This is a genomic window from Allobosea sp. TBD101 (assembly GCF_059817965.1).
Genome location: NZ_CM187543.1, coordinates 3,501,633 through 3,723,422, shown reverse-complemented (window position 1 = coordinate 3,723,422; position 221,790 = coordinate 3,501,633). Strand labels below are relative to the sequence as shown.

At 65.6% G+C, this 221,790-nt stretch carries 217 protein-coding genes, 3 tRNA genes and 1 riboswitch (2 of these 221 running past the window's edge); of the genes, 126 read left to right on the top strand and 94 right to left on the bottom strand.

Translation table 11 applies throughout. The annotated features are described in order from the left end of the window. From AC6RIC_RS18115 to AC6RIC_RS18085, 7 genes are all read left to right on the top strand, one after another. Positions 1–125, top strand: partial view of an ABC transporter substrate-binding protein gene (locus AC6RIC_RS18115; RefSeq protein WP_499733367.1) — the end only. The gene continues 913 nt to the left of window position 1, outside the view; only the last 125 of its 1,038 coding nucleotides appear in the window; the start codon falls outside the window, past its left edge; it ends in the stop codon at positions 123–125. Next, positions 122–1,165: a FecCD family ABC transporter permease gene (locus AC6RIC_RS18110; RefSeq protein WP_499733366.1), complete on the top strand. Its 1,044-nt coding sequence runs from the start codon at positions 122–124 to the stop codon at positions 1,163–1,165. The genes AC6RIC_RS18115 and AC6RIC_RS18110 overlap by 4 nt, the downstream gene beginning before the upstream one ends. Then, the gene (locus tag AC6RIC_RS18105) at positions 1,162–1,956 is read left to right on the top strand and encodes an ABC transporter ATP-binding protein (protein ID WP_499733365.1); all 795 of its coding nucleotides are present in this window, start codon (positions 1,162–1,164) and stop codon (positions 1,954–1,956) included. The genes AC6RIC_RS18110 and AC6RIC_RS18105 overlap by 4 nt, the downstream gene beginning before the upstream one ends. Before the next feature lie 470 nt (positions 1,957–2,426). Beyond that, entirely contained in the window at positions 2,427–4,058 is a 1,632-nt protein-coding gene (locus AC6RIC_RS18100; RefSeq protein ID WP_499733364.1) for a peptide ABC transporter substrate-binding protein, read from the top strand. A 40-nt stretch (positions 4,059–4,098) separates the two neighbouring features. Continuing rightward, positions 4,099–5,025, top strand: coding sequence for an ABC transporter permease (locus tag AC6RIC_RS18095; protein WP_499733363.1), 927 nt, complete (start codon positions 4,099–4,101; stop codon positions 5,023–5,025). Then, a complete protein-coding gene (locus tag AC6RIC_RS18090; RefSeq protein ID WP_499733362.1) occupies positions 5,018–5,920 on the top strand; it encodes an ABC transporter permease in 903 nt (300 codons plus the stop codon). The genes AC6RIC_RS18095 and AC6RIC_RS18090 overlap by 8 nt, the downstream gene beginning before the upstream one ends. A 46-nt stretch (positions 5,921–5,966) precedes the next feature. Further along, positions 5,967–7,397: a S41 family peptidase gene (locus tag AC6RIC_RS18085; RefSeq protein ID WP_499733361.1), complete on the top strand. Its 1,431-nt coding sequence runs from the start codon at positions 5,967–5,969 to the stop codon at positions 7,395–7,397. Positions 7,398–7,421: 24 nt separating this feature from the next. Here the strand turns inward: AC6RIC_RS18085 and AC6RIC_RS18080 are convergent, their stop codons facing one another. Next, the gene (locus AC6RIC_RS18080) at positions 7,422–8,336 is read right to left on the bottom strand and encodes a LysR substrate-binding domain-containing protein (protein ID WP_499733360.1); all 915 of its coding nucleotides are present in this window, start codon (positions 8,334–8,336) and stop codon (positions 7,422–7,424) included. 147 nt (positions 8,337–8,483) lie between these two features. Here AC6RIC_RS18080 and AC6RIC_RS18075 point away from each other — a divergent pair, with 147 nt between their 5' ends. Genes AC6RIC_RS18075 through AC6RIC_RS18060 form a run of 4 tightly spaced genes read left to right on the top strand, consistent with a single transcriptional unit; the run spans position 8,484 to position 12,166 of the window. Further along, positions 8,484–9,773, top strand: a complete 1,290-nt coding sequence (locus tag AC6RIC_RS18075; RefSeq protein WP_499733359.1) for a hypothetical protein — start codon at positions 8,484–8,486, stop codon at positions 9,771–9,773. A gap of 18 nt (positions 9,774–9,791) precedes the next feature. After that, entirely contained in the window at positions 9,792–10,706 is a 915-nt protein-coding gene (locus tag AC6RIC_RS18070; RefSeq protein WP_499733358.1) for a glutamate/aspartate ABC transporter substrate-binding protein, read from the top strand. Positions 10,707–10,749: 43 nt separating this feature from the next. Further along, positions 10,750–11,487, top strand: coding sequence for an amino acid ABC transporter permease (locus AC6RIC_RS18065; protein WP_499733357.1), 738 nt, complete (start codon positions 10,750–10,752; stop codon positions 11,485–11,487). A gap of 1 nt (position 11,488) precedes the next feature. After that, complete coding sequence (locus AC6RIC_RS18060; protein WP_499733356.1) at positions 11,489–12,166, top strand: ABC transporter permease subunit; 678 nt, start codon at positions 11,489–11,491, stop codon at positions 12,164–12,166. A gap of 274 nt (positions 12,167–12,440) precedes the next feature. On the opposite strand, the gene AC6RIC_RS18055 is transcribed toward AC6RIC_RS18060, so the two are convergent. After that, positions 12,441–12,531, bottom strand: a tRNA-Ser gene (locus AC6RIC_RS18055). 209 nt (positions 12,532–12,740) lie between these two features. Further along, positions 12,741–12,842: riboswitch (TPP riboswitch) on the top strand. Positions 12,843–12,916: 74 nt separating this feature from the next. Between AC6RIC_RS18055 and thiO the strand changes: the two genes are divergently transcribed. Genes thiO through AC6RIC_RS18035 form a run of 4 tightly spaced genes read left to right on the top strand, consistent with a single transcriptional unit; the run spans position 12,917 to position 15,494 of the window. Next, a complete protein-coding gene (gene thiO / locus AC6RIC_RS18050; protein WP_499736621.1) occupies positions 12,917–13,912 on the top strand; it encodes a glycine oxidase ThiO in 996 nt (331 codons plus the stop codon). Then, positions 13,896–14,093: a sulfur carrier protein ThiS gene (gene thiS, locus AC6RIC_RS18045; RefSeq protein WP_499733355.1), complete on the top strand. Its 198-nt coding sequence runs from the start codon at positions 13,896–13,898 to the stop codon at positions 14,091–14,093. The genes thiO and thiS overlap by 17 nt, the downstream gene beginning before the upstream one ends. A 1-nt stretch (position 14,094) precedes the next feature. Next, positions 14,095–14,865: a thiazole synthase gene (locus AC6RIC_RS18040; protein ID WP_499733354.1), complete on the top strand. Its 771-nt coding sequence runs from the start codon at positions 14,095–14,097 to the stop codon at positions 14,863–14,865. A 14-nt stretch (positions 14,866–14,879) separates the two neighbouring features. Next, positions 14,880–15,494, top strand: a complete 615-nt coding sequence (locus AC6RIC_RS18035; protein WP_499733353.1) for a thiamine phosphate synthase — start codon at positions 14,880–14,882, stop codon at positions 15,492–15,494. A gap of 147 nt (positions 15,495–15,641) precedes the next feature. Here the strand turns inward: AC6RIC_RS18035 and AC6RIC_RS18030 are convergent, their stop codons facing one another. The 3 genes from AC6RIC_RS18030 to AC6RIC_RS18020 all read right to left on the bottom strand — a co-directional run bounded on the left by AC6RIC_RS18030 (position 15,642) and on the right by AC6RIC_RS18020 (position 18,834). Then, entirely contained in the window at positions 15,642–15,956 is a 315-nt protein-coding gene (locus AC6RIC_RS18030; protein ID WP_499733352.1) for an Rdx family protein, read from the bottom strand. Between the two features lie 135 nt (positions 15,957–16,091). After that, positions 16,092–17,585, bottom strand: coding sequence for a carboxypeptidase M32 (locus AC6RIC_RS18025; protein ID WP_499733351.1), 1,494 nt, complete (start codon positions 17,583–17,585; stop codon positions 16,092–16,094). Between the two features lie 157 nt (positions 17,586–17,742). After that, positions 17,743–18,834 carry an NADH:flavin oxidoreductase/NADH oxidase gene (locus AC6RIC_RS18020; RefSeq protein ID WP_499733350.1) on the bottom strand — a complete coding sequence of 364 codons (1,092 nt, stop codon included), beginning with the start codon at positions 18,832–18,834 and terminating at the stop codon, positions 17,743–17,745. 335 nt (positions 18,835–19,169) lie between these two features. On the opposite strand from AC6RIC_RS18020, the gene AC6RIC_RS18015 reads away from it, so the two are divergent. The 4 genes from AC6RIC_RS18015 to AC6RIC_RS18000 all read left to right on the top strand — a co-directional run bounded on the left by AC6RIC_RS18015 (position 19,170) and on the right by AC6RIC_RS18000 (position 24,878). Next, positions 19,170–19,961, top strand: coding sequence for an enoyl-CoA hydratase/isomerase family protein (locus AC6RIC_RS18015; RefSeq protein WP_454657516.1), 792 nt, complete (start codon positions 19,170–19,172; stop codon positions 19,959–19,961). A 109-nt stretch (positions 19,962–20,070) separates the two neighbouring features. Continuing rightward, positions 20,071–20,541, top strand: a complete 471-nt coding sequence (locus tag AC6RIC_RS18010) for a MarR family winged helix-turn-helix transcriptional regulator (protein WP_499733349.1) — start codon at positions 20,071–20,073, stop codon at positions 20,539–20,541. A gap of 15 nt (positions 20,542–20,556) precedes the next feature. Continuing rightward, positions 20,557–21,750 carry an efflux RND transporter periplasmic adaptor subunit gene (locus AC6RIC_RS18005; protein WP_499733348.1) on the top strand — a complete coding sequence of 398 codons (1,194 nt, stop codon included), beginning with the start codon at positions 20,557–20,559 and terminating at the stop codon, positions 21,748–21,750. Beyond that, positions 21,747–24,878: an efflux RND transporter permease subunit gene (locus tag AC6RIC_RS18000; RefSeq protein WP_499733347.1), complete on the top strand. Its 3,132-nt coding sequence runs from the start codon at positions 21,747–21,749 to the stop codon at positions 24,876–24,878. Before AC6RIC_RS18005 ends, AC6RIC_RS18000 begins: the two co-directional genes overlap by 4 nt. Positions 24,879–25,023: 145 nt before the next feature. Here AC6RIC_RS18000 and AC6RIC_RS17995 read toward each other — a convergent pair whose 3' ends face one another. After that, positions 25,024–26,262, bottom strand: a complete 1,239-nt coding sequence (locus AC6RIC_RS17995; RefSeq protein ID WP_499733346.1) for an aspartate kinase — start codon at positions 26,260–26,262, stop codon at positions 25,024–25,026. 133 nt (positions 26,263–26,395) lie between these two features. Here AC6RIC_RS17995 and ubiG point away from each other — a divergent pair, with 133 nt between their 5' ends. After that, the gene (gene ubiG, locus AC6RIC_RS17990; protein ID WP_454657511.1) at positions 26,396–27,157 is read left to right on the top strand and encodes a bifunctional 2-polyprenyl-6-hydroxyphenol methylase/3-demethylubiquinol 3-O-methyltransferase UbiG; all 762 of its coding nucleotides are present in this window, start codon (positions 26,396–26,398) and stop codon (positions 27,155–27,157) included. 81 nt (positions 27,158–27,238) lie between these two features. Here ubiG and AC6RIC_RS17985 read toward each other — a convergent pair whose 3' ends face one another. After that, positions 27,239–27,694, bottom strand: coding sequence for a MarR family winged helix-turn-helix transcriptional regulator (locus tag AC6RIC_RS17985; protein ID WP_499733345.1), 456 nt, complete (start codon positions 27,692–27,694; stop codon positions 27,239–27,241). Positions 27,695–27,762: 68 nt separating this feature from the next. Here AC6RIC_RS17985 and AC6RIC_RS17980 point away from each other — a divergent pair, with 68 nt between their 5' ends. Further along, positions 27,763–28,695, top strand: a complete 933-nt coding sequence (locus AC6RIC_RS17980; RefSeq protein ID WP_499733344.1) for a PLP-dependent cysteine synthase family protein — start codon at positions 27,763–27,765, stop codon at positions 28,693–28,695. A gap of 3 nt (positions 28,696–28,698) precedes the next feature. On the opposite strand, the gene AC6RIC_RS17975 is transcribed toward AC6RIC_RS17980, so the two are convergent. Then, positions 28,699–29,001 carry a hypothetical protein gene (locus AC6RIC_RS17975; RefSeq protein ID WP_454657508.1) on the bottom strand — a complete coding sequence of 101 codons (303 nt, stop codon included), beginning with the start codon at positions 28,999–29,001 and terminating at the stop codon, positions 28,699–28,701. Between the two features lie 200 nt (positions 29,002–29,201). Here AC6RIC_RS17975 and ccrA point away from each other — a divergent pair, with 200 nt between their 5' ends. Next, the gene (gene ccrA / locus AC6RIC_RS17970) at positions 29,202–30,473 is read left to right on the top strand and encodes a crotonyl-CoA carboxylase/reductase (RefSeq protein WP_454657507.1); all 1,272 of its coding nucleotides are present in this window, start codon (positions 29,202–29,204) and stop codon (positions 30,471–30,473) included. Positions 30,474–30,661: 188 nt separating this feature from the next. Here ccrA and AC6RIC_RS17965 read toward each other — a convergent pair whose 3' ends face one another. Beyond that, a complete protein-coding gene (locus tag AC6RIC_RS17965; protein ID WP_499733343.1) occupies positions 30,662–32,398 on the bottom strand; it encodes a methyl-accepting chemotaxis protein in 1,737 nt (578 codons plus the stop codon). Between the two features lie 20 nt (positions 32,399–32,418). On the opposite strand from AC6RIC_RS17965, the gene AC6RIC_RS17960 reads away from it, so the two are divergent. From AC6RIC_RS17960 to AC6RIC_RS17945, 4 genes are all read left to right on the top strand, one after another. Then, positions 32,419–33,078 carry a glutathione S-transferase family protein gene (locus tag AC6RIC_RS17960; RefSeq protein ID WP_499733342.1) on the top strand — a complete coding sequence of 220 codons (660 nt, stop codon included), beginning with the start codon at positions 32,419–32,421 and terminating at the stop codon, positions 33,076–33,078. A gap of 102 nt (positions 33,079–33,180) precedes the next feature. Next, a complete protein-coding gene (locus AC6RIC_RS17955; protein WP_499733341.1) occupies positions 33,181–34,062 on the top strand; it encodes a DMT family transporter in 882 nt (293 codons plus the stop codon). A gap of 79 nt (positions 34,063–34,141) precedes the next feature. Beyond that, positions 34,142–35,818 carry an acyl-CoA dehydrogenase family protein gene (locus AC6RIC_RS17950; RefSeq protein ID WP_499733340.1) on the top strand — a complete coding sequence of 559 codons (1,677 nt, stop codon included), beginning with the start codon at positions 34,142–34,144 and terminating at the stop codon, positions 35,816–35,818. Positions 35,819–36,023: 205 nt separating this feature from the next. Then, a complete protein-coding gene (locus AC6RIC_RS17945; protein ID WP_499733339.1) occupies positions 36,024–36,758 on the top strand; it encodes an SIMPL domain-containing protein in 735 nt (244 codons plus the stop codon). 10 nt (positions 36,759–36,768) lie between these two features. Here AC6RIC_RS17945 and AC6RIC_RS17940 read toward each other — a convergent pair whose 3' ends face one another. The 4 genes from AC6RIC_RS17940 to AC6RIC_RS17925 all read right to left on the bottom strand — a co-directional run bounded on the left by AC6RIC_RS17940 (position 36,769) and on the right by AC6RIC_RS17925 (position 42,790). Beyond that, a complete protein-coding gene (locus AC6RIC_RS17940) occupies positions 36,769–37,674 on the bottom strand; it encodes a DMT family transporter (RefSeq protein WP_454657501.1) in 906 nt (301 codons plus the stop codon). Then, positions 37,671–38,711: an aspartate carbamoyltransferase gene (locus tag AC6RIC_RS17935; protein WP_454657500.1), complete on the bottom strand. Its 1,041-nt coding sequence runs from the start codon at positions 38,709–38,711 to the stop codon at positions 37,671–37,673. Before AC6RIC_RS17935 ends, AC6RIC_RS17940 begins: the two co-directional genes overlap by 4 nt. A gap of 49 nt (positions 38,712–38,760) precedes the next feature. After that, positions 38,761–40,704, bottom strand: coding sequence for a putative bifunctional diguanylate cyclase/phosphodiesterase (locus AC6RIC_RS17930; RefSeq protein ID WP_499733338.1), 1,944 nt, complete (start codon positions 40,702–40,704; stop codon positions 38,761–38,763). Between the two features lie 130 nt (positions 40,705–40,834). Further along, entirely contained in the window at positions 40,835–42,790 is a 1,956-nt protein-coding gene (locus AC6RIC_RS17925; protein WP_499733337.1) for a bifunctional 2',3'-cyclic-nucleotide 2'-phosphodiesterase/3'-nucleotidase, read from the bottom strand. A gap of 113 nt (positions 42,791–42,903) precedes the next feature. On the opposite strand from AC6RIC_RS17925, the gene AC6RIC_RS17920 reads away from it, so the two are divergent. After that, positions 42,904–43,530 carry a glutathione S-transferase family protein gene (locus AC6RIC_RS17920; RefSeq protein ID WP_499733336.1) on the top strand — a complete coding sequence of 209 codons (627 nt, stop codon included), beginning with the start codon at positions 42,904–42,906 and terminating at the stop codon, positions 43,528–43,530. Between the two features lie 95 nt (positions 43,531–43,625). Here AC6RIC_RS17920 and AC6RIC_RS17915 read toward each other — a convergent pair whose 3' ends face one another. The 8 genes from AC6RIC_RS17915 to AC6RIC_RS17880 form a co-directional block, all read right to left on the bottom strand. After that, a complete protein-coding gene (locus AC6RIC_RS17915; protein ID WP_499733335.1) occupies positions 43,626–44,483 on the bottom strand; it encodes an HTD2 family dehydratase in 858 nt (285 codons plus the stop codon). Then, complete coding sequence (locus AC6RIC_RS17910) at positions 44,480–45,625, bottom strand: CaiB/BaiF CoA transferase family protein (RefSeq protein ID WP_499733334.1); 1,146 nt, start codon at positions 45,623–45,625, stop codon at positions 44,480–44,482. Before AC6RIC_RS17910 ends, AC6RIC_RS17915 begins: the two co-directional genes overlap by 4 nt. A 210-nt stretch (positions 45,626–45,835) precedes the next feature. Continuing rightward, positions 45,836–46,960, bottom strand: coding sequence for a zinc-dependent alcohol dehydrogenase family protein (locus AC6RIC_RS17905; RefSeq protein ID WP_499733333.1), 1,125 nt, complete (start codon positions 46,958–46,960; stop codon positions 45,836–45,838). 77 nt (positions 46,961–47,037) lie between these two features. Beyond that, positions 47,038–47,775, bottom strand: a complete 738-nt coding sequence (locus tag AC6RIC_RS17900; protein ID WP_499733332.1) for an ABC transporter ATP-binding protein — start codon at positions 47,773–47,775, stop codon at positions 47,038–47,040. A gap of 11 nt (positions 47,776–47,786) precedes the next feature. Then, positions 47,787–48,530: an ABC transporter ATP-binding protein gene (locus tag AC6RIC_RS17895; RefSeq protein ID WP_454657492.1), complete on the bottom strand. Its 744-nt coding sequence runs from the start codon at positions 48,528–48,530 to the stop codon at positions 47,787–47,789. After that, entirely contained in the window at positions 48,527–49,531 is a 1,005-nt protein-coding gene (locus tag AC6RIC_RS17890) for a branched-chain amino acid ABC transporter permease (protein WP_454657491.1), read from the bottom strand. The genes AC6RIC_RS17895 and AC6RIC_RS17890 overlap by 4 nt, the downstream gene beginning before the upstream one ends. After that, positions 49,528–50,406, bottom strand: coding sequence for a branched-chain amino acid ABC transporter permease (locus tag AC6RIC_RS17885; protein ID WP_499733331.1), 879 nt, complete (start codon positions 50,404–50,406; stop codon positions 49,528–49,530). The genes AC6RIC_RS17890 and AC6RIC_RS17885 overlap by 4 nt, the downstream gene beginning before the upstream one ends. A 168-nt stretch (positions 50,407–50,574) precedes the next feature. Continuing rightward, the gene (locus tag AC6RIC_RS17880; protein ID WP_454657489.1) at positions 50,575–51,711 is read right to left on the bottom strand and encodes an ABC transporter substrate-binding protein; all 1,137 of its coding nucleotides are present in this window, start codon (positions 51,709–51,711) and stop codon (positions 50,575–50,577) included. Positions 51,712–51,971: 260 nt separating this feature from the next. Between AC6RIC_RS17880 and AC6RIC_RS17875 the strand changes: the two genes are divergently transcribed. Then, on the top strand, positions 51,972–53,237 hold the full coding sequence (locus tag AC6RIC_RS17875; protein WP_499733330.1) for an alkyl sulfatase dimerization domain-containing protein: 1,266 nt from the start codon (positions 51,972–51,974) through the stop codon (positions 53,235–53,237). 178 nt (positions 53,238–53,415) lie between these two features. On the opposite strand, the gene AC6RIC_RS17870 is transcribed toward AC6RIC_RS17875, so the two are convergent. Then, entirely contained in the window at positions 53,416–53,937 is a 522-nt protein-coding gene (locus AC6RIC_RS17870; protein WP_499733329.1) for a DUF4142 domain-containing protein, read from the bottom strand. Between the two features lie 139 nt (positions 53,938–54,076). On the opposite strand from AC6RIC_RS17870, the gene AC6RIC_RS17865 reads away from it, so the two are divergent. Further along, on the top strand, positions 54,077–54,832 hold the full coding sequence (locus AC6RIC_RS17865) for a hypothetical protein (RefSeq protein WP_454657486.1): 756 nt from the start codon (positions 54,077–54,079) through the stop codon (positions 54,830–54,832). A 54-nt stretch (positions 54,833–54,886) separates the two neighbouring features. Here the strand turns inward: AC6RIC_RS17865 and AC6RIC_RS17860 are convergent, their stop codons facing one another. Further along, on the bottom strand, positions 54,887–55,888 hold the full coding sequence (locus tag AC6RIC_RS17860; RefSeq protein ID WP_499733328.1) for a tyrosine-type recombinase/integrase: 1,002 nt from the start codon (positions 55,886–55,888) through the stop codon (positions 54,887–54,889). Positions 55,889–55,961: 73 nt separating this feature from the next. Between AC6RIC_RS17860 and AC6RIC_RS17855 the strand changes: the two genes are divergently transcribed. From AC6RIC_RS17855 to AC6RIC_RS17830, 6 genes are all read left to right on the top strand, one after another. Continuing rightward, on the top strand, positions 55,962–56,192 hold the full coding sequence (locus AC6RIC_RS17855) for a hypothetical protein (protein WP_499733327.1): 231 nt from the start codon (positions 55,962–55,964) through the stop codon (positions 56,190–56,192). 139 nt (positions 56,193–56,331) lie between these two features. Then, positions 56,332–56,727, top strand: coding sequence for a recombination protein NinB (locus AC6RIC_RS17850; RefSeq protein ID WP_499733326.1), 396 nt, complete (start codon positions 56,332–56,334; stop codon positions 56,725–56,727). Beyond that, a complete protein-coding gene (locus AC6RIC_RS17845; RefSeq protein ID WP_499733325.1) occupies positions 56,724–57,062 on the top strand; it encodes an HNH endonuclease in 339 nt (112 codons plus the stop codon). The genes AC6RIC_RS17850 and AC6RIC_RS17845 overlap by 4 nt, the downstream gene beginning before the upstream one ends. Continuing rightward, positions 57,059–57,202 carry a hypothetical protein gene (locus tag AC6RIC_RS17840; RefSeq protein WP_499733324.1) on the top strand — a complete coding sequence of 48 codons (144 nt, stop codon included), beginning with the start codon at positions 57,059–57,061 and terminating at the stop codon, positions 57,200–57,202. Before AC6RIC_RS17845 ends, AC6RIC_RS17840 begins: the two co-directional genes overlap by 4 nt. Further along, positions 57,202–57,387 (top strand): hypothetical protein, encoded by a 186-nt coding sequence (locus AC6RIC_RS17835; protein ID WP_499733323.1) that lies wholly within the window; start codon positions 57,202–57,204, stop codon positions 57,385–57,387. Before AC6RIC_RS17840 ends, AC6RIC_RS17835 begins: the two co-directional genes overlap by 1 nt. A gap of 1 nt (position 57,388) precedes the next feature. Continuing rightward, positions 57,389–57,889 (top strand): helix-turn-helix domain-containing protein, encoded by a 501-nt coding sequence (locus AC6RIC_RS17830; RefSeq protein ID WP_499733322.1) that lies wholly within the window; start codon positions 57,389–57,391, stop codon positions 57,887–57,889. Here the strand turns inward: AC6RIC_RS17830 and AC6RIC_RS17825 are convergent. Both AC6RIC_RS17825 and nusG read right to left on the bottom strand, forming a co-directional pair. Beyond that, a complete protein-coding gene (locus AC6RIC_RS17825) occupies positions 57,857–58,084 on the bottom strand; it encodes a hypothetical protein (protein WP_499733321.1) in 228 nt (75 codons plus the stop codon). The genes AC6RIC_RS17830 and AC6RIC_RS17825 overlap by 33 nt on opposite strands. A gap of 186 nt (positions 58,085–58,270) precedes the next feature. After that, positions 58,271–58,549 (bottom strand): transcription termination/antitermination protein NusG, encoded by a 279-nt coding sequence (gene nusG / locus AC6RIC_RS17820; protein WP_499733320.1) that lies wholly within the window; start codon positions 58,547–58,549, stop codon positions 58,271–58,273. Positions 58,550–58,797: 248 nt separating this feature from the next. On the opposite strand from nusG, the gene AC6RIC_RS17815 reads away from it, so the two are divergent. Genes AC6RIC_RS17815 through AC6RIC_RS17800 form a run of 4 tightly spaced genes read left to right on the top strand, consistent with a single transcriptional unit; the run spans position 58,798 to position 61,491 of the window. Further along, entirely contained in the window at positions 58,798–59,370 is a 573-nt protein-coding gene (locus AC6RIC_RS17815) for a hypothetical protein (RefSeq protein WP_499733319.1), read from the top strand. Continuing rightward, on the top strand, positions 59,367–60,089 hold the full coding sequence (locus tag AC6RIC_RS17810; RefSeq protein ID WP_499733318.1) for a baseplate wedge 1 family protein: 723 nt from the start codon (positions 59,367–59,369) through the stop codon (positions 60,087–60,089). Before AC6RIC_RS17815 ends, AC6RIC_RS17810 begins: the two co-directional genes overlap by 4 nt. 14 nt (positions 60,090–60,103) lie before the next feature. Continuing rightward, complete coding sequence (locus tag AC6RIC_RS17805; RefSeq protein WP_499733317.1) at positions 60,104–61,072, top strand: hypothetical protein; 969 nt, start codon at positions 60,104–60,106, stop codon at positions 61,070–61,072. Then, on the top strand, positions 61,072–61,491 hold the full coding sequence (locus AC6RIC_RS17800) for a hypothetical protein (RefSeq protein ID WP_499733316.1): 420 nt from the start codon (positions 61,072–61,074) through the stop codon (positions 61,489–61,491). Before AC6RIC_RS17805 ends, AC6RIC_RS17800 begins: the two co-directional genes overlap by 1 nt. A 44-nt stretch (positions 61,492–61,535) precedes the next feature. Here AC6RIC_RS17800 and AC6RIC_RS17795 read toward each other — a convergent pair whose 3' ends face one another. Further along, the gene (locus AC6RIC_RS17795; protein WP_499733315.1) at positions 61,536–62,570 is read right to left on the bottom strand and encodes a radical SAM protein; all 1,035 of its coding nucleotides are present in this window, start codon (positions 62,568–62,570) and stop codon (positions 61,536–61,538) included. 126 nt (positions 62,571–62,696) lie between these two features. Between AC6RIC_RS17795 and AC6RIC_RS17790 the strand changes: the two genes are divergently transcribed. Genes AC6RIC_RS17790 through AC6RIC_RS17780 form a run of 3 tightly spaced genes read left to right on the top strand, consistent with a single transcriptional unit; the run spans position 62,697 to position 65,466 of the window. After that, positions 62,697–63,188: a hypothetical protein gene (locus AC6RIC_RS17790; RefSeq protein WP_499733314.1), complete on the top strand. Its 492-nt coding sequence runs from the start codon at positions 62,697–62,699 to the stop codon at positions 63,186–63,188. A gap of 12 nt (positions 63,189–63,200) precedes the next feature. Beyond that, entirely contained in the window at positions 63,201–63,881 is a 681-nt protein-coding gene (locus tag AC6RIC_RS17785) for a hypothetical protein (RefSeq protein ID WP_499733313.1), read from the top strand. A 1-nt stretch (position 63,882) separates the two neighbouring features. Then, a complete protein-coding gene (locus AC6RIC_RS17780; RefSeq protein WP_499733312.1) occupies positions 63,883–65,466 on the top strand; it encodes an SGNH/GDSL hydrolase family protein in 1,584 nt (527 codons plus the stop codon). 205 nt (positions 65,467–65,671) lie between these two features. On the opposite strand, the gene AC6RIC_RS17775 is transcribed toward AC6RIC_RS17780, so the two are convergent. After that, positions 65,672–65,842 carry a hypothetical protein gene (locus AC6RIC_RS17775; RefSeq protein ID WP_499733311.1) on the bottom strand — a complete coding sequence of 57 codons (171 nt, stop codon included), beginning with the start codon at positions 65,840–65,842 and terminating at the stop codon, positions 65,672–65,674. A gap of 243 nt (positions 65,843–66,085) precedes the next feature. Here AC6RIC_RS17775 and AC6RIC_RS17770 point away from each other — a divergent pair, with 243 nt between their 5' ends. Genes AC6RIC_RS17770 through AC6RIC_RS17755 form a run of 4 tightly spaced genes read left to right on the top strand, consistent with a single transcriptional unit; the run spans position 66,086 to position 67,835 of the window. Continuing rightward, a complete protein-coding gene (locus AC6RIC_RS17770; protein WP_499733310.1) occupies positions 66,086–66,595 on the top strand; it encodes a hypothetical protein in 510 nt (169 codons plus the stop codon). A 15-nt stretch (positions 66,596–66,610) separates the two neighbouring features. After that, on the top strand, positions 66,611–66,739 hold the full coding sequence (locus tag AC6RIC_RS17765; RefSeq protein WP_499733309.1) for a hypothetical protein: 129 nt from the start codon (positions 66,611–66,613) through the stop codon (positions 66,737–66,739). Continuing rightward, on the top strand, positions 66,736–67,587 hold the full coding sequence (locus AC6RIC_RS17760) for a glycoside hydrolase family 108 protein (RefSeq protein WP_499733308.1): 852 nt from the start codon (positions 66,736–66,738) through the stop codon (positions 67,585–67,587). The genes AC6RIC_RS17765 and AC6RIC_RS17760 overlap by 4 nt, the downstream gene beginning before the upstream one ends. After that, positions 67,584–67,835 carry a hypothetical protein gene (locus AC6RIC_RS17755; RefSeq protein WP_499733307.1) on the top strand — a complete coding sequence of 84 codons (252 nt, stop codon included), beginning with the start codon at positions 67,584–67,586 and terminating at the stop codon, positions 67,833–67,835. The genes AC6RIC_RS17760 and AC6RIC_RS17755 overlap by 4 nt, the downstream gene beginning before the upstream one ends. Positions 67,836–68,046: 211 nt before the next feature. Here the strand turns inward: AC6RIC_RS17755 and AC6RIC_RS17750 are convergent, their stop codons facing one another. From AC6RIC_RS17750 to AC6RIC_RS17740, 3 genes are all read right to left on the bottom strand, one after another. Further along, positions 68,047–68,706, bottom strand: coding sequence for a hypothetical protein (locus AC6RIC_RS17750; RefSeq protein ID WP_499733306.1), 660 nt, complete (start codon positions 68,704–68,706; stop codon positions 68,047–68,049). A gap of 76 nt (positions 68,707–68,782) precedes the next feature. Next, positions 68,783–69,955 (bottom strand): DNA-methyltransferase, encoded by a 1,173-nt coding sequence (locus tag AC6RIC_RS17745; protein WP_499733305.1) that lies wholly within the window; start codon positions 69,953–69,955, stop codon positions 68,783–68,785. Next, the gene (locus AC6RIC_RS17740; protein WP_499733304.1) at positions 69,948–70,226 is read right to left on the bottom strand and encodes a hypothetical protein; all 279 of its coding nucleotides are present in this window, start codon (positions 70,224–70,226) and stop codon (positions 69,948–69,950) included. The genes AC6RIC_RS17745 and AC6RIC_RS17740 overlap by 8 nt, the downstream gene beginning before the upstream one ends. A 249-nt stretch (positions 70,227–70,475) precedes the next feature. Here AC6RIC_RS17740 and AC6RIC_RS17735 point away from each other — a divergent pair, with 249 nt between their 5' ends. The 6 genes from AC6RIC_RS17735 to AC6RIC_RS17710 all read left to right on the top strand — a co-directional run bounded on the left by AC6RIC_RS17735 (position 70,476) and on the right by AC6RIC_RS17710 (position 82,363). Next, positions 70,476–70,643: a hypothetical protein gene (locus tag AC6RIC_RS17735; RefSeq protein ID WP_499733303.1), complete on the top strand. Its 168-nt coding sequence runs from the start codon at positions 70,476–70,478 to the stop codon at positions 70,641–70,643. Between the two features lie 228 nt (positions 70,644–70,871). Next, positions 70,872–72,884, top strand: coding sequence for an autotransporter assembly complex protein TamA (locus AC6RIC_RS17730; protein ID WP_499733302.1), 2,013 nt, complete (start codon positions 70,872–70,874; stop codon positions 72,882–72,884). After that, positions 72,884–77,203: a translocation/assembly module TamB domain-containing protein gene (locus tag AC6RIC_RS17725; protein ID WP_499733301.1), complete on the top strand. Its 4,320-nt coding sequence runs from the start codon at positions 72,884–72,886 to the stop codon at positions 77,201–77,203. Before AC6RIC_RS17730 ends, AC6RIC_RS17725 begins: the two co-directional genes overlap by 1 nt. A gap of 405 nt (positions 77,204–77,608) precedes the next feature. Beyond that, positions 77,609–78,973, top strand: coding sequence for a porin (locus AC6RIC_RS17720; protein ID WP_499733300.1), 1,365 nt, complete (start codon positions 77,609–77,611; stop codon positions 78,971–78,973). A 267-nt stretch (positions 78,974–79,240) separates the two neighbouring features. After that, the gene (locus tag AC6RIC_RS17715; RefSeq protein ID WP_499733299.1) at positions 79,241–81,592 is read left to right on the top strand and encodes an OmpA family protein; all 2,352 of its coding nucleotides are present in this window, start codon (positions 79,241–79,243) and stop codon (positions 81,590–81,592) included. 9 nt (positions 81,593–81,601) lie between these two features. Next, positions 81,602–82,363, top strand: a complete 762-nt coding sequence (locus tag AC6RIC_RS17710) for a helix-hairpin-helix domain-containing protein (RefSeq protein WP_499733298.1) — start codon at positions 81,602–81,604, stop codon at positions 82,361–82,363. 6 nt (positions 82,364–82,369) lie between these two features. On the opposite strand, the gene AC6RIC_RS17705 is transcribed toward AC6RIC_RS17710, so the two are convergent. From AC6RIC_RS17705 to AC6RIC_RS17685, 5 genes are all read right to left on the bottom strand, one after another. Further along, entirely contained in the window at positions 82,370–83,263 is an 894-nt protein-coding gene (locus tag AC6RIC_RS17705) for an alpha/beta fold hydrolase (RefSeq protein ID WP_499733297.1), read from the bottom strand. Between the two features lie 77 nt (positions 83,264–83,340). Then, the gene (locus AC6RIC_RS17700) at positions 83,341–83,766 is read right to left on the bottom strand and encodes a MarR family winged helix-turn-helix transcriptional regulator (protein WP_499733296.1); all 426 of its coding nucleotides are present in this window, start codon (positions 83,764–83,766) and stop codon (positions 83,341–83,343) included. Positions 83,767–83,779: 13 nt separating this feature from the next. Then, a complete protein-coding gene (locus AC6RIC_RS17695) occupies positions 83,780–85,075 on the bottom strand; it encodes an MFS transporter (RefSeq protein WP_499733295.1) in 1,296 nt (431 codons plus the stop codon). Further along, on the bottom strand, positions 85,072–86,226 hold the full coding sequence (locus AC6RIC_RS17690; protein ID WP_454657479.1) for an amidohydrolase: 1,155 nt from the start codon (positions 86,224–86,226) through the stop codon (positions 85,072–85,074). The genes AC6RIC_RS17695 and AC6RIC_RS17690 overlap by 4 nt, the downstream gene beginning before the upstream one ends. 245 nt (positions 86,227–86,471) lie before the next feature. Next, complete coding sequence (locus AC6RIC_RS17685) at positions 86,472–88,547, bottom strand: transglycosylase SLT domain-containing protein (RefSeq protein ID WP_499733294.1); 2,076 nt, start codon at positions 88,545–88,547, stop codon at positions 86,472–86,474. A 168-nt stretch (positions 88,548–88,715) separates the two neighbouring features. Here AC6RIC_RS17685 and dapA point away from each other — a divergent pair, with 168 nt between their 5' ends. Both dapA and smpB read left to right on the top strand, forming a co-directional pair. After that, entirely contained in the window at positions 88,716–89,609 is an 894-nt protein-coding gene (dapA, locus tag AC6RIC_RS17680; RefSeq protein ID WP_454657477.1) for a 4-hydroxy-tetrahydrodipicolinate synthase, read from the top strand. A gap of 164 nt (positions 89,610–89,773) precedes the next feature. Then, positions 89,774–90,247, top strand: a complete 474-nt coding sequence (gene smpB, locus AC6RIC_RS17675) for an SsrA-binding protein SmpB (RefSeq protein ID WP_061964114.1) — start codon at positions 89,774–89,776, stop codon at positions 90,245–90,247. A gap of 36 nt (positions 90,248–90,283) precedes the next feature. On the opposite strand, the gene AC6RIC_RS17670 is transcribed toward smpB, so the two are convergent. The 5 genes from AC6RIC_RS17670 to lepB form a co-directional block, all read right to left on the bottom strand. After that, on the bottom strand, positions 90,284–90,922 hold the full coding sequence (locus AC6RIC_RS17670) for a LabA-like NYN domain-containing protein (RefSeq protein ID WP_499733293.1): 639 nt from the start codon (positions 90,920–90,922) through the stop codon (positions 90,284–90,286). Between the two features lie 139 nt (positions 90,923–91,061). Next, complete coding sequence (locus tag AC6RIC_RS17665; protein WP_499733292.1) at positions 91,062–91,607, bottom strand: sugar O-acetyltransferase; 546 nt, start codon at positions 91,605–91,607, stop codon at positions 91,062–91,064. A 17-nt stretch (positions 91,608–91,624) separates the two neighbouring features. Then, positions 91,625–92,542 carry a GTPase Era gene (era, locus tag AC6RIC_RS17660; RefSeq protein WP_499733291.1) on the bottom strand — a complete coding sequence of 306 codons (918 nt, stop codon included), beginning with the start codon at positions 92,540–92,542 and terminating at the stop codon, positions 91,625–91,627. After that, entirely contained in the window at positions 92,535–93,257 is a 723-nt protein-coding gene (rnc, locus tag AC6RIC_RS17655) for a ribonuclease III (protein ID WP_454659013.1), read from the bottom strand. Before rnc ends, era begins: the two co-directional genes overlap by 8 nt. A gap of 5 nt (positions 93,258–93,262) precedes the next feature. Next, on the bottom strand, positions 93,263–94,030 hold the full coding sequence (gene lepB, locus AC6RIC_RS17650; protein WP_454657473.1) for a signal peptidase I: 768 nt from the start codon (positions 94,028–94,030) through the stop codon (positions 93,263–93,265). Between the two features lie 231 nt (positions 94,031–94,261). Between lepB and aqpZ the strand changes: the two genes are divergently transcribed. Further along, entirely contained in the window at positions 94,262–94,975 is a 714-nt protein-coding gene (aqpZ, locus tag AC6RIC_RS17645; protein WP_499733290.1) for an aquaporin Z, read from the top strand. 102 nt (positions 94,976–95,077) lie between these two features. Here the strand turns inward: aqpZ and acpS are convergent, their stop codons facing one another. Together acpS and AC6RIC_RS17635 are read right to left on the bottom strand one after the other, a co-directional pair. Next, on the bottom strand, positions 95,078–95,479 hold the full coding sequence (acpS, locus tag AC6RIC_RS17640; RefSeq protein ID WP_454657471.1) for a holo-ACP synthase: 402 nt from the start codon (positions 95,477–95,479) through the stop codon (positions 95,078–95,080). 70 nt (positions 95,480–95,549) lie between these two features. Next, a complete protein-coding gene (locus AC6RIC_RS17635) occupies positions 95,550–96,299 on the bottom strand; it encodes a pyridoxine 5'-phosphate synthase (RefSeq protein ID WP_499733289.1) in 750 nt (249 codons plus the stop codon). A gap of 217 nt (positions 96,300–96,516) precedes the next feature. Here AC6RIC_RS17635 and AC6RIC_RS17630 point away from each other — a divergent pair, with 217 nt between their 5' ends. From AC6RIC_RS17630 to AC6RIC_RS17620, 3 genes are all read left to right on the top strand, one after another. After that, positions 96,517–98,226 carry an ATP-binding protein gene (locus AC6RIC_RS17630; RefSeq protein WP_499733288.1) on the top strand — a complete coding sequence of 570 codons (1,710 nt, stop codon included), beginning with the start codon at positions 96,517–96,519 and terminating at the stop codon, positions 98,224–98,226. A 101-nt stretch (positions 98,227–98,327) separates the two neighbouring features. Next, positions 98,328–98,717 (top strand): DNA-directed RNA polymerase subunit omega, encoded by a 390-nt coding sequence (gene rpoZ / locus AC6RIC_RS17625; RefSeq protein ID WP_291651738.1) that lies wholly within the window; start codon positions 98,328–98,330, stop codon positions 98,715–98,717. Between the two features lie 184 nt (positions 98,718–98,901). Next, entirely contained in the window at positions 98,902–101,112 is a 2,211-nt protein-coding gene (locus AC6RIC_RS17620) for a RelA/SpoT family protein (RefSeq protein ID WP_454659012.1), read from the top strand. 245 nt (positions 101,113–101,357) lie between these two features. Here the strand turns inward: AC6RIC_RS17620 and AC6RIC_RS17615 are convergent, their stop codons facing one another. Beyond that, a complete protein-coding gene (locus AC6RIC_RS17615; RefSeq protein WP_499733287.1) occupies positions 101,358–102,197 on the bottom strand; it encodes a LysR family transcriptional regulator in 840 nt (279 codons plus the stop codon). A gap of 112 nt (positions 102,198–102,309) precedes the next feature. Here AC6RIC_RS17615 and AC6RIC_RS17610 point away from each other — a divergent pair, with 112 nt between their 5' ends. From AC6RIC_RS17610 to parC, 3 genes are all read left to right on the top strand, one after another. Continuing rightward, positions 102,310–102,693, top strand: a complete 384-nt coding sequence (locus AC6RIC_RS17610) for a tautomerase family protein (protein ID WP_499733286.1) — start codon at positions 102,310–102,312, stop codon at positions 102,691–102,693. 121 nt (positions 102,694–102,814) lie between these two features. Next, entirely contained in the window at positions 102,815–103,576 is a 762-nt protein-coding gene (gene recO / locus AC6RIC_RS17605; RefSeq protein ID WP_499733285.1) for a DNA repair protein RecO, read from the top strand. Between the two features lie 123 nt (positions 103,577–103,699). Continuing rightward, positions 103,700–105,946, top strand: a complete 2,247-nt coding sequence (gene parC, locus AC6RIC_RS17600) for a DNA topoisomerase IV subunit A (RefSeq protein ID WP_454657465.1) — start codon at positions 103,700–103,702, stop codon at positions 105,944–105,946. A 153-nt stretch (positions 105,947–106,099) separates the two neighbouring features. Here the strand turns inward: parC and AC6RIC_RS17595 are convergent, their stop codons facing one another. The 12 genes from AC6RIC_RS17595 to hemB all read right to left on the bottom strand — a co-directional run bounded on the left by AC6RIC_RS17595 (position 106,100) and on the right by hemB (position 117,498). Next, positions 106,100–106,699: an outer membrane protein gene (locus AC6RIC_RS17595; protein ID WP_499733284.1), complete on the bottom strand. Its 600-nt coding sequence runs from the start codon at positions 106,697–106,699 to the stop codon at positions 106,100–106,102. 91 nt (positions 106,700–106,790) lie between these two features. After that, a complete protein-coding gene (locus tag AC6RIC_RS17590) occupies positions 106,791–107,813 on the bottom strand; it encodes a DUF2336 domain-containing protein (RefSeq protein ID WP_454657463.1) in 1,023 nt (340 codons plus the stop codon). 154 nt (positions 107,814–107,967) lie between these two features. Further along, positions 107,968–109,329, bottom strand: a complete 1,362-nt coding sequence (locus AC6RIC_RS17585; protein ID WP_499733283.1) for a PepSY-associated TM helix domain-containing protein — start codon at positions 109,327–109,329, stop codon at positions 107,968–107,970. Between the two features lie 36 nt (positions 109,330–109,365). Then, positions 109,366–109,734, bottom strand: a complete 369-nt coding sequence (locus AC6RIC_RS17580; protein ID WP_499733282.1) for a hypothetical protein — start codon at positions 109,732–109,734, stop codon at positions 109,366–109,368. 81 nt (positions 109,735–109,815) lie between these two features. Continuing rightward, on the bottom strand, positions 109,816–111,012 hold the full coding sequence (locus AC6RIC_RS17575; protein WP_499733281.1) for a UxaA family hydrolase: 1,197 nt from the start codon (positions 111,010–111,012) through the stop codon (positions 109,816–109,818). After that, entirely contained in the window at positions 111,009–111,323 is a 315-nt protein-coding gene (locus AC6RIC_RS17570; protein WP_499733280.1) for a UxaA family hydrolase, read from the bottom strand. Before AC6RIC_RS17570 ends, AC6RIC_RS17575 begins: the two co-directional genes overlap by 4 nt. Before the next feature lie 149 nt (positions 111,324–111,472). Further along, on the bottom strand, positions 111,473–112,120 hold the full coding sequence (locus tag AC6RIC_RS17565) for an RraA family protein (RefSeq protein WP_499733279.1): 648 nt from the start codon (positions 112,118–112,120) through the stop codon (positions 111,473–111,475). Between the two features lie 111 nt (positions 112,121–112,231). After that, the gene (locus tag AC6RIC_RS17560; RefSeq protein WP_454657457.1) at positions 112,232–112,996 is read right to left on the bottom strand and encodes an arginyltransferase; all 765 of its coding nucleotides are present in this window, start codon (positions 112,994–112,996) and stop codon (positions 112,232–112,234) included. A 111-nt stretch (positions 112,997–113,107) separates the two neighbouring features. Continuing rightward, a complete protein-coding gene (locus AC6RIC_RS17555; protein ID WP_454657456.1) occupies positions 113,108–113,581 on the bottom strand; it encodes an RDD family protein in 474 nt (157 codons plus the stop codon). 57 nt (positions 113,582–113,638) lie between these two features. Further along, on the bottom strand, positions 113,639–114,883 hold the full coding sequence (locus tag AC6RIC_RS17550) for a threonine ammonia-lyase (RefSeq protein ID WP_499733278.1): 1,245 nt from the start codon (positions 114,881–114,883) through the stop codon (positions 113,639–113,641). 41 nt (positions 114,884–114,924) lie between these two features. Continuing rightward, positions 114,925–116,304, bottom strand: a complete 1,380-nt coding sequence (locus AC6RIC_RS17545; RefSeq protein WP_499733277.1) for a branched-chain amino acid ABC transporter permease — start codon at positions 116,302–116,304, stop codon at positions 114,925–114,927. 144 nt (positions 116,305–116,448) lie between these two features. Beyond that, the gene (gene hemB, locus AC6RIC_RS17540; protein ID WP_499733276.1) at positions 116,449–117,498 is read right to left on the bottom strand and encodes a porphobilinogen synthase; all 1,050 of its coding nucleotides are present in this window, start codon (positions 117,496–117,498) and stop codon (positions 116,449–116,451) included. Here hemB and AC6RIC_RS17535 point away from each other — a divergent pair. From AC6RIC_RS17535 to AC6RIC_RS17515, 5 genes are all read left to right on the top strand, one after another. Beyond that, complete coding sequence (locus AC6RIC_RS17535; protein ID WP_499733275.1) at positions 117,497–118,060, top strand: hypothetical protein; 564 nt, start codon at positions 117,497–117,499, stop codon at positions 118,058–118,060. The genes hemB and AC6RIC_RS17535 overlap by 2 nt on opposite strands. Positions 118,061–118,144: 84 nt before the next feature. Continuing rightward, the gene (locus tag AC6RIC_RS17530) at positions 118,145–119,200 is read left to right on the top strand and encodes an enoyl-CoA hydratase/isomerase family protein (protein ID WP_454657452.1); all 1,056 of its coding nucleotides are present in this window, start codon (positions 118,145–118,147) and stop codon (positions 119,198–119,200) included. A gap of 2 nt (positions 119,201–119,202) precedes the next feature. Next, on the top strand, positions 119,203–119,643 hold the full coding sequence (locus AC6RIC_RS17525) for a DUF6163 family protein (RefSeq protein ID WP_499733274.1): 441 nt from the start codon (positions 119,203–119,205) through the stop codon (positions 119,641–119,643). Positions 119,644–120,021: 378 nt separating this feature from the next. Then, on the top strand, positions 120,022–120,534 hold the full coding sequence (gene ldtR / locus AC6RIC_RS17520) for a transcriptional regulator LdtR (protein ID WP_454032473.1): 513 nt from the start codon (positions 120,022–120,024) through the stop codon (positions 120,532–120,534). Between the two features lie 304 nt (positions 120,535–120,838). Then, positions 120,839–122,083, top strand: a complete 1,245-nt coding sequence (locus AC6RIC_RS17515; RefSeq protein WP_454657450.1) for a L,D-transpeptidase family protein — start codon at positions 120,839–120,841, stop codon at positions 122,081–122,083. A gap of 80 nt (positions 122,084–122,163) precedes the next feature. Here the strand turns inward: AC6RIC_RS17515 and AC6RIC_RS17510 are convergent, their stop codons facing one another. Together AC6RIC_RS17510 and AC6RIC_RS17505 are read right to left on the bottom strand one after the other, a co-directional pair. Further along, positions 122,164–122,514, bottom strand: a complete 351-nt coding sequence (locus tag AC6RIC_RS17510; protein WP_454657449.1) for a hypothetical protein — start codon at positions 122,512–122,514, stop codon at positions 122,164–122,166. 166 nt (positions 122,515–122,680) lie between these two features. Continuing rightward, positions 122,681–123,883: an MFS transporter gene (locus AC6RIC_RS17505; RefSeq protein ID WP_499733273.1), complete on the bottom strand. Its 1,203-nt coding sequence runs from the start codon at positions 123,881–123,883 to the stop codon at positions 122,681–122,683. Between the two features lie 68 nt (positions 123,884–123,951). Between AC6RIC_RS17505 and AC6RIC_RS17500 the strand changes: the two genes are divergently transcribed. Then, entirely contained in the window at positions 123,952–124,416 is a 465-nt protein-coding gene (locus AC6RIC_RS17500; protein WP_454657447.1) for a helix-turn-helix domain-containing protein, read from the top strand. A 121-nt stretch (positions 124,417–124,537) separates the two neighbouring features. Beyond that, entirely contained in the window at positions 124,538–125,836 is a 1,299-nt protein-coding gene (gene glyA, locus AC6RIC_RS17495) for a serine hydroxymethyltransferase (RefSeq protein WP_499733272.1), read from the top strand. 31 nt (positions 125,837–125,867) lie between these two features. On the opposite strand, the gene AC6RIC_RS17490 is transcribed toward glyA, so the two are convergent. Further along, positions 125,868–126,827, bottom strand: a complete 960-nt coding sequence (locus tag AC6RIC_RS17490) for a hypothetical protein (protein WP_499733271.1) — start codon at positions 126,825–126,827, stop codon at positions 125,868–125,870. A gap of 172 nt (positions 126,828–126,999) precedes the next feature. Between AC6RIC_RS17490 and nrdR the strand changes: the two genes are divergently transcribed. The 10 genes from nrdR (at position 127,000) to AC6RIC_RS17440 (ending at position 137,210) form a co-directional block, all read left to right on the top strand. Further along, entirely contained in the window at positions 127,000–127,494 is a 495-nt protein-coding gene (nrdR, locus tag AC6RIC_RS17485) for a transcriptional regulator NrdR (RefSeq protein ID WP_499733270.1), read from the top strand. After that, a complete protein-coding gene (gene ribD / locus AC6RIC_RS17480) occupies positions 127,487–128,656 on the top strand; it encodes a bifunctional diaminohydroxyphosphoribosylaminopyrimidine deaminase/5-amino-6-(5-phosphoribosylamino)uracil reductase RibD (protein WP_499733269.1) in 1,170 nt (389 codons plus the stop codon). The genes nrdR and ribD overlap by 8 nt, the downstream gene beginning before the upstream one ends. Beyond that, complete coding sequence (locus tag AC6RIC_RS17475) at positions 128,656–129,303, top strand: riboflavin synthase (RefSeq protein WP_499733268.1); 648 nt, start codon at positions 128,656–128,658, stop codon at positions 129,301–129,303. The genes ribD and AC6RIC_RS17475 overlap by 1 nt, the downstream gene beginning before the upstream one ends. Before the next feature lie 34 nt (positions 129,304–129,337). After that, positions 129,338–129,847 carry a 6,7-dimethyl-8-ribityllumazine synthase gene (gene ribH / locus AC6RIC_RS17470; RefSeq protein WP_499733267.1) on the top strand — a complete coding sequence of 170 codons (510 nt, stop codon included), beginning with the start codon at positions 129,338–129,340 and terminating at the stop codon, positions 129,845–129,847. After that, a complete protein-coding gene (gene nusB / locus AC6RIC_RS17465; RefSeq protein WP_454657442.1) occupies positions 129,844–130,311 on the top strand; it encodes a transcription antitermination factor NusB in 468 nt (155 codons plus the stop codon). The genes ribH and nusB overlap by 4 nt, the downstream gene beginning before the upstream one ends. A gap of 153 nt (positions 130,312–130,464) precedes the next feature. Beyond that, positions 130,465–131,460: a thiamine-phosphate kinase gene (gene thiL, locus AC6RIC_RS17460; RefSeq protein WP_499733266.1), complete on the top strand. Its 996-nt coding sequence runs from the start codon at positions 130,465–130,467 to the stop codon at positions 131,458–131,460. A 36-nt stretch (positions 131,461–131,496) separates the two neighbouring features. Then, positions 131,497–132,699, top strand: a complete 1,203-nt coding sequence (locus AC6RIC_RS17455) for an MFS transporter (protein ID WP_499733265.1) — start codon at positions 131,497–131,499, stop codon at positions 132,697–132,699. Between the two features lie 32 nt (positions 132,700–132,731). Beyond that, the gene (gene allE / locus AC6RIC_RS17450; protein WP_499733264.1) at positions 132,732–133,532 is read left to right on the top strand and encodes a (S)-ureidoglycine aminohydrolase; all 801 of its coding nucleotides are present in this window, start codon (positions 132,732–132,734) and stop codon (positions 133,530–133,532) included. A gap of 213 nt (positions 133,533–133,745) precedes the next feature. Continuing rightward, entirely contained in the window at positions 133,746–135,902 is a 2,157-nt protein-coding gene (locus tag AC6RIC_RS17445; RefSeq protein ID WP_499733263.1) for a sodium-translocating pyrophosphatase, read from the top strand. A 381-nt stretch (positions 135,903–136,283) separates the two neighbouring features. Next, complete coding sequence (locus AC6RIC_RS17440; RefSeq protein WP_499733262.1) at positions 136,284–137,210, top strand: DMT family transporter; 927 nt, start codon at positions 136,284–136,286, stop codon at positions 137,208–137,210. Positions 137,211–137,286: 76 nt separating this feature from the next. Here AC6RIC_RS17440 and AC6RIC_RS17435 read toward each other — a convergent pair whose 3' ends face one another. After that, positions 137,287–137,781 (bottom strand): outer membrane protein assembly factor BamE, encoded by a 495-nt coding sequence (locus tag AC6RIC_RS17435; protein ID WP_454657436.1) that lies wholly within the window; start codon positions 137,779–137,781, stop codon positions 137,287–137,289. A 136-nt stretch (positions 137,782–137,917) separates the two neighbouring features. Between AC6RIC_RS17435 and AC6RIC_RS17430 the strand changes: the two genes are divergently transcribed. From AC6RIC_RS17430 to AC6RIC_RS17405, 6 genes are all read left to right on the top strand, one after another. Further along, positions 137,918–138,463 carry a ubiquinol-cytochrome C chaperone family protein gene (locus AC6RIC_RS17430; RefSeq protein WP_499733261.1) on the top strand — a complete coding sequence of 182 codons (546 nt, stop codon included), beginning with the start codon at positions 137,918–137,920 and terminating at the stop codon, positions 138,461–138,463. Next, on the top strand, positions 138,453–139,010 hold the full coding sequence (locus tag AC6RIC_RS17425) for a YceD family protein (RefSeq protein ID WP_454657434.1): 558 nt from the start codon (positions 138,453–138,455) through the stop codon (positions 139,008–139,010). The genes AC6RIC_RS17430 and AC6RIC_RS17425 overlap by 11 nt, the downstream gene beginning before the upstream one ends. Before the next feature lie 114 nt (positions 139,011–139,124). Continuing rightward, on the top strand, positions 139,125–140,183 hold the full coding sequence (gene plsX, locus AC6RIC_RS17420) for a phosphate acyltransferase PlsX (protein ID WP_454657433.1): 1,059 nt from the start codon (positions 139,125–139,127) through the stop codon (positions 140,181–140,183). 12 nt (positions 140,184–140,195) lie between these two features. Next, positions 140,196–141,173 (top strand): beta-ketoacyl-ACP synthase III, encoded by a 978-nt coding sequence (locus AC6RIC_RS17415; protein WP_499733260.1) that lies wholly within the window; start codon positions 140,196–140,198, stop codon positions 141,171–141,173. 189 nt (positions 141,174–141,362) lie between these two features. Continuing rightward, on the top strand, positions 141,363–141,677 hold the full coding sequence (locus tag AC6RIC_RS17410; RefSeq protein WP_055726295.1) for an integration host factor subunit alpha: 315 nt from the start codon (positions 141,363–141,365) through the stop codon (positions 141,675–141,677). Further along, the gene (locus tag AC6RIC_RS17405) at positions 141,674–142,213 is read left to right on the top strand and encodes a MerR family transcriptional regulator (RefSeq protein WP_499733259.1); all 540 of its coding nucleotides are present in this window, start codon (positions 141,674–141,676) and stop codon (positions 142,211–142,213) included. The genes AC6RIC_RS17410 and AC6RIC_RS17405 overlap by 4 nt, the downstream gene beginning before the upstream one ends. A gap of 87 nt (positions 142,214–142,300) precedes the next feature. Here AC6RIC_RS17405 and AC6RIC_RS17400 read toward each other — a convergent pair whose 3' ends face one another. Continuing rightward, positions 142,301–142,747, bottom strand: coding sequence for a translation initiation factor 2 (locus AC6RIC_RS17400; RefSeq protein WP_499733258.1), 447 nt, complete (start codon positions 142,745–142,747; stop codon positions 142,301–142,303). A gap of 239 nt (positions 142,748–142,986) precedes the next feature. On the opposite strand from AC6RIC_RS17400, the gene sugE reads away from it, so the two are divergent. Further along, positions 142,987–143,304: a quaternary ammonium compound efflux SMR transporter SugE gene (sugE, locus tag AC6RIC_RS17395; protein ID WP_499733257.1), complete on the top strand. Its 318-nt coding sequence runs from the start codon at positions 142,987–142,989 to the stop codon at positions 143,302–143,304. Positions 143,305–143,314: 10 nt separating this feature from the next. On the opposite strand, the gene AC6RIC_RS17390 is transcribed toward sugE, so the two are convergent. The 3 genes from AC6RIC_RS17390 to AC6RIC_RS17380 all read right to left on the bottom strand — a co-directional run bounded on the left by AC6RIC_RS17390 (position 143,315) and on the right by AC6RIC_RS17380 (position 145,005). Further along, a complete protein-coding gene (locus tag AC6RIC_RS17390; RefSeq protein WP_454657429.1) occupies positions 143,315–143,485 on the bottom strand; it encodes a hypothetical protein in 171 nt (56 codons plus the stop codon). Between the two features lie 81 nt (positions 143,486–143,566). After that, positions 143,567–144,532, bottom strand: a complete 966-nt coding sequence (locus tag AC6RIC_RS17385) for a LysR family transcriptional regulator (RefSeq protein ID WP_454657428.1) — start codon at positions 144,530–144,532, stop codon at positions 143,567–143,569. Positions 144,533–144,579: 47 nt separating this feature from the next. Beyond that, positions 144,580–145,005 (bottom strand): DoxX family protein, encoded by a 426-nt coding sequence (locus AC6RIC_RS17380; protein ID WP_454657427.1) that lies wholly within the window; start codon positions 145,003–145,005, stop codon positions 144,580–144,582. 201 nt (positions 145,006–145,206) lie between these two features. Between AC6RIC_RS17380 and AC6RIC_RS17375 the strand changes: the two genes are divergently transcribed. Together AC6RIC_RS17375 and AC6RIC_RS17370 are read left to right on the top strand one after the other, a co-directional pair. After that, the gene (locus AC6RIC_RS17375; protein WP_499736620.1) at positions 145,207–146,139 is read left to right on the top strand and encodes a ring-cleaving dioxygenase; all 933 of its coding nucleotides are present in this window, start codon (positions 145,207–145,209) and stop codon (positions 146,137–146,139) included. Between the two features lie 106 nt (positions 146,140–146,245). After that, positions 146,246–146,869, top strand: a complete 624-nt coding sequence (locus AC6RIC_RS17370) for an alpha/beta hydrolase (RefSeq protein ID WP_499733256.1) — start codon at positions 146,246–146,248, stop codon at positions 146,867–146,869. A 338-nt stretch (positions 146,870–147,207) separates the two neighbouring features. Here AC6RIC_RS17370 and AC6RIC_RS17365 read toward each other — a convergent pair whose 3' ends face one another. Both AC6RIC_RS17365 and AC6RIC_RS17360 read right to left on the bottom strand, forming a co-directional pair. After that, on the bottom strand, positions 147,208–147,456 hold the full coding sequence (locus tag AC6RIC_RS17365) for a hypothetical protein (RefSeq protein WP_454657425.1): 249 nt from the start codon (positions 147,454–147,456) through the stop codon (positions 147,208–147,210). A gap of 97 nt (positions 147,457–147,553) precedes the next feature. Next, positions 147,554–147,724 carry a hypothetical protein gene (locus AC6RIC_RS17360; RefSeq protein WP_499733255.1) on the bottom strand — a complete coding sequence of 57 codons (171 nt, stop codon included), beginning with the start codon at positions 147,722–147,724 and terminating at the stop codon, positions 147,554–147,556. A 436-nt stretch (positions 147,725–148,160) separates the two neighbouring features. Between AC6RIC_RS17360 and AC6RIC_RS17355 the strand changes: the two genes are divergently transcribed. Next, positions 148,161–148,739 carry an alpha/beta family hydrolase gene (locus tag AC6RIC_RS17355; RefSeq protein WP_499733254.1) on the top strand — a complete coding sequence of 193 codons (579 nt, stop codon included), beginning with the start codon at positions 148,161–148,163 and terminating at the stop codon, positions 148,737–148,739. A gap of 145 nt (positions 148,740–148,884) precedes the next feature. Here AC6RIC_RS17355 and AC6RIC_RS17350 read toward each other — a convergent pair. Continuing rightward, a tRNA-Pro gene (locus AC6RIC_RS17350) sits at positions 148,885–148,962 on the bottom strand. Positions 148,963–149,161: 199 nt separating this feature from the next. Here AC6RIC_RS17350 and AC6RIC_RS17345 point away from each other — a divergent pair. Next, positions 149,162–149,980, top strand: coding sequence for a class I SAM-dependent methyltransferase (locus AC6RIC_RS17345; protein ID WP_499733253.1), 819 nt, complete (start codon positions 149,162–149,164; stop codon positions 149,978–149,980). On the opposite strand, the gene AC6RIC_RS17340 is transcribed toward AC6RIC_RS17345, so the two are convergent. From AC6RIC_RS17340 to AC6RIC_RS17330, 3 genes are read right to left on the bottom strand one after another with little or no spacing between them, the layout of a single operon-like run. Continuing rightward, a complete protein-coding gene (locus AC6RIC_RS17340; protein WP_454657421.1) occupies positions 149,950–151,101 on the bottom strand; it encodes an acyltransferase family protein in 1,152 nt (383 codons plus the stop codon). The genes AC6RIC_RS17345 and AC6RIC_RS17340 overlap by 31 nt on opposite strands. Beyond that, entirely contained in the window at positions 151,098–152,333 is a 1,236-nt protein-coding gene (locus AC6RIC_RS17335) for an O-antigen ligase family protein (protein ID WP_499733252.1), read from the bottom strand. Before AC6RIC_RS17335 ends, AC6RIC_RS17340 begins: the two co-directional genes overlap by 4 nt. Beyond that, positions 152,330–153,883, bottom strand: coding sequence for an undecaprenyl-phosphate glucose phosphotransferase (locus tag AC6RIC_RS17330; protein ID WP_454657419.1), 1,554 nt, complete (start codon positions 153,881–153,883; stop codon positions 152,330–152,332). Before AC6RIC_RS17330 ends, AC6RIC_RS17335 begins: the two co-directional genes overlap by 4 nt. A 521-nt stretch (positions 153,884–154,404) precedes the next feature. On the opposite strand from AC6RIC_RS17330, the gene AC6RIC_RS17325 reads away from it, so the two are divergent. After that, the gene (locus AC6RIC_RS17325) at positions 154,405–154,758 is read left to right on the top strand and encodes a DMT family transporter (RefSeq protein ID WP_499733251.1); all 354 of its coding nucleotides are present in this window, start codon (positions 154,405–154,407) and stop codon (positions 154,756–154,758) included. Beyond that, the gene (locus AC6RIC_RS17320; RefSeq protein WP_499733250.1) at positions 154,755–155,090 is read left to right on the top strand and encodes an SMR family transporter; all 336 of its coding nucleotides are present in this window, start codon (positions 154,755–154,757) and stop codon (positions 155,088–155,090) included. The genes AC6RIC_RS17325 and AC6RIC_RS17320 overlap by 4 nt, the downstream gene beginning before the upstream one ends. Positions 155,091–155,249: 159 nt before the next feature. Here the strand turns inward: AC6RIC_RS17320 and AC6RIC_RS17315 are convergent, their stop codons facing one another. Together AC6RIC_RS17315 and AC6RIC_RS17310 are read right to left on the bottom strand one after the other, a co-directional pair. Then, the gene (locus AC6RIC_RS17315; RefSeq protein WP_499733249.1) at positions 155,250–156,416 is read right to left on the bottom strand and encodes a glycosyltransferase; all 1,167 of its coding nucleotides are present in this window, start codon (positions 156,414–156,416) and stop codon (positions 155,250–155,252) included. 16 nt (positions 156,417–156,432) lie between these two features. After that, positions 156,433–156,993, bottom strand: a complete 561-nt coding sequence (locus AC6RIC_RS17310) for a polysaccharide biosynthesis/export family protein (RefSeq protein ID WP_454657415.1) — start codon at positions 156,991–156,993, stop codon at positions 156,433–156,435. 677 nt (positions 156,994–157,670) lie between these two features. Between AC6RIC_RS17310 and AC6RIC_RS17305 the strand changes: the two genes are divergently transcribed. Beyond that, positions 157,671–159,836, top strand: a complete 2,166-nt coding sequence (locus tag AC6RIC_RS17305; protein ID WP_499733248.1) for a GumC family protein — start codon at positions 157,671–157,673, stop codon at positions 159,834–159,836. A gap of 22 nt (positions 159,837–159,858) precedes the next feature. Here AC6RIC_RS17305 and AC6RIC_RS17300 read toward each other — a convergent pair whose 3' ends face one another. Continuing rightward, positions 159,859–161,085, bottom strand: coding sequence for a GNAT family N-acetyltransferase (locus AC6RIC_RS17300; protein WP_499733247.1), 1,227 nt, complete (start codon positions 161,083–161,085; stop codon positions 159,859–159,861). 135 nt (positions 161,086–161,220) lie between these two features. Between AC6RIC_RS17300 and AC6RIC_RS17295 the strand changes: the two genes are divergently transcribed. Continuing rightward, complete coding sequence (locus tag AC6RIC_RS17295; protein ID WP_499733246.1) at positions 161,221–162,282, top strand: polysaccharide deacetylase family protein; 1,062 nt, start codon at positions 161,221–161,223, stop codon at positions 162,280–162,282. 182 nt (positions 162,283–162,464) lie between these two features. Here the strand turns inward: AC6RIC_RS17295 and AC6RIC_RS17290 are convergent, their stop codons facing one another. Beyond that, positions 162,465–162,674 (bottom strand): DUF2842 domain-containing protein, encoded by a 210-nt coding sequence (locus AC6RIC_RS17290; protein WP_454657411.1) that lies wholly within the window; start codon positions 162,672–162,674, stop codon positions 162,465–162,467. 98 nt (positions 162,675–162,772) lie between these two features. On the opposite strand from AC6RIC_RS17290, the gene AC6RIC_RS17285 reads away from it, so the two are divergent. Continuing rightward, a complete protein-coding gene (locus tag AC6RIC_RS17285) occupies positions 162,773–163,876 on the top strand; it encodes a COX15/CtaA family protein (protein ID WP_499733245.1) in 1,104 nt (367 codons plus the stop codon). Between the two features lie 231 nt (positions 163,877–164,107). On the opposite strand, the gene AC6RIC_RS17280 is transcribed toward AC6RIC_RS17285, so the two are convergent. The 3 genes from AC6RIC_RS17280 to AC6RIC_RS17270 all read right to left on the bottom strand — a co-directional run bounded on the left by AC6RIC_RS17280 (position 164,108) and on the right by AC6RIC_RS17270 (position 166,923). Beyond that, the gene (locus AC6RIC_RS17280; protein ID WP_499733244.1) at positions 164,108–165,385 is read right to left on the bottom strand and encodes an O-acetylhomoserine aminocarboxypropyltransferase; all 1,278 of its coding nucleotides are present in this window, start codon (positions 165,383–165,385) and stop codon (positions 164,108–164,110) included. A gap of 88 nt (positions 165,386–165,473) precedes the next feature. Then, entirely contained in the window at positions 165,474–166,004 is a 531-nt protein-coding gene (locus tag AC6RIC_RS17275; RefSeq protein ID WP_499733243.1) for a CoA-binding protein, read from the bottom strand. Between the two features lie 106 nt (positions 166,005–166,110). Continuing rightward, positions 166,111–166,923: an enoyl-CoA hydratase gene (locus AC6RIC_RS17270; protein ID WP_499733242.1), complete on the bottom strand. Its 813-nt coding sequence runs from the start codon at positions 166,921–166,923 to the stop codon at positions 166,111–166,113. A gap of 102 nt (positions 166,924–167,025) precedes the next feature. Between AC6RIC_RS17270 and AC6RIC_RS17265 the strand changes: the two genes are divergently transcribed. After that, positions 167,026–167,481, top strand: coding sequence for a PaaI family thioesterase (locus AC6RIC_RS17265; RefSeq protein WP_499733241.1), 456 nt, complete (start codon positions 167,026–167,028; stop codon positions 167,479–167,481). A gap of 517 nt (positions 167,482–167,998) precedes the next feature. On the opposite strand, the gene AC6RIC_RS17260 is transcribed toward AC6RIC_RS17265, so the two are convergent. Further along, positions 167,999–168,877 (bottom strand): hypothetical protein, encoded by an 879-nt coding sequence (locus tag AC6RIC_RS17260; protein ID WP_499733240.1) that lies wholly within the window; start codon positions 168,875–168,877, stop codon positions 167,999–168,001. Positions 168,878–168,899: 22 nt separating this feature from the next. Between AC6RIC_RS17260 and AC6RIC_RS17255 the strand changes: the two genes are divergently transcribed. The 8 genes from AC6RIC_RS17255 to AC6RIC_RS17220 all read left to right on the top strand — a co-directional run bounded on the left by AC6RIC_RS17255 (position 168,900) and on the right by AC6RIC_RS17220 (position 175,143). Beyond that, the gene (locus AC6RIC_RS17255) at positions 168,900–169,055 is read left to right on the top strand and encodes an IS3 family transposase (RefSeq protein WP_499733239.1); all 156 of its coding nucleotides are present in this window, start codon (positions 168,900–168,902) and stop codon (positions 169,053–169,055) included. A gap of 377 nt (positions 169,056–169,432) precedes the next feature. Continuing rightward, a complete protein-coding gene (rplM, locus tag AC6RIC_RS17250; protein WP_499733238.1) occupies positions 169,433–169,897 on the top strand; it encodes a 50S ribosomal protein L13 in 465 nt (154 codons plus the stop codon). 2 nt (positions 169,898–169,899) lie between these two features. After that, complete coding sequence (gene rpsI, locus AC6RIC_RS17245; RefSeq protein ID WP_293812769.1) at positions 169,900–170,379, top strand: 30S ribosomal protein S9; 480 nt, start codon at positions 169,900–169,902, stop codon at positions 170,377–170,379. 97 nt (positions 170,380–170,476) lie between these two features. After that, the gene (locus tag AC6RIC_RS17240; RefSeq protein WP_454657405.1) at positions 170,477–171,229 is read left to right on the top strand and encodes an SDR family oxidoreductase; all 753 of its coding nucleotides are present in this window, start codon (positions 170,477–170,479) and stop codon (positions 171,227–171,229) included. Between the two features lie 209 nt (positions 171,230–171,438). After that, positions 171,439–171,717 (top strand): hypothetical protein, encoded by a 279-nt coding sequence (locus AC6RIC_RS17235; RefSeq protein ID WP_499733237.1) that lies wholly within the window; start codon positions 171,439–171,441, stop codon positions 171,715–171,717. Between the two features lie 11 nt (positions 171,718–171,728). Next, positions 171,729–172,685, top strand: coding sequence for an agmatinase (gene speB / locus AC6RIC_RS17230; protein ID WP_499733236.1), 957 nt, complete (start codon positions 171,729–171,731; stop codon positions 172,683–172,685). A 317-nt stretch (positions 172,686–173,002) separates the two neighbouring features. Further along, positions 173,003–173,938, top strand: coding sequence for an N-acetyl-gamma-glutamyl-phosphate reductase (argC, locus tag AC6RIC_RS17225; RefSeq protein ID WP_499733235.1), 936 nt, complete (start codon positions 173,003–173,005; stop codon positions 173,936–173,938). Positions 173,939–174,045: 107 nt separating this feature from the next. Continuing rightward, a complete protein-coding gene (locus tag AC6RIC_RS17220) occupies positions 174,046–175,143 on the top strand; it encodes a helix-turn-helix transcriptional regulator (protein WP_499733234.1) in 1,098 nt (365 codons plus the stop codon). Between the two features lie 353 nt (positions 175,144–175,496). Here AC6RIC_RS17220 and AC6RIC_RS17215 read toward each other — a convergent pair whose 3' ends face one another. Continuing rightward, positions 175,497–176,345 carry a fumarylacetoacetate hydrolase family protein gene (locus AC6RIC_RS17215; protein ID WP_499733233.1) on the bottom strand — a complete coding sequence of 283 codons (849 nt, stop codon included), beginning with the start codon at positions 176,343–176,345 and terminating at the stop codon, positions 175,497–175,499. A gap of 430 nt (positions 176,346–176,775) precedes the next feature. Here AC6RIC_RS17215 and AC6RIC_RS17210 point away from each other — a divergent pair, with 430 nt between their 5' ends. Further along, on the top strand, positions 176,776–178,119 hold the full coding sequence (locus tag AC6RIC_RS17210; RefSeq protein ID WP_499733232.1) for an OmpP1/FadL family transporter: 1,344 nt from the start codon (positions 176,776–176,778) through the stop codon (positions 178,117–178,119). A 362-nt stretch (positions 178,120–178,481) separates the two neighbouring features. On the opposite strand, the gene phaC is transcribed toward AC6RIC_RS17210, so the two are convergent. Then, on the bottom strand, positions 178,482–180,299 hold the full coding sequence (gene phaC, locus AC6RIC_RS17205) for a class I poly(R)-hydroxyalkanoic acid synthase (RefSeq protein WP_499733231.1): 1,818 nt from the start codon (positions 180,297–180,299) through the stop codon (positions 178,482–178,484). Positions 180,300–180,414: 115 nt separating this feature from the next. On the opposite strand from phaC, the gene AC6RIC_RS17200 reads away from it, so the two are divergent. The 3 genes from AC6RIC_RS17200 (at position 180,415) to AC6RIC_RS17190 (ending at position 182,718) form a co-directional block, all read left to right on the top strand. Next, positions 180,415–180,777: a hypothetical protein gene (locus AC6RIC_RS17200; RefSeq protein ID WP_454657397.1), complete on the top strand. Its 363-nt coding sequence runs from the start codon at positions 180,415–180,417 to the stop codon at positions 180,775–180,777. Positions 180,778–180,960: 183 nt separating this feature from the next. After that, entirely contained in the window at positions 180,961–182,181 is a 1,221-nt protein-coding gene (locus AC6RIC_RS17195; RefSeq protein ID WP_499733230.1) for an LL-diaminopimelate aminotransferase, read from the top strand. Between the two features lie 105 nt (positions 182,182–182,286). Further along, entirely contained in the window at positions 182,287–182,718 is a 432-nt protein-coding gene (locus tag AC6RIC_RS17190; protein ID WP_499733229.1) for a hypothetical protein, read from the top strand. A gap of 28 nt (positions 182,719–182,746) precedes the next feature. Here AC6RIC_RS17190 and AC6RIC_RS17185 read toward each other — a convergent pair whose 3' ends face one another. Continuing rightward, on the bottom strand, positions 182,747–183,283 hold the full coding sequence (locus tag AC6RIC_RS17185) for a peroxiredoxin-like family protein (RefSeq protein ID WP_499733228.1): 537 nt from the start codon (positions 183,281–183,283) through the stop codon (positions 182,747–182,749). 66 nt (positions 183,284–183,349) lie between these two features. Here AC6RIC_RS17185 and AC6RIC_RS17180 point away from each other — a divergent pair, with 66 nt between their 5' ends. Genes AC6RIC_RS17180 through glpX form a run of 3 tightly spaced genes read left to right on the top strand, consistent with a single transcriptional unit; the run spans position 183,350 to position 186,545 of the window. Next, positions 183,350–184,156 (top strand): helix-turn-helix transcriptional regulator, encoded by an 807-nt coding sequence (locus tag AC6RIC_RS17180; RefSeq protein WP_499733227.1) that lies wholly within the window; start codon positions 183,350–183,352, stop codon positions 184,154–184,156. Further along, the gene (locus AC6RIC_RS17175) at positions 184,153–185,505 is read left to right on the top strand and encodes a homoserine dehydrogenase (RefSeq protein WP_499733226.1); all 1,353 of its coding nucleotides are present in this window, start codon (positions 184,153–184,155) and stop codon (positions 185,503–185,505) included. The genes AC6RIC_RS17180 and AC6RIC_RS17175 overlap by 4 nt, the downstream gene beginning before the upstream one ends. A 41-nt stretch (positions 185,506–185,546) precedes the next feature. Then, the gene (gene glpX / locus AC6RIC_RS17170) at positions 185,547–186,545 is read left to right on the top strand and encodes a class II fructose-bisphosphatase (protein ID WP_454657391.1); all 999 of its coding nucleotides are present in this window, start codon (positions 185,547–185,549) and stop codon (positions 186,543–186,545) included. 66 nt (positions 186,546–186,611) lie between these two features. Here the strand turns inward: glpX and AC6RIC_RS17165 are convergent, their stop codons facing one another. Next, positions 186,612–186,845, bottom strand: coding sequence for a hypothetical protein (locus AC6RIC_RS17165; protein ID WP_454657390.1), 234 nt, complete (start codon positions 186,843–186,845; stop codon positions 186,612–186,614). Positions 186,846–187,009: 164 nt separating this feature from the next. Here AC6RIC_RS17165 and recJ point away from each other — a divergent pair, with 164 nt between their 5' ends. The 5 genes from recJ (at position 187,010) to AC6RIC_RS17140 (ending at position 195,244) form a co-directional block, all read left to right on the top strand. Then, the gene (recJ, locus tag AC6RIC_RS17160; protein WP_499733225.1) at positions 187,010–188,836 is read left to right on the top strand and encodes a single-stranded-DNA-specific exonuclease RecJ; all 1,827 of its coding nucleotides are present in this window, start codon (positions 187,010–187,012) and stop codon (positions 188,834–188,836) included. A gap of 102 nt (positions 188,837–188,938) precedes the next feature. Continuing rightward, positions 188,939–189,013 (top strand) — tRNA-Glu (locus AC6RIC_RS17155). 507 nt (positions 189,014–189,520) lie between these two features. Beyond that, positions 189,521–190,468 (top strand): hypothetical protein, encoded by a 948-nt coding sequence (locus AC6RIC_RS17150; protein ID WP_488851660.1) that lies wholly within the window; start codon positions 189,521–189,523, stop codon positions 190,466–190,468. 111 nt (positions 190,469–190,579) lie between these two features. Further along, positions 190,580–193,342, top strand: coding sequence for a DUF927 domain-containing protein (locus AC6RIC_RS17145; protein WP_499733224.1), 2,763 nt, complete (start codon positions 190,580–190,582; stop codon positions 193,340–193,342). Between the two features lie 603 nt (positions 193,343–193,945). Further along, a complete protein-coding gene (locus AC6RIC_RS17140) occupies positions 193,946–195,244 on the top strand; it encodes a DUF6538 domain-containing protein (RefSeq protein WP_488851702.1) in 1,299 nt (432 codons plus the stop codon). Between the two features lie 159 nt (positions 195,245–195,403). On the opposite strand, the gene AC6RIC_RS17135 is transcribed toward AC6RIC_RS17140, so the two are convergent. Further along, on the bottom strand, positions 195,404–195,970 hold the full coding sequence (locus AC6RIC_RS17135; RefSeq protein WP_499733218.1) for a recombinase family protein: 567 nt from the start codon (positions 195,968–195,970) through the stop codon (positions 195,404–195,406). A 282-nt stretch (positions 195,971–196,252) separates the two neighbouring features. Between AC6RIC_RS17135 and AC6RIC_RS17130 the strand changes: the two genes are divergently transcribed. The 4 genes from AC6RIC_RS17130 to AC6RIC_RS17115 all read left to right on the top strand — a co-directional run bounded on the left by AC6RIC_RS17130 (position 196,253) and on the right by AC6RIC_RS17115 (position 199,187). Continuing rightward, positions 196,253–196,990, top strand: a complete 738-nt coding sequence (locus AC6RIC_RS17130; RefSeq protein WP_499733223.1) for a helix-turn-helix domain-containing protein — start codon at positions 196,253–196,255, stop codon at positions 196,988–196,990. Positions 196,991–197,124: 134 nt separating this feature from the next. Next, positions 197,125–197,676 carry a thermonuclease family protein gene (locus AC6RIC_RS17125; protein WP_488851680.1) on the top strand — a complete coding sequence of 184 codons (552 nt, stop codon included), beginning with the start codon at positions 197,125–197,127 and terminating at the stop codon, positions 197,674–197,676. Positions 197,677–197,704: 28 nt separating this feature from the next. Then, on the top strand, positions 197,705–198,223 hold the full coding sequence (locus AC6RIC_RS17120) for a hypothetical protein (protein WP_488851678.1): 519 nt from the start codon (positions 197,705–197,707) through the stop codon (positions 198,221–198,223). A gap of 598 nt (positions 198,224–198,821) precedes the next feature. Next, positions 198,822–199,187, top strand: coding sequence for a hypothetical protein (locus tag AC6RIC_RS17115; protein WP_499733222.1), 366 nt, complete (start codon positions 198,822–198,824; stop codon positions 199,185–199,187). A gap of 1,083 nt (positions 199,188–200,270) precedes the next feature. Here AC6RIC_RS17115 and AC6RIC_RS17110 read toward each other — a convergent pair. Then, positions 200,271–200,990, bottom strand: a complete 720-nt coding sequence (locus AC6RIC_RS17110) for a hypothetical protein (RefSeq protein ID WP_499733221.1) — start codon at positions 200,988–200,990, stop codon at positions 200,271–200,273. 270 nt (positions 200,991–201,260) lie between these two features. Here AC6RIC_RS17110 and AC6RIC_RS17105 point away from each other — a divergent pair, with 270 nt between their 5' ends. Further along, complete coding sequence (locus tag AC6RIC_RS17105; protein WP_488851532.1) at positions 201,261–201,512, top strand: hypothetical protein; 252 nt, start codon at positions 201,261–201,263, stop codon at positions 201,510–201,512. Between the two features lie 46 nt (positions 201,513–201,558). On the opposite strand, the gene AC6RIC_RS17100 is transcribed toward AC6RIC_RS17105, so the two are convergent. Together AC6RIC_RS17100 and AC6RIC_RS17095 are read right to left on the bottom strand one after the other, a co-directional pair. Then, positions 201,559–202,098 (bottom strand): hypothetical protein, encoded by a 540-nt coding sequence (locus AC6RIC_RS17100; RefSeq protein WP_488851534.1) that lies wholly within the window; start codon positions 202,096–202,098, stop codon positions 201,559–201,561. A 297-nt stretch (positions 202,099–202,395) separates the two neighbouring features. Then, entirely contained in the window at positions 202,396–203,994 is a 1,599-nt protein-coding gene (locus AC6RIC_RS17095) for a DNA methyltransferase (protein ID WP_488851536.1), read from the bottom strand. A gap of 200 nt (positions 203,995–204,194) precedes the next feature. Between AC6RIC_RS17095 and AC6RIC_RS17090 the strand changes: the two genes are divergently transcribed. Next, positions 204,195–204,821: a 3'-5' exonuclease gene (locus AC6RIC_RS17090; RefSeq protein ID WP_499733220.1), complete on the top strand. Its 627-nt coding sequence runs from the start codon at positions 204,195–204,197 to the stop codon at positions 204,819–204,821. Continuing rightward, positions 204,818–205,618 carry a hypothetical protein gene (locus AC6RIC_RS17085; protein WP_488851540.1) on the top strand — a complete coding sequence of 267 codons (801 nt, stop codon included), beginning with the start codon at positions 204,818–204,820 and terminating at the stop codon, positions 205,616–205,618. The genes AC6RIC_RS17090 and AC6RIC_RS17085 overlap by 4 nt, the downstream gene beginning before the upstream one ends. Here AC6RIC_RS17085 and AC6RIC_RS17080 read toward each other — a convergent pair. From AC6RIC_RS17080 to AC6RIC_RS17060, 5 genes are all read right to left on the bottom strand, one after another. Next, the gene (locus AC6RIC_RS17080) at positions 205,615–206,085 is read right to left on the bottom strand and encodes a hypothetical protein (RefSeq protein WP_488851542.1); all 471 of its coding nucleotides are present in this window, start codon (positions 206,083–206,085) and stop codon (positions 205,615–205,617) included. The genes AC6RIC_RS17085 and AC6RIC_RS17080 overlap by 4 nt on opposite strands. After that, positions 206,085–206,315 (bottom strand): hypothetical protein, encoded by a 231-nt coding sequence (locus AC6RIC_RS17075; protein WP_488851544.1) that lies wholly within the window; start codon positions 206,313–206,315, stop codon positions 206,085–206,087. The genes AC6RIC_RS17080 and AC6RIC_RS17075 overlap by 1 nt, the downstream gene beginning before the upstream one ends. Further along, on the bottom strand, positions 206,315–207,511 hold the full coding sequence (locus AC6RIC_RS17070) for a hypothetical protein (protein ID WP_488851546.1): 1,197 nt from the start codon (positions 207,509–207,511) through the stop codon (positions 206,315–206,317). The genes AC6RIC_RS17075 and AC6RIC_RS17070 overlap by 1 nt, the downstream gene beginning before the upstream one ends. Positions 207,512–207,666: 155 nt before the next feature. Next, positions 207,667–209,487, bottom strand: a complete 1,821-nt coding sequence (locus tag AC6RIC_RS17065; protein ID WP_499733219.1) for an adenylate cyclase — start codon at positions 209,485–209,487, stop codon at positions 207,667–207,669. A gap of 406 nt (positions 209,488–209,893) precedes the next feature. Further along, complete coding sequence (locus AC6RIC_RS17060; RefSeq protein ID WP_488851550.1) at positions 209,894–210,379, bottom strand: hypothetical protein; 486 nt, start codon at positions 210,377–210,379, stop codon at positions 209,894–209,896. Between the two features lie 298 nt (positions 210,380–210,677). On the opposite strand from AC6RIC_RS17060, the gene AC6RIC_RS17055 reads away from it, so the two are divergent. After that, on the top strand, positions 210,678–211,244 hold the full coding sequence (locus AC6RIC_RS17055) for a recombinase family protein (RefSeq protein WP_499733218.1): 567 nt from the start codon (positions 210,678–210,680) through the stop codon (positions 211,242–211,244). A gap of 159 nt (positions 211,245–211,403) precedes the next feature. Here the strand turns inward: AC6RIC_RS17055 and AC6RIC_RS17050 are convergent, their stop codons facing one another. The 4 genes from AC6RIC_RS17050 to AC6RIC_RS17035 all read right to left on the bottom strand — a co-directional run bounded on the left by AC6RIC_RS17050 (position 211,404) and on the right by AC6RIC_RS17035 (position 216,811). Then, complete coding sequence (locus tag AC6RIC_RS17050; RefSeq protein WP_488851702.1) at positions 211,404–212,702, bottom strand: DUF6538 domain-containing protein; 1,299 nt, start codon at positions 212,700–212,702, stop codon at positions 211,404–211,406. 431 nt (positions 212,703–213,133) lie between these two features. Continuing rightward, complete coding sequence (locus AC6RIC_RS17045; RefSeq protein WP_499733217.1) at positions 213,134–214,087, bottom strand: ABC transporter permease; 954 nt, start codon at positions 214,085–214,087, stop codon at positions 213,134–213,136. Further along, positions 214,084–215,037, bottom strand: coding sequence for an ABC transporter permease (locus AC6RIC_RS17040; RefSeq protein ID WP_499733216.1), 954 nt, complete (start codon positions 215,035–215,037; stop codon positions 214,084–214,086). The genes AC6RIC_RS17045 and AC6RIC_RS17040 overlap by 4 nt, the downstream gene beginning before the upstream one ends. A gap of 106 nt (positions 215,038–215,143) precedes the next feature. Next, positions 215,144–216,811 carry a peptide ABC transporter substrate-binding protein gene (locus tag AC6RIC_RS17035; protein WP_499733215.1) on the bottom strand — a complete coding sequence of 556 codons (1,668 nt, stop codon included), beginning with the start codon at positions 216,809–216,811 and terminating at the stop codon, positions 215,144–215,146. Between the two features lie 548 nt (positions 216,812–217,359). Here AC6RIC_RS17035 and AC6RIC_RS17030 point away from each other — a divergent pair. From AC6RIC_RS17030 to AC6RIC_RS17020, 3 genes are all read left to right on the top strand, one after another. Further along, on the top strand, positions 217,360–218,544 hold the full coding sequence (locus AC6RIC_RS17030; protein WP_499733214.1) for a MalY/PatB family protein: 1,185 nt from the start codon (positions 217,360–217,362) through the stop codon (positions 218,542–218,544). 103 nt (positions 218,545–218,647) lie between these two features. Continuing rightward, positions 218,648–219,661 carry an amino acid ABC transporter substrate-binding protein gene (locus AC6RIC_RS17025; RefSeq protein WP_454657377.1) on the top strand — a complete coding sequence of 338 codons (1,014 nt, stop codon included), beginning with the start codon at positions 218,648–218,650 and terminating at the stop codon, positions 219,659–219,661. A 181-nt stretch (positions 219,662–219,842) separates the two neighbouring features. Continuing rightward, positions 219,843–221,790, top strand: partial view of a molybdopterin guanine dinucleotide-containing S/N-oxide reductase gene (locus AC6RIC_RS17020; RefSeq protein WP_499733213.1) — the 5' portion only. 401 nt of this gene lie beyond the right edge of the window; the window shows 1,948 of its 2,349 coding nt (coding positions 1–1,948); the start codon lies at positions 219,843–219,845; its stop codon lies off the right edge, out of view.

Here is a 221,790-nt window from a genome sequence, read left to right as displayed (position 1 = left end):
TGGACGCCGTGAAGAATAACCGCGTCGTCATCATGGATGTCGGTGCGACCCGCGCCGGGCTCGACACGGTCGACGGCATCGAGACGCTGGCCAAAGCGATCGCCGGATTCGGGCTCTCGCGTTGAGCCACGCCGCCCATGGGCCGAACTGGCCGGCGCGTGTCGCGATCGCGCTGGCCTCGCTGCTGGCGCTGATCCTCTCGGTCGCGCTGGCCGTGACTATCGGCGAGATGCGCATCCCGCTGGATACGGCCCTGAAGGCGCTCGGCAACGGGCTGTTCGATCTCGACTTTCCCATCAGCGCGATCCAGCAGGGCGTGATCTTCGATTATCGCCTCAGCCGCGCGCTGATGGCGGGGCTCTGCGGTGGCGCACTCGCCTTGTCGGGCGCGATCCTGCAGGCCCTGCTGCGCAACCCGCTGGCAGAACCCTATATCCTCGGCATCTCGGCCGGCGCCTCGACCGGCGCCGTCGCGGTGCTGATCCTCGGCATCAGCATCGGCGGCGCGGTGCTCTCCGTTTCGGCCGGCGCCTTCATCGGTTCCTGCGCTGCGCTCGTCGTCGTGGCGCTGCTGGCGGCAGGGGCGGGCGGGGCGAGCGATCGCGTCATCCTCGCCGGTGTCGCGACCTCGCAACTCTTCAATGCGGCGACCGCCACGATCGTCACGACGCTCGCCAGCGCCGAGCAGGCGCGCGGTGTGATGTTCTGGCTGCTCGGCAATTTCGGCGGCGTGCGCTGGCCCGACATCTGGATGGCGGCGCCGGTCGCCTTCATCGGCTTCGGCATCTGCATGCTGCACGCCAAGGCGCTCGACGCCTTCGCCTTCGGCGTCGACGCCGCAGCTTCGCTGGGCGTCGCCGTCACGCGGGTGAAGGTCGTGCTCTTCGCCACGACGGCGGTAATGACGGCGGTGATGGTCTCGATCGTCGGCACGGTCGGCTTCGTCGGGCTGATCATTCCCCATGCCGCGCGCTTCCTCGTGGGCTCCGGCCATGCCCGCTTGCTGCCAGCCTGTCTCGTCATCGGCGCGATCTTCATGATCCTGGCCGACATCCTTTCCCGCATCCTGATACCCCAGCAGATCCTGCCGATCGGCGTGGTGACAGCGCTGTTCGGCGCACCCGTCTTCGCGCTCATCCTCTACCGCGCCCGGAGGCCGGCATGACGCTCGCGACCCGCGAGGTCCGCTGGGGTGCCGGCGGCCGGATGATCGTCGACGGTGTGACGCTGGAAGCTGCACCCGGCCGGGTGCTCGGCCTGATCGGCCCCAACGGCTCCGGAAAATCGAGCCTGCTCCGGCTGCTCTGCCGCCTGCGCAACGTCGCGAGCGGCGTCGTCACCCTCGACGGAAACGACATCGCCAGCGTGCCCCGCCGCGAGCTGGCCCGCCGCCTCGCCTTCGTCGAGCAGCAGGCGACCACCGAGATTCAGCTGTCCGTCTGCGATGTCGTCCGCCTCGGCCGCACGCCGCATCGTGCGGCGCTGGCCTCGTGGAGCGAAGCCGACGAGGGCGCCGTGAACGAAGCGCTGGCGCGGGTCGGGCTCACCGAGCGCCACGATCAGTTCTGGCACACGCTTTCGGGAGGGGAACGCCAGCGCGTCCATATCGCCCGCGCGCTCGCGCAGGAGCCGAGCGAACTCATCCTGGACGAGCCGACCAACCATCTCGACATCCAGCACCAGCTCTCGATCCTGAGCCTGGTCCGACGCCTCGGCATCACCTGCATCATGGCGCTGCACGATCTCAACCTCGCCGCCATGTTCTGCGACGAGATCGCGCTGTTGCATGACGGGCGTCTTCAGGCGGCGGGTGCGCCGGAGGAGGTCCTGACCGCCGAGGCGATCCAACGCATCTTCGGCGTCGCGGTTTCTATCCGCCCGGGAGCCTCCGGGCGCCGGCACATCGAATATCTGGTCGAGGCCGACCCGCGGAAGGAAGCGTCCGGAAGCGTTTGAAGCCGCGCGGGGGGCAACCTCGGGCCGTTGCTCCAATCCGCGTGGGCAATCGTTTCGTCTGGACTTGCTCCATCTCCACTCGACCATCTGAACTGGGTCTTTCATGCCCGGCTCCGAACAGGCGCGGGCTCTCGGACTTCACTTGCCAGCATCTGGTCGGGCTTCGCCCTTGATGCTCTCGCTCATCACTCAATGATGGTCTTGAGCGGGATGTTCAGCCGCAGTGCCCCTGCCTGGTCGCCGGGCGCCCAGCGGTCGACATATCATTTCTGCATACAGATGTTCTGTAAAAGAATTTTCCGTATTTCCTCCAAGCCCTATCCTTCGACCTGTCTGTTCGATGCCTTGCGCCGGACGGCTCCGGGTGGCGCTCCGCTCCAACAAAAGCAACAGGGGCACTGGCGGCTGGGCGGGTCCGGTGGCTCGACGCTGCGCAGCGCGTTGCTGACCCAAATTTCTGGGAGGAAAACATGAAGCAGACCCGATTTTCGACTGGCGTTGCCGCCCTGCAATTCGCGGCGGCATGCGGAACCTTGATGGCGGGCATCTCGCTTGGCCACGCCCAGGCTCCTCAGCCGGGCTGGGTCGCCGTTTCGGCCTGCACGCCGGCGGGCCCGCTGATCCCGACCAACACCAACGAGAGCTGCGGTTCCGACATCCTGCAGCCGATCCTCGCCGGGCTCGTCACGACCGACGCGAAGACCGGCGCGATCATCGAGGATGTCGCCGCGTCGATCACGACCGCCGACAACAAGACCTGGACGGTCAAACTTCAGAAGGGACGCAAGTTCCACGACGGGACCGAAGTGCTCGCGAAGAACTTCGTCGATGCCTGGAACTGGGCGGCCTACGGCCCCAACGGCCAATCGAACAATGACTGGTTCTCCGTCATCGTCGGTTATGGCGATCTGAATCCGAAGGCACCGAAGGGCGAGAAGCCGCCGGTTCCCGCGACCAACCGGATGAGCGGTCTCAAGGTCATCGGCGACCATGAGTTCCAGGTCGAGCTGAGGATGCCGGTGCCTGTCTTCAGAGCCCAGCTCAGCTACAAGGCCTTCTATCCGATGCCGGATTCCTTCTTCGCCGATCCCGCGGCGTTTGGCCGGAAGCCGATCGGCGCCGGGCCGTTCCAGTTCGTCTCCGGCGCGCCGGATTCCGGATACAAGCTGGCGGCCTTCCCCGGCTATTCAGGGCCGGCAAAGCCTTCGATCAAGGGGGTCGACCTCAGGATCTATACGAGCCGCGAGGCGGCCTATAACGATCTGGTCGCCGGCAATCTCGACCTGCTGCGCGACATTCCCGCTTCCAAACTCGTCGCCGATCTCTGGAAGCGCGACCTGCGCGGTCGCGCCGTCATCCAGCCGCGCGCGAATATCCAGGCGCTCGGCATGCCCTATACCGACGCCAACCCGCAATTGCTGAAGCCGGCGATCCGGCAGGCGCTCTCGATGGCGATCGACCGCAAGGCGATCGTCGACATCCTCTTCAACGGCATCGGGCAGCCCGCCACCGGCTGGGTTCCGCCGGGCACCGAAGGCTACCAGCCCGGAGCCTGCGGCGAATATTGCAGCTTCAATCCCGAGAAGGCCAAGTCGCTGCTGGCGCAGGCCGGCGGCTACAAGGGCGAGATCAAGCTCTACTATGCGGGCGACAGCGAGGTGAAATCCGCGATGGATGCGGTCTGCAACAGCATCCAGAACACGCTGTCCATCGCCTGCGTGACCTCGGCACTGTCCGACAACGCGACGTTCCGTTCGTTCACGCGCTCCGGCAAGGCCGATGGCCCGTTCCCCTCGAACTGGACCATGGATTACCCCTCGATCGACAATGCCCTGATCCCGCTCTACTCGAAGGATGGGACGTCCAACCGGGGCGCCTATGAAAACGCCGCCTTCGATGCGCTGCTCGACAAGGCCGCGAAGGAAGAGACCTCCGCCGCGATCAAGACCTATCGGGAGGCCGAGCGTATGCTCACCGCGGAGATGCCGCGCGTGCCGCTCTGGAACCCGGCCATGACCGTCGGTCACTCGCCGAAGGTGCGCTCCGTCACGCTCTACGCCAACGGTCGCATCGACTACTCGGCCCTGTTGCTGAAGGACTGAGGCGGAGCATCCGCCACGGCCGAGACATGCGAGCGACGACATGACGGGCTACATCCTGCGCCGGCTGCTGCAGTTCATCCCGGTGTTCCTGGGGACGACCTTCGTCGTCTTCTTCCTGGCCTGGGGCATGCCGGGAGACCCGCTCGCGGGCAAATGCGGCGATCGGGAATGCCCGGACGCCTTCGTCGCGGCAGCGACCGAGGAGTTCAAACTCGATCGCCCGCTGATCGTCCGCTACGGATACTACCTCGCCGATCTCGGGCGCGGCGACCTCGGCCGCTCCTTCACGGGGCGCGATGTCTCAGAGCAGCTCGTCGCGGCCTTTCCCGCGACGGTCCGGCTGGCGCTCCTGGCCGTGCTGATCGAGGTGCTGCTCGGCATCACCATCGGCGTCGTCGCGGCCCTGCGTCCGGGGAAGACATTCGACACCGCGACCATGATGCTGGGATTGGGGATCATCGCCTTTCCCAGCTTCGTCATCGCCAATCTGGCGCAGCTCGTCTTCGGCGTCCGCCTCGGCTGGTTCCCGGTGACGGTGAGCGATCCGACGAGTTTCGCCGAGCTCCTGCTGCCGGCCATCGTTCTGGCGCTGGCGCATCAGGTCACGCTCTCCCGCCTGACGCGGTCAGCCGTGATCGAGAGCATGCAGAGCGACTATATCCGCACGGCCCGGGCCAAGGGGCTCGGCGAGGCGCGCATCGTCGTCGTGCATGCCCTGCGCAACAGCCTGATCCCGGCCGTGACCTATATCGGCAAGGATATTGGCGGCCTGCTCGCCGGGGCGGTCGTGGTCGAGGGCGTCTTCAACATCAGCGGCGTCGGCGGGCTGATCGTCCAGTCGATCCGCAGCCATGACGGCATCACCATCGTCGGCGCCGTCACCGTGGTCGTCGTCGCCTATCTCTTCATCAACCTCCTGGTCGACCTCTCCTACGCCGTCCTGGACCCCCGGATCCGCTATGACTGATTGTCTTCAGGCTGCTCCGCCCGCCGGAACAGAGCCGCGCCGGCCCAGCCGCTCTCTCACCGGCGAGGCGCTGGCCCAACTCGGCCGGTCGCCGCTCGTCTGGGTCGCGCTTGTGATCCTCGTGATCCTCGTCGCGATGGCGGTCGCGCCGGGCCTCTTCACGAATGTCGATCCGCAGCGCTGCATGTTGCTGAACTCACGCAAGCCGCCTGCCTACGGAAGCTGGTTCGGCTTCGACATCCAGGGTTGCGACGTGTTCGCGCGGACGGTCCACGGTGCCCGTGCCTCATTGTCCGTGGCGCTTCTGGCGACGCTCGGAAGCTCTTTCATTGGCGGAATGCTGGGGCTCGTGGCCGGCCTGAAGGGCGGCGTGGTCGATGCCGTCATCTCGCGCGTCACCGATGTCGTCCTCGGCCTGCCGACCTTGCTCGGAGCGATCGTCATCCTCGCCACGCTGGGCAGTTCCGGCAGCGGCGTGCTGCGTCTCGCACTGGTGCTGTCGCTGCTCGGCTGGGCGACGGAGGCGCGGCTGATGCGCGCCAGCGTGCTGCAAACGCGGAATGCCGACTACGTCGATGCCGCGCGCGCCGCCGGCGCAAGCAGTCTCCGGATCGCCCTTCGCCACGTGCTGCCGAATTCGGTCGCGCCGCTGCTCGTGCTCGCGACGCTCTCGCTCGGCGGCTATGTGGGGACGGAAGCGACCCTGTCCTATCTCGGCCTGGGGCTGCAGCCGCCGGTGATCTCGTGGGGCACTGCGATCAGCGACGCCCAGCCCTATCTCGCCACCGCGCCGCATATGCTGCTTTTTCCCAGCCTGGTGCTGACCGTCACCGTGCTGGCGCTGGTGATGCTCGGTGAGGCCGTCCGGCGCGCCTTCGATCCCCGCTCGCGATGATCCGCCCGGTAGCGCAGCGATACCGACCGTCGAGGTAACTGCTTTGATGAATCCCTTCGCACCTTTCCTGAACAATCGGCTGTTCGACGGCGGTCCCCGCGATACCCTCCTCACGCGGAAGCAGGCCGCGGCCGACCTCGTGGCCTTGCGTGACATCATCCGGGACCGCCATTCCTATGTGGCGGCGGTCGCTTATCCCTATGAGCGGGCCATCGACGCGATGACCGCGCAACTGCCGGAGCAGGTCTCGATCCGCAACCTCGCCCTCCAGATCCAGAAGCTCGTCCAGCATCTCGGCGATTCCCACGCCCAGGTCGTCGACTGGATGCAGGAGCTGCCGAGTGGCGTCAGCCCTTTCGCGGTCGGCATCGAGAACAACCTTGCCTTCGCCTATGATCCGCAGACGCGGCGCCTGCTCGATGCGGAGCACCCGTTCATCAGCTCCATCGACGGCCGGCCGTTCTTCCAATGGCTGGAAAAGGCCGGCGACATCACGAGCGGCCCCTATGCCTCGCGCTCGCAGCGCCTGGCGCGCAGCCTGCGGCTGCTTCGCCATGTCGGCTACATGCGTCGCGAGCTCGGGCTGCCGGAGGCTTCCGATATCGCGCTCGAGCTGTGCGACACGACCAATCGCTCGACCAGGACTGTCATGGTCCCGGTCGCGGAGGCGCTGGAGATGTCCGGGCCGTTGCTGCCATTGTCGAACGAAAGCGGCGTCCGGCCGGGGAATATCGGCTATCTCCGCATCTATTCGCAGAGCGACAGCACTCTCGCCGCGCGTGTCGACGCGCTGATGGCGCCCCTGCGCGACACCGACGCACTGATCATCGACGCAAGACAATGCGGCGGCGGGACGCGCGAGTGCCTGTCTGCGCTCTTTCCCTATTTCATGACGCCGGAGGACGGCCCCTACATCCATAACGTCGCGCGGTTGAGAGCGCCGGCCGATACGCCTGTCCAGACCCTGATCGACCTGCTCAAGGTCGAGGACAAGGCGATGTTCTTCCGTGCCGACCCGGGCCGCCCTGCCGACGAAAAGACCGCTCTGGAAGCCCTGCTGGCTGGATTCCACCCGCAGTGGCAGGTGCCTGAGGGCGACTTCACCGACTGGTATTACGGCGTGCTGAGCGCCTTGCCCGGCAAACTGCACTACGACCGGCCGGTCTACCTCCTGATGGACTGGGGCGTCGGCAGCGCCGGGGACATCTTCGTCTCGACCTTCAAGGGTTGGCGCAACGTCACGCTGATCGGCTCGACGAGTAACGGGCGCAGCGGCAACAGCATTCCCTTCCTGCTGCCGAACAGCTGCATCCAGGTGCGGCTGTCCACGATGGCGTCCTTCCAGAAGAGCGGCGAGATGTATGACGGCTTCGGCATCGCTCCCGATCTGTTCATGGAGGCGCGGATGTCCGATTGGCTCGGCGAGACCGACACGATCCTCGATCGTGTCACGACGATGGCGCAGCGCGAAGCCTGAACGCCTGTCCGATCTCCGAGATGCCTATGGCGAAGCCAGCATCTCGGAGAAGGCCTTGGTCAGCATCGACGGCGCCATCGTGATCGATTGCGCCAGCAGCACCTCGACCGGGATCGGCGGATTGAGCTCCTTGATCGCGAACTGCCCGGAAAACGTGTTGGCGACATAGGGATTGACGACGCCGATCCCGACACCGGCTGCAACCAGCGCGCAGATGGTGATCGACGAGTTGGTTTCTACCGCGACATCCTCGGGATAGCCTCCCTCGGCGAGCAATTCGCGCATGCGGATGACGATATTGTCGGAATCGTTGAGCAGGATCAGCCGGTAGCGCTGGAGCATGTCGAGATCGACCGAGGGCAGACGGGCGAGCTCATGCTCGTGAGGAACGATGCAGACCGCCTTCGACCGGGCGATCGTCGTGCATTGAAACAAGGCGGTGTCCATCGTCCCGGTGGTGAGGGCGATGTCGACCAGCTCCTGGCGCAGATGTTCCTCAAGCTGCGGCGTCGCCTCCGTCTGCAGATTGATGAAGGTGCCGGGGAAGCGCTGCATGAAGCGGTCGATCACCTTCGGCAGCAGGCCCGTGGCGAGCGTCGGGGTGCAGCCGATGCGCAATACGCCGGCGCCGGATTTCCGGAGGATGCCGACCACGGTCTCGATCTTCTCGAGCCCTTCGAAATGCTTGCGGACCGACTGGTAGAGGTGGCGGCCCTCGCGTGTCGGGCGCAAGCGCCCGTGATGCAATTCGAAGAGCTGCAAACCGGCCGCCTGCTGGAGGTCGGCGAGCTTGCGGCTGATCGAAGGCTGGGTCGTGTTGAGCGCGATCGCCGCCTTGGTCGTCGTGCCGGTTTCCATGACCGTCTTGAAGACCTGGATCTGCTGGAAATTCAACGGCCTGCCCATGGCGATCCTCTCAGTGTCGACGGCACCTGACATATATCATTTCTGCATACAAATGTTTTGAGAAAGAATTTTTTCGCATCCCCCTGAAGGCCTAGCTTCGTGACCTGTTCCTCGCCGCTTTCGGATGACGGAACCGCTGCGGGCAGCTCCGCCCGGACCTCGAAAGCACAAGTGGCGGCGATGCACAGCCTGGTTCAACCGATCCCGAGAAGCTGCCCGATCCAGCGGGTCGGAAGCGGCGTCGGTCATCATTTCTTCGGCTATTACGACAAGACCAACTGGGGCGCCGGCGATCGCCTCCTGCTCGGCCAGCGTGTCGCGGCGCGCGATTTCGAGCTGGCCTCCGACAGCGCCGCCGAGGTCGGCTATTTCGACCTGGCCGGGGACGGTGCCTTCCACCCTTGCGGCCGGACGACGGCCTGGAACTGGCAGATGGGCGCCCAGTTGCAATGGCTCGACGCGGCCCGCAGCGAGCGCCTGATCTACAATGTCCGCACCCGTGATGGCCGTGGGCTCTATCCCGGCTTCGGCTCGGTGATCTTCGACCTCGCCAGCGGCAACGCGCGGGACCTCGACACGCCGATCTACGTCGCCGCACCGAACGGCCGCTACGCCCTGACCGTGGATTACGAGCGGCTTTACGTCACCCACAGGACCATCGGCTATGTCGGTCTCGCCGGGCGTCGCGCCGACCTGCCGCTTTGCCCGGCCGATGACGGTATCCACCGTCTCGATCTCGAAACCGGAGAGACCCGGCTGCTGGTCAGCTATGCCGATCTCAAGGCCCTGGATCATCGCCCGTCCATGGACAAGGCGATCCACTGGGTCAGCCATATCGAGATCAACCCGTCCTCCAGCCGCGTCCTCTTCCTGCATCGCTGGACCGAGCGCGTCGAGGACGAGACCTGCTTCCTGCACCGGCTGATCACGATGGACCCCGATGGCGGCAATATCCGGCTGCTGGAATGCTCCGATCATCCCCTGCCGCAATTGCGGGAGGATTTCGACCCGGGCGCGGTCGGCACCTTCGACTACGAGAAGTCGGAATACCAGATCTCCCATCCGCTCTGGCGCGACGACGGCCACATCATCGTCTGGGGCCCGCATGCCGGCTCGATCCACTACCATCTCTACGCCGATACCGACCCGGTCGGCGTGTCCGTGATCGGCCGGGACGTGCTGACCGAGAACGGCCACATGACCTATTCGCCGGTCGACCAGCGCTGGCTCCTGACCGACACCTATCCGGATCCCGTCAGCAACGAGCGGATCCTGATCCTCTATGACATCGCCAAGGGTGTCCGGCACGACATTGGCAGCTTCTACACCGATCCGGCCCTGTCGAAGGAGAACCGCTGCGATCTCCATCCGCGCTGGAGCCAGGACGGCCGCCGCGTCTGCATCGACTCGATGCACGAGCATGAGCGGCAGATGTACGTGATCGACGTCTCGTCGATCGTCGGTTCTTAGCGAGGGAGGATCATCGAGATGAAGACGGTGCTGTCCACTTACCTTGGCGCTGCCGCTGTCGCGGCCGCGCTGCTGATGCCTGCAGCCGCTTCCAGCCAGACAGCGCCGCTCGAGGGTGCGTTGAAGAAGATCGCAGACGACGGCGTGGTGGTGATCGGCCACCGCGAGGCCTCGATCCCGTTCTCCTATTACGACGACAGCAAGAATCCGGTCGGCTACTCTATGGACCTGACCGCGGCGATCCTCGATCGCATCAAGGCGAAGCTCGGCAAGCCCGACCTCCAGATCCGCAAGCTGCCGATCACCTCGCAGAACCGGATCTCGCTGCTGCAGAACGGCACCATCGATTTCGAGTGCACGACGACCACGCACAACGCCTCGCGCGAGCAGCAGGTCGATTTCTCCAACACCTTCTTCGTCATCGGCACGCGCCTGCTCGCCCGCAAGAGCGCCGGCATCGCGGATTTCCCCGATCTCAAGGGCCAGAACGTCGTCGTCGGCGCCGGCACGACCTCCGAGATCCTGCTGCGCAAGATGAATGTCGAGCAGGGCATGGGCATGAACATCATCAGCGCCAAGGACCATGCCGAGTCCTTCCTGATGCTGTCGACCGGTCGCGCCAAGGCGATGATGATGGATGATGCCCTTCTCGCCGGCGAGCGCGCCAAGACGAAGGACGCTTCCGAGTTCGTCATCACCGGCACGCCGCAATCGCGCGAGGCCTATGGCTGCATGGTCCGCAAGGGCGACGTGCAGCTCAAGACGTTGCTCGACGAGACGATCGCGGAGCTGCAGACCTCCGGCAGGGCCGTCGCGATCTACGACAAGTGGTTCCGGGCGCCGATCCCGCCGCGCGGGCTCAATCTGGATTTTGCCTTGTCGGACGACATGAAGGCACTTTTCGCCGCCCCGAACGACAAGATCCTCAATTGACCTGAGGGGCGGGCTTGCCCGCCCCGTCATTGCCGGGTGGATCATGGGCTACAATTGGAACTGGGGCGTCCTGTTGCAGCCGGTGGCGACCGGCGAGGCCGCGACCTATCTCGGCTGGATCCTGCATGGACTGCTGCTGACCGCGGCGTTGACGCTTTCGGCATGGCTGCTCGCCCTCGTCATCGGCACCGGCTTCGGCATCCTGCGCGCCTGGCCGAGCCGCCTCTGCGACGCCGTCGGAGCGACCTATGTCTCGCTCTTCCGCAATGTGCCGCTGATCGTGCAGTTCTTCATCTGGTTCTTCGTCGTTCCGGAAGTGCTGCCGACGGCCGTCGGCGACTGGATCAAGAGCATCACGCCGAGCACCCAGGTCTTCGTCGTCTCCGTGCTGGCGCTCGGTTTCTTCACCGGCGCCCGCATCTGCGAGCAGGTCCGCGCCGGAATCGCCGCTTTGCCCGACGGCCAGGTCCAGGCCGCGCAGGCACTCGGCCTCACGCGGCTGCAGACCTTCCGTCTCGTCCTGTTGCCGCAATGCTTCCGGCGCATCCTGCCGCCCTTGACCTCCGAGTTCCTGATCATTTCGAAGAACTCCGCGGTGGCGTCGACCATCGGGCTGCTCGAGCTCAGCGGCCAGGCCCGGCAGCTCGTCGATTTCACGGCGCAGCCCTATGAATCCTTCATCGTGGTGACGCTCGCCTATATCGGGCTGAACGTCGTCATCCTGCGCCTGATGGAGTGGATTCAGCGGCGCTCCCGGCTCCCGGGCATGATGGGAGCCTGACATGTTCGCTCTCGACTGGGACAGCATCGTCGCCGCCAGGAACGTGATCGGGGCCGGCGTCGCAGTCACGCTGCAGGTCACCCTGGTCGCGATCGCCGGGGGGATCGTCGGCGGTACCGTTCTGGCGATCTGCGCCGTTTCCGGCCGAAGGCCGCTGCAGCTCTTCGCCAAATGCTATGTCGCGCTCTTCAGGGCGGTGCCGCTAGTGATGCTGCTGCTCTGGTTCTTCCTGATCGTGCCGCAGGTCCTGAGAACGGTCTTCGGCCTTTCCCCAAGCATCGACATCCGGCTCGTCTCGGCCATGGTCGCCTTCGTCCTGCTCGAAACGGCCTTCTTCGCGGAGATCATCCGCGCCGGCATTCTCGGCCTGTCCAAGGGGCAGTTCGAAGCCGCTGCCGCCCTCGGCATGACCCGTTATCAGACGATGCGCCTCGTCATCCTGCCGCAGGCCTTCCGCGCCATGCTGCCGATCATGCTGACGCAATGCATCGTGATTTTCCAGGATACGTCGCTGGTCTACGTCATCTCGCTCGGCGATTTCTTCCGCAACACGGTGAGCATCGGCGAGCGCGACGGCACGCTGGTCCCGATGCTTCTCTTGGCCGGCGCCGCCTACTGGGCCATCTGCTCCGGCCTGAGCGGGTTGGTCAGGGTTCTTCAGAACAGGGCGGCGGCCTGAAAGCGCAGCAAGACGCCTCGAAACGGCATCGGTATTTTCACGCTCACCAACTGTGGCATTTCCGTCAAGAAGGGCGAGGTCGTGGTCTTCTGCGGCCTTCAGGGCTCGGTACCCCCAGCTTGAGATGCCAGGCTAACGCATTCGTTGGATAGGAGCGGTTCATGCCGCGGCCTGAAGGCCGGAGATTCGCGAGGCGCTGCGCAAACGCACTCTCGATTCTTCTGCGAGATTGCTTTCGTGTCCAATCCACGTGATTGGGAAATCGAAGGGGAAGTGGCGGAGACGGAGGGATTCGAACCCTCGATACCCTTGTGGGGTATGCTCATTTAGCAAACGAGTGCCTTCAGCCTCTCGGCCACGTCTCCGGCGAGAGGCTCTATGCCCGATTGCGGAGCCGTTTGACAAGCCTCGTTGGCAACTTCCTTTGCACAGCCTGTGCATGTGTCCGAGAGAGCCATAGAGCACTCCCGTGTGAAGGGAGTGATCTGATCGTGCGCGCAGCAAGCCAGCGCAGTACACAATCGAGCCTTGCGCCAGCTCGCCTTGCCCCGATGCACGGCAGACACTAGATTGAGGCCGTCCGTTGGGGTGCCGAAAGGCTGAGAGACGTGGTTCGCGTCAACCCATCGCACCTGATCCGGGTAATGCCGGCGAAGGGAACGGTCTTCGGCAGACATCTTGATCGTGCCCCAGGCCGCTGCCTTTCCGGGAGCAGGGAAGAGCATGACGGCGCAACGCCTTCAGTCGGGCCTGAATGTCGCGGTGGTCGGCGCCGGCGTGGTCGGCCTGGCCTGCGCCACCGAACTGCTGGCGCGCGGCGCACGGGTAACCATCCATGAGCGCGGCCCCCGCATCGGCGCCGAGGCTTGTTCCTGGTATGCCGGCGGCATGCTCGCGCCCTGGTGTGAGGGCGAGAGCGCCGAGGAGCCGGTGGTCCGGCTCGGGCAGCAGGCCGCCGATTGGTGGGAGCATCATGCCGGTGGCGTCACCCGCCATGGCACGCTCGTCGTAGCACCGAGCCGGGATCGCTCGGAACTGCGCCGGTTCGGCCAGCGCACCAGCCATTTCGAGGAGGTCGACGGCGAGGCCATTTCCGGGCTGGAGCCCGATCTCGCCAGACGCTTTTCGCGAGGATTGTTCTTTGGCGGGGAGTGCCATCTCGATCCCCGTCTCGCGATCGCTGCGCTTGCCGAGAGGCTGCTCGCGAACGGCACCGTCATTCAATTCAACAGTGCCGCCGAGCCCGCCGATCTGGATGCCGATATCGTCCTCGACTGCCGGGGGCTGGCGGCGCGCGATGACCTGCCGGACCTGCGCGGCGTCAAGGGCGAGATGCTGCTGCTGCGGAGCGATGATATCCGCCTGTCCCGCCCGGTCCGGCTGCTGCATCCGCGCATTCCGCTCTACATCGTACCGCGTGCGGACGGGCTCTTCATGGTTGGCGCGACGATGGTCGAGAGCGGCGAGCGCCGCCGCATCTCCGCGCGCGCCATGCTGGAATTGCTCGGCGCGGCTTACGCGCTGCATCCCGCTTTCGCCGAAGCGGAGGTTGTCGAGATCGGCACCGATGCCCGCCCGGCCTTTCCCGACAACCTGCCGCGGCTGACGCGTCGCGGCCGGGTGATCCATGTCAACGGGCTCTATCGCCACGGTTTCCTGCTCAGCCCCGCCATGGCGCGGATGGCGACCGAGGCCGTGCTGAACCCGCAAGCAACACTGGAGATGCTGCATGACATTGCTGCTTAACGGCGCCCCCCAGACGGTCGCGGCGAAGACCTTGGCCGAGGCGCTGGCCGAGCTGGGCTTTGGCGGCCGCATCGTCGCGACTGCTGTGAACGGCGATTTCGTGCCGGCTCGCAAGCGCGCCGAAACGGCCCTGAGCGAGGGCGACCGCGTCGAGATCGTCGCGCCGATGCAGGGAGGCTGAGATGGCGTCCTTCTATGGCTTCGAGCCGCAGAACCCGCTCTTCCTGGGTACGGCGCAATACCCGTCGCCCGCGATCCTGGCCGAGGCGGTGAAGCGCTCCGGCACTGAGGTCGTCACCGTCTCGCTGCGCCGGGAATCCTCCGGCGGCGCTGGGCAGGCCTTCTGGGCGCTGATCCGCGAGCTCGGCGTCAAGGTTCTGCCGAACACGGCCGGCTGCCATACCGTCAAGGAGGCAGTGACCACGGCGCAGATGGCCCGCGAGGTCTTCGGCACCGACTGGATCAAGCTCGAGGTGATCGGCGAGGATGATACGCTGCAGCCGGACGTGATCGCGCTGGTTGAGGCCGCGCGCATCCTCACCGATGACGGCTTCAAGGTCTTTCCCTACACCACCGAGGACCTCGTTATCGGCGGGCGCCTGCTCGATGCCGGTTGCGAGGTGCTGATGCCCTGGGGCGCGCCGATCGGATCGGGCAGGGGGCTCAACAACCCCTATGGCCTGCGCAGCATGCGCCAGCATTTCCCGGATGTGCCGCTCGTCGTCGATGCCGGCATCGGCCTGCCCTCCCATGCCGCGCAGGCGATGGAGATGGGCTATGACGGCATCCTGCTCAACACTGCCGTCGCGAAGGCCGGCGATCCCGCCGCGATGGCGGAGGCCTTCGCGCTCGCCATCCGCGCCGGCCGCCAGGCTTTTGCCGCGCAGCCGATCGAGGCGCGCGACATGGCCGCTCCCTCGACGCCCGTCATGGGCAAAGCCTTCCTCGCCTGAAAGATTGCTCCCGCATGAAGCTCGACCCGTTCTACCCCATCTTCGACAGCGCCGACTGGCTGGAGCGGATGCTGCCGCTTGGCGTCAAGCTGGTGCAATTGCGCGTCAAGGACCGCCCCGAGACCGAGGTCGCGCGTGAGATCGCGCGGGCGAAGACGCTCTGCGCCGCGGCTGGCTGCGTGCTCGTCGTCAACGACTACTGGAAGCTCGCCATCGCCGAGGGTTGCGACTGGCTGCACCTCGGCCAGGAGGATCTCGACGACGCCGATCTCGGCGCGATCCGCAAGGCCGGCCTGAAGCTCGGCATCAGCAGCCATGACGAGCCCGAGCTGGAGCGCGCACTGACTGCGAAGCCCGACTATGTCGCGCTCGGCCCGGTTTATCCGACGATCCTGAAGCAGATGCGCTTCGGCCCGCAGGGGCTCGAGCGGCTGGGCGAATGGAAACGCCGCATCGGCGACCTGCCGCTGGTCGGCATCGGCGGCGTCTCGCTGGAGCGGGCGCCGGGCGTCTTCGAGGCCGGCGCCGATATCGTCGCGGCGGTGACCGACATCACCCTGAACGCCGATCCCGAAGGCCGGCTGAAGGCCTGGATCGCCGCGACGCGGAAGCACGCGGCAACCGCCTGAACACTGTCATCCCGGGCGTAGCGAAGCGGAGACCCGGGATCCATTCCGGAGCGCTTCCGGAATGGGTTCAGGCATGGATCCCGGATCGGCGCGGCTTCGCCGCTTGTCCGGGATGACCGCGAAGTATTGCGACTGTGGAGAGCGCTCTCAGCTCTCCGCCTCGGCCGACATCGTGTGTCCGTCGACATGGCCGAGGCTGCGCTCGGGGTCGAGCCGGTCGCGCACGCGCTGCTTCAGCACCTTGGAATCCGGGAAGCCGCCATCGGCCTTGCGGTCCCAGATCAATTCGCCGTCATAATGGATCTGGAAGATGCCGCCGGTGCGCGGGATCAGCGCAACCTCGCCGAGATCCTGTCCGAAGGTCGAGAGCAGTTCCTGCCCGAGCCAGGCCGAGCGCAGCATCCAGTTGCACATCGAGCAATAGGTGATGGCGATGCGGGGGGCGGGTTTGGTCTGGGGCATGATCGTTCACCGAAGCGGGAGGTCGTCTCCGACATCCCGCTTCGGGCGCCCCGATGCAAGCCCGAAAGCTGCATGGCCGACCGGCGATCGGCTATGGCTTAAGTTTTTGTTTTTACTAAATAAAATGAAAGATCCTCACACCTCGTCGATATAGCGCCTGCGCAGGTGAGCCTTGAACACCGAGGCGTCGAGCGGCCGGCCGGTCGCTTCGGTGAGCAGCTCGTCGGTCGGGAGCAGCGAGCCCTTGCCGTGGACATTGACACGCAGCCAGCCGACCAGCGGGCTGAAATCGCCCTTGCCGATGCCGGGCAGGATCGAGCCTTCCGTCTTGCAGGCCGCGTCGAAGATCTGGGCCGCAGTCATGGCGCCCAGCGTATAGGTCGGGAAATAGCCCCAGCCGCCGGACGGCCAGTGGATATCCTGCAGGCAGCCGAGCCGGTCGTTCGGCACGGTGACGCCGAGTAGGGATTTCATTCCGGCATTCCAGGCGGAGGGTAGCTCCGCGAGCGGCATCTCGTCGGCGATCAGCGCCTTTTCCAGCCGGTAGCGCAGGATGACATGGGCGGGGTAGGTCACCTCGTCGGCGTCGACGCGGATGAAGCCGGGCTCGACGCGGGTATAGCGATGCCAAAGCGCCTCGCTCTCCCAGGCCGGACCCGTCCCGCCGAAGCTTTCGCGCATCAAGGGAGCGGCGTAGGTCAGGAACTGGCGCGAGCGGCAGGCCTGCATTTCCATCAGCAGCGACTGGCTCTCATGCAGGCTCATGCCGCGCGCGGCGCCGACCGGCTGGTTGAGATAGCTTTGCGGCCGACCCTGTTCGTAGAGCGCGTGCCCGGTCTCGTGCAGCACGCCCATCAGCGCCTTGGTGAAATCGGCCTCGTCATAGCGCGTGGTGATGCGGACATCGTTATCGGCGCCGCCGCAGAAGGGATGGGTCGAGATGTCGAGCCGGCCGCGCTCGAAATCATAGCCCAGCGCCGCCATGAACTTGAGACCCAGCGCCCGCTGCGTCTCGGTGGCGAAGGGGCCGTCCAGCGCCGGTTGCGCCGGTCGGCGCGCCTGCACTGCCATCGCCTCCTGCGTGAAGCCGGGCAGGAAGGCGGCGAGATCGTCGAACAGCCCGTCGATCTTGGCGGAGCGGCCGCCGGGCTCATAATCGTTGAGCAGCGCGTCATAGGGGGAGAGCCCGAGCTTTTCGCCCTTCGCCCGGCCGATCTGGCGCTGGAGGTTCAGGACCTCGGCGAGATAGGGCAGAAGTCCGGTGAAATCGGAATCGGCCCGCGCCTGGCGCCAGCGCATCTCGCAAGCCGAGACCGCCTTGCTCGACGCTTCCACCAGTTCGGAGGGCAGCGCGGTATCGACTGTCCAGACGCGCCGGATCTCGCGCAGGTTGGCCTTCTCCCAGGCGCCGAGGCTGCCGTCGTTCTCGGCCTCGGCGAGCCAGTCGCCGATGCGGGCATCGGTCGAGAGGCCGTGGCGCATGACATGGAGCAGGGCCATGCTCTCGGCCCGCGTCTCGGCTGCGCCCTTCGGCATCATCACATCGTTGTCCCATTGCAGGATGCCGATGGCGTTCGACAGCGCGGCGATGCGGCCGAAATGGGCGGAGAGGTCGGAATAGGCGGTCATGTCTCGGCGGCTCCGGCGATTCTGTCGAACTTCATAAAGTACACGGTCATCCCGGGCGACCGCAGGGAGACCCGGGATCCATGCCGGAACGGTTCAGGCATGGATCCCGGATCTCCGCTTCGCTCCGTCCGGGATGACCTGGAACAGCGTTGCAAACTCAGGCGAACAGCTTGGAATACTGCCGCGGCTGCGAGCGCAGATACTGGTTCGGCGCCTTGACGGTGGCCCCTAGCTGGGCGGCAGCGTGCCAGGGCCAGCGCGGGTTGTAGAGGATGCCGCGTGCCAGCGCGACGAAATCGGCCTCGCCCGTGCCGATGATCGCTTCGGCCTGCTCGGCCTCGGTGATCAGACCGACGGCCATGGTGGTGATGCCTGTGGCCTGCTTCACGGCCCGCGCCAGCGGCACCTGATAGCTCGGGCCGAGTGGAATCTTCTGTTTTGCCGACAAGCCACCACCGGACATGTCGATGAAATCGGCGCCGCGCGCCTTGGCCGCTGCCGAGAAGGCGATGCTCTGCTCGATATCCCAGCCGCCCTCGACCCAGTCCGTGCCGGAAATGCGGAAGCCGACCGGATAGCCCGCCGGCACCACGGCACGCACCGCATCGAGCACCGCGAGCGGGAAGCGCATGCGGTTCTCCAGCGAGCCGCCATATTCGTCCTCGCGCTTGTTCGAGAACGGCGAGAGGAACTGGTGCATCAGATAGCCATGCGCGCCATGCAGCTCGATCGCGGCGAAGCCGAGCCGTACGGCCCGGCGGGCCGAGTCCGCGAAGGCCTCGATCAAGCGCGCGATGTCATCGTGGGCGAGGGCGCGCGGCGGCCGCGGGTAGGTCTCGAAGCCGATCTCCGAGGGCGCTTCGACCGTCCAGCCGCCCTGATCGAGGCCGAGCTGGCCGCCGCCCTTCCAGGGCTGGGCGAGGGAGGCCTTGCGCCCGGCATGGGCGAGCTGGATCGCGATCGGCATGTCCGACCAGCGGCGCGTTGCATCCAGAGCCTTGCCGAGCGCGGCTTCGGTTTCATCCGACCAGAGTCCGAGATCGAACGGGCTGATCCGGCCATCCGGCTCGACGGCCGTCGCTTCGATGATCAGGAGGCCGGCGCCGGACAAGGCGAGATGCCCGAGATGGATGGTGTGCCAGTCAGTGGCGCAGCCATCCTGCGCCGAATACTGGCACATCGGGGCGATGACGATGCGGTTGGCAAGCGTGAGGCTGCCAAGCTGATAGGGGCTGAAGAGCTGGCTCATGACGGGACAGGGTCTCGGAAGGGGCAGGTTTCCCGCACAGTCTAGAAGCCCACGCGCAGCCAAGGCCAGTGGCCCTCGCGCAAACGCGATGCCCGATGCGTGCAGATGCACCTCGCGCGCACAATGATGTCCGCCCCAGCCTCGGGCGTGCTGAGTTTCCTCGGAACCACACCGTCATCCCGGGCTTGCCCCGGGATCCATCGAAGGGCGCCGGAGCTTTACGATGGATCCCGGATCTGCGCTGCTCCGCAGCTTGCCCGGGATGACGCTCAGGTTCCGTTGGAAATCAGTATGCTCTAGCTTCGCATCGATTATCCGCTCTCCCAGAGACCGCCATGTCCGACGCTTCCGATTCGGTTCAGCTCACCCGTGACGGCGGCGTCGCCATCCTGACGCTCAACCGGCCGGCGGTGCTGAACGCCATCGACGCCCCGATGGCCGAGCTCTTTCTGACGCAGGTGAAGGCGATCGCGGCCAGCAGCGATGTCCGCGCCATTCTGCTGCAAGGCAATGGCCGGGCCTTCTGTGCCGGCGGCGATGTCTCGCAGTTCCTCGCAGGCCACGACATCGCGGCCGGCATCGAGGCGATCATGGCACCGCTGCACGAGGCGCTGCGGCTGCTCGATTCCCTGCCGCTGCCCTCGGTCGCCTGCCTGCATGGCGCCATTGCCGGTGGCGGATTCAGCCTCGCGCTGGCCTGCGATCTCGCCATCGCCGCCGATGATGCCCGCTTCACCATGGCATACGCCCGGATCGGCGCGACGCCTGATCTCGGCGGCACCTACCGGCTGGCCCGGCTCGTCGGCCAGCGCAAGGCGCGCGAGATCGCGTTGCTGGCGGAGACATTCGAGGCTGACGAGGCGCTGAGGATGGGTCTCGTCAATCGTGTCGTGCCCGTCGCTCAGGCCCGCGGCGAGGCCCTGGCAATGGCTCGCAAGCTCGCGGCGGGGCCGACCGGCGCCTATGGCCGCATCCGCACTTTGCTGACGGAGGCTCCCGATGCCGCTCTTGCGGATCATCTCGAAGCGGAGCGGGACGCCTTCCGCGAGACGACGGCGACCGCCGATTTTCGCGAGGGCGTGACGGCCTTTCTGGAGAAGCGGCCGGCGGCCTTCACCGGCCGATAATCGTCACTTCCGCTACGCCTGATCACCTTTGCGTGCGTCGCACAATCCACTCCTGAAAAAGCCGTAATCCGGCACATGATAAGCAGGCTTACGATTGGGAGACCTGCGAATGAAGCGACCCTTGCGGCGGGAACTGGTTTTCCAGCTGGTTGAAACCTCGCGGCTGCTCCGGACCCATGTCGAGCAGCGCGCGCGCCAGCACGGCACGACGCGGGCGCAGTGGGGCGTGATGTCCCGCCTCAGGCGTCAGGAGGGGCTGAAACAGGCCGCGCTTGCCGAGCAGATGGATTTGCAGCCGATCTCGCTTGCCCGCCTGCTCGACCGCTTGCAGAGCCAGAACCTGATCGAGCGCCGCGAGGACCCTTCGGACCGTCGTGCCTATCGCCTCTTCCTCACGCCGGAGGGGCGGGCGCTGGTCGACGATCTCGATTCCGTCCGGACCGAGATCGCCCAGGACGTGCTGGGCGAGACTGACGAGGAAGCAATCCTGTCGGCGCTCGGCACGTTGGCCGCGATCCGCGAGCAGATCCGTGCCCGATCCGACGACAAGGCGCCGGCCGCTGCCGGCAACGCAGCCTGAGCGAGTGGACAGATTATGAAGCGTTCAGGATTGATCATCGGCGTCGTTGCCATCGGCCTTGCAGCCGGTGGAGCCTGGTATTGGCATGCGCGTTCGCCTGAGGCTGCGCGCACGGCCCGCGGCGGGCGGGGCGAGGGCGCTCCGGTCGCGGTCGTCACCGCTGCCGCCGTGCAGGCCGACTTCCCGGTGCGCAAGCACGCCATCGGCTTCGTCGAGACGCCGGCGAGCGTGCTCGTGCGCTCCCGCATCGACAGCCAGATCATGGCGCAGCACGTCACCGACGGGCAGTTCGTCAAGGCCGGCGACCTGCTCTTCACGCTCGATGATCGCGACATCAAGGCCCAGATCGCCAAGGACGAGGCGATGCTGGCCCGCGACGAGGCGACCCATACCCGCAATCTCGCCGATCTCGAGCGCTACAGGCAGCTCCTGGTGCGTAACGCCGGCACACAGGTGCAGGTCGACCAGGCGATAGCCGATGAGAAGAGCTCTGCCGCCAGCATTCAGGGCGACCATGCGACGCTCGATGCCGACCGGCTCAAGCTGAGCTATACCCGCATCACCGCGCCGATCGATGGCCGCATCGGCACGGTGCAGGTCACACCGGGCAATCTCGTCAATGCCAGCGCCAACAGCAGCGGCACCGGCCTGCTGACCATCACCCAGATGAAGCCCCTGCGCGTCTCCTTCGCCCTGCCGGAGAGCGAGTTGCCGATCTTGCAGGGAGCGCTGGCGGCCTCGAAGCCTGTGCCGGTGACCGCCCGCGTCCCGAATGCCGCCCGCACGGCCACCGAGGGCAAGCTCAATTTCGTCGATTCCACCGTCGACATCGCCTCCGGCACGATCACCGCCAAGGCCGCTTTCGCCAATGACGATCTCAGCCTCTGGCCGGGGCAGTATGTCGATGTCGAGATCATTCCGGAGGTCCTGACGGGCGTGACGGTGATTTCGACCGTCGCGGTGCAGACAGGGCAGAAGGGCCCCTATGCCTTCGTCATGAAGCCGGATTCCACGGTCGATCTCCGCCAGATCAAGGTCGCGCTCAGCGATGGCGAGCGCACGGCGGTGACCGAAGGCATCGCGCCGGGCGAACGCGTCGTCACCGACGGCCAGATGCGGCTGAAGCAGGGCACCAGGGTGCGCGAGCGCGCGGCGACCGGCGAGAAGCCGGCGCAGGCGACGCCGGTTGCGGAAGGCGCACGCTCATGAACGTCTCCGCCTTTTGCATCCGCCACCCGGTCGCGACCATCCTGATGTCGGCCTCGCTGGTCCTGGCGGGGCTCTTCGCCTGGCGCTTCCTGCCGGTCGCGGCCCTGCCGCGCGCCGAGTTTCCGGTCGTCAACGTCTCCGCGCAATTGCCGGGCGCCTCGCCCGACACGATGGCGACCTCGGTCGCGACGCCTCTGGTCAAGCAATTCGGCACCATTGCCGGCATCGATTCGATCTCGACCACGAACTCGCAGGGGGCGACCTCGATCGCGATCCAGTTCGTGCTGAACCGCAATATCGACGCCGCCGCTGCCGACGTGCAGGCCGCGATCACGCGCACTCAGCGGCAATTGCCGATCGAGATGACGACACCGCCGAGCTATCGCAAGGTGAATCCGGCCGATGCGCCGATCATCCTGATGGCGTTGAAGAGCGACGTGATACCGCTCTCGCAGCTCGACGCCTTCGCCCAGCAGGTCATCTCGCCGGCGCTTTCCACCGTCGACGGTGTCGCGCAGGTGCTGATCTGGGGCAGCCAGAAATATGCGGTGCGCATCCAGTTTGACCCGACCGCGCTCGCCGCGCGTGGCATCGGCCTCGACGAGTTGCAACTGGCGATCACCGCGACCAACGCCAACACGCCGGTCGGCACCATCCAGAACTCGGCCCAGCAGCTCACCATCCAGGCAAAGACGCAGCTCGCCGACGCGGCCCAGTTCGCCAACGTCATCATCACCACGCGCTCGGGCAAGCCGGTCCGGCTCGGCGACGTCGCCAAGGTGATCGATTCCGTCGAGAACACCCAGACCCGCAGCACCTATGACGGCACGCCCGCGATCGTGCTCGCCGTGCAGCGCCAGCCCGACGCCAACACCGTCGAGGTGGTCGACCGCGTCAAGGCGATGATCCCGGCCTTCGAGGACCAGCTCCCGGCGGCCGCCTCGCTCGCGCTGCTCAACGACCGCTCGACCTCGATCCGCCAGGCGGTCGAAGACGTGCAGTTCACGCTGCTCCTGACCATCGCGCTGGTCGTCATGGTGATCTTCGTCTTCCTGCGCCGGGTGGCTGCCACCTTCATCCCGGCGGTCGCGGTGCCGATCTCGATCATCGCCACGCTTGCCGCGATGTACCTGCTCAATTTCTCGATCGACAACATCTCGCTGCTGGGCCTGACGCTCTCGGTCGGCCTCGTCGTCGACGACGCCATCGTCATGCTCGAGAACATCGTCCGGCACATGGAGGAGGATGGGCTCTCCGCCTTCGAGGCCTCGCTGAAGGGCGCGGGCGAGATCGGCTTCACCATCATCTCGATCTCGCTCTCGCTGGTCGCGGTCTTCATCCCCGTCCTGCTGATGGGCGGCGTCATCGGCCGCATCTTCAACGAGTTCGCGGTGGTGGTGACGGTCTCGATCCTGGCTTCCGCCTTCGTCTCGCTGACGCTGACGCCGATGCTGTGCTCGCGCCTGCTCTCTGGCTATTCCGAGCATCACAAGGAGAACGCGCTCGGCCGCCTGCTGGAGAAGGGCTTCGACAAGCTGCTCGCCGGCTATGACGCGGGGGTAACATTCTGCCTGCGCTTCCAGCCGCTGATGCTGCTCGCCTTCTTCCTGACCATGGCGGGCAGCGTCTGGCTGCTCCAGACTACGCCGAAGGGCTTCTTCCCGCAGGAGGATATCGGCCAGCTCCAGGTCGCGACCGAGGCGCGGCAGGACATCTCCTTCGACGCGATGCAGAAATTGCAGGCCGAAGTCGCCGAGATCTTCCGCAAGTCACCTTACGTCGCCCATGTCGCCTCGACCGTCGGCGGCAATGGCGGCGGCAGCGCGCTCAATGCCGGGCGCCTCTTCGTCGAATTGAAGCCGCTCGACGAGCGGCCGAAGATCGAAGCGGTATTGGCCTCGCTCAGGCGCGATCTCGCCCAGGTGGCGGGCATCAGCACCTATATGACCCCCGTCCAGAACCTGCGCATCGGCGCGCGTTCCTCGAAGAGCCAGTACCAGCTCGTCGTGCAGGGGCTCGACCAGCAGCAGATGAACGGCTGGGCCGTGCGCCTTGCCGACGCGATGACACGCGACCGCTCGACCTTCGTCGACGTCACCACCGACCTTCAGGACAACGCCCTGCAGGCGACGGTGGTGGTCGATCGCGACAAGGCCAACGCGCTCGGCATCGGCTCCGACATTCTGCGCTCGACGCTCTATTCCGGCTTCGGCGTGCGGCAGGTCTCGACGATCTACACCGCCGGCGACAGCTACAATGTCGTGGTCGAGTTCAACCCGAACGAGCACTGGACGCCGGAGCGGCTGAACGCCATCCGCGTCCGCACCAAGTCCGGCACGCTGGTGCCGCTTGGCGCCATCGCCCGGATCGAGCGCACGGCCGGCCAGCTCACCGTCAACCAGCTCGGCCAGCTTCCGGCGGTGACGATCTCCTACAACCTGCCGGCCGGCGTCGCGCTCGGTGACAGCGTCAATCGCATCGCGGCGATCAAGGACGAACTCGGCCTGCCGAAGTCGATCTCGACCACGCTCGCCGGCACGGCCAAGACCTTCCAGGATTCGCTCGCCAATCAAGGCCTGCTGATCGCCGGCGCGATCCTGACGATCTACATCGTGCTCGGCATCCTCTACGAGAGCTTCATCCACCCGCTAACCATCCTGACCGGCCTGCCATCGGCGGCGGTCGGTGCGCTCGGCGCGCTCAGGCTCTTCGACCTCGAGCTCTCGGTCATCGCGATCATCGGGCTGCTGATGCTGATCGGCATCGTCAAGAAGAACGCGATCATGATGATCGACGTGGCGCTGGTGCTCAGGCGCGAGGGCAAGTCGGCCCAGGAGGCGATCCATCAGGCCTGCATCATGCGCTTCCGGCCGATCCTGATGACGACGCTGGCGGCGCTGATGGGTACCTTGCCGATCGCACTCGGCGCCGGCGCCAGCGCCGAACTGCGCCAGCCGCTCGGCATCGCCGTGGTCGGCGGCCTGATGATCTCCCAGGTGCTGACGCTGTTCATCACGCCCGTCCTGTTCCTCTACATGGACAGGCTCTCGGAAGGGCTGGTGAAGCTCGGCAGCTGGTTCCGCCGCAGCAAGCAGGAGCCGCCGACGATCGCGCATCCGGCGGAGTGAGAAGGGCGAGAACGCGCGTTTCCGCCATGGTCGGGCTTGTCCCGACCATCCACGTCTTCCTCGTGCAGTGCGGTGCTTAAGACGTGGATGCTCGCCACAAGGGCGAGCATGACGCTTCTGGAACGACGTCGAGGCTTATGCAGCCTCAGGCCGCGTCGAGCCCGTAGAGCGAGTGCAGCGTGCGCACCGCGAGCTCGGTATAGGCCGAGTCGATCAGCACCGAGAACTTGATCTCGGAGGTCGTGATCGCGCGGATGTTGATGCCCTTCTCGGCCAATGCCCGGAAGGCGCGCGCCGCGACGCCCGCATGCGAGCGCATGCCGACGCCGATCGCCGAGATCTTCACCACGTCGGTCGCACCCTGGATCTCCTGGTAGGAGATCACGTCGTGCTTGCTCTCGAGCAGCGTCCGGGCGCGCTCGTAATCCGCCGTCGGCACGGTGAAGGTGATGTCTGTGGTCGCCTGGTCGTCGGAGACGACCTGGATGATCATGTCGACATTGATATTGGCATCGGCGAGCGGGCCGAAGATCGCCGCGGCGACGCCGGGCTTGTCGGCCACGCGGCGGAGGGTGATCTGGGCTTCGTCCCGGGAGAAGGCGATGCCGGTGACGATCTGCTGTTCCACGATGTCGTCCTCGTCGCAGATGAGGGTGCCAGGATTGGGGTTTTCGGGGTCGTCGAAGGAGGAGCGCACATAGGTCGGCACGCGCTGTGTCATGGCGATCTCGACCGAGCGCACCTGCAGCACCTTGGAGCCGAGCGAGGCCATTTCGAGCATTTCCTCGAAGGAGACCTTGTCCATGCGTTTGGCCTTGGGCACCACGCGCGGATCGGTGGTGTAGACGCCGTCGACATCGGTGTAGATGTCGCAGCGATCGGCCTTGAGACCGGCGGCGAGCGCGACAGCACTGGTGTCGGAACCGCCGCGGCCGAGCGTGACGATGCGATGCGTGCGCGGATTGACGCCCTGGAAGCCGGAGCAGACCGCGATCTCGCGGCTGCGGTCGAAGCCCGCGAGGATGCCGGCGCCATCGACACTCTCGATCCGGGCCGAGCCATGCGCGTCGGAGCCGTAGAGCGGGATCTGCCAGCCCTGCCAGGAGCGTGCCGGCAGGCCCATCTCCTGAAGGACGATGGCCATCAGCCCGGAGGTGACCTGCTCGCCCGAGGCGACGACGGTGTCGTATTCGGCCTGATCGAACATCGGGGCCGCTTCCTTGCACCAGCCGACGAGCTCGTTGGTCTTGCCCGACATCGCGGAGACTACGACCGCGACCTCGTGGCCGGCGTCGAACTCGCGTTTGACGTGGCGCGCCGCGTTCTTGATCCGCTCGACAGTGGCGACAGAGGTGCCGCCGAATTTCATCACCAGACGGGCCATGACGGTCTTTTCAATAGCTGTCCCCGGCGAGGCCGGGTCGAAAGGTCGCCCTCGCACTTGCAGCGGGGCGGGTGTAGATGACGGGCGACAGGCGCGGTGTCAATGCGGCATCGCATAAGCGAAGGACCGGTTCATGGCGGCTGCGACCCAGCGCACAGGCTCGACGATCGACCCGGCCGAGGTCGCCCGCTTCGATGCAATCGCCCGCGACTGGTGGGACCCGAAGGGTCCCATGGCCGTCCTGCACAAGTTCAACCCGGTCCGGCTGGGCTATGTCCGCGACGAGGCCTGCGCTCATTTTGGGCGGGATTCGAAGCGCATGCGGGCTCTCGACGGCCTGAGCCTGGTCGATATCGGCTGCGGCGGCGGCGTGCTCTCGGAACCGCTCGCGCGGCTTGGCGCCGAGGTCACCGGCCTCGATCCGGCCCCGACCAATATCGCGGTCGCGCGCGCCCATGCCGAGAAGAGCGGGCTTTCGATCGACTATCGCGAGGAGACGATCGAGGCGGTGGTCGAATCCGGCAAGCGTTTCGACATCGTGCTGGCCATGGAGGTCGTCGAGCATGTCGCCGATGTCGAGGCTTTCGTCGCAGCCTGCTGCGCGGCGGTGAAGCCCGATGGCCTGCTGGTGATGGCGACCCTCAACCGCACGCTGAAATCCTATGCGCTCGCGATCGTCGGTGCCGAATACGTGCTGCGCTGGCTGCCGAAGGGCACGCATGATTGGGAGAAGTTCGTGACGCCGGCCGAGCTCGGCGGCGCCATCGAGGGCAACGGCTTCACGATCGGCACGCAGACCGGCGTGGTCTTCAACCCGCTGACCGGCCGCTGGAGCGCTTCGCGTGACATGGACGTGAACTACATGCTCGCCGCCAGCCGCAGCGGCCGAGGGTAGGTTGCCTGACCGCCGATCGGAGTGATTTCGAGCGCGACGCTTGTCAGCAATGATCCAGCAAAAGCCCGACCAATCTGGCGCTCATTCCTTCTGCCCGCCCAGCTTCTCGCTCGCCGCGGTTATCCGTCCCAGAAGATCGGCCGGGAAGAATTCCGCGATCCGGGCCTGAGCGTCTCGCCAGGCCGGCAGCGCGCCTTGAAGGCGCCTGAGCCCTTCTTCCGTCAGCCAGACGGCGCGGCGGCGCAGGTCCTTCTCCACTGTCGCGATCTCGATCAGCCCGTCGCGCTCCAGCCCTCGCAGGTTGCGCGATAGCGTCGAGGGATCGAGCCCGGCCCGTGCGGCCAGCGCCGCCATGCGGTCATCGGCGCTCGTCGCGATCTGGGCCATCAATCCGACCTGGGCGAGGCTGAGACCGCTATCCCGCAGCGCTTCGTCGTGAAGCAGCGTCACGCGGCGTGCGGCCTGGCGCAGGCTTAAGCCTGCGCAGCCGGCCGCCAGCGCCCGCAATTCCCAACGAAATCCGCTTGTCTCTTTCATGGCGAATCTGAATTTACATGTAGATGCAATAATTGCATATACATCTAATTGCTATCAGGGGACCTGCCATGCCCATCGACATCCTGAGCCGTATCGGCGGCACCACGCTCTTGCCGCTGCGCCGGATCGTGCCGGTGAATGGCGCGCGCGTCCTGCTCAAGCTCGAGAGCGAAAACCCGACCGGCAGCATGAAGGACCGGATGGCTCTGGCGATGATCGAGGCGGCCGAGCGCGACGGGCGGCTCCAGCCGGGCGGCAGCGTCGTCGAGTATACCGGTGGCAGCACCGGCGTTTCGCTCGCGCAGGTCTGTGCGGTGAAGGGCTATCGCCTGCACATCGTCACCTCCGACGCCTTCGCCCGCGAGAAGCTGACCCATATGCGCCTGCTCGGGGCCGAGCTGACGATCATTCCAAGCGAATCCGGACGCATGACCGAAAAACTGACCAAGGACATGATCGAGGCAGCCCGCGTCACCGCGGCCGAGACGGGCGCCTTCTGGACCGACCAGATGCGCAACACCGACCAGCTCGCGGCTTATGACCGGCTGGCGGACGAGATCTGGGAGCAGACCGGCGGTCGCATCTGCGGCTTCGTGCAGAGCGTCGGCACGGCCGCGTCGCTGCGCGGGACGGGAGAGGCGCTGCTCCGGCGCGACCCGAAGATCGCCCTGATGGCGGTCGAGCCGGCCGAATCGGCCGTGCTCTCGGGTGGCCCGACCGGCGCGCACAAGATCGACGGCATCGGCGCGGGCTATGTCGTGCCGCTCTGGCGGGCCGATCTCGTCGACGCCATCGAGCCGGTTTCGACGGCCGAGGCGACGGCGATGGCATTGCGTCTCGCGCGGGAGGAGGGGTTGTTCGCGGGAACCTCGACCGGCGGCAATGTTGTTGCCGCTTTGCGGCTGGCCGAGCGCCTCGGCCCTAGCGCGACCGTCGTCACGCTGATGTGCGATACCGGGATGAAGTACCTGAACAGCTTCGCGGCCGCGCTCGCGCACTGATGCTCACGGCCGGATGACGGCCATCCCGATCAGCAGCAGCAGACCGGAGCCCGTCGCGATCGCTGCGCGCACGGCCTCGGCCGGAAAGCGCGTGGGAATGCCGTAGCGATGCCACAACCAGGCGCCGGCGAAGGCACCGACAAGCGCGATGCCGGCGTTGAACATCACGCCGAAACCGCCATCGTCGAGCAGCAGGTCGGCGAGCCAGCCGATCAAAAGGGCGCTGAGCCAGATCATCGCCATGACGATGATCGCGGACAGCATGGACATATCGGGCAGGCCGACGAGCTTCAGCAGACCGGGCATCGCTTCTCCTCGGTGCCGCACGGAAGGCCAGCGTTGCAGCAAACGATGAAGAAAGCGCAAGCGCCGGAAAGAAAGTGTTTTGCGCTGCGGTGTGATTCCTTAGGTTAATGGCGCAGCGCAACATATGGTGCATGATCGGCGTCCCAGTCCGATGCTGAGCTCCGGGCCGGGCAACGACGGAAGAGAGCAGGGAGACGACCATGTCGAAGTCGCAGGCCGCCGTGAAGCCGCTCAAGGATCTCTACGAGCTCGACGAATTGCCGCCGCTCGGTCATGTCCCGGAGAAGATGTATGCATGGGCGATCCGGCGCGAGCGCCACGGGGCGCCGCAGGAGAGCTTCCAGGTCGAGGTCGTGCCGACATGGTCGATCGGCGAGGAGGAGGTGCTACTTCTCGTGATGGCTGGCGGCGTCAACTATAACGGCATCTGGGCCGGCCTCGGCCAGCCGATCTCGCCCTTCGACGTCCACAAGGCGCCCTTCCATGTCGCCGGCTCCGATGCTGCGGGCATCGTCTGGGCCGTCGGCTCCAAGGTGAAGCGCTGGAAGGTCGGCGACGAGGTCATCGTCCATTGCAACCAGGATGACGGCGACGATGAGGAGTGCAATGGCGGCGATCCGATGTTCTCGGCCACCCAGCGCATCTGGGGCTACGAGACGCCGGATGGCTCCTTCGCCCAGTTCTGCCGGGTGCAGTCGCGCCAGCTCATGCACAAGCCGAAGCACCTCGCCTGGGAGGAGGCCGCCTGCTACACGCTGACGCTGGCCACCGCTTATCGCATGCTGTTCGGCCACGCCCCGCACACCATCAAGCCCGGCGACAACGTGCTCGTCTGGGGCGCCTCGGGCGGCCTCGGCGTCTTCGGCGTGCAGCTCTGCGCGGCCTCCGGCGCCAATGCCATCGGCGTGATCTCGGACGAGACCAAGCGCGACTACGTGCTCGGCCTCGGCGCCAAGGGCGTCATCAACCGCAAGGATTTCAACTGCTGGGGCCAGATGCCCAAGGTCAACTCGCCCGAATACAATGAATGGACCAAGGAGGCCCGCAAGTTCGGCAAGGCGATCTGGGACATCACCGGCAAGAAGGATGTCGACATCGTCTTCGAGCATCCGGGCGAGGCGACTTTCCCGGTCTCCTGCCTCGTCGCCAAGCGCGGTGGCATGGTGGTGTTCTGCGCGGGCACCTCGGGCTTCAACATCACCTTCGACGCCCGCTATGTCTGGATGCGGCAGAAGCGCGTCCAAGGCTCGCATTTCGCCCATCTCAAGCAGGCCAGTGCCGCCAACCAGTTCGTGATCGACCGGCGCATCGACCCCTGCATGTCCGAGGTCTTCCCGTGGGACAAGATCCCCTTCGCCCATCACAAGATGTGGAAGAACGAGCATGCGCCGGGCAACATGTCGGTGCTGGTCTATGCGCCGCGCACGGGCCTCAGGACCTATGAGGATGTCGCCGAGGCGCTGGCCGGCTGAGACCTCGTGAGCACGACGTTGTTCCAGCCGTCGTCATGCTCGCCCTTGTGGCGAGCATCCACGTCTTGAACACCGCAGGGGCCGAAAGAAGACGTGGATGGTCGGGACAAGCCCGACCATGACGAAGAAGCCCCGTGTCTATGGGGGCGGGATTGATACCGCAGGCTGCTCCGGTATGACAGCGCGGCTCAGGCGGCCCGCTCGCCGGCATTCACCGCTTCCATGCGGTGCAGGAAAGCGTCGACCGACGTGGTCAGCGATCCCGCCACTTCGGCCATGATCTCGGCCGCCTGCCGGGCCTTCTCGATCTCGGTCTTGGTCTCGCCCACGGCGTTGTAGGCCTGTTCGACGCGCTCGGTCGCTTGACGGCTATGATCGGCGGCGGAATCGATGTTGCTCGACATCGCGGCGGTCGATGCCCGCTGCTCCTCGACCGCGGAAACGATGGCATGCGTGACGTCATGGACGTCGAGCACGGCCTGCCGGATCGCCTCGATCGACCGCGTCACATTGGCGGCCGATGCGCCGATCGCGCCGATCCGGGTGATGATCTCGTTGCTGGCCTCCGTCGTCTGCGCGGCCAGGCCCTTGACCTCGGCGGCGACGACGGAGAAGCCGCGCCCGGCCTCGCCGGCACGCGCCGCCTCGATTGTCGCGTTCAGGGCGAGCAGGTTGGTGCGCCCGGCGATCGCCTGGATCATCTCGACGATTCCGGCGATGCCCTGCATCAGCGCGGAAAGCTGTGCGATGTCGGCCATCGCCGTCGCGCTGACCGAGACGGTGTCGCTGATCACCGCGCCGGCGCGATAGGTCCGCTCGCCGATCAGGGCGATCGCGTCGTTGAGATGGCCGGTGCTGGCGGCGATGGCATCGATCTCGCCGGTCGCGCTCGTCGCCGCATTCCGGGCGGCGCCGGCCTGGCTCGCCGTCGTTTCCGCTGTGCCGGAGAGCGAGGCAGCGCTGGCGGCGATGCCCTGTGTCTCGCGTCGGACGATCGTCTGAAAGCCGGCCATCGACTGGCGGAAGGTCGCCACGATCTCCATCAACTCGTCGTGCCGGCGGCTCGTTTCGTCGCGCTCCGCCAGGGCGTTCTGCTGGAGTTCGGCACGCTCCCGGCTGCTTTCGATCGCGGCATTGCGGCCGCGTACTGCCTCGGTCAATGTCGCGCCATAGGCCGTGACGTGGCGGGTCATGAACACGAGGTAGAGAGCGAGCAGGATGGCGGCCGTCGCGGCCGTGCCGACGGAAAACTGGGCGAAGGCCAGGACGGTGGTTGCGGCGAGCGTGAGGCCGTAAGTCAGGGCTGCGCGCGGCACGACAACGAAGCGGGTCATGCCGCTGGCGATCATGCCGGTGATGACGAGGCCGATCGCGATGTTTTCCCGCGGATCGGCAGTTTCTCCCGCGACCCAGGGCAGCGCGCCCCAAATCAGCCCGAGTATCGGCGCGCGCAGATGCACGATCCGCATCGGCCAGGGTGAACGCTCGTGAAGCCGGGTGCGCGAGGCGGCAATGTCGAGGCCCATCGACAATGAATAGGCCAGCGTCACCCCAACCCAGCCGACCAGAGCAGGCACGCGATCGGGCCGCCACAGCATGGCTGCTACGGCAACCACGGCTGCAAAGTTCAGGATCGCGGAGGCGAACGCGTTGCGCGCGAAGGTAACGAAGCCTTCGTGCTCGCTGTTCAGCAACTCTGCGCTGGCGGTGGGAAAAGGATGAGAAGCGTGCGGCATCGTGAAGATTTTCGGTCGCAAACGACATTGCCCACAGTGCATTGAGGATTGGTTGACGAAGCGGAAAGGCAGGCGTCGTTTTTTGTTAAGGATTGCGGCTGACCGCGTTGGTCCGCTCCCGGAGGCGTCGGGTCGGAGTGATAACTGATTGCAATCTGCAATCAGTTTGCCTATGCAGGGGGCAGCCAAGGCCCGTGCAGGAGGCTCCCGTGTCGCTCACGCTCTACGCCCATCCGTTTTCGTCGTATTGTCAGAAGGTCATCGTGGCGCTCTACGAGAACGCGACGCCCTTCACCTCCCGCCAGCTCAGCCTGGATGATCCCGAGGCGGGCGTTGAGTGGGCCAAGCTCTGGCCGATGAAGCACATGCCGGTGCTTGTCGATGGCGAGACGCCCGTCGTCGAGTCGAGCATCATCATCGAGCATCTCGGCCTGTTTCATCCGGGGCCGGTCCAGCTGGTGCCGGCTGACGCGAAACAGGCGCTCGGCGTGCGGATGATGGACCGCTTCTTCGACAACTACGTGATGACGCAGATGCAGGCGATCGTCTTCGATCATCTGCGTCCGGCCGATGCCCGCGATCCCTTCGGCGTCGCCAGGGCGCGCGCGAAGCTGGACGACGCCTATCGCTGGCTGGATGGCACGCTCGCCGGACGGCGCTGGGCCAGCGGCGACGCTTTCAGTCTTGCCGATTGCGCGGCGGCCCCCTCGCTGTTCTATGCCGACTGGGTCCATGAGATCGACGCCGCCTTCGGCAATCTTCGCGCCTACCGGGCTAGGTTGCTGGCGCGGCCGTCCTTCGCGCGCGCCGTCGAGGAGGCGAGACCCTTCCGCAAGCTGTTCCCGCCGGGCGCGCCCGACCGCGATTGAGGCTGACATCGACGATGGAAGCATGGGGCAGGCGCGCCGGCGCTCTGTCGGCGACGGCTGATCGGCGTTAGAGACGGTGAAGTCCGGCGGTTTCAGGTGCCAATGTCTTCGCCTCTCATCCTGCGCGCGATCCCGCTGCTCTTCACCTTCCTCTGGTCCACGGGCTGGGTGGTCGCCGGCTATTCGGCCCGTCACGCCGACGCCCTGACTTTCCTCGTCGTGCGCTTCTCCAGCGCCGCCGCGCTGCTGACCCTGATCGCGCTTGCGACCGGGGCGCCCTGGCCGCGCAGCCGCCGGGCCGTCATCGACGTGGCGATCACCGGCATCCTGCTGCACGGGATCTACCTCGCCGGCGTCTGGTGGGCGGTGCGCCACGGCCTGCCGGCCGGCATCTCCGGCCTGATCGCCGGCTTGCAGCCGATCCTGACCGCACTCTTCGCGCCGGCTCTCGTCGGCGAGCGCATTTCGGGCCTGCGCTGGCTCGGCATCGCCTGTGGTTTCCTCGGCATCGCGCTGGTGTTGGAGCCGCAGCTTGCCAATGTCGAGCCGGCGGCGCTCTGGGGCATCGCGGTGCCGATGCTGATCAATATCGGCGGCATGTTCGCGGTGACCGCCGGTTCCTTCTACCAGAAGGCGCGCGTCGTCTCCGGCGACCTGCGCACGATCACCGCGATCCAGTATGTCGCGGCCGGCCTCGTCGTGCTGCCCTTCGCCGTCGCCTTCGAGCCGATGCGGATCGACTGGAACCTGACCATGCTGCTCGTGCTGGCCTGGTCGGTGATCGTGCTCTCGATCGGCAGCATCTGGCTCTATCTGTTCATGCTCCGGCGCGGCGAAGTCTCGCGCATCGTCACCTTCCTCTACCTCGTGCCGGCGCTTGTGGCGGTCGAGGCCTGGCTGCTCTTCGGGGAGACGCTGACCCCGCTCCAGATCGGCGGCATGGCCGTGACGATCCTTGGTGTCGTCCTCGCCAGCCGTAAATAGCTTCTCCCCAAAAAGGAGGGTTTCGGTTTCGCTTGATCTCCCCTTATGCTGCGTCGCAACAAAGGGAGGGTCGAAGACCATGAACGCCAATACGGCCGCAAAGGCTGAGAATCGGGCGAACGCGATCACGCTGATCGCGGCGGCGCTGCCTGGCTTTGAGACCCTGTTCAAGGAAGCCGTTGCCGCAGTGCGGCAGAAGGTGCTCGTCGACGGCCGGATTTCCTCCGCCCGGCTGGAGGCCGAGCAGCACGCCGCTCATGGCCTGTCCTGGCTTGCGACCTATGTCACGGCCCTGCGCGAGCTCAAGGCCTATGGCGAACGCCTCGAGGCGGAAGCGCGCTACGGCGCCGTCGAGGACTACGCCCTGCGCATCGGCGCCGGCGAATATGCCGCCCAGATCTTCGGCGGCATTCCGATGAGCCAAGGCGAAATCCTCCGCTTGCCGGCGCTCGGCCTCTCGCAGAAAGCCGTGGCCGCTGCTGCTTCGGATGCCGTCGATGCCCTGATCGCCGATGGCAATACCCCCGAGAACCGCGCCCGCTTCGTCGCGCTCTTCAGTCAGGACCAGGGCGCCGCCAGCATCGGCGATACCGGTCTCGACGAGACGTTGGAGGCGATCCGCTCGGAGATGCGCCGCTTCTGCGCCGCCGAGGTGACGCCGCACGCCCATGAATGGCATCTGGAGAACGAGTACATCCCGATGCCGGTGGTCGAGAAGATGGCCGAGCTCGGCGTCTTCGGCCTGACCATCCCCGAGGAATTCGGTGGCATGGGCCTGTCGAAGGTTTCGATGTGCGTCGTCTCGGAGGAGCTCTCGCGCGGCTATATCGGCGTCGGCTCGCTCGGCACCCGTTCGGAGATCGCGGCCGAGCTGATCCTCTGCGGCGGCACGCCCGAGCAGAAGGAGAAGTGGCTGCCGAAGATCGCCTCCGGCGAGGTTCTGCCGACGGCGGTCTTCACCGAGCCCAATACCGGCTCCGACCTCGCCTCGCTGCGCACCAAGGCCGTGAAGGAAGGCGATGTCTGGAAGGTCAGCGGCAACAAGACCTGGATCACCCACCCCGTCCGCGCCGACATCATGACGCTGCTGGTGCGTACCGATCCGACGGAGCCCGGCTACAAGGGCCTCTCGATGCTGATCGCCGAGAAGCCGCGCGGCAGCGATGCGGATCCGTTCCCGATCGCAGGGCTGACCGGCGGCGAGATCGAGGTGCTCGGCTATCGCGGCATGAAGGAATACGAGCTCGCCTTCGACGGCTTCGAGGTGAAGGGCGAAAACCTGCTTGGCGGCGTGCCCGGCCAGGGCTTCAAGCAGCTCATGCAGACCTTCGAGGCAGCCCGAATCCAGACCGCGGCCCGCGCCATCGGCGTGGCGCAATCGGCCTTCGATCTCGGCTTGCGCTATGCGCAGGAGCGCATCCAGTTCGGCAAGCCGCTGATCGCCTTCCCGCGTGTCGCCGACAAGCTCGCGATGATGGCGGCCGAAATCCTGATCGCGCGTCAGCTCACCTATTTCGCCGCCCGCGAGAAGGACGCCGACCGGCGCTGCGACCTTGAAGCGGGCATGGCCAAGCTCCTCGGCGCCCGCGTGGCCTGGGCGGCGGCCGACAACGCCTTGCAGATCCATGGCGGCAACGGCTTCGCGCTGGAATATCCGGTGAGCCGCGTGCTCTGCGACGCCCGCATCCTCAACATCTTCGAAGGCGCGGCCGAGATCCAGGCGCAGGTGATCGCGCGGCGGTTGGTCGAGGAATAGAGCATTTTCGAGCGAAGTGGCCGCCGGTTCGCGTGAAGAAAATGCGTTGAAACAAAATGCCAGCGCATGTCCGCATGCCCGTGTTCCACGCGGACATGCGCTGGTCGGCGCGGCGGCCTGTCGCGCCGCATCGTGATAATTTCGCCAAGATGTCCCGGCTCGGATGCGTCGCCGGCCGATGGAGGCCGGGTCAACAGGAGACATCATGTCGAATCGCCTTGCCTTTGCTCTGGCCGGAACCGTGCTCGTCGGCGCGGCGGCCTTGCTGTCCGTCCCCGCTGCAGCCCAGCAAAGCCCGTCGCAGCCCAGCCCGCGCATCAGCGTGACCGGGGAGGGCGAGGTGAATGTCGCGCCGGACATGGCGATCCTGAACCTCACCGTCCTGCGCGAGGCCGAGACGGCGCGCGCCGCGCTCACCGCCAATAACGATGCGATGAAGCAGGTGCTGGCCGCGCTCAAGGAAGTCGGCGTCGCCGAGCGCGATCTCCAGACCTCGGGCCTGAGCATCCAGCCGCGCTATGCCCAGCCGGGCAAGGACCGCAGCGGCGAGCCGAAGATCGCGGGCTACAGCGTCAGCAACGCGCTGACCGTCCGGGTCCGCAACCTCGCAGATGCCGGTGGCATCCTCGACAAGGCGGTCGGGCTCGGCGTCAACCAGGGCGGCGGTATCGCCTTCGTCAAGGACGACATGAAGCCGACCCTGACCGAGGCGCGCAAGCGCGCGGTCGCCGATGCGGTGGCGCGGGCCAAGACCCTGGCCGAGGCGGCCGACGTCAAGCTCGGCAAGATCCTCTCGATCGAGGAGCAGTCGATCATGCCGCGCCCGATGCCCTATGGCGGCGCCGTGCGCATGGCCGCCAGCGATGCCGCCGTGCCGCTGGCCAGCGGCGAGAACACCTACCGGACGCAGGTCAACGTGATCTTCGAGATCGCGCCCTGAAAACCTGAACTCAAGCGCGCCCGGCCTGTTCCGGGCGTGGCTTCGCAGCCGCCGAAACCGGCAGGCTGGTGATGATGACGCCGCAGAGCACCCAGAGCCCCGGCAGCAGAAGCTCTGCCGGCGGTAGCTCTGCCAGCAAAAGATAGGCCGCGAGCGTGATCAGTGGCACGCGCAGCGTGTCGGCGCTGCAGAGTTGTAGCGGCGAAGCGTGGCGCGAGGCATTGGCGAGCGCCGCCTGCGAGACGAAGCCGCCGACGATGAGCGCGAGCACAGCGCCGCCGATGACAGCGAACTCGGGCAGCGCGAAGGCCAGCCGATAGGGCTGCCGCGGCGGCGACCACTGTTCCGGTACGAAGAACCAGAGCAGCAGATAGAGCGGCAGTTGGATGGCGTGCATCAGCAGCACGATGGACAAGGTGCTGCGCTGCGCCGCCAGTCGGGCCAGCATGAGATTGGTTGTGGTCAGCATCGCGACGGCGCCGATGGCGATGGCGAGGTCACGGCTGGGGACGGCGTCCAGCCTGAACACCAGGAGCCCGATTCCGGTCGCGAGCACGGCAAGGCCGACCGTTGCACCGATACCCGGCCGGCGGCGCAGGGTCAGGAAGAGTAGTAGCGCGGCGAAGAGCGGGCCCGAGAACTCGATCGTGGTCACCAGCGCGAGCGGCAGATGCGCCAGGCTCCAGATCAGCGCGAGCGAGCCGGCGAGGTGCAGGACGCTGCGGACGACATCCTCGCGCAGCTTCGGGGGAATGATGGCGCGGCGCTGCTCGGCCTCGCCCGCCCAGACGGCAGCGCCGGCGATGGCGAGGCTGCCGACCGAGCGCAGAAGGCCGATCTCGATGACGGTGAGATAACCGGAGAGCAGGCGGATCGAGAGGGCGATCGCGAGATAGGACGCGAGATAGGCGCTCATCCACCCGAGGAAGATCGGAAAGCCTCGGCCTGCCCCGTCCAGGGAATGCCCAGCAACATGCGCTCCAGGATGGCCATTCGCATCGGCACGGAGAGCTGGACCTGACGGAAATAGCCTGCGTTCGGGAGGCTGTCGCATGAGGTGTCGAGCTCCGAGAAGCGCGGAAGAGGGTTGAGGATCAACGTGTCTGAACGGGCGTCGAGAACCTTGCGGGCAGTCAGGGTGAAGGGTTCGCTCTCTTTTTCCTTGTCCACGGCCTCGTTGCCGAGGGAGGCATGGGCGAATTTGCTCATGTCCTGCATCTGGATGCTGAGCACGTCGTGGTCGAGCGTATGGCGGATGTCGTGGACGAGGCCGACCTGCGAGCCGAGATCGGCGAGGACAGTCATCGCCTCGCGCATCGCCGGGTTGATCGGCGTATCCGGCAGGCAGCACAGCGTGAAGCGTTTCGGCGGGGAGAGGCGCAGCATCTTCACGAAGGAGATCGCGAAGCGCGCGCGCGAGTCGCTCGACAGCGCGATGCTGAGATTCTCGATCGCACCGCGCATCTGCCGGATCGCGAAGATGTCGACGAGGGCCTGGGTCGGATGCTCGTCGGCGCCGTTGCCGGCATTGATCACCGGCAGGTAGCTCAGGCGCCCGACGCGATAGGGCATGTCCTCCAGATGCGAGCGCACGATGAGCAGGTCGCTGTAGAGCTCGACGGTATGGATATGGTCCTCGATCGACTCGCCGGTCGCGGTGCCCATGCGGCTGCGATCGGTGTCGTAGGCGTCGATCGACTGGTGGCCGAGCCGCGCAGCCGCCGTCTGGAAGCCGAGGCGCGTGCGCGTGCTGCGCTGGTCGAACAGGGTGGCGATCACCTTCGGCCGGCGGCGCGGGGCCGGCGGCTGCTCGGGCAGGGGCAGGCCGGCCTTCTCCAGTTCTTCCTCATGCAGATGCCGCTCGGCGCGTTCGATGATGTCGTCGAGGTCGAAGCGCGACACGGCATCGGCGCTCAGCAGATCCTTTCCGCTCGGATAGTTCGGGCGTTGCATCAGCTGCCTCTGGCCTCCGGCTCGCGCGGTCGTCTGCGTCCGGGGCGTATCAGGCAACCTGACTGAAGCGGCCCGGCTTGCGCGAGCCGGAGCGCGAGCGCGCCGACCCCATCCGCCCCGTGGGAACACGGTTGCCGATCATGGGCAGCAAATCGGCCGCTGTCATCGGCCGGGCGAAGATATAGCCCTGAATGCCGTGGACGGCGTGCTTTTCGATGACGGTGAGCTGCTCCTGCGTCTCCACGCCCTCGACGATCAGGCGCAGCTTCAGGTCATGCGCGAGCTGGGCGATCGCGTTCATCAGCGAATCCGCCTTGCGCGAGGTGCCGATCTCCTGGGTGAAGGCCTGGTCGATCTTGATCGTGTCGATCGGCAGATGCGCGAGATAGCTGAGCGAGGAATAACCCGTGCCGAAATCGTCGAGCGCGATCCGCACCCCGAGCGCACGCAGCGCCACGAGCCGAGAGACGACATGGTCGGGATCGTCGATCAGCGAGCTCTCGGTGATCTCGATCGTCAGGCGCTGGGGCTCGATGCCGCTCATCCGCAGCAAGGCCTCGACGACGCCGACGATGTCATGGCCATGGTCGAACTGGCGGGCCGAGACATTGACGCTGACGCCGACGCTGCGTGGCCAGGACAGGGCCGACCGGATCGCCTCGCCCAGCACCCAGGAGCCCAGCACCGTGATGAGTCCGGTCCGTTCGGCCAACGGGATGAAGATTTCGGGGCTGACCATGCCGCGGCGCGGGTGGCGCCAGCGCAGCAGTGCCTCCGCCATGGTCGCGGTGCCGGAGCGCGGGTTGTAGATCGGCTGGAAATGCAGCTCGAACTCGCCGCGGCGGATCGCGTCGCGCAGCTCGGTTTCGAGCGCCACGCCGTCTTCATGCTCGTTGCGGATCGCGTCGGTATACATGACGAAGCGATTCCTCCCGTCGAGCTTGGCTCGGTAGAGGGCGATGTCGACACATTTCAGGGCCTCGTCGATCGAGGCGGCGCAGCCGGCGGGCGCGATGCCCATGCTGGCGGTGGCGGTGATGTGGCGCCCGCCGATGACGCGCTGGCCGGCGAGCATCATGATGAGCCGGGCGGCAAGCGCACTCGCGCCCTCGGCATCGCGCGAAGTCGCGACCATGAACTCGTCGCCGCCGGTGCGCGCCGCGATGTCGCCGACGCCGAGCTCGGCGAGCAGCGTCTCGCTGAAGCCCTGCAGCAGCGCGTCGCCGATATCATGTCCGAGGCTGTCATTGATGCTCTTGAAGCGGTCGATATCGATCGAGATCAGCGTGACCGGGCGGCCGGATGCCGCCATCTGCCTGATCTCGCGCATGAAGCCGCGACGGTTGTAGAGGCTGGTGATCGTGTCGTTGATCGCGAGGTGCTCGAGCTCCCGCATCGTGCGCAGGCGGGCGAGGAAGATCTTGTGGATCATCTGGGCGCTGGAGAAGGTCAGGACGGTGGTGAGCAGGACCGAAAGGCCGATCACCAGATAGGCGGGGTCGCGCGTCCAGAGCAGCGCCAGTGTGAACGGCGTCGCCGCAGCCAGCACCTGCACGCGGGTGATCACCGGCCGCGAGCTGTTGCGCCCGGAGATGCCGGCGAGATAGCCGATCGTCTGGGCGATCGCGAGAGCGGCGACGGGCTCGTAGGTGTAGCGCAGGATGGCATAGCAGCCATAGGCCGAGATCAGGCTGGCGGTCGACCAGGCACCGGCCATGGCGAGGTTTTCCAGCCTGCCGATCTGGCTTTCGGTGGCCGTGGCGAGTTGGATGCCCTTGTAGTAGCGATGCGACAGATAGCGGAACACGCCGATCGCGACCATAACCGCCGCCATGACGTGGAAGGCGATGTCGCCGCCGGTCAGCAATGCGCTCGCCACCATCACCGCCGCGACCGTGACGGTGCCGATGAAGATCGTTCCGGGCGTGGCATAGAGCGCTGCCACCAGCTCCGATTTCATCGCGCTGTCGGTCTCGTGAACGTCGACGATCATCAGGCGTTCCGTCGCTATGTCTGCTTGTCGTTTGGCCTACCCGCTATTCTCGCTAAAAATCTATTAAAGAACTGTATGTCGCTTTGGCGGTTTCGCCGACAAATCATCAATCGTGGCGGATATCGGGAGCTCAGCCGCGTAGCCGGTACTTGGCGAAACCTTCCGGCCCGTCTCCGGCCGGCTCCGCCTTCAGTCCTTCGGGCAGCTTGCCTGCCGCCGCGGGCGAGGTCAGGAAGGTCGCATGGACGCCGGCGGGCAGGGGCGCTAGCGACCAGTTGCCGTCGGTCTTCGGATCGATCGTCTTCTTGCCGAGGATATGGCGCACGATGACGTCGCGGTTGAGATCGGGTGCCTCCAGCACCACCGTCGTCCTCGTGCCCGGGAAGTTGCCGCCGCCGGAAGCGCGGTAGTTATTGGTGACGATGAGGAATTCCGTCTTCTCGTCGATCGGCTCGCCGGCAAAGGCAAGATCGAGAATGCGGTGTGCGTCCGGTGCGACGAGCTTGCCGTCATTGTCGTAGCGCGAGGCCTGCGTGACATCGATCCGATAGGTTACGCCGTCGATCACGTCGAAATTGAAGGCGGGGAAGGCGGGGTTGATCAGCGACTGCTCGTCGCTCTTTGCAGGGTCGATGCGGTTGAAGATGCCGGCAGAGCGCTCCAGCCACTCCCTCACGTCGGATCCGCTCACTTTCACGATCTGAACCGTATTCGGATAGAGATAGATATCGGCGATGTTCTTCAGCGCCAGCGGCCCGGCGGGAATGTCGGTGTAGAAGGAGGAGCCCGAGCGCCCGCCCGACTTGAACGGCGCCGCCGCCGAGAGGATCGGCAGGTTCTTCCAGCGCGTCTGCGCCATCAGCGGCTTGGCATAGGCGATCTGCGCCTCGGCGACGATCTGGATGGAAGGATCGTCCGCCACCAGCGCGAAATAGGAGTTGATCGGCGCGGCCGTGCTGCCCACCGGCTCGCGCATGTAGGTCAGCGTCGCCTCGTGGTCGGCCTTGACCGCGGCCAGGACCGCGGGTTCCGCGGCCGCTTTCGGTACGATCTTGCGGTCGGGCGTGCGCTCGTAGATCGGTTTCGCCTCGACCTTGAAATCGGCGATCTTCCAGCGCTCGCCACGCTTCTCCAGTTCGAGATCGACGATGCCGAGATGTGATCCCCAGAAGCCGGGCTGGCAGGCCGGCTTGCCGTTGAGCGAGCCCTTGACGTTGTCGACGCCGGCAATGCCGTCGAAGGACTTGCCGCCGGGAAAGACCAGATGCTGATGCCCGGTCAGGATGACGTCGATGTCCTCGACCTTCGAGAGGTGGAGCGCCGCATTCTCCTCCATGCCGCGCCGCGTGCCGCCCGCGATGCCGGAATGGCAGAGGGCGATGACGAGGTCGGGCTGGGCGTCGCGCAGGCCGGGCATGTGCTTTTCGGCGGCATCGACGATATCGGTCGCGATGAGCTTGCCGTCGAGATGGCCCTTGTCCCATTGCATGATCTGCGGCGGCACGAAGCCGATCACCCCGATCTTGAGCACATGCCGGTTGCCGGCTTCGTCCTCGAAGCTCTGCTCGAACAGGCGCCAGGGATCGACCAGCGAATAGCCTCCGATGCGCTCGACATTGGCGCAGACCATCGGGAAATCGGCCTTGGCGAGGCCGTGGTCGAGAAACTCCAGCCCGTAATTGAACTCATGGTTGCCGATCGTGCCGCAGAGATAGGGCAGGGCGTTCATCGCTGCGAGCATCGGATGGGTGTCGCCGGCCTTGAGCCCCTTCTTGTAGGCGATGTAGTCGCCGAGCGAGGAGCCTTGCAGGAAATCGCCGTTGTCGAAGAGCAGGCTGTTCTTCGCATCCGCTTGCGCCGCCTTGATCAGGCTCGCGGTCTTGGCGAGGCCGACCGTGTCGTCCGGACCGTCGCGGAAATAGTCGTAAGGCATGATGTTGACGTGGAGATCGGTGGTCTCCAGCACGCGCAGCTTCAGCTTCGTCGGGGCTTGCGCGGCGGCCATCCCCGGCAAGACGGCACTGGCGGTGATCGCGGCTCCGGCCTTGAGCGTCTCGCGACGGTTGAGACGATGATCCCTTGCCATGCCCGGCTCCCGCTATCCTTGCCGGGACAGGACGTTAGCATTGCGGCGCGGCCGTGACAGCGGGAAGATGGCCGGCTCGCCCGGCATTCGAAAGATGGTGAACGGAAACCGCGATGATCCTGATCGGCCAATATGACTCGCCCTTCGTCCGCCGTGTCGGCATCACGCTCGTGCTCTACGGCGTGCCTTTCGAGCATCGGCCCTGGTCCGTCTTCGCCGACGGCGAGAAGGTCAGGGTCTTCAATCCGCTGATGCGGGTGCCGACACTGGTGCTCGACCACGGCGAGGTGCTGTTCGACAGCGCGGGCATGATCGATGCGCTCGACGATCTCGCCGGGCCGGAACGCGCGCTCTGCCCGCGCAGCGGTCCACTGCGACGCCAGACCCTCTCCGTCGTCGCGCTCGCGATGGGAGCGGCCGAGAAGGCGGTCAGCCTGTTCTACGAATTGCGCCTGCACGAGCAGGTCTCGGCGGTCTGGTCGGAGCGCTGCCGCGGCCAGATCCTCTCGGCGCTCGCCGCCCTCGAGCGCGATCGCGCCGGCCGCACGACGCCCTACTGGCTCGGCGAGGCGTTGGGCCATGCCGATATCGCGGCAGCGGTGGCGTTGCGCTTCATCACCGAGGCGCATCCGGGACTGGTCGATGCCGCTGCCATACCGGCCCTTGCGGCCCATGCCGCAGGATTGGAGGCGCTGCCGGTCTTTGCCGAGATATCGCAGCCCTTCGTCGCGCCTGCTTGAGGCGTCGAGCCAATGGTCGAGCCCACCTTTGTCATTCCGGGTTCGCGCCTGCGGCGCGCCCCGGAATGACAAAGGGGGGCAAGTCAGCAGGAAGATTAATCAGCCGGGCGGTGGAAGCCTTCCATGCGCACGCGCCCGTCGACGCCCTCGGTCCAGCCCTTGACGCTGCCATCGGCCAGCCGCCTCGCCTTCACCCGGAAGACGTCGCCGGCGATCAGCGGGCTCAGGCCCCGGTAGTCGAGCCGGATCGGCGCGCCATCCGTCAGCGTCGTCAGGATGTTGGCGATCAGCGTCGCCTGGATCGGCCCGTGTACGACGAGGCCCGCATAACCCTCCGTCCCGGTCGCATAGGGGACATCGTAGTGGATGCGGTGGCCGTTGAAGGTCAGGGCCGAGTAGCGGAACAGCAAGAGCGGGCTGCCCTCGACCTCCCAGACGAGATCGGCCGGCTCGCCATCGGATGCCGGGCCAGACGCTCCGGTAGGAGAGGCGCCGGGCTGCGCCGCCTCGCGATAGACGATGTCGTGTCGCTCGCGCAGGGCCACGCCGCGCTCGGTCACGTAGTCATGATGGACGGCGACGAAGCAGAGCGGGCCGCTGCGCCCCTCCTTGTAGGCGATGTCGCCGATCCGGGAGCGCCGGATGACATGGTCGCCTTCGCGCAGCGGCGCCAGCGTCTCGATCCGCCCGCCAGCCCACATCCGCCGCGGTAGCGGCACCGGCGGCAGGAACTCGCCCTTGGCGGCATGGCCGTCCGGCCCGCAGGCGTCGATATCCGAGATCGGCGGCGCCAGGCACCAATGCAGCGCCAGTGGCGCCTCGCCCGAACCATGAGCCGCGAGATGGCGGCCGAAGGTGGCCGTGAAGCTCTGTACCAGCCGCGGCGTGACGATGTCCTGCGCTTCCTCGGTCCTGCCGGTCCAAGTGGCGAGCCGGGCGATGTCGATGCTCATGACGGGCTTTCCTCGGTCTGGCGGGCGAATTCGGCGCGCAGTGCCGCATCGTGCTGGCCCAGCGCCGGCACCGGCCGCATCGCGACCCGCTTCCCATCGACGACCGCCGAAGGCGCCAGCACTTCGACCGACCCATTCGGCGTCGGCACGGGCAGGGCGGTTGCGGCGGGATGGTCGATCAATCCGCCGATGCTGGAGACCGTGCCGTAGGCGATCGCATGCCGATCGAGCGCCGCAGTGACATCGGCGAAGCGCCGCCCGCCGAGCCGCGTCTGCACCTCACCATCGAGCAGGGCACGCTCCTTCACCCGCAGCACATTGGAGGCGAAGCGCGGATTATCGGCCAGTTCCGGACTTTCCAGCACCTCGCGGGCGAAGACCTGCCATTCCCGCTCGCTCTGGATCGAGACCAGCACCTCGCCGTCGGCGAGCGAGAACACGCCATAGGGTGCGATCGAGGGATGGGCGAGCCCGACGCGCGCCGGCTCTATGCCGCCATAGCGGCGCGTCAGATAGGGCACGTTCATCAGCTCGGCGAGCGTGTCGAACAGCGACAGCGCAATCGCCGAGCCCGCGCCTGTCCGCGCTCGTTTCAGCAGCGCTTCGAGAATCGCGGCATAGGCCGCCTGTCCGGTCGCGATATCGGCGATCGAGACGCCGATGCGCGAGGGGCCGGAATCGGCGGTGCCGGTGATGGCGGACAAGCCCGATTCCGCCTGGATCAGCAGGTCATAGGCCTTGCGCCGCTCATGCGGCGTGCCCGGCGCATAGCCGGAGATATCGCAGGTGATGAGGCGGGGATGACGCTGCCCGAGCGTAGCGCTGCCGAGCCCGAGCCGCTCAGTGGCACCGGGCGCCAGGTTCTGGATGAAGATATCGGCCGACGCGATCATCACCTCGACCAGCGCGAGATCGTCAGGCTGGCGCAGGTCTACCCGGCAGGATTCCTTGCCCCGGTTGATCCAGACGAAATAGGAGGACTGGCCCTTGGCGAAGCCGTCATAGCCGCGCGCGAAATCGCCCTCCGGCCGCTCCAGCTTGATGACGCGCGCACCGGCATCGGCGAGCTTGCAGCTCGCGACCGGCGCGGCCACCGCCTGCTCCAGCGCGACCACGACGATACCTTCCAGCGCATTCGACATCAGTATTCCCCAGACAGTCGAGAGAGGAAGAGCGCCCCGGCGCGGCCGAGTCAAACGCGAACGGCTGGTTCGTGCGTGATAGGGTCTCCCGAGTGATTGAAACGCGGCACTTGCGAAGCCGACGCAGCTTGAATCAATCTGTCACGAGCGGGCGCTATGTCGTTGATACGGCGATGAAAGGGTTGCTTCCCAAACCTCGCTCCAGCTGCGTCACATCCTGACGATGTGGCGGATCGTGCGGCCTTCGTGGAGCGCATCGAAGCCTTCGTTGATCTCGTCGAGGCTGCCCGAGCTGGTCCAGAGCTTGTCTACGGCCAGCCGGCCGCGCTGGTAGAGCTCAATGAAGCGCGGGATATCGCGCGAGGGCACGCAGGAGCCGACATAGGAGCCCTTCAGCGTCCGCTCCTCGGCGACCAGCCGGACCGGCGAGAGCGACAGTGTATGAGCGGGGTTGGCCAAGCCGGCCGTCGTCGTCGTGCCGCCGCGCCGCGTGATCTGGTAGGCGAGATCGAGCGCCTTGACCGAGCCGGCCATTTCCAGCCCGTGATCGACGCCGCCCTTGGTCGCTGCACGAATGGCTTCGACCGCATCGGGCGTGTCGGCCTTGAAGGCATCGGTCGCGCCCAGCGCCAGCGCCAGATCGAGCTTGTCCTGCGCAAGATCGACCGCGATGACACGCGAGGCGCCGCAAGCGATGGCGCCGAGCAGGGCCGAAAGCCCGACGCCGCCGAGCCCGACCACGGCGACCGTCTCGCCGGCCTTGATCCGCGCCGTGTTCACGGCGGCGCCGACGCCGGTCAGCACCGCGCAGCCGAACAGGGCCGCGATCTCGTGCGGGATATCGGCCTCGATCTTGACCAGCGAGCGGCGCGAGATCACCGCATGCTCGGCGAAGGCGGAGACGCCGATATGGTGATGCACCGGCTGGCCATGCGTCGAGAGCCGCCGCCCGCCGCCGAGCATCTCGCCGCGCCCATTGGCGGCATTCCCGGGCTCACAGAGGGCAGGGCGTCCCTCGGCACAGGGCGCGCAATGTCCGCAGGAGGGCACGAACACCATCACGACGCGGTCGCCGGGCTTGAGATCGTCGACGCCTTCGCCGGTTTCGACCACTTCGCCGGCCGCCTCATGACCGAGCACCATCGGCACCGGGCGGAGACGATTACCGTCGATCACCGAGAGGTCGGAATGACAAAGGCCGGCGGCGCGGACACGGACGAGCACCTCGTCGCGGCCGGGCGGGGCGAGATCGAGTTCCTCGATCCGCAGCGGGCGGCTCTGCGCATAGGGCGCGGCAACCGGGCTGGCGTTCAGGACGGCGGCGCGAATCTTCATGGGTGGGCTCCGGTCTCGGTATCCGCCGCCATCCCGACAGGAGAGGGCGCCACTGTCAAAGCCTGACGCCTGCGCCGTCAGGCCGCGTCGGTCAGCGTGCCGCCGAGGAAGAGCTGTCCGATGCGCGGATCGGCCAAAATCTCCGCCGCCGGCCCCTGCATGCGGGTGCGGCCAAGTTCGAGCACGAGGCCCTCGTCGGAAATCTCCAGCGCCGAGCGGGCGTTCTGCTCGACCATCAGGATCGAGACGCCTTTGGCCCGAAGGTCTTTCAGGATGCCGAAGGTCTCCTGCACCATGAGCGGCGACAGGCCGATCGAGGGCTCGTCGATCAGCACGAGCTTGGGGTCGAGCAGCAGGCCGCGCACGATCTCGAGCTGCTTCTGCTCGCCGCCGGAGAGCGTCGAGGCCTGCTGGTCGGCCTTGCGACGGAGCGCCGGGAAGCGGTCGAGCGCCGCTTCAAGCCGCTGCGGCATGTCGGTGATCCCCGCGCCGGCGGCGACGGTGCCGAGCTCGATATTGTGGCGCACCGAGAGCTCCGGGAAGATGTTGCGCCCTTGCGGGACATAGCAGATGCCGGCTTCGAGGAGCTTGCGCTGGCTCCAGCCGGTGATGTCCTGCCCATCGAAGCGGATGCGGCCCTCGCGCAGCTTGAGCAGGCCGAAGATCGCCTTGAGCACGGTCGATTTGCCGGCGCCGTTCGGCCCGATGACGGTGGTGATCGCGCCGCGCTTCACCGCGAACGAGGTGCCGTTCAGGATGGTCATAGCGCCATAGCCGCCGACCACGCCGTCGAGTTCGAGGATCGGTGTGCTCATCGCTGCGCTCCTCAGTGTCCCAGATAGGCCTCGATGACGGCCGGATTGGCGCGGACCTCGGCCGGCGTGCCTTCGGCCAGCACCTTGCCCTCGGCCAGCACGATCACGCGTGTGCAGAGCGACATCACGAAATCCATGTTGTGCTCGATCACGACGAAGGTCGCGCCCTGTTCGGCGTTGATCGCGCGCAGCCGCTCCTTGAGATCGCCGAGCATGGTCAGATTGACCCCGCCGGCCGGCTCGTCGAGCAGCACGAGGCGCGGGCCGGCCATGAAGGCCATCGCGGCGTCGAGCAGCTTCTGTTGGCCATAGGACAGGCCGCCGGCCTTGGCGTCCGCCAGATGGCCGAGCTTGAAGAAGCCGATCATCTGTTCGGCCTTGTCGGACAGGCCGGCATCGCGCGCGCCGAACAGCCGGCCGAGCATCGAGCCCTGATGCTCCTGGCCCGCGAGGATCAGGTTCTCGCGCACCGAGAGTTCCGGGAAGACCTGCAGGAGCTGGAAGGTGCGGCTGACGCCGAGCCGGTTGAGCGCGGACGGACGCATATTGGTGACATCGCGGCCGTCGAGCCTCACCGCGCCTTGCGATGGTTCGAGCTGGCCGAGGATGCAGTTGAACAAGGTCGACTTGCCGCAGCCGTTCGGCCCGATGATGCCGAGGATTTCGCCTTCGTTCACCGAGAAGGAGACGCCGTTCACGGCCTTGATGCCACCGAAGGCCTTGTGCAGGTCGTGAACTTCGAGGACCGGGCTCATCGCGCGCCTCCGGTCTTGCGCCGGAGCGCATTCCAGCCGCGTTCGATCAGGCCGCTGACGCCCTGCGGGCAGATGACCAGCAGCGCGAGCACGATCGCGGCGAAGATGATCAGGTAGAGCGAGCCGGCGAAGCGCAGCCATTCCGGCAACACGACGCCGAGCAGCGCGCCGACGAAGGGGCCGAAGAGATAGCCGGCCCCGCCCGCGACCACCATCAGCAGCAGGAACAGGCTTTGCGACAGCGAGAAGGGCGAGGGGTCGATGAACTCGACCAGCGGCGCATAGAGCGCGCCCGCGAAGCCGCCATAGGCCGAGCCGATGGCGAAGGCGAGCAGCGTGTAGGCGCGGGTATCGATGCCGAGGCTCGCGGCTCGCACCGGGTTCTCGCGCAGGGCCGTGAAGGCACGGCCCCAAGGGCTGCGGATCAGCCACCACAGCTTGAGCGACAGGATCAGTGTGACCACGACGACGAAGCGGTGGAATTCCAGCGCGCCGAACAGCTTGATGCCGAAAAAGTCCGGCCGATTGATGTTGGAGATGCCGAAGACGCCGCCGGTCAGCCATTGCTCGTTACGCAGCACCAGCCAGATCAGCGTCGAGAAGGCGAGCGTGACGAAGGCGAGGTAATGCGTGCGGACACGCAAAGCCGGGAAGCCGAGCAGCAGGCCGACCGCGAAGGTCAGGAGGCCCGAGAGCGCGAAGGCGGCATACCAGCTCACCCCGTATTTTGTGGTCAGGATCGCGGTCGTATAGGCGCCGAGCCCCATGAAGGCAGCCTGCGCCAGCGAAGTCTGGCCGGCATAGCCCAGCGTGAGGTTGAGCCCCATCACGCCGATGCTCATGACGAGCCAGAGCGACAGCACATAGGTGCCGTAGCGGCCCATCCCGACCGGCGCGAACCAGAGGATGATGGCGCCGAGGATGAGGCCGATCAACGCGGCATCGATCCGGCCGGTGGCGCGGCGCGGGGCCACGGAATTCTGGACGGCGGGGGCGCTCATACGCGGCGCTCCTCCTTGCGGCCCATCAGTCCTTCCGGCTTGATCAGGATGATGGCGACGAGCAGCACCAGCGGCACGGCCAGCCGGTACTGCGTCGAGATGTAGGCTGCCGCCAGCGAATCCGCGACGCCGATCAGGATGCCGCCGACGAGCGCGCCGCGCACCTGGTTGAAGCCGCCGACGATGGCGGCGATGAACGCGAAAAGGCCGATGGTCTCGCCATTCGAGAACTTCGCCAGATAGATCGGCGAGATCAGAAGCGAGGCGACGACCGCGAGCGCGGCATTGAGCAGGAAGGTCAATAGTACCATCCGCTCGACCGGGATGCCGAGGATGCGCGCCACCGTCGGGTTCTGCGCGGTCGCCTGCATCTGCCGGCCGAGCCGTGTGCCGCCGACGAACCATTGCAGCAGGCCGATCGCGGCGAAGGCGACGACGATGATCGCAAGGTGCTGCAGCGAGATCGAGGCGCCCAGCAGATTGATCATGTCGGTCGGCACCAGCGAGGGGAAGCTCTGCGCCTCTGCCGAGAAGCCGTCCTTGGCGCCTTCCTTCATCACGATCGACAGCGCCATGGTGGCGATGGCGAGCGGCAGCACGCCGTGCTTGATCATCGGATCGACCACGACGAGCTTGAAGCCGGCGCCGAAGATCAGCAGGAAGACCGCGATCCCCAGCAGTCCGCCGACCCAGAGCGGCAGGCCGAAGAGCTTGACCGCGAGCAGGATCAGCACGGCCGGCAGCATGACGAATTCGCCCTGCGCGAAGTTGATCGTCTGCGAGGTCTGCCAGACCAGCGTGAAGCCGATCGCGGCGAGCGCATAGATCGCGCCCGTGGCGATGCCGGCAATGAGATAGGCGATGAATTCGGCCATGCGATATGCGCTCGGTTGGAGAGCGTTTCGTGTTCAATCAGCGTGCGTCATCCCGGACGCAGCGAAGCGGAGCTCCGGGATCCATACAGCCGCGACGCCCTTCGATGGATCCCGGATCGAGCGCTGCTCGCCCGGGATGACGTCGAGGATGAGTTCGCCGCTGGCCGCTTACGGCTTGATCCGGGGCAGGGTGGTGTTGATCACCTGCTTGCCGTTGACGACCTCAGCGAGGAAACTCTCGCGGTCGAGATCGCCGTTCTGCTCGATCACGGTGTCGATCAGGATGCCCGGCTCCTCGCTCGCCTTGATGGTCGCGCCGCGCAGCGTGTCGGCGAGGCCCTTCTTGTCGAGCTTCTTCTGCTTCTCGGTCGCCCATTTCACCATGAACACGGCCATGTAGCCTTTCACGCCGTTATGGTCGGAGGCGAAGCCGTATTTCTCGCGGTAGCGCTTGCCGAATTCCTGCAGAGCGGGGATCGGGGCATCGGTCGAGAGGCCGACATGGCCCTTGGCGCCGTTGGCGGCGTCGCCCGCGAGCTCCAGCACCTTGGCGCCGAGCAGGGTCGTCTCGCCGATCATCGGCTTGGTGATGCCCTGCTGCTTGGCGGCGCGCAGGAAGCGGGCGCTCTCTTCCTCGTTCAGATAGACGAAGACGGCATCGGCATTGGCGTTCTTCACCTTGATCGCGTCGGCGGTGAAATCGGCCTGGCCCTGCTCGGTCGAGACGTCGACGGCGACCTTGATGCCGGCCTTCTCGAGTTCGGGCAGGATAGCGTCGCGGCCGCCCTTGCCGAAGTCGTTATTCACCCAGACCACGGCGATCGAGCCGGCCTTGACGGTGTCCTTCAGGTATTTGGCGATCTTCGGCATCGCCGCCGTCTGGCTGAGCGAGGTCCGGAAGATGTAGGGGTTGCCCTGCTTGGTGAAGCCAGCCGCCTCGCCGCCGACGATCTGCGCGACTTCGGCGCGCTGCGAGATCTGCATGGAGGCGCCGATCGGGCCTGAGAAGATCGGTCCGAGGATGGCATAGGCGCCCTCGTCGATGCCGCGCTGCACGGCGGCGCGGGTGTTCCCCGGATTGGTCTGCGTGTCGTAATGGACGATCTCGACCTGCTTGCCGAGGATGCCACCCTTCGCATTGATGTCGGCGGCGGCCATGTCGGCGCCGTTCTTCCAGTTGGTGCCGGCGGCGGCACCCGCGCCCGACAACTCGATGACGTCGACCAGCTTGACCTTGTCCTGTGCCTGCGCGGGCAGGCTGAGCGTGGCGCCGAGTGCGACGGCCATGACCCAGAGCGATTTCATTTCCTGTTCCTCCCGGACGATTCTTGTCGCATGCGCGGTCTTGGATAGCCGCGGCGCCCGCCCGCTTCTTGCCGGGCTTTGGGGCGGGATGTCCAGAGCTCGTAACCTGCGGTACGGCCGAGACTTCCGCTTTGCCGGGGATTGCGCGGCAGCGCTGACCGTTCCGTCCGCTGACGCCTGCTGTCAGCATGCGGCCGGTTCGGCCTGTCGCGGCCGGCGGTTGATGCTAAACAGGGGAGGGCTTTGCCGGAGGATGCCGCATGAAACAGGACCCGTTGTTCGAGCGTCTCTGGGATGGTTCCGCCGCGATGGAGGAATGGACGGCTGCAGTCTCGCATGGCGCGATCACGCAGGTGGACGACAACATCATCACCGTCCACACCACGTATTTCTGCGGCAGCGTGACGGCGATCCGCACGCCGGAAGGCCTCGTGCTGATCGATACGGCCAAGCCCGACACCGCCCGGCAGACGCTCGACGTCATCCGCTCCTGGGACGATGGCCCGATCCACACCGTGATCTTCACCCATGGCCATATCGACCACACCAGCGGCATCAAGCTGATCGACGAGGAGGCGGATGCGCGCGGATGGCCACGTCCGCGCATTGTCGCCCATCGCAATGTCGCTCGGCGCATGCAGCGCTATGTCGACTCGCACGGCTTCAACAGCCTCGTGCAGAGCCAGCAGTTCAACATGCCGGGCTACGTCTACCCGATCGGCCAGCGCCGCCCGGACGAGGTCTATGACGACACCCTGTCGCTGACGATCGGCGGGGAGGGGCTCGAACTCTTCCACGGCCGCGGCGAGACGGATGACGCGACCTTCGTCTGGCTGCCGGAGCGGCGCGTGCTGGCGAGCGGCGATTTCGTCATCTGGGTGTTCCCCAATGCCGGCAATCCCCGCAAGGTCCAGCGCTACGCTGCCGAATGGGCGCAGGCGCTCCGGCGGATGGAGGCGCTCAAGCCGGAAACGCTGATCCCCGGCCACGGCCCCGTCGTCTTCGGGGCGGAGCGGGTGGCGCGTATGCTGAGCGACGGCGCCGAGGCATTGGAGCATCTCGTCCGCGAGACACTGGCGCTGATGAACGCCGGGGCGACGCTCGAAGACGTCCTGAGCAAGGTCAAGGTGCCCGCGAGCTATCTCGCGAAGCCCTATCTGCTGCCGAAATACGACGATCCGGAATTTCTCGTCCGCAGCATCTATCATCTCAATGCCGGCTGGTTCGACGGTAACGCCGCCCACCTGAAGCCGGCCCGCACCGCGGAGCTGGCCGCCGAGCTTGCCGATCTCGCCGGCGGCGCCCGCAAGCTCGCCGCGCGCGCCGAGGCTCTGGCCGGGCAGGGGCAGAACCGGCTCGCCGTGGCCTTGGCCGAACTCGCGGCCGCGGCCGTGCCTGACGATCCGCAGCTCCAGGCAATCCGCGCAGCAACGCTGCGCAAGCTCATCGACAGCGAAAACTCGCTGATGGGCAGAGCTTTCCTCGCTGTCTACGAGCGCGAGGCCGGGGGGCGCTCGAAGGTCTGATGGCGGTCCACTTTGTCATTCCGGGGCTTCGCGGAGCGAAGAACCCGGAACCCACGACCGGGTGAACGGCCAACAACCGCGCGTCAAGCGCCTCGCCAAGTCGTGGGTTCCGGGTTCGCACCTGGGTTGCGCCACGGAATGACAATGGTCTTCGCCTCGCGAAGAGGTGGCTACATTCCTATGGCGAGACCGCCAATTCCTGGGACTTGCGATCGAGTTCGCGGAACAGCGGCAGTGACTGCGTCGCGAAGCGCTTCAGTTCGGCATCGTCGCCCTCGCTGGCATAGCGCTCCATCAGCAAGGCGGCTTCGTGATGCGTGCTGCGCTGGATTTCGACATAGGCTCTGTCGAAGTCGGACCCCTGCTTGTCGGTGAGACCGCGCAGCAGGTCGAGCCGGCGCCCGTCCGGCCGGTCGGGCAGGGCGATGTCCGAACGCTTGGCGACGATCCGACGCAGGCCGCTGGTCGCCGCGCCCTGCCTGCTGGTCAGAGCGTGCGCGAAATCCTTGATCGCGGGCGAGCTGGTCTTGTGCAGCGCCAGCGTCGCCGCCTCGATCCCGAACATCTGTACAATCGCCGTCTGGCGCACGAATTCCTGGGCCGGAACCGGCGATTGCGCCTGCACCGCCGAGCCGAACAGGACGAGGCCGGCAAAGCCGCGCAGCAACGCCCGCCGAGAATGATGAAGTATCTGGGGCATGCTCGGGGAACGGAATAGCCGCGGCGAGGTTCCATGGGCGGCATGCCGGGCGCCGGTGCGTTCAGGCGCCTTGTCCCACCTGGCCTGCTGCGATAGCAGGAGCCCGATACGCTTGCTGCCCGGATGCAGAGGAAGTCCCATGCCGACCACCGTCGAGACCATCAGCGATGCGCTGGTGAAAGCCCGCCGCGAGCGTTCCCTGGCTGAGATCGCGGGACTGCCGGTGCCGGCGACCCTCTCCGAGGGGCTCCTCGCGCAGGCGGCGGTCGGCAAGGCGCTGGGCCTGCCCGAGGCCGGCTGGAAGGTCGGCATCGCCGAGGACGGCACGGCGGTTGCCGGCCTGATGCCCGGTCCTTATCTGGCCCCCGGCGATGTCTATGGCGGCGCGATCGGTGCGGAACTGCGCATCGAGATCGAGATCGCGCTCCGGCTCGCCCGCGACGTGCCGTTCCGTCCGGCTCAGGCTTATTCGCGCGCCGAACTGCTCGCCTGCTGCGACAAGGCCTATCTCGGCATCGAGATCGTCGAGAGCCGCCTCGCCAACTGGTCCGGCAATGTCGCCTTTCCGCTCTGGCTTGCCGATGCGATGGGCCATGGCGGCTATGTGATCGGGCCGGAACTCGACATCGCCACGCTCGATGATCTGGCCAGCCTCGGTTGCTTCATCTCGCTCAACGGCGTGACGATCTACGACCAGCCGGCCGTGCACGGAAACGGCGATCCGATGACACCCTTCCTCGCCTGGGCGAACCGCAAGAGCGATGATCTCGGCAGCCTGAAGGCAGGCCAGATCGTGACCACGGGCAGCCTCTGCGGCGGCGTGCTCTCGCCCGGAAAGGGCGAGGTCGTGACCCGGCTTTCGCCGCTCGCCACCGTGACCTTAACCCTTCGTTAGCGTCCACATCGGCGTCAGGTCCTATTTCTACGGGGTTTTCGGCCTAAAGATTTTTCACGCGTTATCAGTTTTTGCAGACGGGCGTTCTTCGCCCGTTCCGCGCGCCGCCAATCGCTGGTCGATATGGCGGCTGTATTTCATCACCATCTGGATCGACATGCCGACCATGGCCGCGATCTGCTGATGGTTCTTGCCTCTGATCCGCTCGTCACAGACCTTGGTGGCGCGCAGGTCATGGGGGGTGAAACCTCGGAGGGCCGCCCCTTCTTCGGTCGCCGCGAAAGCATTCCAAGCTTTGCGGAACGCGCTGTCGGTGTACCGGCGCCCCTGCGTGGTGGTCACATAGGTCGAGGCGGGAAATTGCTTCCAGCTATCGATCAGGGCCGCCTCTTCGACCCGCAACGGGCTCCAATGGGGCTTGTCACCAAGCTTCGTGATGGTGTGCTGCAATCCGTCCTGATCGCGGTCTGCGGGCCTAAGTCGGACCACGTCCGAGATCCGCTGCCCGGTGGCGCGCCCTAGGACGGCATAGCGACGCAGCGCAAGAGGAGCGGCATCGGATGTGATGGCGTCCCATGCGGCTTGCGACAGAGGCTTGGCCTCGTCCGGCTCCTCGTCCATGGCGTCGATTTCGCGAGCCGGATTGTCGCTGCGTAGTCCGGTCTGCACCGCCAGCTTCATCAGGGCTCGGACTTGGACGAGCACCAGATTTCCCATTGATGGGCGAGAGGCGAATTCCGCGCGCAAGGCAAGCACGCCAGCGACTGTGATGGCAGCCGGGTGCAGATCCCCCCACGCATTAATAACGTGGTTCAGCGCAGCCTCGTATGTCTCGACGGTCCGCGGGCGGTGCTTCAGCCATTCAGGCTGCGACTTGTAGGTATCGATCAGCGTCCGCATCGTGTCGCCAGCCGGGCGCGCGTCGCCCGTCAGCTTCGCGATGGCTTCCCAAAACTCGCGTGTGCCGTACTCAGGCAGCTTCGTGCGGGGGCCGGCATCTGGCTTCCCGCGCCGATCCTGATGGTACCAGTAGACGGTGCCCGTCTTGCTGATCACACGGGTGACACCCTTAGGCAGCGACACGACTACGGCCCTTCGTGACATTGCGAGCTCCTATGACTGAGGGGTCATGGTGCTGCGCCTCTGGATTGCCGGCAAGGCGTTCCTCCAAGGACGGCCAATGCCACCTGATGATCTGCCCGCGGTCGATCTGGGGTGGCGGGATGAACCCGGCGCGCAGCCAGGTATCGAAGGTGTCGACGCTGATCATCAACATTTCGGCTGCTGTCTTGCGATCGACGAAAACGGGCTGAGCGGGGAGGCGGGTCATCGCGCCTCATTCCCGATATTGGCGACATAGACCGCCAAGTCGTCGACCTCGCGGAACCACTCGCCGTTGAACCCTACATTCGAGAGCTTTCGAGCGCCGTCGACCAGTTCAACGCCGAGCTCGACATGATCGTCGATTGCGTCCGCGCCTACGGGCGCAAGGAGGCCGCATGAGCCGCGCCCTCGTCATCCTCGACAGCCCCATGGCGAGAAGCCGTGCTGCCTCCTTGGTGATGAGGGCGGCTCACGGGACCCGCTGCGAATTCAAGCTGAGCAAGCGCACGCTGCCGCAGAACGATCGCATGTGGGCGATGCTCACGGATATCAGCCGGCAGGTCGCATGGCATGGCCGGCAGATGAAGCCGGATTGCTGGAAGCTCGTCTTCCTCGATGCGCTCAAGCGCGAGGTCCAGGCTGTTCCGAATCTCGATGGGACCGGCTTCGTCAACATCGGGCGCTCCTCGTCCGATCTGACCAAGCAGGAGATGACGGACCTGATCGAGCTGATCTTCGCCTTCGGCGCTCAGCATGGCGTCGTCTTCGCCGACGAAGCGAGGGCGGCATGAACCGACGCCATATCGGCACGACCGAGCGCACGCGCATCTGGGAACGGTTCAACCGGACGTGCCAGATGTGCTTCCAGCCGACCGACATCGGCGGCGTCGACTTCGACCATCATATCCCGCTTGAGATCGGCGGCGATGACACCGAGGAAAACCTCCGGCCGCTTTGCCGGCCGTGCCACCGGCTTAAGACCAAGGGCGACGTGAAGGACATCGCGCGCGCCAAGCGCCGTGAGGCAGCACATCGCGGGCTCAAGGCTCCGTCGCGCCGCCCCCTGCCCGGCTCGCGCGCCTCCGGCTGGAAACAGAAGCTCTCTGGCGAATGGGTGAGACGATGAGCGACTATGACCACATCGCTTTGCCACTGATCTTCCTGGCGATCATCGGCGGGCTCTGCTGGCGCGCGCTGGATCGCCGCATCTACGGGCGGGACCCGCAAGCCGAGGCTCACGGCGACATTCCGGGGCCGCGCCGGTGATGGCCCGGTTCAAGCCCCAGCGTCAATCGTCATGGCGCAACCACCTCACGGCAGGCGAGCGCGAGATGGTCGAGCGTGCCGACGCCGCGCAGGCCGAGTGGAAGCGCCTGCGGGCCATGCGCGCCGAGATCGCCAGCCGGGCGGCGTTGCGGGCGAAGGCGGCCGACCCATCAAGGAGCGTCTGAGATGCCCACACTCATCCCTATGCGCTCGGCCGCCGAAACGCTCGGCATCTGCGAGCGCCAGTTGCGCAAGCTCATCAAGGGCGGGGCTATCGCGTACATTGATATGTCGATGGGCAAAGTCAGACGGTCGATACGTTTCCACCCTGACGACATCCAGGCATTTATCGAGCGGCGTCAGACCGGCATGCCGGCGGCCACAAGATTGGCCGCCAGATCACGCCCCCAAATTCGACGGGAGAAGGTTGAGGCAGAGGCCCGAACGAAGACGCGTGCCAAGGAAGCAACAGCTCTGCGACGCCGCCCCTCGTTCGTCTACTTCGTCCGCTCCGGCCCCTTCCTCAAGATTGGTACCACCCGAGATCTGAAGCACAGGATCGGCAACATGCAGACCGCACACCCGACACCTCTGGTCCTTGCTGGGTCGATCAAGGGCGATGAGCGAATGGAGCGCGAGCTTCATCGCCGGTTCTCATCGCTTCGTGTCTCGTGCGTTGGCCGCTGAAACCTGAGCTGAAACCAGACGGGCTGAAACCACCTGCCGGACTTTGCCGGAGAGGTCACGCTCCCATCCCTCTTTCTTGGCGCGCTTGTTGATCGCAGTGTGGCTGACGCCGTGCTGGCGTCCGATCTCCGCGACCGATAGCTGACCGGCGCGATACTCGCGCTCGATCGCTTCCCAATCTGTCTGCTTGGACATGAACTCGATCTGGATACGAGAAAGCCCGACCTCTCGGCCGGGCTCCTGTTACCCTTGGCGCTGGTACATCCGCAGTCGCCGGGCAAAGCTTCGCATGGTCCCGCCAGAGTGGCGGCGTGGGGTCCGTGAGATCAAGCCGCGCGAGGTGGCGATCACACTACCGAACAAACCATGAATCGCTATGTCTCATGCGGCGAAGCGATCGTCAACACCCTTCCCGGTTTTCTTCACCAGCTCGATCTGCCGAACATCGAACTCTGCCTTCGTCTCGCGCCCGAATATGTCGATGAGGACACCTGCGGTTTCCAACCCGAGGATGTCGACCACGGTTGCCTGGAAGCTGGCGAACGGCCCGTCGATGATCCGGACGCGATCGCCGGGATCTATCCCGACCTTCTTCATCGGCTCTGGCGCTGGGACCGGATGTGCCACCGTCCCCTGATAGGCTGCGATCTTCTCGATCACCGCGCGAGGCACCGTGCACCATCCGACGCTATTGCGGACGACCGCCACGACGCCGTCGATCTCCCGGATGTCCTCGATCGGACGGCCGTCGATGGTGACGCCTGTCTTATCAAAGCCTCGATCCGGACCAGGCGGAAGGCGCCCGGCTCGACCAGATCGCAAAGCTCCGTCTGCTGGCTCGCGCCCCTGGTGAGAGCGACATCGATTTCCGGCAGGCAATCACGAACGCCGGCCGCGCCCGCATCGACATGAGCGACCTCTCGCAGGCGCTCTCGGCTTTGTCGGGCGTGACATGGGTTCAGACTTACGTGAATGCAGAGCAGGCGACCGACGCCGATGGGATCCCGCCGCAGCACGTTGCCGTCGCCATCATCGGCGGCGATGACGACGAGATCGCCCGCACCGTCCGATCCTACGTCGTTCCGGGCATCGGCACCCACGGCAATGCGATCGTGGAAACGACGATCGACGGGTTCTGCCGGTCGATCCGCATCGTGCGCCCAGCCGAGATCTCGATCAGGCTAGAGGTTGAGGTCTTGGCCCAGGCTGACCGGCTGGGTTGCCCGCCACCCTCGGCGCTTGCCATCGCGGCAGGCATCGCTCAAGCGCTGACCGGCGCAAGCCGCCCCCGCAATGGCCAGGATGTCACGGAATTTCTGATCCGGCAGGCGGTTGAAAGCCGTTATCCGAATGTGCAGGTCATGGAGGTCAGGGCCTCGATCGCGCCGGCCGCGCCAGTGGCCATCCCCCCTGATCTCGCCCTCAACTTCTTCCAGATCATGTCGATCTCGGCTGATCGGATCACGGTGATCCCGGTATGAGTGAGCATGCCTGCCCAGTCGTTGGCGAGCTTGTCGAGGTCGAGATCAACAAGGTCGCCACTGAATACCGCGAGGCGGTCAAGTTCCTCGGCATAATCCGCGCGTTTCTCGGGCAATCCGAGGATGCCGCGATCAAGCTTTGCGCGATCCCCGATTTCTTCGATATCGACACGGCAGTCGGCGATCAGCTCACCATCCTCGGCAAGCAGCTCGGGCTACAGCGGTGCCATTGCATCTGCGAAACGCCGCTTGTGGTGGGTTACGGCTGCGGCGGCGGGTACGGCGGGCCATATACGCTCGCCGGCTACTGCGCGCCCGGCTCCGTCTTCATCTCATGCCCTCCACTCGGCAGCAGCACGCTTTGCATCGACGATGACGAGACGTTCCGCGGCTTGCTGAAAGCCCGCCGGTATCAAGTCCTCGGGCTCTACGACATCGCCTCACTGCAGACCGCTGCGCGCCACATCTGGGGCCCAACCGCATGGGTCATCGACGCGAAGGTTGGCCGGGTCGTCATCGCCCCTGGTCGCGATCTGACGGACGACGAGGAGATGCAATTGCCCGTCGCATTCCGCGTGCTGCCCATCGCCCCCGGGATCGATGGTCTTGTTCATCGTGGCAATGCCCTTGCTGCTGGCTACGGGACCGGTTGGGGCGGCTATTGCGACGGGTCCGAGATCATCTGTCCGGCCGACCCGCACACCTATACCTGCGCCTGATCTGAGGAGCCTTCATGGCCACAATTTCCTTGCCCTTCGCGGCGAGCGGGAGCCGTCGCGCCCCGAACTCGGGCGAGCTCACCAACGGCTACCCGTGCGGCCCTTTGGATGAGCAGCTCGACAACTGGCTTGAGTGGTTTACGACCGGCCAGATTGCGCACGCGATCTCTGGGGCCGGCCTGACGGTCGACGACGCAGACCTCGATCGCCTCGCGCGCGCCATCCAGAAGGGCATGAACTATTCGGTTGCGACCGGGACGGCGAATGCCTGGGTCGTCGGGCTCTCGCTCGCCCCGCTGGCGTATGCGGCAGGGCTGAGCTTCGACATCATCGCTCCGGCGACAAATACCTCGACGACGGTCAACGCCAATATCGCCGGCCTCGGCAATCGTCGAATCAAGAAGCGGGATGGCTCCGACCCTGCGATCGGCGATCTGGTCTCGGGCGTGGCCTACACGACGGTCGACGACGGCACGAATATCCGCATCCTCTCGATGCTGCCCAGCGACATCGGCGCCGCATTAACCGGCGAGGGCGGCCGCATCCTGAACTATCGGACTTACACACTGACAGCTCGTCAGGTGCTGACTGGTTCGCTGAACCCCGGCATTGTCCTTTGGACTGGGACCTATCCGAAGCTGAAGGATGCCACCCGCCTGGTCTTTGAGGCCGCGCCCTCGTTGCGCTTGGCGGACACCAACTCGACGACCTATGCGCGGGCGCGGCTCAACGGCATATCCGGCAACGACCAGTATCAAAACCATTACTTGCTCTATAACAACTCCGGCGCCAGCTATCAGACGCCGCAGGTCAACAAGTTCTCCTGGGCGGGCATCGCGAAAGGCGACGTCGCGATCGAATATCGCGTTGGCCAAGCAATAGCCGCCACCACGACGGTGGTAGTAAATCCGTCATCTCTGGACAGCGGCGGATGGGTCGACGGCTTCTCCTCCACCTTCACCGTCTATGAGGTCGAAAACTGATGATGGGACTTCATCGAGCGGAGGTCCGCGCGCTGATTGCGCTCGGTGCCGAACTGGTGCGCGAGGAGGAGGACGGGTCCATCTCCTATTTGCCGGAGGATCTCGACAGGGCGGGCTATGATGCAGCGCTCGCCACGGCGATCGCAGATATCGAAGCGGAGGCCGAGCAGCCCGCTCCGGTGCAGCTCTCCTTCCTCGAGTTCATGGACCTGTTCACGGGCGACGAGCAGCTCGCCTTGGCCGGGGCTGCCATGACCGACCCGCCGACCAAGCTCTGGTACGATCGTGCCGTCGGCGCCCAGTTCATCGATCTGTCGGATCCGCGCCTCGCGACCGGTCTTCAGGCGATGGTCGACAACCAGATCATCACCGCGGGCCGGAAGGCTCGCGTCCTCCAAGGCCTCCCTCCGGAGGCCTGACGATGAAGCGGTCAACCGCGATCACTGCCGTGAGATAGGCGCTCTCAGGAGGCGGCGGAAAGCGCGGCTTCTTGCGGGGGGCCCCACATCGGGCATGTTGAGCAGAGGGAATGGGTCCGATCCTGGAATTCCTTCCGGAACAGATTGAACCTGTCAGATTCGAAGACCTCCAGCGGATTTTCGCGCAGAGCGTTGCCGTTCGAAATGTATTCCTCGGCGAAGTACGTGCAGCACGCGGAGATATTCCCCGACACCCCGATCACCAGCGTGTCGTCAGGCTGTGTGCACTTCGGATAAGGGAACCCCTCGGCGAAAATCTTCATTTCGCCCTTGTCAGCAATGATGGATTGCAGCGACTCGACATCTTTGGGGCTGATCGCGAATTCCTGCGCGCCATGGTCGAACATGAGCTGGATAATCCACTGCTTGATGCCGAGCCCCTTCAGATAGGCGAAGACTTCGCCGATCGTTGGGAGATTGGACGGCGACAGCACCGTGATTACCCGCAGCTTTTCGCCGTGGTTGGCGGCCAGGTACCGAATGGTCTCATCATAGCGAACGGGATCGGTCCCGACGCGCGTCTTGGCGATGATGTCGGTGTCCAATGTGTCGAATGATACGTAAAGGTGCGACAGCCCGGCCGCGAAGTAACCTTCATAGGCTTCTTTTGAAGTCGCCAGGAGGTTCGAAACGATCCGAACTTCACGGAATTTCCCGGAGTGGGACGCGTACGCGATCTGCTGCGCAAGCTCTGGATGGAGCGTCGGCTCCCCATAGCCGTGGAGCCAGATCGCAGGCTTGGCCGCGCCGAAAAGGTGATGAGTCGTATCGATCTTGTCGATGATCGTCTTGAACGCAGGGAACGCCATCTTCGTGTTCTTAGAACGGTAGATGTTGTCGGTTCGGTGGCAGTAAGTGCAGCGCAAATTGCAGCGCGTGATCGTCTCCAGAAAGATTGTGTGGATCTTCCTGGAACCCGGTGCCGTCGTGGGCAGGGGTTCAGGGCGCTCCTGCGTCAGACCCGAAAAATAGGTCCGCCAAAGGTCGGCGAGTTTCGTCTTCGCCAGAATTCCGTCCATTGAAATTGCTCAAAATCAAGGCTGCAGGTGCATCGACTTAGCACGAGCGCCGCTTGCCATCCAGCCTTGAGCCCATCCAAAACCGCCGCCTCCGGGCGGCTTTTTCGTGCCTGAAAGGACGCGCCGATGACGCGCTATGGCGGTTGTGGGCTAACGCTCGCAGGCGAGATCCCATTCGTCGCTGGCGATGAGATCGTTCAGCGCTTCGTCATCCTCGCGGAGAAAACGCCCGTCGACACGACCGGCTGGACGGTGGCCGCGGATGTCTGGATCGGCGGCTCGCCGCGCGGCGATATTGCGGTCGCTGTCGAGATCGGCGAGGCGGCCCCTGCTGCGGGCGAAGCGCATGGCCGCCTCCGAATGGTCGAGGAAGAGACGGCCAAGCTCGAGCGAAGCGGGCAGGCTTTCCTGCGGTTAACCCTCGTCAACCCGATGGGCCGGACGATGCATACAGCCGGCGCCGGGCTCCGCGAGATCAGAGGGCCGAGCCCTTCGGTCAGCGGCATGGCCATTCTGCGCTGCGTTCTGGTCGGCGTCCGCGCCTCGGATCTGACGCCGACGCCGCCTTCCAACACCTACGACGATGACGATTACGCCGCCTTCGCCGCGGCCGCCTGAGGAGCTCAATACATGGCCTTCAACATCAAGGATTTCGTCACCCAGGCGCTCGTCAAGATCAAGTCGACGACCGACGGCAGCAATGGCGAGGTGACACACCACCACGTCGATTCCTCGGCTCTTCCGAATGGCGCCGCGACCGACGCGAAGCAGGACACCGCGAACGCCGCGCTTGGCGCTCCGGCCGATGCTGAGGCCGCCGGCAACGGCACCATTACGGCGATCCTCAAGCGAATCCGGACGCTGCTTGGCAATAGCGGAGCGGGAGTTGCCGCAGGGACGCTGCGGATCACCGTCGCGACCGATGACGGATTGCATGCGAAGCTAGGCGAGGTCCAAGCCAACCCGACCGCGAACACGCTCCTCGATCGCTTGAAATCTATCACGACTGCGCTGGCCGGCCTGCTCAGCGTCACCCCGCAGATGGCGAGCGGTGGGAACATCTCCGCTCAGACGAACAATCCGGGCTCGACCTACAGCGCCTTCGCCTCACAGGCGTGCAAGCAGGTCACCGTCGTCAACGACACCGGCACGACAATCCTCGTCCAGCAGGGCGCAGCCGGCGTCGGTGTCCCGATCTTCGATCAGAGCGCCTTCACCTTCTTCGGTATCGCCAATGCCAACGTCCTCGGCGTCAAGCGCAAGGACGACGGCAACACCCAGGTGACGGTCGCCGCGCGCTGGGAGACGTGACGTGAAGGGACAGCTCAATGCCCGGTTGCCCGGTCTGAGGGCGACGCGCCGTCTTGGCACGGGTGGTGGGTCCGGCCCTGCGCTGCCTGGCACGGCTGCAACCGTCTTCCCCAGCGTTCAGCCGACCGTCCACTACCACCCGAACAGCCAATCGCCGACGCTTTCCGGTGACCGCGTTACTGCTTGCTCTGACTTGAGGGCTCTTGCTGCATTCTCTGGGCTAGCGGCCGGCGGCGGCACGATTGGCCCGAAGCAGATAACGGACGCACTGGGGCGTAAGGTCTGGCGTTTCCAAGGGTCGCAAGCCGGTAGTGCAGCCGCAACGCTGACCGGCATCAGCCTGCGGGCCAATGGGGTCTTCTTCGTTGGCCGGATGCATAAGCATCGCGCCACCGTCAATTTCATAAATGCTCGCTATCTGAGCTACACGGACGACAGTAACAATACGACAGCCACCGCCGCGCAGGTCCTCATGCAGGCGCGTGTGGTTTCGTCTGGCGCTCCGAGCATCAACCAACTCATCGGCTCTGACGCAACCAATGGCTGGAAGATGGTGCCCGGCTGCCAGTTGCACCTTTCTGGCTTCGCCTCGCGCACCACGGCTCTTGGCGGTCAGCGCGGATACCTCAACCTCGATGTCGGTGTTAATCCAACTCAGGTGACCGGAACCACGACGGGCATGAGCGGCCTCGTCATCGGCGGTGTCCCTGGGGCAAGCAACGCGATCACCGCCGACGCCTATCAGTTTGACCTCTACGAATTCGCTTTCTTCAACCAGTCGCTGACGAATGCGGAGGCCGATGCCATCGCAGCCGCCATGGTCGCGAACTGGGCAATCCCGACCCTCACCCGTCAAATCGTCCTGATGGGGGATAGCATCACGGACGGCATCCCCACGGCGCTTCCGGTCTCGCCAGACAGTGCCGGAAACATCGGCATGTTGTTGACCGAACCGGGGGCGGAGCTGGTCCCAACCGACTGCCGCGTGATCAATCTCGGCACATCGGGGCATCAGATTTCGAACCTCCAGACGCAGAAGAACGCGGCGCAGTCGATCTTCGGGCCGGCTTCGGCGGCAGGCAAATTCTCTGGCGGGGCGTCGAACAACATCGCCGTCACTCAGATCGGCCGCAACGACATGGGGACAGGGGGTCTTTCTGCTGCCACCCACTATGCGAACTATGTGACCTACCTCAACAGCGCGACCGTTGGGCAAGAAGGCGTCTTCCAGCGCGGCTTTTCGCATAGGACTGTTTCAAACATCGCGACCAGCAACGGAACGACCCAGACCCAGATCGAGGCGTTCCGAGACCTGATCATGGATAGCGGGAGCAAGTTGATTACTGCTCAGTATCTGACCGACACGCTGTCCGGCGCAGGCCAGACATATGATGGCCTTCATGCCGTTCTCCCGGTTTCGGAGATCACTGTTGGCGGGGATAGCAAGCTGAAGACCGCTGCCGACGCGCTCGATACGGCTTCGGGTTACTACAACAGCGATGGAACACACCTCGTCCTGGCTGGCCAGAATCTCCAGACGAACGGCGGCGACACGCCGAGCTACGGCTACGGCTCAGTGATGTGAAGGCCCGACCGCCGCCTCTGACGGCCGGGCCAGCCCCTCCCAATCGGGCGGCGTGAACGAGGCGGGGCCAGACCTCGCGACAACAACGCCTGACTGGGCCTGCCGTTGCATCATCCATTCGAACGATCTGAACCCACTACCCTTACTCGCCGCAGATGGGCGGCGGGGCGATTTTGCCCGTCTAGGGAATCGCCCCGGCGTAAGCTTAATGATCACCAATGATAGCAGTCTGAGCACGTAGCCAAATCAGATCGCGCTTCGCAAAAGCGACCTGCAGCTTCATCGCCGGATCGCTATCTGCCTCGTTGATAAATATGAACAGTCGGCACTCATGGTAGCGATTGTTTTTCTCTATCATATCAATATCAATTTTCACCTTAATTCTCTTAAGTAATTAGACACAAAACGGCAGAAACGCCGCATCTTTACTTAAGCGAATTCGGCGGGGGCGGCAACCGCTCTGAACCCATCACCCATTGCAGGGCATGTAAGTCCATGATGATCGTCGCAATCTGCTGGCTGCTCTGCGCCGCCGTCTTTCTTGAGGTGGCCGAGCGCGCGCCGACCATCGAGTGACCCGCCTGTCTCGCGCGGGCGTTTCCCTGTCCGGAGATATCTCATGTCCGCCAGCCTGCTGGTGCTCTTCCTGAGCGCCGGGCTCAATCGCGCGCGCGGCGATGCCCGCTGGAAGCCTGCCTGGTTGCGCGGCCGAGCCCTGCTTTATGTCGCGCCGGCGATAGGTTTGGTTGCGCTCTTTGCCCAACCCTGGCGGGTCGCGCTGGCCTTGGCCGGCGGCTACCTGTTCTGGGCTGTCTTCGGCTGGGGCCATGTGCTGATGCGGGTCGGCGGCGCGCGGCCGGATCGCAGCCCCAACGTCGTCGAGGCGGCCCTGCTTGCGCTGCCCGGCTCGATCCTGCCGGTCTTCGCGCGGATGCTCTTCGTCCTGCCCGGCGTGCTCGCCGTCGCCTGGCTGACCGGCCGGCCGGAATTCTGGCTCGCCGGCGTGTCGTTCGCCGCGGTCGCCACTGTCGCCTATCACGTCCTCTTCCGCCCCTTGCAGCCGCTGGACTGGCTGCGCGCCGAGCTCGTCGTCGGCGCACTCTGGGGCGTCCTGATCCTCATCGCCTGATCCCCGGAGGCCTCAATGCTTCGAACCCTGTTCGCGGGGGCGCTGACGCTCGCCCTGCTCTCCGCCTGCGTGCCGAGAGACGATGGCATGGGCGATCTGTGGAAGGCCGCTCGCCATTGCCTTAAGATGGAGGCCTGCCGATGACCGCGCAGAACTTCGTGCCGGTCCTGTCCGGCGTACTCGTCCACGAGGGCGGCTGGTCGAAACACAAGGCCGATCCCGGCGGCGCGACCATGAAGGGCGTGACGCAGCGGGTTTATGATGCCTATCGCCGCCGCCGCGACCTGCAGCCGCAATCTGTGCGCCTGATCACCGATATCGAACTGCGCGACATCTATCGCCGGCAGTATTGGGACGTGATCAAGGGCGATCGGCTTCCCGCTGGCGTGGATTATGTCGTCATGGATGGCGCCGTGAATTCGGGCCCCTCGCAATCCGTGAAGTGGCTGCAGCGCGCGCTCGGCATGAACCGGATCGACGGCGTGATCGGGGAGGCAACTCTCGCGGCCGTCGAGAACCACCACGACCACGACGCCCTCATCGCCCAGATCCTGGAGCGCCGTCTCGCCTTCCTGAAGGCGTTGCGGATCTGGCCCACCTTCAAGGGCGGTTGGACCTCACGGGTCGCGCAGGTCGAGCAGATCGGCCAGGCCTGGGCCACCGGCTCCGTCGCGCCGAAGCCGATCTTCTTCGCGGGCGGCAACGCCAAGGCGACGATCGACCAGGCCAAGCCGCTGCCCGCCAAGGGCGGCGCCGACGCCGCGACCGGTGCCGGCATCTCGTCGGGCTCGCTTGGCGGCGTGCTCGAGGCGGCGCGCCAGCAGCTCGAGCCGCTCGCCGGAGCCTCGACCGTCATTGGCTATGTCGTCACGACGCTGGTCATCACCGGCGTGCTGATGACCGCCGGCGGCTTCGCCTATCGCGCCTATGCCAGCCACAGGGCCCGGGCGCGCGCCGACGCGCTCGACCTGCCTGAAGGGGTCGCAGCGTGATCGCCCTCGCCGAGCTTGGCGCATGGCTGGCGCGCGGCGCCAAGGCCATCCCCTGGCAGGCCTGGGCCATCCTCGCGCTCTTCGCGGGCGTCGGCATCTATGGCTGCCAGCAGCGCGAGGCCGGCGAAGAGGGCGCCCTCCTCAAAGTCGAACGCAAGCAGCAGGAGAAAGCCGATGCGGCTCACAAAGAGGTTGATCGCGTGCTGCGCGGTGATCGCTCTCGCGTCATGCAGTTCGACCGTGATTGACGGCTGCCGGATATTCACCCCGATCCGCGGCGCGCCGTCGGAGGACACGGCGGAGACGATGGCCCAGGTCGACGCTCACAACGCCAAGGGCGTCGGCGCTTGCGGCTGGAAGGCGGGCGCATGATTGCCCGTGTCAGGCATACGGCCGGTCCCTATTCCTCGAACCGCCTGTTCGAATGGATTATGGCCGGGGGGCTGCTGCTTATCGCGTTCACACTGGCGTTGCCGGGCGATTCCCTCGATCGCGGAGCTCTGCGACTCCTTTCTCAATCGGGGGTGCCAGCCAGCCATAGGTTACGCGGTGCCACTCCAGCGGCTTGACCGCGACCTCCGCCCCTTTCCGCAGTGAGGAGAGGGAGGGGGCGGCAGGATCATTTGTGGCATCCGCGAGCGCCGGTTTGCAGTTCTCCAGAGCCGATAGACGCCGCTCGACCATCAGGTAGCGTGCCGTCTCGCGAGCGTTCAACGGGGCCGCCGCCTCAAGACGGTCCAGTTCAGCGCGCAGCACCACCGCCATATCCGCCTTGAGCGCGTCAAATCGGTTGGCTGCTTCCGCTGCGATGCTTTCAGCCACGTGGTCGCCAACACAGACGCCGTTGGCCTCGGTCGCGCCGGGGAAGTTCTTCTGGTCGTCCTTGAACCATGGATAGCCGAGCGCCTTTCCTAGCGTCTGGCATATGTCATCGTTCGAGGCCGCAAAGGCCCCCCTCAACCTCTCGATCTCTTCCCTCGCCTCCGACAAGGAGAGGGACTGAGACGAGAGGGCTTCCGTCAGGTCTCGGATCGCAGCGCGCAAATCGTCGTGCACGCCTGCGCCGTTGTAGGTTGCAATCGCCCGCGCCCGCTCGATCAGGTCAGAGTGATCCCTCATGACCTCTCCCTCCCTTCAGAGAGGGGATTTTTGGAGTTGGCATCCGCGCGATTCCGGCCAGAACTTACGATCGCCATCACGCAGCCTCCACGTTCGCGAACATGCCGGCGTCGCCTGCGATGCGGGCGTGAGCCATGGCGGCGTATTCGGGGTTGAGTTCGATAAGCACGGCGCTGCGACCGAGACGGTCAGCAACGAGGCCTGTGGTGCCGGCGCCGCCAAAGGGATCGAGCACCGTCCCGCCAGCCGGGCACCCTGCCTTTATGCAGGGCTCGATCAGATCAGGCGGGAAGGTCGCAAAATGAGCGCCTTTGAACGGCTGTGTTGCGACCTCCCAGACACTCCGCTTGTTGCGCGTACCGCCCATTAGGAACTCACGGTAATATCCCCCAAGTGCCGCCTTCGCTTCTGCGGCAAGGCGTTTGATTTCTTCGGCATTCCGCCCGGCGCCATTGGTCGTGACGAGAGCCTTACCCGCGTCGGATATGCCGACCGCGCGGATGGCTTCGATATGGGCCTGCGTTAAGCCCTTCTCGCGGGCAATCTCGGAAGCTCGAAGAGCTTGCGGGCGTCCCACGGCCTTCATAGAGCCGTTAGTCTTGCCGGGGGCGCGGTCCGACCCTGCCTGCTCCCCCACGTTTTGGGCGAGACGGGCGATAGACGCCTCGGCAACTTGCTCTGCAATCGCCTCGCTGTCGAAGTGGTAGCGCTCGCTCTTCGACAGCAGGAAGATGTATTCGTGAGCCTTCGTGCAACGGTCCTTGATGCTCTCCGGCATCGGGTTTGGCTTGTGCCAGATGATGTCCTGGCGGAGATACCAACCGTCTGCCTGGAGCGCGAACGCAACCCGCCACGGAATGCCGATGAGGTCTTTCGGCTTTAAACCGTCAACGTGACGCGATGGGGCGCCGGGGCTCCCAGCGTTGGATTGCTGCTTCGAACCAGCCTTGTCAGTCGTTTTCCGCTGGCCTGGGTGAGCGTTGTAGCTATCCCCCAGGTTCAGCCAAAGCGTGCCATCGTCCCGCAGCACGCGACGCACCTCGCGGAATACCTTGACCATGGCAGCGACGAACTCGTCAGGCGTCGGCTCAAGCCCGATCTGCCCATCATGGCCATAGTCCCGCAGCCCGAAATACGGCGGCGATGTCACGCAGCAGTGGACGCTCTGATCGGGAAGCCCCTTCAGAGCCTCGCGGCAATCCGCGTTGATGATGCGGACCCGCCCCTTCGTGCTTGCCCGCTCAGACATGGGGGGAGGCCTTGCGAAGGGTTTCGAGAATGTCGTTGACGCGGACCGTCAGTTCGTTGCGCGGGTCACCTTCGAGGACCGCCAGAAGAAGCATCTCGGCTTGCGAGCGAGCCTCCTCGATGCCGGCGAACATGTCGGGCGCGGCGGCGATCAAGCGGGCGTCAGCTAGGCCGTCGCCTGTCCTCGGGTCAAACCCGATGCAGGCAATATTCTGATCCTGCTTCTTGGCCTCGTCGTAGCGATTGACGCTATGCCATTCGCTGCCGTTCATCCTGAAGCGGACGCCGCTGACGAACCAAGGCCCTGGGGTGTGTGTCCGCTCACCCATGGCGAGGGGCCTGGGTGGGGAGAGAACGGGTCAGGAACTGGCCGCCGAGGGGCTGTGTCGTTGTTTCGTTCATCGGGTTGCTCTCATAAGTCATATGACTTATATAAGGCATATGCGTTATCGTCGTCAATAAGGCATATGCGAAATATGGGTGGCTTGTCGGAAAATCTCATATGCGTTACGCGCCCTCGGATGGGCCGTAAGCTTCGCTACCCGGACAAGATCATTGCGCCGCTTCCGCCCGGCTCGCTGGAGCGCATCGCCGCTGCTTTGAAGCCGGGCGAGGATAAGACGGATCTGCTGCGCGAGGCGATCGAAGCGGAGCTGCGGAAGCGAGAGCAGGGGAGGCCGAAAGGCTGAGAAATCAGTTTTGCACTGTTCCTGCCGGTTCCGGTTACGTCCGGCTTTGTTCCGGTATGGCGTGAAAAACGGAATTCCGTGCCCAATTGGGGTTTCGCGGAAACCCGTTTACCCTTCGTTAGCAGGAACGTTCGAGTCCTTGAGCATTGCGCGAGCCTGTCGCCTGCCTATGATGGCGGCGGGCTTGGGCATGAATTTGCGTGTGGCGGGGGGTTGCTTGGAGGGTGGATGCGGTTCTGGCGTAGGGCAAGGCATGCGGTCGCGCTGAGCGGCAGCTGTGCGTTTGCCACACTGCTGAGCCTGCAGGCTGAACCTGCCCGGGCTTTTGATCTCTCGTCGCTCGACGTGTTCGGCCTCTTCACCAAGAAGGACGAGCCGTCGGCGCCGAGCGCTGCTGCCTTGCCCTACAAGCTCGAATTCGACCTCGGCGAGGCCGACGATGCCAAGGCGCTGACGCGCTCGCTGCAGGACGCCTCGCTGCTCTATCGGCTGCGTCAGGACGCCCCGCCCGACGGCGAAAGCCTGTCGCGCCGGATGGCGACCGATCTCAACCCGATGCTCGATGCGCTCTGGTCGCAGGGCTATTTCAACGCCGATGTCACGCTGATCGTCGATGGTGTCTCGCTCAAGGTCGGGGCCGAGCCCGACGCGGCGCTGGTGCGGACGCTCGAAGCCCATCGCAACCGCGACGCCGTGCCGATCACGGTGCGGGCCCGGCCCGGAAAGATATTCGGCCTGCGCAGGATCGACGTCGTCGAGCGCGACGAGGCAGGTCCCCCGGCGATCACCGATCCGATCAAGGTCTCTCGACTGAAGGAAGGCGATCCTGCGACCGCCTCCGCGCTTCGGGCGGCGCAGGCGGCATTGGTCGACCATATGCGGGCACAGTCACGGCCGCTCGCCAAGGTCGTCGAACTCCGGCCCGTCGTCGACCATGCCGCCGGCATCATGGATGTGACCTATGTCATCGCGCCCGGTCCGCTCGCCGGCTTTGGCGACATCACGGTCGGGCAGACCGACGAGATTCCGCCGGAAGTGGTGCGCTCCTTCATCTATCTGGAGCCCGGCGACCCCTATTCGCCGAAGGCTCTGGCCGATACGCGCCGCTCGATCGCGACGATCCCCGCCATCGGCTCCGTCCGCATCCGCGAGGACGACAAGCTCGACGGCGCCGGGAATCTGCCGATCTTCGTCGAGGTGACCGAGCGGCCCAAGCGCCTGCTCGGCTTCTCGGCCCGCTACTCGACCATCGACGGCCCGGCGGTGAAGACCTATTGGGAACACCGCAACCTGTTCGGCGGCGCCGAGCGCCTGCGGCTGGAGGCCAGCGTCTTCTTCGCGCCGCGCATCGACGGCACAAAGCTCCAGAGCTTCGGGGACTTCAAGGAATCCGATCTCGGCGGCCGCTTCGCCTTCAGCTTCATGAAGCCGGCTCTTGGCGGCAGCCGCAACGACCTGTTGCTCGACGGCGTCGCGACGCGCGAGCGCGTCGGCCTCAACCGCTATGGCGGCTACACCGCCCGCTACGCCAACGTCACGACGGCGATCCGCCACCGTTTCAGCAATACTTTCTCGGTCCAGGGCGGCATCGAGGTCGAGCGCGGCCAGACCAGCGACGTGCTCGGGCAGGTGGATTACACCCTCGTCGGCATTCCCCTTTCGGTGAAATACGATTCCACCGACAGCTTGCTTGATCCCACGCGCGGCTATCGCGCGACGGCTTCCTTCACGCCCTATCCGACCTTCCTCGGCTCGACTGTCGGGATCTACCAGACCAAGGCGTCGGTCTCCGCCTATTACGCGCTCGACGAAGACGCCCGTTACATCCTCGCCGGCCGCATCGGCTTCGGCTCTGTTGCCGGCGCCAGCCTCGACGAGATTCCGGCGACGCGGCGCTTCTATGCCGGCGGCGGCGGTTCCGTGCGCGGTTATGCCTATCGTAGCCTGTCGCCGCTCGGACCCTACCAGCAGATCATCGGCGGACGCAGCCTGTTGGAACTCTCGGCCGAGGCACGCATCAAGATCACCGATACGATCGGAATCGTGCCCTTCTTCGACGCCGGCACCGCCTTCGAATCGAGCCTGCCGGACGGCAAGCAGAAGCTGCAGATGGCCGCAGGTCTGGGCTTCCGTTACTATACCGGCATCGGGCCGATCCGGGTCGACATCGCCGCGCCGCTCAATCCGCGCAAGGGTGACAAGCCGGTCGCGCTCTATGTCAGCATCGGGCAGGCCTTCTGATGCGCCGGCTCTTCACCGTTCCGCGCCTCGCGCTCTTTACCCTGCTGCTGACGGCGGGCTTCCTGTTCTCGGCGCATTTCGGCGGCTTCGCCCAGAATGCCCAGACCGATCGCGGCGTCATCGCCGACCTGATCTCCAAGGCTCTGTCGAGCAGCACCAGCCAGGTCTCGATCGGCCAGGTCAACGGCGCACTTTCCTCCGATGTCGAGATCCGCGACATCGTCCTCTCCGATCGCGACGGCGCCTGGCTGCGCCTTGACCGCGTTCGCCTGATCTGGACCCGCAGTGCGCTGCTGCTGCGCCGGCTCGATGTCGACCGGCTGGAGATCGGCAAGCTTGAAATCCTGCGCAAGCCCGCGCCGCAGCCGGCGGGTGCGGCCCCGCCGAGCAACGAGCCGATCCTGCCGGAGCTGCCGCTCAAGGTGATCATCCGGGCGCTCCAGCTCAACGAACTGGCGCTGGGCGAACCCGTGCTCGGCGTTGCCGCCCGCTTGAGCGCCAATGGCGCCGCGCGACTGGGGCCGCCGAATGAAGGGCTCGACCTCAAGCTCGAGGCGAAGCGGCTCGATATGGGCGGGCTCTTCGACGTCACCATGTCCTTCGTGCCCGAAAGCACGCGCCTGCAGCTCGCGGCCAAGCTCGACGAGCCGGCGGGTGGCCTGATCTCCAAGGTCGCGGGCCTGCCCGGCGAGCCCCCGGTCAAGCTCGACGTGACCGGCGACGGCCCGCTCGATGCCTTCCGCTCCAGCCTCGTTTTCACGGCCGGCCCGACGATCGGTGCCGATGGCTCTGCGACGCTGTCGCGCTCGGGTGCCGAACGCCAGCTCGCGCTCGCGCTCGATGCCCGCATCGAAGGGCTGATGCCGGCGCCGGTGGCGCCGGTCTTCGCCGGCTCGACCCGCCTCGACGGCGCGGTCGGCTTCCGCGACGACAGCGGCGTCGATATCCGCAATCTCGCACTGGTCTCCGCGTTGGCGCGTCTCGATGTGCTCGGCCGCTACAATCCCGACAAGACGCTCGATCTGCGCGTGACGGCCGCCTCCCGCCCCAATGCGGATGGCCGCACGGTCGCGTCCGGTACCGAAATCGGCAAGCTCGCCTTCGACGCGACGATCCGTGGCCCGGTGGCCGGCCCGACCGTCGTCGCGAAGCTCGACGCAAGCGATGCCAAGTTGCCCGCGGGCCAGTTCGGCAAGGTCGCGCTCGCCTTCAATGCGACGCCGACCGGCACCATCGGTGAGCCCGGCACCCGCATCGCCCTGACCTCGGACGGCGAGGCCAGCGGGATCGTGCTGGCCGACAAGGCGCTGATGCGCGCGGTCGGCGACAAGGTCACCTTCGCCTTGCGCGGCACCGGGCAGGATGACGGCACCGCCGATTTCGAGACTCTGAGGCTCGCGCTCTCCGGTGTCGAACTGGATTACAAGGGCAAGCTCGGCCAGGCGCGCATGCTCGGCCAGCTCAAGGCGGTGCTGCCCGATCTCGCCCGATTGAGCGGCTTGGCCGGCCGGCCGCTCGCGGGCAGGGCGGATATCACTGCCGATCTCGACGCCACGCCGCGCCTGAACAACTACGCGGCGACGCTTGCCGGCAAGGCCGAGCGCCTCGCCACGGGCGAAGCCGCCCTCGACCGCCTGCTCGCCGGCAATCTGACGCTCGCGGGCCGCGTCAATGCGCTCGCCGGTGACTACAAGGTGAGCGGCTTGCGCGTCGCCGGCCAGCATGCCGCCTTCACGGCGGACGGCGCGATCGGGCGGCAGCAATCCGACCTGAAGCTCGCGCTGAACCTGCCCGATCTCAAGCGCGCCGATCCGCGCCTCTCCGGCCGTGGCGACGTCACCGCCCGGATCACCGGCCCGCAGAACAAGCTCGATGCCACCGCCCACATCGCTGTCGCCAACGCGACCGCGCTCGCCCGACCGATCCCGCGCCTGACGATCGATGCGGTGGCCAAGGACCTGCAGGGCGCGCTCGACGCCAATGTCACGCTCACCGGCGAAGTCGATGCTAAGCCGGCCACCGGCTCGCTGCGCCTCGCGCGTCAGCCAGATGACGGCTGGAACCTCTCGACGCTCGATTTTGCGCTCGGCTCGGTCCGCCTGAATGGCGGCCTGACCCTCGATCCCGCCAGCCGCGCCGCCGGACGCCTGACGCTCGCGGCCCGCAACCTCGACGATCTCTCGGCGCTGGCCCTGACCAAGCTCGGCGGCCAGCTCGATGCCGATATCGTGCTGGCGGCGCCGGGAGGTCGACAGGATATCGACCTGACCGCTCGCGGTTCACGGCTCGCCGGCCCCTCGCTGACGATCGACAAGCTCGATGCCCGCGCCAATGCCAAGGATATCTATGGCCGCCCGATGCTCGATGCCGCCATCGCCATCGATCGCGCCGTCGCGGCTGGCGAGGCGATCAGCGGCATCCGCTTCGATTCGAAGGGCGCGCCCGATGCCAGCGCCTTCACGCTGAGCGCCAATGCCCGCGGCTTTGCCCTGAAGGGCGCCGGCCGCCTCGTTCCCGGCGAGCCCTTGAAGCTGGAACTCGCCTCTTTCGACGCGCGCCGCGATGGCCGCGCGATCACGCTCGCCAACCCCGCTGCGTTCAGCTTCCCGGCTTCCGGCGTCGAGATCGCCAATCTGGCTCTGCTGATCGACAAGGGGCGGGTGACGCTCGATGGCCGCGCCGGCGAGACGCTCGACTTGCGCTTCGCGGCCCGCGAGGTGCCGCTCTCCGCCGCCAGCATCGCGGTCCCCAGCCTGAAGCTCGGCGGCACGCTGAATGCGGAGGCGCAGGTCAAGGGCCGGCCGGGCGATCTATCAGGCCCATGGAAGCTGAGGATCGCACAGCTCGTCACGCCCGAAACCCGGCAGGCCGGCCTGCCGCCGGTCGAGATCCAGGGCGAGGGAGCGCTCAAGGGCGATGCCGCCGGTATCTTCGCGACCGTGAATGCCGGAAAGGGCGCGAGCCTTACGTTACGCGGCACTGCGCCGCTCAACGCCTCCGGTCCGCTTGACCTCGCGGCCCAGGGGCGCGTCGACGCGGCGCTCGCCAACACCATGCTCGCTGCAAGCGGCCAGCGCGTCACGGGTGCGGTCGCTCTCGATATGCGTGCCGGCGGAACCGCCTCGGCCCCGCGCCTCAGCGGCAACGCGACACTGTCGGGCGGCAGCTTCACCGACGCCCTGCAAGGCATTCGCTTCAACGCCATCGAGGCACGGATCGCTGCCAATGGCGACAACCTGACGATCGAGCGCGCCTCCGCCCAGACGCCGAACGGCGGGACGATCTCCGCGAGCGGGCAGGTCAAAGTCGACCCGGTCGCCGGCTTTCCCGGCAATATCCGCATCCGCGGCGATCGCGCCCAGCTCGTCTCCAGCGGGCTGGTGACGGCGGTCGCGGGGCTGAACCTCGAGATCACCGGGCCGTTGGCGCAGCGCCCGCGTCTCAGTGGCCGGGTCGACATCGCCTCGCTCGAAGTCTCCGTGCCGGATCGTCTGCCGGCGACGCTGCGGCCGGTCGACGGCATCAAGCATGTGAATGCGAAGGGCGCTGCCGCCGCACGGCTCGCTGCCGCTCGCAAGACGCAGAAGGCCAAGGGGCGCGGTGGCCGCCCCGCGCCGGCTTTCGATGCCATGCTCGCTTTGACGGTTTCCGCTCCCAACAAGGTCTTCATCCGCGGTCGCGGCATCGATGCCGAGCTCGGCGGCGAGATCCGCGTCGGCGGCACCTCCTCGGCGCCGGCATTGGACGGCGGCTTCGAACTGCGCCGCGGGCGGCTCAGCGTGTTGACGCAGCGGCTCGATTTCAGCCGCGGCCGGCTGACCTTCGCCGGCGGGCTGATTCCCGATCTCGATTTCATCGCCCAGACCAGTGCGGGCGACGTGACCGCCCGGATCATCATCAGTGGCCCGGCCGACCAGCCGGTCTTCGCCTTCACGTCGCAGCCCGAACTGCCGCCGGATGAAGTGCTGTCGCGGCTGCTCTTCGCCCGTGCCTCGGGCTCGCTCTCGCCGTTCCAGGCCCTGCAGCTCGCACAGGCGGCGGCGCAGTTCGCCGGTGGCGGTGGCGACGACACCTTCGAGCGGCTGCGCAAATCGCTCGGCGTCGACAATCTCGACATTCAGATGGGTGCGGGCGGGCCGACCGTCGGGGCTTCGCGCTATATCAGCGACAACATCTCGGTGGGCGTGAAGGTCGGTTCCAAGCCGGAGGATAGCGGCGTCTCGGTCGGTATCGACGTGACCAAGCGCCTGAAGCTCCAGGCCGAGACCGGGGCGGATGGCAGCGCCGCTGTCGGAATCGGGGCCGAGTGGGAATACTGAGCAGGCTTCCTCCGAGAATCGGGCTGTGCAGAGATTCGGCCCGAATTCGATTTCCGGAGGAGCGATTCCCCGGCTTCGCAAGGCAAAAACCGCTTGTGCGGTGCCGTTGCGGTTAATGCTTGGTGAATTTCGCCGGTCAAAGCGTGGCTCGCCTGCAACACCGGTTTCCAAAGCACCCCGTTCACAGGCCCGAGAGGTGGATCGTGGTTGATCGGCGGGGCGGCTTTCGTATGGTGGAAATGCGTCGGGACGTTCCCGGTCGCTGTTTTTCGCCTTCGCCTCCGAAATAGGTCGGTGACGCAGGCGAAAGACCGGGAATAGGCAGGTTCTGCGATCAGGCTGAAAGTCTGGGGCGGGGGGCAGGCTGAAGCCCGAGGGTCTCGAAACTCTTTTGGAGGTTACCAAATGAAGCTCGTCAAGAGCCTCCTCCTCGGTTCCGCCGCCGGCATCGCCGCGGTCGCCGGGGCTCAGGCCGCCGACCTTCCTTCGCGGAAGGCCGCTCCGGTCGAATACGTTCGTGTTTGCTCCGCTTTCGGCGCGAACTTCTTCTACCTGCCCGGCACCGACACCTGCCTCCGCATCGGTGGTCGTGTCCGCGCTGAGTACTCCTTCGGCGAGCGTTGGAGCGCCGGCCAGGACATGTTCGGTACCCGCGCTCGCGGCCGTATCTTCCTGGACGCTCGCAACCAGACCGCTTACGGCACGCTGCGCACGTTCATCCGTTATGACCTGACGACCACCACGGGCGTGTACCGTTACGGCGGCACCAACTCGGCGGCTAACCGCTTCTCGGGCGTCAACGGCGTGAACCAGGACGACTCGATCGGTCTGACCGACGCCGTCATCCAGCTCGGCCCGTTGACCGCCGGTCGTACGGCGTCGATGTTCCAGTTCTACGCCAACGACTACACCTTCCACGGCGCCCGCACCTCTGACCGTCAGGTCAACCTGCTCGCCTACACCGCGTCCTTCGGCGGTGGCTTCACGGCCACGCTCTCGCTCGAAGATCCGCGTACGACTGGTCGTCTGGGTGCGGCTGCGAACTACCTCGATCCCGCGGGTGTTCTGCGTCCGACCGGTGGCTACGCCGGCATGACCTATCCTGACGTCGTCGGTCAGATCCGCGTCGATCAGGGTTGGGGTTCGGCTTCGCTGTCGGGCGCCTTCGGTGATCGCAGCACCTATAGCAACCCGTATGCTCCGACCTTCGGTACCGGTCGCAAGTCGGACGAGATGGGCTGGGCCATCCAGGGTGGCGTGAAGATCAACCTGCCGATGCTCGCCGCTGGCGATGCCATCTTCTTCCAGGCTGCTTACGCCGACGGCGCTCTCGAGTACATCGGCTGGGGCTCCAACGCCGGTCACGGCCGCGTTCCGGCCTATCCGGTCGGTAACTTTGCCACGGACGGCTTTGGTCGTGTGAAGTCGAACACCGGCTACACCCTGCTCGCCGCCATGCGCCACTACTGGACCCCGGCGATCCGTTCGGACTTCCTGGTGTCGTACTCGGCTCTCCAGACTGCCAACCTGACCCCGGCGATCAACGGTGTGGCTTCGGTCAACACCTACGATCCGAAGGAACTGGTTGCCAGCGCGAACCTGGTGTGGTCGCCGGTCTCTGGTCTCGACATCGGTGTCGAAGTCCTCTATGCCCGCACCGAGTTTGGTGGTCGCGTTCTTGATCCGAAGACCGTTGCTGGCCTCCCGGCTCGCTACATCAAGTCGGACGACTCCTGGAGCGGCCGTCTGCGCATCCAGCGCGACTTCTGATCGGTTTCCGATCTCTAGTCAGGAAGCCCCGGGGAAACCCGGGGCTTCTTTTTTATGTGGGTTGTCCCGGCTTCGCTGTTGACGGAGCCTACTCGCCCGGCCTGATCTGGCAGGGGCGTTCCGGCCGCGATCCCAGAAGGGCGCGGCTTCGATCGTCCGTTGAATCGATATCTGCGGATCGCTCGACAAGTCCTTGAGAAAACAAGAGCGATCCCGACAGGGGATACCCGCGCCGACACCGGGTCGGCATGGGGCAGGGGGCGGTGCATGTCTCAACCAGCGCGTTGGCTCTGGGGGCTGATCCCACTGGGCTTGTTGTGGGGAGCCGGGAATCTCGCGCTCGATCCCGCGATCGAGCGCGATGTCGGTCTGCGCGCCGAGCAGGCCGTGGCGGCCGCGGCCGGTACGACGCCGGGCGCCCGACCGGTCGTTGCCCAGGTCGATGGTCGGGATGTCACCATCGGCGGCGAAGTCCTGTCCTCCGACGGCGCGAGCAAGGCGATGGCCCGGCTGCACGGCGAATTCGGCGTGCGCCGGACACTCGGCGGACTGTCGCAGGTCGTCGCTCAGAAGCCCTATTCCTGGTTCGTCAGTCGCCAGCTCGACATGGTGACGCTCGGTGGCTTCGTGCCGGATCTCGAGACTGCGGCGGCCAATATGGCGGTGGCATCGGCGGCCTTGCCCGGTCTGCGGATCGACGACCGCCAGACCGTCGCCTTTGGCGCACCTGAGGGGTTTGCCGCGATGGCGGTGGCGATGCTCGCCGAACTGCCGAAACTGGCTTCGGGGCGGATCGCCCTTGACGATGGTCGCTTCTGCATCGAGGGCAAGGCGATCAGCTCGGATGCGTTCCTGGCCCTCGAAGCCGCGCTGGCCCAGGCGGAGCGCCCCGGCTTCCGCGCCGTGAAATGCGATCTCGAACCGCCAATCGTGACGCCCTATCGCTGGAGCGCCGAGCATGAGGCCGGCGGCGCGGTTGTCGTGCGCGGGTTCTATCCCGACCAGGACGTGCGCCGGCAGGTGCTGGCAGCGGCACGGCAGGCGCTCGGCGCAAGCGTTGCCCTTCGCGACGAGATGAAGCCGGCGCTCGGCGCACCATCGGCCTTTCTCGCGAAGATCGCGCGTGCGGTCGGGGATCTGGCGCGGCTGCGGCAAGGCAAGGTCGAGATCAACGGCGACGCCTACACTCTGGCCGGGAAGGGGCCTGAGACCTACGAGGCCTGCCAGGCCTTGCGCCTGCAGGTCGCCCAGATGGATGGTCCGGATTCGGTGGCGCAGGCTGCGATCGAATGTCCGCCCGTTCCGCCGCCGGTGCCGGTCGTGGTGCCGCTTCCGGAGGTGCCGGGGCTGATCCTGCACGATGTCCTGCCTGCTTCGCCGAAGCCGGAAGGCGCTGCAGCGTCTCCCGAACCCGCACCGGCGCCTGCGCCACCGCAAACGCCTGTCCCCACGCCGCCTGCAGGTGCGCCGGTGGCAGCTCCGCGCGCGGTTGCGCCCGTGCCTCTGGATTGGAGCGCGGTTCGTAGCGATGGCGGCGTCCGGTTGAACGGCAAGCTGCCGGACGAGGCGGTGCGCGCGAACATTCTCGCCGCCGCGCGCGGCCTCTTCGGCGCAGCGACCGTCGATGACCGAATGGCCATCGAGCCGGCCCTGCGGTCGGAACTCGACCTGCCGGCCTCGACCGCCTTTGCGCTCGAGGCTCTCTCGAAGCTCAAGACCGGCTCCGTAACGATCCGCGAAAGGGCTTTCGCGATCGCGGGCGAGATCGCGGACGCCGCGAGCCTGGCGGCGCTGCGCGATCTTCTCTCCCGCAACGCTCCCGCCGGCCTGGCCTTGGCCAACCTGCCGGACAGCGTCGTCGTGCGGCCCTACGGGCTCTCGCTCGCGGCGGACCGGACCGGCCTGAGGCTCTCCGGATACCTGCCCGATCAGGCGATGCAAGCAGCGCTGCGGGCACTGGTCGGCGATTCCCCGCTGAAGGATCGCTTCGAGGACACGACGATCGTCGTCCCCGGTGCCCCCGCGGGCTTCGCCGCGACGGTACGGGCGGTGCTCGCCGATCTTCTGCGCCTCGATCTCGGTTCGGCGTCGGTCGTGAACGATCAGGTGACGCTGCGCGGCTTGACCTGCCGCGACCTGATCAAGAGCGAGATCGAGACCAGCGCCGCCACCGGTCTGCCGCAAGGCTTCAAGGTGGACGCCGCCGTCAGCCTGCGGCAGACCGGCTGCGTCGTCGATCCACCGGCGAGCTGCCAGAACGATCTCGACGGGCTGACCAGGCGCAATACCGTCCTGTTCGGTCAGGGAACCTCGGTCGTCGAACTCGACGCCACGACCGAGCGCGTGATCAGCGAGGCCGCGGCCATTCTGCAGAAATGCCCCGGCTCCCCGGTCGTGATCGAAGGTCATGCCAATCGCGACGGCGAGCGGCGCGGCTTCGACAATATGGACCTATCGCTGCGCCGGGCCTTGCGCGTGCGCGATGAACTGGCGCGGCGCGGCATCGAACCCGGTCAGCTTGCGGTCAAGGGCTATGGCAGCGCCCGCCCGCTCGTGCCGCATGAGGCGCCGGAGGCCCGGGCGATGAACCGCCGCGTGCAGTTCACGGTCGCGAAATAGGAGGCCGGCATGCTCTATCTCGCCAGCCAGTTCGTCTGGTTCCTGCTCGCCGCCTTCGGCCTGGGCTTCGCCATGGGCTGGATCAGCCATGACGGCGGCAAGGCCCGTTTCTGGAGCGGTGCCTGGAGCGTGCTGGCCGCGCTCTGGATTGCCGGTGCTGCCTCGACCTGGCTCCAACTCCTGAACGGCATGCCGGCGACCTGGGTCGAGACGGCATTGCTGTTTGTCGCCGCCTATTGGGCGGGGTGCGCTTGTGCCGGTCTGGTGCGGAAGCCAGCGGCATCGCAGCCGAGTGCGGTACCAGTCGCTGCCCCGCAGCCAGCCGTTATGGCGGCCGCAGCGTCGACGGCGCCGGCTGCCGCATTGCTGGTCCGCCTGCCGCCGGTCGAGAACGAAACCGAGCTGCCCGGCCAGCGCCCGGCTGGGCTCGTCACGGCCCGCGACGACACGCCCGACGATCTCAAGCTGATCAAGGGTATCGGCCGGCAGAACGAGGGCCGTCTTCACGGCCTCGGCATCTGGCATTTCGAGCAGATCGCCGACTGGACACCGGAGAATGTCGAATGGGTCGGCGGCTATCTCGCCTTTCCCGGTCGGATCGAGCGTGAGGACTGGGTCGGGCAGGCCAAGCTTCTGGCGGCCGGGACAGAGACGGAGTTCGCCAGGCGAGCCAAGGCCGGCGAGGTCGAAACCTCGCGCGACGATGGCACGGCGGGGCAGGGCAATGTCGCCGGGATCGTCGAGGACAAGGCCGAACGCCCGAAGCCCTGAACCGCATCAGATCGCGCGGCGCTCGGCCCGCGCGATCAGCTTGACGATCCGCCGGATCATGTCCTTGCTGCCGAGCAGCGGGGCATGGCCCTGTCCAGGCGCGGTATGGGTTTCGCAATCGGGATGGCGCTCCGCCATCTCTTCCAGCGTCTTCTCCGCCAGAAGGTCGGAATTGGCGCCGCGGATCGCCAGCATCGGCACGGCCTTGAGCGCATCGAAATAGGTCCAGAGTACCGGCAGCGGTGCTTCGAGATCGAGTTCCTCCAGCACCTTCATCAGCCTGACGTCGTAATCGGGCTTCAGGGCGCCGTCGCGATCGGTCCAGGTGCGGCGCGCCATCATCTCCCACTCCGCCTCGCCGAGGATCGGGAACTGCTGGTCGGAGAGCCGCTTCAGGATCTCGGCGCCTTCCTGGAAGCTGCGCGGCACCGGCAGCTTGCCGACATAGCCGCGGATGCGCAGCAGGCCGCGCGCATCGATCACCGGGCCGACATCGTTGAAGACGACGCCGCGGATCATGGCGGGCCGCGCTGCCGCCAGCGCCATGGTGAGCAGGCCGCCGCGCGAGGTGCCGACGAAGACGGCCTGTTCGATGCCGCTCGCGACGAGAACCTGGATCAGATCGTCGAGTTCGACGCGGATATCGTAGTTCTTCCAGTTCTTGTCGTATTCCGAGAGTCCTCGGCCGCGATAGTCGAGCGCCAGCACGCGGCGCGGCTTGTCCTCATCTTGCGCCAGGGCGACCGCCAGTTCGTGGAAGTCGGCAGCAGTGCGGGCGAAGCCGGGCAGGCAGATGACCGGCAGCGCGGTCGCTGCGAGCGAGCCGTAATCGCGCAAGTGCAGCTTGAGACCGTCGCTGGCGCTGACGAAGCGGGACGTGAAACCGGTTTCGGGCGTCATGCTGGACTCAAAGGAGGCGGATGCGGCGGGAGCGCACCTAACCATGGCAGCCGCGCTCGCGAAAGCCGGCTTTCGGTTCAGGAGGCGCCCCAGCCGCGCAGCTTGGCGAGGCAGTGATTGAACTGAACGAGCTCTTCCGGCGTCAGAACCGAGAGGAAGTCTTGCTCCATCTCCTCGCCGAGCCGGTCGGCCGTCTCGCGGCTGGCTTGGCCCTGCGTCGTCAGATGCAGCGCGACGCGTCGCGCGTCGGCGCTTTCCAGGGCGCGCTGGACCAATCCTGCATCGACCAGCTTGCGCAGGTGCTTGGAGACCAGCGTCTGCTCGATGAAGGTCGCCTCCGACAGGCTCCGGGACGACAGTCCGGGCTGGTCGCCGATGGCGCGCAACACCCGCAACTCGCGGATATTGAGCCCGAGCCGCTCCTTGTAGATCTGCGAAGCCTTCGCCATCGCGGTCTGACTCAACTGGTCGAGCCGGAAGGTCAGGAACGAGTCGCGGACCATCGTGCTCCCTTGCTCAGCCTTGCGTGCGCGTTCGGTGCGCCAGGCCCAGCACGAGGAGCGACAATGCCGTGCAGGCGAGGAGATAATAGGACGGAACCATGTCCGATCCCGTCTTCGCCACCAGCCAGGTCAGCGTGAAGGGCGCGAGCCCGCCGAACAGCAGCACCACGACATTGTAAGCGATCGACATGCCGGTCGAGCGCACCTGCGTCGGGAACATGCCGGCGAGCAGGCCGGGCATCGGTGCCCAGATCGCGGCGATCGAGAGCGCGCAGATCGCTTGAGCGATCTGCAGGCGCTCGAAGCTCGGCTCCGCCACGACATAGGCCAGCAGCGGATAGGAGAGCAGCGCGAAGCTCAGCATGCCCAACAGCCAGACGCGGAAGGCGCTCCAGCGATCGGCGAGATGGCCCATGATCGGCACGAAGATGAAGAGCAGGATGCCGCCGATCAGCGAGCTCAGCATGGCGCTGGTGAAGGGCAGCTTGAGCTGGCGGATCACATAGCCCGGCAGGAAGATGAACCAGACATAGTTCGAGGCCGTGCCGGGGATCATGATGCCGAAGCAGCGCAGCAGCGCATTGCGGTGCTCGGACAGAACGGTGCGGAACGGCGTCTGGCCTTCGCCCTGCTTGGTGTCCTTCTCATATTCCGGGGATTCGTCGACGAAGCGGCGGATATAGAAGCCGAGCGGCGTGATCAGCGAGCCCAGCAGGAAGGGAATGCGCCAGCCCCAGCCCTGCAACGCCTCCGGCGTCAGCAGCGTCGCCAGCGCGTAGCCGGAGAAGGCGGCGAGCGCGAGCGCCAGCGCCTGCGAGCACATCTGGAAGCTGCCGAACATCATCTTCCGGCCGGGCGGCGCGTACTCGACCAACATGGCGGTGGCGGAAGCGAATTCGGCGCCGACCGAGATGCCTTGCAGGATGCGGGCGAGGATGACGAGGATCGGCGCGAGGATGCCGATCGTCGCATAGCTCGGCGTCAGCCCGATCAGCACGGTCGAGAATCCCATGACCAGGATCATCACCGTCAGGATCGGCTTGCGGCCGAAGCGGTCGGCATAGGTCGAGAGCAGCACCCCGCCGATCGGACGGACGAGGAAGGAGATCGCGAAGGTCGCTGCCGTCAGCAGGGCCGAGACCAGCGGGTCGGAGGTCGGGAAGAAGACCTGCGCGATCACCGTCGCGAAGAAGCCGTAGACGAGGAAGTCGTACCATTCGAGGCCGTTGCCGATCACCGAGGATATGACAGCGCGGCGGACCATGGCCGGGGAGCGCGGCTCGGCGCCCTGGATAGCGGCTGCGGTCACGCGTTGGCTCCGGTCTGGCGCTCGACGAGGCGGCACAGGATGCTGGCGCCGACCGGTAGCAGGCGGTCGTCGAAATCGAAGGTCGGATGGTGGCACATCGCGCCGGGCTGGCCGAGGAAGATATAGGCGCCAGGCCATTGCCGCAGCATCAGCGCGAAATCGTCGGAGAAGGGCAGGGCCGTGAGATCGGTCTGCACATTGGCTTCGCCGAGCACGGTGCCGGCAGCAGCCGCAGCCGCCGCGGCGGCGCGCGGGTCGTTGAGGCAGGGCGGGCAGCTCGCCTTCTTCTCGCAGGTGATCGTGCAGCCCGACATCAGCGCCATGCCCCGGCAGGCCGCATCGAGCTTGTCGATAATGCGGGCTTCCGTCTCGGCATTGTAGGTGCGGATCGTGCCGCTGAGCTCGGCAGAGTCGGGGATGATGTTGGAGGCCGTGCCGGCAACGAGCCTGCCGAGGCTGATCACCGCGGGCTGCATCGGGTCGACATGGCGACCGACGACGGACGAGATTTCGATCGCCAGCCGCGCCGCGACCTGCAGCGGATCATTGGTGGTATGGGGCGCCGCGCCATGGCCGCCCTTGCCCTTGATCGTGATCTCGAACACGGTCGTGCCACTCAGCGTCGGGCCCGGGCGCACCGCGGCAGTGCCTTCCTCGTAGAGCGGGATGGTGTGGAGCGCATAGACCTCGGAGCAGGGGAAGCGCTCGAACAGGCCGTCCGCGATCATGCGCTCGGCGCCCTGGCCGATCTCCTCGGCCGGCTGGAAGATCAGATGGACCTTGCCGCGCTTGGGCGGGTTGGCGGCGAGATGGCGCGCCGCGGCCAGCAGCATCACGGTGTGCCCGTCATGACCGCAGCCATGGAATTGGTTCTTCGTGGTCGAGCGATAGTCGAGCCCGGTATCCTCCTCCATCGGCAGCGCGTCCATATCGGCGCGCAGGCCGATGGTCGGCCCTTCCGCCGCGCCCTTGATGACGCCGACAAGCCCGGTGCCGCCGAGCCCGCGATGCACCTCGATGCCGAAGGAGGCGAGCATCTTCGCGACGAAATCCGAGGTCCGGAATTCCTGGAAGGCGATCTCGGGATGGGCGTGAAGGTCGCGGCGCCAGGCCTCAAGCGTGGGCGCGAAATCGGCAATGTCCTGCAGCATCGAAATCCCTCCGCTGCTTTGCAGAGGTGCTTGAAAATTTCAAACAATGCAATCGGCAGGGAAGGTCGTTGCGGGGGATTAGGAAGCAGCAACGGTTGTCATTCCGGGGCGTGCCGCAGGCGCGAACCCGGAACCCACGACCGGGTGAAGCATCCTATGTAGAGATGTCGAGGGCTCACCCGGTCGTGGGTTCCGGGTTCTTCGCTTCGCGAAGCCTCGGAATGACAAGGGTGGTTAGAGAGCCCTCAGTCCCGCTTGCCGCCGCGCTTCAGGTCGTAATCGATCAGATAGGCCGTGCGCTGGTTCAGGCGCTCGCGATAGACCTGCAGGTTCTCCATCACGCGCTGGACGTAGTTGCGCGTCTCGGAGAAGGGGATGCGCTCGACCCAGTCGACGGCATCGACCTCCGGATCGCGCGGGTCGCCATAGGCCGCGATCCATTTCTTCACATTGGGCGAGCCGGCATTATAGGCTGCGAAGGTCAGGATATAGGAGCCGCGCCATTCCTTGAGCAGGTCGTTGAGATGGGCCGCGCCCATCCGCGCCGCATAGAGCGGGTCCTTTCCGAGCTTGCCCCAATCGAAGGGCAGGCTGGCGCGCCTTGCCGTCTCGCGGGCGGTTGCCGGCATCATCTGCATCAGCCCGCGCGCCCCGGCGCCGGACATCGCGGTCGGGTCGAAGGCGCTCTCCTGCCGGGCGATGGCATGAACGATGGCGCGTTCCATCGGGTCGCCGAGCACGTCGAAATCGGGAATGCCGTTGACCGGATAGGCGGCCATGTCGAGCGGGAAGCCGCGTTGCAGCGCCGCCTTGCCGATGCCGACCTGCGCGCGCGCATCGGTCTCGCGCCGGGCGATGGCGGCGATCGCCTCCAGCGCCTCGGTCGTATGCAGGCGCTGTGCCAGATCGTTCAACATCAGCGTGGCGAGATCGCGCTCGCCGATGCGGTAGAGCAGGCGCACGGCGCGATGACCCGGCAACGTTTCGAGACCGGCGGCGCTGGTACGTCGCAGCGGCAGATCGGAGAAGCCGAGCTTCGCCCGCGCCAATTGCCCGTAATAGGCGATCGGCTGTTCCGCAGCCTTGCCGAAGGCGGCCTTGGCTTCCTCGGCCCTGCCGAGATCCTCATAGGCGCGCCCCTGCCAATAGGCGGCACGCGCGACCGAGATCGGCGTCTCGGCGATGCCGGCAGCCGTCTCGAAATGCTTCAGAGCCACATCCGGCTTCTTGAGGAAGCGCAGCGCGACGAAGCCGGCATGCCACTCGGCTTCGATCCGCTCGGCCGCGTCCTCGGCTCCGTGGCCTGACGAGACCTCGTAGGCCTTCTGCGGCTGACCGGCATCGAGGAGCTTGCGCGCGATGATGCGCCTCTCCTCCCACCAGCCATCGCCGTCGCCAAGCAGGGCGGGGTCGCGCGGGATCGCGGTCAGCGCCTTCACGGCATCGTCGAGCTTGTCGCCGCGGCGCGCCTGCTGGGCTTGCAGGAAGGCGAAGGAGATATCACCGCGCAGCGAGGCCGGCACCGCCGCAATCAGCTTCTCGGAGATCGGTCGGCGCGCCTTGGCGCTGGCGAGCCGCGCCTTGGCCAGCACGACGTAATCAGCCGAGACGCGGGCCGCGTTGCGCAGGGCCGCCTCGCCATTCTCGCGGAACAGGAAGCGCTCGGCGCGCAGGCGGTGATCGTCCTTGGTAAGAACCGTCTCGAAGGCGCCGAGCGCGATCTTTTCGAGAGCCTGCCCGAAAACGTCCTTTCGCCAGCTCTGGCGGATGAGAGCGTTGGCCTCCTCAACCTTGCCCTCCTCCTTGAGCGCGATCGCGAGAGCGATCCGCCCGGCCGGAGAGACCGGCTGCTGGCCATGGAAGAAGGCGCGCACGATGGCCGGGCTCTTCTTCTCGGCAATCAGCGCCTCTTCGGCGCGGCGTCCAAAGCGGGTCGTGGCCGGATAGTTCGGGTGCTCGCGCAGGAAGGCGTCGATCCGCAGGAAGGAAACGGCCCCGGCATTGGCATGGATCGCGACCCATTCGAGCAGCGATCGCACGGAGCGGTCGTCGAGCCGCGCCGCGAGGTCGTCGCCCTCCGTGAGCGCGCCGCGGCGATAGGCGGCGACGGCCGCCTTAACGGCCTCGACATTGATGGCGTCCTCGCCTCGCAGTGCGTTGGCCGGATAGGGCAGCGCGCCCGTGGCCTCGACATCGCCGAGCATGGCGAGCTTGCGTTGGGTCGCGAGCATGCCGTCATCGCCCGCCCGCGTCGAAGACGCCGAGAGCAGGACGGGCAGCAGCAGGCAGATCAGTCTCCTCGCGGCCGCAGGCGAGGCCATGGCGGAACTCCAGGCTCGGATGGTCATCGACGGATGGTCGAGGAAGGCCGTTGATGAAGGCTTAACTATGAGGCCACGCATTTTCATGACTTGCCGGCTTTGCCTTGGCGAGACGACGGTTTATGTGTGGCGGCCCCGTAACCCGCGTTTTCGTCCCAGGATCGTCCCATGACCAAGCACATTGCCTTTACCGGCTCGATGCCCGCTCTGGTCACGCCGTTCAAGTCCGGCAAGGTCGATGAGCAGGCGCTGCGCGCGCTGGTCGAATGGCAGATCGAGAACGGCTCGAACGGGCTCGTGCCTGTCGGCACCACCGGCGAGAGCCCGACGCTCTCCCATGACGAGCACAAGCGCGTCGTCGAGATCGTCATCGACCAGAACAAGGGCCGTGTCCCGGTGATCGCCGGCGCCGGCTCGAACAACACGATCGAGGCGATCGACCTCGCCGTCCATGCCGAGAAGGCCGGCGCCGATGCCGTGCTCGTGGTCACGCCCTATTACAACAAGCCGACCCAGGAGGGCATGTACCAGCACTTCAAGGCGGTGAACGATGCGGTCGGCATTCCGATCATCATCTACAACATCCCGCCGCGCTCGGTGGTGGACATGTCGGTCGAGACGATGACGCGGCTCTATGAGCTGAAGAACATCGCCGGCGTGAAGGATGCCACCGCCAACCTCGCCCGCGTCTCGCAGCAGCGCCACGCCATGGGGCCGGATTTCATCCAGCTCTCCGGCGAGGACATGACCGCGCTCGCCTATATGGCGGCCGGCGGCCATGGCTGCATCTCGGTCGTCGCCAATGTCGCGCCGCGCCTCTGCGCCGACCTGATGGAAGCCGTCCAGAAGGGCGACTATGCCGGTGCGCTGAAGGTGCAGGACCGGCTGGTGCCGCTCCATGACGCCATCTTCAAGGAGCCCGGCCTCGCCGGCGCCAAGCATGGCCTTGCGCTGCTCGGCCGCATCGAGGAGGAGGTTCGCCTGCCGCTGATGCCGGTCACCCCGGCGACGGGCAAGGTCATTCGCGAGGCCATGGTTTTCGCCGGGCTGTTGAATGCCTAAATAGGATGGATGGCCGCGCCGGATAGCGCGGTCATCCGCTTGCCCCGCCGGGGTAAGCGGAAGAATGACAAGACCAGTGGTTTCAGAGGCTTGGGCGCCGGTTCAGAATCGGATTCTCAAACTCTGGCAGCGCCGGTCGAGCAGCATGGATTCAGCGGAACGGCATGAAGAAACCCGATCCGGAGCGCTATCGTCTCGCGGCCGATAACCGCAAGGCGCGCTTCAACTACGAGATCAAGGAAACCGTGGAGGCGGGCATCGCCTTGCAAGGGACCGAGATCAAGTCGCTGCGCGGCGGCAAGGCGACGATCGGAGAGAGCTATGCCGGCCCGATGGGGACGGAGCTCTTTCTGTTCAACGCCCATATTCCGGAATATCTTGAGGCGAACCGCTTCAATCACGAGGTCCGCCGGCCGCGGAAGCTCCTGCTTCACAGGCGGGAGATCAACAAGCTGATGGGCGCGGTCCAGCGCGAGGGCATGGCCCTGATACCGCTCAAGGTCTACTTCAACGACAGGGGCAGGGCGAAGGTTGAGCTCGGCCTCGGCAAGGGCAAGAAGCTCCACGACAAGCGCGAGACCGAGAAAGAGCGCGACTGGAACCGCGACAAGCAGCGGTTGCTGAAGACGGGCGGCTGAACACCGTTCCCGCGCTGTGCTGAAGCGACGTTTCGCTCACCCCTCGGCCGGCTCGTCGCCCTGGCGGATGCCGTAGCGGCGTTCCAGCGACGGATTGCCAGGCGTGATCGGCGTTCCACCGGCGGGCCCTGCGCTCCGGCTCGCCCGCTCGGCCGGGTCGCGGCCGATCTTCTGCATGAGCTGGGCGAGGTCGACGAACTCGTCGCATTGACGGCGCAACTCGTCCGAGACCATCGGCGGGTTGGTCGAGATCGTCGAGACCACCGAGACCTTGACGCCCTTGCGCTGCACCGCCTCGACCAGCGGCCGGAAATCGCCGTCGCCGGAGAACAGGTAGATCTGGTCGAGATGCGGCGCGAGCTCCAGCATCTCGATCGCCAGCTCGATATCCATATTGCCCTTGATCCGGCGCCGGCCGGTGGCGTCGGTGAACTCCTTCGCCGCCTTGGTGATCACCCGGTAGCCGTTGTAATCCAGCCAGTCGACCAGCGGCCGGATCGAGGAATACTCCTCACTCTCGATCAGCGTGGTGAAATAGAAGGCGCGGATCAGGTTGCCGCGCCCCTGGAATTCCCGCAGCAGGCGCCGGTAGTCCATGTCGAAGCCGAGCTGCTTCGATGTGGCGTAGAGATTGGCGCCATCGATGAAAAGCGCGATGCGCGGTGTGGCGCTCATGGCAATCACTCCTGCTGAAATATCTTAAGGCAATAAAATGGACGCGAAACGCGTTCTAACGATGTCGTTTCATGACTGAAATTTGACAAGTTGCAAGGGCTGTCCGTGGCACACTGACACAGCTCAATTTTCTGTTACGTCAGGGTCGCAGGCGCGCCGGGTTGCCGACTGCCGTGGCGCCGGCCGGCACGTCGCGCGTAACCACGCTGCCCGCGCCGATGATGGCGTCGTCGCCGATCGTGATGCCGGGCAGAATGATCGCGCCGCCGCCGATCCAGACATTGCGCCCGATGCTGACCGGGCGCCCGAATTCCAGCATCTGCCGGCGCCGCTCGGGATCGCGCGGATGGTCGGCGGTCAGGATCTGCACGCCCGGGCCGATCTGCGTGCCGTCGCCGATCGTGACAGCGACGACGTCGAGGATGATGCAGTTGAAGTTCAGGAAAACGCCGTCGCCCAAGCTGATATTGTAGCCGTAGTCGCAATGGAAGGGCGGGCGGATGACGACGTCGCGCCCGACATGGCCGAAGGCCTCCTGCATCAGCGGCAGCCGCGCGTCCGGCGTCGCACCGGTTGCGTTGAAACGCTCCATCCAGGCGCTGATGCGGCGATTGTCGGCGATGAGCTCAGGGCTGTCGGCGCGGTAGAGTTCGCCGGCCAGCATCTTGTCCTTCTCGCTACGCATCACGTTTGCTGCGTCGCTCAGGCTTTGCCCTTGGGGAATTCCAGCCCCATCTCGCGGTAGCGCTCCGGATCGTCGCTCCAGTTCTCGCGCACCTTCACGAACAGGAAGAGATGGACCTTGGCCTCGGCCGCCTCGGCGATCTCGACGCGCGCCTTCTGGCCGATCGCCTTGATCGTCTGCCCGCCTTCGCCGAGCACGATCTTCCGCTGGCCCTCGCGCTCGACATAAATCGTCTGCTCGATGCGCACGGAGCCGTCCGGCTTCTGCTGCCAGCTCTCGGTCTCGACGGTGGAGCGATAGGGCAGTTCGTCATGCAGCCGCTCGAACATCTTCTCGCGGGTGATCTCGGCGGCGAGGAAGCGCAGCGGTGCGTCCGAGATCTGGTCCTCCGGATAGAGCCAGGGCCCGAGCGGCAGGCGCTTCTCCAGCCAGGCCAGGATGTCCTTGACGCCGTAGCCGGTCAGCGCCGCGACCATGAAGGTCGTCTCGAAGCTGCCGCGCTCGTTCACCTTGGCAGTGATTTCGAGCAGCTTCTCCTTCGGCACCGTGTCGATCTTGTTGAGGATCAGGAATTTCGGCTGCTTCAGCTCGGCAAGCCGCTCGAACAGCGCCGTGTTCTCCTCATGGTCGAAGCGCGCGACGTCGATCAGCACGCCGATCAGGTCGGCATCGGTGGCGCCGCCCCAGGCGCTTGTTACCATGGCGCGGTCGAGCCGGCGCTTGGGCGCGAAGATGCCGGGCGTGTCGACGAAGATGATCTGCGCCGTGCCGGAGAGCGCGATGCCGCGCACCTGCGTGCGCGTCGTCTGCACCTTGCGCGAGACGATCGAGATCTTGGCGCCGACGAGCTGGTTCAGCAGCGTCGACTTGCCGGCATTCGGCGCGCCGATCAGCGCGACGAAGCCGCAGCGCGTGGCTTGATCGGTTTCAGACATTGTCACTTTCCGGGTTGTCGTTCCATAGGCCCTCGCGCCTCAGGAAGGTTTCGGCGGCGGCCTGCTCGGCCAGCCGCTTCGAAGGGCCGCGCGCCTCGGCGTCGGCGAGCCCGATGATCTTGGCGGCTACGACGAAGACCGGCGCGTGGTCGGGGCCGGAGCGGCCGCGCTCGCTATAGGTCGGCGTCGGGTAGCCCTTGCCTTGCGCCCATTCCTGCAGCGCCGTCTTGGCGTCGCGTAAAGGGCGTACCGGCTTCAGCATGCGCTCGCCGAAGGCGCGCTCGACCAGCGCACGCGCCGCCTCGTAGCCGCCATCGATGAAGACCGCGCCGATGATGGCCTCGCAGGCATCGGCCAGGATCGCCTTGTTCTTGCGGGCGCCGCCGAGGATTTCACCTTCGCCGAGCCGCATGAACTGGCCGAGATTCCAGCTTTGCGCGACCTCGGCGCAGGTCTCCTTGCGGACGAGGTCGGCGAGCCGGCGCGAGAGATTGCCTTCCTCCGACTGCGGGAACTGCCGGAACAGCAGGTCGGCGACCGACAGGCCGAGCACGCGGTCGCCGAGGAATTCGAGGCGCTGATAGCTCGCCAGCCGTGAACCTTCGGCGCTCATATGGGTGAGCGCCGTGGCGAGCAGGCTCTGGTCCGCGAAGCGGTGCCCGAGCGCGGCTTCGAGCCGCGCCGTATCCGGGGCCTTGCGCCCGCCGTCGCCCACCTTGCTCACTTGATGGTGCTGAACAGACGGTTCCAGCGAACCGTATAGGGCCATTCCCAGATCTTCCAGGCAGAGGCGCCGTCCTCGATCGAGAAGAAGATGATTTCGGCCCGCCCGACGAAATTCTCGAACGGCACGGGGCCGACGCTGCGGTCACGCGAGTCGAGCGAGTTGTCGCGGTTGTCGCCCATCATGAAGAAATGGCCGGGCGGCACGATGAAGACCTGCGTGTTGTCGAAGGTACCGGTATCGCCCTCGCGCTCGATGATCTGGTGGCTGACGCCGTTGGGCAGCGTCTCGCGATACTGGATCGTGGGCACGCTGCGGCCCCAGTTGTCGGCGGTCACATAGTCGGCGATGCGCTCGCGCTTCACCGGCTGGTTGTTGATGTGCAGGATGCCGTCGATCATCTGAATGCGGTCGCCCGGCAGGCCGATGACGCGCTTGATGTAGTCGGTCGAGTTGTCGCTCGGCAGCTTGAACACGGCGATGTCGCCGCGCTTGGGCTCGGACGCCCAGACCCTCCCTGAGAACAGCGGCGGGCTGAACGGGACCGAGTGCTTGGAATAGCCGTAGGTGTATTTCGACACGAACAGATAGTCGCCGATCAGCAGCGTCGGGATCAGCGAACCCGAGGGGATGTTGAACGGCTGGAACAGCAGGGTGCGGATGACGAGCGCGATGAGCAGCGCCTGGACGACGACCTTGATCGTCTCGAGAACGCCGCCTTCATCCTTGGCCGCCTTGCTTTTGCTGTCGACGTCGTTGGCCACGCGGGCGCTCCTGAGGCTGCAGTCCAGCGCGCGGTCTAGCCGACTATCGCGCCTGCGACAACGCGCAAGAGCGGCAAGAGGGAAGGGCGCCAGTGGATGGCGAAAGGATGTCAAACGCAAATCCAACGCGGGGAAATGGCAAGATTGGGGTAGTTTACACCCGTGTGGCAGATTGACTGCCTTCATTTTCGCCAACAGCATCACAGTCGCGCGACACTGGGGGAAACACTCATGAGCACGAAGAAATTGGCCGCCGAAGCCATTGGCACGTTCTGGTTGACTTTTGCGGGTTGCGGCAGCGCGGTCATCGCCGCGGGATTTCCGAATGTCGGTATCGGGTTGCTCGGCGTATCGCTGGCCTTCGGCCTGACCGTCGTGACGATGGCCTATGCGATCGGCCATATCTCCGGCTGCCATCTCAACCCGGCAGTGACGGTCGGCCTTGCGGCCGGCGGGCGCTTCCCGGCGGGTCAGGTCGTTCCGTACATCGTTGCGCAAGTCGTCGGCGCCATCGTCGCGGCCGGCGTCCTCTACCTCATCGCGCGCGGCGCGCCGGGCTTCGACCTCGCCGGCGGCTTCGCCTCGAACGGCTATGCCGAGCATTCGCCCGGCAAGTACAATCTCGTCTCGGCCTTCCTCGTGGAAGTCGTGATGACCATGATGTTCCTCTTCATCATCATGGGCGCGACCCATGGCAAGGCGCCCGCCGGCTTCGCGCCGCTTGCGATCGGCCTCGGGCTCTGCCTGATCCATCTCGTCAGCATTCCGGTGACGAACACCTCGGTGAACCCGGCCCGCAGCACCGGCCCGGCGCTCTTCGTCGGCGGCTGGGCTCTCCAGCAACTCTGGCTGTTCTGGGTCGCCCCGCTGATCGGTGGCGTGCTCGGCGGCGTGATCTATCGCTGGCTGAGCGACGAGCCGGAAGGCCAGGTCACCGGCCGCTGATCGGCGGGCTTAACCGGTAGCGTCTCGAAAGCCGCCGTCGTTCCGGTGCATCCCAAGCGGTGCTCCGGAAAGGCGGCGGCTTCTGCTTGAAGAGAGGGCGGTTCAGGGGACTGGCCGTGCCTCGATCACCACGAAGGCCTGCGCCAGAGGCGGGTCGTCCGTCAGCGAGACATGGACGAAAGCCTCATAGCCCGGTGGGGTCATGGCCTTCAGGCGCTCCGCCGCGCCACCGGTCAATCGCATCGTCGGGCGCCCGCCCGGCAGGTTGACGACCTCCATGTCGCGCCAGAACACGCCGAGGCTCATGCCGGTGCCCAGCGCTTTCGAGCAGGCTTCCTTGGCGGCGAAGCGGCGGGCGTAAGAAGCGGCGCGGGTCGCGCGACGGTCGGACTTCGCCCGCTCGCCTTCGGTGAAGACGCGCTGGGTGAAGCGCTCGCCGAAGCGCTCGAGCGAGCGCTCGATGCGGCGGATATCGCAGAGATCGGAGCCGATACCGAGGATCATGCCCGCGATGTAGCGCGGTTTTGGTCGGACAGGAACCGCCTTAGGATGGGGAAGGGCCGCGGCCGGACGTTCAGCGGCCGGCGCAGCCTTCATCCATAGCCTGCCGCATCCGGCGGATCGCTTCTTCGAGGCCGATGAAGATCGCTTCGCCGATCAGGAAATGGCCGATATTGAACTCGACGAAGGCCGGGACGCGGGCGAGCGTGCGTGCGGTGTCGTAGTCGAGTCCGTGCCCGGCATGGACTTCGAGGCCGAGCTTGGCTCCGAGCGCGGCGCCTTTCGCCAGCCGCTGGAACTCTGCCTCCGCCTTGGCCGCCTCGCCATCGATGACGGCGTGGCACCAGCTCCCGGTATGCAGCTCGACGACCGGCGCGCCGAGCTTCGCCGCCATCGCGATCGGCGCCTCGTCCGGCTCGATGAACAGCGAGACGCGGCAGCCGGCCGCCTTCAGCCGGGCGATCACGGGTGTCAGATGAGCTTCCTGCCCGACGACGTCGAGGCCGCCCTCCGTGGTGCGCTCCTCGCGCTTCTCCGGCACGAGGCAGGCCGCATGCGGCTTCAGCCGCTCCGCCAGCGCGATCATTTCTTCGGTTGCGCCCATCTCGAAATTGAGCGGCCGGGTCAGTTCGGTGGCGAGGCGCTCCACGTCGGCATCGCGGATATGGCGCCGGTCCTCGCGCAGATGGGCGGTGATGCCGTCGGCGCCGGCGGCGATGGCGAGATGGGCGGCCCGGACCGGATCGGGCAGGGTGCCGCCGCGCGCGTTTCGCACCGTGGCGACATGGTCGATATTGACGCCAAGACGCAGCCGATCGGCCATGATGCACTCCGCTTGTGTTCTTTAAGTCCTGCTTAGACGAAAGCAGCGCATCGGCTCAATGCAGGGATTGTGATGCCGGGCTCACGAATTGTGATCGGTCTGGCGAGTGGCGGAACCATTACGATTCGATGAAGCGGAATAAGCGCTCTTCGTGAAGGTAATCGTAACCGGAACTCCGTAATGTCGACTTCCGACAGAGCAGGGTTTGCGCAGATCGATGCAGCTTCCACTGAAAAACGCGGCCTTCCAAACCGACATCCAGCCGGACCGGCGTGACAGCCAGCAGCCGCCCGAACGGGCGCTCGGCCGTGTCATCGCCTGCGACGGCTCGCGTGCCACGATTCTCAGCGCGGTCTCGACGGGAAACTGGCTGGCGAGTGATGCCTGGGCCATCGGCCGGATGGTCTCCATCAACCTGGGCTCGAGCCGCATCGTCGCGCTGGTCTACAAGCTGCATGCCGTCGAGCCGGCCTGGAGCGAGTCCGAGGAGAACCCGATCCAGGTCGAGGTGGAATTTCTCGGTGAAGTGCAAGAAAGCGCCGAGGGGCGAGTGCGTTTCCAGAGCGGCATCAGCACCTTTCCGCCGATCGGTGCGATCGCGCATCGCATCCGGGCAGGCGATCTCGCGCTGGTCCATGATCTCGGCGACCGTTCCGGCGTCGAGATCGGCCATGTCACGCAGGATACGAGCATTCCCGCGACCGTGAGCATCCAGGATATGCTGTCGCGTCACTTCGCCCTGGTCGGGACCACCGGCGTCGGCAAGTCGAGCGCGGTCTCGCTGCTGCTGCGCCGTGCCGTATCGGTTCGGCCGCGCCTGCGTGTGCTCATCCTCGATCCGCACAACGAATACTCCAGCGCCTTTCCGGACCTGGCCCTGACCATCGACGGCGAAAGCCTCGATCTGCCCTTCTGGATGTTCAAGCAGGACGAGCTGGCCGATGTCGTGTTCCGGGGGCGGGCGGCCCTTGAGGACGAGCCGGATATCCTGCGCGAGGTCGTCTCGGCCGCGCGGTCGCGCTATCGCCTGCCCAGCGGGCAGGATCTGGCGCGCGATCTCGGTTCCAGCCTGCTGAAGCGCCCGCTCGATCTCGGCGCCCCGCGCCAGTCGGCGGACGCGCACCAGACCGGGGGAGTTGACGCTGCCACGCCCTATCGGCTCAAGGATCTGTTCGCCGTCATCGACGAGCTGATCGGCTTGCACGAGCAGCGCTGGCCCCGCGTCGCCCTGCGCTCGCTGAAGGTGCGGCTGGAATCGCTGCATGCCGATCCGCGCTATCGTTTCATGTTCGGCCGGGCCAACATGTACGAGACCGTGGCGCCGATCCTCTCCCAGGTTTTCCGCATTCCGATGCATGGCCGGCCGATCACGGCCTTCCAGCTCGGCGGCCTGCCCGCCGAGGTCGTGAACGCAGTGGCCTCGGTGCTGTCGCGCCTGGCCTTCGACCTTGCCAGCGCGAGTCAGGGCGCCTGCGAAATCCTCGTGCTCTGCGAGGAGGCGCATCGCTATGTGCCCTCCGATCCCAAACTCGGTTTCGCGCCGACGCGGCAGGCGCTCGCCCGGATCGCCAAGGAGGGCCGCAAATACGGCGCCTATCTCGGCATCGTGACGCAGCGCCCGGGTGAGCTCGACCCGACCATCCTGTCGCAATGCTCGACCATCTTCGCGATGCGACTGGCGAACGAGCGCGACCAGCAGATCATTCGCTCGGCGATCTCCGACGCCTCCGCCAGCACGATCAATTTCCTGTCCTCGATCGGTAATCGCGAGGCGATCGCCTTCGGCGAGGGCGTCGCGACGACGATGCGGATGCGCTTCGCCGAGCTGAAGCCGCACGAACTCCCTGCAATGGGCGCGCGCGGCGGCGAGGTCGCAGGCCGGCCCGAGCCGACGCTGGATGATATGGTGCGCCGCTTAGGCGCCTGAGGCCGACGCGGCCACCGCGAATTTCTTGCATCGCGGTGGCTTTGCCTGTAAGGCCGTGCTCAATCCATTCCCTGCATCGCTGAGATCGGAAGAAGCCGGCCATGGCTCGCGTTACCGTTGAAGACTGCATCGACAAGGTCGAGAACCGCTTCGAGCTGGTGCTGCTTGCCAGCCACCGCGCGCGGATGATCCAGTCGGGCTCGTCGATCCTCGTTCCCCGCGACAACGACAAGAACCCCGTCGTTGCGCTCCGCGAGATCGCCGATGAGAAGCTCAAGCCCGAGGATCTCAAGGAAGATCTGATCCACTCGCTGCAGAAGCATGTCGAGGTCGACGAGCCGGAGCAGGAGACCGTTCCGCTGCTCGCCAGCCCCACCAGCGCCGCGACGCCGGACAGCGAAGTGCAGTTCGACCGCATGAGCGAAGAGGACCTGCTGCGCGGCCTCGACGGCCTCGTGCCGCCGACCGAGAGCGCCGACGACGAGGACTGATCCTCGATCACGAAATCCGGTGCGCGGATCGAATGTGAATCGATTGTTCACCGTTTCCGACTAAAGCCCGGCACTGCCGGGCTTTTTTCATGACCCTTCCGGAAAACGCCTTGCTGCCGCCGATGCCTGTGCAAATAATAATGTGTTGCAATGATTGCAGGACGAGGCTGGGGCCCGCATGGGCATGATGCGGCAATACGAGCTCGTTGACCGGGTCAGGAGCTACAATCCGAATACCGACGAGGACCTGCTCAACCGGGCCTATGTCTATGCCATGCGTGCTCACGGCACGCAGAAGCGCGCCTCCGGCGATCCCTTCTTCGCGCATCCGCTCGAAGTCGCGGCGATTCTGACCGATCTCAAGCTCGACGACGCCACCATCGTCGCCGCCGTCCTGCACGACACGGTCGAGGACACGGCCGCGACGCTGGAAGAGATCGAGACCATGTTCGGGCCGGACATCCGCCGGCTTGTCGACGGCCTTACCAAGATCAAGAAGCTCGATCTCGTCTCGAAGAAGGCGGCGCAGGGCGAGAATTTCCGCAAGCTGCTGCTCGCCATCGTCGACGACATCCGCGTGCTGCTGGTCAAGCTGGCCGACCGCCTGCACAACATGCGGACGCTGCATTTCGTCCCGCCCGAGAAGCGCCTGCGCATCGCCGAGGAGACGATCGAGATCTACGCGCCGCTCGCCGGCCGCATGGGTATGCAGGAACTGCGCGAGGAGCTGGAGGAACTCTCCTTCCGCCACATCAAGCCCGAAGCCCACGCCACCGTGACCAAGCGGCTGGAGGAAGTGACCGCACGTGAGGGCAAGGTCATCGGCGAGATCGAGGAGGACCTGAAGGGCAAGCTCGCCGCCAGCGGCATCCAGGCCGAGGTCTTCGGGCGCCGCAAGCGTCCCTATTCGATCTGGAAGAAGATGGAGCGGAAATCCGTCTCCTTCGAGCAGCTCTCCGACATCTTCGGCTTCCGCGTCATCGTCGAGAGGCCGGAGGATTGCTACCGCGTGCTCGGCATCGTCCACATGACCTGGCCGATGGTGCCCGGCCGCTACAAGGACTACATCTCGACGCCGAAGCAGAACGACTACCGTTCGATCCATACGACGGTGGTCGGTCCCGGCCATAGCCGCGTCGAACTGCAGATCCGCACCGACAATATGGACCGCATCGCCGAATACGGCATCGCCGCCCATGCGCATTACAAGGATGGCCGCGCCGGCGAGCCGATCGGCCTGGCCGACGAGAGCCGCGCCTATCAATGGCTGCGCCGCACCGTCGATCTGCTGGCCGAGGGCGACAGCCCCGAGGAATTCCTCGAGCACACCAAGCTCGAGCTCTTCCACGATCAGGTCTTCTGCTTCACGCCGAAGGGGCGGCTCATCGCCCTGCCGCGCGGCGCGACGCCGATCGATTTCGCCTATGCGGTTCATACCGATGTCGGCAACAGCGCCGTCGGAGCCAAGATCAACGGCCGCATCGCGCCGCTCCTGACCGAGTTGCAGAACGGCGACGAGGTCGAGATCACCCGTGCCGACGGGCAGGCTCCGCCGGCTGCCTGGGAATCGCTCGTCGTCACCGGCAAGGCCCGCGCCGCCATCCGCCGCGCCACCCGCGCCGCCGTGCGTCGTCAATATGCCGGCCTTGGCCGCCAGATCCTCGAACGCGCTTTCTCCCGCGCCGAGCGCGCCTTCTCCGACGACAAGCTCAAGGCTGCGCTGAAACGCCTTGCCCGCAACACCGTGGACGACGTGCTCGCCGCCGTCGGGCGTGGCGAGATGTATTCGGGCGACGTGGTCAAGGCCGTCTATCCAGACCTCGAACTGGAGAAGCGCGGTTCGACCGAGGGCAAGCCAGGCGCGGCCGCCAGCGGAAAGGGCTGGTTCGAGCTGCGCCAGAACGAGAACCTCAAGTTCAAGCTGCCGGGCGAGGAGCCGGATACCGCGATCCCGATCCGCGGTCTTGGCGGAGACCTGCCGGTGCGCTTCGCGCCGCATGGCGGGGCTGTACCGGGCGATCGCATCGTCGGCATCCTGACCCCGGGCGAGGGGGTGACGATCTACCCGATCCAGTCGCCCGCGCTCGCCGCCTTCGACAACGAGCCGGATCGCTGGCTCGATGTCCGCTGGGACCTCGACGACAAGGCGCCGCAGCGCTTCCCGGCACGCATCGCCCTGAAGTCGATCAACGAGCCCGGCTCGCTCGCCCAGATCACCACGACCATCGCGGAGCATGACGGCAACATCGATTCCGTCTCGATGAACCGCCCGAACCAGGACTTCACCGATGTCACCATCGACCTCACGGTCTGGGACCTGAAGCACCTCTCGGCCATCATCAGCGAGTTGCGCGAGAAGCGGGTGATCAGCCGCGTCGAGCGCGTGGTCGGGTAGGGGCTACGGTCATTCCCGGCTCAGGCCTGCGACCCGAGCCGGAAACCACCTTTGTCATTCCGGGGCTTCGCGGAGCGAAGAACCCGGAACCCACGATGGGGTGGGCCATTTGCAACCCGTCATTGAAGGTCCCACCCGGTCGTGGGTTCCGGGTTCGCGCCTGTGGCGCGCCCCGGAATGACAAGGGGACGAGACCGGTGCGATCTGGCGCCGACGGCTGCAGGGCGGCGCCATCGGGGTGAAGACTACCCCCGGAAAGCCGCTGCCAGTTCGCGAACGAAAGCGCCCGCGCGCGGCGTTGCGACATTGCTCCTGAGCACGACCTGCGATCCGCCGAGCACGGGCAGCCCCCATGCAGGCCCGATATCGACCGCGCCCGCCGGCGCGATCCGCGCGGCCAGCGGCGAAATGCCGAGCCCGACCTGAACGGCCGCCGCAACCGCTGCCATGCCGCCGCCGACGAAGGCTTCGCGCCATGCGATGCCGGCGCGGTCCAGCGTATCCATGCTGTGCCGGCGCAGGCGACACTCCGCGACGAGGCTGACCAGCGGTACAGGCGCATCGGGCGGCCGCACGAGGCGGGGCGCCGCGAACCAGCCGACCGCATCGTCGCGCAGGACCTCGCCGGTCCGCCCCGCCGCGAGCCGGCGCACGATCACGACATCGAGCTCGCCTCGTTCGAACGCCTCTTCCAGCATCCGCGACGGCTCGATCCTGAGATTGATGACGATGCCAGGATCATGCGCCGTCAGGCGTGCGAGCACGGCCGGGACCTCGGCGCCGACAGCCTGCTCGCTGATGCCGACCGCGATATGCTCGGGCGCGACCGCGAAGGCCGCGAGCGCCTTGCCATGGGCGGCCATCAACTCGCGCGCGGCCGGCAGGAAGCGCTCGCCCTCGGCCGTCAAGCGGACAAGCCGCGGGTGGCGCTGCAGCAGCAGCCGGCCGAGCCCATCTTCCAGTCGCTTCACCCGCGTGCTGACCAGCGACTGCGTCGTGCCGAGCGCCTCGGCGGCGCGGGTGAAGCTTTTCAGCTCGGCCGCGCGCAGGAAGGAGGCGACGGCGTCGATGTCCAGAGTGCCCATAAATCATAATATCATATCATTGGTATCATCATAGATAGGATATTCAGATTATTAGAGGCGGCCTATGGTCCTCTTCGACAGGCGCGGTTGCGCCTCGAGACGGAGACAGACCATGCCCCTGATCAGGATTTCCATGCGCCGCGGCCGCCCGGCTTCCGAGCCGGCTGCCATCATCGATGGCGTCTACAAGGCGCTGCGCGAGACCTTCGAAGTGCCGGAGAAGGATCTCTTCGCCGTCGTCCACCAGCACGATGCCGACGAGTTCGTCTTCGACGCCAATTATTTTGGCTTCAACCGCAGCGACAGGCTGGTGATCATTCAGCTTACCGTCGCCAATACGCGCGGCGTGACGCAGAAGAAGAAGCTCTACGCCACGATCACCGAGAATCTCATGAAGGAGCCCGGCCTGAATCCGGACGACATCTTCATCAACCTCGTCGAGGTCAAGCGCGAGGATTGGTCCTTCGGCGGCGGTATCGCCCAGTACGTGGCGTGAGGCGCGCTCCGTCGTTACCAACCGCGCCGTCATCCCGGACAAGCTGCGGAGCAGCGCAGATCCGGGATGACGTCGCGTATGAAATTGCGGCGTCGTGCGTCACGCCCTAAATCCTGTCCTTATGGAATGGACGGACGAGGGCACGATCATCGGCCTCAAGGCTCACGGCGAAAGCGCCGTGATCTTGGAGGCGATGACGCGCAAGCACGGCCGCCATCTCGGCCTCGTCAGGGGCGGGCGCTCCTCCAAGGCGCAGGCCTCGCTGCAGCCCGGCAACAATGTCTCGCTGACCTGGCGTGCCCGGCTCGACGAGCATCTCGGCGAGTACAAGGTCGAGCTGCTCGCCTCCCATGCCGCCCGCCTGATCGCGGCGCCGGTCGCGCTCTACGGGCTCGGCACCATCGCCGGCCTGCTGCGCCTGCTGCCGGAGCGCGATCCGCATCCCGGTCTCTATGAAGGGTTGTCCGTCCTCGTGGCCCATCTCGACGAGGCCGAGATGGCGCCGGCGCTGATCATCCGTTTCGAACTGGCGATGCTCACCGAACTTGGTTTCGGGCTCGATCTGGCGCGCTGCGCTGTCACTGGTTCGCCTGATGATCTCAGCCATGTCTCGCCGAAATCCGGCAAGGCGGTCAGCCGGCGGGCTGCGCAGCCCTATCTCGACCGTCTGCTGAAGCTTCCGGCCTTCCTTGTCGAGGGGCAGGGCGGGCGGCGCCCGTCTCCAGCCGACATCCTCTCGGGCTTTGCGCTGACGGGCTTCTTCCTGCGCCGCCATATCCTCGATCCGCGCGGCCTGCACGAACCGCCGGAGCGGACGCGGCTGGTCGAACTGGCGACGCGCGCTGCGGCCAATGCGCCGCCTGCCGAATCATCCACCGCCTAAGCGCAAAAACGCACTCCCCGCGTTTGCGCCGGGGTCTTCGTACCTGCATTGTTCTGGCGGGCTGATTCGCGACGTGCCATAGAGCAGGCGCGAATTTTTGGACAGCACAAGGGCTGACGCAGCATGGGCAAACCGGTCGATCCGCCGCCGGAAGATGAAGCCGAGCGCATCGATCTGAAATCGGCGCTCGAAGAGCGCTATCTCGCCTATGCGCTCTCCACCATCATGCACCGCGCCCTGCCGGATGCGCGCGACGGCCTGAAGCCGGTCCATCGCCGTATCCTGCACGCCATGCGGCTGTTGCGGCTCGACCCCGGCCAGGTCCACAAGAAATGCGCCCGCATCGTCGGCGACGTCATCGGTAAGTTCCACCCGCATGGCGACCAGTCGGTCTATGACGCGCTGGTGCGCCTCGCGCAGGATTTCGCCCAGCGCTATCCGCTCGTCGACGGGCAGGGCAATTTCGGCAATATCGACGGCGATAACGCCGCCGCCTACCGCTATACCGAAGCGCGCATGACCGAGGTCGCGCGCCTGCTCCTCGACGGCATCGACGAGGATGCGGTCGATTTTCGCGAGACCTATAACGGCGAGGACGAGGAGCCGGTCGTGCTCCCCGCCGCCTTCCCGAACCTGCTGGCCAACGGCTCGCAGGGCATCGCGGTCGGCATGGCGACCTCGATCCCGCCGCACAACGCAGCCGAGCTCTGCGACGCCGCGCTTTACCTGATCCAGCACCCGGAGACGACCTCCGAGCAGCTGATGACCTTCGTGCCCGGCCCGGATTTCCCGACCGGCGGCATCATCGTCGAGACCCGCGCCTCGATGGCGGAGACCTACCGCACCGGCCGCGGCGCCTTCCGCACCCGCGCGCGCTGGCATTCCGAGGATCAGGGCCGCGGCACCTGGCTCGCTGTGGTCACCGAGATCCCCTACATGGTCTCGAAGGGCCGGCTGATCGAGAAGATCGCCGAGCTCCTCAACGACAAGAAGCTGCCTTTGGTCGGCGACCTGCGCGACGAGTCGGCCGAGGATATCCGCATCGTCATCGAGCCGCGCGCCCGCAATGTCGATCCCAACCTGATGATGGAATCGCTGTTCCGGCTCTCCGAGCTCGAATCGCGCATTTCGATGAACATGAACGTGCTGACCGGCGGGCTGGTGCCGCGCGTGCTCGGCCTCGCCGAGGCTCTGCGCGCCTGGCTCGACCATCGCCGCGAGGTCTTGCAGCGGCGCTCGCGCTTCCGGCTCGGCCAGATCGACAAGCGCCTCGAAATCCTGCGCGGCCTGCTCATCGTCTATCTCGACCTCGACCGGGTGATCAAAATCATCCGCGAGGAGGACGAGCCCAAGATCGAACTGATGAAGGTCTTCGACCTCACCGAGATCCAGGCCAACGCGATCCTCGACACGCGCCTGCGCGCCCTGCGCAAGCTCGAGGAGATGCAGCTCAAGACCGAGCTCGACGAACTGACCAAGGAGAAGGAGCAGATCGAAGGCCTGCTCGCCTCCGAGGCGACGCAGTGGAAGACCATCGCCTGGGACATCCGGCAGGTGAAGAAGACCTTCGGCCCGGAAACGGCGATCGGCAAGCGCCGCACCGATTTCGCCGATATGCCGGAGACTGCCGATATCGACCTGACCCAGGCCATGGTCGAGCGTGAGCCGATCACGGTCGTCATCTCGAAGAAGGGCTGGATCAGGGCCTTGAAGGGCCATGTCCAGGACAAGTCGAGCTTCTCCTTCAAGGGCGACGACGCGCTCCAGACCGCCTTCTTCACCGAGACGACGGCGAAGGTCCTGGTGCTCGCCTCGAACGGCAAGGTCTTCACGCTGGATGCGTCCAAGCTGCCGGGCGGACGCGGCTTCGGCGATCCGATCCGCCTGATGATCGAGCTGGAGGAGACGGCCGAGATCGTCTCCGCCTTCCCCTACAAGCCGGGCACGAAACTGCTGATGGTGTCGAGCGAGGGCAGGGGCTTCGTCGCGCCCGCCGACGATGTCGTCGCCAATACCCGTAAGGGTCGGCAGGTGCTCAATGTCGACGGTACGCATGTCGCGATGCTGGCGGCGCCGGCCGATGGCGACCATGTCGCGATCATCGGCGAGAACCGCAAGCTGCTCTGTTTCCCGATCTCGGAAGTGGCGGAGATGGGCCGTGGCAAGGGCGTGCGCCTGCAACGCTACAAGGATGGCGGCCTCTCCGACGCCAGGACCTTCAACCTCGCTGATGGCCTGACCTGGCTCGACACCTCCGGCCGCACCTGGACGGTGACGCAGGCCGACCTGCTGGAATGGCTCGGCCACCGCGCCGAAGCCGGGCGCCTGCCGCCCAAGGGCTTCCCAAAGAGCAATACCTTCGGCGGGTGAGGCAGGAATAGCGTCATGCTCGGGCTTGGTCCGAGCATCTCGGGACCAGCGCGCTCTTGGCAAAGGCTTCTCGGGTCAAGCCCGAGAATGACGCCAGATCAAAGGCTTGCCGGGAAAGCCGGAATCAAGGTTGCAGCCGCCTGAATCAGCGTCTCAGCGGATTTCCTGCCCGATGATGCCGGCTTCGAGGCCGATCGTGATCTTGTCGGTGACGGCCCAGAGCACTCCGGCGCGCGCCTCGGGTCGCACGGCGATGTTGCTGCGGCTGAAAGGCGAGGAGAAGGCCGTCGCGCCGTAGCGCCAGGTCTCGTTGGCCGCGCTCAATCCCGCCGAGGTGTAGAGCAGGACGTCGGGCGTCACCAGCACGCCAGCCTGAACCCTGAAGGCGCCGGCCAAGTCACGAGTATAGGCGACATTGCCGAAGCTCGGATAACCATAGCCGCCGACAGCGGGGGCGTAGTCGATCGCGCCGGCGATACCGTAGACGAAATTGCCCTCGCGCAGCATCTTGCCCGCTTCCAGCCCGATCGTCGGGCCGGCGCTGGTGCGCATATGCTTGCTGCTGGTGACCTGGAAGCCCGAAGAGATGCGGGCATAGGACCCCTCCCATTTCGGCGAGAGGCTGGGCTGGTCCCAGGCGAAGGAGGGCAGCGGCGCGAAACCGGAGAGCGGCAGGTACGCCTGCGCCTGCGCCGATTCACCTGCGCCGAGCAGAGCGGCGAGCGTCGCGGCGGATAGAAGCGGAAATCTCACGTCGAAAGCGTCCTCGCGACAGCGTGCTCGGTCGGAAGCTAGCATGGAGCGAGGCGAATGTCGCGGTTTTGTGGCCGGGGCCGGCTGCGCCTCAGGCGATCTTGGTCCTGAGCTTGAGGAAGCGCAGCGTCCGCTCCGCCGTCGCGAGATCGAGCTTGTCATAGGCGTCGACATCGTCATCGACGTCGCGCGGTGAGAAATAGAGCCGGCGTGCCCGCAATTGCAGGATGGCGCGGAAGGCGGTGGCGCCGATGCCGAGCGAGCGGCAGGCGACGGCGATGCCGCTGGAATCCCGCTGCATCAGCACGCGCAGCGCCTGTTCGATCGAGATGCCGCCGATTTCGGAGAGCACCTGCGAGAGGTGATAGGCGCGATCCTCGTCGGCCAGCATGGTCAAGACGTCGTCGACCTCGCGCACCTTGGCGGCGAGGTCGGAGAGCAGCAGCTTGACCTCGAGGCGTTGCTGGCGCGCCTGGCGGGCAAGCGAGACGCTCGCGTCAGTGGCAGGCGCCGCATTGCCGCCGTCGGAGAACTGTTCGACGATCCGCAGGACGCGCTGCGCGCGGTTCGGCGCGAGATCGGAGCGCCGGGCGAGGGCGTCGGTGATGGCGGCATCGTCCCCGCCACGCTCCAGCAGCCGGTCGAAGCCGCGATCGGAGAAGGCGGCGCCTTCATTGGCGCTGACGGTATGCAGCACCTTCTGGTCGCCGCGTTCGACGAGGATGTCGGTGACGCCCTCGGAGAGGCGCGCGCGCTCGGCAATGGCGACGAGATGTTGCTGCGACTGGCTGACAGCGATGGCGGCGAGATCGGTATCGGTCAGGACCGGGGAGAGCGACAGCACGAGGCGCGCGACCTCGGCATTGCCGTCGCCGCCGAGCGTGACCGCGACATTGTGCGGCAGGGTCGGCATCGCGGCAACGCGATCGGCATAGCCCTTGCGGTCCTCGTCGCCGAGATGGCCGAGCGAGCCGGCCGCGATCTCACCGTAATGCTCCTTCACGGCCTCGTTCGGATCGTGGTCGAGCAGGAAGAGATCCGTCACGGCATGGAGAAGCTGCCGGCGCGAATCCGACGACATGTCCGCCGGCATCCGGGTCAGGTTACGCAGCATGAGGGCTCCCACGGCAAAGCAGTGGCAGCACTCTGCGCAGGTCCGGCTTGATTTACTCTTAAGGCGATCGCGTTCTTTTCTGAACAACGGGGCAATGACGCCCCGTTGTTCAGTCCGTGGGTAAGCCTGCTGCTCGGGGAAGCAGGCTCCTCGGTTATGCGCTCATAGGTTGTGTGTTTCTTGTCAGTACGGCGTCGATCATCACCATGACGATGAGCGACAGCCCGACCAGCGGAAAGATGAGACCGCCAATGGCGAGCAAGGCCACGACCACACGCAGCGTTGCCTTCTCAGCCGGCAGCGGCGGCACGCCGAGCGACCCTTGCGGGCGCCGCTTCCACCACATCACCAACGCCGAGACGCAGAGCAGGACGATGGCGAAGCAGGCGGCGAGCATCACGATCTGGTTCGCTACGCCGAATTCCTGCCCCATATGGACATTGATGCCCCATTCCAGCGCTTTGCCGAGCGGGCCGTAATCGGCATAGCTCATGTCGATCAGAGGTTTGCCGCTATACTGGTCGAGATGGATGACGCGCTGGAGCGCCATGTCCTTCGGGTAGACCGAGCCGGTATAGACCCCGCTTGGGCCGCCGGGGAGATTGACGGCATAGCCGCGCGTCAGGCCCAGCCGATCGAAGGTGGCGACGGCGGCATCGAGGCCGATCACATCGCCACCCGCGGCCTGAGAGGCCGGCAGCTTCGCTTGCTCCAGCGCCCATGTCGTTGGCGCGACATGGGCGAGATGCTCGTCCGACATCGGCACGGCGACGCGCAGGCCGGTCGGATAACCGAAGTTATGGCCGTTGGCCCATTGATTGACCTTGGCGCCCCAGAGCACCGACCAGGGCATGCCGGTGATCGCGAGGAACAGGATGAAGCCGCCGGCAACGAGGCCGGTAACCGCATGGAGATCGCGCCAGAACACGCGCTGGCGCGGCTTGCCCCGGACCGTGACAACGCCGCCGCTCTGCTTGCGCGGCCACCACAGATAGAGGCCGGTCAGCACCAGCAGGATCGCCCAGCCCCCGGCGATTTCGAGGGCGCCGTTCGCGATCGGCCCGAAATAGGCGAGGCTGTGGATCTGCCGGATCACCCACATCACCGTGCCCTTGTCGGGGATCTGGCCGAGCACGCGGGCATCGTAGGGGTCGACATAGACCACCATCCGCGTCCCCGCCGGATTGCGGACCGTGACCTCGGCCGAGGCGGTCGCGGTTTCCGCCGGCAGGTACTTCACCGCCTGTCCGGGGAAGGCTTTCACGGCCTGCGCCACGATTTCGCTGGGCGGCCGCTCGCCCGTCATCCGGGCCTCGACCCGCTTGACGTCGCGATGGATCAGGCCGTCGATCTCGGCCCGGAAGAGGTAGAGCCCGCCGGTCACGGCCAGCAGGATGAGGAAGGGCAGGGTGATCAGTCCGGCATAGAAATGCCAGCGCCAGACGGCGCGGTAAAGCGATGCGGCTGGCCGGCCTGCGCGTTCGGGCGCGGCCGTCGCCGTTGAGACGGTTGTCATGGATAAATCCTGGTCTGAGCTGAAGGAGGAAGGGCTTCAGACCGGGACAGGGGGAGCGCGCGCGCCGAGTGGAGAACCCGGTGCGGAGGGAGACGAGACCTGTTCCGCCGACAGGCTGCGAGCGAAGGCGAGGACGGGCCGATGCGCGGCAGGGTCGGCGGTCGGAGATGGCGGCGGCAGGGCGATCGCCGTCGACAGGCACAAGCTCGCGCAGCAATCCGGCAGTTTCGCGCCGCTGCTATCGGGGGCGGGATCGAACGGCGCCGTCTGGCCGGGCGCGCAGAGCGGATGCACGAGCCCGGCAGAGGGCTGCGCCGACAATCCGGCAGCAAGCGCGACCAGCGTCGTCTGCAGGACGAGGACATAGACGGCGATGAGCGCGATCGCGCTCCTTCGCCAGTTCATCCGTCCCGCAGCGCCCGTCATGGACGAAGGCTTACCCAATCCGCGCGATCGGCGGAAGCGGGCTTCGTGACGCGCCCTTGCTTACGCCGGCAGGCAGGCTGGGCCGAGCGGCTCGAAGCTCTTGTAGGTCAGGATGAACTCCTGATGGCCGAGCTCTTCGGACTTCGTCCGGCCGCCCTTACCGAGCGAGACGACGAGATCGCGGATCTCGGTGCCGACTTCGTCGAGCCCGGCGCGGCCTTCGAGAATGCGCCCTGCATCGACATCCATGTCCTCGGACATCCGGCGATAGGTCTCGGGATTGGCGCAGATTTTGACGACGGGCGAGATCGCCGAGCCGACGACCGAGCCGCGCCCCGTCACGAACAGCACGCAATGCGCGCCACAGGCGATCAGTTCCGCAATCTCGGCATTGTCGTTGATGTTCGGGAAGCCGAAGCGGACTTCGCCATCCGGCACGACGTCGAGCAAATAGAGCCCGCCATGAGGCGGCACGTCGCCCGGCTTGATTAGGCCGGAGATTGGCGATGCCCCGGACTTGGCATAGGCGCCCATCGATTTTTCCTCGATGGTGGAGAGCCCGCCCTCGGCATTGCCGGCGGCGAAGGAGCCGTAGCCGAGCGTCGCGTAGTAGCGTGCCGCCTTGGCCACGGATTTCTCCAGCTCGGCGCCGAGCTCGGGGGTGACCGCGCGCGCCGCCATGATGTGCTCGCAGCCGATCAGCTCGCCGGTTTCCTCGAAGATGCAGGCGGCGCCCTCTGCGATGAGCTGGTCGAAGGCGCGTCCTGCGGCCGGATTGCCGGTGATGCCGGAGGTGCCGTCCGAGCCGCCGCAGACCGTGCCGACCACGAGTTCGGAGACGGCCATCGGCACGGTCTCCTGCGCATCGAGCAGGGCACGCTGTTCCTCGACCCAGGCGCGGCCCTCGCGGATCGAGGCGCGGGTGCCGCCGGTGCCCTGGATGATGATCGTCTTCACCGGCCGCCCGCTGGCGCGCACCGCCCGCTCCAGCGCGTATTTGTTGAAGCTCTCGCAGCCGAGCGAGACCAGCAGCACGGCGCCCACATTCGGATGGGTGCAGAGCTGCTCCATCATCCGTTCGGCATAGGAGTTCGGATAGCAGCCGGGGAAGCCGATGGCGTGGACGCCTTCCTCGCGCCAGGGCAGGGCGATTTCGCGTGCGACATGGTGGGCGCATTCGACGAGATAGGCGACTGCGACGGTGTTGCGGATGCCCTTGCGCCCGTCGGACCGGAGATAGCCGCGCATCGTGCTCATGCCGAGGCTCCTGCCTTGCGTTCGTCTTCGAGATGATGGGTCGGTGTGTAGTCGCTGCGCATGTTGTGGACATGGACATGCGCGCCCGGTGCGATCGTCTCGGTCGCGACGCCGATCGGCGCGCCGTATTTCAGGATCTTCTCGCCGGCCGCAATCGTGCGGCGGGCGAGTTTGTGGGCGAGCGCGATGTCGCGGTCGAGCGTCGCCGGGCCGGCGCCGGTCTCCACCGTCTCGCCGGCCTTGAGGCGAACCCGCGCGACGAAAACGTTATCGCGCGGATCAAGCAGGATGAGGCGCGGATCGTGGGTCATGGCCCTGTTTCCTTCCCTCCGGCTGTCATCCCGGACAAGCCGCCTTGGCGGCGCCGATCCGGGATCTATGCCTGAACTTCATTTGTGAGCGCTTCGGAATGGATTCCGGGTCTCCGCTGCGCTGCGCCCGGAATGACGAGCGCGGAGATTCAGAACTTGCCGTATTGCAGATAGGCCTTCTGCGGATCGGTGCCGGCGAGGATCGCGGTGCGGACCTTGTTCTCGGCCGTGATCGCGGTCTCGGACTTCTCCAGGACTTCCTCGATGATCTCGGCGGGGATGCGCACGACGCCGTCGCGATCGGCGAGGATATAGTCGCCCGGCCGGATCCGGACCTCGCCGATCTTGATCGGCTCGTCGACCGCCTTGGGAAGCCAGGCGCCGACGATGTCGCGCGGCGTATAGGCCTTGAAATAGGCCTGGAAGCCCATCTCGACCATGAATTCGGTATCGCGCGAGAGGCCGTCGATGACGCAGCCGCGCACGCCCTTGTTCTTCAGCGTCTCGGCCGAGAGCTCGCCCATCAGCGCGATCTCGTTGGTGTTCGGCTGGCAGACCCAGACATGGCCGGGCTTGGCGGCCGAGAGCAGGCCGGTCCAGCCCAGCAGCGTCTCATGCGCATCGAATTCGCCGGTCTTGCCCTCGACGGTGAAGGCCGGCCCCGCCAGCTTCTGGCCGGGCAGGAGCGGGCGCAGTTCCGGCGGCAGGACGAAGTCCTTCAGGCCCATCGCCCGCATCGTGTCGTGGATGATGCCGGTGTAGCAGCGCTCCAGCCTGTCGGTCAGTTCCTGGCTCATCATTCCTCCGGTGCGGCTCCTGTCATGCGTGTCTGCCGCGGGCCGTTGCCGCTACAGTGTCGGCAGGAGCGATGGGCGGCAAGCGCGTTTTCCGCGCGTCGCTGATGCGTTTCAATCGGTTGAAACGTTGCGTTCAACCCGCTCCCAGCCTTGCGGCATCAGGCGTTCCTGCGGCAGGAAGCGCGACTTGTAGGTCATCTTCGGCGAGCCCTCGACCCAATAGCCGAGATAGACGTAAGGCAGGCCGAGGCGGCGCGCCCGGGCGATATGGTCGAGCACCATGAAGGTGCCGAGCGAGCGCAGTTCCAGTCCGGGGTCATAGACCGAATAGACCATCGAGAGCCCGTCGCTGAGCGTATCGGTCAGGGCCATCGCGAAGAGGTCGCCGGCGCCTCGCCCGGTGAAACCGGAATCGGGGCCGCGGCGGCGATATTCGATCAGGCTGGTCTCGACATGGGTGTCCTCGACCATCATCGCGAAATCGAGCGCCGACATCGTCGCCATGCCGCCATCGGGATGGCGCTCGTCGAGATAGGAGCGGAACAGGGAATAATGCTCGGAGCGCGGCCGCGGCGGCAGGGCTTCGCCGATCAGGTCGCTGTTGCGGGCGAGCACCCGGCGGAAGCCGCGCGTCATCCGGAAATCGTTGACGCAGACGCGCACCGAGACGCAGGCGCGACACATCTCGCAGGCCGGGCGATAGGCGATGCTCTGCGAACGCCGGAAGCCGCCTTGCGAGAGCACGTCGTTGAGCTCGCGGGCCCGCGAGCCGACGAGGTGCGTGAACACCTTCCGCTCCTCGCGCCCGGGCAGATACGGGCACGTGGTAGGCGAGGTCAGGTAGAATTGCGGGGCATCCCGCAATGGGCGCGTCACGTCGGCTGGCTCCCCGGAAGCTTCCGACTCTCAATGTAACATCGGCCGCACCGGCAACAAGCGCGGCGCGGCCGATCGGGAGCGGTTTCGCGGTCTTTTGACCTGGCTCAATCAGGTGCGAACAACGACGAGGCCCGTCAGCAGGTCGTGGCCCATGCGCCGGTCCTCGCGGGCAAAGCCGCAGGCGACGTCGACGAGCCAGAGCAGGAAGGTGCCGGCCGCGACATAGAACAGAAGCGCATGCACGGCTGCGGCCAGCCCGTCGGGGCGCCCGCCGCTGGCGGTCTCGACCCTCAGGCCTGCGACGCGCATGCCCCAGGTCGACTGCTTGCGCCCGCCGATCGTCAGTGCGGCATAGCCGAGCGCCGTCGCGACGGTGGCGATCGGAATCAGCAGCCAGGTCGCGCCGAAGGTGACGACGCCGAGCAGGGCCAGCAGGAACACGACCAGCCAGCCCAGGAAGAACAGCACGACGATGTCGACCAGCCAGGCGAACAGTCGCGAGCCGAGAACGCCACTGACGTTCTGGTAGGGACGCGGCTCCAGCGCCGTGACCGGCGGCTGGCCATAACGGGTATCGCTCATCGGGACTTCGATCCTCCATCGGCGCGCGGAATGCTGCGCCCGTCGGATAATGTTTGTTTAGCGGGCCGGTTCCGCAAGACCGCGCGGCAGAATCCGTCGCGGCGCGAAGCCGTTCTTGGCGAGCGCGTCCTCGATCGCGCGCGAATGCGCCGCCCCGCGCGTCTCCACGGTGACGTCGAGCGTGACGCCCTTCGCGGGCACGTCGAGGAAGAGCCGGCCATGGCTGACTTCGAGGATATTGGCTCCTTCCTCGCCGAGCAGGCTCGCGATCCTGCCGAGCAGGCCCGGCCGGTCGCTGGTGGTCAGGCGGAAGGCGACGATGCGGTCGTCGCGCTCCAGCTCGCGTACTATGATGGCGGCGAGCAGGCGCGTATCGATATTGCCGCCGGTGAGCACGAGCCCGACCTTGCGGCCGGCATAGCGCTCCGGCTCCTTCAGCATCGCGGCGAGGCCGGCCGCGCCGGCGCCCTCTGCAAGACTGTGTTGAAGACTGGCATAAGCGTTGACGGCGCGTTCGATCAGGTCCTCGCCGACGAGGACGATGTCGCCGACCAGGACGGAGATCACCGGCAGGGTCAGCTGGCCGACGGTCTTGACCGCGATGCCTTCGGCGAGCGTTGGCCCACCGATCGGCTGGTCCTGCCTGTGCACGGCGTTGAAGAAGGAGGGGTAGAGCCCGGCCTCGACGCCAATCAGCTCGATTCCCGGCTTGATCGCCTTGGCCGCGACCGCGTTGCCGGCCATCAGGCCGCCGCCACCGAGCGGGATGATCAGCATGTCGAGATCGGGTGCGTCCGCCAGCATTTCGCGTGCGAGCGTGCCTTGCCCGGCCATCACGGCCGCGTCGTCGTAAGGGTGGACGAAGGTGAGTTTCTCGGCTCCGGCAAGTTCATGCGCCTTCTGGCTGGCTTCGGCGAGCGTCTCGCCGTGCAGCACGACGCGGGCGCCATGGGCGCGGGTGTTCTCGACCTTCACCAGCGGCGTCGGCTCGGGCATCACGATCGTCGCAGGCGTGCCGAAGCGCTTCGCGTGATAAGCCACTGCCTGGGCATGGTTGCCCGCCGACATCGCGATGACGCCGCGCGCCCGTTCGGCCTCGCTCAGCGAGAGCAGCTTGTTGACCGCACCGCGTTCCTTGAACGAGGCGGTCGCTTGCATGTTCTCGTGCTTCACGAGCACGGTCGCGCCGGTCAGTTCTGAGAGGCGTGGCGCCGGCACCAAGGGCGTGCGCAGCACATGCCCGGCGATCCGCCCGGCAGCGGCGTCGATATCCTCGGGGGTGATCGCGAAGCTCTCGCTCATGCTCGGGTCTCGAATCCGGTCGGCAGGCGAAGGAGAGGGCATCACACGCGGCGCGGCGTCAATTCGCCGTCGCCGAAAAAGCCGCCGGGGCGCCAGATCAGCACGATGGCGAGCAATGAATAGACCGCGAGGTCGCGCTGCTCGATCGGCAGCGTCGCCGACCAGATCGCCTCGAAGGCGGCGATGCAGAGGCCGCCCAAAGCTGCGCCGCTGACCGAGCCGATGCCGCCGAGGACCGCCGCGACGAGCGCCTTCAGGCCGAGCGAGAAGCCGCCGGCAAAGCCCATGCCGCCATAGATCGCGGTGACGATGACGCCGGCGATGCCGCAGCAGACGCAGGCGATGATGACGGCAACGTCGTGGACCGCGCGCGCGTCGACGCCGAACAGCGCGGCGGTCTTGGCGTCGTCCGACACAGCCCGCCAGGCGCGGCCATAGGCCGTGCGGCGGATCAGCATGACGACAGCGAGCGTCGCACCAAGCCCGATTGCCGCCAGCGCCAGCGCGAGCGGATTCAGCGTGACCACGAAATTGCCGGTATGGGCGAGCGGGATCGGCGTGTTGAACACCGGCGGCAGCCAGCGCAGTTCCGGCCCCTGCGCCAGCCGGAGATATTCCGACATGGCGATGGCGAGCCCGATCGTGGCGATCAGCAGCTGCTGGCCGGTCGCGCGTTCGAGATGGCGCAGCACGAAGCGGCCCATGGCGAATCCATGCAGGGCACAGACGGCGATCGCGACCGCGAACGCGACGGCAAGCCCCGAAAGCGGCGTCGAGATCGTGAGCGAGAGCAGCAGCGCGACCCCGACGACCGAGGCCAGTGCACCCAGCGCCGCGAACTCGCCGAAGCTGAGGATGATCCGCCCGGTCAGGCCATAGACGAGGGCATAGGCGGCGGCGAGCATGCCGTAGATCGCGGCCGAGGGCAGGGCGCCCAGGCCCTGCTGCAGGCCGTAGGCGAGGCCGGCGGGGATCGACGGCAGGGTCTCGGCTGCAGGTTCGGCCGGGTCTGGCGGGGGCGAGGCCCGGTCCTCCAGGTAGAAGCGCCGCAGCAGGTAGAAGCTCGCATCGGCCATCGGCCGCCCGTCCGAGGCGATGCCGATCATGGCGCCACGGCTCGGCCCGGTTCCTTCGCTTGCGAACAGGCAATCGATGCTGCGATGGCGCGAAAGGCCGTCGCCGAGCTGGACCCGGTAGAGCAGCCGGAGCGCGCGCGGCACGGGCCCCTTGGTGGTCCGCTCGATCTCGATGCGGGCGTTGGGCGGATTGAGCGGCGGGATCGCCTGCCGGCAGAGGCGCGTCTGGTCGGTATCGAAATCGGCGCCGCAGCCCGCGAGGGCGAGCGTGACGGCAGCCAGAATCGACAGGAGGAGCGGGCGCATGCTGGCGTGACGGTAGCGCTTGCGGGGCCGAGGTGTCATCCCGTGCGCGGTGCAGCGCGTAAGCGATGCGCCGCAGACACGGGACCGCGCGACGAGAAGGCGCCCCCTTATTGGAGACGATCCCGCATCTGCGCAGCAGCACTATCGTGCCGCAGCGCGTGCGGGATGACACCCTTGGCTTGCTTAAGCACCGGCCTTCAGCGTCTTCGCCACGCGCGGGGCGAAATAGGTCAGCACGCCGTCGGCACCGGCGCGCTTGAAGGCGAGCAGGCTTTCCAGCATCGCCTTGTCGCCGTCGAGCCAGCCATTATTGGCGGCGGCCATGATCATCGCGTACTCGCCGGAGACCTGATAGGCGAAGGTCGGCACGCGGAAATGATCCTTCACCCGCGCCACCACGTCGAGATAGGGCAGCCCGGGCTTGATCATCACCATGTCGGCGCCTTCCTCGAGGTCGAGCATCACTTCCGCGATCGCCTCGTCCGAATTGGCCGGGTCCATCTGGTAGGTGCGCTTGTCGCCGACGAGCGTGGCATTGGTGCCGATCGCATCGCGGAACGGGCCGTAGAAGGCCGAGGCGTATTTCGCCGCATAGGCCATGATCTGCACGTCCTCATGGCCCTCGCCGTCGAGCGCCGCCCGGATCGCGCCGATACGCCCGTCCATCATGTCGGAGGGGGCGATGACGTCAGCCCCGGCGTCGGCCAGTGCCAAGGCCTGCCCGACGAGGATCTGCACGCTGGCGTCGTTGAGGACGCGCTCGCCCTCCATCACGCCGTCATGACCATGCGAGGTATAAGGGTCGAGCGCGGCGTCGCAGATGATGCCGATGCCGGGCACCTCGCGCTTGATCGCGCGCACGGCGCGGCACATCAGGTTGCCGGTATTGAGCGCCTCCGAGCCGGTGGGGTCGCGCAGGGCCTTGTCGATGAAGGGGAAGGGCGCGATCGCGGGGATGCCGAGCGCGGCGGCTTCGGCCGCCTGGCGCACGGCCTCGTCGATATTGAGGCGGTCGACGCCGGGCATCCATTCCACCGGGGAACGGGCCTCGCTGGAATCCATCAGGAAGATCGGCCAGATCAGGTCGTCGGTCGTCAGAGCCGATTCCCGCACCAGCCGGCGCGACCAGTCCGCCTTGCGGTTGCGCCGCATGCGGCGCGTCAGGCCGAGCGACGGTGCGTCGTCATGACGGGATTTCGGAGTCGGGAAGGGCCGCACGACCGGGGATTCCATGGCGATTGCCTCAAGCGATGAACGGTACGGGCGCGGCGTTCGTCATGCGGGCGAAGTCGGCCTATCGCTTCTTTATCACATCGGAACGATTCCAAAACAGGGCGCATGGTCGCAACTTTGCCGGCATCGCGGCGGCCGTGGATGGCGACGATCCCGCTCTTGCCTTGCGCATCCTTTCGCGACGAACTCTGCCTTGCTGACCGCAAGGACCTCCCGCGTGCCGAAATCGCTCTGGACAATCGTCCCCGTTCTCTTGGTTGCCGCCGGGCCGGCCATAGCCGAGGTCACGCGCCGCGACGCGATCGAAGCGCAGACCGCGAGTGCGCTGGCTTCCGCCGATTACGCCGAACGCCATTGTCCATCGCTGCGGATCGGCTGGCAGCGCATCGAGCAGAACCTGAAATCGATCAAGGGGACGGTCGAAAGCCTTCGCCGTACCGAAAGCTATGAGGAGCAGGTCACGGCGCTGCAATCGGTGGAGAAACAGCATGGCCGGGCCATGGTCTGCACCGTGCTGCCCTCCGCCCATGGCGGCTACGGGCGCGGCATCATCCTGCGTTGATGCCCAGATGGACCGCCGATCCCTCGCGTTGACAAGCCATGTCCCGCCTTCCAGAACCGCTGCCCACGGAAGCGGGATCGGACCATGACTGAAGATCGCGAGATCATCTGCGAGATTCGCGGCGCTGCCGGCGTCGTCGTGCTCAACCGGCCGAAGGCGCTGAACGCGCTGAGCCTCGGCATGGTCCGCGAGCTCGCCCGCGCGCTTGATGCCTGGGAGAACGACCCGCAGGTCACGCGCGTCGTCGTGGTCAGCACGAGCGAGAAGGCCTTTTCGGCCGGCGGCGATATCCGCTGGCTGCATGATTGCGGCAAGGCCGGGCGGCATGACGAGATGCTCGCCTTCTGGGGCGAGGAATACATCCTCAACCACCGCATCAAGACCTATCCCAAGCCCTATGTCGCGCTGATCGACGGCATCGTCATGGGCGGCGGCGTCGGCATATCCCTGCATGGCAGCCACCGCATCGCCGGAGACCGCTATCTCTTCGCCATGCCGGAGGTCGGCATCGGCTTCTTCCCGGATGTCGGCGCAACCTACGCCTTGCCGCGCCTTGAAGGCGGTTTCGGCAGCTTCCTCGCGCTCACCGGCGAGCGGGTCGGTGCGGCCGATGCGCTGGCAGGCGGCCTTGCGACCCATGGCGTGCCGAGCGAGCGCATGGCGGAGCTTGCCGATGCGCTGACCAGGCCCGGTTCTGTCGACGACATCCTTGCGGGCTTCACCCTCCAGCGCGGCCCCGGCCCCTTGCATGCTGAGCGGGCGGTGATGGCCGAGGCCTTCACGGCCGCGACCTTGCCGGAGGTGATCGCTCGTCTGCGCCAGGCTGCCGAGAAGGGCAGTGCCTTCGCCGGCAAGCTGCTGCAGACCATCGCGGTCAAGTCGCCGACCAGCGTCGCCATCGCCTTCGAGCAGATGCGGCGCGGCGCCGGGCTCGATTTCGCCGAGGCGATGCGCACGGAATATCGCATCGTCTCGCGCATTGCCCGCGGCCACGACTTCTATGAGGGCGTTCGCGCCGTGGTGATCGACAAGGACCAGGCGCCGCGCTGGCAGCCGGCGACGCTCGACGACGTCCGGCCGGCGGATATCGACGCCTATTTCGCGCCGCTCGGCGCCGACGAATTGAAGCTGGAGGGTTGAGCTTGGGCCTGGGAGGAGATGGCGAGGCCCTGCGAGGCGCCCGGACGGGTGAGGCCGAGGGCAAGCAGGCCAACCGCTGGCGGCTCGCCCTCGTCTGGTTCCTGCGCTTGCTGTCAGCCTTTTGGCTCGCCAAGGGGCTGACGGCTTGGATGGTGATCTTTGGCCTGCCCGGCAACCCGCAGCCGCCTTTCGAGAATCGCCTGCTGAGCTATCAGGCGATCATCGTCTATTTCGCGGTGATCGATCTCGTCGCCGCCGTCGGCCTCTGGCTGACCTCGACCTGGGGCGGCGTGCTCTGGCTGCTGGCCGCGATCAGCCAGATGCTGCTCGGATTCCTCTTTCCGCGCTTCGTGCCGATGACGGCCTGGCTCGTCGGACTCTATATCGGGCTGATCGCGGTCTATTTCCTGGCAACCTGGGCGGCCGAGAACGAGGCGGAATAGCTGGCGGCGTGTCGGCAGAAGGTGTCTTCCCGCGCGCTACGGCATGCAATGCCGCTGCGCAGATGCGGGACCGTCCTCAGGAAAAGGCGTCTTCTCGTCGCGCGGTCCCGTGTCTGCGCCGCGCACGGGATGACAGCGCGGGTCAGCCGCGCTGGTTCGCAATGACGGTTGGGGCGCCTGACCGCTCGATTGCTCCGAGTCATGGTAAGAATCGCTTTAGCTTAAGCGTTTCTGGCTTCACTTACGATTCACCCAAAGGGGTAAATCCCTGATTCATCCTGATATTTAAACTCGTTTTCATCCGCTCCAGCATATGGTGTTTTTCAGAAGCGGACCGGGAGGCAAATCCTGGCCGACACACAACAGGCGGGATATACCATGAAAGCGAGCGTCAAGACTTCTGATGTTGCCAAGACCGGCGATGCAGATCTCAACGTGAAGCCTCTTTATCTTGAGTCCCTCACGCTGGTGGAGCGGCTGCATCGCCGCCTGCTCGATGTCATCAAGGATGAGTTCGAGCGTCGTGGCCGTGACGACGTCAACAGCGTGCAGGCCCTGCTGCTCTACAATATCGGCGATGCCGAGCTGTCGGCGAGCGAGCTGCGCACCCGCGGCTACTATCTCGGCTCGAACGTGTCCTACAACGTCAAGAAGCTGGTCGAGCTCGGCTATCTCCACCATGCCCGGTCGCGCATCGACCGCCGTTCGGTCCGCATCAGCCTGACCGAGAAGGGTGCCAGCGTGCACGACATCGTGAAGGGCGTGTACGACAAGCATGTCCGCACGGTCGAGCAGATCGGGGGCATCGCGGCCGACGACTTCGAGCGGATGAACAACGCCCTGCTGCGCCTCGAGCGCTTCTGGACCGATCAGATCCGCTACAAGCTCTGAGATATCAGTCGCTTCTCGGCGACGACCTGTTTATCCGCCTGCCAGGACGCGGCCGGGACAACCTCCCGGTCGCGCCGGCGCGTTTCCGGTCGCTGCCGGGGGCACTGTTGTTTTGCAGCCATGCATGCAGCAAAAGCGGGCCATGCCCTAAATTCGCCTCTGTCATCACGCCTCGTTAACTGTGCTAGGACACCGTCGGCGGCAGTGAGCTTGTCCGTCGCGCCAGTGCATCGCCAGCGTCGCCTGTTCCGGCGACGTTTTTGTGTGGTCTACGTGCTTGCGTGAAGTCTTGAAGAGGGAAGAGATGTCGCATTTGAGCCTGACCCGCCGCGAAACCGTGCTGGCCCTGCTGTCGGGCGCCGCCACGGCCGCTGCTGCACCGGCGCTCGCCCAGCAGGCCGAGTGGCGCCAGAGCTACGATGCCGGCGCCCGCAACGCGGTGGCGCGCTCCTCGACGCCGATGCTCTCAGCCGAGGCCCTGCAGGCGACCGAGCAGGCGATCGTGGCCTATCGCGATCTCGCGGCGCGTGGCGGCTGGCCGCAGGTTCAGTTGCCCGACCGCATGAACGTGGGTGCGAAGGGGCCGGGCGTGGTGGCCCTGCGCCGCCGCCTGATCGTCACCGGCGATCTCGATGCCGCGGCCGGCGAGAGCAGCATCTATGACTCCTATGTCGAGGCGGGCGTGCGCCGCTTCCAGTCGCGCGTCGGCCTGTCGACGACGGGCGCGATCAACCGCGCCACCGTCGCCGCGCTCAACGTGCCGATCGACCGCCGCATCCGCCAGCTCGAGACCAATGTCGTCCGGCTGCGCAGCTGGTCCGGCAACCTCGGCGGGCGCTATGTCGTCGCCAACATCCCGGCCGCTACGGTGGAGACCGTCGAGAACGGCCATGTCGCGACGCGCCATGCTGCCGGCGTCGGCAAGATCGACCGCCAGTCGCCGCTGTTGCAGACGAAGATTCCCGAAGTCAATTTCAACCCGACCTGGACGGTTCCGGCCTCGATCATCCGCAAGGATCTGATCCCGACCATGCGCAAGCAGCCGAACTACCTGACCGAGAACAAGATCCGCATCATCTCGCCGAATGGCGGCGAGATCGCGCCGGCGAGCGTCAACTGGAATTCCGATGAGGCGACGCGCTACACCTTCCGGCAGGATCCGGGCGGCGAGTTCAACTCGCTCGGCTTCGTGCGCATCAATATCCCGAGCCCGCACGGCGTCTACATGCACGACACCCCGTCGAAGGGCATCTTCGGCGACGATTACCGCTTCGTTTCCTCGGGCTGCATGCGCGTCCAGAACGTGCGCGACTATGTCGCCTGGCTCCTGAAGAACACCCCCGGCTGGGACCGCGCCAAGATCGACGAGACCATCCAGTCCGGCCAGCGCGTCAATGCCCGCATCGCCGATCCGGTGGCGTGCTACTGGGTCTATGTCACCGCCTGGGCCACGCCCGATGGCGGCGTGCAGTTCCGCGACGACATCTACAACAAGGACGGCCTCGGACCGGCGCCTGTCGCCGCGCTGCAGGGTGATCAGGACATCTGACGCTTGCGATTTACGCGCGTTTCGAAAAGCCCGCCGGTCTCCGGCGGGCTTTTTCATGGAACGAAGTTGCTCGGCTGGCGTCAGCGCGTCAGCCAGGATGGCGCGACATAGCCGACGCAGCGCGCTTCCCCGCGGCCAGGGTTCATGACCTCGAAGGCCGGAACGGGGCAGTTGTTTCCGGGCGCGCCATTGTTGAGGCGAGAGATGTTGCTGTAGCCGTCCGGTGACCAGCGATAGACGCTCGTCGATCCGCCCGGATAATATTGCCTGGTCACCGTCCAGGTTTCGGCTGTCGCCTCCTGGCTCGGCAATGGCAGCGACAGGACGAAGGCGCTCGCGCCACCGAGAAATGCCTTCTTGAGCTGCTTGGAGATCGGCTGAGTCGAAGCTGAAACACGACTCGCGTTCTGTTTTGGGGCGTTCTGTGTCATCGAGAGGCATCCAGTGTTGCGCTAGGTCAGGCACAGCAAGCCGCAAGCCATAATTTGTTAACCATAATGTGGGCGCCTCGATGTCCTGGGCGGAAGCGCCAGGTTCCGGCTCCTTCTGTGCGGAGTTGGGAGCGACCCAGCCGCGACTTGCGCCGCCCGTGGGCGGTCAGCGGTTCCTACGGAGGAGCTTCGCGGCACCGGCCGCAAGCGCCATGATCGCGAGCAGCCAGGCCGTGCCGCCAAACAACGTCCCATAGCCGTGGCTTGCGATCAGGGGCGTGCTGGCCAGCGGCGAGCAGAACTGGCCGATGAAGATCGAGGCGGTCAGGATGCCGCCCGCCATGCCCCGCGACCGCCGGGGTGCCAGGTCGAGCGCCATCGCGACGAAGCTCGGCGAAACCAGCGCATAGCCGGCCCCGATCAGGAGCGCCGCGATGAACAGCAGCGGCGTCGATGCCGCGCCGGAGAGGGACAGGAAGCCCAGCGCCATCGCGGCATAGCCGGCGGCGAAGATGCCTGCGGAGCCGAACATCTGCCGGACGCGCCGATAAAGCAGGGCGCAGCCGCCACCCGAGATCATCAGCAGGCCGAGGACCGTGCCGGTCATCGGCGCGCTCTCGTAGCCCCGGACCTCCAGGAAGAACGAGATCTGCGTCGGCATCAGGAAGAAGATCATGTTCGTCAGGCCCTGAAGCAGGACCAGCGCGGCGAGCAGGCGGCGCCAGGATGGGTGTCCGCCATCGCCATCCGCCGGCAGTACACCCGACGCGGCTGCGATGCGCGGCGGCTCGATGATGGCCAGCCACATCAACGGCAGGAAGATCGCTGCCAGCCCATAGATCGCGAAAGGCAGGCGCGGCGACAGGGTTGCGGCCCAACCCGCTAGTGAAATGAAGACCAGCCCGCCGAAATTCCGCGCCGAGATCTGCAAGCCCGTCAGCGCGTTGCGGTCGTCCCCGGCGAAGTAGTCGCCGATCAGCGCGGTCTGGGCCGTCATGATCAGGGCGACGGCGACACCGAGCACGAGGCGGCTGGCGAAAATGGAGGGCAGATCGGGCAGGGCGAGCCCGGCACAGCCTGCGATCACGAATAGCACGACGCCGGTGAGCAGCATCGCGCGCCGGCCGATGCGGTCTGCTGCGAAGCCCGCCAGCGGTGCGAACAGCGCGACGCTGAGTGAGGGCGCCGGCACCAGAAGCCGCGTCAGCAGCGCGGTGTTCGGGTCATCCGCGAACAGGCGCTCGATGCTCGGAAGCGCCGGGCTGATCGTCGCGTTCGCCATTGTGGTGAGCGACGCCGCCATCAGGAGCGCGGCGGCGCGCGGATCTCTCCAGATCGGTCTTTCCCTTGTTCCAACAAGGCTTTCCATGGTTTCTCCTCTTGCCGATTTCATCCGTTCGGCAGAGCCTACGAATTCAAGTCGACTTGAGGTCAAGCATGCTGTTGCTGGATATCGGAGAGGTCGCGGAGCGCTCGGGCGTGCCGGCCTCGGCCCTGCGCTATTACGAGGAGATCGGCCTCATCCGTTCGGAGGCGCGACGCGGCCTGCGCCGACAATACGATCCCGATGTCCTGCTCAGGCTCTCGCTGATCGGGCTCGGCAAGACCGCCGGCTTCTCGCTGGAGGAGATCGCCGCGATGTTCGGCGCGGACGGGCAGCCGAACATCCCGCGCGAGCAGTTGCGGGCGCGGGCTGACGAATTGCAGCGGCAGATGATCGGGTTGAGGACGCTGCGCGATGCGCTCCGTCATGTCGCGGACTGCCGGGCGCCGACTCACCTGGAATGTCCGGCTTTCCGGGCATTGCTGAGGACCGCTTCGCGCCGGCCGCTCGCCTACACGCCGTCTCGTCCGGAAGAGGAGAAGAATTTGCTACCGAAGCGGCGAAAACGGGGTGGCTGATGGCTGCGGCGATACAGCTTTTCCTCCGCGCCATCTATCGCTTGGACAGCCCCCCGCCACATGATAGGGGAGCCGCGACGGAGCCGGGCGCTCACCGGCCGTTGAACTTCAGGAGCCGGACATGACCGAAGCCGCGCTGGACAAGCACCTCTCGAACTCCTTCTTCGGCGCTTCGCTGCATGATGCCGATCCCGAGATCGCCCGCGCGATCGACCTGGAGCTCGGTCGCCAGCGCGACGAGATCGAGCTGATCGCCTCCGAGAACATCGTCTCCCGCGCCGTGCTCGAGGCGCAGGGCTCGGTGATGACCAACAAATATGCCGAGGGCTATCCGGGCCGGCGCTATTATGGCGGCTGCCAGTTCGTCGACATCGCCGAAAAGCTCGCGATCGAACGCGCCACGCGGCTCTTCGGCTGCACTTACGCGAACGTCCAGCCGAATTCCGGCTCGCAGGCCAACCAGGGCGTCTTCATGGCTCTGATGCAGCCGGGCGATACCTTCATGGGCCTCGACCTCGCCGCCGGCGGGCACCTGACCCATGGCGCGCCGGTCAACCAGTCCGGCAAGTGGTTCAACGTCGTGTCTTATGGCGTCTGCGTCGTCGACCAGATGATCGACTACGACGCGATGGAGCGCCTCGCAGTCGAGCACAAGCCGAAGATGATCGTGGCCGGCGGCTCCGCCTATGCCCGTCACTGGGATTTCGCCCGCTTCCGCGAGATCGCCGACAAGGTCGGCGCCTATCTCTTCGTCGACATGGCGCATTTCGCCGGGCTCGTCGCCGGTGGCGCGCATCCCTCGCCGTTCCCGCACGCCCATGTCGTGACCACCACGACGCACAAGACGCTGCGCGGCCCGCGCGGCGGCATGATCCTGACCAATGACGAGGCGATCGCGAAGAAGGTCAATTCGGCGATCTTCCCGGGTATCCAGGGCGGTCCGCTGATGCATGTGATCGCGGCCAAGGCGGTCTCGTTCCAGGAGGCGCTGCAGCCGGAGTTCAAGGCCTACGCACATGCTGTCGTCGCCAACGCCAAGGCGCTGGCCGAGACGCTGAAGTCGAAGGGCTTCGACCTCGTCACCGGCGGCACCGACAACCATCTGATGCTGGTCGACCTGCGCTCGAAGAAGCTGACCGGCAAGGCGGCGGAAGCCGCGCTCGGCCGCGCCCACATCACCTGCAACAAGAACGGCATCCCGTTCGACCCCGAGAAGCCGATGACGACCTCGGGCATCCGCCTCGGCACGCCTGCGGCGACCTCGCGCGGCTTCGGCATCGCCGAGTTCAAGCAGGTCGGCGAACTGATCGCCGAGGTGCTGGACGGTCTCGCTGCCCATGGCGAGGAAGGCAACGCCGCGATCGAGCAGGCGGTCACCGCCAAGGTCAAGGCGCTGACGGCGCGCTTCCCGATCTACTGAGACCGGATCGGGAAACCATCCCGCTTCGCGCTCAGGGGAACGTGCCCTTGAGCTCGAACATGATCAGGTTCTCGCTCTGGTTCCCCATGTCGGGGCGGTTCCGGCGGCTGAGATCCACGCCCAGCTTCAGGCTCTCGGCCACCCTGTAGGAGGCCGAGGCGCTGCCGGTGACGTTGTCGTCCTTGATCTTGGCGGCAACCGACAGGCCGAAACGATCCTTGTTGGCGCTGAGCCTCAATGTGAGGTCGACCTTCGGCTGTGTCAGGTCGAGCTTGTTGGCCGCGGTCAGGCTGATCACACCGTATTTGAGCCCGACTTCGCTGGTGATTTCGGGCGCCTTCAGGTTGGCGGTGACGATCTGCAGCGACAGGTCGATCTTGAGCTGCTCCCATTCCAGCTTGCCGGTCACCTTCCCGCCAAAGCGCTCGGCCGTGGGGTCGAAGACGAGGCCGCCGACGCCGAGCTTCAGCGCGCCGACCTTCAGCACTTCGAACTTGAGCTTCTCCAGCTCCCGGATGCCCATGCCGTAGATCGTGCCGGAGGGCTTGGTGATGTAGAGCGCGACGCCGGCGCCGACCGCCAGAACCGCGCCGACCACATAGAGAATGCCTTTGTTGTGATCGACCCAGACGCCGACCGCCGATGATTTCGCCGCGTCCTCGAAGTTCTTCAGCTGCTTTTCCAGAGCCTTGAACTTCGACGATTCCTTGATCTGCTTGATATAGGCCTCGGTCGCGGCCGTTTTCACGCCATCGACAACCGAAGACTGCAGCTTGCCGATCTCTTCTGGGCTCAACTGGGAGCTGGCGGTCGGGCTGCGGGATTTCGCGAAGCTCAGGACCGCATTCTCGGCTGCCTTGAGCAGCGCCGGGTTCTTGAAGGTCTGGACGATGCGCTCGGGGGACCGGGCGATCTCGGAATCGAGCAGATCGAAGGCCAGCAGCACCAGGCCGCCGAACGCTTCGCCCATGTTGCCCTCGTTCTCTGCCATGATAGAAGCTCCGCCGCGCGCGCTGTGAAGGTCGAGTGTTCGTCGTCTCAGCGCGCCCTGAGGTTCATCGCCGCCGCATCATAGCAGCCTCTGGGCATCTGGCGCGGAAACCGGTGCTGGGGCAAAGAAGCGTCGGTCGCCCCGCCGATCAGGCATTCCGAAGGATAAGCGCATGCGCTGCCCCTATTGCAGCTCCCTCGACACGCAGGTGAAGGACTCCCGTCCCACCGACGACCACGCCTCGATCCGCCGCCGCCGGGTCTGTCCCGATTGCGGCGGCCGCTTCACCACCTTCGAGCGCGTGCAGCTGCGCGAATTGACCGTCGTGAAGCGGTCGGGGCGGCGCACGCCCTTCGACCGCGACAAGCTGGAGACCTCGATCGCTCACGCCTTGCGCAAGCGCCCGGTCGCGCCGGAGCGGATCGAGCGCATGGTCAACGGCATCGTCCGCCAGCTGGAAAGCGCGGGCGAGGCGGAGATCCAGAGCTCGGCCATCGGCGAGCTGGTGATGGAAGGGCTCAAGGGCCTCGACGACGTCGCCTATGTCCGCTTCGCCTCGGTCTACAAGAATTTCCGCGAAGCTAAGGACTTCGAGGAGCTGCTCGGCCAGCTCGGCACGATCGAGGAGGAGGGCGTCTCCGCCCCGCCGCGACGCGTCGATGACTGATCCCAAGCCGCTTTCGGGCGACGATCGCGCGTCGGAACGTAAGCGGGAGACCGACCGCCTCTTCATGCGCCAGGCGCTCGCCTATGGCGCGCGCGGCCTCGGCACGACCGCGACCAACCCCTCCGTCGGCGCCATCGTCACCCGCGACACGCCGGATGGTCCCGTGGTCGTCGCGCGCGGCCATACCCAGCCCGGCGGCCGCCCGCATGGCGAGGCGCACGCCTTCTCGCGAGCGGGCGCCGCTTCGATGGGCGGCACGCTCTATGTCACGCTCGAACCCTGCTCGCATCGTTCGGTGCGCGGCGGCATCCCTTGCGTCGAGCACACCATCCTCTCGGGCGTGAAGCGCGTCGTCTCGGCGATGTCCGATCCCAACCCCTTCATCGCCGGGCTCGGCCATGCGTTGCTGCGTACGGCCGGCATCGAGGTCACGGTCGGCGTGCTGGAGGGCGAGGCGCGGCAAGCGCATCGCGGCTATCTCACGCGCATCACGCAGGGCCGCCCGATGGTGACCTTCAAGATTGCCCGCACCGCCGATGGCTATGCCGGCGGGGCAGGAGGCGTGCCGCTCGCCGTGTCGAGCCGGGTCGCCGGTGGTTGGGTCCATCTCCAGCGCGCGCACCACGATGTCATCATGCTCGGCATCGGCTCGGTGCTGTCCGACGATCCGCAACTGACCGTGCGCCTGCCCGGCATGGCGGATCGCTCGCCGATCCGCGTCATCCTCGACACGCATCTGCGCCTGCCGCTGGCGTCGAAGCTCGTTCGCACGGCCCATGAGGTTCCCGTCTGGGTGATCGCGGCCGAGACGGCGCCGATCGAACCGGAACAGGCGCTGGTCGCGGCCGGGGTCGAGGTCATGCGGGTCTCGCTGGGCTCCGACGGTCATCTCGACCTGCGCGAGGCGCTGACCCTGCTCGGCACGCGAGGCATCAACCGCGTCTTCTCGGAAGGCGGACCGCGCATCGGCGAGAAGCTCGCGCTTGAAGGGCTGGCGGACGAGGTCATCGTCTCAACCTCGCCGAAAACGCTGGGGCAGCCCGGCATTGTTGCTGTGCGTCCGGGGCTTGCCGCCCAGTTGGCCGACCCCGATCTATACGCCCTTGTCGAGGCCTGTCAGATCGGTCAGGACCGTTTCGAGCATTTTTCGAGGAGAGGCTGATGTTCACCGGCATCGTCACCGCCATCGGCGAGGTCGTGGAGGCCGAGCGCAAGGGGCCGAGCCTCAAGCGCCTCGCCATCGCTTGCCCCTATGAGGCCGAGGGGATCGCCATCGGCGCCTCGATCGCCTGTGCCGGCGTCTGCCTGACCGTGACCGCCCTGCGTGCCCGCACCGATGGCGAGTCCGGCTGCGTCTTCCAGGTCGAGGCTGCCGCCGAGACGCTGGCCAAGACCTCCGTCGGCTCGTGGGAACCGGGCACGCGGATCAATCTGGAACGCTCGCTCAAGGTCGGCGAGGAGCTCGGCGGCCATCTCGTCACCGGCCATGTCGACGGCGTCGGGCGCATCCTCAAGATCGAGGCGATCGAGCCCGATCCGGACGAGCCCTGGGGCGCGACCGCGCGTTTCCATATCCGCGCGCCGCAGGGGCTGCCCCGCTTCATCGCGACCAAGGGCTCGATTTGCCTCGACGGTACCTCGCTCACCGTCAATTCGGTGGAGGACGATGTCTTCACCGTCCTGCTGATTCCGCACTCCTTCGCGGTCACCACCTGGGGCCAGCGCGGGGAGGGCGACCCCGTTCATGTCGAGGTCGATCTGATGGCACGGTATGCCGCGCGGCTTGCGGAGGCGCGCCCGCAAGGGTAACCAGCCCGATCACATTCCAAGAAGGATAGAAGAAATGGCCGGACCCCGGCAGACCTCGGCCGACAAGGCCGCAACTCCTGCCGTCGAGATCGACGGCGCTCGCGTCCTCGTGGTCGAGGCGCGCTTCTACGACAAGTACGCCGACGAATTGCTGGCGGGCGCGATGGCGGCGCTGGAAGAAGCCGGCTGCCGCGTCGATGTCGTCACCGTTCCCGGTGCGCTGGAAATCCCCTCGGCGATCGTCATCGGCCTGCGCGCCGCCGACGAGGCCGTCGACCCCTATGAGGCCGTCGTCGCTCTCGGAACCGTCATCCGCGGCGAGACCGGCCATTACGACATCGTCGCCGGCGAAAGCTCGCGCGCGCTGATGGATCTCTCGGTCGCCTTCGCGCTTCCGCTCGGCAACGGCATCCTGACCGTCGAGAACGAGGCGCAGGCCTGGGCTCGCGCCAATCGCGAGGATATGAACAAGGGCGGCGGCGCCGCCGAAGCGGCGCTCGCCGTGCTGCGCTACAAGCGCTCGCTGGCGGAGCCGTCCCAATGAGCCGCGCCGAGAAGCGGCGCGGCGCGCGGCTCTCGGTCGTGCAGGCGCTCTACGAGATGGAAATCGGCGGCCGTGGCGTCGTCGAGGCGATGGCCGAGTTCGAGCATTTCTGGATCGGCAAGGAGGTCGAGGAGATCGAATTGCCGCAAGCCGAAATCGCCTTCTTCCGCGATATTCTCAGTGGCGTCGTCCGTGAGCAGCGCCTGGTGGATCGTACCGTCGACGAGTTGCTGGCCAAGGACTGGCCGCTGAAGCGGGTCGAGGCAGTGGTCCGCGCGATCCTGCGCGCGGGTGCTTATGAGCTCGCCTTCCGCAAGGACGTGCCGGCGCGTGCCGTGATCTCGGAATATGTCGCGGTCGCGCGCGCCTTCTATCAGGGCGAGGAGATCGGCATGGTCAACGCCGTGCTCGATCGCATGGCCCGCGACTTCCGCGCCGACGAGTTCGATATCCCGGCGGCGTAGGTTGTCCTCAACCGTCATCCCGGGCGACCGAAGGGAGACCCGGGATCCATTCCGGAGCGCTTCCGAATAAGGTTCAGGCATGGATCCCGGATCGGCGCAGCTTCGCTGCTTGTCCGGGATGACCTTGGAATAGTTGCGGAGCTTCGCTGCCCCATGGCTGACAATCAGCGCCCCGGCGAATTCGAGCTGATCGCCCGCTATTTCGCGCCGATCGCCGGGCCGGGCGGGCTTGGCCTTCTTGACGATGCCGGGCTGCTGCGGCCCGGCCGCGGCTACGAGGTCGTTGTCACCGCCGACGCCCTTGTCGCCGGCGTCCATTTCTTCCCCGACGACCCGCCGGACGCGATCGGCTGGAAGGCGCTGGCCGTCAATCTCTCCGACCTCGCCGCCAAGGGCGCGAAGCCCGAGGGCTTCGTCCTGACGCTCGCCTTGCCGCGCGGCTGGACCGAGGGCTGGCTTGCCGATTTCGCCGCCGGCCTTGCCCGCATGGCCGAAGCGGCCGGTTGCCCGCTGATCGGCGGCGACACCGTCTCGACCTCGGGGCCGCTCACCCTGTCGATCACCGCCTTCGGCACGGTCCCGGCCGGGCGGATGGTCAGGCGCTCCGGTGCGAAGCCCGGCGATATCGTGCTCGTCTCCGGCAGCATTGGCGACGGAGCGCTCGGTCTCAAGGTCCATGGCCCGGACAAGCCGGGCTGGGTTGCCGGACTCGGGGTCGACGATCGCGCCTTCCTTGCCGATCGCTATCTGCATCCGCAGCCACGTCATGCGCTGGCCGACGCGCTGCAGCGCCATGCCTCGGCCGCCATGGACGTTTCCGACGGGCTCGTCGGCGATCTCTCGAAGCTGCTGGAAGCCTCTGGCGTCGGCGCCGAAATCGATCTCGGCGAGGTTCCGCTCTCGGGGGCGGCCCGCGCCGCGCTCATGGCTGTTCCCGCATTGGCGGAACTGGCCTGGACCGGCGGAGACGATTACGAAATTCTCTGCACGGCCTCGGAAAGGGAATATCCTGCTCTGATCACGGCCGCAGAGGGAACGATGCTTTCGCTGGTCCCGATCGGGCGGATCTCGGACGAGGCCGGCGTGGTGACTTATCGCGAGAAGGGTGAGGCGCGCCGCTTCGCGCAGGGCTCCTTCTCTCATTTCTGACAGCGGCGCATCATGGCGGCCGCGAGGCGCGTTGTGATGAATCAGCATTTCTCGGCTCTCGATGGCGACAAGCTGGCCAAGCGCAACGCGCTGGTGCTCGCGGGCGCGCAGGCGCTCGGCGGCGCCAACCCGGCGATCATCGTCTCGCTCGGCGGCATCGTCGGCGCCCAGCTCGTCGCGGACCAGGCTTTCGCGACCGTGCCGGTCAGCCTGCTCCAGCTCGGCATCGCCGCGGGCGTGATCCCGGCCGCGATGGTCATGCGCCGGCTCGGGCGGCGCAACGGCTACCTGATCGGCGCGCTCGTCGGCGCGGCCGGCGCGAGCATCGCGGCCGGCGGTGTTTCGCTGCGCCTGTTCTGGCTGTTCTGCTTGGGCACCTTCGTCTGCGGGCTCTACGGCTCCTTCGTCCAGAGCTATCGCTTCGCCGCCGCCGATACCGCGACCGATGCCTTCCGGCCACGCGCGATCTCCTGGGTGATGATCGGCGGGCTCGCCGCGGGCGTCATCGGCCCGCAATCGGTCTACTGGACGCGCGACCTGACGCCGGCCGCGCCCTTCGCCGCCAGCTTCCTCGCCCAGGGCATGCTGGCGCTGATCGCGATCCTGATCGTCTCGCGTCTGCGCGCCCCGCCGGTCGCGGCGGTCCGGTCGGGCGGCGGGCGCCCGCTCGGGGTGATCATGCGCCAGCCGAAGTTCATCGCCTCGGTCACCGCCTCGCTCGTCGCCTATGGCCTGATGAGCTTCGTCATGACGGCGGCGCCGATGGCGATGGTCGCCTGCGGCCATTCGGTCGGCGACGCCACGCTTGGCATCCAGTGGCATGTGCTGGCGATGTTCGGGCCAAGCTTCTTCACCGGCCGTCTGATCGCCCACTTCGGCAAGGGCACGGTGACCGCCGTCGGGCTCGGCCTGACGGCGCTGGCCGCCGTCGTCGGTCTTTCGGGCCTGAGCGTCGGCCATTTCTGGCTGGCCCTGATCCTGCTCGGCGTCGGCTGGAATTTCGGCTTCATCGGCGCGACCGCACTGGTGACCGACTGCTACCGGCCGGAAGAGCGCGTGAAGGTGCAGGCCGCCAACGATTTCCTCGTCTTCGGCTCTGTCGCGATCGCCTCCTTCTCGTCGGGCGGCCTGCTCAGCCATGGCGGCTGGGAGGTCGTGAACTGGCTGGTCTTCCCGCCGGTCGCCATCGCCCTGGCGCTGGTGGCATGGCAGCGCTTCCAGCGTCCGGCCACGGCCTGAGCCACTGGCAGATCCCTGATCGGAGCAAACGCATGACCAACCGTGCCTTCCCGCCTGCGACCGGCCAGGTTCCGCCCGGCGCCATCGGGCATAATCGCGGTGTCGTCTGCTCCAACTACGCCTTCATGCCGCCGGAGGGCGTGCTGGTCAGCCGGCTGCCACAATACCGGGACACGATCGTGCGCGTCCTCACGGGGCCGGTGATGGGCGCGGCCTTCGCCCAATATGTCCTCGAGATCGCCCCTGGCGGTGGCACGCCGGCCGCTTTCGGCGAGGACGGTATCCAGCATTTCTTCTACGTCCTCTCCGGCGAGGCGCGGATCGTGGTCGCTGGCGGCGCGGCGCAGGCGCTCACGGCTGGCGGCTTCGCCTACCTCCCGCCGGCAACGCCCTTCACGCTGTGCAACGAATCGGCGGAGGGCATCCGCGTGCTCGCTCTGCGCAAGCGCTACGAGGCCGTACCAGGTCTTGCCGTGCCAGAGCCGATCGTCTCGCATCAGGACGCCGTGCCGATCACGAATCACACTGGCATGACGGGGCGCGGCTTCCAGTTCCTGCTGCCCTATGGCGACATGCGCTTCGATTTCGAGATGAACCTGATGTGGTTCAAGCCGGGCGTCTGCTTCCCGGCGGTCGAGACCCACGTGATGGAGCACGGCCTCTACATGCTGGAAGGGCAGGGGCTCTACTTGCTCGGCGCCGACTGGCACGAGATCTGGGCGCGGGATTTCATCTGGATGGGCGGCTTTTGCCCGCAACAGTTCTATCCGACGGGCTACGGCGATGCCTGCTACCTGCTCTACAAGAACGTCAACCGCGACCTCGCGCTCTGACGATCCGCCATCCGCTCTGACATCCGATGAAATTTGTAAGCCGGGGCGTTTGCGCTCCTCGCCGAAACTTGCCACAAATTCGCCTGACACTGGCGACGCGGAGCGGGCCTTGAGTCTTTAGGGCCCGTTTTTTCGCTGCCTGACGTCCAACGCTGCAAAAATGAGGAGCGACAGCGCTCCCGCCGACTGCAAGCTCTAGGGTCAGGAAATCGAATGTCAGCTCTGCTTCTCATCATCATATTGAGTGCGCTTTCCATAGCCTACGGCGTCTGGGCCTATGGCGATGTGATGAAGCGCGATGCCGGCAACCAGCGCATGCAGGAGATTTCCGGTGCGGTTGCCGAAGGCGCGCAGGCCTATCTCAAACGCCAGTACATGACTATTTCCATGGTCGGCGTCGTTCTCTTCGTCGTTCTCGCCTGGCTGCTCGGCAAATGGGTAGCGATCGGCTTCCTGATCGGCGCGGTGCTTTCGGGCATGGCGGGCTTCATCGGCATGAACGTCTCGGTGCGCGCCAATGTCCGCACGGCCCAGGCTGCGATGCAGTCGCTGGGCGAGGGCCTCGATGTCGCCTTCAAGGCGGGCGCCGTCACCGGCATGCTCGTCGCCGGCCTCGCGCTGCTCGGCGTCGCCGTCTATTACGGCGTCCTGACCTCCTATCTCGGTTTTGAGCCTTCCAGCCGCACGGTGATCGATTCGCTGGTGGCTTTGGGCTTCGGCGCTTCGCTGATCTCGATCTTCGCCCGTCTCGGCGGCGGCATCTTCACCAAGGGCGCCGACGTTGGCGCCGACCTCGTCGGCAAGGTTGAGGCCGGCATTCCCGAGGACGATCCGCGCAACCCGGCGACCATCGCCGACAATGTCGGCGACAATGTCGGCGACTGCGCCGGCATGGCCGCCGACCTGTTCGAGACCTATGCGGTGACGCTGGTCGCGACCATGGTGCTCGCCGCGATCTTCTTCGCCGGCCAGCCGGCACTCGGTACGATGATGCTCTACCCGATGGCGATCGGCGCGGCCTGCATCGTCACCTCGATCATCGGCACCTTCTTCGTGAAGCTCGGCGCCAACCAGTCGATCATGGGCGCGCTCTACAAGGGCTTCATTGCGGCCGGCGTGCTTTCCGTCGGCGCGATCGCTGCCGTGAACTACGCCATGTTCGGCGGCTTCTCGGCCGCCTTCAAGACGGTGCAGGGCGTCAGCTTCACCTCGGGCGGGCTCTTCGCCTGCGCGCTGGTCGGCCTCGCGGTGACGCTGCTCATCGTCATCATCACCGAGTACTATACCGGCACCGGCAAGCGCCCGGTGGTCTCGATCGCCCAGGCCTCGGTCACCGGCCACGGCACCAACGTCATCCAGGGCCTCGCGGTATCCCTGGAATCGACCGCGCTGCCGACAATCGTCATCATCGCCGGCATCATCGCCTCCTACAGCCTTGCCGGCCTGTTCGGCATCGCCATCGCGACCACCGCCATGCTGGCGCTGGCCGGTGTCGTCGTGGCGCTCGATGCCTTCGGCCCGGTGACGGACAATGCCGGCGGCATCGCCGAGATGGCGGGCCTGCCCAAGGAAGTGCGCAGCTCCACCGACGCGCTCGATGCGGTCGGCAACACCACCAAGGCGGTGACCAAGGGCTATGCCATCGGTTCGGCCGGCCTCGGCGCGCTGGTGCTCTTCGCCGCCTATACCTCGGACCTGAACTTCTTCATCTCCGAGGCCAACAAGGCGGGCTCGACGGCCTTCCAGTACTTCAAGGGCGTGACCGTCGATTTCTCGCTGTCCAACCCCTATGTCGTCGTCGGTCTGCTGCTCGGCGGCCTCATCCCCTTCCTCTTCGGCGGCATGGGCATGACGGCGGTCGGGCGCGCGGCGGGCTCCGTCGTCGAGGAAGTGCGCCGGCAGTTTAAGGAGAAGCCCGGCATCATGGAAGGCAAGGACCGGCCCGATTACGGCCGTGCCGTCGACATGCTGACGCGGGCCGCGATCAAGGAAATGGTCGTGCCCTCGCTCCTGCCGGTGCTGGCGCCGATCGTGACCTATTTCGTGATCTACTGGATCGCCGGCAAGAACAACGCCTTCGCGGCTGTCGGCGCCATGCTGATGGGCGTGATCGTCACCGGCATCTTCGTCGCGATCTCGATGACCTCGGGCGGCGGCGCCTGGGACAATGCCAAGAAGAGCTTCGAGGACGGCTTCGTCGACAAGGACGGCGTGCGCCATCTCAAGGGCTCGGACGCGCACAAGGCCTCGGTGACCGGCGACACCGTCGGCGACCCCTACAAGGACACGGCGGGCCCCGCCGTGAACCCGGCGATCAAGATCACCAACATCATCGCGCTGCTGCTCCTGGCGATCCTGGCGCATTCCTGATCGCGATCGGCACCGAGATGCTCACGGACCCGCGGCGCAAGCCGCGGGTTTTTCGTTGGGCAGAGCCGAATGAGTTTTCTCGGAAACGCGCCGTCATCCCGGGCTTGCCCCGGGATCCATCGAAGGGCTCCGGAGCTCTACGATGGATTCCGGATCGGCGCTGCTGCGCAGCTTGTCCGGGATGACGCCGCGTTTTCGTCAGAAAGCAGAGCACTCGGGTTGGCCGTCAGAAAATCTTTGCAGCCAAAAGCTTGCGGCTGCTCCTTGAATCAAATCGGCAAGCCCTTGAATCAAGCTTGGAAGCTACGGCCGGGTCCGTAGCGTTCCCGCATGCGCCGCCGCCGGCGCGCTGGCATGGTCCTGCCAACTCCAGGAGGAACCATGTCCGCCCGAACGCTCGATCATCCTGCCGCCACCCCGAACCGTGCCGTGGAGCTTGCTCTTCTGCTGGTGCTGGCCGGGCTCTGGGGCGGCTCCTACACCTTCATCAAGCTCGGCGTGGAGACGATCCCGCCGCTGACCCTGATCACCGCCCGGACGCTGATCGCCGGCCTCGTCCTGCTCGTCGTCATCCGCTGGCGCGGCCTGCGGCTGCCGCGCGATCTTGCGACCTGGCGCTTGTTCCTCGTCCAGGCCGGCCTCAACAGCGCCGTGCCCTTCACGCTGATCGCCTGGGCCGAGCGCAGCGTCGATGCGGGGCTCGCCACGATCCTGAGCTCGACGAGCCCGATCTTCGTCGTCCTGCTGTCCTGCTTCTCGGCTTCGGCCGAGCGCTTGCCGGGCCTGCGCCTCGCCGGCATCGCGGCCGGCCTCGCCGGCACTGTCCTCATTGTCGGCACGCAGGCGATGACGGGTTTCGGCGAGCAACTCTGGGCGCAGCTGGCGCTGGTCGCGGCCAGCATCTGCTATGGCGGCGCGGCCTTGTTCGGGCGGAGCTTCAAGGGGCTGGATCCGATCATGCCGGCGGCCGGCTCGCTGCTCTGCGGCGCGCTCGTCCTGCTGCCGCTCAGCCTGATGCTGGACCGGCCCTGGACGCTGTCGCCCTCGGCCCAGTCGATCCAGGCGCTGATCGCGCTCTCGCTCGTCTCCACGGCCCTGGCCTTCGTGATCTATTTCCGATTGATCGCACGGCTGGGCGCGGTCGCGACGACATCCGTCGCCTATCTCAGGGTGCCGACCGGCGTGTTGATCGGCATGGTCTTCCTGGGGGAGGCGCTGGCGCCGACAGCCTGGGCCGGGCTGGGTCTTGTAATTGTCGGGGTCATGGCCATGACCGTGCCGCTGCGCGCTCGCCCGGCAGCCTCCTGATCGGTGCCGCCACGTCCAAACGAAAAAGCCCGCGGCGTGAGCCGCGGGCTTTTTCGATCGTTGGAAGGCGTCCTGCTTACGAGCCGAGCGGATTGAACTTGGTGACGCCCCGGAACAGGTTGCGCAGGAAGCTCTGCTCCTCGCCGCCCGTCGGGGTGGTGCGGCTGATGAAGTCGAAGATCACGCCGTCCTGCAGGCCGTAATGGGCGATGCGCTCGACCTTGAAGCCCTTGTTGAAATAGATCACCAGCACCTGCTGGTCGATGAGCTGCGGGTCCTGGAACTGGAACCGGCGACGCATCGTCTGGCTGATATAGTAGAAGGTGCGATTGCCGACCGTCGAGGTGGTCGAGGGCGTGCCGAGCGTCGTCAGCACCGCCTGCACGTCCATGCCGACCTTGACCTGCGCGATCAGGGCGTCGTCCATCACGAAGCCGCGCCGGAACTCCTCGTTGATGCCGGCGGAGGTCGGCAGCACGAAACCGCCCGCATCGGGGCCGCAGCCGGCGAGCGCAAGGGATGTGGTCGCGAGAGCTCCGAGCAGAGCCGTGCGGCGGGTGATCTGGGTCATGCGGGCACGATCCGAAAGGCGAGCGCGGCCGGAACGATCCAAGCCGCTTGTCAAAAGGGTAAGGGTTGGCGTAACGCCCGAGGATGGCTTTGGCAAGGCGAGGACGCCCCGGGCAAGAGCGGGCGGGAGTAAACAGGTGATTTTCGGGTTGTTCGGCAAGCGCGCCAATCGGCGCTCCCCTGTGGACACGCTGTTCGCGCGGGTCGCAGAGGCGTCGCGCCTGCCGGCGCTCTACATCGAAGGCGGGATTCCCGACAGCTTCGAGGGCCGTTTCGAATCGCTGACCCTGCATATTTTCCTGGTGCTGAGGCGCTTGCGCGAATTGCCGCCGCCGGCCGCAGAGCTGGCGCAGGAATTCGTCGACGCCTGTTTCGCCTATCTCGAGCTCGGCTTCCGCAATGGTGGCGTCAGCGACATCGCCGTACCCAAGAAGATGAAGAAGGTCGGCCAGATGTTCTATGGCCGGGTGCAGGCCTACGAGGCCGCGCTGGTCGCCCCCGGTCCTGAGGCGTTGACCGAAGCGCTGGGGCGCAATGCCTGCGCGCCGGAGGCGGCGCCTGCGCTCGCGGCTTATATGCGGGCCGCCCAGGAGAGGTTGGCCGCCGCCGATCTCGACGGCATCCTGAACCGGGATGATCTGTTCCCGGCCTTCTCGACCCCGGAGGTCGCTCATGACGCCTGATCATCCGCCGGCTGCGCTGCTCAAGCACCCGGTCCGTGTCGAGGCGATCCGCCCGCGCGGCAGCGAGGTTGTGGTGCGGGCCGAGGCGGAGCAGTTGCCCGCCATCGCCGCGCAGCTTGGCCTCGTTTCCGTGGAGGCGCTGGAGGCGCGCTATACCCTCTCGCGCAATGGCGAGCGCGTGAAGCTCGACGGCCGCATCGCGGCCCGCTTGCATCAGGCCTGCGTCGTGACGCTCGAACCGTTCCCGGTTCAGCTCGACGTGCCCGTGCAGCTCGATTTCGCTCCGGAGGAAGAGGTTGCCGCCTTCGCACGGCGCAACGAGCGGGACGATGCGGAGATCGATATCGAGGTTCTGCTGAACGAAGCCGATCCGCCCGAGCCGATCGTCGATGGCGCGATCGATCTCGGCGGCATCACTTTGGAGTTCCTGGCCCTGGCGCTCGATCCCTATCCGCGCAAGCCCGGCGCCAGCTTCGAGTCGTCGGCGGGTGACACCGGCACGGAATCGCCGTTCGCGGCGCTGGCAAAGTTGAAACGCGGTGATTGAAGCGCTCTCCGGCACTTGCGCTGCTTGCGACAACGGTCCAAGTCGCTATTGTCCGGCCGGCATCAAGCCGTCCCGGATCGAAGGTCGGCCATTTCCGGGACACGCCAGAATTCCATGACAAGACCGGTTACAATCGCGCTCGATGCGATGGGCGGGGATCACGGCCCCGCCATCGTCATTCCCGGCGCCGCCCTGATGCTGGAACGTCGCCCGGATGCCCGCTTCGTCATTTTCGGTGACGAGAAGCAGGTGCTGCCGCTGATCGACCAGCATCCGAAGCTCAAGGCGGTCACGACCTTCCACCACACCGAGGTCTCGGTGAAGATGGACGACAAGCCGAGCCAGGCCTTGCGCTATGGCCGCTACAAGTCGTCGATGTGGCGTGCGATCGACGCGACCAAGACGGGGGAGGCGGATGTCACCGTCTCCGCCGGCAATACCGGCGCGCTGATGGCGATGTCGAAATTCTGCCTGAAGTCGATGCCGCAGGTCGACCGGCCGGCGATCGCCTGCCTGTGGCCGACCGCGCGCGGCGAGAGCATCGTGCTCGATGTCGGCGCCACGATCGGCGCGGATGCGCGCCACCTTGTCGACCTCGCGGTGATGGGCGCGGCCATGGCTCGCGTCGTGCTCGATCTCGACCGGCCGACGGTCGGCCTGCTCAATGTCGGCGTCGAGGAGATCAAGGGCGTCGAGGCGGTCAAGGAGGCCGGGCGCATCCTGCGCGAGAGCGACCTGCCGCATCTCGCCTATCACGGCTTCGTCGAGGGCGATGATCTCGGCAAGGGCACGGTCGACGTCGTCGTCACCGAGGGCTTCACCGGCAATATCGCGCTCAAGACCGCAGAGGGAACCGCTCGCCAGATCGCCGATTATCTTCGTGCGGCGATGAGCCGTTCGCTGATGGCCAAGATCGGCTATGTCTTCGCCCGCGGCGCCTTCGCGGCGCTGAAGGACAAGCTCGACCCGCGTAAATCGAATGGCGGCGTCTTCCTCGGACTGGAAGGCATCGTCATCAAGAGCCATGGCGGGACGGATGCGATCGGCTTCGCCAGCGCCGCCGAATTGGGCTATGAAATGGCACGCGAGGACCTGATGGCGAAGGTCCGCGAAATGGTCGCCGCGAGCACGCGTCCGGAGCTGACCGTCGCGCAGCCCGCCGAGGCGGAATAGGGAACAACCTTTTTGTCCATCCTGCGCTCTCAAGTCGTCGGCTGCGGCTCCTATCTGCCCGCGCGCATCGTCACCAATGCGGAGCTCGCCGCGCGCGTCGACACCAGCGACGAGTGGATCGTCCAGCGCACCGGCATCCGCCAGCGCCATGTCGCGGCCGATGACGAACCGACATCCATCGTCGGCCTCAAGGCCGCACAGGCGGCGATCACTGATGCCGGCATCGACCCCTCCGAGATCGACCTGATCATCGTCGCGACCGCGACGCCGGACCACACCTTTCCCGCGACCGCAACGCAGATCCAGGCGGCGCTGGGCATCACCGGCGGTGTGGCGTTCGACGTGCAGGCGGTCTGCTCCGGCTTTGTTTTTGCGCTGGCGACGGCCGACAAGTTCCTGACCACGGGCAGCGCGCGCGCCGCCCTCGTGATCGGCGCCGAGACCTTCTCGCGTATCCTCGACTGGGAGGATCGCGCGACCTGCGTGCTGTTCGGCGATGGCGCCGGCGCCGTGGTGCTCAAGGCCGCGCCGGGCGAGGGGACGCTGGCCGATCGCGGCATCCTGACCACCCATATCCGCTCGGACGGCCGCTACAAGGACAAGCTCTATGTCGATGGCGGTGCCGGCTCGACCAAGACGGTCGGCTTCCTGCGCATGGAAGGCAAGGAAGTCTTCCGCCATGCCGTCACCAACCTCGCCGAGACGGTGCGCCACACTTTCGAGCAGACCGGCCTGTCAGGCGCCGATATCGACTGGTTCGTGCCGCATCAGGCCAACCGCCGTATCATCGACGCGACGGCCGACAAGCTCGGCATCAGCCATGACCATGTCGTCGTCACCGTCGACCGTCACGGCAACACCTCGGCGGCCTCGATCCCGCTCGCCTTGGCCGAGGCTCATGCCGATGGCCGCATCAAGCGCGGCCAGCTCGTCCTGATCGAGGCGATGGGCGGCGGCTTCACCTGGGGCTCGGCCTTGATCCGCTGGTGACGTTGCGGCAATAAACCCACGAAAATTGTCATGAAACATCGCTATTTCGGGTCGAATCCGGCCTGAGGCGGCACAATGGCCGTCCTTGAGGATTGACCCGCGCGACGGGGGCGCCTAGCGTCCGCCGTCCGTAATGGCGAAAGGCCGGCGGTTTTCCGCTGCGCCTGCAATACGCCTTGGAGGATATGAATGGCGGGGCAAACGGTCACTCGTGCGGACCTGTGCGAGGCTGTCTACCAGAAGATCGGCTTGTCGCGGACGGAGTCGTCGAAGCTCGTCGAAGCGGTGCTCGACGAGATCTGCGACGCGGTCGCGCGCGGCGAGAATGTGAAGCTGTCTTCGTTCGGTTCTTTCGTCGTACGAGACAAAGGCGAGCGAATCGGGCGTAATCCCAAAACTGGCGTTGAGGTGCCCATCGAGCCGCGTCGCGTGATGGTGTTCAAACCCTCGAACGTGATGAAGGCCCGCATCAACGGGCAGTCAGGTGAGGGTGAGACTGAGTGAGCCTGGAGTTCCACGCCGGCGATACCGAGGCCGAATTGGACACCAAGAGCCCAGATGCCTTTCGGACTATCAGCGAGGTCGCCGAAGACCTCGACATACCCCAGCATGTGCTTCGATTCTGGGAAACCCGTTTCAACCAGATCAAGCCGCTGAAGCGTGGCGGCGGACGCCGCTACTACAGGCCTGACGACGTCGCTCTGCTCAAGGGCATCCGGCGCCTGCTCTATGGCGAAGGCTATACGATCAAGGGCCTCCAGCGCATTCTGAAGGAGCAGGGGCCGCGCCATGTCCAGGCGATCGGCCGCGGCGCGCCGATCGGGGCCATGAGCGGCGCTATGCCGGCTGCCGCGTCCGCAGGACCGGCCACCTTGCCGGGCGCCATGGCTGAGGCCGCGCCGGAGCAGATGGCGCCTTATCGGCAGCCTGTCCCCGAAGGGCTCGACGACGTCTCCATCCTGACCGCGGTCATGAAGGAACTCGGCGAGTGCCGGCGCATACTCGAACAGGCCCTGCAGCCGGCGCCTGACGCCGCCTGACGGCAGTAAGCGGCGCAACCGCCCGTCGCGCTACGTCCTCCGTATACGCGGCTGACGTCTTCGTTCGCAGCGGCAGCCCGAAAGCGGTCAGCTCTGTGGCGCTTCATCCGCTCCGGTGCGCTGGACCGGCTTGCTGCGAATGGTGGCCTTGTGCTTTCCGCGGCCAAGCGCGCCGGCTTTCTTGAGCGGGACCAGGCTGGCGAGCACCGGATTGGGATAATGCTCCAGCGTCGAGCCGGTTGCGGCATCGACGCCCATCCCGACAACGCCGCCGATCAGGATATTTCCAGCGAATCCGGCCGCGCCAGCGCCTGCAATGCGCGTGGAGACGGGCACCTGCATGTCGGCATAGCCTTCTTTCGAGAAGCTGACGACGAACTCGGATTTGCGGCTGACTTCCCAGGTGCAGGGCGTGGCCGTGCAGGCGTGCCCCAGCGACGAACGGGCTTCGGCGCCGCCCGGTTCGCTGCTGATGCTGATCTGGTTCGTTGTGCCGCGTGTGACGGTCGCGCAACCACCCAAGGCCGCAGCCACGGCGGCCGCGCCAAGAACTCGAATTATCAGCATGTTAAGCCCCTTACCCCGGCGATTAGCTAGGTTCGCTCGCGGCAGAAGAGCAAGGCGTACATGCGCGCCGGCTGTGCACAACTTGCACGCACGCCAGATTCGCAACCTTGATGTACCAGGGCCGCAACATAGGTTCGGGGAACCGGGAAAGATCTCGGTTGCCTGTTGGACGCGGCTCGTCGCGCCACATCACCGGGAGCGCCAGCATGGCCTGGTTCTATCTCTTCATTGCGGGCCTGTTCGAGATCGGCTGGGCCATCGGCCTGAAATACACGCAAGGCTTCACGCGGCTCGTCCCGACGTTGCTCACCGGCGCGAGCATGGTCGTCAGCCTCGGCCTGCTTGGCCTCGCCTTGAAATCGCTGCCCGTCGGCACGGCCTATGCGGTCTGGACCGGCATCGGCACGATCGGCACGGCGATCCTCGGCATCGCCCTGCTGGGCGAGCCGGCAGGCGCCTTGCGGCTGGCCTGCATCGGCCTGATCGTGGCCGGCATCGTCGGGCTCAAGCTGGTCTCGGCGTGAGCGCCAGGGCTCAGCTGCGCCGCCAGGATTCCGGCCAGTAGCCGCCGCGCTCCAGCAGCACGATCAGCACGATGACGGCCAGCGTGACCACGAGGGTCATGAGCTTCGCGTTCCAGGGCACGCCGCGGCCGACGAGCCAGATCAGGCTGAGGCCGATGATCAGCGGGATGACGATCTCCATAGCTTGAGCCTAACCCGCGCGCCGGCTGCGCAGCAATAGCTGCCGGGTTTGCGTGATGGCGCAGGGGAAGTCCGTCGGGAACTACCGCAGAGATCTCTCCATCGACGGAGGTCCTGATCCGGGTCGGCCGCCGATCGGGCGATCGCCCTCGACCAGCGGCTTCAATCGCGCGAGTTCGACCGCCAGGAAATCGAGGAAGAGTCTGACGCGTGGCGTGTGCCGCATGTCCGGATGGGTCAGCAGCCAGAGATCGGCGGCAAGGTCGGCGTCCGGCTCTCCCAGGCGTCTCAGGGCGGGACGCGTGTCGCCGATGAAACAGGGCAGGAAGCCGACGCCGATCCCGGCCTGGACCGCCTCGGCAAGGCCGAGCACCGTGTTGAGCCGGTAGACGACACGCTCCGGCGCGACATGGCGGGCGAGATAGCGCACCGCGCTCAGCATGGTGAACTGGTCGCCGAGCGAGACCCAGCTGCGCTCCCACAGGCTCTCGCGAGAAGGACGTTCGGCTTCGGGAAAGTCGACGGCGCGACCATAGAGCGCCCAGGCTATGCGGGCGGACTTGCGGCCGACCAGCGTCTCCGGCGGATGATCGGTGGCGCGGATCGCGACATCCGCATCGCGCTTGGAGAGGTTGGCGGCCTGGTTGCCGATCAGGATATCGAGCCGGATATCCGGGCACTGCTCAAGAAAACCGGCGAAGAGCGGCGTCAGCAGGTCGACCAGCAGGGAGTCGTTGGTGGCGACGCGCAATTCCCCGGCCGGCTTGATCTCCTGCCCGGCGAGCTTGCGGGCGAAGGCGGTGATGTCGTCGTCGACGCGGGCGGCGAGCTGGATCATCTCCTCGCCGGCCGGCGTCGCGACATAGCCGCTGCGATGGCGCTCGAACAGGCGGGTGCCGAGCGCCTCCTCGATCTGGCCGAGGCGGCGGAACACCGTCGAGTGATTGACGCCGAGCGCTGCCGCGGCTGCCGGCAGCGCCCGCTTGTCGGCGATCGCCTTGATCAGGCGGAAATCGTCCCAGGCCAGGGGCTTCGCGGCTTGATTCATCCGCTCACTCTCGGCCAAGGCGCGCGCCCCTTCAAGGCGGGTTCGCGTCACGCCAGCGCCGGCTTGGCGGCCGCCGCGGAGCCCGTGCGGGTCACGGCAAGCGCCCCGTCGCCGATCAGCACATGCGCCAGCGCGGTCAGGGCGAGGAAGGCGGGATATTCCCAGCCGCCATTCGGCGCATTGAAGACCCAGCCGTTCGGAGCGTGGATCGCGAGAGCGCCAAGCAGAACCGGCAGCAGCGCGGCCGAGACGAGGCGGCCATGGAAGCCGATGAGGATGGCGATGCCGCCGATGAGCTCGGCCAGCATGATCGGCCAGGCGAGGAAGCCCGGCAGGCCGACCTGCCCAAGGAAGCCGGTGAAGCCGGCGGGCGTGAAGATGACGAGCTTGAGATAGGCATGGGCGATGAACATCAGGCCAAGCGCGACGCGCAGGCCGAGGGCGCCATAAGGGGCGAGACGATTGTCGATCATGGGAAGTCTCCTGAAACGGGACCGGTTGGTCTCGGGTCAGAAGATTGGTCAGCCTTGTTCGCAAATCAAATTGTAGATTGGCGATAACGACATTGCGTGGATGCAATGAATTGTCTCTGGCGTTCGGCCGCCTTCATGCCGATCTTCCGGTCAACCGAGCGGATGTCGCTCATCGTGATCAGGAAAACGGAGGACCTCGCCATGCAGATCAACGGCCTTCACCACGTCACCGCCATCTCCGGTCCGGCGCGCCGCAATCTGGACTTCTATGCTCGCGTGCTCGGTCTGCGTCTCGTCAAGAAGACGGTGAACTTCGACGATCCCGGCACCTATCACCTCTATTTCGGCGATGTGGATGCCGCACCCGGCTCGATCCTGACGTTTTTCCCTTGGGAACATGCGTCGCCCGGCCGGCTCGGCGTCGGCGAGACGCAGGAGACGGTCTTCCGGGTTCCGGAAGGCTCGATCGGCTTCTGGGCTCATCGCTTCGTCGAGCAGGGCGTGCCGCATGAGGTGCCGGTGAAGCGTTTCGGCGAGACCGTGCTGAGCTTTCGCGACCCGGACGGCATGAGGCTCGCCCTTGTCGGCCTGCCGGGCGTCGAGAAGGAGCCCGCCTGGACTGACGGCGGCATTCCCGCCGAGCATGCGCTGCGCGGCTTCCATAGCGTCAGCCTGCTGCTGGCCGATGCCGCGCCGACCGGCGCCATCCTCAGTGACGTCTTCGGCTTCACGGAGATCGGCCGCGAGGGCACGCTGATCCGTTATGCCGCGAAGGGCACGGCGATCGGCGGGGTGATCGACCTGCGCGTCGCCGGTGGCTTCCTGCCGGCCCGGCAGGGCGCGGGCTCGGTCCACCATATCGCCTTCCGGGCGGCCGATGACGCCGCGCAGGAGGAGATGGTGCGCCGCCTTGTTCAGAACCATGGCATCAGCCCCACGGAACAGCGCGACCGGAACTATTTCCGCTCGGTCTATTTCCGCGAGCCCGGCCATGTCTTGTTCGAGATCGCGACGGATATTCCCGGCTTCGCGGTCGATGAGCCTGCCGCCGAACTCGGCCGTTCGCTGAAGCTGCCGCTCCAGTACGAGGCGCATCGCAAGGAGATCGAGGCGGTCCTGCCCGCTCTCGGCTGACGAGACCCGCCGCCCGCCATTCAGGCGGGCGGCGGAGCGACACCACAGCGCTCTGCCTGCTTGCCGCAAGGGGCAGGGCGCCTCCGCTTGATGAAGGGAGATGACCATGACCGCCACGACCGTCGATACCGATTTCATTCATGTCTTCGAGCCTGGCAGCGATCCGGCGCGCCGGCCGCTGCTGCTCCTGCACGGCACCGGCGGCGACGAGCGCGATCTTCTCTCGCTCGGCCGCACCGTCGCCCCTGGCGCGAGCCTGCTCTCGCCGCGCGGCAAGGTTCTGGAAGGTTCGGCGCCGCGCTTCTTCCGCCGTCTCGCGGAAGGCGTCTTCGACGAGGCCGATCTCAAGCGGCGCACCGACGAGCTGGCGGAATTCGTGCTGTGGGCGCGGGAGCGTTATGGCCTGCCGGCGCCGCTCGCGCTGGGCTTCTCCAACGGCGCCAATATCGCGGCGGCTCTTCTGCAGCAGCGGCCCGAAATCCTGGCCGGCGCCGCGCTTCTACGCGCGATGGTGCCTTTCGTGGAAGTGTCGGAAGCCGATCTCGCGGGCAAGCCCGTGCTGATCCTGTCGGGCGCGCTCGATCCGATCGTGCCGAAGACCGATGCCGAGGCGCTTGCCTGCCGGCTCTCTGGTAGCGGTGCGACGGTCGAGCACCGCATGCTGCCGGCAGGGCATGGGCTCGGCCAGGCCGATATCGGCTTGCTCAAGGACTGGCTGGCGCACCGCTGAGGGATCGCGGCATCGCGGAGATCGTTCTGCGATGCCGCGTCGTGCGAGCAAAACGGGCTTTGCCGGAGGCCCCTAGTCGATCAGGGGCATGAGGACGGCCATTGTGATGGCCAGAAGCACGAGCATGCGCAGCAGAACCGCCCGCTGGCTCGAAACCGGCATGTCCACCGAATGCGACACGGCACGCATCTTCGACCTCCCAATCGACGCTACGTCAGGGGATCGTGAAGCCTGACGTAACGTCTGGCAAGCCGGTTGACGATGCCGGGCAGTGGACAACTCTGCCCGCCCCGATCTCGCGCTCGAACCGGTGTGGCGAAGGCGACGGGCGCTTGTCGTCAGGCTTCGGCCATGACGCTCCCGATCGGGTCCGCCACGATGACGCGGCGCGCTTTGCTGGCCTGCTCGGCCATCAGGGCCTGGTCGATCCTGCGGCGATACTCGGCCCAGGAGCTCAGGCTCAATCCGCAATTGGCGCAGGAGACCACGCTGGCATCGCTGAGCGCGTGCGGAATCGAGACGCCCGGCGAGCCGCAATCCTCGCAATGGAACCAGTCTTGCTTCAACGCGATACCGTCCGTGGCCATTATTGACGCTACGGCAATCCGTGTGCCGTGCCGCCATCAAGGGCCATCGCAGATGACTATGGGCTGAACGCGGGACGCGCGGGGGCGGACCGGATCGCTACTCGACGGCCGTGGCCAGGTCGCGATGATCGATCTGTGCGACCCGCTCGGCTTCGTGGCTGCTCGAGACCAGGCGCAAATCGGGCCGGCCGGCCGGCTGCACTGAAGGAAGATCCTTCCGGTTGGCGGTGGCACGACGAATCTGGGCCCGTCGCGCGATGAGCGACATCTGATGCTTGTGTGTCATGGTGGAACTACCTGGAGCCGCACTTTCTTCATCGCATCGAAGCAAGTGTTCGAGCAGCCCCCATTTGGGGTATCTGCTTCCGCAGGCAGGCCTGCTGCCCTGATCAGATCACGAACATGAGGACCAGTGCCGCCGTTCCGTTGATCGCGGACAATAGCCAGTGCGGCACGGTGACGCCGATCACTGTCGCGGAAGCTCCATCCTGGTCGAGCATGAGCCCCTCACTCGGTTTCAGGACGAAAGCGCAGATCGGGCGCTGTCGCCCCCCATTTGGGAGAGGATCCCTACCGGGATGTGACGCCAGCCCGGGCAGTGCGTCTTGAACCGACGCAGAAAGAGCCGGGGACATCGCGAACGCGTCGATTGCGCGGCAAGGTGCGGGGTGGTGAAAGCCCCTCCCATGGGGATGAGAGTTTTCTTGTATCTGGCCGGGGATTCTCACCCGGTCGACCAGCATGTCGAGCAGGCTCTTCGTCGACGCCTTGCCGGGCAGGGTGTGCTGTTTCTTGGAGAACGCGACATCTGCGACGCGGATCGTGGGCTCGAGAAGCGAAAGTCGGCATTTGTACGCATGAGCGATCATTTCGCCGGAAAGCAGGTGATCGCGATCGGTCGATCCTCCGGCGGGCGCATCATCTCCCTTGCCGCCAGCGAAGGAGCGCCCCTGACGGCCATGGTGGCGCTGGGCTACCCGTTCCGCGCGCCCGGTTCAGATGAAGACCCGGCACGAACACGGCATCTGGCGTCGCTTCAGGTGCCATTCCTCATTTTGCAGGGCGAAGCCGACTATTATGGCGCAAGAGAGCTGGCGACGGAGCGGTATCCCCTCTCGCCGGCCGTGCGCATCGAGGCAATCGAGGCCGAACACGACCTGCATCTTTCGCAAGAGCAGTGGGACGTGATCGCGGCGCGAATCGTGCGACACGCCGATGAACAGCGATGGACCGCACGGCTGCAGCGGACGATATCGGGGCTCGCGAGGCGAATGTCCCGGTAGCTGGAGCCGCCGACCCGGCGCGAATAACGGAGACCTTGTGGAAGAGCCTTGTGCCGAGCCGCAGGGATTCTCGACATCATCCGCATGCCCGCGCAGCCGCAGTGCAGATCGCAACGGCTCGAAGCCGACGATTCTCGGGATGTAATGGTCGGAGCGAGAGGATTCGAACCTCCGACCCCTTGTCCCCCAGACAAGTGCGCTAACCGGGCTGCGCTACGCTCCGACGGGTCGGCTTATAGTGGTGAGGCGCGGCAGATGCAATGCGCTTCGATGCGATCATGAACAGTCTTGATGCTGGGCGCATGAAGCCGCCTTTCAGCAAGGCCGGCATGCGTTAACTGTTGTTTAACCTTCCCGTTGCGGCCGTCAGGCCCAGCAGCCAATGTCGTCTGGGGGCAGGGCACGCAGAAGCGGAGGCGATCATGACGATGGCAAGTCTTGCGATTGCAGGCTCCGGGCCGGGGCGCCGGGCTACGGCGCAGCCGGCCGGCTCGCTTGCGACCTTCTTCGGAGGGATCAAGCCCGACTGGCACTCGCAATGGGCCTGGGACCACTACGAGGCGACCATTCTCGGATTGGCGCATCAGTTCGGCCTGCGCAGCGTCTGCGAGATCGGCGGCGGGCGCGATCCGCTGTTCACCCAGGAGCAGGCCGCCCGCAACGGCATCGACCTCATCGTCAACGACATCGATGCCGGCGAGCTGGCCCTGACGGGGCGGGGGCTCAGGACCGCGCGCTTCGATATCGCCGGAGACCTCTCCGAGCCCGATGTCCGGCGTGGCGGCTACGACATGATGGTCTCCCGCATGGTCTTCGAGCATGTCGACGGGGTCGAGCGCGCCTGGCGCAACATCCATGAATTGCTGGCGCCGGGCGGTGTGGCGCTCGCCTTCTTCCCGACGCTGTGGGCGCCCGTCTTCGCACTGAACCACGTCCTGCCGGAAAAGGCCTCGCACGCCATCGTCCACGCCCTGTTCCCGGCGCGCCGCGATGGCGGCGGCGATCCGAAGTTTCCTGCGCTCTACGATGGATGCCGCGGCGACCCGGCCGTGCTCGAGCCGATGTTGAAGCGGGCCGGCTTTGCTGAGACCCATGTCCAGCGCTTCTGGGGGCATGGCTATTTCGACCGGATGCCGGGGCTGAAGCAGCTCGACCACGCCTTCAATGCAACGGCGGCGCGGATCGGCTGGAATCTCGTGACGACCTACGCCTATGTCGTCGTGCGCAAGGGCAGGGGCTGAGCGCTTTCCGTCTGCGTCGAACCGGCCCCGCGCGGGCGGACCATCGCGGAAGGGAAACGCACCCGGCGCCCGATCGGGCGCTCGACACAGCCGTAGAGGAGCACCGAGGTGAGCGCCGCGGCCGTCATCGCGAGGGCGATGTAGAGTTCCAGCGGCAGCGCTCCTCCGACCAGCTTGACCCAGACTTCCCGCAGCGGCCGCAAGGCGAAGGGATGGAAGAGGTAGAGGCTGTAGGACGCGTTGCCGAGGCCGGTGAGCAGCAGCGCCAATCGCGGCGGGGCTCCGCGATAGAGCGCCGCGCCGCCGACGATCAGGGCAGCGGGCAGGCCCCAGCGCAGAGCCGGCGCGATCGTCTCCTGTCCATCAAGTCCGAGAAACCTGAACATGCCGGCGAAGCCGAGGGCAACCAGCAGCACGGCGCTTGCGGCCGGCAGCCGGATACCCTGTCGATGGACAAGCGCCAGCAGGCAGCCGAACAGGAATTCGAGGATGATCTGCTGCGTCCAGAAGGCGAGCTGCACCTGCGCCGGCTTCAGGAGCGCGCCGGCCAGGGCGAGGCCGGAGATGACGAGCGCGAGCGCGATCATGCCGCGCCGCAGGGGCAAAAGCAGCGCGCCGGCAAACAGCACGTAGAAGAACATCTCCAGGTTCAGCGTCCAGCCCAGCGCCATCACCGGTCTGATCTCGTCGCCGCCGCGCAGGCTCGGGATGAAGAGATAGGAGGCGAGGATGTGCTGCCAGTCGCCGAACGGCACGTTGAGCAACTGGGGAGCGATCAAGCCTCCGATCAGCAGGATGCTGGTCAGGAGCCAGTAGAGCGGCACGATCCTGGCGATGCGTCGGGCGAGGAAAATCCGCCAGGCGCCCGGCCGGCCAAACAGGTCGGCCGAGGTATGGACCATGATGAAGCCGGAAATCACGAAGAAGATATCGACGCCGATACCCCAATACATGAAGGACGCGTCGATGGCGGGCAGGCCCACGCGCGGGCCGATGGCCTCCGTCTCATGGGCGGCATGGCCGAAGACCACCAGCAGTGCGGCGATCGCGCGCAGGGCCTGGATGGTCTCGATCTGACCACCCGGGGCATTCTCGCGGGTCGATGGCGCTGCTGCCGTCACGAGCGCTCCTCGCCGCCGCCGTCGCCTGGTCGCAATGCGGCCAGACCCCAGATCAGGCCCAGCATCAGATAGAGATGCCGCCAGTGGTCGCTGTCGATCTGGAAGCCCTGCAGGATGGTGACGAAAAGCACGGACCAGATCGCGATGGCATGCAGCTGTGTCGGGCCCGGCCGGAACACCACCCGCCAGCCGATATAGGAGGTTGCAACCATCAGGCTGGCCCAGGACAGCCCGCCGAGCCAGCCATAGGAGGCGAAGGCATTGATGTAGACATTGTGCGGGTCGGCCTGGTTGAAGATCCAGCGGAATTGCAGGGGCCCGAAGCCGTTGGGCGCATCGAGCAGCATCGGAATGGCGCGCAGCTGGTTGCCGAAGCGGCCGGTGACGCCCAGGTCATAGTCCTGGTTGAGGCTGGCGCGTGCATCGAAGACGTTGCGGATCTCCTCGAAGGAGAGCGCGACCAGCAGCGCTGCGAACGCCGCGGCGAGTGCCGCAAGCGACATCGTGACGATGCGCGCCCGGCGCGCGGCGTCGGACGCGGTCAGGAAGGTGAGAGCGACCATCAACGCCGCCGAGACGAGGAGCACGCCCCAGGCGCCACGGGAGAAGGTGAGAAACAGCGCGGCGAGCGGTACGCTGAGCGTGATGAGGCCGCGCAGCATGCCGACCTGACCGGTCAGTATCCGTTGCAGGACATAGACGATCGGCAGGGCGAGATAGGGCCCCAGCACGTTGGGGTCCTTGAAGGTGCCGGAGGCGCGGCCGTAGAGCGTGAAGGCCTGGCCGAGCCCGGCGATGTCGAAATAGCCGAGAAGTGCCGCCAATCCCGCGATCCAGGCAGCGAACAGGTAGCCGCGGCGCAGTGTCTCCAGCCTTCCGGCTGCATCCTGCGACATGATGCCGGCGATGAAGACTGCCGTGATCATCAGATAGACCGATACGGCGGTGAAGCGCACCGCGTCGCCGTCGCTCATCCAGGGAATGAGGGAGACGATGCCGCCGATATTGTAGCCAAGCAGCAGCACGGCGAGCGGCAGGAGCTTCTGGGAGAACCGGATGCCCGTCAGCGCGAAGACGAACAGCGCCAGCAGGAAGACGACCTCATACGGCGAGGGCTCGATCAGCGCGAGCCCGCTGGATGCACCGAGCAGCCACAAGATGCCGCGCTTGATCGCCGCGTAGGAGATCGTCAGTCGTTCGCCGCGCGGCGGGGTCTGCGCCAGCGTGCTCAATAGGCGTTCTCGTTCTTGGTCAGCAACGAGAACGGCGTCTTCAGCAGGATGTAGAGGTCCAGCAGCACGGACCAGTTCTCGATATAGTAGAGGTCGTGCTCGACGCGGCGCTGGATCTTCTCGTCGGTGTCGGTCTCGCCGCGCCAGCCGTTGATCTGGGCCCAGCCGGTGATGCCGGGCTTGACCTTGTGGCGCGCGAAATAGCCGTCCACGACCTGCTCATAGGCGCGGTTCGAGGCCTTGGCATGGATCGCATGCGGGCGCGGCCCGACCAGCGAGAGGTCGCCCTTGAAGACGACGTTCATGAGCTGCGGCAGTTCGTCGATCGAGGTCTTGCGGATGAAGCGGCCGACGCGGGTGACCCGCGGGTCGTCCTTGGTGACCTGCTTGGCCGCGGCATGGTCGGCCATGTCGTGGCGCAGCGAGCGGAACTTCAGGACGTCGACGGTCTCGTTGTTGAAGCCGTAGCGCTTCTGGCGGAAGAACACCGGCCCCTTGGAATCGAGCTTGATCGCGATCGCGGTCGCCAGCATCACCGGCGAGAGCGCGATCAGCGCGAGCGTGCCGACGACCTTGTCGAACGCCCATTTGACGACGATGTCCCAGTCGGCGATCGGCCGGTCGAAGACGTCGAGCACCGGCACGGCGCCGAAATAGGAATAGGAGCGTGGGCGCAGGCGCAGCTTCGACATGTGGGCGGAAAGGCGGATGTCGATCGGCAGCACCCAGAGCTTGCGCAGCATGGTCAGAAGCCGCGCTTCGGCCGAGATCGGCAGGGTGAAGATGACGAGATCGAGCTTGGTGCGGCGCGCGAACTCGACGAGATCGTCGATCGTGCCGAGCTTGGGATAGCCGGCGACGAGATCGGGCGAGCGCTCGTCGTTGCGGTCGTCGAACACGCCGCAGATGCGCAGGCCCGTATCTTTCTGGGTTTCCAGGGCGCGGATCAGGGCCTCGCCCGCTTCGCCGCCGCCGACGATCGCCGTACGCCGCTCCAGCCGGCCGCTGCGGGTGAGATAGCGCACGCCGGTCGTCATGATCACGCGCCCCGCGAGCAGGGCGCCGACGCCGGAGAAATAGAAGCCGATCAGCCAGACGCGCGAAACCTGATCGCCGATCTTCAGGAAGAAGAAGGCCGCGAGCGCGACCAGGAAGAGCATGGTCCAGCCGGTGACCAGCCTGACCGCGCTGCCGATGAAATGGCGCAGCGCGCCGATCGGGTAGAGCTGCAATGCCTGGAAGAGCGCCAGCGCGCCGAGAGCCAACGCCCCGACCGTCACCTGGTAAGGCAGCGTGTATTCGACCTTTCCGGCCGCATAGAGCCAGTAGATCAGCCCGCCCGTGCCGAGTACGGCGATCAGGTCGAGCAGCCGGGCCACGCCCTCGATCATAACCGGGGAGAGGGTCGGCTTGACGGGGATGGCCGCGATGCGTTCGGCCAGTGGATGGAAGCGCCGCGTCGGCCCTTTCTCGGTCCCGCCGAAGACATCCGGCGTCGCCGAGGCGGCCGCGTCCGCCTTCATCATATCGCGGACATCGAAAGTCCCCATAAGCCTACATCCTCAACTCGGAGCGCCGCGCCGGGGGTGCAGCGATCCCGGTTCGGCTCTACCCGAAATTGCTCACGGAACGTTTAATCGGACCGCTCGCTGTTTCGATGGATTCGTAAGCCTTCGAGCTCCGGCGGCGGCCCGCGCCGGACCCGTTTTGCACTCTGCGAAAACGCGATGGCGAAAAAGTGGATTTTGTCTTGGCCTGCCAGTGATTTGGCACAGGTCTAGAACGGTCGAAGAAGCCGCGATTTCCCGCAAGTGATTGTTATTGCAAGTGATCGTGAGTTGACAGATTGGATTGGCGTAGGCATATTGGCAATCGATGAGTGTCTGAGAAGCATATAACGCTCAAGAAGAGCGCCGCGCCTCGATAGGTTTTTTTCCTATGGCGTCGGTTGCTGGAGCAAAGCTCCGGCTCAGTCTTCTTTTTGGATCCGTCGATTTAAAACTCTAACGATTGCTTGGCTGTCCCTGCGTCGCACCCGCGACGTTCAGCGCCGGCTTTGCCCGTGTGCATCATGTCTTTTCATTGGTTGGTTCTGCTCGCGGCAATCGCCGTCGAGATCGTCGCGACGGCCGCGCTGAAGTCGGCCGTCTCCACCTCATGGCTCGTCGGCTCATTGCCGCTGGTCCTGATCGGCTTCTCCTTCATCCTGCTCAGCATCGCGCTGCGCGTCATCCCCATGGCGGTCGCCTATGCCGTCTGGGAAGGGCTCGGCATCGTCGGCATCGCGGTCATCGGCCATGTGCTCTTCGGCGAGCATCTGACCCCCGCGCGAGCGGCAGGGCTCGCCGCCATCCTGGCCGGCATTCTCCTCATCGAGAACGGAGTGGGGCACGAACGCAGCGAGGATCACGGGAGGCTCGCGTGAATGCCTCCTTTGTGCAGGCTGCGCCTGCCCTCTGGCTCGTGCTTGCCGTCGCGCTCGAAATCGGCGGCACCTATCTGCTTAAGCTCTCGGACGGCATGAGCCGTCGCATCATGGGCGCCGGCGGTATCGTTCTCGTCATGGGCGCCTTCGCCGCGCTCGCAAAGGCGATCGAGGGCATGGACCTCTCGGTGGCCTATGCGGTCTGGGGCGGGGCGGGGCTGGTGATCACCGCCGTCATCGGCGCGCTGGTCTTCGGCCAGCGCATCAGGCCGGCGGGCTGGCTCGGCATCCTGCTCGTGGTCTGCGGCGTCGTGGCGTTGAAGCTGGTCTGAGGTCTGTCGGAGCCACCTTTGTCATTCCGGGGCCTGCCGCAGGCGCGAACCCGGAACCCACGACTGGGTGAGAGATCTTGTGTCTCGTTGCCAGCGGCTCGCCCGGTCGTGGGTTCCGGGTTCTTCGCTGCGCGAAGCCCCGGAATGACAAGGGGCGCGTCAGACGATGCCGCGTGTCTTGAGTGCGTCGCGATAGCCGGCGATGACGCCGTCGACCATGTCGTCCAGGCGGAAATTCTGCCGGACATGGCCGGCGAGATCCGCCGCCTGGGCGAGGCGCTCGGGCCCCGGTGTCTCCAGCATCGCCCGGATCGCCCCGGCAAGGATCGCCGGGTCGTCGGCCGGGATCAGGCGCTGGCGATGGTTGGGGCCGTAGATCTCGCCGATACCGCCGACATCGGTCGAAATCAGCGGCTGCGCGGCCGCTGCCGCTTCCAGGATGACGTAGGGCAGGGACTCGGCTCGCGACGGGATGACCATCGCGCGGGCGCGCGCCAGTGCTTTGCGGATGGGGGCCGGCGGCTCGAAGGCGCACTGGTCGGCAATGCCGCGCTCGCGCGTCATCTGCTTCAGTTCGCTTTCGTCCGGGCCCGAACCGACGATGAGGATGCGCGGCGTCAGCCCGTCCCGACGGCGCAGCAGCGCCAGCGCATCGATCAGGGTGTCGACGCCCTTGGCCGAGCGCAGCTCGCCCAGATAGAGCAGATCGAATTCGGCGGCCTCGTGATCGATCGGCTCGAATTCCGCGTCGGAAACCCCGTTGAGCACGATGCGATGATCCGTGCGCGGCAGGTGGCCGATATGGGCTTCGAAGCGGCCGGCGATGAAGCGGCTCTCGAACAGGAACATGTCGGTCGCGCCTTCGAGCAGGCGCTCGACGCTCATATAGACCTTATGCTCCACGCCGCCGGGCTTGTAGTTGAAGCTGCCGCCATGGGGCGTGTAGGCGGTAACATAGCGCCGGCCGGGCGAAAACAGCGCGGGGATGCGGCCATAGACCCCGCCCTTCGAGCCGTGGCAATGCACCACGTCCGGCGCGAGGCGTCGCCGCAGCGAGATCTCGGAAAACTGGGCCTTGAGGTCGGTGGCGTTCGGGTAGCGCGACATCGGCACCCGGGTCACGCCCAGCGCCAGCCGGCCGGCGAGCTCGCGGAAGACCGCGTCGGCCCGCGCTCCGCCGGTGCTGGAATCACAGAAGATGCCGACGTTGTGGCCGCGCTCGACCTGGCCGCGCGCGACATCGAGGACATGCCGGAACAGCCCGCCGAGCGGCGCGCGGAAGACATGCAGGATTTTCAGGGGGCGGGCGGCGAGATTGTCCGTCATCGAGCGCGCCGCAATCTCAGAACCAGCGTTCCTTGATGACGATCGTATCGCCGGGCTGCACCGGATAGGTGATCGGCACGGTCGCGGTCACGGTCTGGCCGTCGATCTGGCGCGTCACCTCGGCCGTGGAGCGCTGGCCGCGCGGCGTGAAGCCGCCGGCGATCGCGACCGCCGTCTGCACGGTCATGCCGTTAACATAGGGGAACTGGCCGGATTGGGTGACTTCGCCGAGCACGAAGAAGGGGCGGTATGTGTCGACCTCGACCGAAACCTTGGGCTCGCGCAGATAGCCGCCGCGCAGCTTGGCCTCGATCGCCTGGGCGAGATGCTGCGTCGTGCGTCCTTGCGCCTCGACCGAGCCGATCAGCGGCATCGCGATGCGCCCGGCGCCGTCGACGGCATAGATGTTGGAGAGATTGTCCTGCCCGAACACGATGACGCGCAGCCGGTCGCCGCTGGCCAGCCGATAAGGGCCGGCCGGCTCGGCGAGCGCATAGTCCGCCGCCGGATAGCGGGGCGCGCAGGCTCCCGCAGTCATGGCGGCAGCCAAGGCGAGAGAGGCGAGGCGTCGACTCATCACTGGCTTACCCGTGCAGAACTGGCCCGATCTTTAGACTCGACATGGTTAACAAAGGCTTCCCGCGAGGCGTTGCGGGCATCGATCGACCGGCCGCGTTGCCGCGTCTGGCTGCTTCGGATCGTTCGGGGGAGGGCGCGCAAAAAACGCTGCCGACTGCGAGGCTGTGGGGGTAGCTGCAGTCGGCAGCGGCCCGATCATGGCGACACGTTTGGTCGAGCGAGCCGAGATTCGCTTCTCCCGCTGAATGGCCGGTGAAGCCGCCGTTCAGAATAGCGGTAATGATCCGTTAAGCTTCCTTACCGGGCGCCGGGTCTCTCGCGCAGAATTTGCCGATTGCGAGCTGTCGAGAGGGACTGCGCCGGCAGGTGGGCGCGGTCGTCGTTTACGATCGAGAGGGTGGCCTTGCCGAAAATTCTGCTGCGCCGGCCCGTCCCTCCTGTGTGAAATCAAGGCGCCACGCGACTTTGATTGCGGCGCAAGGCCCGGTCGAAGCCGGGGTTTCCTGCGGCCGAATCGCCCCGGACGGCCGGCGCCCGAAGCGGGGGCGGGAGACGGCAAGGGCCAAAGCGGGGCCGCCATCCCGCCGGCATTTACCCGGCGATAACCTTACTGAGCTTTCAATGTCGCCCGCGTCCCTTCCACGGGACGAGAGTTTTGCGTCGATAGGTGGCCCCATGACCGCTCAAGCTGGGATTGATGCGCGCGGCGCCGGCGAAGGCCGAGGCGACATGCTCGATCTCTCCGCCCTCTGGGCCGCGATCAAGCGCCGCAAGTTCTGGATCATCGCGCCGACGCTCGCCGCCCTCGGCCTGTCCTTCGTCGCGGTGAACGTCGTGACGCCGCGCTATACCGGCGAAGCCAAGCTGCTGCTGGAAAGCCGCGGCGGCTTCTATACGCTGCCGGGGCAGGCTGCGGCCGATAGCGGCCAGTTCGATTCAGAAGCGGTGCTGAGCCAGGTCCAGATCATCATGTCCCGCGACCTGGCGCGCGAGGCGGTGAAGCGGATCGGGCTCGTCGGCAATGCCGAATTCGATTCCGGCGTCGGAGCGTTGAGCGCGGTGCGCAAGCTCGCCGTCATGATCGGGCTCGGGGGGCATCCGGCCGACCGCTCCCCCGAGGAACGCGTTCTCGAGAAATACTACGACCGGCTGCTGGTCTTCCCCGTCGCCCGTTCGCGCATCGTCTCCATCGAATTCACGTCGAGCGATGCCGCGCTCGCCGCGAAGGCGGCCAACACCATTGCCGAGACCTATCTGGAATTCCAGGAGCAGGCGAAGCAGGAGAATGCCCGCAGCGCCTCGAACTGGCTCTCGACCACGATCGAGCCCTTGCGCAAGCGCGTCGCCGAGGCCGAGGCCAGGGTCGAGGACTTCCGCTCTAAGAACGGCCTCTTCGCCGGCCCCAATAACACCACGATCACCTCCCAGCAGCTCACCGACCTGTCGGCGCAGCTCTCCAGCGCTCGCAGCCAGCAGGCCGAGTCGCAGGCCAAGGCGGGGTTGATCCGCGATGCCATCAAGCAGGGCCGCACCTTTGAGATCCCCGACGTCGCCAATAATGACCTCGTCCGCCGGCTGATCGAGCAGCGCGTCAACCTGCGCGCCCAGATCGCGGCGGAATCGCGCAGCCTGCTGCCGGAGCATCCGCGGATCAAGGAGCTCAACGCCCAGCTTCTCGACCTCGAAGGCCAGCTTCGCGCCGCTGCCGAGCGCACCGTGCGCACGCTCGAGAACGAGGCCAAGATCGCCGGCCAGCGCGTCGAGAGCTTCCAGGCCGCGCTCGACGGGCAGAAGAAGAACGTCTCCAGCGCCAATGACAGCGAAGTGCAGCTGCGCGCGCTGGAGCGCGAGGCCCGCACGCTGCGTGAGCAGCTCGAGCAGTACATGCAGCGCTATCGCGAGGCGGTCGCGCGCGACACCATGAATGCCGCGCCGGCCGATGCCCGCATCATTTCGCGGGCGGTCGAGCCGACCGAGCCCTCCTTCCCGAAGAAGATCCCGGTCGTGCTGGTTGCGACGCTTGCGACCTTCCTGATCGCGCTGGCGACGATCGTGACCCGCGAATTGCTCAACGGCCAGGGGCGCCCCCTGCCGGACGCCCCGCGCGGGCCGCGCTGGGTTTCCGCTGCCTCGTCCGAGGACGAGGATGAGGAGGCGCCCGGCCCGATGCCCGGCGCACCGCGCCATGCGCGCGTCGCCGGCCTGCTGACCCATGCCGGGAAGCTCGGCCAGATCCGGCTCGACCTGGACCAGCCCGAGCTGACGCTGGCCGAGATCGCCGAGCGGACCCGCGAGCCGTCGCGCGGCATGGCGCCGTTGGCGCTGGTCCTGGATGGCGCCGGCGACGAGGCTGCAAGGCCGCGGGACCTCGCCGAATTGCTGGCGCAGCGCTGCCGCTGTGTGCTCGTCGACCTGTCCACCGACCCCGCGGGCGGGGAGGCCGGCTTCTCGGAGCTTCTCGCCGGCGAGGCGCTGTTCTCCGACATCATCATGCGCGCGTCGGGTTCGCGGCTGCACCGTATCGGGGCCGGCCGCGCCGGTCGCGCCGCGGTGCTGGCGGCTCCCGATCTCGTCGATGTCGCGCTCGATGCGCTTTGCGAGACCTATGACTGGGTGCTGGTCGCGACCGCCTCGAACGACGACGGCGCGGTGCTGGCGCCGATCGCCCGCCGCGCGCAGGCCGGGCTCGTGATGAGCGGGCAAGTCGGCAACGGCCACGCACTGGAAACGGCCTATCGCCTGAGCGAACTGACCGAGGCGCCGGTCACGTTGATCCTCGATGCCGAGGGCGGCGTGCCGATGCCCCCGGTGTCGCGCACGGAGGCGCCGGTCGACGCCTGAGCCGCCGGAGCCGGGCGCGGCCCTACTCGTCCTCTGTGCGTTTGCGCCGCAGCCAGCCCGATGCCCGGTGGGCGAGCTTCAGCGCAGCCGGCGAACGTTTGATCAGCCGCTTCAACTCGCGCTTCGTCCGGGCGATCCGCGCGAAGAGTCGGCCCTTGAAGGTCAGTGGCAGGAAGCTGTCGACGAGATCGTCATGGTCGTCGCAGAAGGTGGTCTTGTAGCGGGCTTCGCCGACTCCGAGATCGAAGACCGCCACGCCCTCCCGGGCTTTCAGGCGGATCAATTCGGCCAGCAGCAATTCGCCCGGACTGGTCTTGACGGTTTCGCTCGCCATGTCGAACGAGGTCGCCATGCCCGAGAAGCGCTCGCCCTGGGTCGCGCCGACATAGGTCGCCACCGGCCGACCTTCGAGATCGAGGGCATAGAGCTCGATCGCAGGGCGCTCGGAACGGCGATCCATCGCCGCCTGTTCCAGGAAAGCGCGCATCGCCGGCTCGGCGAAGGGGTCAGGCACGCCCATGAAGCGGAAGCGCTCCGCCTTCTGCTCCAGGAACGCGTCGATGATCCGTGCGGCTTCGCCGGGCGTTGTTGCCCGCGTCAGCACCGACGGCCCGAAATCCTTGAAGCGGCTGTGCTTGTTCTTGAGCTTCTTGCGCGCGTGGCTGCTCATCGAGCGCCTGAGCGTCGCATCGCCGTCGCCGGCGATCAGGGCGAGCTTGTAGGCGCGGCTCGGACTCGGGCCGGCGGCGAGCTGCGCGGCGGGGTTGCCGACGCCTTGCCAGGTGATCGGCTGGTTGACGAAGGCGAGCGCATCGAGTCCGCCGATGGCATTGCCGATCTCCGTCAACATCTGCGTCGTCAGGGCGGTGTCGAGCTGCGCGGCGAAACCCGGAGCGTAGAGCCCCATATGGTAGTTGGCGTGCTTTCCGCCGATGAACTCGGCAAAGCGGAAGCCGCTGCGGCCGGTGATCGTCAGCGGCAGCAAGGCGCAGAGTTTGCCGCCGGCATCGCGCACCAGCGCGTAGCGCAAGGCCATGCCGTGGGCTGCGCCGATCGTCTCGACGAAGGGCCTGATCCAGTCATAGCTCTGATAGGGCGTCACCAGCGCGGTCGCCTCGAACGCACGCCAGGTGTCGGCGAGCGCCGCGATATCGGTCTCGATCGCGATCGAGGCCCAGGGGCGTCGCGCGGTCCGGGCGGCGGTGGCCGCGTCTGAGTTGGCCGATGTCGAAGCGGCGATGGCGGGCATGTGTCCTTCGCCCATACGAGCAGAGCAGATGAGCGTCCTTAACCCGTCATTGTGAACGGATCGGCCACAATCCCTTGGTCCCGCCGCGCCATCGCGCGATAGCGTTAGCGGGTGGTTGCAAGGGGACGGTTGCATTTGGCGGCGATGAACGGGCGTCACAGGGCCATCGCGGCCGCATTCAGGGTGATGACGGCGACCGGCGCCGACCGCTGGAGCCGCGGCTTTGCGCAAGGCGCGGGCGTGATCCTGACCCTGCACCATGTCCGGGCGGCGGAGCGGCGCGGCTTTGCGCCGAACGCGCTGCTCGACATCACCCCGGACTTCCTCGATCGCGCGCTGCGCCTGATCCGGGCCGAGGGCTACGATATCGTCTCGTTGCAGGAGGCCCTGGCGCGCCTGCGCAATCCCAGGCCCGGCCGCTTCTTCGTCGCGCTGACCTTCGACGATGGCTACCGCGACAATGTCGAAGAGGCCTGGCCCGTTCTCGCGAAGCACGAGGCGCCCTGGACCCTGTTCGTGACGCCCGGCTTCGCCGATCGCACGGCGCGGCTCTGGTGGGTCGAGCTGGAGGAGGTGATCCGGGCTCTTCCGCACATCAATCTCGCGCTGCCGGATGGCCGTTTCACGGCTCGGACCGAAACCGATGCCGAGAAGGACCGCGCCTTCGCCAAGCTCTACTGGCGTCTACGCCGCGGCCCGGAAGCGATTCTGCTCTCAGCGATTTCCACCTTGGCGGCCGAGGCCGGCATCGACCCGGCCGCCATTGTCGAGCGAGAATGCCTGCCCTGGGAGACGCTGCGGGCTCTCTCAGGCGCGCCGGGCGTGACCATCGGCGCCCATACCCTGACGCATCCGATGCTGGCGAAGCACGATGCGGATGTCGCGCGCCATGAGATTGTCGAGAGCAAACAGCGTCTGGAGACGGAGCTGGGCATGCCGGTCCGCCATTTCGCCTATCCGGTCGGCGATTCCGGCTCGGCCGGGCCGCGCGATTTCGCGCTGGCGGCAGAGGCGGGCTTCGAGAGCGCCGTCACGACGCGGCCGGGCCATCTCTTTCCCGAGCACGCCGGCCATCTCCACGCCCTGCCGCGCGTCTCGCTCAACGGCCTCCATCAGAACGAGGCGGCGCTGCGGGCGCTGCTGTCGGGTTTGCCGTTCTGGTTGCGAAGTAGGGCGCGCAGGCTGGATGTCGGTTAGGGTTTTGCCCTCGGCTTGTCATTCCGGGGCTTCGCGGAGCGAAGAACCCGGAACCCACGACCGGGTGAGACATCTTGTGTTCAGTGGCCGGCGGCTCGCCCGGTCGTGGGTTCCGGGTTCGCGCCTAAAGGCACGCCCCGGAATGACACGCGTGGTTCTTCCGCCGGGATCGGCGAAACGCCTCAAGCCTCGTCCTTGCGCTCCATCCACTTGATCAGCGGCAGCAGCGGCAGCACCCAGGCAAGGCCGAGCGCGATATAAGCGATGGTCTGCACCGGCTTCGACGCCTCGGTGATCCGCCCCTGCGCCAGCGCCATCGCGACGAGCGCGTAGACGCAGACGAAGACGAGGATCAGCACGGTCCCGACCAGCTTGCGGTTGCGTTGTTTCATCGGGCTCTCCACCGCGCGGACTGGGCTGCTGCGGCAATGCGGGCGTTGTCGCGCCGGAGCGACGGGTCTATGTCACCGGCGAGCGCGCTTGTGAAGCGATGCGCGCCGAAAGATCCCCGCCTGCGACCGAAAGCCCGCCCGTGACCCTCGCCCTCGACCAGACACGCGCCGACGCCAAGGCCGATCATGCCGGCATCCGCCGCTGGCTCTGGATCGTGGCCGGGCTCGTCTTCCTGATGGTTGTGGTCGGCGGCGCGACGCGGCTGACCGGCTCCGGCCTCTCGATCACCGAATGGAAGCCCATCACCGGAGCGATGCCGCCGCTCTCCGCCGAAGCCTGGGCCGAGGAGTTCGGCAAATACCGCGCGAGCCCGCAATACCAACTTCTCAACGAAGGCATGAGCCTGGGCCAGTTCCAGTTCATCTACTGGTGGGAATGGGGCCATCGGCAACTCGGCCGTTTCATCGGGCTGATCTATCTCGCCGGCTTCCTCGTCGTTGCCTCGCGCCGTCTGCTGCCGGCCCGGCAGGCCGCGACGCTGTTCGGCATGGGGCTGCTGCTCGGCCTGCAAGGCGCGATCGGCTGGATCATGGTCGCCTCGGGCCTCCAGCCCGGCATGATCGCCGTCGCACCGGTGAAGCTGACGCTGCATCTCACCTTCGCCGGCCTGTTCTTCGCTTCGGTCGTGGCTTTCGCGACGGCGCTGACCCCGCTGCGCCGGGTCGAACCGGCGCGGGGCAGGGCGACCGCCTGGCTGCTGCTGCTCCTGCTGTTCGTGCAGGTCGCGCTCGGCGGGCTGGTCGCCGGCTCGAAGGCCGGCTTCACCTTCAACACCTGGCCACTGATGGACGGCGTGCTGGTGCCCCCTAGCTCGCAGCTCTTCGCCCAGACACCGTTCTGGGAGAACTTCGTCGACAATGTCGCATTGGTGCAGTTCAACCACCGCCTTGGCGCTTATGTCCTTCTCGCTGTCGCCTTGTGGAACGTGCTGCGGCTGCGCCGCGCGGCGCCGGGATCGGGCGGCGCCAAACGCGCGACCGCGATCGCCGGGCTGGTTCTGGCGCAATCGGCGCTCGGCATCGTGACGCTGCTGCTGGTCGTGCCGCTCTGGGCCGGGCTTAGCCATCAGGCGCTCGGCTTCGCCGTGCTGGCGATGGGCGTGGTGCATGTCACCCGCACCGAGCAGGCGGCAAGGGGATAAGCAGCCCGCTTGTCATTCCGGGGCTTCGCGCAGCGAAGAGCCCGGAACCCACGACTGGGTCGTGGCGTGTCCGCTACTGTTTGCAGGGCTCACCCGGTCGTGGGTTCCGGGTTCACGCCTGCGGCGTGCCCCGGAATGACAATCGGAGTTCTCCCAAACAAAAGAGGCGCCGTTTCCGGCGCCTCCATGGTCATGAGATTCTCGGGGCAAGCCCGAGAATGAGGCATGAGCTTATGCCAGCGCCTGATCCAGATCCGCGATCAGATCCTCGACATCTTCGAGCCCGATCGAGAGGCGCACGACCTGCGGCCCGGCACCGGATGCGATCTTCTGCTCGTCGGTGAGCTGGCGATGGGTGGTCGAGGCTGGGTGGATCACCAGAGAGCGGGTGTCACCGATATTGGCGAGATGCGAGAACAGCTTGAGGTTCGAGACCAGCTTGACGCCGGCGTCGTAGCCGCCCTTGAGGCCGAAGGTGAAGACCGCGCCGGCGCCCTTCGGCGTGTAGCGCTTGGCAAGTTCCTCGTACTTGTCGCCGGCCAGGCCGGGGTAGCTCACCCACTCGACGGCCGGATGCTTCTGGAGATGCTCGGCGACTTTCTGCGTGCTCTCGCAATGACGCTGCATGCGCAGCGGCAGGGTCTCGATGCCGGTCAGCAGCATGAAGGCGTTGAAGGGCGAGAGCGCGGGGCCGAGATCGCGCAGGCCGAGCACGCGGGTCGCGATGGCGAAGGCGAAATTGCCGAAGGTCTCGCCCAGCACCATGCCGTTATATTCCGGCCGCGGCTTGGAGAGCATCGGGTAGCGGTCGTCGCCGACCCAGTTGAACGAGCCGCCATCGACGATCAGGCCGCCGATCGAGTTGCCGTGGCCGCCGAGGAACTTCGTCGCCGAATGCACGACGATGTCGGCACCGTGCTCGAACGGGCGCAGCAGATAGGGCGAGGCCATCGTGTTGTCGACGATGAGCGGGATGTTGTGCTTCTTGGCGATGGCGCTGATCGCAGCGATGTCGACGATGACCCCGCCGGGATTGGCGATCGACTCGATGAAGATCGCCTTGGTCTTCGGCGTCACGGCGGCGGCGAAGCCCTCGACATCGTCCGGATCGGCCCAGATCACGTTCCAGCCGAAGCTCTTGTAGGAATGGTTGAACTGGTTGATCGAGCCGCCATAGAGCTTGCGCGCCGCGACGAACTCGTCGCCCGGCTGCAGCAGCGCATGGAAGCAGAGGAACTCGGCCGCGTGGCCGGACGCGACGGCGAGCGCCGCCGTGCCGCCCTCCAGTGCTGCGACGCGCTCTTCCAGCACCGCGTTCGTCGGGTTGCCGATGCGGGTATAGATATTGCCGAAGGCCTGCAGGCCGAACAGCGAGGCGGCATGGTCGACATCGTCGAAGACGAAGGACGTCGTCTGGTAGATCGGCGTGGCGCGTGCGCCCGTCGCGGCGTCAGGGGCTGCCCCGGCGTGGATGGCGAGTGTGTGGAAACCCGGTGCACGGTCGGTCATGGCTGCTCCCTGACAATCTGACGTCGAAAACGGATCGTTCGATTTAACGAACGGTTGTCGAAGCGTCAATTCGGGGCGGCAGGCCGCGTCAGGTTCCCGGCCGGTTGATCGTCAGCTTCTGGAAGCCCTTGCCGGCGAGCACCGGCTTCTTGGCCGAGAGGATGCGCGAATTGATGCCCTGCCAGCCGATCTCGCCGGAGAGGCGGCCGTATTCGATCTTCGGGCAGCGGTTCATGATGACGGTGACGCCCTTCGCCTCGGCCCGTGCCGCCGCTTCGTCGTTGCGCACCGAGAGCTGCATCCAGATCACCTTGGGCAGGGGATCGAGCGCCAGCGCCTCGTCGGTGATCGGGCCGGCCGCTTCCGAATTGCGGAAGATCTCGACCATGTCGACCGGGCCGGGGATATCCTTGAGCGTGGCATAGACCGTCTTGCCGAGGATCGTCTGGCCGGCGAGGCCGGGATTGACCGGAATGACGTCATAACCCCGGTCGATCAGGTATTTCGTTACGATCCAGCTCGGCCGCGCCTCGTTGGCGGAAGCGCCGACCAGCGCGATCCGCTTCACGGATTTCAGGATGTCGCGGATCAGGCTGTCGGGATAGGCGTCGTGGGTCATGAAGCTGAGCCTCAGCGGCGGGGAAGGCGCAGGGCCGATATAGGATGCAGCGACCGCGCCGTCATCCCGGGTCTCCCCGTGGTTGCCGGGGGCGGGGAGGGTGGTCCTACCCCTTCCACACCGGCGCGCGCTTTTCCACGAAGGCGCCGATGCCTTCCTCGGCGTCCCGTGCCAGCATGTTCTCGACCATCACGGCCGAGGCGTGGTCATAAGCCGCCTTGAGCCCCATCTCGCGCTGCTCGTAGAAGGCGCGCTTGCCGATCTTGACCGTTGCGGGAGACTTCGAAGCGATGATCGCCGCGAGCCGCTGCGCTTCCGCCAGAGCGTCGCCGGCCGGCACGACACGATTGACGAGGCCCATCCGCAGGGCCTCATCGGCCGGCACCATCTCGCCCAGCAGCAGCATCTCCAGCGCATGTTTGGCCGATAGGTTGCGCGAAAGCGCGACCATCGGCGTCGAGCAGAACAGCCCGATATGGACGCCCGGCGTGCAGAAGCGGGCGCCTTCGCCGGCGATCGCGAGGTCGCAGCTCGCGACGAGCTGGCAGCCGGCGGCGGTGGCTGTGCCCTCGACAGCCACGATCACCGGCTGGGGCAGGGCCGTGATCTGCTGCATCATGGCGGAACAGCGCCCGAGGATATCCGCGAAATAGGCGCGGCCCCGGTCGGGATCGGCGCGATGGGCGGTCATCTCCTTGAGGTCGTGCCCGGCGCTGAACACCGGCCCGACCGCCGTGAGGATCACGGCCTTGACCGCGCGATCGGCCGCGATCGCGGTGAAGGTCTCGCTCAACGCCGCCAGCATCGCCTCGCTCAGCGGGTTGCGTGCCTGCGGGCGGTTCAGCGTCAGCGTTGTGATCCCCTTGGCGTCCTCGCGCAGCAGGACGGGCGCGGCCTCCGGCTTGTGATGGGCGTTCATCGTGCTTCCCTTCCGCATTTCCGCCTATTGTCGGAGCCGGCCGGCCATGCTGCAAGGGGATAAGCCCCGTTCCAGCCTGTGGTTTTCCGCATGACGACCCGCATGAGCGCCTCCGAGATCGATGCCTATCTCGACGAGGTCTTTCCCCAGCTCCACCATGGCGGGCGCACCTATTTCATCGAGGATGTCGGGCCGATGACGGCCCGGATGCGCTGCGACTACCACGAGAAGCACCTGCGCCCCGGCGGCACGATCTCGGGCCCGACCATGATGGCGCTGGCCGATCTCGCGCTCTATGCGGCGATCCTCGCCCAGATCGGCCCGGTCGGCCTCGCGGTGACGACGAGCCTGAATTTCAACTTCCTGCGCAAGCCCGGCCAGGCGGCGCTGATCGGCGAGGCCAAGCTGCTCAAGCTCGGCAAGCGGCTCGCGGTCGGCGAGGTCTGCCTCTATTCGCAAGGTGAACCGGAGATGGTCTGTCACGCGACGGGGACCTATTCGATTCCCGTCTGTCCGAAAGCACAAAGAATGTCGGTAAGAAATAATGTAAGCCCTTGATTTCACTCGATGTCAAAAACGGCGCGTACAGTAAGTTTGTTGGTAGCGGGCGCCGTAGTTTGTCGATGCCGCAATTCAGGCTCCTAGCGGTTCGGCCGCTAGGCTGGTGGGCCTACCAATGATCATTCGGGCACGATGGGCAGTATTATCCGGCGCCATCGTCAGTGGCGCAGCCCAGCTTGAGCTCCAGACAGCTTGAGGAGTCGGCGCAAGCTGGATTCGATCTCGGGAATAGCGCGCGAATGATGAAGGGATGCGCCGGATCGTCCGGAAGCGGCGGCAAGATCTTTTTGCCTGGGAAGGTAGCTGCTTCGGTCGGACCGTGCCGCTGAGGGCGGTCCAGCTGTCGATTGTTAGACGAACAACGTCGCCGGCTATTGCGACCGGACAATTCCTTAGACAGGGCGCGGCGTGAGGGGCTTGGCCAGAAAAGGCGCAACTGCCTGGCGCGTCTGTGATTATCGAGGTGTGATTTTCCGCAGGATGGATCGGTATGTGCGACTTTCCCGGGGACAAATCAGCCCGAGCGGGTTCGCCGTCTTTCGATCAAACTCACTGGCGTTGTCTGGTCGAGAGGTTTGCCTGTTGCCGGGTAGATCGCAGCCACATCGATCCTTCGATACAGTGTCACTCTCGCTGTTGTCTGGTCGCACATGGGTGTGACTCCTGCATGAGCGAGCTGCCTCCTGAGGACGAGATGGTGCTCGTTGAGGACTGCGCAGGCTTCAAATAACGTGATGTATGTGGATCGGAACCTGTCGACTTCGGCCAGTGGGATGATCTGGAGAGTGGCGCGATTGGATGGGGGACGCTGCTTAACTGTCGTAAGCAAGCCGGCATCGACGACTGCGTTCAGCGCCCGTGGATTAATTCGCAAGGATTTGTAGGCTTGATTCATAGTCAAACCGGCGAGTTCTGGACCTCGGACGAACCGGCGGATCTCATCAAGATCGACGAGGATGGCGTCGTATCCGGTCCCATTGGTTAGCTTGCCGACCCAGGACAACTTGCCGGCCAGCAGCAGATCGACGATCTCTGTGGAATTGCAGCATGCGCGCTTGGCAGCGTGCATGATTTGGTAAGCACCCTCCGGGGCCATCAACACGTCCTGCGCGCGCTCCGAAAGCAGCGCGACAAATTGATCCAAATCCTCGCGGGCGTAGGAGGGAAATCCGGCCTCGAAGCGGGCGCTCGCAATGATCGACCTGATATAGCCGCCTTGGATCAGCAACTTCGTTTGAACGACGTTGGTGCCAAGGTATGCCGGCAGCTGCGTAAATGTCAGCGCTGACTGCTCTCGTCTCAGCAGTTCCGCTGCAGCTTCGGCGTCGAAGACAATCTCGCCTCCCGCCCGATTGAGCGTATTGCTCGGAATAAGACCCGAGAACCTCAGCATCCTTCGGAGGCGAGTATATCCAATGGCCTACGAGACCTTCGAGGATGTGGCTGCCGACCTTCCACGCTTCATCGATCACGTCTACAACGCCAGCCGACTGCACTCCGCGCTCGGCTATCTCAGCCCGCAGCAGTTCGAGGATCAACACGCCCGGCTCACGGTCAAATCCGCAGCCTGATCCTGTCTACCCGCAGGGGCGCACTCCATTCGAGGGGCAACTTTGCGAGCCGTTTGACACACTGTCCGGGTTGGACAGACGCTTCCGACAAACTTTGCTTTCCGCCGCCGACACACTACCCGCCCCAACCGACAAACTTTGTGCTTTCCCACACCGTCGCGCGGTGAGCGGTGCGGCAGGGCGCGGGTCGCGGCGGCGGAATAATATGCGGTATCCTGATACCGTTTTTCTCAGCTTATTGAAAAATAGGCGTTTTCTGCTTTTTGGCGTCAATTGTAACGCTTGACAGTCGGCCTGCTTGCCCCTATCCCGACGCCACACCGCCGTCGGGCTCTCCGGCGGCTTGTCCTTTTTTACGCAACCGAAGGGGTACCGCGATGAAGACCACCGTCTCGCTCAAGCCCGCCGATGTCGAAAAGAAGTGGGTTGTGATCGACGCCTCCGGGCTCGTCGTCGGCCGTCTCGCCTCCGTTGTGGCGATGCGTCTGCGCGGCAAGCACAAGGTCGCCTACACCCCGCATGTCGACTGCGGCGACAATGTCATCGTGATCAACGCCGAGAAGGTTTCCTTCACCGGCCGCAAGCGCGAGCAGAAGAACTACTACCACCACACGGGTTTCCCGGGTGGCATCAAGGAGCGTTCGGCCAAGTTCATCTTGGAAGGCCGCTTCCCTGAGCGCGTCGTCGAGAAGGCCGTCGAGCGCATGCTGCCGCGCGGCCCGCTCTTCCGCCAGATCCTCGGCAACCTGCGCGTCTACAAGGGCGCGGAGCATCCGCACGCTGCCCAGTCGCCGGAGGCGCTCGACGTCGCCGCGCTCAACAGCAAGAACAAGAGGGTCTGACCGTGGCTGAAGTTCTGCAGTCTCTCTCCCAGCTCGGCGACGTCGCCAAGCCCGCTCAGCCGGAAGCTCCGGTCCACGTCAAGAAGGTCGATGCGCAGGGCCGCGCCTATGCCACCGGCAAGCGCAAGAACGCCATCGCCCGGGTCTGGATCAAGCCGGGCTCCGGCAAGGTCACCGTCAACGGCCGCGACCAGGAGATCTACTTCGCTCGCCCGGTGCTGCGTCTCGTGCTGGCGCAGCCGCTCCAGCTCGTCGATCGCATGACCCAGTACGACGTCATCGTCTCGGTCAAGGGCGGCGGTCTCTCCGGCCAGGCCGGCGCGGTGCGCCACGGCATCTCCAAGGCGCTGACCTTCTACGAGCCGGAGCTTCGCGGCCCGCTCAAGAAGGAAGGCTTCCTGACCCGCGACTCGCGTGTCGTCGAGCGTAAGAAGTTCGGTAAGGCCAAGGCCCGCCGCAGCTTCCAGTTCTCGAAGCGCTGATCGTTTCCGGGATTACCGGTATGCGGAAGGGCGGCTCGCAAGAGCCACCCTTTTCGTATTGGCTGGCATTCTCGCGCCCGATCAGCAGGAGCCTGCCATGACCCGCCCCGTTCTTCTCGTCACCGGCGGCAGCCGCGGCATCGGCGCTGCGACCTGCATCATGGCGGCCGGGCGCGGCTACGATGTCGCGGTGAACTACCGGAGCAATGCCGGTGCGGCCGCCAAGATCGTCGCGGCCTGCGAGGCGGCGGGTGCGAAGGCCGTGGCGTTTCAAGGCGACATGGCGAGCGCGACGGATATCGTCCGCGTCTTCGCCGAGGCGAGGGCGGCGCTGGGGCCGCTGACCCATGTCGTCAACAATGCCGGCATCACCGGCAAGTCAGGGCCGCTCGTCGACGCCGATACGGCGGTCATCCGTGAATGCATCGACGTCAACGTCACCGGCGCGATCCTCGTCGCTCGCGAGGCGGCCCGGGCGCTCATCGCCAACGAAGCTGCGGAGGGCAGGGCGATCGTCAACATCTCCTCCGTCGCGGCGGAACTGGGCTCACCCGGCGAGTACGTCTGGTACGCGGCCTCGAAGGGCGCAGTCGATTCCCTCACCATCGGTCTTGCCAAGGAGCTGGCGGCGCACGGCATCCGCGTGAACGCGGTGGCGCCGGGCATCACCGAGACCGAGATCCACGCGCTCTCGACCGGCGAGGCCGGCCGCGTCGCCCGGATCGCGCCGCTGATTCCGCTGAAGCGCGCCGCGACTGCCGACGAGATCGCCGAGGCGGTGCTGTTCCTGCTGTCTGGCGCGTCGAGCTACACGACTGGAATCATCCTGAAGGTCGGTGGCGGGAGGTAGCGTTCAACCTTCCTGCTCCAATCGTCTTGCTCCAACCGCGCCGTCATCCTGAACAAGCCGCGATAGCGGCGCCGATCCGGGATCCATGCCGGAGCGCTCGAGATAGAGGTTCCGGCATGGATCCCGGGTCTCACTTCGGTCGCCCGGGATGACGGCGCGGGTGAGAAACGACATATAGTGCTTGCAAGCGACACTCTGCCCGGAACCCCATGCGCGTCCTTCTCGTCCTGATCGCCTTCGTCCTGATCGCCGTGCCGGCCTTGCTGATGCTGGCGCGCGAGGAACTCCCGCGCGGGCAACGCATCGGCCGGGCGCTGGTCGTCTTCCTCGCTCCGGCCATCGCGCTCGGCCTGATCCATGGCGTGCCGGCGCTTGATGGGCGCGCGCTCAACAACCCCAACGCCTGGACGATGCTGCGCCTCGTCCTGACGGCGCTCGCGCTGATCCTGCCGTGGTGCATCTATGTCTGGTTCAACGCGCGCCGCTGACTGAGACGATCATGACCGAAGCCTCCGACAAGCCACCGATCGACCACGCCTTCACCGGCGACAGGCGCGGCGGCGCCGCTGATCCGACCTATGCCGGCGCGCTCTCCTTCATGCGCCGCCGCTACGGCAAGGATGTCGCGGGGTCTGATCTCGTCATCTGGGGCGTGCCCTTCGATCTCTCCGTCACCAACCGACCGGGCACCCGCTTCGGCCCGCAGGCGATCCGCCGCGCCAGCGCGATTTTCGACGGCGATCCGCAATACCCTTCGGGCATCGATCCTTTCGCCCGACTCTTGGCCATGGATTATGGCGATTGTGCCTTGCCGCGCGGTGATCTCGGAGCTTGCGCCCGCGCCATCGAAACGGAAGCCGCCGGCATCCTCGCTTCGGGCGCCCATCTCGTCACGCTCGGTGGTGACCATTTCATCACCCTGCCGCTGCTGCGCGCTCATGTCGCCCGCCACGGCAAGCTGGCGCTGATCCAGTTCGACGCCCATCAGGACACCTGGGACGACGGTCCGGGCGGGATCGGCCATGGCAGCTTCGTGCTGGAGGCGGTGCGCGAGGGGCTGATCGATGTCGAGCGTTCGGTTCAGGTCGGCATCCGCACCGTTGCGCCGCGTGATTGCGGCATCGCCGTCATCGATGCCTATGAGGCGCAGGAACTCGGCGTCGCCGGTACGGCGCGGCGCATTCGCGAGCGGGTCGGGGAGGGCGCGGCCTATCTCACCTTCGATATCGACGCGCTCGATCCCGCCTTCGCGCCCGGCACCGGCACGCCGGTCTCGGGCGGTTTCACCGCGGACCAGGCATTGCGCATCCTCTGGGCGATCCGCGATCTCGATATCCGTGGCATGGACGTGGTCGAGGTCTCGCCGCCCTATGACCATGCCGACATCACGGCGGTCGCCGCCTCGAGCATCGCCCAGCATCACATCCAGGCATTGGCACTGAAGAAGGCCGGTTGAATCGGTTCGCGAGGAAAAGCAGGGAAGCGCTTCCCGCGATTCAGCTTTCGGGCCTGCGGCGCGTGTCGACTTTGCGAGGAGCGAGGCGAAGCAATGATCAGGTGGGGCGCAAGGCGTGATTGACACCTCGTCCAAGCACGAACATATACGGGATCATGATGACGAGCTTCATCCGACGTCGCCCCTGCCTGGCCGCCACGGCGCGCCCGCGATGACGCTCGGCTGCTGACCGAACGCCCGCGACCGCGCCAGAAGCGCGGTTTTTTTATGCCTGAAGCCCATCCATTGCTGTGTCTGCCCAGCCACCGGGGGTCCCGATGAGCCAGAACCTGAAAACCATCTTCATCGACGGCGAAGCCGGCACGACCGGTCTCGGTATCCGCGAGCGTCTGGCGGTGGTGCCGGAGGTCGCGGTCAAGAGCATCGATCCCGACAAGCGCAAGGACCCCGCCGCCCGCAAGGACATGATGGCGAGCGTCGATCTCGTCGTGCTCTGCCTGCCGGACGACGCCGCGAAGGAATCGGTCGCGCTCGCCGATCAGCTCGGCGCCGGCGCGCCCAAGATCGTCGATGCCGCGACCGCCCATCGCGTTGCCCCGGGCTGGGTCTATGGCTTCGCCGAGCTCGAGCCCGGCCATGCCGCGAAGATCGCCAAGGCCGACCGTGTCGCCAATCCCGGTTGCTATCCCACCGGCGCCATCGCGCTGCTGCGTCCGCTCGTCGATGCCGGGCTGATGGCGCCGGACCATGCGGTCACCGTCAACGCCGTCTCCGGCTATTCGGGCGGCGGCAAGTCGATGATCGAGGATTTCGAGACCGGCGTCGCACCCGCCTTCGAGCTTTACGGCCTCGGCCTGCGTCATAAGCACCTGCCCGAGTTGCAGGCTTATGCCCGCCTGACCCGGCGGCCGATCTTCGTGCCTTCCGTCGGCAATTTCCGGCAGGGCATGCTGGTTTCCGTGCCGTTGCATCTGGACATGCTGCCAGGGCGGCCGGGCGTGGCCGATCTCCACCATGCGCTGGCCGAGCGCTATGCCGGCTCGACCTATGTCCGCGTCGTCACGCAGGACGGCTTGGGTGGCAAGATCGAGCCGGAAGCGCTGAACGACACCAACAAACTGGAGCTCATGGTGTTCGGGCAGGACGATCTCGGCCAGGCGGTGCTGGTCGCGCGGCTCGACAATCTCGGCAAGGGCGCATCCGGCGCCGCGGTGCAGAACATCCGCCTGATGCTTGGATTGCCGGAGGGCTGAGCCGCTTTCCGCCTGCTATCGCGCTGCGACATCAACCACGACCTGTCTTTTGACGAGACATCTTCGCGTCATGCGGGATAGGTTGGTTGTACCGCGAGAGGTGCGACGTGACGGGCAGCGAGTTCGAGAATGCATTGATCGACGGCATCTACGAGGCCGCGATCGTGCCTGAGAGTTGGCCTGCCGTGCTGCGTGACACGGCCCGGATCGCCAGTTGTCGCGAGGCATTGCTGGGGACCGTGCTCGACGACGAGGCGCGCCTTCTCGGCTCTTCGCCGGAGTTCACCGAGGGTTATGAAGAGGTGCTGCGCCGCATCCCGTTCGCCGTCAACGAACGGGCACAGCGCCTGCTCGCGCATGGCCGGCTCGGTTTCATCACCGATGACGATGTCTTCAGTCCCGACGAGATCGCGCATGAGCCGGTCTATCAGGATATCCTGATCCCGGCCGGGTACGGGTCCGGGGTCGCCACGGTGATTGCCGCGCCGACCGGCGACACCACGATCGTCCATTGCGAGCGCTCGTTTGCGGAGGGCACCGTCGATGAGCGGGCCATTGCAGCTCTTGACCGCCTGAGGCCGCATTTCGCCCGGGCCGGACTGCTCGGTCGCCGTCTGGCGATGGAGCGCGCGCGCGCGGCGTCGCAGGCGCTCGAACTGATGGGATTGCCGGCTGCGGTTCTCGGCCTGCGCGGCCATGTGCTCGAGGCCAACGCCCTGTTCCAGGACCTGATCCCTGATGTGTTCCACGATCGCACGGCCCGTCTCGCTCTTGCCTACACCCCGGCAGACGACATGCTGGCGACAGCGATCGCGGGCTTCTCGCGGACGGACCTGCCCCAGCCGGTCCGGTCCGTCCCGATCCCGTCCTGGCGCGGCGCCGACCCGATGGTCGTGCATGTTGCGCCGGTGCGCGGCCGGGCGCGCGACATCTTCTCTTTTGCCGGCGCTATCATCGTCGCGACGCCGGTCGTCGCGGGAGCGGGGCCGGATGCCGGCCTGATCGCCGGCTTGTTCGATCTCACCCCGGCCGAGGCGCGGCTGGCCGCGGTCATCGCCGGCGGCCATCCGCCGCGGGAGGCCGCGTTGCGTCTCGGCGTGACAGAGGCGACGGCGCGCACGACCCTGAAGCGTATCCTCGCCAAGACCGGCACGCGCCGGCAGGCCGATCTGGTCGGCCTGCTGAAGAGCGCCGGGCCGCGCTGAAGCCGCTAGGGGCGGAGCGGGCAGCCCGTCCGCAATCATGGCGAAGTCGGCGATTCGGCCGGCGGCTCGACGGCTTCTGCGTCGGCGGCCGGAAATGTGACGTAAGGGAAGCCCCCATTTGGGGGATGGCAGATTCTTTCGATGAGGCCATGGTGGTGGTCCTCAAAAAGGCCGCAAGGCCACAGGCGAGTATCGGCTTGCACTGCCGAAGCCAGGTCAAGCAGCTTCGGCAGTGCCTTTTCGTTCTGCCCTGCATGGCCCTCATGCGTCCGTTTCGCGGCCGGCCGAGGTGCTGAACCAGCCCGGCATCATATCGTCAAAATGAAAAGGGGCGCCGGAGCGCCCCTTTCGGATCAGCCCTTGTAGGGCACGAAATTCTGCTTCTGCTCGCCGAGGCCCTCGATCCCGAGGGTGACGACCTCGCCGCCCTTCAGGAAGCGCGGCGGCTTGAAGCCGAGGCCGACGCCCGGAGGCGTGCCGGTGGTGATGACGTCGCCCGGATCGAGGCGCATGAACTGGCTGATATAGTGGACCAGATAGGCGGCGCCGAAGATCATCGTCTTGGTCGAGCCGTTCTGCACGCGCTCGCCGTCGACCTCGAGCCACATGCCGAGATTCTGGATGTCCTTGATCTCGTCGGTGGTGACGAGCCACGGGCCGAGCGGCCCGAAGGTCGGGCAACCCTTGCCCTTGGCCCACTGGCCGCCGCGCTCCTGCTGGAAGGCGCGCTCGGAGACGTCGTTGCAGACGCAGAAGCCGGCGATCGCCGCCATGGCGTCCTTCTCCTCGATATAGGAGCCGCCGTCGCCGATCACGATGGCGAGCTCGACTTCCCAGTCGGTCTTCTGCGAGCCCTTCGGGATGATCACGTCGTCATTGGGACCCACGATGCAGTTCGGAGCCTTGTTGAACAGGATCGGTTCCTTCGGGATCTCGGCGCCGGTCTCGGCCGCGTGATCGGCGAAGTTCAGGCCGACCGCGATGAAGTTGCGCACGTCCGCGACGCAGGCGCCGATACGCGGAGAGCCCGAGACGAGCGGCAGGGATTCCGGCGCAACTGCCTTGATCTTGGCGAGCGAGGCCGAGGTCAGCGCCTTGCCGGCGAGGTCGGGAATGACGCCGGACAGGTCGCGCAACCCGCCCTTGGCATCGAGAAGGGCCGGCTTCTCCTGGCCGGGTGCGCCGTAGCGGAGCAGTTTCAAGGTGTTTCCCCCGTTTTCAAACGATCTAAATGGGTGAGGGGATTCTGATCGGATGCCGACCGGAAACACAAGCCCGTCATCGCGCATGGGACATCCGCATGGAGCAGGCGGCCGGATTGTTGCGCGAATGCAACGGGGCTTCCCAAAGCGACGGTTGACCCAGGGTGAGTCTAGGGGATTGAGGCGAGCCGGAAATGGGCAAAAACCGGTAATAGTTCTTATATAAACTATATCTTTCTGAACAATCGGGCTGGCGCATCGTCGGAAATCGTCAGTTTTGGTCTGTTTTCGGCAGAGTTGGTCCCAAATGAGGAGGCGGTACGGCGATTCCACGGCGCCGGAGGTAGGATTGCGGCGGGAAACGGCTCGGGTCATGCTCCGAATCAAGCGAGGTGTCCGACCTCGAAAAATCTAGATCGGGATGGATTCGATGAAGGGCCTTGTTCGTACCGCCGCAGCCGCCTCGGTCTCGCTTGCCGCTCTCCTCGCGGCTGGAGCGGCCTCGGCCAGTTCATTCGCCATCCGCAGCGGCCAGGGCGCCGAAGGCCTCGGCATGGCCTTTGCCGGCGCGGCTTCGGGCGGAATCGGTATGAGCGCGATGGCCTGGAACCCGGCGACCATCACCATGTTTCCCGGCCGCCACAGCAACTGGAACTACACCTATCTCAACGCCAATGGCGACTATCAGCCGACGTCGCCCTCGCGGGTCGGCGGCCCGGACGCGCCGGCGCCGCTGAACCCGATCCAGTTCGGCACCGGCAACATTGGCGGCGATGGCGCCGTCATCCCGGCTTCGGCCAGCGCCTGGCAACTGACTGACCGGCTCTGGGTCGGCATGACCACCGGCGCGCCCTATGGCCTGCGTTCCAAGCCGGACAACCAGGTTCACGCCGCCCAGATTTACGGGCGTTCGGCCAAGCTCGTGACCGTCAACGTCTCGCCGACGGTCGGCTACAAGGTCAACGATTGGCTCTCGGTCGGCGCCGCTCTGCAGATCCAGTATCTGAGCGCCAAGCTGAAGCAGGCCGGTGGCCTCGCGCCCACGGCCTCCCCGGTCATTCTCGAGGGCGACACGATCGATTTCGGCTATCGCCTCGGCGCGACGTTCACCCCGTTCGAGGGAACCAATATCGGCGTGGCCTATCGTTCTTCGATCCGCCAGACGCTCCAAGGGTCGCTGGCCACGCCCACGCCCGTCCTCGCCCGCTTCCCGGTCAAGGCCAACCTGAACCTGCCCGACTCGGTCGTCGTCGGCGTTTCGCAGGTGATCAACGATCAATGGCAGGCTCATCTCGGCGTCGAGTGGACGAACTGGAGCCGCTTCCGCAACATCCCGATCGTCAACGAGCTCAACGGCCGCCCGCAGACCAGCCTGAATTTCCAGTATGACGACGCCTGGTTCTTCAGCGGCGGCGTCGAGTACAAGTACAGCAAGGACCTGACGCTGCGCGCCGGCATCGGCTACGAGATGTCCGCGGTCAACGACCGCAACCGCACCATCTACATCTCGGATAACGATCGTCTCTGGCTCAGCGCCGGCGCGAGCTATCAGGTCACCGACCGGATCAAGCTGGATGTCGGCTACACCTATATCGACGTGAAGAAGGCGTCGGTGAACTACAATCCGGCTCACCCGCAATGGAACCGCGGCGCGCCGGTCTATTACACCGCTGAGGCCAAGCCCTACATTCACATCGCCTCGGTCGGCATCACCTATAATTGGGACGACCCGAAGCAGACGCTCCCGGCTCGCCCGGTTGTCCGCAAGAACTGAGCGGTACCGCCTCACGACAAAAGCCGGCCTTCGGGCCGGCTTTTTTGTCGGTGCGACTATGGTCGGTCCGCGGCGTGTTCTGCTGGGCGGGGAACGAGGCGGGGCCTACTCGGGATGCCGGGCGTTCCACGCCGCGGCATAGTTCGAGCACATGCGATAGATGGCATCCCGATTTGTGAAGCCTGCCGGGTTCGACCGGGACGGCAGGGCCGTTTGAACCGGCCGTCGTCACCGGCCTTGCATTGAGCGTCTGTGTCTGGCGGGGCGAATAGCGGGACATACTCACGGGGAGGGCTCGTCGAGCCGCCCCGGCGCGAAGGCGTCGATGGTCGCCACAAGGGCGAGCACGACCGGACGAAAGCCTAGGCCTTCACCTTCACATAAGTGCCGGGCGCGTCGGCGAGCGCCTTGAGCTTGCCGCCTCCCGGCTCGCGGGCGGCGACCTTCTTCGGCGCCTGGGCCTCCAGCCAGCCGAACCAGTGCGGCCACCACGAGCCCGGATGCTCGTCCGCCTTGGCCAGCCAGTCGGCATAGCGGCCCTTGGCCGGTCCGCCTGTCCAGTACTGGTACTTCACCTTGGCCGGCGGATTGACGACACCGGCGATATGGCCGGAGCCGGCGACGACATGCTCGACCGGCCCGCCGAAGCACTGCGAGCCGTTGAAGACCGACTGGGCCGGCGCGATATGGTCCTCCCGCGTCGCGAGATTGTAGATCGGCATCGTCACCTGCTTGAGGTCGAGGGTCTTGCCGCCGATCCGCATCTCGCCCTTGGAGAGCTTGTTGTCGAGATAGCAGTTGCGCAGATAGAAGGAGTGGTTCGCCGCCGGCATCCGGGTCGAATCCGCATTCCAGTAGAGCAGGTCGAAGGGCGTCGGCGCCTTGCCCTTCAGGTAGTTGTTGACCGCGTAGGACCAGATCAGGTCGTTCGGCCTGAGCATGTTGAAGGCGCCCGCCATCCGCGCACCGTCGAGATAGCCGGTCCGGGCCATCTGCTCCTCTATCGCGCGGATCTGCTCCTCGTCGACGAAGACCGAGAGCTCGCCGGCCTGCGCGAAATCGACCTGCGTCGTGAAGAAGGTTGCGCTCTCGATGCGTTTGTCGCGCACCGCCGCCATATAGGCCAGCGTCACGCCGAGCAGCGTGCCGCCGACGCAGTAGCCGATCGCCGAGACCTTCTTTTCCCCGGTCGCCTCCTCGATCGTGTCGAGCGCGGCGAAGATGCCTTCGCGCATATAGCTCTCGAAATCCTTGGCGGCGTGGCGCGCATCCGGATTGACCCAGGAAATGCAGAAGACGGTCAGCCCCTGCGCCACGCACCAGCGGATGAAGCTCTTCTCCGGGTTGAGATCGAGGATGTAGAACTTGTTGATCCAGGGCGGCACGATCAGCAGCGGCCGCTTCAGCACCTGCGGCGTCGAGGGCGCGTACTGGATCAGCTCGATGATCTCGTTGCGGAAGATGACCTTGCCCGGTGTCGTCGCGATATTGACGCCGACCTCGAAGGAACTTGCGTCGGACTGGCGAATCTTGAGTTCGCCGCCTCCGGCCTCGACATCCTCGGCATACATCTTCATGCCGCGCACGAGGTTCTCGCCGTTCTGCTGCATGGTCTCGCGCAGCAACTCGGGATTGGTGGCGACGAAATTGGTGGGCGAGAGGGCCCCGGCGATCTGCTTGATGTAGAAGCGGGCCTTCTCGCGCGTATGCGGGTCGAGGTCGTCGGCCTTGTCGACCATCGTCTCGGCCCAGCGCGAGCCGATCAGATAAGCCTGCTTGATGAAGTCGAAGGTGGGGTGGTTCGTCCAGTCCGGGTCCTTGAAGCGGCCGTCGCGCTTGTCCGGCTCGGCGACGGGCGCGACCTCCTCGCCGCTGGCGCGCTTCAGCGCCGTGCTCCACAGGTTCATGAAGTCGCCGGTGAGGGAGGCCTGAGCCTCGATGATCTTCGAGGGATCGTTGACCCAGCGCTCGGCGACACGGCCCAGCGTCTTGACCATGTCGCTGGCCTCGTCGGCCTGGCCGGTCTTGGCCTCGCCGCGCTCGATCGGCTTCAGGTAGGCGGCGGTGACCTTGCCGTATTCCTCGACTAGACGGCCCATATTCTGCGCGAACTGGTCGAAGTCGGGAGCGGCCTCGGCCGGACCGGTGGTGTCCTTCGCCCTGTCGCTCTTTCCGCTCATATGTCGCCCTTTCCCCCTGTCGTCGTAGGATAGCGCATCGCGCTCCATTTTGGTCCTATTAAGGACGCAGCCGCTGTGCTTTACCAAGTGAAATCGACAACCTCTGGATGCCCCGATGCCGACTGAAATCTCCGCGAAAAAGCCGCTCCTGATTCCGGTGGCGCTGGTCGTGGTCGGCGTGGCGCTCGCCGGCTGCGGCAGCGACGAGGGATTCAAGGGCGTCGCCGAGGCTGCAGGCCTGGCGACCACCCCGCAGGAATCCAAGGCTTTCGTCCGGGAAGCCCGGCCGAACGACCTCGAATACGTCCCCGTCGGGTCGAGCGTGACGCGCGCGGCCCCGCGCAAGCCGGTCGAGGACTACAAGAAGATCGAGGCCGCTCTCGAAGCCAAGCAGAAGGCCAATGCGGCCGCCGGGGACACCGCCAAAGCGCTCGGCGCGACGCCGCCGCCGGAGCCGGCGAAGCTTCCCCGGAACTGAGAGCAAGGCCGCTTCAGGCACGCCAGCGCGGCTGCAAGCCGATAGGTCTACGCTACGAATCGCAAAATATTGCGTCATCGGCTCTGTCATGACGAAAGATGCGATGCTAAGCACCCTTAACGCAAGGATGTAATCCCGGCGCAATCATGACACCGCCCGTCGGCGGCCGAGGACCTGTTCGAGATGACCGATTTCCACCGTATCAAGCGCTTGCCGCCCTACGTTTTCGAACAGGTCAACAAGATCAAGGCCGCCGAGCGCGCCAAGGGCGTCGACATCATCGACCTCGGCATGGGCAATCCCGACCTGCCGGCGCCGAAGCACGTCATCGAAAAGCTGGTCGAGACCGCCGGCAAGCCGCGCACCGACCGCTATTCGGCCTCGAAGGGCATCGGCGGCCTGCGCCGCGCCCAGGCGAACTATTACGAGCGCCGTTTCGGCGTGAAGCTGAACCCCGACACGCAGGTTGTCGCGACGCTGGGCTCGAAGGAAGGCTTCGCCAATATGGCGCAGGCCATCACCGGACCGGGCGATGTCGTGCTGGTGCCGAATCCGAGCTACCCGATCCACGCCTTCGGCTTCCTGATGGCGGGCGGGGTGATTCGCTCCGTCCCGGCCGAGCCGACGCCGGCGATGTTCCCGGCGCTGGAGCGTGCGATGATGCATTCGGTGCCCAAGCCGATCGCGCTCGTCACCTGCTACCCGGCGAACCCGACGGCTTATGTCGCCTCGCTCGACTTTTACCGGGACCTCGTCGCCTTCGCGAGGAAGCATGAACTGATCCTGCTCTCCGACCTCGCCTATGCCGAGGTCTATTTCGACGAGAACAACCCGCCGCCCTCGATGCTGCAGGTGCCGGGCGCGATCGATGTCGCGGTCGAGTTCACCTCGATGTCGAAGACCTTCTCGATGGCCGGCTGGCGGATGGGCTTCGCCGTCGGCAACGAGCGCTTGCTCGCGGCGCTGGCGCGGGTGAAGTCCTATCTCGACTACGGCGCCTATACGCCGATCCAGGTCGCGGCGGCCGCCGCGCTCAACGGGCCCGACGACTGCATCCGCGAGATGCGCGATATCTACCGCAAGCGCCGCGACGCGCTGGTCGAGAGCTTCGGCAAGGCCGGCTGGGAGTTCCCGGCGCCGGAAGCCTCGATGTTCGCGTGGGTGCCGATCCCCGAGAAGTTCCGCCATCTCGGATCGCTGGAATTCTCGAAGCTGCTGATCGAAAAGGCCGAGGTCGCGGTCGCACCGGGCATCGGCTTCGGCGAGCATGGCGATGACTTCGTCCGCATCGCCATCGTCGAGAACGAGCAGCGCATCCGCCAGGCCGCGCGCAACATCGGCCGCTTCCTCAAGGGCGCCGACACGACGCTGCACAACGTCATCCAGATGCCGAAGGCGGGGTAGGGCGGGGCGGCTGCGGCATCGCATGCCTCTGGACCGCGCCTGCAAAACATGGGAACCGATGCGATGCGGACGGATGGCTCCGCATCGCGCCCGGGGCTCGCTTCCATGTCACGCAAAGGCCGTCTACTCGGCGTCGCTTTCGCCGCCTTCGCGCTGATCTGCCTCGTCGCGACCTATGACTATTCGAGGGGCCGCATCCCGCAGACGCGCTCGGCCCTGGTCTCGGACGTGCTGGCCGTCACCAATGGCCGCGAATGCGCCCGGGACGCGACCGAGATCGTCACCCGCTACATTCCGATCGGCACTGGCAGGGCCGATGCCGAGCGCGCGCTCTCGGAGATCACGATCGATCCGCCCAAGCCGTGGTTCTGGACTCCTGCCGTCGAGAACAGCACCGTTTCGCAAGGCGCGACGATTGAGGCGCTGCACACGATCAAGGCGACCGCCTTCGGCACCAATCTGCTGCGCATCTATCTCGGTTTCGAGGACGGCAAGGTGAAGCGCGTCGCCGCCGAGGTCGTCTGCCATTTCGGCTGAGGACGGCGACGCGGTTCCGTACGGAACGTCAGACGGGGCCGGTGTACTCGCCGCGCGCCGGATAGTCGTTCTTGATCGCGAAATCGAGCGCCTGCAGCAGCTCGGAGAAGGCCGGTCGCGCGAAGGGCATCGACTGGACGGACGAATAGTAGATCGTGCCGTCCGTGCGGACGAGGAAGACACCGGGCTCCGAGAACAGGGCAGGCTCCTCGATCCCGATCGAGGTCTTGCCGCGTGTGGCTGAGATGTAGAGCCCCCAGTCGCGCGCGCTGGCGAGATCGAGCCCGTAGCCGATGCGCAGGCCGGAGGCGTTGATCTTTTCCGCCATCTGCCGGGCACGATCAGCCTCGTCGCTGCTGATGGCGATCGTCTCGACCCCGCGCTGGGCGAAATCCGGCACGAGCCGCTCGAGCTCCCGCAGATAGGTTGCGCAGATCGGGCAATGCAGGCCGCGATAATAGCAGATCAGCGTGAAGCGCTCGGGCTTCTGGGCCGCGAGATCGAACGGACCATGTGCGACGGTATCGACGCGGAGTGCGGGGGCGGGTTGACGGGGATGGGGCATGGCGAACTCCTCTTGCCTAATGAAGCGGAGGTTGTCAGATTTAAAGTCATGGATGGTTCAGAAAACATGATCGAAGGTTCAGGGTCGCCGCGCGATCGGCTGTCCGTGTTCTTTCGCCTGTTCTCGCTCACTGTCGTTCCGCTCCGTCCGGCGGGGGGCGAGCGCGCGAACATGGTGATCGGTCTTGCTGCCGGCGGGGTGCCCGCCATCGCTCTCGGCACCCGTGCCCATGACGTCCTCACCGCAACACGCGCCGCGGCGCATATCGATTTCGAGAGCAGCGCCAATCCCCTGATGCGGGCCGTACCCGATCCGCTGCTCGTCCCGCTGCTGCCGGGCACGGCATTGTCGACCGTGGCCGAAGGCTTCGTGACGGAGCTGGAGGCGGGGCGCTGCGGCGCGCCGCTCGCGGTCGACTATCTCGGCCGCCTCGCCCTGCTCATGGTCCTGCGGCATGCGATCGAGGCGGGGGCCGCCGATGCCGGCCTGCTGGCGGGGCTCGCGCACCCCAACATCTATCCCGCTCTCGTCGCGATTCACGAGCAGCCGCAGCGCAACTGGCAGGCTGGCGATCTTGCCGGACTTGTCGGTCTGTCCCGTACGCGCTTCATGACGCTCTTCGCGGAGATCGTCGGGGTGCCGCCGATCTCCTATCTCAACGGCTGGCGCCTCGCGTTGGGGCGCCGGGCACTTGCGCGCGGCGGGTTGATCAAGACGGTCGCGCGGCAGGTCGGTTACGGCAGCGCTGCCGCCTTCTCCCGCGCCTATGCGCGCCATTATGGCAGCGCTCCTGTGGCCGCGCGGGCATCTGGCGGGCGCGGCGGTGCTTCCTCGTTGACACGAAACCCGCCTCATGCGACGCCGCGCGCATGACCAGCGTGCCCCTTTCGCCTGCCTCCCAGCCCCTGCGCATCGGACTTGCCGGCCTCGGCACGGTCGGCGCCTCCACATTGCGCATCCTGCGTCGACAGGAAAACGCGCTGGCGGCGCGCTGCGGCCGAACGATCCGCGTCACCGCCGTCTCGGCGCGCGACCGCAATCGCGATCGCGGCATCGATCTCGGCGGGCTCTCCTGGTTCGACGATCCGGTCGCGCTGGCGAAGTCGGACGAGATCGACTGCTTCGTCGAATTGATCGGTGGCTCGGACGGCCCGGCCAAGGCGGCCGTCGAGGCGGCCCTGTCGGCCGGCAAGCATGTCGTCACCGCCAACAAGGCGCTGCTGGCCGCGCACGGCGTCGCGCTCGCGGACCTCGCCGAGAGCAAGGGCGTGGCGCTCGCCTTCGAGTCCTCCTCGGCCGGTGGCATCCCGATCGTGAAGACCCTGCGCGAGGCGCTGGCCGGCAACAATGTCAGCCGCATCTCCGGCATCCTCAACGGCACCTGCAATTACATCCTCTCGCGCATGGAGCAGGAGGGCCTGACCTTCGAGGCCTGCCTGAAGGACGCCCAGCGCCTCGGTTACGCCGAAGCGGACCCCACTTTCGACGTCGAAGGCTTCGACACCGCCCATAAACTCGCGATCCTGACGAGCCTCGCCTTCGGTACGAAGATCGACGCCGAAGCGATTCATGTCGAAGGCATTTCCGCGATCACGCCGCTCGACCTCAAGATGGCCGACGATCTCGGCTATCGCATCAAGCTGCTTGGCGTCGCCGAGCGCACCAAGACCGGCATCGAGCAGCGCGTGCACCCGACCATGGTGCCGAAATCCTCCCCGATCGCGCAGGTCATGGGCGTGCTCAATGCCGTCAGCGTCGATGCCGACGCCGTCCGCGAGATCACGCTGGTCGGCCCCGGCGCCGGCGGCGACCCGACGGCCTCGGCCGTCGTCGCCGATATCGCCGACGTCGCGCGCGGCACCGCCGGCCTGCCCTTCGGCCTGCCCGTCTCCCGCCTGGAAGAGGCGAAGCGCGCCCCGATGCAGCGCCATGAGGGCGGCTACTATGTCCGTCTCGCGGTCGCCGATCGCCCCGGCGCCGCTGCCGCCATCGCGACCCGGATGGCCGAAGCCGATATTTCGCTGGAGAGCATCGTCCAGCGCCGCTCGCCCGAGGCCGCGACGCGCGATCCCGGCGGCCGCTCGGGCGCGCCGGTTCCGGTCGTGCTCATCACCTATGCCACGAGCGAAACCACGATCCGCGCCGCGCTCGAAAAGGTCACCGCCGACGGCCATGTCGCGGAACCGCCGCAAGTCATCCGCATAGAGCGGGAACAGGCCTGACCGGCCATACCTGCCAAACTCATTGCAAGGGGACTCTTTTCATGTCCGTCGATCTCCGCATCTCCCCCGACCAGATCATCGAGCGCTATCTCTCGATGGAGCTCGTGCGCGTCACCGAGCGCGCCGCCGTCTCCGCCGCCCGCTGGCGCGGCCATGGCAACGAGAAGGCGGCCGACCAGGCCGCGGTCGACGCGATGCGCCGTGAACTGAACCGCCTGCCGATCGACGGCGAGATCGTCATCGGCGAGGGCGAGCGCGACGAGGCGCCGATGCTCTTCATCGGCGAGAAGGTCGGCAACAAGCAGGGCCCGAAGGTGCATATCGCGGTCGATCCGCTCGAGGGCACCACGCTCTGCGCCAAGGACATGCCCGGCTCGATCGCCGTGATGGCGATGGCCGGCGCCGGCAGCCTGCTCTATGCCCCTGACGTCTACATGGACAAGATCGCGATCGGCCCGGGCTATCCGCAGGGCGTCATCGATCTCGATGCCTCGCCGGCCGACAACATCAATGCGCTGGCCAAGGCCAAGGGCGTGAAGCCGAGCGAGATCTCGACGCTGATCATGGACCGCCCGCGCCATGCCAAGCTGATCGAGGAAGTGCGCAAGACCGGCTGCTCGATCCGCCTGATCACCGACGGCGACGTCGCCGGCGTGATCTTCTGCACCCAGCCCGAGAAGACCGGCATCGACCTCTATCTCGGCATCGGCGGTGCCCCTGAAGGCGTTCTGGCTGCTGCGGCGCTGCGCTGCGTCGGCGGCCAGATGCAGGGCCGCCTCATCCTCGACACCGAGGAGAAGCGCGTGCGTGCGGCCGGCATGGGCGTCACGGACCCCAACAAGAAATACGACATGTCGGAAATGGCCTCGGGCGACGTCATCGTCTGCGCCACGGGCGTCACCGATGGCGGCATGCTGTCGGGCGTGCGCTTCGGCAAGGACGTGATCGAGACCGAGACGCTGGTCTACCGCTCGATCACCGGCACCGTCCGCCGCATCTATGGCGAGCATCGCGAGCTCTCGAAGTTCCAGCTCGACTGAGTACTTTGCTCACACGGTCATCCCGGGCGTAGCGAAGCGAAGGCCCGGGATCCATGCCGGAACGGTTCAGGCATGGATTCCGGATCGGTGCCGCTGACGCGGCTTGTCCGGGATGACGTGAGAGGAAATCAAATCACAGCCCCCGCCGCCGCTCGTCCGGCGATGCGGCCCGAGAAGGTGCAGCCGCCGAAGGAGGGTGCCTTCCTGCGCCCGGTAGCCATCCACGCCGCAGCCGAGGCCGGCGGCATAGAGCCCCGGCTCGCCTCCATCGTCCGGCCCACGCGACGACAGGTTCGTCATCAACGCGCCCGGTGATTTCCGCGTCAGGATGGTGAGCCTGACCGCGATCGATGGTCCATGCGCGGGATCGGGGGTGTGAGGCGCGCTTTGCCGGGCGCTTGCATGCAGTATGGCGGGGCTGCCGGGCCCGGCCAAGCTCGACGCCGGTTGACCTCGCGCCCGCTATGGGCGACGCCGTTGGCACGATGAGTCTGGTGCAGCAGTCCCGTGTTTTTCTCGGCGTGACCCGTTCCGCCCTTGGCCGTCCCTGGCGCGATCGCCTCGATACGGCGGGCCTCGGCCGGGCCGAGGCGCTCTCCCAGCGCGAAGGGCTCTCCGACATCCTCTCGCGCCTGCTCGCCTCGCGCGGCGTCGAGCCGGCCGAGGCCGCGCTCTTTCTCGAGCCGAAGCTGCGCGACCTGCTGCCGGACCCGGCCATCCTCACGGACATGGAACCCGCCGCTGCCCGGTTGGCACAGGCGGCGATGCGCGGCGAGCGCGTCGCGATCTTCGGGGACTACGACGTCGACGGCGCTTGTTCCTCGGCGCTGCTCGCGGGCTTCCTGACGCAGGGCGGGGCACGCCCGCGCATCCACATCCCCGACCGGCTGATCGAAGGCTACGGTCCCAATTGCGAGGCGATCCGCATGCTGGCGGGCGAGGGCGCGACCCTGCTCGTCACGGTCGATTGCGGCACGACCAGCGAGGAGCCTTTGGCGGAGGCGCGCCGTCTCGGTCTCGATGTCGTCGTGCTCGACCACCACCAGGCGCCGGAGCGGCTGCCCACCGTCGAGGCGCTGGTCAATCCGAACCGGCAGGACGACCTGTCCGGTCTCGGCCACCTCTGCGCCGCTGGCGTCGTCTTCCTGTCACTGGTCGCCACGAGCCGGACCCTACGCCGGCATGGCCATTGGGCGGCGCGTGGTGGAGAACCCGACCTGCTGGCGATGCTGGATCTCGTCGCGCTCGCGACGGTTGCCGACGTCGTGCCCTTGCAGGGGCTCAACCGCGCCTTCGTCCGACAGGGATTGGCGATGATGCGCAGCCGGGCGCGGCCGGGCCTCGCCGCGCTGATGGACGTCTCCGGCCTCGACGGGCCGATACAGCCTTGGCATCTCGGCTTCCTGCTCGGCCCGCGCATCAATGCCGGCGGGCGCATCGGTGATGCCGCGCTGGGCGCGCGCCTGCTGCTGACCGATGACGAGGTCGAGGCGCGCACCATCGCGACCGAGCTCAACCGCCTCAATCAGGAGCGGCAGGAGATCGAGCGCCTCGCCGTGCTGGAAGCGGTCTCGCAGGCCGAGCACGAGCTCGCCGGCACGGCCGAGCTGCCGGTCCTGCTCGCTGGCAGCGCCGACTGGCACCCCGGCATCGTCGGCCTTGTCGCGGCCCGGCTGAAGGAGCGCTTCCGCCGTCCAGCCTTCGCACTGGCGCTGAACGGGGAGGGGGGCGCGACCGGCTCCGGCCGCTCCGTCGCAGGCGTCGACCTCGGCCGCGCGGTACGCGCGGCCGTCGAGGCAGGGCATGCGGTCAAGGGCGGCGGCCATGCCATGGCGGCGGGCGTGACGCTGGCGTCCGGCCAGGCTGGTGCCTTCCACGCTTTCCTCAACGCGCATCTTCAGCGCGAGGTCGAGGCGGCCGGCGATGCCGAGGCGCTGCTGATTGACGCAGCGCTCAGCGCGGGCGGTGCGACGCCTCGTCTTCTCGCCGAGATCGACAAGGCCGGCCCTTTTGGTTCCGGCAGTCCGGAGCCGGTCTTCGTCTTCCCGGCGCATCGCCTGACCGACGCGATCGAGATCGGTACTGGCGGCCATGTCCGCATCAAGCTGCGTTCCGGCGACGGCGCCAGTATCGGGGGCATCGCCTTCCGGGCGGCGCAGGAGCCGCTTGGCCAGGCTCTGTTCGCCGCGCGTGGCGAGATCGTGCACCTCGCGGCGACGCTCTCGCTCAATCGCTGGGGCGGCCGGGAGACGGCGGAACTGCGCATCCTCGATCTCGCGCGCCCGGTCTGACGCGCTGCCGGCTATTTTCTTGTGAACGGGTGCTTGCGGAGCGGGAAGCCTGCCACTATACCTCGCCCCGCTTCGGCACGAACCCCAGCGGTTCGCGGCAAAGCGGTCTTCGTCTATCGGTTAGGACACCAGCCTTTCACGCTGGGGAGACGGGTTCGACTCCCGTAGACCGCGCCAGCCCTTGATTTTCCTCGATAATTTGCCGTTTTTAGGACTACTGGAAACCGGCTTTAGGACCGGTTTTTAGGACCGCTTTCGCGCGGCACGAATCCAGCCTGGAGGCACGGTCGCCGGGAGCATGCGGCGCGACGATGTTGTTGACGTTGTCCTGGTCGAGGACATGGTCATCGGCATGATCGACGAGGGGTGAGCGCGGGCTGCGTTCGCTATTCGCACGACCAAGCACCGCCTCCGCGTTCCTGCCGCAAGGGGGTGCCCAAGTTCCCAGGTTCCCAGAGGGATTTCGCCCCCCTTTTCGCGACAATCTCCCGCAGGCTGCGATCTCGCGCCGGTATGCCAAAACTGCTTGGGAACTCGGGAACCTGGGAACCGCCACTGCTATCACCTTGAAAAACAAGGACATGGCGGTTCCCAAGGCTCCCGGCAGCGATTGGGAACCGTGATCAGTCTTCCCGCGCGTTCACCGGAATGAATTGGAAAGGCGAGGCAGCGTAGGAATGCCTCATGGCTAACACCAGTAGAACAATCAGCTTCACACCCACGGGCCTGACGAGCGGCCTGGAACTGCTGGCGATAATGTGCTGGCCCGAGACGGGAAAGCGTGCCGAGACACTCGTCTCCTTCGCCGCCGAAGTCATCCACCGGGGCGAAGGCTTCAGCACCGACGCAGCCGCGAACCCGATATATCCGCCGCCTGAAATTTCACTCGGCCTGCAACGCCATGGTGGATTCGCAGGCCACGCGCGACTTCAGCATTGGCCGTCACTAGGCGGCATCGCATTCATTGAGAATGCTGCAAATGTAGTTCGGGACGTGAGGGAACGCCTCTTTCTTCCAAACGGCGGATATCGCGGTGTAGCGGAAGCACCGGGCATGACCGAGATCGAGAGACAGATGGCGCACGCAATGCAGCACGGAGCGCTCGCATCGGCACTCTTGGTTTTGGCGATCGCGCGAATGGCAGCCAGCAAAGACCTGGAGACGAGCCCCTCGCTTGGAAAAGCAATCACGCTGCTAGAGGGCGTGAAGCTTCAGGTCAAAGCAAAGGTCACGCCCTCGGGATTCGGCCAGGAGAGGATACTGAAAAAGCATTGGAAACAGTGGTCGCCGGTCGCGCCATTGTGGGCAGCGGCGATAATCGCTGGTGGCTTCCAATGGCCTTCCGATGGCCTGTCGTTTGATGGGCCTGAGATGGCGGAACGGATTTTCGATGCTTTGAGCGATCCTCTGAGATTGGCGAAATTGTCCTCCTACAGCAACTGGCTTGCCGATCTCATGACGACGCTTGTTCCGTCCGGCGCGGCTCGCCCGCTTCTCGCACCGCATTCCATTTTTCGCCTCGATACGGGCCTTCCACCGCAGAGCCCGCCACTGCCCCCGCTTCAAGCATCCGAGATCGCGATCATTCGTGGGCATGAGACGGCAACCTTGAAGAAGTCCGATCTGGGATAACCAGTGCACGGCAGGCGGACACTGGTGTCCGGCCTTCCAGCACCGGCCAGCCGTTTCGCAAAACTTCGTCGCAACTTGGGCCGCAATCGGCACCTAGCGACGAGGTAGATCATGGAACTCGAACACGAAGACAAGAACTGGCCTTTCGACCAGGGCGGAACGACAGATGAAGTTGCCCGCTTGCGAAAGCAGATGTGGACGGCTGAATTCCGCCCGATCCCTGTCCGTAACGCGGATGATTCCGGTCCGTCGCCGGGGAAACGCCCGGACGGTGCAAACTGGCAAGTCCTGGCGCGGCAAAACCCTCCGTATGCTGTCGAGGCCCCCGTCTCTCCGGCGGCCCTCAACACCGGTCTCCTGTGTGACGGCCTCCGGCCCCTCGACATTGATGTAGAGGATGAGGCTACTGCCGCTCGAATTCGGATGCTGGCCCTGGACATGCTGGGTCCCGGACCGGTGAAGACGCGTTCGAACAGCGTCAAGTGCACCATCCTATACCGTGCGGCAGAAGGAGAGCCGCGTAAACTTCACCGGACCGGGGCCTCGCACGACAGCAAGACTGCGGGAGCGAGCATGAAAATCGAAGTGCTCGGCTGGGGGAATCAGATGGTCGCTTATGGCCTGCATGAGACCGGCGTCGCTATCCAATGGGAAAACAACATGGGTCCGGGGACCGGCGTGGTCCTCGCCGACCTTGCTCCAGTTACCGAAGAGCAGGTCGAGCGTTTCCTCGATGCTGCGGGTGAACTGATTGGGGCAACGACCCAGACTCGGCAGATGAGCCTCGACGAGACCAGCGTGCACCCGCCGCGCATGCAGCACCACGGAGCAGAAGCAGAGCCGTCCGACGTGGCCCGCGCGCTCAACGTGATCCCGAACGACGGTCCCGCCGACTGGAATGACTGGAAGCGCATCGGCCTTGCGGCGTATGCGGCAACAGGCGGGTCCTGGGATGGGTTCGATGCGTTCGATAGCTGGAGCCGCAAGAATCCAGCCTATGACGCCCGGAAGACTCAGCAGGCGTGGGAGGAAATGCGCCGGTCGCCTCCGTCCAACATCGGTGCCGGTACCTTGTTTTTTCTGGCGCGGCAGGCTCGTCCCGATTGGCAGCCATCCGAGCGCCTCCGGGACAACGCTTCCGTCGCAACGCAGTCACGGCTCGAAATGAGATTACCGCAGGGCTTCTCCCTGGCCAGCGATGGTGTCTGGTTTGTCGATCCGCACCCAAAGAAGGAGGGAGACGCAGAGGAAAGGTGGGTGTGCGGGCCGCTGAAAATCATCGGCGAATGCCGCGACACGAACAGTTACGGCTGGGGTGTTGTAGTCGGATGGACAGACAATAGCAGTGTGCCACACGAGGCTATCGTCGCGCGACGGCAGCTTCCGTCGCCAGATGGTGGCTCCTCGATCGCGGCTATGCTGGAGGATGGTGGTCTTCGATGCGGAGATTCACGGCTTCTACGTAAGTTCTTCCAGGGGCTCCATACAGATCGCAAGCTGCGGTTGGTGCCTACAACCGGGTGGCACCAAGACGACGCAGGTTATGTGTACGCGCTGCCAACGGGGGAAGTCTTCGGCCCAACGGAACATAACGTCATTCTCGATCCCCAATCACGACGTGTCGGCGATGAAGTCGGTCAGGCTGGCACCCTGGATGAATGGCAAGATCAGGTAGCTCAATATGCCGTGAATAATTCCCGAGTAGCCTTCTTTATGTCTGCTGCATTCGCGGGAACTCTATTGAACGTAAATGCAGAACCTAGCGGCGGAATACATCTTGTCGGAAAAAGCCGATCAGGTAAATCAACATCCCTTTTTGCCGCTGCGTCTGTCTGGGGCAAGGGAACTCGTAAGGTAATGCAGTGGCGCGCTACCTCGAACGGTCTCGAAGCGATCGCGAAAGCTTCCAGTGATGGCGTAATACTTCTCGACGAGATCGGTCAGGCGAACGGAAAGGAAGCTGGAGACGCCATCTACATGTTGGCTAACGAAGGAGGAAAGCAGCGGGCCAATGTGCATGGCGGCGCGCGAGAGCGCGTATCCTGGCGAGCCATCATGCTCTCGACCGGTGAGATCGGCCTCGAAAGCAAGATGAATGAAGCGAACCGCTCTATGGCTACGGGTCTGCACGTTCGCCTCGTCAACGTAGAGGCGGATGCCGGGGTTGGTCTGGGTGCGTTTGAGCATCTTCATGACAAGGCATCGCCAGCAGCACTCGCAGATCATCTCAGGGAGGCGTCAGGTCGCCACTATGGCGTAGCAATTCGGAAATTCCTTGAAGATGTCTCCCACCTTCGTGCGAACGGAGATACCGAATTGCGTGATCTCGTCGAGGGTTTCCGCCAGCAGTTCCGCGAAGCGAATGTTCCTCCGGGTGCAGATGGACAGGTCGAATCCGTGGCCGGGCGCTTCAGCCTCATCGCTGCCGCTGGCGAACTCGCCACGGCGCTGGGAATTTTGCCCTGGCCCAAAGATGAGGCGCTGCGCGCAGCCGGTAAATGCTTCGCCGTTTGGCTCTCGGCTCGCGGCCATTCTGGTGCTGGGGAAGACGAGGCCGCGATCAAACACGTCAGGCGCTTTGTCCTCTCTCATGGCATGACGCGGTTCGCGCCCAGCGATGTCCCCAACGAGGTCATTCGGGATCGCATCGGGTGGCGTCGAGAAACTCAAACAGGCTCTGCCTATCTCTTTCACAAGGACCTTTGGGATCAGGAAGTATTCAAAGGGGCAATGATCGATCCCAGGAGGGCTTTGGAAGCCCTCAATCGCGCCAATCTCTTGGAAACGAATGAGGGGCGTCTGACATTCCGCATGAGTATCGGCGGGCAGAAAATCCGCGTTGTTTGGGTCAGGCCCACCATCATCGAAGACTGATCACGGTTCCCAATCGCTGCCGGGAGCCTTGGGAACCGCCATGTCCTTGTTTTTCAAGGTGATAGCAGTGGCGGTTCCCAGGTTCCCGAGTTCCCAAGCAGTTTTGGCATACCGGCGCGAGATCGCAGCCTGCGGGAGATTGTCGCGAAAAGGGGGGCGAAATCCCTCTGGGAACCTGGGAACTTGGGCACCCCCTTGCGGCAGGAACGCGGAGGCGGTGCTTGGTCGTGCGAATAGCGAACGCAGCCCGCGCTCACCCCTCGTCGATCATGCCGATGACCATGTCCTCGACCAGGACAACGTCAACAACATCGTCGCGCCGCATGCTCCCGGCGACCGTGCCTCCAGGCTGGATTCGTGCCGCGCGAAAGCGGTCCTAAAAACCGGTCCTAAAGCCGGTTTCCAGTAGTCCTAAAAACGGCAAATTATCGAGGAAAATCAAGGGCTGGCGCGGTCTACGGGACCCCTCTGGCCCGTTTTTGGACCTCTAACGAACCCGTTCTTTTGATTGCGGGTTTCCTGATCCGGGGTAGCGTTTTCGCTGTTTCGGAGCAGATCGGCCTGTGAAGCGGGCCGGAGAAGGTGGTGAGGCCGCGATCGAGGATGGGGCGTTTTGGACTGGTTCCCTTCACGAGATGCTCGGTCAAGGGAGGTATTTTCCGGTTCCGCCTCCAACTTCCTGCCGACGTGTTCGCGAGGCTCGCTGCTGCCGAAGTCGCCAATGCGCGACGGACGGTGAGCTTCTCGCTGAAGACGCGTGATCCCCTGACCGCCCGAAGCCGAGCCCTGCGGGCTGCCGCTGATGTCAGCGACATGATCTCGGCCATTCGGTCCGGGTCGATCCTGCCCTGGCAGTTCGTCCCGACCATGTACCAGCAGGATCGGATCATCATTCCGAACAGCGGCCAGAAGCCGGTGGTCTCGAAGCGTGCTGGTGCGGGCGTGGCGAAGCCGAAGAAGAACGCGATGACCCTGCACCGCGTGTACAAGGAGGTGTACCTGCCCCGGCGAGAAGATCGAAAGGGAGCACCGCCGCGCCGTAGGGCTCGGCTGGACATGGAGAAGGCGATCGCGCTCTTCGTGGCTTCTTCCAGTGACCTCGCCATCACCAACATCTCGCGGAGGGAGGCGGAGAAGTTCGTGCGCGGGCTGGAGGTGGGCTCGATCGGCACGAAGAAGAAGATCGTCATTGCGCTCTCGACGGTCTGCAATGCCGCCGTCGCGGCTGATCTGATCCCGGCCAACCCGTTCAGGGGCCTCGGCCCGGACAGATCGGCGATCGCAGCAGCCCGGCGCAGCTACTCCCGGCTCGATCATGATCAACTGGCCCGGTTCTTTGGCCGAACCGAGCGCGAGGACGGGGCGGTGCTGTGGCTTCCCCGATTACTCCTCCTGACCGGGGCTCGCCTGGAGGAGATGGCTCAGCTTCGCAGCGAGTGGTTCGTCCGCCGCGATGGCGTCGATGTGATCGACCTGCACGACGCGCAGGTGAAGAGCGCTCACAATCGCCGGTACATTCCGCTTCACCGCGACCTGCTCGACCTCGGCATCCTCGATCTGGTTAGCCGCTCTCCTGATCGGCTGTTCCCCGAGCTTCGGTATCGTCCTTCCGCCGAGCGCTGGAGCGGGGCGATCAGCATGAAGCTGAACAGGACGATCGACGAGGCTCTGGGGCGGGATCGGCGGCTGACGGTGCATTCGTTGCGCAAGACCTTCGAGCACGCCGCCTATGTGATCGGGGTACCCAAGCCTTCGATCAATGCGATCACCGGCCATAAACCGGCTGACGTGTCGGAGGAGCACTACCTGATGCTCCGGGACGATGTTGCGCTGCTGAAGCGGCACATCGACCAGATCGACTTCCCATTCCTGAAACAGGTCTGTTCCCCGATCGCGGTCTGAGAGGGGTCGTTTTTGACTGACTCTCGTGCACGAAGACCGAAAAGGGCATGGTCACCATGGTCATGCTCAACATGTTCTCGCTCACCCACATCACGTTGCCCTACGCGGCCACGGTCTCCTCACCGTTCTCGCTCGTGTCCGGGACGATCTCCCGGACCGTCAGGCCAGCGCGCTCCGCCCGCCCTTGAGCGCCCTGTAGATCGTGCTGGGCGCGACCTGAACGTGCTCGGCGATCTCGGCGACCGTCAGCGTGCCCTCGGTCATGAGCGTCTTCACGACGGTCAGCTTCACCGTGTCCAATGCCTTGGGGCGTCCTCCGACTCTTCCGCGTGCACGGGCTGCGCGAAGACCGGCCTGGGTACGCTCGCGGAGAAGCTCGACCTCCATCTGGCCCAAGGCCCCGAGAACGTTGAACATGAAGCGGCCCGCTGGGCTGGTCGTGTCGAAGCCCTCAGTGATGCTCTTCAGGCCGATCTCTCTCGCCCGCAGGTCTTCGGCGACATCGAGCAGGTGCCGGATCGACCTCGCCAACCGCGACAACGAGTAGATCGTGATCACGTCGCCTGGGCGGGCATGGTCGAGCAGCTTCTTCAGTTCGGGGCGGTCAGTCTTCAGGCCGCTCGCCGTCTCGATGTAAAGCTTCTCGCATCCGGCTGCCGTCAGCGCGTCGATCTGCAAGGCATGGTCCTGCGACGCTTGTGAACATCGCGCGTACCCGATCTGCATCCAGCCTCCCTCGCAAAACTCATCGCGAGGAGGTTCTCATGAGAAAGAGGTTTTGCAATCGAATTGTGCGACACCGTCGTCAGCAGAATCCCCGACGATCTCGCCCACATCACGTGCCTCGCGGAAACGACCGTTTGCGAGATGAGGGGCGTGACGAGGGTCGGAAGGGGATGGTTCCGGCTACGCTCGACGCCACGATCGGGGATCGTCGCCAGCCCAGGAAATGCAGGGTTTCCCGACACATTGACCGACGCTATCGTCATGAGATTCGGAGAGATCGCGATGACTAGCGTAAATACAAAGCGAATTTCTGAGATTTCGACGGCATATAGCTTGGTCGATGAGCCGCTAGATTCGCCGAAGCCGCTTAAGACAACCTTGGCCCGCTGGCCACACCTTGCATGTGAAAAATCTTTCGAGCCCAATGAGATCATGTTCAAGGCAGGAAAACCTAATCAACATGTGCTCTTGATCTCTGCTGGGGTGGTGAGAAGATACAAGACCCTCATGGATGGTCGCCGCCAAATCCTCGGATTTTCGATACCGGGAGACTGGATCGTTCCTTCTCTAGGAAATGAACTGAGCTTTTCGGCGGACGCGATCGATGCGGTGAGAGCCCATTCCTTCCGACGTGAAGGTCTCAACATCTCGTTCGCCGGGCAATCAGAGGTGTTGGCTCGCCTTTACGAACTCGCCCAGGCCCAACTGGCGGAGGCCGAGGAACACATACTGCTGCTCGGACGCCGACGCTCGGAAGAGAAGATTGCATGTTTTCTTCTCAGGATGCGCGAACGGTGGGCGCGGGTGGGTAGGCAATCGATAACAGTGCATTTGCCGATGTCTCGTCGCGATATCGCGGACTATCTCGGGGTTACAATGGAAACGGTCAGCCGCACGTTGGCCCGATTTGCGCGAGAGGGGATCATCTTGCCGGTTCCAGAGGGCGTGCGGCTGCTCAACGTTGGAAGGCTTGAACAGCTTTCCGGGTTTGAGGTTTCAGTGGCGGTATCGGCGGACTAGGCGACCGACTTGCGGCGGAGCCTTGGCTTCCGCCAGCAGTTTCGCGAAAAACCTGCGGCATCGCTCCATTTGCGGCGCAGAAGTTTGCCAATCCTTAGATCGTCGATGGCAGTGTCGCTGTTGAGGGGCTGCGCATGTCGTTACGACGAGACATTGCCGGGATGAGCGCGGTTCAATGGGCCGTGGTGTGCGGATGCTCGTTCATCATCGCTCTGGGAGCGGGGCTCGGGCTGCTGACGCCTTCGCCAGAGCGGGTGAATCATATCCGAAGAGAATTTCTACCTGCGGAACCTCAGGTGGTCGTTGTCCGCCCAGGTTCGCGATCGCTCAGCGAAACCCAGCAGGTGTCGTTCAGGATGTGCGGACGCGCGACCGGCGACTGCGTCGTTGACGGAGACACATTCTGGTACCGAGCCGAAAAAATCAGAATTGCCGACATCGACGCCCCAGAAACTGAGCAGGCCAAGTGCGCGAGTGAAAGGGCGTTGGGCGATCGGGCAAAGTACCGTTTGGCTGAGCTACTGTCTGAAGCGTCTTTCTCGCTCGAAGGCTATGGGTCGCGAGATCGGGATCAGTATGGCCGCCTTCTGCGCGTGGTTTACCAGAACGGGCGCTCCGTGGGCCAAATCCTGGTAGCCGAGGGATTGGCTCGGCCATGGCAGGGCCGACGCCGACCCTGGTGTTGATGATGGTGACGACGAAGAGAACAAGCCGGTGACCGCCCTCAGCGCCGACACTCCGACAAAGCCGCCGCCATCAGCCTCCACCACGGAGCGCGCCGCCTATCCGGGCAGTGAAGCGACGGTTGAACAGTTCATTGGCTTGGCTGACGAGTATCTCGCAGTGGCCCATTCGCTGCTTTCTCAGGTTAGCCGCAAAAGCTCGCTGTCCTCCGCCCCGGCGCGCCTGTGTGCGATTCATGCCGTCGAGATATATCTGAACGCCTTCCTCATCTTCCACGGCAGCGATCATAAGCAGGTGCGTGGGCTCCAGCACGATCTGGCTCAGCGGGCGGCTATGGCGACTGAGAAGGGCCTTCGCCTCCGGGTAAAGACACTGGCGCATCTCAGGCAAATCTATGATCAGCGTGAGTATCTGGTTGCTCGATACGGCCCGGAGCAGGCAGGCCGCTTGTCGGAACTCAACCGGATGTCCGCCACCTTGAAAGAGGTTAGCACGAAGGTCAGGGCAGCATTTCGGATGCAGCCTCCTCCTCTTGCCAATCGCGGCTAGAAGACCCTTTCATCCGTTTCCGGGATCGGATGAGCCAGGAGAATGGGTATTGATGGCGAAGGATTTGTCGGGAAACTTCTGAAACGCATGAGCGTTGCAGGGAGCATGATGACGCGCGAGCAGAGGGCCGGATTGGCGCGACTGATGCTCCGCTGGCCGGAAGGTCGGGCGGCCCTTCATTTGAAAGCCGCATCCGACGCTGCTTTGCGAGACCTCTGCGAAGTTACGAACTGGCCTGTGATGCCTCGGCCTACTGGTCGAGGTCGAACGCAGCAGGCGCTGGCGGCATCGCGGACGAGTACCGCTTGCTGATTTCCGAGTTGGAGTTCGAGGCACGCGAGTGGGCGCGTGGTTTCCCAGATCATGTTATCACCTACATCGACGGGTAGGCTATCGGCGTGGCGGCGGTCGCTCAGGCTGGTCTCTTCTAGCCGTGGCGATTCTCTGTTCTCGGAGCGATGTGCCCTATGCCCTTGACGACGGCTGGTTGGAGGATCATCGTCAGTAGCCTTGATGACGATGGCGACCAAGCTGAACACCACGCTGAGCCTGCCCGCCTGACTACCTAAACCCCACAATCTGGAAGCGAGGTCTTGCCATGATCTCGTATTTGCAAGCTGCGCGTGAACTCGACGCGCGGTGGACTGGCTCGTTGCAGTTTTTGCCGCCAACCCCGACGTTGCGGAACGAGCACGATTGTATCGTAGCCCGGCAGATTGCCGCAACGGAGGTCGATCTGTTCAATCGCTACGCCAGGGAAATCGCGGCGGCGAACGGGCTCAAGTTCGGGCTGTTGATCGATCTTTACGACATGCTGCTCTCGACCGGCCTGATTTTTGCCGACGAACTTGATGAAGCTCGGCCCGTCTGGTGCCAACCGCCGACATCTCGACACGCGCCCCCCTCGCCAGCGCCCAAGCCCGGCCGATCGAAGCCCAGGCTGCACCGGACGTATCGCGAGTAAGGCGCTCATCTCGGTAGCCGCTGGCTGGAATCGCAGCGAAACGTCCTCGCCTTGTCACAGAACTGGAAGCCCAGATGTGTGAACGGGCAATCGTCAGTATTCAGAGAAGCTCCTGGTCATCGTCTTGAGGCGGCCTATCGTCGGTGACTTCCTCGATCAACCAAGCATCTCTGACCAGCCAGTCGTGTGACCTGCCGCAGGCTGGACATGCCTTCAACAGGCGGGGAATGTTGCACTTCCCCTTTCCGCGATCATGCGTTTTTTCACCGGTAGCGACAGGCAGGCTGGTCTCGGGGCATCTGATGGCAAATTCGCGCATCTGTTCCGTCGTTCTTATTGAGCGCGGGCTCTCCTACACAATTCTAACGTAAGGGCAAGAGCGATAAGCCGGGGGCGTCGATCGCAAGCGAAATGAATCCTCCTGAACCGAAGCTGGTCGGCCAGGGATCAGTTCGCAGCGCCACTTCTCGGGCACAAGAAAGCCGTCTCGAACGGGGGGTAGTTCGAGACGGCTTTCGACGTGAGTTTGACCTCGACGCCACCCCGGTTCGGGGTACAATTATTTCTATCACGATTTGAAGACCGCCGCGATCCGAGGACGCCGACATTCGGATATCCGAGAAACGGGTCGCTGCGCCCCGACCGCATCGCATGTGCTGCGATCCGGGGGCGATCTTGTGGCTCAAGGCCCCACGTCGTCCTGGCCGAGCATCAGGTCGGCAGCGTCGTCAGATGTGCCTTTCAGAGAGGCCGAGCAGGCTGTTATACGGAACGTGGCGCGACGCAATCCGCGCCGTCCCACACTTTGGCCGCCACAACGGCGGCCCTTCTTTTCCGGGACCTCCGCTCAAGCCTGGAGACCGCTGAATGACGCAGAAGGAATGGCTGCGCCGCATCGAGGAACTGGAGCGCGAGCAGCGCGCACATTAATCAGAGGCGCGCGATGCCCAGGGGGATGCCGTTGGTGAGGCCATTCAGTTTCTCATCAACGAAGGGCGCGCCAATGGCTATTCCTTGCCTGACGGGCGGCCTCTGAAGACGGGATGAAGGACAGATCACCGTGCGTCGGCGGTTCAGTCCGGCTCAATGCCGCGCGTCCTCCGCGCCGAGCATCTCCACCCTGAATTTCAGCATCTGGTCGAAGACCGGCGTCTTTCGGAAATCCTCATCGTGCCCCCAGCCGGAAACACGTTTCTGTCTGCGGGTCTCCAGCATTCCAAGCCACGTCAGGGGCCGAAGGACGCGGGTCAGCATGGCGAAGCCTGGGAGGTCATGCGCGACGGGCTCGCCGATGGTGTCCATGATCGTACAGGCAGGGGTAAGATGGTCGGTCCTCGACCATTTGTGAGCGGTAACCGACAGGCACCAAAGAGCCAGCCCGGCATGATGTTGCGGCCAGAACTCCAGCGGGTTCCGGTCGAAATCCTGAAGGTTCATCCTCCAGAACACGGCTTGGAACAGTTCGCCGAGCAGAGCAGGCGCGGCTTCTTCCGCAAGCAATGATTTCGCGGCCTTGGTCGGTTTCAGGACCCCGGCGCGTTTCCGCAGCAGCCCAGCCACCTGCAAGGCGATGCGGGTGAAGAAGACGCCAAGGGCGTCCTGCTCGTTGATGACCTTGTTCATCGAGAGCGTGAGCGTCTTGTTGGAGCCCGGCCATTCCGTCTGGTCGAAGACGTGCCAGACATCCACCCCCTTGAGGAAGCCAGCCGGGGTCAGGACCAAGCCGCCCTGCTTCATCGCTAGGTCCAGCAGCAGCCGCGCGGCGACCACCATTGGAACGGCGAGCGCCGTCTTGATCGGCACGTCGTCAGGCATGAGCCGCAGAGCCCTCGGCATCCTGTAGGGAGGCTCCAGCAGCCCTTGATCGATGCGGGCTGGAGATGCGCCCAGGTGGGAGGGATCGAGGTCACATGAGGAGAATAGGCGACGCCCTGACGCAGCCTCAACATCCATGTCACATGCAATGCGTGGAAATTATCTCTTGCTCCGCTGGCAAGCGCGCAAGGTGGTCTTCGACCTTGGTCGAAAGGTGGAGGGCTTGCTTGACCTACGCCGCCGTCATAGGCGGACTGCATGCCGTTTCGAACCCTTGTCGCCGATGAAGAGGATATGACCAATCTGGTCGAGGTGTTCGACGCCGCGTGGATCGAAATCAACCATTCCACGCCGATCGCCCCGCCATATCGCTTGGCTGCTCAAAACCGGCTGGGCGAGATTATCGTCGCCATGTGGAGGGCTGATCCTGGCGCGCCAATCGTCGAGCGGGCGGTCGCCGAGTTCAATGCTCAAAGCTCAGTACCACCGCCCGGCCCGCAGGTGCTCTGAACTCCGGCGGTGTTGCTGGGCGACCGGCTGCCGAATGCGGTCGTCTTCAAACAAGCACCGGCATAGCTTCGACCATCACATCGTCAATGACCGGCACAGGGCGCTTCCTGGTCGTCATCACCGGCTCGATCGCGACCTTCAGAGGCTGATATCGGCCTTTGCTGCCCACAGTCGATATCGCCGAGACCGACAGGGCCGCCCCGTAGACTTCGGTGCGGAGGTTCTCGATCTCGATCGACCGTAGCTGTACCTCTCCGCGCCGCCGGAACGTGTGCACGAACTCAATGGTCGAAATCGAGCCAAGCTCAACAATGCCGTGGAAGTCCGCCTCACCGTACCAGCCCCATACCCCGACGCTTCGCCAACCCCGGTAGCGACGCCTCTGATAGGCCACGGCGTTGTGGGCCGACCTTCTCAATCGGTCGATATCGTGCGGACCAGCAATGGCGCGCTCGACCGTCAGCGCGTGGAGCCGCTGCGGTTCGCAGGCGAGAATGCGGCGAGAGACATGGAGCGCGTAGCGCCAAGCGCAGCCGGGGCACGAGACCTTCTGGCACCGATGGGCCGAACAGCAGGAATTGGGCATGATCTATTTAGCGGTGGTGAGCCCCCTCAACTAAATATGGGATGACAGACGCGTTCAAACAGTCGTTGCGCCAGCTTGCCGCAGACCTCAAGACCCAGAGAGACCTTCGCCATCCGTACGTCGTGAAGCAGAACGGCATGACTCGCCAGACCCTTGGAGAGGACCATTTCCAGGCGATGAACTCGGAACGTCGTCTCTGGATTGAGCGAAACTGCTCGGCCTCCGTTGCGTACGATCAACTCCCGCGCGGAGCCGGACAGAAGTATCTTTTCGAAAGCTACTATGACGCCATCGGTTTTAAGATGCGTTTCGGATCGCGGGTTGTTCCTGAGGCTGAAGCTCGCTGAGCGGCGACCCGTTCTTCGGCAAGACCTTCGCGATCCGGCGTCGCGCAATCTCGATATACTCGGCCTGCTGTTCGCAACCGACAAAGCTGAAGCCCTCCTGGATCGCCGCGATCCCGGTCGAGCCGGAGCCCATGAAGGGATCGAAGACCGTTCCGCCGGGCGGGGTTACGAGCCGGACGAGGTATCGCATCAAATCGTTGGGCTTGACGGTGGGATGGTTGTTTCCTGAACCTCTGTCGGCCTTCGATGCCTTGGCCGCGTAGAAGTACCGCCCCCAAGTCTCATCGATGTCAGTGAGGATCACATTGGCTGGCCACCTGCCGTTCTCGGCCCTTGGGGCCTCGACGCACTGCTTCAGGCTCGTCGTTGGCCGAATTCCCGCCGCCACGTTGGCCTCAGTATAGCTCGCAACACCCTTGCTACCGGGGCGGGATGTTGGCCGGTCCTTGTGCCCGATGCCCACGGGGCCGGTTGGAGATAGGCCACGGCCAGTCAGTGCGACGGAGGTTCCGAGTTTCCTGCCCGCCCGACCTTGCTCGATCCATTCGCTCGTGGGGATTCGGCAAGCATCGATGTTCATCGCCCCGGTGCCGAACCTCACGACGTTGGACCCTACGCTTGTTTCCGCGAGTGGCTTGCGCGCGATGATGATCGGCTCATAGCCGGGTTTGAGGGCTGTCCCGCGACCTGCGTGCTTGCCTCGAAGATTGAGAGATTTCGGAAAACCGGACCCGAACAGCCACATGATCTGGTCTCGTATCTCGAAGCCCGCATCCTCGATCGCGACGGCGAGGCGATGGAAGGTTCTGGGTCCACCAAACGCGACGAGGTGACCGCCCGGCTTCAGCACGGCATATGCCGCATGCCATGTCTCGACATCGAACGCGATGTCGCCGCCGTCCCATACCTGCCCGAGAAAACCGGTGGCCACAGTCCTATAGGGGTTGTCACTGCCCGGCTCGCCGCCCTTCAATGCCGCTGCTCGCTTTCCACCAAAGCGGCGCGCGATCGACAGGTGATATGGTGGATCGCAGATCACGGCGTCGAACAGCAACCCTTGCTGGGCGAAATCCCGCATATGCTCGCGACAGTCGCCCAGGAGAACGTGGGCGGTGGGCGCAGGAGATGGCGGCGGCGTGGTCTCGATCGCGACATCGACCAAGGCCATCGACAAGTCCAGCCCCGCCATGGCCGCGATCAACGTCGAGATGTTGCCTTCACCCCGCTCGACGCGCACCAGTGCAGGCTTCGAAACTCGGGCCAGGGCGCAGAGACGTTCCTGTGACAGCCCTGCGCGTTTCCGAGATTGAGCGACCCAGCGGCCAAGCTCGACCTCGGGAGGTTGATCGGCGAAGCGGTGGCCGAGGACCGCGAGGACGGCGATCAATGAGGCCAGCGAGCCACGCCCGGCTTCCAGGTTCGCGAGGGTGATACGACTGATGCCCGCGTCCATCGCGAGCGCGCTTCGGGTGACACGGTGATGCCGTCGCGCTCGGACAAGCTCCTTGCCGAGCAGAGGGGCAGCGGCTTCTAAATCGTACAGGTTCATGAACTGGAGGTCGTAATTCTAGGAGGGAACAGACCGCGATTCTGGCAAGGAATCGTGACTGCCAGCCTAACGGTCAATTCGTCGGTCCCGTCATTGGAGGCCGTTTTGATGTTGCCGAGATCGGCCCGGTGGCGGCATCGTTTGGGAATGCGGAATCATGCGGGAAGCTTGAGGGGCTGAGGTAGTTGGACAACATCCCGATGGGGCGCTTCGTCGTCCTCGACTTCGAGACCACGGGTCTCAGCCCGACCCTGGGAGCACGCGTGATCGAGGTGTCGGCCCGCGAGATCATCGATGGTCGGGCTGGTCAGGAGTTTTCGACACTGGTCGATCCCGGCCTCCGCGTGCCCGCCGAGGTCACGCATATCACCGGCATCACGACGGCGATGCTGAGCGGCGCGCCGAAGTCCTCCGCCGTGATGCGTGAGTTGGCCGACTTCATCGCGGCATCGCCGGTCGTGGCCCACAACGCGGGGTTCGACCGAAAATTCCTGGAGCATGAGGCGCAGGATTTCCTCGACGGGCGACAAGTTCGGACACTGTGCACCTTGCTGCTCGCCCGGCGCGTGTTTCCGGGCCGAGCGAGCTACAGGCTTGGCGACATCGTGCGGGAGGTCGGGATCAACGTTCCTGGGCAACTTCACCGGGCCAGCGCCGACACCTGGGTGACCACCCGCCTGTTCGCGCGAATATGCGCGGACGCCCGCTCGCGCTGTACCGCTCAGCACTTCGATCATGACGTGCTGCACCGACTTCAAAGCGTGCGAATTGCTGCGGCATTCGAGTGGCTGCAAACTCCGGCACCGCCCGCTGGAGCAGCCGCTTGATAACGGAGCAGGGATCGGTCGTCGGCATCGACGTGGGATGCTCTCCAACCCGTCGATCCAGTGCCATTTGTCGGCTCGATTGGTCCGCATCTGGTGTTTCATGGGACATCGCGCGCTTCCGCGCTGTCGAACCGGAGCGCGAGCGTGTGATTGCCCAGGTCGCGGGCGGTCGCCAGATCATCGCGGCGGCCTTCGACGGTCCGATCCGCCGAGGTTTCGGGATCATCGGCAGGTATCGGACGGCTGAAAGGATGCTGACCCGCCGCCTCCGTCCGCTGATCGGCAAGCCGGGCGAATCGAGTGCTCCGGTCGGCAAGTTGCTGAACGAGCAAGCCAACGACTGCGTTCGACACCTCGTCGCGTGCTGCGATGTACAAGATGCTCGGCACGGTGTGGCTATCGACCAGAAAGCGCTAGTGGAGGCGTTTCCGAGTTCGTTCCTTGGACTGATGATCGACAACCCGGAGCACCTTTCGGCATGGAGAGGGGATCGCTCCGACACGTTTTTCCGTCACCTCGCGGCGACCGGCGGCTTCAGTGTGCTGATGGAGTGCCTCCTGCCGGGAAGGAGACTGACGCTCAATCCAAGCGCCATCATCAACCATGATGACCGAGCGGCATTTGTCTGCGCCCTGACCGCGCTTTGCGTCGCAGCGGGCCAGTTTGTCGCGGTCGGCGACGAGGATGGTTGGATCGTCCTACCGCCGCGCGCATTCATTCGGTCGCCGCAGTGGAACCTGCTTGGGCTCAATGCCGAGAACGAGCCTCTTGGGTCGCTGCATGAAGCATTGGCTTAGCTTCGAGCCGCGATCTGGTCGAACACCCCCTCGGCCATCTTGAGCCTTCTCTCGGCTTCCTGCTTCCGGTGCGCCGGATGCTTGTCAGGGTGTAGAGCGACGCGATAGGCGCGCCGTGCCGCAGCTACGAGCCATTGAGGCGCACCGTCATTGAGTCCGACGCGCCGGAACAAGGCAGCCTTCGGATCGCACTCCGAAGCAGCAGCCAAACGAAGCCGCTCAATCTCGCACCGCAGCGCGTCTGTCTGGGTTTCCGCCTCCGCCACCATGGCTTCGAGCGCAGCGACGTAGTTGTGGTCGATGATCTTTCCGCCGTGCGAGGCCGAAACGGCATGGCGTTCTATTGAAGCCGAGATCAGCCACAGCACGGCGATCGCGATAACGATCAGCACGACGTAAGCGAACAAGGTCACCCACGGCAGCGAGATAACCCAGCCGAGTGCGGCGAGGACGAGAAGAGTCCGCATCAGCGCTCCCGGAAAAGCAGCGCCTGGAGCAGGTTGGTTCGGCCAACGAGCCGCCCATGCCTGTCACGCGTTATCCTACTTCGCTCCTCATAAGCGCCGACGCGCGCGTCACGGGCGATCAGCTTGCCGACCAGTGGCTGGCGCTCGATCACGCCGATGACGACACCTTGGCGGTCCCGGAGGACCACACGCGCCGGAGCCTGCTGAATCTCGACGATGGCCGCGTCCATCACGCCGCGCCCTCGGCCATATCGACCGTGAGTTCATCGAGCATGCGGGCGATTTCTGCATTCTCGCCCTCGGCATCATCGTCGTCAACGCGCCGAGCGTGGTAGTCGGCGAAGGGCGCGTTCGGAAAATGATCGAGCAGAGCTTGGAGCCCCTCCTGCTCGGCGGCTGGAAACGGGCTGGCCTGATACAGAATGCCAAGCTGGTCGAAGCGTTCGCGAATGGCCGCCGCAACGGCGGGTTTCACACGACGGTTGCGCGGACCCACCACCTGTTCGCACGAATAGCGCGCTTCCGCCCCCGACTGCACAAGCGCCAGTTCGATTACGGCGTTCTCGCCGGGCCGAATCCACTCCACCAGAATCCGTTCGCCAAAGAATGCATAGGACATCCGGCTCTCGGCACAGTTTCGGAAGCGGCGTCCGAGGCTGGCCTGCTCAGCCCCCAAACAAACGCGCAGATCGGGATCATCATCAGCGATCGGGAGGGGACACGGCAGCCGAACTTGGCGGCCCATCCAGGACTGTGCCCATTCGCCGATCTTCACGCCTTTGGTTCCGGTCGGAAGGCTATCAAGCGATTCTTTGATCGCTTGGGGCGTCGCGTCGCACAGGTCCACGATCATCCGTGCGAAGGCGTTCAAAGCGGGAACTTCGGCGGGTTTAGTTCTCTCCAGCACCGCTCTGTGCTGGAGCACGTCGTCGAGGCCAGCGGCGACAACAATATGTTCAGAGCGAAGCTGGCCTTCCAGTTGCCCGAGCGCTTTGGCACGGCCTCGGTTCTCGGACCTCGCGAAAATGTCGAAGGTCTGCCTGTAAATCTCCGAGCCATACAACGGCATGCACCCGAACCTGGAGAAGGCCCCCAGCAGCCCGTCTGGGCAGGTGCCATAGAGCGCTCCGAGCGTGCTCTTCGGCTTCATCAGGATCAGCGCCCGCGCAACTTGCGCCAGCGGATCAAGGTGTTCGATTCCAGCCAGAGCATCCGGTGCATGATGCGCGATGCGATCCAGGAAGTCCCTGGGTCTGTCGAGATCGACTTCGGCAGCGACGGCGAAGATGGCCTGCCGGGCGAGATTGCTGGCGTAGAGAGTTTTCAAGATGAAATGAGGAAGCGAGGCTTCCAGTCGGGCCGCAAAATTCAATGAATAGCCACGGAATTCGCGTGGCGGAAACGGTAGGTGCTCGATCGGTCCCAATGATTACCCCATGTTGACTGCGAGCAGGCAAACATGATGCCGATTTGAATTTTGTCGAACGAAATGTTGGCAAGAGGAGGTCGATAACTTGACGCGCTTACGGACCCGTTGGCGCTGGTGACGGGCAAAACCCCGAGCCTCTGATCCGATGAATACTATGATTCAATCTGTCCGACCGGAAATCCCGCCTGACGGGCTCCTTCAATAATGATACGACGATCCGCCGCGCCGTAATTCCTCATTGCGAGTTCCGCCTCCAAGTTATCAAAAAACCTAGGCCGCATCTTCAGAAACTCACTGGCGCTGGCCTTGGCTTCCTGTTTCATGTTCGCGCGTGCAAAAATTAGTGCAGCGACAAAATGGTAGTTCGAGAATCGCTTCATATCGGCGCGCTTTATCCAATATAAAGCTCGATCATTATCGCCCGACATGTAGTAATTTTGTGCTAGAATTGCAGTGTAATATCTTGTATGATTGGGGTTTCTTTCGATTGCCTCCTCAATCATCGATAGTCCGCGCTTTCGTTCCCCAAATTGAGCAAGGCGGCTACCGAATTCGGCCAACATTTCGGTATCGTTTGGATTGAGTGCCAATGCGCGCTCTCCAATCTTCAGAGCGATTTCTGGCTCCTTGCTATAGAATAGCACGGTCATTAATGCCTGAAGGGCACGAACGTTGGCTTGGTCGAGATTTACGGCCTGCTCCGCAGCCTCACGCGCCCGCCTTTTTCCTGCGGGTGCCTTTTGATGTTGATTAAACTCAAAGCGATCCTCGTCGAGGTAAAGGTAGGCCAACATCGCCCACCCCGTCGAATAACCTGGGTTGCGTGTCACCGTATCAATGAGGCAATCTCGCGTTATCTGATGTTCTTCTCGGGTCGGTTCTTTCCTGTATTGGTAGAAGCGCAGAATGCACAAATGAGCCTCTGCCCCAGCGGGAGTTCGCCCGGCGGCGTCGAGCGAAACCGGGGTGAATATCGCCCCGTATGGTTGAGCGACTGATGTCGCGACCCTTGTCGCAATGTCAGCTTCAATTTCAACGGCATCTGATCGATTTATATCGCGAGAATACACTTTGTTCCATAGGATGCGTTTCGTATTTCCATCGAGTAGTCGACTCAAAACGCGCAACTTTCCGTCGTGCACGCGAACGCTTCCTTCAAGGGCATAATTTACAGAGCCCGGTTGAAGCGGGGCTTGCAAAGAGCCACGCGACGCTAACGCGGCATCGCGGCTGATAATTCTTAACTCCTTAAAGCGCGCCAGTTGATTCAAGAGTTCGTCGGATATTCCTGCAGAATAGAGCCCTCCCTCCGGCCCAGAAAGATTGATGAAGGGAGACACCACCAAACTAACTTCTGGATTTCCGGGGATCGGCGAAGAGTTCGCAAAGCGGTGGCCGAAGGCTGCCCAAACCGCCACTACGGTGAAGACAAAGGCGGACCCAACAATCGCTACCACGAATTTGGCCCTTTGTAGTCCGCTTACAAGTGGCTCGGTACGATGAGGTGCTGGCTCCTGATGTCGTCGCGAGAATTTTGGGGCGTACGTCCCCTTTGGAATGTCGATCAGAACCTGATCCGAAATTCCGCCCTTTAGATAATAACGCTCTAAGGCACTGCGAAGCCGTCGCGCTTCGATCCGAACAACAGGGTCGTTTAGGGTATCGAAATCGTGAGGCCGATCAAATACCTTTGTGGCGATTGTGTAACCTTTAACGCCGTCGCCGCGACCCGCGAGTGCTTCTTCGACTACGAATGTAAGAAACGCTGTCAGGCGTTGTGGGACGGCGAAATCGGGACTCGAGAGAATGCGAGCCAACTGCTTCCGAACCTCTTCCGGTTCCGGCGCGCTTGATCTGTAGTCAGCAGGTTCCATTGAGTGCATGAAATGATCTCGCGATCCTGATTGGAAGCTTAAGCGGCTTCTAAGATTGAGCCAATAGCATTGCGCGACGGCAGCGAATTTCGGTTGCACGATGTGTATTCACGGCCTTCGGCAAGCCGAATTACGGAAGGCGCGGTATTCGCGCGTCAGCGAAGCAATGGAAGCCGCCTCCATCATCTCCCTTCTCCAGATTATCCGGTCCCAAGATTATCCGGTGGCCTGCCGTTTCCACCTTCGCCTGAAGGTCCGACCGTCGCGCGTTTCGCGCCACCATCCTCGGCCCACCAACCGCCCTCTCTCGCCAGCCCCGGTCCCAAAAACCTCCCGCCGACGCGCTCCCGACCGTCATCGCAAACCCCTGTAGAATCGGGGCTGGCGACGATGCTCGAAGGCGGCGGCGAGCGTGGTCGGAACCATCTGTTTTTGATTGCGCTCCGACCGGTCAATAAGAGCATCATGGACAAGCCCGACAGCATGCCATTGGCCATCACACGCTTCAACTCGGTTCGCGACTTTCTCGCTCGCGCCGCCAATGACGCCACACGATGGGCGCGAGCCAGAATCCGCCGATCGCGACAAAGCCGAGCCCGAACAACATGTTCTGTCGAACCGTCTCGTTCAGCTTTGCCGCCGTCTCCTCATAGGCGAGGAGGACCCTGCCATTGGTCGTCGCCTCGTAGACGAGACGCCTGCCTGGATCGACCAAGAAACTCAGTTTTTGACTGCGTGGGATGCGGTCCAAATCATCGACCCACAGCGTTTTCGCGGGGCGATACGTTCCTGAAATCCGACCTGCCGCCAATAGCGGAATGTCCTGGGTCCGATAAGTGCCACTGCTCTGGCGGTGGCCAGGGCCACCGTATCGGACCAGTGGTGTCGCCACGGTCATCGGGCCGAACTGCTCGATCAGCGACAACCGCTCTCGGGATAGCGGGCCTTTCCACCATGAAGCTGCAACGACGATGATTCCGAGGGCGAGCATGGCAGCCCCGATGAGCAGCCGCCAAAGCTCGCTCGGCTTCCGCTGCCCCGTCATACGCCCCCGCAGCGAGTGATCCAGGCAACCGCATCCGTCGCCCGAGTGTGTCGCGAAGATTGGCGGGCATCTCAGGCTGCGACAACCACCAATTTCTTAGCCTCTCGCAAACGGTCGTTTCCGCGAGGCACGTGATGTGGGCGAGATCGTCGGGGATTCTGCTGACGACGGTGTCGCACAATTCGATTGCAAAACCTCTTTCTCATGAGAACCTCCTCGCGATGAGTTTTGCGAGGGAGGCTGGATGCAGATCGGGTACGCGCGATGTTCACAAGCGTCGCAGGACCATGCCTTGCAGATCGACGCGCTGACGGCAGCCGGATGCGAGAAGCTTTACATCGAGACGGCGAGCGGCCTGAAGACTGACCGCCCCGAACTGAAGAAGCTGCTCGACCATGCCCGCCCAGGCGACGTGATCACGATCTACTCGTTGTCGCGGTTGGCGAGGTCGATCCGGCACCTGCTCGATGTCGCCGAAGACCTGCGGGCGAGAGAGATCGGCCTGAAGAGCATCACTGAGGGCTTCGACACGACCAGCCCAGCGGGCCGCTTCATGTTCAACGTTCTCGGGGCCTTGGGCCAGATGGAGGTCGAGCTTCTCCGCGAGCGTACCCAGGCCGGTCTTCGCGCAGCCCGTGCACGCGGAAGAGTCGGAGGACGCCCCAAGGCATTGGACACGGTGAAGCTGACCGTCGTGAAGACGCTCATGACCGAGGGCACGCTGACGGTCGCCGAGATCGCCGAGCACGTTCAGGTCGCGCCCAGCACGATCTACAGGGCGCTCAAGGGCGGGCGGAGCGCGCTGGCCTGACGGTCCGGGAGATCGTCCCGGACACGAGCGAGAACGGTGAGGAGACCGTGGCCGCGTAGGGCAACGTGATGTGGGTGAGCGAGAACATGTTGAGCATGACCATGGTGACCATGCCCTTTTCGGTCTTCGTGCACGAGAGTCAGTCAAAAACGACCCCTCTCAGACCGCGATCGGGGAACAGACCTGTTTCAGGAATGGGAAGTCGATCTGGTCGATGTGCCGCTTCAGCAGCGCAACATCGTCCCGGAGCATCAGGTAGTGCTCCTCCGACACGTCAGCCGGTTTATGGCCGGTGATCGCATTGATCGAAGGCTTGGGTACCCCGATCACATAGGCGGCGTGCTCGAAGGTCTTGCGCAACGAATGCACCGTCAGCCGCCGATCCCGCCCCAGAGCCTCGTCGATCGTCCTGTTCAGCTTCATGCTGATCGCCCCGCTCCAGCGCTCGGCGGAAGGACGATACCGAAGCTCGGGGAACAGCCGATCAGGAGAGCGGCTAACCAGATCGAGGATGCCGAGGTCGAGCAGGTCGCGGTGAAGCGGAATGTACCGGCGATTGTGAGCGCTCTTCACCTGCGCGTCGTGCAGGTCGATCACATCGACGCCATCGCGGCGGACGAACCACTCGCTGCGAAGCTGAGCCATCTCCTCCAGGCGAGCCCCGGTCAGGAGGAGTAATCGGGGAAGCCACAGCACCGCCCCGTCCTCGCGCTCGGTTCGGCCAAAGAACCGGGCCAGTTGATCATGATCGAGCCGGGAGTAGCTGCGCCGGGCTGCTGCGATCGCCGATCTGTCCGGGCCGAGGCCCCTGAACGGGTTGGCCGGGATCAGATCAGCCGCGACGGCGGCATTGCAGACCGTCGAGAGCGCAATGACGATCTTCTTCTTCGTGCCGATCGAGCCCACCTCCAGCCCGCGCACGAACTTCTCCGCCTCCCTCCGCGAGATGTTGGTGATGGCGAGGTCACTGGAAGAAGCCACGAAGAGCGCGATCGCCTTCTCCATGTCCAGCCGAGCCCTACGGCGCGGCGGTGCTCCCTTTCGATCTTCTCGCCGGGGCAGGTACACCTCCTTGTACACGCGGTGCAGGGTCATCGCGTTCTTCTTCGGCTTCGCCACGCCCGCACCAGCACGCTTCGAGACCACCGGCTTCTGGCCGCTGTTCGGAATGATGATCCGATCCTGCTGGTACATGGTCGGGACGAACTGCCAGGGCAGGATCGACCCGGACCGAATGGCCGAGATCATGTCGCTGACATCAGCGGCAGCCCGCAGGGCTCGGCTTCGGGCGGTCAGGGGATCACGCGTCTTCAGCGAGAAGCTCACCGTCCGTCGCGCATTGGCGACTTCGGCAGCAGCGAGCCTCGCGAACACGTCGGCAGGAAGTTGGAGGCGGAACCGGAAAATACCTCCCTTGACCGAGCATCTCGTGAAGGGAACCAGTCCAAAACGCCCCATCCTCGATCGCGGCCTCACCACCTTCTCCGGCCCGCTTCACAGGCCGATCTGCTCCGAAACAGCGAAAACGCTACCCCGGATCAGGAAACCCGCAATCAAAAGAACGGGTTCGTTAGAGGTCCAAAAACGGGCCAGAGGGGTCCCGTAGACCGCGCCATCGCTCCTTCAAACGCTTGAAAGCTAGAACTCTTGTCCTTTCATGGGCTTAGAGCTGACGCGCTTGTACGTCGATTTGGTACTGAGCGGGTCGGGCACTGGCGATCACCTACATGAAGCATCAGCCTTCGCGCTGAAAGCGCGACATCGCCGAGGCGGCCCTGCCTACAAGACCAGGCGCAGCGTCATCGGCGTCTCCTCCATTCCTCACGGAGGAGCTGAAATCGACGGCGGCGATCCCGCTTGGCTTTGCGGCGTGCGTATGAGCGCCCGCGCTATTTCTCCGAACGCGGATCGAAGGCGTGCTGCATGGCGTCGCCGAGGAAATTGACGGCGATCACCGTGATGAAGATCAGGAGACCCGGATAGATCGCCAGCGCCGGCGCGGTTGTCACGAACTCCTGGGCATTGTTGAGCATGTTGCCCCAGCTCGGCGTCGGCGGCACGATGCCGAAGCCGAGAAAGCTCAACACCGACTCGAACAGGATGACGCGCCCGACGGTCAGGGTGAAGGCGACGATGATCGGGGTGATCGTGTTGGGCAGGATATGCCGCGCCATGATGTAGAGCGCGTTCGCGCCGCTGCCGCGTGCCGCGCTGACATAGTCGCGCTCCTTGACGGAGAGGCTTGCGGCCCGGACGATCCGGGCGATCGGCGTCCAGTCGACCAGAGCGATGATCAGGATGATCCGCCAGAAGGCGATCGATTGCGAATGGGCGGCCTCGGTGGAGAAGCCGAGCTTGGTCAGGTCGATCGCGCCGAGCACGATCAGCAGCGGCAGCAGCGGCAGGGCGATCATGCCGTCGGTCAGGCGCATCAGCGCGTTGTCGAGACGGCCGCCATAATAGCCGGCGAGCAGCCCCAGCGAGACCCCGAACACGCCGCCGATGAGGGTCGCCAGCAGACCGACCAGCAGCGAGACCTGGCCGCCATACATCAGCCTCGCCAGCACGTCGCGCCCGGCATCATCGGTCCCGAGCCAGTGCTCGGCGGAGATCGGCTGGTAGCGCTTGAACAGGTCGGTCTGCGTCGCGTCGATGCCCCGCCAGGCTTCGAGCGGCCCCGCCATCAGGCAGAACGCGACCAGCAGGGCGAGCACGACGAGGCTCGCGACGCCGGTGCGATGCCCGCGGAATCGGCGCCAGCGCAGCGCCCAGATCGTCTGCGGCGCGGCAGTGCGCGGCTTGCCGCCTTCGCTCGGCGCCATTGGCGTGTCCAGCGTGCTCATTCCAGTCGAATCCGCGGATCGAGGGCGACATAGGCCAGATCGGCCAGAAGATTGGCCATCAGCGTGGTGAGCGTCGCGAACAGCAATCCGATCAAGGCGAGGTTGAAGTCGTTGGACAGGATGGAATCGTAGATCATCTTGCCCATGCCCATCTGCGCGAACATCGTCTCGGTGACCAGGGCGCCGGAAAACAGCGAGCCGAAGCTCAACGCCATGATCGTCACGAATGGCACCAGAGCGTTGCGCAGCGCGTGAACCAGGATGAGGCGCCGGCTGCCGACGCCCTTCGCCTGTGCCGTCCGGACGAAATCCATCTGCAGCGTCTCGATCATGGCAGCGCGGACATAGCGGGTGAACTGGCCGGTATTGGCCAGCGTCAGCGCCAGGACCGGCAGCGTGAGATGCCGCACCTGATCCCAGAAGCCGAAATTGCCGACCTGACCCATGCCGCCCGCCGGCAGCCATTGCAGCCCGACCGCGAAGGTCAGGATCAGCACCAGGGCGAGCCAGAAGATCGGCACCGAGATGCCGGCGAAGGCGAACAGGCTGACGAAACTGTCGACCCAGCCGCCGGGCTTCAGCGCCGAGGCGATGCCCAGGATCAACGACAGGATGACGCTGAGCGTGAAGCTCGCCAGCATGAGCTTGCAGGTTTGCAGCAGGGCCGGGGTCAGAACCTCCAGCACGGGCCGCGCATGCGTGCGCGAAAAGCCGAAATCGCCGCTCAGCACCGCCATCAGCCAGCGCGCATAGCGAACCATGAGCGGCTGATCGAGCCCATAGATCGCCCTGAGATTGGCCATGACCTCCGGCGTCATGCCGGGCTGGCTCGCGGCCATGATGTCGACGGGGTCGCCGGGCATCAGCCCCATCAGCCCGTAGACCACGAACGACATGACGAGCAGCACCACGAAGGTCTGCAGCAGCCGGCGGGTGATGAAGGACACCATCAACCCAACTCCCTATCGCGGCGCGCTCCCGCGCGCCGCAGCGTGAGGCCTTGCCCGTCCAGCGGCCGCGTCGTCGCGGCCGCGTTCGGGCTCGCAGCTTGTCCGATCACTCGGAGCGCCAGTTCTCGCTGAACATCGAGACGTAGTGACCGTGCCCGGTCGGTTCGTAGCCCTTCAGCCACTTCGGATAGACATGCGCCTCCGAGCGGAAGAACAGCGGGATGACCGGCAGTTCCTGGGCGTAGATCTTCTGCATCTCGGCCCAGAGCGCCTTGCCTTCCTCCGGATCGAGCGCCGATTCGGACTTGGTGATCAGCTCGTCCATGCGCGGGTTGGAGAAGTTGATGTAGTTGGCGCCGCCCCAGGCGTTGGCCTCGGTCGGGATGTTGTCGCTCGCCAGCGTCCGGCGCGGCGATTCCGTCACGCTGCTCGACCAAGCGTACATGGCCAGCCCGCCATAGCTGCGCTTCTTCATGGTCTCGCCGAAGAAGGTCCGGGCCGGCTCGTTCTTGATGCGGACCTCGATGCAGGCGGCCTTCCAGTTGTTCTGCAGCACGGCCTGCTGCAATTCGCGCAGACGGTTGCCCGCGGTCGTGCCGAACTCCAGCGACAGGCGCGTGCCGGCAGCGTCGCGGCAGATGCCGTCCGGGCCGGGCTTCCAGCCCGCTTCCGCAAGGATGGTCTTGGCCTTGGCGAGGTCATAGGGGTAGTGCAGCGTGTCCTTGGTGAAATTCGCATTGAGCGGATTGACCCAGGTGTCGGCCACCGGTTGCAGACCCTGGAACAGGCGGTCGGTCAGGGTCTTGCGATCGGCCGAGTAGATCAGGGCCTGCCGGACCCGCACATCCTTGAGAAGCGGGTTGCCGTTCTGCAGGTCGATATGCTCGTAGTTCAGGCTCGGCTTGAACAGGTACTCGAAGCGATCGGGATGTTGCTTGCGCAGCTCCAGGACCTGGTCGATCGAGAGGCCGACGCCTTCGCCGCCGATCATGTCGACATCGCCCGACAGGAGATTGGCCTGCAGGGCTGCGGTGTTCTCGATCAGCTTGAGGATGATGCGCTTGAAGCCGGGCTTGGTGCCGGCCCAGTGCGGATTGGGCTCGAGCACGACCTGCGAGCCGGAGATATAGCCGGTCACCATATAGGGGCCGTTATACAGGCCGGGCGTGGTCGGATTGCGAGAATAGGTCGTCTGCTTGACGTAGTCGCCGGCCTCCTTGGCCTTCTCGTAGACGGGCCCCTCGATATGCTCGGGCAGGATCTGGTCCCATTCGTTGTAGGACGACAGCACCTTGTCGAGGGTGAGCACCGCCGTGGTCGCATCGATCACGTCGAGCTTGACCGCCCGCGTCCAGGGCTTGGGGTTGGAGAAGCCGGTCTTGGGGTCGCGCCCGATGCGCCAGGTGAATTCCAGGTCCTTGGTCGTGACCGGTTTGCCGTCGGCCCATTTCAGATCGGGCTTCAGCTTGATCGTGACCTCCATGCCCTTGCCGCCATTGGGCAGGTCGATGATCTTGGCCGTGCCGTTCTTCACGCTGGGAAGCTCGGTGCAGCTCAGGCAGGTGTTCTTCCAGTCCTTGTCGAAGGCGGTGATGTTCCGGATGGCGAAGCCCAGCGTATAGGCCTTGATCACCTCGGCATCGATATTGGGGTGGAGCGTCGAGGGGAATTGCGCGACGCCGATGGTCAGTTGATCCTTGGCGGCCTGCGCCGGCCCGGCGGCCATCATCAGGCCTGCAACGCCCAATGCGGCCAGTGTCGTCCTGAAACTCATCAAAGCACCTCCGGTGTCATTCTAGGTTTCGCCGCGTCGCCGAGCGGCGACACTGGACCGCGTCTGCCGGCCTTGCGGGCGCGGCTTCCGGCGGGAGGATATTGCCATCGCTTCATCCAACGCAATCGCCGTCGGAGCTAGACGAAATGCCAGCCTCCTCGAAACGAGCCAAGAAACACGCGTCGGACATGCCGTAAGGTAATGGACGAAGAATCAGTCGCCGCAGGTAAATGGAACTTCACAGCCTGAAAGCGAACGTTCCCGATGGCGCCCAAGGGCCACGACCGGCAGCGCCGAGACGAGGCGGTCTCGGCTTCCGGCAGACTGAATCACATGGCTATTTCAAGCACATAAGTGTTCGCGCTTGTATCCCGATTGGCGCGCCACCCAAGCCTTCCCTCCGCGATCATCGAGTTGCGTCGTTCGGCGCTCACCGCGCGGGCGACGAATGCGCCCGTCGTGTTCCAGCATTGCGCCTGACAGCGGCTGTGTTCTCCCGATAGACCTGCTAGGAGAAGGAAATTCTCCGTGTCAGCCGGCAGGGCCTCATGCAGCTTTCTCCCAATTTCGACGAGCGGATCGATCGCCGCGGCACCCATTCGGCCAAATGGGACAAGATGGAAACCGTCTACGGCGTGCCGGCCGATGGCGGCATCGCGATGTGGGTGGCGGATATGGATTTTCGTCCGCCGGCCTGCGTGCAGCACGCCCTCGACGGCATGAATGCCCACGGCATCTACGGCTATTTCGGTGATGACCGGGCCTATCTCGCCGCGATCCGCTGGTGGATGCTGAACCGGCACGGCTGGGAGGTTTCGCCCGACTCCGTCTTCACCACGCATGGCCTGGTGAACGGCACCGCGCTCTGCGTCGAGGCCTATACCAAGCCCGGCGACGGCGTCGTCCTGATGACGCCGGTCTATCATGCCTTCGCGCGCATCGTGACCGCGTCTGGCCGCCGTGTCGTCGAATGCCCGCTGGCGCTGGAAGAGGGGCGCTACGTTCTCGATATCCCCGCCTGGGACGCCGCGATGACCGGCAAGGAGCGCATGCTCATCCTCTGCTCGCCGCACAATCCGGGCGGCCGTGTCTGGACGCGCGACGAGTTGCGGGCAATCGCCGACTTCTGCAAGCGCCATGACCTCATCCTGGTCTCCGACGAGATCCATCACGACCTGGTCATGCCCGGCCACAAGCATACGGTGATGCCGGTCGCGGCGCCCGAGATCATGGATCGCCTGGTCATGATGACGGCGACCACCAAGACCTTCAACATCGCCGGCGCCCATATCGGCAATGTCATCATTCCCGACACCCGGCTGCGCGAGCTTTTCCGCGGGCGCATGAATGCGCTCGGCATCTCCCCGAATTCCTTCGGCATGGCCATGGCGACCGCCGCCTACAGCCCGGAGGGCGCGGCCTGGGTCGATGCGCTGAACCTCTATCTCGACGGCAACCGCCGCCTCTTCGATGCCGGGATCGACGCGATTCCGGGCGTGCGCTCGATGCCGCTCGAATCGACCTATCTCGCCTGGGCGGATTTTTCGGGTACGGGGATGGAAGCTGCCGAATTCACCGCCCGCGTCGAGAAGCAGGCCCGGATCGCCATCAATCACGGCCCGACCTTCGGCAAGGGTGGCGAGAGCTTCCTGCGCTTCAATCTGGCGACGCCGCGCGATGTCGTTTCGGAGGCGGTGGAGCGCCTGAAGCTCGCCTTCGCCGATCTGCAATAAGCGGGAACGGTCAATTCCGGAGGGACAAGGCCCGCGCTGCCGATTGACGGGAGCCGGGCTGCGTGGAACATCGTCGGCTCTATTGTCACCTAGGGATGGAACTATGAAGTTTTCACTGGCGCTTGCCGCTGCTGTCGTCTGCACCGTGTCGGTGTCGGCGGAAGCTCAGACCCTGAAGACCATTCAGTCGCGCGGCGTCCTGAACTGTGGGACCGGAGCGAATCTCGCCGGCTTCGCGGTTCCCGACGCGAACGGCGTCCTGACCGGCATCAACGCGGACTATTGCCGGGCGCTGGCCGCCGCCGTCTTCGGCGACCAGACCAAGGTGAAGTTCATCCAGCTTCCCTCGAAGGACCGGATCACGGCGCTCCAGTCGGGCGAGACCGATCTCATTGCCGCCACCACGACCTGGACCATGAGCCGCGACACGACGCTCGGCCAGAATTTCCGCGCGACCTACTACTATGACGGCCAGGGCTTCATGGTGAAGAAGTCGCTGAACATCAAATCGGCGAAGGAGCTCAGCGGCGCCTCGATCTGCATCCAGCAGGGCACCACGACCGAGCTCAACACCGCGGATTATTTCCGCAAGAACAACATGAAGTTCGAGCCGGTGACCTTCGCCACCAACAACGAGGCGACCGAGGCCTATGAGAGCGGCCGTTGCGACGCTTTCACCACGGACGCCTCCGGCCTCTATTCCGAGCGCATGCGCTTCAAGGCACCGGCCGATCACATCGTCCTGCCGGAGACGATCTCGAAGGAGCCGCTCGGCTACGTCACCCGCCATGGCGACGACCAGTGGTTCGACATCGTCACCTGGGTCCATTTCGCCCAGGTCACGGCTGAGGAACTCGGCGTGACCCAGGCGAATGTCGACGAGATGCGCGCGAAGTCGGACAATCCCGAGATCAAGCGCCTGCTCGGCAAGGAAGGCACCTTCGGCGAGGCGCTCGGCCTCAAGAACGACTGGGCCTATAACGCCATCAAGGTGGCCGGCAATTACGGCGAGATGTTCGAGCGCAACCTCGGTCAGGGCTCGCTGCTGAAGATCGCCCGCGGCCAGAACGCGCTCTGGACCAATGGCGGCCTGCAATACGCGGCGCCGATCCGCTGAGCGCGGCGCGATCCGGATAATGGCATGAGAAAGGCCCGGCTGCTCCCTGCAGCCGGGCCTTTCTGCTTTCGGCCAAGCGTGCGGCGCTTGCCGGCAATCCGCGAAAGCCCCTTGCGATCGGCCGCGGACCAGCGGAATGAGGGGGGAGGCTGTTCAAGCCCGAAAGGTGAGGGGGAAGGCGATGGCGGCTCCAGTCGTTCCGGCAAGCGAAGCTGTGACCGAGAGCGAGGCGTTTCGCCCGCATACCTCCCACTGGGGCGTGTTCTCGGCACGCATGAAGCAAGGCCAGCTCGAAGTCCGCCCTCATGAGGGCGATCCCGATCCCAACGAGATCATCCAGAACTTCCCGGCGGCGCTACGCCATCGCGCCCGCATCGCGCAGCCCATGGTCCGGCGCGGCTGGCTGGAGAACGGGCCCGGTCCCGACGACCGTCGCGGCCGCGACGAATATGTGCCGATGTCCTGGTCGGCGGTGCTCGACAAGCTCGCCGGCGAATTGCGCCGCGTGCGCGACGACTACGGCCCCGGCGCGATCTTCGGCGGCTCCTATGGCTGGGCGAGCGCCGGCCGCTTCCATCATGCGCAGAGCCAGATTCACCGCTTCCTCAACACCTCGACCGGCGGCTATGTGAAGTCGGTCAACAGCTATTCCTCGGGCGCCTCCTCCGTCCTCGTGCCGCATATCATCGGCGACTACGAGGACCTGGTGAAGCGCAACGTCTCCTGGGAGCAGATCGCCGATCACAGTGAGATCGTGCTCGCCTTCGGCGGCATGGCGCTGAAGAACAGCATGGTCGCCGGCGGCGGCACCAGCCGCCATGTCGAGCGCGGCGCGATGGAGCGGGCGCAGGAGCGCGGCTGCGAGTTCGTGCTGGTGAGCCCGCTGCGCGGCGACCTGCCTCCGGGGGCTGGCGCCGACTGGATCGCCAACAAGCCGGGCAGCGACACCGCGCTGATGATGGCCCTGGTCCACACGCTCGTGATCAACGGTCTGCACGACCGCGCCTTCCTCGACCGCTACACGGTCGGCTGGCCGGTCTTCGAGCGCTATCTGCTCGGCGAGACTGACGGTCAGCCCAAGGACGCGGCCTGGGCCGCCCCGATCGCCGGCTTGTCGGCCGAGGAGATCGTCGCGCTGGCGAAGCGTCTCCACGGCAAGCGCGCGCTCATCGTCGTGGCCCACGCCCTGCAGCGCGCCACCCATGGCGAGCAGCCGGTCTGGATGGGCCTGGTGCTCTCCGCTGCGCTCGGCCAGATCGGCTTGCCCGGGGGCGGCTATGGCTACGGCCTCGGCGCCATCGCCTATTACGGCCGACGCTACAATGCCGTGCCGATGCCGACCTTCTCGCAAGGCAGGAACCCGATCAGCGACTACATCCCGGTCGCGCGCATCTCCGACATGCTGCTCAACCCGAGCGCGACCTATCGCTACAATGGTCAGACCCGGACCTATCCCGAGATCAAGCTGGTCTACTGGGCGGGCGGCAACCCGTTCCACCATCATCAGGACCTGAACCGCTTGCGCGAGGCCTTCGCCCGCATCGACACGCTGGTCGTGCATGAACTCGCCTGGACCGCGACGGCGCGCCACGCCGATATCGTGCTGCCCTGCACGATGACGCTGGAGCGCGAGGATATCGGCGGCAATCCCAACGACCCGCTGCTGGTGCCGATGCATCCGGTGGTCGCGCCCTATGGCGAGGCGCGCGACGACTATTCGATCTTCGCCGATCTGGCCGAGCGTCTCGGCACGGGCGAGGCCTTCACCGAGGGCCGCACCGCCCGGCAATGGCTGGAGCATCTCTACGAGCCGACCCGCACGGCGTTGGCGGCGAAGGGCCTGCCGGCACCGAGCTTCGCTGAATTCTGGGCGGGCGAGGGCTTCGACCTGCCGCAGCAGCCGGACGATGGCGGCAGGCTGCGCGCCTTCCGGGCCGATCCCGATGCAGCGCCGCTGCCGACGCCATCAGGCAAGCTCGAGATTTTCTCGGAGACCATCGCCGGTTTCGGCGAGGCGGATTGCCCCGGTCATCCGACCTGGCTCGGCGCCAGCAACGTGCCTGATGACACCAATCCTTACGTGCTTGTCGCCAACCAGCCTCGGACCCGCCTGCACAGTCAGTTCGATT

What these genes read in the sequence shown, in the direction of transcription:
- AC6RIC_RS18015 (WP_454657516.1), top strand. Translation starts at nt 19,170, where the DNA reads ATGTCCGACGCTTCCGATTCGGTTCAGCTCACCCGTGACGGCGGCGTC.
- era (WP_499733291.1), bottom strand. Translation starts at nt 92,542, where the DNA reads ATGTCTGAAACCGATCAAGCCACGCGCTGCGGCTTCGTCGCGCTGATC.
- AC6RIC_RS17750 (WP_499733306.1), bottom strand. Translation starts at nt 68,706, where the DNA reads ATGAGGGATCACTCTGACCTGATCGAGCGGGCGCGGGCGATTGCAACC.
- AC6RIC_RS17840 (WP_499733324.1), top strand. Translation starts at nt 57,059, where the DNA reads ATGAGCGACTATGACCACATCGCTTTGCCACTGATCTTCCTGGCGATC.
- AC6RIC_RS18105 (WP_499733365.1), top strand. Translation starts at nt 1,162, where the DNA reads ATGACGCTCGCGACCCGCGAGGTCCGCTGGGGTGCCGGCGGCCGGATG.
- AC6RIC_RS17180 (WP_499733227.1), top strand. Translation starts at nt 183,350, where the DNA reads ATGATCGAAGGTTCAGGGTCGCCGCGCGATCGGCTGTCCGTGTTCTTT.
- AC6RIC_RS17030 (WP_499733214.1), top strand. Translation starts at nt 217,360, where the DNA reads ATGCAGCTTTCTCCCAATTTCGACGAGCGGATCGATCGCCGCGGCACC.
- ribH (WP_499733267.1), top strand. Translation starts at nt 129,338, where the DNA reads ATGGCCGGACCCCGGCAGACCTCGGCCGACAAGGCCGCAACTCCTGCC.
- AC6RIC_RS17770 (WP_499733310.1), top strand. Translation starts at nt 66,086, where the DNA reads ATGTCCGCCAGCCTGCTGGTGCTCTTCCTGAGCGCCGGGCTCAATCGC.
- AC6RIC_RS17825 (WP_499733321.1), bottom strand. Translation starts at nt 58,084, where the DNA reads ATGTCCAAGCAGACAGATTGGGAAGCGATCGAGCGCGAGTATCGCGCC.
- AC6RIC_RS17075 (WP_488851544.1), bottom strand. Translation starts at nt 206,315, where the DNA reads ATGGACGCGGCCATCGTCGAGATTCAGCAGGCTCCGGCGCGTGTGGTC.
- ribD (WP_499733269.1), top strand. Translation starts at nt 127,487, where the DNA reads ATGACTGATCCCAAGCCGCTTTCGGGCGACGATCGCGCGTCGGAACGT.
- AC6RIC_RS17455 (WP_499733265.1), top strand. Translation starts at nt 131,497, where the DNA reads ATGAATCAGCATTTCTCGGCTCTCGATGGCGACAAGCTGGCCAAGCGC.
- ubiG (WP_454657511.1), top strand. Translation starts at nt 26,396, where the DNA reads ATGGCGGCTGCGACCCAGCGCACAGGCTCGACGATCGACCCGGCCGAG.
- AC6RIC_RS17795 (WP_499733315.1), bottom strand. Translation starts at nt 62,570, where the DNA reads ATGGACGGAATTCTGGCGAAGACGAAACTCGCCGACCTTTGGCGGACC.
- AC6RIC_RS17435 (WP_454657436.1), bottom strand. Translation starts at nt 137,781, where the DNA reads ATGACCCAGATCACCCGCCGCACGGCTCTGCTCGGAGCTCTCGCGACC.
- AC6RIC_RS17835 (WP_499733323.1), top strand. Translation starts at nt 57,202, where the DNA reads ATGGCCCGGTTCAAGCCCCAGCGTCAATCGTCATGGCGCAACCACCTC.
- AC6RIC_RS17500 (WP_454657447.1), top strand. Translation starts at nt 123,952, where the DNA reads ATGCTGTTGCTGGATATCGGAGAGGTCGCGGAGCGCTCGGGCGTGCCG.
- AC6RIC_RS17040 (WP_499733216.1), bottom strand. Translation starts at nt 215,037, where the DNA reads ATGGTGTCCTTCATCACCCGCCGGCTGCTGCAGACCTTCGTGGTGCTG.
- AC6RIC_RS17905 (WP_499733333.1), bottom strand. Translation starts at nt 46,960, where the DNA reads ATGAAGATTCGCGCCGCCGTCCTGAACGCCAGCCCGGTTGCCGCGCCC.
- phaC (WP_499733231.1), bottom strand. Translation starts at nt 180,299, where the DNA reads ATGAGCGGAAAGAGCGACAGGGCGAAGGACACCACCGGTCCGGCCGAG.
- AC6RIC_RS17735 (WP_499733303.1), top strand. Translation starts at nt 70,476, where the DNA reads ATGGGCCGTAAGCTTCGCTACCCGGACAAGATCATTGCGCCGCTTCCG.
- AC6RIC_RS17150 (WP_488851660.1), top strand. Translation starts at nt 189,521, where the DNA reads ATGGCTAACACCAGTAGAACAATCAGCTTCACACCCACGGGCCTGACG.
- AC6RIC_RS17260 (WP_499733240.1), bottom strand. Translation starts at nt 168,877, where the DNA reads ATGCTGAGGTTCTCGGGTCTTATTCCGAGCAATACGCTCAATCGGGCG.
- AC6RIC_RS18090 (WP_499733362.1), top strand. Translation starts at nt 5,018, where the DNA reads ATGACTGATTGTCTTCAGGCTGCTCCGCCCGCCGGAACAGAGCCGCGC.
- AC6RIC_RS17800 (WP_499733316.1), top strand. Translation starts at nt 61,072, where the DNA reads ATGATGGGACTTCATCGAGCGGAGGTCCGCGCGCTGATTGCGCTCGGT.
- AC6RIC_RS17235 (WP_499733237.1), top strand. Translation starts at nt 171,439, where the DNA reads ATGCGCGTCCTTCTCGTCCTGATCGCCTTCGTCCTGATCGCCGTGCCG.
- AC6RIC_RS17130 (WP_499733223.1), top strand. Translation starts at nt 196,253, where the DNA reads ATGACTAGCGTAAATACAAAGCGAATTTCTGAGATTTCGACGGCATAT.
- AC6RIC_RS17535 (WP_499733275.1), top strand. Translation starts at nt 117,497, where the DNA reads ATGGCGATTGCCTCAAGCGATGAACGGTACGGGCGCGGCGTTCGTCAT.
- thiL (WP_499733266.1), top strand. Translation starts at nt 130,465, where the DNA reads ATGGCTGACAATCAGCGCCCCGGCGAATTCGAGCTGATCGCCCGCTAT.
- AC6RIC_RS17895 (WP_454657492.1), bottom strand. Translation starts at nt 48,530, where the DNA reads ATGAGCCCGGTCCTCGAAGTTCACGACCTGCACAAGGCCTTCGGTGGC.
- glpX (WP_454657391.1), top strand. Translation starts at nt 185,547, where the DNA reads ATGTCCGTCGATCTCCGCATCTCCCCCGACCAGATCATCGAGCGCTAT.
- AC6RIC_RS17545 (WP_499733277.1), bottom strand. Translation starts at nt 116,304, where the DNA reads ATGACACCTCGGCCCCGCAAGCGCTACCGTCACGCCAGCATGCGCCCG.
- AC6RIC_RS18020 (WP_499733350.1), bottom strand. Translation starts at nt 18,834, where the DNA reads ATGAGCCAGCTCTTCAGCCCCTATCAGCTTGGCAGCCTCACGCTTGCC.
- smpB (WP_061964114.1), top strand. Translation starts at nt 89,774, where the DNA reads ATGAAGAAACCCGATCCGGAGCGCTATCGTCTCGCGGCCGATAACCGC.
- AC6RIC_RS17375 (WP_499736620.1), top strand. Translation starts at nt 145,207, where the DNA reads ATGCAGATCAACGGCCTTCACCACGTCACCGCCATCTCCGGTCCGGCG.
- sugE (WP_499733257.1), top strand. Translation starts at nt 142,987, where the DNA reads ATGGCCTGGTTCTATCTCTTCATTGCGGGCCTGTTCGAGATCGGCTGG.
- nrdR (WP_499733270.1), top strand. Translation starts at nt 127,000, where the DNA reads ATGCGCTGCCCCTATTGCAGCTCCCTCGACACGCAGGTGAAGGACTCC.
- AC6RIC_RS17705 (WP_499733297.1), bottom strand. Translation starts at nt 83,263, where the DNA reads ATGACGCCCGAAACCGGTTTCACGTCCCGCTTCGTCAGCGCCAGCGAC.
- recO (WP_499733285.1), top strand. Translation starts at nt 102,815, where the DNA reads ATGGAATGGACGGACGAGGGCACGATCATCGGCCTCAAGGCTCACGGC.
- rpoZ (WP_291651738.1), top strand. Translation starts at nt 98,328, where the DNA reads ATGGCTCGCGTTACCGTTGAAGACTGCATCGACAAGGTCGAGAACCGC.
- AC6RIC_RS17685 (WP_499733294.1), bottom strand. Translation starts at nt 88,547, where the DNA reads ATGGCCTCGCCTGCGGCCGCGAGGAGACTGATCTGCCTGCTGCTGCCC.
- AC6RIC_RS17945 (WP_499733339.1), top strand. Translation starts at nt 36,024, where the DNA reads ATGTCGAATCGCCTTGCCTTTGCTCTGGCCGGAACCGTGCTCGTCGGC.
- AC6RIC_RS17425 (WP_454657434.1), top strand. Translation starts at nt 138,453, where the DNA reads ATGACGCCTGATCATCCGCCGGCTGCGCTGCTCAAGCACCCGGTCCGT.
- AC6RIC_RS17715 (WP_499733299.1), top strand. Translation starts at nt 79,241, where the DNA reads ATGTCTCAACCAGCGCGTTGGCTCTGGGGGCTGATCCCACTGGGCTTG.
- AC6RIC_RS17275 (WP_499733243.1), bottom strand. Translation starts at nt 166,004, where the DNA reads ATGACCCACGACGCCTATCCCGACAGCCTGATCCGCGACATCCTGAAA.
- AC6RIC_RS18030 (WP_499733352.1), bottom strand. Translation starts at nt 15,956, where the DNA reads ATGCCCCAGACCAAACCCGCCCCCCGCATCGCCATCACCTATTGCTCG.
- AC6RIC_RS17345 (WP_499733253.1), top strand. Translation starts at nt 149,162, where the DNA reads ATGACGATGGCAAGTCTTGCGATTGCAGGCTCCGGGCCGGGGCGCCGG.
- allE (WP_499733264.1), top strand. Translation starts at nt 132,732, where the DNA reads ATGACCAACCGTGCCTTCCCGCCTGCGACCGGCCAGGTTCCGCCCGGC.
- AC6RIC_RS17810 (WP_499733318.1), top strand. Translation starts at nt 59,367, where the DNA reads ATGAGTGAGCATGCCTGCCCAGTCGTTGGCGAGCTTGTCGAGGTCGAG.
- AC6RIC_RS17145 (WP_499733224.1), top strand. Translation starts at nt 190,580, where the DNA reads ATGGAACTCGAACACGAAGACAAGAACTGGCCTTTCGACCAGGGCGGA.
- AC6RIC_RS17940 (WP_454657501.1), bottom strand. Translation starts at nt 37,674, where the DNA reads ATGAGCGCCTATCTCGCGTCCTATCTCGCGATCGCCCTCTCGATCCGC.
- AC6RIC_RS17610 (WP_499733286.1), top strand. Translation starts at nt 102,310, where the DNA reads ATGCCCCTGATCAGGATTTCCATGCGCCGCGGCCGCCCGGCTTCCGAG.
- AC6RIC_RS17305 (WP_499733248.1), top strand. Translation starts at nt 157,671, where the DNA reads ATGACCGCTCAAGCTGGGATTGATGCGCGCGGCGCCGGCGAAGGCCGA.
- AC6RIC_RS17710 (WP_499733298.1), top strand. Translation starts at nt 81,602, where the DNA reads ATGCTCTATCTCGCCAGCCAGTTCGTCTGGTTCCTGCTCGCCGCCTTC.
- AC6RIC_RS17665 (WP_499733292.1), bottom strand. Translation starts at nt 91,607, where the DNA reads ATGCGTAGCGAGAAGGACAAGATGCTGGCCGGCGAACTCTACCGCGCC.
- AC6RIC_RS17615 (WP_499733287.1), bottom strand. Translation starts at nt 102,197, where the DNA reads ATGGGCACTCTGGACATCGACGCCGTCGCCTCCTTCCTGCGCGCGGCC.
- AC6RIC_RS17060 (WP_488851550.1), bottom strand. Translation starts at nt 210,379, where the DNA reads ATGCTCGCCCTCGGAATCATCGTCGTTGCAGCTTCATGGTGGAAAGGC.
- AC6RIC_RS17175 (WP_499733226.1), top strand. Translation starts at nt 184,153, where the DNA reads ATGACCAGCGTGCCCCTTTCGCCTGCCTCCCAGCCCCTGCGCATCGGA.
- AC6RIC_RS17930 (WP_499733338.1), bottom strand. Translation starts at nt 40,704, where the DNA reads ATGATCGTCGACGTTCACGAGACCGACAGCGCGATGAAATCGGAGCTG.
- AC6RIC_RS17590 (WP_454657463.1), bottom strand. Translation starts at nt 107,813, where the DNA reads ATGCTGCGTAACCTGACCCGGATGCCGGCGGACATGTCGTCGGATTCG.
- AC6RIC_RS17785 (WP_499733313.1), top strand. Translation starts at nt 63,201, where the DNA reads ATGGCCTTCAACATCAAGGATTTCGTCACCCAGGCGCTCGTCAAGATC.
- AC6RIC_RS17035 (WP_499733215.1), bottom strand. Translation starts at nt 216,811, where the DNA reads ATGAGTTTCAGGACGACACTGGCCGCATTGGGCGTTGCAGGCCTGATG.
- AC6RIC_RS17955 (WP_499733341.1), top strand. Translation starts at nt 33,181, where the DNA reads ATGTCTTCGCCTCTCATCCTGCGCGCGATCCCGCTGCTCTTCACCTTC.
- AC6RIC_RS17100 (WP_488851534.1), bottom strand. Translation starts at nt 202,098, where the DNA reads ATGCCCAATTCCTGCTGTTCGGCCCATCGGTGCCAGAAGGTCTCGTGC.
- AC6RIC_RS17475 (WP_499733268.1), top strand. Translation starts at nt 128,656, where the DNA reads ATGTTCACCGGCATCGTCACCGCCATCGGCGAGGTCGTGGAGGCCGAG.
- AC6RIC_RS17285 (WP_499733245.1), top strand. Translation starts at nt 162,773, where the DNA reads ATGCGCGCCGAAAGATCCCCGCCTGCGACCGAAAGCCCGCCCGTGACC.
- AC6RIC_RS17980 (WP_499733344.1), top strand. Translation starts at nt 27,763, where the DNA reads ATGCCCATCGACATCCTGAGCCGTATCGGCGGCACCACGCTCTTGCCG.
- ccrA (WP_454657507.1), top strand. Translation starts at nt 29,202, where the DNA reads ATGTCGAAGTCGCAGGCCGCCGTGAAGCCGCTCAAGGATCTCTACGAG.
- AC6RIC_RS17790 (WP_499733314.1), top strand. Translation starts at nt 62,697, where the DNA reads ATGACGCGCTATGGCGGTTGTGGGCTAACGCTCGCAGGCGAGATCCCA.
- AC6RIC_RS17910 (WP_499733334.1), bottom strand. Translation starts at nt 45,625, where the DNA reads ATGTCGAATGCGCTGGAAGGTATCGTCGTGGTCGCGCTGGAGCAGGCG.
- AC6RIC_RS17830 (WP_499733322.1), top strand. Translation starts at nt 57,389, where the DNA reads ATGCCCACACTCATCCCTATGCGCTCGGCCGCCGAAACGCTCGGCATC.
- aqpZ (WP_499733290.1), top strand. Translation starts at nt 94,262, where the DNA reads ATGAGCACGAAGAAATTGGCCGCCGAAGCCATTGGCACGTTCTGGTTG.
- AC6RIC_RS17925 (WP_499733337.1), bottom strand. Translation starts at nt 42,790, where the DNA reads ATGGCAAGGGATCATCGTCTCAACCGTCGCGAGACGCTCAAGGCCGGA.
- AC6RIC_RS18040 (WP_499733354.1), top strand. Translation starts at nt 14,095, where the DNA reads ATGGCGTCCTTCTATGGCTTCGAGCCGCAGAACCCGCTCTTCCTGGGT.
- AC6RIC_RS17300 (WP_499733247.1), bottom strand. Translation starts at nt 161,085, where the DNA reads ATGCCCGCCATCGCCGCTTCGACATCGGCCAACTCAGACGCGGCCACC.
- AC6RIC_RS17570 (WP_499733280.1), bottom strand. Translation starts at nt 111,323, where the DNA reads ATGACCCACGATCCGCGCCTCATCCTGCTTGATCCGCGCGATAACGTT.
- AC6RIC_RS17095 (WP_488851536.1), bottom strand. Translation starts at nt 203,994, where the DNA reads ATGAACCTGTACGATTTAGAAGCCGCTGCCCCTCTGCTCGGCAAGGAG.
- hemB (WP_499733276.1), bottom strand. Translation starts at nt 117,498, where the DNA reads ATGGAATCCCCGGTCGTGCGGCCCTTCCCGACTCCGAAATCCCGTCAT.
- AC6RIC_RS18095 (WP_499733363.1), top strand. Translation starts at nt 4,099, where the DNA reads ATGACGGGCTACATCCTGCGCCGGCTGCTGCAGTTCATCCCGGTGTTC.
- rplM (WP_499733238.1), top strand. Translation starts at nt 169,433, where the DNA reads ATGAAGACCACCGTCTCGCTCAAGCCCGCCGATGTCGAAAAGAAGTGG.
- AC6RIC_RS17050 (WP_488851702.1), bottom strand. Translation starts at nt 212,702, where the DNA reads ATGGGGCGTTTTGGACTGGTTCCCTTCACGAGATGCTCGGTCAAGGGA.
- AC6RIC_RS17105 (WP_488851532.1), top strand. Translation starts at nt 201,261, where the DNA reads ATGCCGTTTCGAACCCTTGTCGCCGATGAAGAGGATATGACCAATCTG.
- AC6RIC_RS17855 (WP_499733327.1), top strand. Translation starts at nt 55,962, where the DNA reads ATGGTGCTGCGCCTCTGGATTGCCGGCAAGGCGTTCCTCCAAGGACGG.
- AC6RIC_RS17850 (WP_499733326.1), top strand. Translation starts at nt 56,332, where the DNA reads ATGAGCCGCGCCCTCGTCATCCTCGACAGCCCCATGGCGAGAAGCCGT.
- AC6RIC_RS17580 (WP_499733282.1), bottom strand. Translation starts at nt 109,734, where the DNA reads ATGAACTGGCGAAGGAGCGCGATCGCGCTCATCGCCGTCTATGTCCTC.
- AC6RIC_RS17410 (WP_055726295.1), top strand. Translation starts at nt 141,363, where the DNA reads ATGGCGGGGCAAACGGTCACTCGTGCGGACCTGTGCGAGGCTGTCTAC.
- ldtR (WP_454032473.1), top strand. Translation starts at nt 120,022, where the DNA reads ATGAAAGCGAGCGTCAAGACTTCTGATGTTGCCAAGACCGGCGATGCA.
- AC6RIC_RS17270 (WP_499733242.1), bottom strand. Translation starts at nt 166,923, where the DNA reads ATGAACGCCCATCACAAGCCGGAGGCCGCGCCCGTCCTGCTGCGCGAG.
- AC6RIC_RS17745 (WP_499733305.1), bottom strand. Translation starts at nt 69,955, where the DNA reads ATGTCTGAGCGGGCAAGCACGAAGGGGCGGGTCCGCATCATCAACGCG.
- AC6RIC_RS17510 (WP_454657449.1), bottom strand. Translation starts at nt 122,514, where the DNA reads ATGACACAGAACGCCCCAAAACAGAACGCGAGTCGTGTTTCAGCTTCG.
- AC6RIC_RS17195 (WP_499733230.1), top strand. Translation starts at nt 180,961, where the DNA reads ATGACCGATTTCCACCGTATCAAGCGCTTGCCGCCCTACGTTTTCGAA.
- AC6RIC_RS17995 (WP_499733346.1), bottom strand. Translation starts at nt 26,262, where the DNA reads ATGGCCCGTCTGGTGATGAAATTCGGCGGCACCTCTGTCGCCACTGTC.
- AC6RIC_RS17740 (WP_499733304.1), bottom strand. Translation starts at nt 70,226, where the DNA reads ATGAACGGCAGCGAATGGCATAGCGTCAATCGCTACGACGAGGCCAAG.
- AC6RIC_RS17870 (WP_499733329.1), bottom strand. Translation starts at nt 53,937, where the DNA reads ATGCCCCAGATACTTCATCATTCTCGGCGGGCGTTGCTGCGCGGCTTT.
- AC6RIC_RS17670 (WP_499733293.1), bottom strand. Translation starts at nt 90,922, where the DNA reads ATGAGCGCCACACCGCGCATCGCGCTTTTCATCGATGGCGCCAATCTC.
- nusB (WP_454657442.1), top strand. Translation starts at nt 129,844, where the DNA reads ATGAGCCGCGCCGAGAAGCGGCGCGGCGCGCGGCTCTCGGTCGTGCAG.
- AC6RIC_RS17515 (WP_454657450.1), top strand. Translation starts at nt 120,839, where the DNA reads ATGTCGCATTTGAGCCTGACCCGCCGCGAAACCGTGCTGGCCCTGCTG.
- AC6RIC_RS17045 (WP_499733217.1), bottom strand. Translation starts at nt 214,087, where the DNA reads ATGAGCACGCTGGACACGCCAATGGCGCCGAGCGAAGGCGGCAAGCCG.
- AC6RIC_RS18005 (WP_499733348.1), top strand. Translation starts at nt 20,557, where the DNA reads ATGAAGCGTTCAGGATTGATCATCGGCGTCGTTGCCATCGGCCTTGCA.
- AC6RIC_RS17115 (WP_499733222.1), top strand. Translation starts at nt 198,822, where the DNA reads ATGATCTCGTATTTGCAAGCTGCGCGTGAACTCGACGCGCGGTGGACT.
- AC6RIC_RS17365 (WP_454657425.1), bottom strand. Translation starts at nt 147,456, where the DNA reads ATGGCCACGGACGGTATCGCGTTGAAGCAAGACTGGTTCCATTGCGAG.
- AC6RIC_RS17265 (WP_499733241.1), top strand. Translation starts at nt 167,026, where the DNA reads ATGAGCGCCTCCGAGATCGATGCCTATCTCGACGAGGTCTTTCCCCAG.
- AC6RIC_RS17240 (WP_454657405.1), top strand. Translation starts at nt 170,477, where the DNA reads ATGACCCGCCCCGTTCTTCTCGTCACCGGCGGCAGCCGCGGCATCGGC.
- AC6RIC_RS17890 (WP_454657491.1), bottom strand. Translation starts at nt 49,531, where the DNA reads ATGAGCGCCCCCGCCGTCCAGAATTCCGTGGCCCCGCGCCGCGCCACC.
- AC6RIC_RS17310 (WP_454657415.1), bottom strand. Translation starts at nt 156,993, where the DNA reads ATGAGTCGACGCCTCGCCTCTCTCGCCTTGGCTGCCGCCATGACTGCG.
- AC6RIC_RS17190 (WP_499733229.1), top strand. Translation starts at nt 182,287, where the DNA reads ATGTCACGCAAAGGCCGTCTACTCGGCGTCGCTTTCGCCGCCTTCGCG.
- AC6RIC_RS17200 (WP_454657397.1), top strand. Translation starts at nt 180,415, where the DNA reads ATGCCGACTGAAATCTCCGCGAAAAAGCCGCTCCTGATTCCGGTGGCG.
- speB (WP_499733236.1), top strand. Translation starts at nt 171,729, where the DNA reads ATGACCGAAGCCTCCGACAAGCCACCGATCGACCACGCCTTCACCGGC.
- AC6RIC_RS17135 (WP_499733218.1), bottom strand. Translation starts at nt 195,970, where the DNA reads ATGCAGATCGGGTACGCGCGATGTTCACAAGCGTCGCAGGACCATGCC.
- AC6RIC_RS17325 (WP_499733251.1), top strand. Translation starts at nt 154,405, where the DNA reads ATGTCTTTTCATTGGTTGGTTCTGCTCGCGGCAATCGCCGTCGAGATC.
- AC6RIC_RS17935 (WP_454657500.1), bottom strand. Translation starts at nt 38,711, where the DNA reads ATGCAACGCCCGAACTATCCGAGCGGAAAGGATCTGCTGAGCGCCGAT.
- AC6RIC_RS17805 (WP_499733317.1), top strand. Translation starts at nt 60,104, where the DNA reads ATGGCCACAATTTCCTTGCCCTTCGCGGCGAGCGGGAGCCGTCGCGCC.
- AC6RIC_RS17125 (WP_488851680.1), top strand. Translation starts at nt 197,125, where the DNA reads ATGTCGTTACGACGAGACATTGCCGGGATGAGCGCGGTTCAATGGGCC.
- AC6RIC_RS17880 (WP_454657489.1), bottom strand. Translation starts at nt 51,711, where the DNA reads ATGAAATCGCTCTGGGTCATGGCCGTCGCACTCGGCGCCACGCTCAGC.
- acpS (WP_454657471.1), bottom strand. Translation starts at nt 95,479, where the DNA reads ATGATCCTCGGTATCGGCTCCGATCTCTGCGATATCCGCCGCATCGAG.
- AC6RIC_RS17765 (WP_499733309.1), top strand. Translation starts at nt 66,611, where the DNA reads ATGCTTCGAACCCTGTTCGCGGGGGCGCTGACGCTCGCCCTGCTCTCC.
- AC6RIC_RS17315 (WP_499733249.1), bottom strand. Translation starts at nt 156,416, where the DNA reads ATGACGGACAATCTCGCCGCCCGCCCCCTGAAAATCCTGCATGTCTTC.
- AC6RIC_RS17530 (WP_454657452.1), top strand. Translation starts at nt 118,145, where the DNA reads ATGACTGAAGATCGCGAGATCATCTGCGAGATTCGCGGCGCTGCCGGC.
- AC6RIC_RS17555 (WP_454657456.1), bottom strand. Translation starts at nt 113,581, where the DNA reads ATGAGCGATACCCGTTATGGCCAGCCGCCGGTCACGGCGCTGGAGCCG.
- AC6RIC_RS17920 (WP_499733336.1), top strand. Translation starts at nt 42,904, where the DNA reads ATGATCCTGATCGGCCAATATGACTCGCCCTTCGTCCGCCGTGTCGGC.
- AC6RIC_RS18085 (WP_499733361.1), top strand. Translation starts at nt 5,967, where the DNA reads ATGAATCCCTTCGCACCTTTCCTGAACAATCGGCTGTTCGACGGCGGT.
- AC6RIC_RS18080 (WP_499733360.1), bottom strand. Translation starts at nt 8,336, where the DNA reads ATGTCAGGTGCCGTCGACACTGAGAGGATCGCCATGGGCAGGCCGTTG.
- AC6RIC_RS17370 (WP_499733256.1), top strand. Translation starts at nt 146,246, where the DNA reads ATGACCGCCACGACCGTCGATACCGATTTCATTCATGTCTTCGAGCCT.
- AC6RIC_RS17875 (WP_499733330.1), top strand. Translation starts at nt 51,972, where the DNA reads ATGAAACAGGACCCGTTGTTCGAGCGTCTCTGGGATGGTTCCGCCGCG.
- AC6RIC_RS17585 (WP_499733283.1), bottom strand. Translation starts at nt 109,329, where the DNA reads ATGACAACCGTCTCAACGGCGACGGCCGCGCCCGAACGCGCAGGCCGG.
- AC6RIC_RS17055 (WP_499733218.1), top strand. Translation starts at nt 210,678, where the DNA reads ATGCAGATCGGGTACGCGCGATGTTCACAAGCGTCGCAGGACCATGCC.
- AC6RIC_RS18070 (WP_499733358.1), top strand. Translation starts at nt 9,792, where the DNA reads ATGAAGACGGTGCTGTCCACTTACCTTGGCGCTGCCGCTGTCGCGGCC.
- AC6RIC_RS17760 (WP_499733308.1), top strand. Translation starts at nt 66,736, where the DNA reads ATGACCGCGCAGAACTTCGTGCCGGTCCTGTCCGGCGTACTCGTCCAC.
- AC6RIC_RS17885 (WP_499733331.1), bottom strand. Translation starts at nt 50,406, where the DNA reads ATGGCCGAATTCATCGCCTATCTCATTGCCGGCATCGCCACGGGCGCG.
- AC6RIC_RS17815 (WP_499733319.1), top strand. Translation starts at nt 58,798, where the DNA reads ATGAGCGACCTCTCGCAGGCGCTCTCGGCTTTGTCGGGCGTGACATGG.
- AC6RIC_RS17505 (WP_499733273.1), bottom strand. Translation starts at nt 123,883, where the DNA reads ATGGAAAGCCTTGTTGGAACAAGGGAAAGACCGATCTGGAGAGATCCG.
- AC6RIC_RS17865 (WP_454657486.1), top strand. Translation starts at nt 54,077, where the DNA reads ATGCCGACCACCGTCGAGACCATCAGCGATGCGCTGGTGAAAGCCCGC.
- AC6RIC_RS17975 (WP_454657508.1), bottom strand. Translation starts at nt 29,001, where the DNA reads ATGCCCGGTCTGCTGAAGCTCGTCGGCCTGCCCGATATGTCCATGCTG.
- AC6RIC_RS17620 (WP_454659012.1), top strand. Translation starts at nt 98,902, where the DNA reads ATGATGCGGCAATACGAGCTCGTTGACCGGGTCAGGAGCTACAATCCG.
- AC6RIC_RS17440 (WP_499733262.1), top strand. Translation starts at nt 136,284, where the DNA reads ATGTCCGCCCGAACGCTCGATCATCCTGCCGCCACCCCGAACCGTGCC.
- AC6RIC_RS18075 (WP_499733359.1), top strand. Translation starts at nt 8,484, where the DNA reads ATGCACAGCCTGGTTCAACCGATCCCGAGAAGCTGCCCGATCCAGCGG.
- plsX (WP_454657433.1), top strand. Translation starts at nt 139,125, where the DNA reads ATGACAAGACCGGTTACAATCGCGCTCGATGCGATGGGCGGGGATCAC.
- AC6RIC_RS17985 (WP_499733345.1), bottom strand. Translation starts at nt 27,694, where the DNA reads ATGAAAGAGACAAGCGGATTTCGTTGGGAATTGCGGGCGCTGGCGGCC.
- AC6RIC_RS17950 (WP_499733340.1), top strand. Translation starts at nt 34,142, where the DNA reads ATGAACGCCAATACGGCCGCAAAGGCTGAGAATCGGGCGAACGCGATC.
- dapA (WP_454657477.1), top strand. Translation starts at nt 88,716, where the DNA reads ATGACCAAGCACATTGCCTTTACCGGCTCGATGCCCGCTCTGGTCACG.
- AC6RIC_RS18025 (WP_499733351.1), bottom strand. Translation starts at nt 17,585, where the DNA reads ATGACCGCCTATTCCGACCTCTCCGCCCATTTCGGCCGCATCGCCGCG.
- AC6RIC_RS17330 (WP_454657419.1), bottom strand. Translation starts at nt 153,883, where the DNA reads ATGGGGACTTTCGATGTCCGCGATATGATGAAGGCGGACGCGGCCGCC.
- AC6RIC_RS17255 (WP_499733239.1), top strand. Translation starts at nt 168,900, where the DNA reads ATGGCCTACGAGACCTTCGAGGATGTGGCTGCCGACCTTCCACGCTTC.
- AC6RIC_RS18060 (WP_499733356.1), top strand. Translation starts at nt 11,489, where the DNA reads ATGTTCGCTCTCGACTGGGACAGCATCGTCGCCGCCAGGAACGTGATC.
- AC6RIC_RS17380 (WP_454657427.1), bottom strand. Translation starts at nt 145,005, where the DNA reads ATGATCGACAATCGTCTCGCCCCTTATGGCGCCCTCGGCCTGCGCGTC.
- AC6RIC_RS18010 (WP_499733349.1), top strand. Translation starts at nt 20,071, where the DNA reads ATGAAGCGACCCTTGCGGCGGGAACTGGTTTTCCAGCTGGTTGAAACC.
- AC6RIC_RS17390 (WP_454657429.1), bottom strand. Translation starts at nt 143,485, where the DNA reads ATGGAGATCGTCATCCCGCTGATCATCGGCCTCAGCCTGATCTGGCTC.
- AC6RIC_RS17165 (WP_454657390.1), bottom strand. Translation starts at nt 186,845, where the DNA reads ATGACGAACCTGTCGTCGCGTGGGCCGGACGATGGAGGCGAGCCGGGG.
- AC6RIC_RS17915 (WP_499733335.1), bottom strand. Translation starts at nt 44,483, where the DNA reads ATGAGCATCGACATCGCCCGGCTCGCCACTTGGACCGGCAGGACCGAG.
- AC6RIC_RS17210 (WP_499733232.1), top strand. Translation starts at nt 176,776, where the DNA reads ATGAAGGGCCTTGTTCGTACCGCCGCAGCCGCCTCGGTCTCGCTTGCC.
- AC6RIC_RS18000 (WP_499733347.1), top strand. Translation starts at nt 21,747, where the DNA reads ATGAACGTCTCCGCCTTTTGCATCCGCCACCCGGTCGCGACCATCCTG.
- AC6RIC_RS17280 (WP_499733244.1), bottom strand. Translation starts at nt 165,385, where the DNA reads ATGACCGACCGTGCACCGGGTTTCCACACACTCGCCATCCACGCCGGG.
- AC6RIC_RS17290 (WP_454657411.1), bottom strand. Translation starts at nt 162,674, where the DNA reads ATGAAACAACGCAACCGCAAGCTGGTCGGGACCGTGCTGATCCTCGTC.
- AC6RIC_RS17630 (WP_499733288.1), top strand. Translation starts at nt 96,517, where the DNA reads ATGCAGCTTCCACTGAAAAACGCGGCCTTCCAAACCGACATCCAGCCG.
- AC6RIC_RS18065 (WP_499733357.1), top strand. Translation starts at nt 10,750, where the DNA reads ATGGGCTACAATTGGAACTGGGGCGTCCTGTTGCAGCCGGTGGCGACC.
- AC6RIC_RS17490 (WP_499733271.1), bottom strand. Translation starts at nt 126,827, where the DNA reads ATGGCAGAGAACGAGGGCAACATGGGCGAAGCGTTCGGCGGCCTGGTG.
- AC6RIC_RS17140 (WP_488851702.1), top strand. Translation starts at nt 193,946, where the DNA reads ATGGGGCGTTTTGGACTGGTTCCCTTCACGAGATGCTCGGTCAAGGGA.
- AC6RIC_RS17900 (WP_499733332.1), bottom strand. Translation starts at nt 47,775, where the DNA reads ATGAGCACACCGATCCTCGAACTCGACGGCGTGGTCGGCGGCTATGGC.
- AC6RIC_RS17690 (WP_454657479.1), bottom strand. Translation starts at nt 86,226, where the DNA reads ATGCTGCAGGACATTGCCGATTTCGCGCCCACGCTTGAGGCCTGGCGC.
- AC6RIC_RS17575 (WP_499733281.1), bottom strand. Translation starts at nt 111,012, where the DNA reads ATGAGCACGATGCGCGGCTATCTCCGGTCCGACGGGCGCAAGGGCATC.
- AC6RIC_RS17635 (WP_499733289.1), bottom strand. Translation starts at nt 96,299, where the DNA reads ATGGCCGATCGGCTGCGTCTTGGCGTCAATATCGACCATGTCGCCACG.
- AC6RIC_RS17720 (WP_499733300.1), top strand. Translation starts at nt 77,609, where the DNA reads ATGAAGCTCGTCAAGAGCCTCCTCCTCGGTTCCGCCGCCGGCATCGCC.
- AC6RIC_RS17445 (WP_499733263.1), top strand. Translation starts at nt 133,746, where the DNA reads ATGTCAGCTCTGCTTCTCATCATCATATTGAGTGCGCTTTCCATAGCC.
- AC6RIC_RS17730 (WP_499733302.1), top strand. Translation starts at nt 70,872, where the DNA reads ATGCGGTTCTGGCGTAGGGCAAGGCATGCGGTCGCGCTGAGCGGCAGC.
- AC6RIC_RS17080 (WP_488851542.1), bottom strand. Translation starts at nt 206,085, where the DNA reads ATGCGGACTCTTCTCGTCCTCGCCGCACTCGGCTGGGTTATCTCGCTG.
- AC6RIC_RS17090 (WP_499733220.1), top strand. Translation starts at nt 204,195, where the DNA reads ATGGGGCGCTTCGTCGTCCTCGACTTCGAGACCACGGGTCTCAGCCCG.
- AC6RIC_RS17385 (WP_454657428.1), bottom strand. Translation starts at nt 144,532, where the DNA reads ATGAATCAAGCCGCGAAGCCCCTGGCCTGGGACGATTTCCGCCTGATC.
- AC6RIC_RS18100 (WP_499733364.1), top strand. Translation starts at nt 2,427, where the DNA reads ATGAAGCAGACCCGATTTTCGACTGGCGTTGCCGCCCTGCAATTCGCG.
- AC6RIC_RS18035 (WP_499733353.1), top strand. Translation starts at nt 14,880, where the DNA reads ATGAAGCTCGACCCGTTCTACCCCATCTTCGACAGCGCCGACTGGCTG.
- glyA (WP_499733272.1), top strand. Translation starts at nt 124,538, where the DNA reads ATGACCGAAGCCGCGCTGGACAAGCACCTCTCGAACTCCTTCTTCGGC.
- AC6RIC_RS17550 (WP_499733278.1), bottom strand. Translation starts at nt 114,883, where the DNA reads ATGAGCGAGAGCTTCGCGATCACCCCCGAGGATATCGACGCCGCTGCC.
- thiS (WP_499733355.1), top strand. Translation starts at nt 13,896, where the DNA reads ATGACATTGCTGCTTAACGGCGCCCCCCAGACGGTCGCGGCGAAGACC.
- argC (WP_499733235.1), top strand. Translation starts at nt 173,003, where the DNA reads ATGAGCCAGAACCTGAAAACCATCTTCATCGACGGCGAAGCCGGCACG.
- AC6RIC_RS17845 (WP_499733325.1), top strand. Translation starts at nt 56,724, where the DNA reads ATGAACCGACGCCATATCGGCACGACCGAGCGCACGCGCATCTGGGAA.
- AC6RIC_RS17700 (WP_499733296.1), bottom strand. Translation starts at nt 83,766, where the DNA reads ATGGTCCGCGACTCGTTCCTGACCTTCCGGCTCGACCAGTTGAGTCAG.
- AC6RIC_RS17025 (WP_454657377.1), top strand. Translation starts at nt 218,648, where the DNA reads ATGAAGTTTTCACTGGCGCTTGCCGCTGCTGTCGTCTGCACCGTGTCG.
- AC6RIC_RS17185 (WP_499733228.1), bottom strand. Translation starts at nt 183,283, where the DNA reads ATGCCCCATCCCCGTCAACCCGCCCCCGCACTCCGCGTCGATACCGTC.
- AC6RIC_RS17360 (WP_499733255.1), bottom strand. Translation starts at nt 147,724, where the DNA reads ATGTCGCTCATCGCGCGACGGGCCCAGATTCGTCGTGCCACCGCCAAC.
- AC6RIC_RS17725 (WP_499733301.1), top strand. Translation starts at nt 72,884, where the DNA reads ATGCGCCGGCTCTTCACCGTTCCGCGCCTCGCGCTCTTTACCCTGCTG.
- recJ (WP_499733225.1), top strand. Translation starts at nt 187,010, where the DNA reads ATGGGCGACGCCGTTGGCACGATGAGTCTGGTGCAGCAGTCCCGTGTT.
- parC (WP_454657465.1), top strand. Translation starts at nt 103,700, where the DNA reads ATGGGCAAACCGGTCGATCCGCCGCCGGAAGATGAAGCCGAGCGCATC.
- AC6RIC_RS17565 (WP_499733279.1), bottom strand. Translation starts at nt 112,120, where the DNA reads ATGAGCCAGGAACTGACCGACAGGCTGGAGCGCTGCTACACCGGCATC.